Raw genomic sequence first — 204,192 nt, 5'->3', positions numbered from 1 at the left:
GAGGAGTTCGGCGCCAAGAACCCCAAGTCGCTGATGCTGCGCTTCCACACGCAGACCGCAGGCGTGCAGCTGACCGCCCAGCAGCCCGAGGTCAACCTCGTCCGCGTCGCCGTACAGGGCCTCGGGGCCGTCCTCGGCGGCACGCAGTCCCTGCACACCAACTCCTTCGACGAGGCCATCGCGCTGCCGACCGACAAGTCCGCGCGCCTCGCCCTGCGCACCCAGCAGGTCCTCGCCTACGAGACGGACGTGACGGCGACCGTCGACCCCTTCGCCGGGTCCTACGTCGTCGAGAAGATGACCGACGACGTCGAGGCGGCGGCCCTGGAGCTGATGGGCAAGGTCGAGGACCTCGGCGGCGCGGTCAACGCCATCGAGCACGGCTTCCAGAAGAGCGAGATCGAGCGCAACGCGTACCGCATCGCCCAGGAGACCGACTCGGGCGAGCGGGTCGTGGTCGGCGTCAACCGTTTCCAGCTCGACGAGGAGGAGCCGTACGAGCCCCTCCGCGTCGACCCGGCCATCGAGGCCCAGCAGGCCGACCGCCTCGCCAGGCTCCGCGCGGAACGCGACCAGACGGCCGTCGACTCCGCCCTGACAGCCCTGAGAAAAGCCGCCGACGGCGACGACAACGTCCTCTACCCCATGAAGGACGCCCTCCGGGCCCGCGCCACCGTCGGCGAGGTCTGCAACACCCTGCGCGAGATCTGGGGCACCTATGTGCCTTCCGACGCGCACTGACCACGTGCGCCGACCCCACGCGGCGACCACAGGCCCGGCTTCCGCCCGCAGAGGACCCGTCGTCCAAGCCTTCAAGCACCGTCCCGACAGCAGCGCATGACGTCCCGACACCAGATGGAGGGTGATTCACCGTGGAGCAGCAGGCGAACGTGATCCTGCGAGGGGGCGGCCCCCTCGTGCCCGACGAGGAGCGGATCCGCTACGTGGCGGACCCCACCGAGCGTCTCAAGCTCTTCCTCGGCAACCGGTACGAGCACTACCAGCCCACCACTGCCCGGCAGCGGCACAGCGACGGCCGCGAACTGCTCGTGTTCAAGTGGGTCTACCGCACCTACGTAGCCGAGTAGGCCCCGCGTCCCCGCCGTCAGGCGCAGCGCAGTCCGGTCAGTTCCTCGGAGCGTGCCCAGATCCGACGGGCGTCGTCGGTGCTCCGCAGGCGGCTGTAGAGCTTCTGACGCCCGGGCGGGCCGCCCAGCCGGCCCGGGCCGTAGAGGGCTCCGCGTTCGGCCTGCGGCGACGTGGCCGCGTACAGCGCGGGGAGCTGCGCGGTGCGGACGGTGCCGAGGAGGATGCCGCGGGCGGACAGAACGCGGATGGCCCGTACGCCCAGGGTGTCCTTCGCGCGGCCCACTTCGGGACGGGCGGCGAGCAGGCTGGTGGGCGCGACGCCCGGGTGGGACAGGTTGCTGGTGATGCCCCAGTCACCGGCGGCGCTGCGGCGGTCGAGTTCCAGGCCGAAGAGGCCGAACGCGATCTTCGACCAGCACGCCGCTGGGGCTCGTAAAAGGGGCCTCTGCTGCCGAACCTGGCCATCACGCGATCGGGCGCTCCCGCGGTGGGCTGAGCACGAAGATCCACCTTGCCGCCGATGGTCGCTGCCGACCGCTGTGTTTCGTTCTCACTCCTGGCCAGGCCAACGACGCGCCCGCATTCGAGCACGTCATGGCCGCTCTACGTGTTCCAAGGCCGGTTGGCCGACCGCGAACCCGTCCTCGCGTGGTCCTGGCGGATATGGCCTACTCATCCAGAGCCATCCGCGCACACCTGCGTAGACGGGGCATCCAGGCGGTGATTCCGCAGCCTGCCGATCAGATCGCCAACCGCAAGCGCAAGGGCTCCCAAGGCGGACGTCCGCCAACTTTCGACCGCGAGGCGTACAAGCGACGCAACACCGTCGAACGCTGCGTCAATCGACTCAAGAACTGGCGCGGACTTGCCACCCGTTATGAGAAGACCGCCACCGTCTTCCAGGCCGGACTCCACATCGCCGGCATCTTCATCTGGTCCGCTCGCTGAGGGCGTTCCATTCCTGGGAAAGGATCGACATCACCAACTCGTCTCGCCAAGTACCTTCACGCAGCTGAACCTCCCGCCTCACGCCCTCAGCAGTGAAGCCCACCTTCTCGTACACCCGGCGGGCCCTGTGGTTGTCGGTGTAGACGTCCAGCTGGATTCTGTGCAGCCCGATGCGTTCGAAGCCATACCCCACGATGAGTCGAGTGGCCTCCGTACCCAGACCTCTGCCTCGGCCGGCAGGTCCAATTAGAGTCCGGAAAGTGCAGTTGTGATTCATTTGATCCACATCGTATAGAACGACCTCGCCGACAACCGCTCCTGTAGCCCTGTCTGTGACTGCGAGGTCGAGGCGGTCATCCTGCTCACCGCGCGATCCGTACCAGGCCCGCAGTCGCTCCAAAGTGAGCTCGCTAGAAGGCTCGAAGGTGTAGCGGATCACTTCAGGATCTTTGATGATCTCGGCCATGGCGTCCGCGTCGTCCCCTGCGAAGGGGCGCAACAGGACTCTTTCACCAGTGAGAACTGGCTTGTGAGCGAAGCTGGCGAGCGTGCGATTCTTCATCGCGGAATTCTCGCTGCGATGGCAGCCCTCAAGCAACAGCCGCCACCTCGGCGAGCCCGGTGCCTGCGAGATTGCCCCGCTTTCCTGATCCGTAAGAGAGCACCTAGCCGGTGCCGCGCACCGCGACCAGGCCCGACTCGTAGGCGAACACCACGAGTTGCGCGCGGTCGCGGGCGCCCAGCTTGGTCATCGCGCGGCTGATGTGCGTCTTGGCGGTCAACGGGCTGATCACCATGTGCGCGGCGATCTCCTCGTTGCTCAGGCCGCGGGCGGCGAGCGCGGTGACCTCGCGTTCGCGGCGGGTGAGGCAGTCCAGGCCGGGGGCGGTGGCACGGTCCGGGGGCCGGGAGACGAACTCGCCGATCAGGGTGCGGGTGACCGAAGGGGAGAGCAGCGCCTCACCGCGTGCCACCACCTCGATGGCCTGGAGCAGGTCGGCGGGCTCGGTGTCCTTCAGGAGGAAGCCGCTCGCTCCCGCCCGCAGTGCCTCGAAGACGTACTCGTCCAGGCCGTAGTTGGTGAGGATGACCACGCGGACGGCGGCGAGGGCCGGGTCGGCGGCGATGCGGCGGGTCGCCTCGATGCCCGACATCACGGGCATCTGCACGTCGACCAGCGCCACGTCGGGCACCCGGTCCCGCACCAGTGCCACGCCCTGCTCGCCGTCGGCCGCCTCGCCGACCACCTCGATGCCTTCCTCGGCGTCGAGGAGGGCCCGGAAGCCGGCGCGCATCAGCGCCTGGTCGTCGACGAGTGCCACCCGGAGGACCTCGCTCATACCGTCTCTCCCAGCGGCAGCCGGGCCCGCACCGAGAAGCCGCCCTCCGCGCGCGGGGCGGCGCCCAGGGTGCCGCCGAGAGCCGTCACGCGTTCGCGCATGCCGGTCAGGCCGGTGCCCGGCGTCGGCGGGCGGGCCGGGTCGGCGGCTCCGTCGTCGTCCACGTCGATCGCCAACTGCCCCTCACTCCCTCTGCCGTAGTCGATGAGGACCGTCACCTTCGCCGGTCCCGCGTGCCGTGCCGCGTTGGTGAGGGCCTCCTGGACGATGCGGTAGGCGGCCCGGTCGACGGCCTGCGGCAGCGGGCGCTCGTCGCCGGTGACCGTCAGGTCGACGGCCAGACCGGCGGCGCGGGCCCGCTCCACGAGCAGTGCCGGGGTGCCGGTGGGTTCGTCGGCGCGCAGCACCTGGAGGGCGGAGCGCAGCTCGCGCATCGCCTCACCACTGGCCTCCTGGATGGCGAGCAGCGCCGGCGGCACCTCCTCGCCGCGCTTGCGGGCCAGGTGGACCGCGACGCCCGCCTGGAGCTTGACGATGGAGATGCTGTGCGTGAGCGAGTCGTGCAACTCCCGCGCGATGCGCAGGCGTTCCTCGCCGGCGCGGCGCAGGGCCGCCTCCTCCCGGGTGCGCTCCGCCTCCAGGGCGCGCTGCTCGGTCTGGCGCAGGTACGCCTGCCAGTTCCGGTCGGCGAGCCCGGTCACCACCGCGCACAGGAACCAGCCGGCGAGCAGCCCGGCCCGCTCGGCCACCTCCTGCGACCCGGGGCCCGTCGCCACGTACCCGGCCAGGAACACCGCGCCGCCGGCCGCGGCGACGCCCCGGTGGCCGACCCGGGCCGCGGTGTGCACGGCCCCCAGGACGGGCAGCGCGGAGAGCGGCCCGGGATGGGCGTGCAGGACGTACGCCGTGCCGAGCACGGTGGCGACGGCGAGCACCGCGCGCGGGGCGGCACGGTGGAAGGCGAGCGCCGCCGAGGCGAGGGCGATCAGCGCGTGGTCGAGAGCGCGGGTGCCGTCGTCGAAGGCGGCGACGGTCATGCCGAGAGCACCGACCACGACCGCGAGGATCGCGTCGGCGAGCCACCCGCGATCGACCTGACGCCCACTCATACCCGCACCCTAGACCGCCTCGACGACGATCGCGTCGGCCCTGTGGACGGCTTGCGGACTACTCCCGGCGAAGTAGTTCCCCTCGGGACCGGACCTCGGGGCGCAGCGCCGACCGCATCCGGCCGTACGACGACCGCGGGCACCCCGGTGGCACACGCTGCTGTCCATGCCCACACCCTTCCGTCACACCGAACCCCTTCCGCCGAAGGCGGCCACCGGCCGCGTCGCCGAGGTCTACGCACAGGCGGCGCGGGACTTCGGCATCCCCGAGCCCGCCCCGTTCGTGGTCCTCTCCTCCGCGCCCGCACTCATGGCCCCGGCCTGGGCGCTGATGCGCGAGTCCCTGATCGCCGGGCCCGGCGGCCGGACCGGCAAGGAGGTCGCCGCCTTCGGGGTGTCGCAGGCCAACGAGTGCCGGTTCTGCGTGGACGCGCACACCATGCTGCTGCACGCGACCGGCGACCACGCCCTGGCCGAGCGGCTGGCCCAGGGCCAGGCACCGGCCGACGAGCAGCACGCGCGCGTGCTCGACTGGGCGCGGCGCACCCGTGTCCCGGGGGCCGCGCGGGAGCCGTATCCGTTCCCGCGCGAGGAGGCTCCCGGCTATCTCGGCACCGCGCTGGCCTTCCACTTCATCAACCGCGTCGTGTCGGCCCTGGTGACCGAGAACCTGCTCCCGGCCGACGCGCAGCGGCTGCGTCCGTTACGGAGCCTGGCGGGCCGGTCGCTGTCCCGCGCCGTGCGCCGCCCGGCCGTGCCCGGTGCCGCCCTGTCCCTGCTCGACGACCCCGGCCCGGGACCGGCGTGGGCGGCGGGTACACCGGTCGGTCCCGCGTACGCGGCACTGAGCACCGCCGCCACCATGGGCGCCGGTCTCCTCGACGCCGACGACCAGGCCCTCGTACGCGCCACCCTGCGTGACTGGGACGGGTCTCACCCGCCCCTCGCCCAAGGCCCCTTCCCCGACCGGCGGGAGCGGCCCGGCGCACGGCTCGCGCTGCTGGCCGCGCTCGCGCCGGGCCGGATCACGGACGCGGACGTCGCGGCATGGCGCCGGCCCGAGCACACCGACCACTGCCTGGTGCACCTCGTCGCGTACGGCGCGTTCGCCGCCGTGGACCGCGTCGAGACCGCTCTGGGCGCACCCATCGCCCCGCCCACCACCGCGCCCGCCACTGAGGAGACCTCATGACGCTCGTCGCAGACCGCCAGGCCGAGGCCTGGAACGGCCCCGTCGGCCCGCACTGGGCCGGCCGCCAGGACCGCTACGACGCCATGCCGGCGGGCGTGAACGACGCCTTGTTCGGCGCGGCGGCCGTCGTCCCCGGGCACGCCGTCGGCGTCGACATCTCGGCACCTCTGCCGGAACGGGCACGCGCGAGCACGGCAGCGGAGGGGATCGCGAACGCGGCGTACGAATGCGCCGACGTTCAGGTGCGCGCGTTCCCGGCCGGTGGATACGACGTTGTCGTCAGCCGGGGCGGGGTGACGTTCCTCGCCGACCACGCCGCCGCCTTCCGGAACCTGGCGCGCGCCCCGCGGCCGGGCGGCCGGCTCGCGTTCGTCTGTCCCCGGCCGCCGGGGCCCGAGTCCTCCCGGACGCGCGCCGGATCCGACAACGAGGCCATCGTCCTGGCCGGGTACGAGGAGGTGACGGTCGCCCCGGTCGCCGTCGAGACGGTCTGGGGCCGGGGCGTGCGGGGCGCAGTCGAGTTCCTCCTGTCGCGCGTACCTGGCGGCGCGCTCCCCGCCTCGCGGCTCGCCGGTCTGGAGGAGGCCCTGCGCCCGCTCGGCACCGGCACCGGCGTGCGGATGCGGGCCGGCGTGTGGCTGGTGACGACCGTCCGGCCTTGACGCCCCCTGCCCGGACCAGGCGTTCCCGTTCGTCTGCGTCACCGTGCGGCCACGCACCGAGTTCGCCCTTCCGCCCCACGGGGAGTCGTGTGACACTGGCGTCCCGTCCGCAGTGCGGACCCTCTCCGCACCATCCCCCACGAGAAGTGCGCCGTGCGTTCTCTTCCCCTGCCGCTCGCCCTGACCGCGCGTCTGGCGCCGGTCGCCGTGCTCGCCACGGCGGGCTGGGCGCTGTCGTCCGGTCCTGACACGTCGCCGGCCGCGAAGGACAACACGCCGCCCGACACCACCGACCGGTCCGCCTCCGCACCGGCGACCGAGGCGGTGACGAAGACGTACGCCGCCGCTCCGGCACCCTGCGAGAGCCTGGCCGGGAAGACGGTCACCTCACTGGTGCCGGGTGCCGAGGCGGCCGGCAAGGAGATCCCGTCGACGGACACCGACGCGCGCCGCACCTGCTCCTGGAACGCGCTCAAGGGGTACGACTACCGGTGGCTCGACGTCTCCTTCGAGGTGATGGCGTCGGACGAGGCGGCGCTGAAGTCGTACGAGGAGCGGGTCGCCGACCGGAGCGGCGGTGGCGAGGTCCCGGGGCTCGGCGACGCGGCGTACTCCGTCGTGAACCTCGCCACCGAGGACGAGCAGCAGACGCGCGAGGGCACCGTGCTGGTCCGCGCGTCCAACGCCCTGGTGGTGATCACGTACAACGGCAGTGACTTCGAGTCGAAGAAGGCACCGAGTACGGAGACGATCAACAAGGGTGCCATCAAGGCGGCCAAGGAGGCGGTGGCCGCCTTGGCGGGCGGTCAGGGCTGAGCCGGACCGGTCGCCGTACGGGGCCGGGTGGCGGGCAGCAGCATCAGCGCCAGGTAGAGCACCATGGAGGTGCCGAGGCCCACCGCCCACCCGTAGTCGGCCAGCGGTTCCAGGAACGGCACGGGACGGCCGTCGATCAGGGGGTGGAAGTCGGCGCCCCCGATGGCCAGGACACCGCCGACGAGGAAGGCGACGACCGCCCGCCAGTTCCAGCCCCGGTCGTACCAGTAGCGGCCGCCCGTGCGGTACAGGTCGACGAGGTCGAGGCGGGCGCGGCGCAGGATCCAGTAGTCCGCGATGAGGATGCCGGCGACCGTGCCGAGCAGCCCGCCGACCAGGCCGAGCCAGGTGAAGATGTAGCCCTGCGGGTCGGAGTACAGCTTCCACGGGAAGATCAGCACGGCGAGGACGCAGGTGATGAGCGCACCGGCCCGGAAACTCACCTTGCGCGGGGCGACGTTGGAGAAGTCGAAGGCCGGTGAGACCAGGTTGGCGGCGATGTTCACGGACAGGGTCGCCACCAGGACGGTGACGAGGGCGAAGAGCAGCCCCACCACGTTGTCCGTCTTCGCGGCGAGCTTCACCGGGTCCCAGATGGCCTCCCCGTACACCGCCTGCGAGCCGGAGGTCACCATCACGGAGAGGAACGCGAACAGCGTCATGGTGGTCGGCAGGCCGAGGGCCTGGCCGCGCGTCTGCGCCTTCTGGCTCTTTCCGTAGCGGGTGAAGTCCGGGATGTTGAGGGACAGTGTGGACCAGAAGCCGATCATGCCCATGAGGGAGGGCCAGAACAGCTTCCAGAAGTCGCCGCCCCAGCCCAGCCGCGACGGCTGGTCGAAGAGCGGGCCGAAGCCGCCCGCCTTGTCGGCCATCCACCACAGCATCACGAACGCGCCGACCAGCACGAAGGGCGCCGCCCAGTTCTCGAACCGGCGGATCGTCTCCATGCCCCGGTAGATGATGGCGACCTGGATCGCCCAGAAGATCGCGAACGACAGCCACATGGTCCAGGCGTAGCCGCCGAACGTCGCCGCGTTCGTCCAGCCGTCGCCGATCAGCTTGCCGGCCAGGAAGTAGATCGCCTCGCCGCCGATCCAGGTCTGGATGCCGAACCAGCCGCACGCCACCAGCGCCCGCACCACGGCGGGCAGGTTGGCGCCGCGGATGCCGAAGGAGGCGCGGGCGAACACCGGGAAGGGGATGCCGTACTTGGGTCCCGCGTGCCCGGTGAGCAGCATCGGCAGGAGCACTATCACGTTGGCCAGGGCGATGGTGAACACCGCCTGCTTCCAGTCCATGCCGACGGCGATCAGGCCGGAGGCCAGGGTCCAGGAGGCCGTGTTGTGGGCCATGCCGACCCACAGGGCGGAGAAGTTGTACGTGGTCCAGGTGCGCCCCCCGACGGGGACGGGCAGCAGGTCCTCGTTGGCGTAGGGGCCGCTCGGCGGTGGGGAGCCCGGGGCGAGCTCCACGCGCCCGTCGGGGAGGGTGACTTGGGCGGACGGCGGTATCGCCGTGGGCGCGGTGTCGGTCATGGGCAGGCCAATCGTGCGGTGGGACGGGAGAGGCCGTGCGGGCGGTGCCGAGGGGGGTGCGCGGGTGCGCCCCAAGCCCCCTCCCCGAGCGGGAAGGGGGACATGGTGGGATGGGGTCAGCCGTTGACGGCGGGGATCACCGTGGTGCCGTACGCGTCGATCACGGCTTCCTGTGCGTCGTGCATGTCGTAGAGCGCGAACTGGTCGACGCCGAGGGCGCGCAGGGCGCCCAGCTTCTCGACGTGCTTCTCGGCCGGGCCGATCAGGCAGAACCGGTCGACGATCTCGTCCGGCACGAACCGGGTGTCCGGGTTGCCGCTGCGTCCGTGGTGGGCGTAGTCGTAGCCCTCGCGGGCCTTGATGTAGTCGGTGAGTTCGTCGGGCACGGCCGCGGAGTGCGCGCCGTACTTCCCGACGAGGTCGGCCACGTGGTTGCCGACCATGCCGCCGAACCAGCGGCACTGCTCGCGCGCGTGGGCGAGCGCCTCGGGCGAGTCGTCGGCGGTGACGTAGGCCGGGGCGGCGACGCAGATCTTCACCTCGGACGGGTCGCGCCCCGCGGCGACGGCGGCGTCCTTGACGGCCTTGACCATGTACTCGGTCAGGTAGAGGTCGGCGAGCTGGAGGATGAAGCCGTCGGCCTCCTCGCCGGTCATCTTCAGCGCCTTCGGTCCGTACGCCGCCATCCACACGGGCACTTCGGCGCCCGGCTTGATCCAGGGGAACCTGACGACGGTGCCGCCGCCGAGGTCGGCCTCCTCTCCCCGGCCCAGCGCCCGGATGACCTTCATGGCCTCGCTGATACGGGCCAGGGTGTTGGGCCTGCGGCCGGCGACGCGCATCGCGGAGTCGCCGCGGCCGATGCCGCAGACGGTGCGGTTGCCGAACATGTCGTTGAGGGTGGCGAAGGTGGAGGCGGTCACCTCCCAGGTGCGGGTGCCCGGGTTGGTGACCATCGGGCCGACCTTCAGTTTCGTGGTGTTGGCCAGGATCTGGCTGTAGATCACGAACGGCTCCTGCCACAGCACGGAGGAGTCGAAGGTCCAGCCGTGGCTGAAGCCGCTCTGCTCGGCCCGTTGCATCAGGTCGACGACACGGGAGGCCGGCGGGTCGGTCTGCAGGACGAGTCCGAAGTCCATGGGCGCGGCTCCTAGTTCAGGTACTGGCAGGTGGCGCGCGGGGTGTAGACGCCGTGGCCCTTGCGCCCGGTGTACTCCCGCTCGGTGACGACCGGTACGCCGCGCGAGAGCACGGTCTCCACACGGCCGGTGATCCGCTTGCCCTCGTACGCCGAGTAGTCGACGTTCATGTGATGGGTCTCGGCGGAGATGACCTGCTCGGCGTGCGGGTCGTAGACGACCACGTCGGCGTCGGCGCCCGGGGCGATGGTGCCCTTCTTCGGGTAGAGGCCGAACATGCGGGCCGGGGTGGCGCAGGCGATCTCGATCCAGCGGCGCCGGGTGATGTGCCCGTCGACGACGGCCTGGTGGAGCAGGTCCATGCGGTTCTCGACACCCGGCATACCGTTGGGGATCTTGGAGAAGTCGCCCCGGCCCAGCTCCTTCTGGCCGCTGAAGCAGAAGGGACAGTGGTCGGTGGAGACCACCTGGAGGTCGTTGGTCCGCAGGCCCCGCCACAGGGCCGCCTGGTGCTCGCGCGGGCGCAGCGGGGTGCTGCACACGTACTTGGCGCCCTCGAAGTCCGGCTCGGCGAGGTTGTCGGTGGACAGGAACAGGTACTGCGGACAGGTCTCGCCGAAGACGTTCAGCCCTTCGTCGCGGGCCCGGGTCAGCTCCGCGACCGCCTCCGTCGCGGAGACGTGCACGACGTACAGGGGCGCGCCGGCGACCTGGGCGAGCTTGATGGCGCGGTGGGTCGCCTCCGCCTCCAGGAGGGCCTTGCGTACCTCGCCGTGGTAGCGGGGGTCGGTCTCGCCGCGGGCGAGGGCCTGCTCGACCAGGACGTCGATCGCGATGCCGTTCTCGGCGTGCATCATGATCAGGCCGCCGTTCTCGGCGGCGCGCTGCATGGCGCGCAGGATCTGGCCGTCGTCGGAGTAGAAGACGCCGGGGTAGGCCATGAACTGCTTGAAGGAGGTCACGCCCTCCTCCACCAGCAGGTCCATCTCCTTGAGCGTCTTCTGGTTCACGTCGGAGACGATCATGTGGAAGGCGTAGTCGATCGCGCAGTTGCCCTCGGCCTTGGCGTGCCAGGCGTCCAGGCCCGAGCGCAGGGAGTGCCCGACGCTCTGGATGGCGAAGTCGACGATCGTGGTCGTGCCGCCCCAGGCGGCGGCCCGGGTGCCGGTCTCGAAGGTGTCGGCGGCGTAGGTGCCGCCGAAGGGCATCTCCATGTGGGTGTGGCCGTCGACGCCGCCCGGGATGACGTACTTTCCGCTCGCGTCGATGACCCTCTCGGCCGTGAAGGCCTCGGCGGCCGGGGTTCCGGTCGCGGCGAGGGCGGCGACGCGGCCGTCCTCGATCAGGACGTCGGCGTGGATCTCGTCGGACGCGGTGACGACGAGGCCACCGCGGATGACGGTGCGGCTGCTCATGCTGCTGTTCCCTCCTGTCAGGGGCCCCGGTCGGTCAGGGCGCGGTCAGCGGGGAGTACGCGCCCGGCGCCCGGTCGCGGTAGAACTGCCAGCGGTCGCGCACCTCGCGCAGCTTGGCCATGTCGAGGTCGCGGACGACGAGTTCGCTCTCCTTGTCGCTCGCGACCTCGCCCACGAACCGGGCCTCCGGGTCGACGAAGTACGAAGTGCCGTAGAAGTCGTTGTCGCCCAACTCCTCGACGCCGACCCGGTTGATGGCGCCGACGAAGTACTCGTTGGCGACGGCCGCCGCCGGCTGCTCCAGCTGCCACAGGTAGCCGGACAGACCGCGCGAGGTGGCCGACGGGTTGAAGACGACCTCCGCGCCTCCGAGGCCCAGCGCCCGCCAGCCCTCCGGGAAGTGCCGGTCGTAGCAGATGTAGACGCCGACCTTGCCGACGGCCGTGTCGAAGACCGGCCAGCCGGAGTTGCCGGGACGGAAGTAGAACTTCTCCCAGAAGCCGCGCACCTGCGGGATGTGCGTCTTGCGGTACTTGCCGAGGTAGGAGCCGTCGGCGTCGATCACGGCGGCGGTGTTGTAGAGGACGCCGGGCCGCTCCTCCTCGTACATCGGGAGCACCAGGACGATGCCGTGCTCGCGGGCGAGCCGCCGGAAGCGCTCGACTACGGGGCCGTCGGGGACGCGCTCGGCGTAGGCGTAGAACTCGGGGTCCTGGACCTGGCAGAAGTACGGCCCGTAGAACAGCTCCTGGAAGCACATGACCTGTGCTCCCTGCGCGGCGGCGTCACGCACCGCCTGTTCGTGGACCTGGATCATCGATTCCTTGTCGCCCGTCCAGGCGGTCTGGAAGAGCGCGGCACGGATCACTCGGCTCATCTTCGGCCTCCACTCGCTCGGTGTGCTGCGAGCCTAGGAAGGGCGGCCGGTCGGAATGAGTGGCACGGTGTCACGTCTGCGGGGGTCGGGCATTGCACGGTGTCACCCCTGTTGCGCGTCGTGGGCGAGGAGCGCGATGTGGACGGAGGCGGCCTGCTCGAAGTCGTCCAGGTCGACGCCGAGGCGGCCCTGTATGGCCTCCAGACGGCGGTAGAGGGCCGGCCGGGAGACGTGGTGGAGCTGGGCGGTGCGGGACTTGTTGCGGCCGGTGGCGAGGTAGGTGCGCAGTACGGACAGCAGGTCCTCGTCGGGGCCGCGCAGCAGCCCGTCCAGCTCCCGCTCGGCGAAGGACTGCACGTGGGGGTCGTCGCGCAGCAGCCGGACCAGTCCGCGCAGGTGGATGTCGCGCAGCCGCACGACGGGCGGCGGGTCGAGGGCGGTCGCGGAGTCGGCCACGGCGTCGGCGACGTGCTGGGCCTCGCGCAGCCCGGCGGGTACGTCGTCCCAGGCGGCGCGGGCGTCGGCCGCCGCCACCACGGCGTGGGCGGACGCCGGCTCCGACCGCAGCCGGGCCGCGAAGTGGGCGGTCAGCGCCCTGGCGTCCTGGTCGGGGGCGAGGCTGAGCAGGACGGCGCCGGTGCCGTCGGTGAGTTCCGCGACGATCCCGGGCAGGCCGAGCAGCCGCAGCACGCGGTTCAGCCGGGCGGGCTCCTGGTCGCGGACGACGAGCGGGACGAAGACGCGCCGGTTGACCGGCAGTCCGGCGGCGCGAGCCCGGGGCAGCAGTTGCCGCGCCGGTACGGCACCGCTGACCAGGTCGGTGAGCAGGCTCCGCGCGGACTGCGCCGCCCAGGAGTCCCAGGAGCCGCCGGGGTTCCCGGAGCCCCCGGCGTGGGTGCCGTCGCCGCCGAGCATGCGGTGCAGGACGAGGGCCTCGGCGGCGCGGTCGGCGAGCAGCCGTCCGGCGGCCCGGTCACCGCGGTAGCCGCACAGCACCAGCCGTCCCCAGCGTTCCCCGCGGCCGCTCAGCTCGGCGCGGATCCAGCCGTCGGCCGTACCGGCGCCGGCCTGGCGGGCGATGCGTTCCCAGTCCCGGAGCACGTCGTCGACCGCGGGCCGCTCCCCCGCCGTGGCGAGGACGCGGTGGGCGAGGTTGGTGACGACGACCGGGCAGCCGCCGTGCCGGGCCACCTCGTCGAGGAGGCGCTGCACGGGGGCGCCCGCGGTGATCAGGCCGGTCAGTTCGGTGCGTACGGCCTCGGAGAGGCTGACGGCGGCGAACTTGCGCCGCAGCAGCCGGGACTGCACCTCCTCGGTCAGTTCGGCGAAGGGGAAGGGCCGGTGCAGGACGACCATGGGCAGACCGCATCGCTCGGCCACCCGGCGCATCACCTCCGGCGGGGTGGGGAAGGCGCGGCCGAGGCCGAGTACGACGGCCGCGGCCTCCGCGCGGTGCAGGGAGCGGATGTACTCGCCCTGCTTGTCCTCGTCACCGGCGAGCAGCACCCCGGTGGTGAGCACCATCTCGCCGCCGCTGAGCATCACGCCGACGTCGGCGGCCTCGGCGACGTGCACCCAGCGCACCGGCCGGTCGAGCCGGTGCGCGCCGGCCACCACCTCGGGCTGCCCGGCGAGCACCCGCTCCAGGGTGAGGACCTGACGGACCGACAGGGCGGGTTCCCAGGAGTGGTGCTCCAAGGTCTCCAGGGTGGAGGTCATCGCGGCGGTTCCTCTGCTCGATGCACGGCCCGTGTACGGCTGTCAGATGCTCCGCAGAGCGCGTTCGAGGATCGCGGCGCCCTCCTCGGCCTCCGCGACGGTGAGGGACATCGGCGGGGCGACGCGCAGGACGCTGGTGCTGTGGCCGCCGCCCTTGCCGATGAGCAACCCGCCCGCGCGGGCCTCCTCCAGTACGGTGGACGCCGCCTCGGGGGTGGCCTCGTCGGTGCCGGGCCGGGCCAGCTCGATGCCGATCATCAGCCCGCGCCCGCGCACCTCCCGTACGTGCGGCACCTGGGCGGCGACGGCCCGCAGCCGTTCGATGAGCATGCCGCCGACGCGCCGGGCGTTGCCCTGGAGGTCGTGCTCCAGCAGGTACGTGAGGTTGGCGAGGCCGGCCGCCATGGTGACCTGGGTGCCGCCGAAGGTGGAGATGCTGTTGGCGTCCAGGCAGTTCATGATCTCGGCGCGGGCGATGACGCCGCCGACGGACATGCCGTTGCCGATGCCCTTGGCGAAGGTCACGATGTCCGGCGGGCCGCTGCGCCCGTGGGCCTGCCAGCCCCAGAAGTGCTCGCCGGTGCGGCCCCAGCCGGTCTGCACCTCGTCGGCGATCCACAGGATGCCCCGCTCGTGCAGCACCTCGCGGAACGCGGCGTACAGGCCGTCCGGTGGGGAGGTGAAACCGCCGACGCCCTGGACGGGTTCGGCGATCAGCGCGGCGGGCGGACGGGTGTGGCCGAGGAGGTCCTTGAGGTCCTCGACGCAGGCGTCGACGAAGTCGCGGTCGTCCAGGTGGGCGTAGGGGCCGCGGGTGCGCACTCCGCCGTGGACGTAGAGCGTCTGGAGCGGGGAGAGCGAGGTCGGGGACCAGCCGCGGTTGCCGGTGATGCCGACCGAGCTGAAGGAGCGGCCGTGGTAGCTGTTGCGCATCGCCAGGACGGTGTTGCTGCGCCGGTGGGCGGTGGCGAGCAGCAGGGCGGTGTCGTTGGCCTCGGTGCCGGAGGTGGTGAAGAAGACGCGGGCGTCCGGGACGGCGGAGAGGTGGGCGACGCGCTCGGCGAGTTCGACCATGGGCCGGTTGAGGTAGAGCGTGGACGAGTGGATGATCCGCCCGGCCTGCTCGCTCACCGCCTTGGTCACCTCGGGCAGGGCGTGCGCGGTCATCGTGGTGAGGATGCCGCCGAAGAAGTCGAGGTACTTGTTGCCGGCGGCGTCCCAGACGTGGCGCCCCTCGCCGTGCGTGATCTCCAGCGGGTCCTCGTAGTACAGGGCGAGCCAGTCGGGCAGGACGGCGCGGTGCCGGCCGAACAGGTCCTTGGTCACGGCTGCACCAGCCCTTCGTAGGCGTCGGGGCGGCGGTCGCGGTAGAAGGCCCACTGCTGCCGCACCTCGTCGATGAGGTCGAAGTCGAGGTCGCGGACGAGGAGTTCCTCCTTGGTGTCGCTGGCGGTCTCGCCGACGAACTGCCCGCGCGGGTCGACGAAGTACGACGTCCCGTAGAAGTCGTTGTCCCCGTACTCCTCCTGCCCGACCCGGTTGATCGCGGCGACGAAGTACTCGTTGGCGACGGCCGCGGCGGGCTGTTCGAGCCGCCACAGGTGGGCGGAGAGGCCGCGGTGGGTGGCGGAGGGGTTGTAGACCAGCTGGGCGCCGGCCAGGCCGAGTTGCCGCCAGCCCTCGGGAAAGTGCCGGTCGTAGCAGATGTAGACGCCGACCTTGCCGACGGCCGTGTCGAAGACGGGCCAGCCGAGATTGCCGGGACGGAAGTAGAACTTCTCCCAGAAGCCCTTCACCTGCGGGATGTGGTGCTTGCGGTACGTCCCGAGGACGGTGCCGTCGGCGTCGATCACGGCCGCGGTGTTGTAGTAGAAGCCGGACTGCTCGACCTCGAAGACGGGGACGACGATCACCATGCCGGTCTCGCGTGCGAGGGCCTGCATGCGGCGGGTGGTCGGGCCGTCGGGCACGGGCTCGGCCCATCGGTAGTGCTCGGGGTCCTGGACCTGGCAGAAGTAGGGGGCGTTGAAGACTTCCTGGAAGCCGATGACCCTGGCCCCCTGCCGGGCCGCCTCGCGGGCGTGCTCCTCGTGTTTCGCCACCATGGACTCGGTGTCGCCGGTCCAGGTGGCCTGGACCAGAGCGGCACGTACGACGTTGGCCATGAGCTGCTCCTTCGACACGACGTCAGAGCCTCTACGCCCGTAGAGCAGGCAGTAGAGGGACGAACGTAAGCCTGGCCGGACGGGCTTGCCAAGACCATCGTCGCCAAGCCGTGGTGTCGATCGCGATTCGCACTCCTGTGGGTGAGTGGTGGGACTGGTGGGGTGGTTGAGGCGGGCTTCAGGTGGCGAATCCGGCGACGCGGAGGGCGTGGACGAGGGGGTGGCGTCCGGATCAGGCCGGCTCCGAGGAACGGCGCCCCGCCCGGCTCCGGAAAGATCCGAACGACACCCCCTGGTCCCAGTGGCGTTCGTCGGAGACTTCGTGGACCGCCGCCAGCAGGAGCGGTACGAGGACCGGCGGGGCGGGTTCGACGCTGCGGGCGGCCTCTTCCGGGGTGCGGGCGCGGACGCAGGCGTCGAGGAGCGCGCGGCCCTCGCGGCGCCGGCCCTCGGCGACCAGGCTTTCGGCGGGCAGGGAGGAGGTCTCCCACAGCAGGGTCGTCGGCGCCGAGTCCGGCCTGTTCCGGCCGCGCGGCGAGCAGCGGGAAGCGGGCCCGTGCGCGGCCTCGGCCCAGCAAGGCGTACGCCTCCCCACCGCGCCCTCGGCACGCAGCCGCGTCAGCGCCTCGACGAGGCGGCCGGCCGCTGCCCGGTCCGCCGCCGCGGTCGGTGGCTCGGGCTCCCGCCCCACTGGAGGACTCCGGTCCGGTCCATCCGGTCACGTAGGGAACACCAGCCGTGTCACGCCACCGCTACAGGGGGTTTTCGGGGAGTGGCGTCACACCACCCTCACACCGCCACCAGTGCGCACCGCACCGCCAGCTCGTCCATGGACAGCCCCAGCGCACGGGCCAGCGCGGCCACCGTGAAGAACGCCGGGGTCGGCGCGCGGCCGGTCTCGATCTTGCGCAGGGTCTCGGCGGAGACGCCCGCCTCGGCCGCGACCACCGTCATGCTCCGGTCGCCGCGGGCCGCACGCAGCAGCCGTCCGAGCTGCTCGCCGCGTTCACGCTCTTCGGGGGTCAGGGGGGTGCGTACCATGCCGTCATTCTAATACCGGTTTCCCGTACCGGACCGGGTCGAGTCGAGACCAATTCAAATACCGGTATAGTAATTGGCATGGTGGAACTGAAGACAGACACGTCGATCGATGCCATGCACGAGGCCGGCCAGGTCGTCGCACGCGCCCTGACCGCCGTGCGGCGGGCCGCGGACGTGGGGGTGTCCCTGCTGGAGTTGGACGCGGTGGCGCACGAGGTGCTGCGGGAGTCGGGGGCGGCGTCACCGTTCCTCGGCTACCGGCCCTCCTTCGCCCCGACGCCCTTCCCGGCCGTCATCTGCGCGTCGGTCAACGACGCGATCGTGCACGGCATCCCGGACGGCTACCGGTTGCGCGACGGCGACCTCGTCTCCGTCGACTGCGGCGCGATCCTGGAAGGCTGGGCCGGCGACTCGGCGGTCAGCTTCACCGTGGGCACCCCGCGGGCGGCGGACGTGACGCTGATCGAGTCCGCGGAGCGGGCCCTCGCGGCGGGCATCGACGCGGCCGTCGTCGGCAACCGCATCGGCGACATCGCGCACGCCATCGGCACGGTGTGCCGGACGGCCGGCTACGGGATCATGGAGGACTTCGGCGGCCACGGCATCGGCCGGCGCATGCACGAGGACCCCGGGGTCCCCAACGAGGGCCGGCCGGGACGCGGGCTGCCCCTGCGCCACGGCATGGTCATCGCCATCGAGCCCATGCTGATCGGCGGCGGCCGGGACGACTACCACTGCGCACCGGACGGCTGGACCCTGCGCACGAACGACGGCTCCCGGGCGGCGCACGTGGAGCACACGGTGGCGATCACGGAGGCCGGTCCGCGCGTCCTGACCTCGCGGGACGGCCTCTGAGACGGTCCGGGAGCCGGGGTTCCCGCACATGCCCGCCGGAACAGAACGTGTCATGTTGGGCATGAGCGCACCCCGCCCGGGTTACCCGGCCCCGGCACGTCGATCAGCGAGGCAGCGGAGGACCGGAAACGATGAGCAGCGGCTTCATGGGCCCGGAGGGTGACCCGTTCGCGGAATTCCTGGCACGCTTCTTCGGCGGACCCAGGCCGAGGCAGATCGACATCGGGCGGCTGCTCAGCCAGCCCGCCCGGGAGCTGGTGCGCGGCGCGGCCCAGTACGCCGCGGAGCACGGCAGCCGGGACCTGGACACCGAGCACCTGCTGCGGGCCGCGCTCGCCGCCGAGCCGACCCGGGGCCTGCTCAGCCGGGCCGGTGCCGACCCCGACGCGATGGCGTCGCAGATCGACGAGCGGACCGGCCCGGCGCAGCATCCGCCGGGCGAGGTCCCGCCGCCGACCTCGCTCTCCCTGACCCCGGCCGTCAAGCGCGCCCTGCTGGACGCGCACGAGCTGGCCCGGTCGACCGGCACCGGGCACATCGGTCCGGAGCACGTGCTCGGCGCCCTGGCCGCCAACCCCGACTCGGCCGCCGGGCACATCCTGAACGCGGCCCGGTTCGCACCCTCGGGTCTGCCGACGGAGCCGCCGGACGCCGCGAAGGGCCGCACGGAGGGGCCGCGGTCCACGAACACGCCGACCCTGGACAAGTACGGCCGCGACCTCACCGACCTGGCCCAGCAGGGCCGGATCGACCCGGTGATCGGGCGCGAGGGGGAGATCGAGCAGACCGTGGAGGTGCTCTCCCGCCGCGGCAAGAACAACCCGGTGCTGATCGGTGACGCGGGCGTCGGCAAGACCGCCGTCGTGGAGGGGCTGGCCCAGCGCATCACCGACGGCGACGTGCCCGACGTCCTGATCGGACGCCGGGTGGTCGCGCTGGACCTGACCGGCGTGGTCGCCGGCACCCGCTACCGGGGCGACTTCGAGGAGCGGATGAACAACATCGTGGGCGAGATCCGCGCCCACTCCGACCAACTGATCATCTTCATCGACGAGCTGCACACCGTCGTCGGCGCGGGCGGTGGCGGCGAGAGCGGCTCGATGGACGCCGGGAACATCCTCAAGCCCGCCCTCGCCCGCGGCGAGCTGCACGTCGTCGGCGCCACCACGCTGGAGGAGTACCGCAGGATCGAGAAGGACGCGGCCCTCGCCCGCCGCTTCCAGCCCATCCTGGTCCCCGAGCCCACCACGGCCGACGCGATCGAGATCCTGCGCGGACTGCGCGACCGCTACGAGGCCCACCACCAGGTCCGCTACACCGACGAGGCGCTGGTGGCGGCCGTGGAGATGTCCGACCGCTACCTCACCGACCGCCGGCTGCCGGACAAGGCGATCGACCTGATCGACCAGGCCGGCGCCCGGGTGCGGCTGCGGGCCCGCACCAAGGGCACGGACGTACGCGCCATGGAGCGCGAGGTCGACCAGCTGATCCGGGACAAGGACCAGGCGGTCACGGACGAGCAGTACGAACAGGCCATGCAGCTGCGGGACCGGATCACCGAGCTGAAGCAGCGGATCACCGAGGCCGACGGCGGCGGCGAGGCCGACGAGGGCCTGAACCTGGTGGTAGGCACCGAGTCCATCGCCGAGGTGGTGTCCCGGCAGACCGGCATCCCGGTCAGCAGCCTCACCCAGGAGGAGAAGGACCGCCTGCTGGGCCTGGAGTCCCACCTGCACGAGCGGGTGGTCGGCCAGGACGAGGCCGTACGGGTCGTCTCCGACGCCGTACTGCGCTCCCGCGCCGGGCTCGCCAGCCCCGACCGGCCCATCGGCAGCTTCCTCTTCCTCGGCCCGACCGGCGTCGGCAAGACCGAACTGGCACGGGCACTGGCCGAGGCGCTGTTCGGCAGCGAGGACCGCATGGTGCGGCTCGACATGAGCGAGTACCAGGAACGCCACACCGTCAGCCGCCTGGTCGGCGCCCCGCCCGGCTACGTCGGGCACGAGGAGGCCGGCCAGCTCACCGAGGTGGTGCGCCGGCATCCCTACTCGCTGCTCCTGCTCGACGAGGTGGAGAAGGCGCACCCGGACGTCTTCAACATCCTCCTCCAGGTGCTCGACGACGGGCGCCTGACCGACTCCCAGGGCCGGACGGTGGACTTCAGCAACACGGTCGTCGTGATGACCAGCAACCTGGGCTCCGACGTCATCACCCGGCGGGGTGCGGGTATCGGCTTCGGCGCCGGTGGTTCGGAGGCGGACGAGGAGGCCCGGCGCGAGCAGGTGCTGCGGCCGCTGCGCGAGCACTTCCGGCCCGAGTTCCTCAACCGCATCGACGAGATCGTCGTCTTCCGCCAGCTCAGCGGCGAGCAGCTACGGCAGATCACCAGCCTGCTCCTTGAGGAGACCCGGCGCATGGTGCACGCGCAGGGCGTCACAGTCGACTTCACGGACGCGGCCGTGGACTGGATCGCCGAGCGCGGCTACCAGCCCGAGTACGGCGCGCGCCCGCTGCGCCGCACCATCCAGCGCGAGGTCGACAACGAGCTGTCCCGCCTGCTGCTGGACGGCCGCATCGCGGAGGGCGGCCGGGTGACGGTCGACGTCGAGGACGGGCGGCTGGCGTTCCGGACGCCTGAGCGGCCCGTCCCCGAGCTGTGAATCCCGGCCGGCGGCTGGCGGCTGGTGGCAAGCGGCAGGCCGCTAGCGCACGGGCCGTACCACCATCGCCGAGCCGCCGCCGCGTCGTTCCTTCTCGGCGGCGGCCAGCCACTTGCCGTTCGGCAGCCGCTGCACGCCGGTCGCCGCGCCGATCTCGGGGTTCTGCTTGAAGGAGTGCCCGAGGGCTTCCAGCTCTTCCCGCACGCCGCTGTCGTGGAGACCGGGTTCGAGTTCGGTCTGCGCGGCGTTGCGCTGGCTGGCGCGCGGGGCGGCGATCGCGTCGACGAGCGGGAGGCCGCGGTCGATGACCCCGGTGAGTGCCTGGAGCACGGTGGTGATGATGGTGGCGCCACCGGGCGAACCGACCGCGACGACCGGCTTGTGGTGCTGGTCCAGCACGATCGTCGGCGCGATCGACGACCGCGGGCGCTTGCCGGGGCCCGGCAGGTTCGGGTCGTGGACGGCCGGGTTGGCCGGGGCGAAGGAGAAGTCCGTCAGCTCGTTGTTGAGCAGGAAGCCGCGGTCGGGCACGGTGATGCCGCTGCCGCCGGTCTGCTCGATGGTGAGCGTGTAGGCGACGACGTTCCCCCACTTGTCGGCCACCGTCAGGTGCGTGGTGTTCTCCCCCTCGTACGTCGTCGGCGCCGCCGTGCCGCCGCCCGCGCAGGGGGCGGGGTGCCGCGGGTCGCCGGGAGCGAGGGGGCTGGTGAGCGCCGCGTCGTCCTTGATCAGGCACTCGCGCGAGTCGGCGTACCGCTGGGACAGCAGTTCCTTCGTCGGTACGTCCTCGAAGGCCGGGTCGCCGACCCAGCGCCCCCGGTCGGCGAAGGCGATACGGCTCGCCTCGATGAAGCGGTGCAGGTAACGGGCCTTGCTCGCCTTGGAGAGGTCGGTGCGCTCCAGGATGTTGAGGGCCTCGCCGACCGTGGTGCCGCCGGAGGAGGAGGGCGCGATGGAGTAGACGCCCAGGCCGCGGTACGAGGTCCTGGTGGGCGCCTGGAGCTTGGTCCCGTAGGCCGCGAGGTCCTTCGCGGACAGGTCGCCCGGACGGGCGTTCCAGCCGGAGCCCGGGTCGACGGGCGGCTCGTTGACGGTGTCGACGATGTCCTCGCCGAGTTCGCCGTGGTAGATCGCGCCGACGCCCTCGCGGGCCAGCTCCTTGTAGGTGCGCGCCAGGTCGGGGTTCTTGAACGTGGAGCCGACGACCGGGAGTTCACCGCCCGGCAGGAACAGCTCGGCGGTGTCCGGGAAGTAGCGGAACCGTTGTTCGTTGGCGGCGGTCTGGGAGCGGAAGGTGTCGTCGACGGTGAAGCCGTGCCGGGCCAGGTGCTCGGCGGGCCGCAGTACGGAGCCGAGCTTGCGGCTGCCCCACTTGTCGAGAGCGGTCTGCCAGGTGGCGGGTGTGCCCGGGGTGCCGACGGCGAGGCCGCTGCTGACGGCTTCGGCGAAGGGGATCGGCTCGCCGTTCTCCGTGAAGAGGTTCTCGTCGGCGGTCAGCGGCGCGGTCTCACGGCCGTCGATGGTGCGCACCGTACGGGACTTGGCGTCGTAGTAGACGAAGTAGCCGCCTCCGCCGATGCCGGCGGAGTAGGGCTCGGTGACACCCAGGGCGGCCGCGGTGGCCACGGCGGCGTCGACGGCGTTGCCGCCCTTGCGCAGGATCTCGATGCCGGCGGCGGAGGCGTCCGGGTCGACGCTGGCGACCGCGCCGCCGTAGCCGACGGCGACCGGGGTCTTCGGGGCGGCGGGTCTGCTCTGGGCGGTGGGTGGCGCCGCCGCCCCCACCGACACCACGGCGGCCGAGACCGCCAGGACCGTCAGTTTCCGTGCGACAGGGCGACGCATCCGCACCTCCAGGGAAGGGCCGTTCGGGCAGCTTAGTTGATCGCCATGGTCGCGTCAGGAGCACATGGGGGACGCATACGCCTCCGGCCCCTCGAACACCGGTACGCCGATGCCCGCTAGCATGCGCGCCCATGACTGACGACGTACGCAACATCGTCCTCGGCGTGGTGGCGGCGGGCATCAGTGCCGCGCTGGGCTGGTTCGCCCGTACCTACCTGTGGAAGCGGAGACTCCGCCGCAAGCAGGCGTTCTTCGGGCTGCCGGACAGTTCCGAGTCGCTGCTGGTCGTCAACCGGGACCCCGCCGCCTCCGAACCCGCGGTCCACCGCTTCGACGTCTTCGCGCTGCTGGAGCTGTCCGCGCTGATCAAGGACTGCGGCGCGCACGTCCAGGTGGTCACCCAGGACATGGTCCACCAGGGCTTCGGCGAGCGTACGGAGTTCTGCGTGGGCGGTCCTGGGTCGAACCGGCGCATGGTGGCCCACATGGCGGCCATGCTGCCCGGGGTGCGGATCAACATCGATCCGGAGCCGGGCCCGGACCGCGGCGCCTTCCAGATCGGCGGCGAGCGCTACCGCATGGACGCGGGCGTCACGGAGTACGTCCTGCTGGCCCGTCTCACCGCCGGGGACCGGCGCGAGGCCCGGCCGGCCTTCCTGTTCTGCGGCCAGCGCGCGATCACCAATCAGGCCGCCACCCGCTACCTCGCGCGCCACCACGAGAAGCTCGCCCGCAAGCACGGCAACAACTCCTTCGTGCTGCTGCTGAAGGTGGTCAACTCGCAGGCGTACGGCCCGGATGTCGTCGAACTGGTCGGGGACGTGACCCGGCCGGCGACGAGCCCCCTGCCGGCACCGGCACCGACGACCCGCAACTCCCACCGGGCCTCGTGAGCCGGACGCGAAGCCGGCCTCCCCCTCGCCCGCGGCCTCATCTGCTGGAGACGCGTCAGGAAGACCCGCTCATGATCGTGTTACGAGCTCTTGGAGTCGCTCGCGGCGCTGCCCGAGTCGGATCGAGGCCTCGTCCCGGGAGGAGCGGTCAGAGCGCTGCCGCGATCAGCGCGCCGAAAAAGAGGCAGAGGGGCAGCCCGATCACGCCCCCCGCCATCACCCACCCCATGCGCGGTGTCGAACTCCGCGCGACTCGGCGGCAGAAGAGCGCCATCAGCGCGCAGTAGAAAAGCAGCGGCACTACGACAAAGGTCGCACCGGATCCCATGGTGACTCTTCTTTCCTTTCCCGGGGATTGCGGGTGGCCGGGCTGCCCTTGGACAACCCGGCCACCCGACGTTCAGCCCCTAGGGCGTGAAGTTCTCGGTGAACTCCGTGTGCTGGCCCGTCTGTGAGTCACAGTGCGTGACCTTCTTCGGGCGTACGTTCGGGCCGTCGCCGATCAGTGGCACCGGTGCCTCAATGGCCCACGGATTGCCTCCGCTACCTCGGCCCATCGCGTCGCACTGGCCATAGGCGTGACCGTTGCCCACGGGCAGGTTGCCGAAGTTGCGCCAGTCACCCAGCTTGATCCGCTGGTTGGACGGGCGACCGAGATTGTCGGTCATCTTATCATCGATGTAGACATACAGGTCCGGCATGTAGCTCTGCCACACCAGGCCATTGTTCGGCACCGCGTCCCGGTTCTCCACCAGGTGCGTCGGCTTGACGCTGCCGTCCGCGCAGAAGGCGGCCGCGATGTCCTGCCAGATGGGCGGGGCATTGCCGATCATGCTGCCGAAGGCGTTGTTGTCACCGGAGTTCTTGAAGAACATCGAGTAGATGTCCCCGGCGAAGTCCTGGATGCCCTTATTCGTTTCCGGGTGAGCCTTGACCTTGTCGACCCACGCCTTCACGTTGTCGTTGATGTGCTGGTAGGCGACCATCGCCCGGTAGCCGTGCACACCGCCGCCCACGGCGCGGAAGTCCACGCACTTCTGGTCGGTGTCCAGGCGCGCCCCGCGGAAGTGCGGGAAGTACGCCTGGCCGGGGGTGTCACCGGTGGTGTACGGGGTCACGTACTGGTCGCGGCCGTACTCGAGCGCGTCATACGTCGTGTAGTTGATGTTCGGCTTCGGGATGCCGTAGTCCGCCTCGATCGCCTTGATGAGATCGGTGACGAAGTGCGGCAGGTGTGCGTTGCCGACGCGGACCTTGTAGCCCGCCGACTCGCTGCCCGGGATGATCTTCCCGGTCGACTCGTCGACGATGTAGCTCACATCGACATCGCTCTTGATCTTGTAGCTGTTGTCGTCCTGGAACGCCACGCTCGCCGGCTGGGAGGTGTCCGGACGCTGGTTGGCCATGGCCATCCACACCGGGATGGACATGGCGGGCGCCGAGCCGTCCGCGCGGACCTTGTTGCCGCCCGCCTTGACGTCCTGGTACCACTTCTCGGCGGCGTCATAGGTCTTCTGGCCGCTGCACTCGCCCACCGGGGTGGCCGTGGGGCAGCGCGCCCGCCAGGTGATGCCGTAGTGGTCCGCCTCGGGATTCTGCCAGTAGGGGCCCGACTTCGCGTGGCCGATGCCCCAGTTGTACAGGGTTGTCATCGTGCGCAGCGGGGTCTCCATCTCCGCCGGCATGTTGGAGTTGAGGTCCTGGTTGGGGTCGAAGACCGCCGCGGCCGTCAGGCTCCGCTCCACGTACTTGCCGTTGATCGGCGTGACCGCGACGGCGTCGTAGGCGATGTCCTTGTCGCCCGTGCCGCCCGGCGCGATCGTCGAAAGGGTCACCTTGGGCCTGCCGTTGAACATGAAGGCGCCGATGGAGACCCAGCGGTTCTTGTCCCCCATCTGGTTGACGACTCGAGTACGGACACCGTTGGCAGTGTGGATCTTGTACTGGGCGCGCGTCTCGTGCGCGCCGTGATCAGGCAGATGCACCCATATCTTCGCCGGGCCGTTGACGTCCTTGTTCAGGGTCCAGGAACCGGTGAACTCCAGGCGCTGGCCCTTGGCGTCGTCCGAGCGCGAGTGGCCGAAGTAGAAGTGGCCGCCCGCACCCGCGCCCAACTGGTGCAGGTCGACCTTGGAGGGCCAGCGATTGGGCCCGCCGATCGTCGGGTGCGCGCCGTCTCCGTCACCGAAGTCGATCGAGAAGGTGCCCTCGTTGGTCCAGGACGTGTTCGAGCATCTTTGCGCCGGAACGCCCGACGGCAGATTGTCGATGATCATCGATCCGGCCGGGAGGTCCGAGTTCGGGGAGCAGTTCGGCGGATACGCGGTGCCGTCCGGCTCCTCGGCCCAGGTGGCCGGGAAGCGCGTGAAGTCGTTGCCGCACGAGTAGTCGCAGTCCGTCTTCCAGGTGACCGGCATGTGCCACCAGCACTTGAAGTCGCTGCGGGTGCAGGGGCCCAGACCCGTCTCGTTCTGCGCCCCGTCCGAGATCTTTCCGGGGTCGCATTCGTTGCCCGCGGCGCAGAACGTGTTCTCCGGCGGCTTGGCCTTGGCACGGTTCTGCACGGCGGAGCCGTCGACGGACGCGCCGCCCTCGGTGCCGTTCCACCAAGCCGCGCGGAACGCGGGGACCAGCTTGCCGGGCGCCTCGAGGAAGGACGGCGGGTGCGCGGCGAAGCCGATCACCTTCTCCTGGTACGGCCAGTCCTGCGGGTGCGCCGCGTCGGAGGCCTCCTCGTTGCCCGCCGAGTCCTCCATGAACGGTGACCGAGCCGCGTCCCACATCGGGTTGGCGGGGTTGTTCGCCCAGCCCACGCCCCACGGGCTGCCATCACCCTTGTTCGCATAGAAACCGGCGTTGTACGCCCACAGCGCGAACGACCAGTTCTCGATCTTCGCCGGGTTGCCGTTGTTGATCTGCAGACCGGCCTTCTTGGTCTCGTTCCACTTCGAGACGAGGATCTGCAGGCCCGCCGCGACGTTGGCGGTGTAGTCCAGCGCGACCGCGCGCTGCTTCTCGTAAGGCCAGGCCTCACCACCGTGACCGTCCTCGCGACCTGCCATCCGCATGTGGTCGGTGACCTGGGTGATGCCGTAGCCGCAGTCGGCCTCCGGCCAGGCGATGTCCCAGTCGTTGGCGGAGTCGCCGTCGTAGTAGTCGATGCCGTAGTAGTTGCCGATCAGTGGGCTGCTGCTGACGCCGGGCACCGCGACGCGCGATGCCTGCCACATGTTCGACTCCTGCGCGGTGACGCCAAGCATCACCTGAGCGGGCACGCCGCCGCCGCCCTCGAGGGCCGGCTTCGGGAAGAGGGTCTGCGGCTGGTACGCCGGCATGCCCAGGCTCTTCCAGTTCGCAGGACGGCTGATGTGCGTGTTCAGATTGCCGCGGATGGCCTGGTTGACCGCCCACTCCACCTGGCGCGGCTTGGGCTGGGTGGCCTGGTTCCGCGGATCGTTGCGCGGTACGGAGCAGACACGCTCGGACTCGACGATCTCGTTGCGGTCCGCGGACATGGTGCTGATGCCGCCCTCGGCGGCCGCGCTGTCCTTGGGCGCCGCGAGCGCGGGGCTGCGGTCCAGTCCCTCGGAGAACGCGGCGCTGGTCCGCTCACCCGGCTCGATGGTGAACTCGGCCCCCTCACCGCTGTCCACAGCCGTCAGCTTGACATTGACCGGGCGCACGGCATCCGGCTTGTCGGCGCGGATCAGGGCACCCTGCCCGTCGGTCCAGGCGGTCTCGGTCAGCACGGCCTCGCCGCGCGTGGAGACCCTGGCGTCCTTCGGTGCCTTGGCCAATTGGCGTACGGCAGACGGAAGGTTCTGACCTGGGATGCGCTTCGCCTTGCCGGTCAGATACACCTTTCCGGCGCTGCGGGACAGCCCGGTCTCGGTCAGCGGGCCCTCGGCGAACGCAGGCGCCTTGGCCTTGCGGACGTCCGGGGAGGCGATCTGCGCGGCGGTAAGGCGCTTGGCCCGTGCCGACTGCTCGCCGGCGGCCGACCGCGGGGCTTGCCCCTTGCCGAGCTTCGCCTTGGCGGGCTGGTCGCGGTCGAGGAAGACCACGCCGCCGTCCGCGTCGGCGGCGATCCGGTGCGGCACCGATTCGGTGTTGAGCAGGGCGGTCTTGTGGCCCTGGGCGTTCACCTTGACGAGCTGTGCGCCCATCGCGCCGACAAGCGAGCCGTCCTTGGTGACGACGGCCGAGGTCAACTGGCCCTTGGTCTCGATGGGCTTGGCGAGCTTGCCGGTCGCCGCATCGATACGGACCAGACGGGTGGCGTTCTTGGTCTCGTCACCGGCCTGGGTCAGTACGGCGCTCTCGCCGACGCCGCAGCCGGGATTGAAGTACGCGAGCGTCGACTGCAGCTTCAGCTTGGTGACCTGACCCGTCTCCAGGTCGACCACCGCGGTGAAGGCGCCGCGTGCCATCAGCTCGGGCTCGTTGGTGAACGTCCGCGGTGCGTACACCACGACCGCGCGCTTGCCGGAGCCGGTCACACACGCGTTGCCGATCCACGAGTCCGCGTCGAAGCCCGGCTCGGACAACGAGGCCGTGGTCTGCCACTGATAGCCCGTGCTCTCGCGTGCAGTCAGCAGGTGGAAACCCCGTACGTCGCCGGAGGTGGTCCAGGCGAGGTCGCCGGACTTCTTGTAGTCCTCCCCCAGGACGGCCGCACGCTCGGCGGACGGCACGGAGTCCTTCCGCTGCGCTTCTGGCTTCGACTGCACGGACGGCGACTTGCCGACCGTGTCGTCGGCCCAGGCCGAGGCCTGGACCGTCCCTCCCAGCACGGCCGTGGCGACGAGTGTCACCACGGAGCTTCGTGCTCTCTTGCGGAATCTCAACGATTCTCCTTGTGTTGACCGGCGCCCGTGCCACTGAGCGGGCACGGGCAGCCCACCCGGCGGCGATCTCGGGGATGCGCCACCGGGGTGGGTGGAAAGGGGGGAGTGCCGCCGCAGGAGGCGGGGTCGGCACGCGGGTCCTGCGATGTGAGCGGGCGGCTCGCGGTTACCGGCGCAGCGCCTCGACCGGCTGCACCCGGCTGGCCCTCCATGCGGGGTAGAGACCCGCGAGTAGACCGGTGAGCAGCCCGATGCCGGGTGCGGCGGCGGCGACCTGCGGATGGATCACGGGTGTCCAGTCCCTGGCCAGAGCGACGCCCACGACGGTGAGGATGCCGAGTGACGTGCCGACCAGGCCGCCGAGCATGCCGAGCGCGCCCGACTCGGTGAGGAACTGGGCCGTGATGTGCCGTCCGCGGGCACCGAGTGCGCGGCGCAGACCGATCTCACCGGTGCGCTCCAGAACGGCGACCAAAGTGGTGTTGGCGATGCCCAGTGTTCCGATGAACAGACAGATCGCGGCGAGCAGCAGGAACAACTGGTCGAGATCACCACCCACTTCAGTCCGCAGCGACTTGGGGTCGGGCGGTGGCACGGACCTGAAGTGCTCCGGGTGTGCGGCATCGAGCGCCAGCGGTACCTCGGTGGCCACCTGCGGGGCGGCACCCAACTGTGTGGAGACGAGCATCTTGGGCGCGTTCTTCGGCGCACCCCAGATCTGCTGCGCGGTGGACCGGGGCACCACGACTGAGAGCAGCAGGTCGGCCTGGCGCTCGACGTCGTCCACGATGCCCACGACCGTGAAGGCCTCGTCACCGATGAACACGGCGGGCGCGGTCTCCAGGGTCGTGATGCCGAGCCGGGCGGCAAGCCCTGCGCCGACGACGGCGACCCGCTGCTCAGTGCGGTCATGCCAAGGGTCGTAGAGCCGGCCCTGGGCGAGGGTGGGGTGCGCCGCTCTCAGCACGCCTGAAGAGGCGGCCACCACCTGGATCCGGCTGCTGCCGCGGTCGGGGCCCACCGGTGCCGATCTGACCTGCTCCTCGGGAGCCAGGTCGACGGACCAGTAGACGCCTGCGTCTCGTACGCCGTTGAGCCGCTCCACCCGCTGGTCCGCATCGGCGGGGAAGCCGACGGTGCCGGGGGCGCCCTGCTCGCGGGAGACGTCGTCGACGGTCACCTCGGTGGCGCTGAGCGCGTTGAACCGCTCGTCGATCTGCGAGGAGGCGGTCGCGGTCAAGCCGAGGATGGCGACGAACGTGCCGACTCCAAGCACCGTCCCGAGCGAGGTCAGCGCGGAACGGGCAGGGCGCTGCAGCACGCCGGCGAGGGCCTCGGAGAGCAGGTCCCGCACCGCGAGCCGGTGCCGGGTCACGCCGGCGGGCCGGCCGGCCTCGCGCCCGCGGAGCCCAGGCAGAGAAAACGGAAGACGTCTCATACGGGCCTTCCTCACTGCGGGAGGTCGAGGGTCGGGGAGTGTGACCGGTCGGACGCGGGCTCGGGCTCGGGCTCGGGCTCGGGGCGGAGTGTCATCGGGCCGTGCGGCCGGGTGTCCACCTCGAGGTGCGGCGGGGCTGATGTCTCCGACAGCGTGCCGTCCCGGATGGTCAGGGTGCGGCGGCCGCGGGCCGCCACCGCCGGGTCGTGGGTGATGACGACCACTGTCATACCGCTGCGGTGCACCGCGTCCAGAAGCCCGAGGATGGCCTCAGCGGTCGCGGTGTCGAGGTTGCCGGTCGGCTCGTCGCACAGGAGCAGCGACGGCCGGCCCACCAACGCCCGCGCGATGGCGACCCGTTGGCGCTCCCCGCCGGAGAGCTGGGTGGGCAGGGAGTGCAAGCGGTGGCCGAGCCCCACCTGTTCGAGGGCGGCGCGGGCGCGTGCCGCCCGCTCCCCGCGCGGAGTGCCGTCGTAGAGGAGGCTGAGCGCCACGTTCTCCAGGGCGCTGCGGTGCGGCATGAGATGGAACGCCTGGAACACGAATCCGATGCGTTGTCCGCGCAGGGCCGTGCGGTCCGCGTCCGGCAGCGAGCCGGTGTCGACACCGTCGAGCAGGTACCTGCCCGACGTCGGTGAGTCGAGCAGCCCCACGATGTTCAGGAACGTCGACTTACCGGCCCCGGAGGGACCGACCACGGTCACGAACTCGCCCCGCTCGACGCGCAGGTGACAGGGAGCGAGAGCCTGTACCGGTGGTGGCCCCGGGTAGGTGAGGCCGGCCTGCCGCAGTTCGATGACCGGGGGCTCGGCTACGGCAGTCACGAACCCGCTCCCGCCGCGCCCGCGGGGCTCGCGCGCACGCCGATGAGGACCTTGTCCCCTTCGGTGAGCGCGTCCGTGGTCTGCGGGCGCACTTCCACGCAGCCGTCCCCTGTGCTCCCGGTGGCCACCGCCACCTTGCGCCGGCCGTCCCCCTTCTCCACGACGGTTACCGTCGTCCTGCCGTCCGCGCCCGCCGACACCGCCGACAGCGGCACGACCAGGCTCGCGCCCTTGGTGGCCGCGGCGCGCACGGTCAGGCGCACGTCCTGCCCGGTGAGGTCCGGCGGCAGCGGCTCGTCCGGGCGTACGAGCATCAAGTACCCCTGGGCGCCGGCGGCCTGCTCCTTGTCCTCTCCGCTCGCGGCGGTCTGCTCCTGACCGACGGTGTCCGCGACCGACACGACCTTCGCGGTCGCGGTGCGGCCGGTCACCTCGGACAGGATCTCCACCTGCTGGCCGGACCTGACCAGGCCCTTCTCGTGCTGCTGCAGATAGCCGTGGACGACCAGGGCGCCGGCCGACACGGTGAGGACCGGCCCGGACACCTCCTCGCCGACCCGCGCGTGCACCTCGTCCACCCGGGCGGGGAAGCGGGACAGGAAGACGACTTCGGAGGCGGGCAGCATGGGTCCGGTCGTCGCCCGCACCCGGGCCAACTCTTCGCGTGCCTTGGCCAGGTCCTCCCGCGCCCGCTCGACCTGGCGCGCGGAGCCTTCGCCCGCGCCCTTGCCGTCCACGCCGGTGCCCGTGCCCGCGTCCTCACCGCGGGTGCCGGAGCCGGCGCCGGACGCCGCGCCCAAGCGGGCGTCCTCCAGCGCCCGTTCGGCCTCGGTCACCGCGGACTCGGCGCTGTCCACCGCGCTGTCGCCGTCCTCCTGGGCAGGCTGCGGCGTATAACCGATGCTGTCGTAGAACGCGGTGAGCGCGGCCTTCGTCCGCGGCCCGAAGTACCCGTCACGGTCACCGGCCGTGCTGTGCCCGAGCGCGGTCAACGCGTCCTGAAGCTGGGCGATGTCATCCCCCTCCGCCCCGGGCTTCAGGTCTCGGAAGACAGGCAGCTCACCCTGCAAGGCGAACACCGGACGGCCGGAGACCTCGAGGAGCCGCTGGCCGGCCTCGATCTGCTGACCACCCTTGACCGGCAGCTTGGTGACAACGGGCGCACCTCCGTCGGGGCTGCCCGCCGAGGGGCTGACCTCGACGGTCTGGGCCGCGGTGACCGTGCCGCGGACGGTGACCGAGTCCTCGAGGACCCGGTGCTCGACCGGGGCCGTGAGCACCGTCGGCGGGGGCGCCTCGGAGTCGGCCGCGGCCTGCGCGGGCGACTTGATCATCTGGGTGGCCGCCATGCCGGCGCCGGAGAGCAGTACCGCTCCCGTGGCGATCCCCACGGCCCACCGGCGCTTTCGGGTCAGCCCTGAAGCACCCGTGTGCACCTCGCCATCGGACATGGCGGTTCCCTTTCCCCGGACCTTCTCCTGGCCTTGACCGGTCCGCTCGTGCGGACCGGACGGTGGCGCGGTCAGCCGCGCAGCACCTGCTCCGCGGCCTTCACCGCGGTTTCGTTCTGCTTTTTCGCCTCGCCAAGGGCGAGTTGGTGCTCCTCGATCTGCTTGCGCTGGATTTCGGAGTCGGTCTCGAACCAGATGTTCACCAGGTCGACGGACTTCTTGCAGTCAATATCCGCCAGTGCGACATTGACCGCCCGCTCGCTGTCGAGCGGCTGCCCCTTGTTCAGGTCGATGGCCTCGAAAGGATGGGCGACTTCGTAGCCCTTCCCCTTCATACAGGACGACCATTTATCTGTGGCTTCCTGAACTTCCGGAGCATCCTGGGACTGCATCAGGCTCTCGTAGTTCAGGCGGCTCACGAGCGAGAAATCAAGTCCGGCGGATCCGACCTTGTTCTTGGCCCATCCCGTGCAGCCGCCCTTGGGGATCTTCTTCCCCTCGTACGAGTCCGGGGCCGGGGTGAAGCTGTCGCCCTTGCGGAGCCCGCCGCTCAGCACCATTTCCGCGGACTCGGTCAGGGCCGGCGGTCGCGCTCCGGCTTCCGGGCCTTTTTCGTCGAGCCCGTATCCGTGCTTTTCCGCTACCCTGCGGTCGGTGATGCCGTAGCGCCGTTCCATGTTCGCGTCATTGGAGTTCGGCGGCGGCGTGGTACCGGCGGGCGGCGGGCGGAAATCGAAGCCGAAACCCGCCATGCATTCGGACTGCAGGTTGCGTGTGGCCTGGTCGATGACCACGTTCTGTTCAAACGTCTGCATGTACTGCTCGAGCGGCAGGGTCAATCCCTTGGCCAGCCCGCTTTCAGGGGTGGCCGGAGGCCACTTGGACCGGTCGACGTTCTTCAGACTCTGCGCGGCCACAGCCGCCGGGTCAGGCTTCTGCTCGGCGGCGCAGCCCGCCGTGACCGTGCTGACCAGCACAGTCACGGCGAGCAGCGCGTAGCGTCGGTTACGCGAAGTGCTGCGAAGCATTGTTGTTCTTCAGCGTGGAGTTCAGGTCGACGATCTTGCCGCCGGCGCAGTACTGGCTGCCGTTGGTGTGCGCGAAGAACTGCGAGCTGCCCTGGTAACCGGAGTTGTAGTAGATCCGGTAGGAGTCCCACGGGCCGCAGTTCTCGACGGAGGCCGCATTGTTCTTCACGGCCTGGCCCGTGCCGGGCGCGGTATTGCCATTCACGTTCTTACCGAACACGAAGTTGTACGTCTGCGCAGTGGCGCCGTTGGCCGACACGGTTTCGCCCGCGTAGTTGTAGACGTTTCCGTAGAAGTGGGCCACAGCCGAGTAGTAGCCGTCGTTGGCGATCGAGTTGTAGTGCAGGTTGAGCTGGCCGCCCGCGTATTCGATGGCGCAGGCCTTGTAGCCGCAGTTGTTGTCCACCTTGTACGTGGCTGCGTTCGCGGTCGGCGCGGTGCCAAGCAGGGCGGCGGCCGTAGCAGCAATGGTGGCGAGCGCAGCACTGACGCGCTTGCTGAACGTGTTCATTCCTACTCCTCAAGAGAGAGAAAAATGCCGTCAGAGGAGTGGAACGCAGGCTGTTCAGGCGATTCCGCATGTCGCTGCACATGCGACCGTGCGAAGTTGCAGCAAGGATCGATCGGGTATCGAAACCATGCTCCGTGCGTTGCAGTCCCCCCCGGGAAGTGCTCATCATTAAATCAGTTTCACATCACACCGAAACGGACAAGTGATCACTTCTGACCCATCACAGGTAGGTCACATTCCGGCCGCGAGAAGATCAGGCACCGACCTGGCCGAGAGCTAGTGACACGACCTTGCCGAAGTCTCCTGGCTGGGCATGACCGGTGTGACGATTCCGCCGTTCGGGTTCTCGATCCCCTGCCGAGTCACTGCCAACTGCCGGGGCGTCCTGCCGGATGAGGCTGCGCGGGGCGCCGCGCCCCCGCGTGGGCGACCTGCAAACGACATCCCTCACCCGGACCACGGAATTCAGCAACCGCCGCAAGCGTCCGAACCGGCGCATGGTGGCCCACATGGCGGCCATGCTGCCCGGGGTAAGGATCAACATCGATCCGGAGCCGGGCCCGGACCGCGGCGCCTTCCAGATCGGCGGCGAGCGCTACCGCATGGACGCGGGCGTCACGGAGTACGTCCTGCTGGCCCGTCTCACCGCCGGGGACCGGCGCGAGGCCCGGCCGGCCTTCCTGTTCTGCGGCCAGCGCGCGATCACCAATCAGGCCGCCACCCGCTACCTCGCGCGCCACCACGAGAAGCTCGCCCGCAAGCACGGCAACAACTCCTTCGTGCTGCTGCTGAAGGTGGTCAACTCGCAGGCGTACGGCCCGGATGTCGTCGAACTGGTCGGGGACGTGACCCGGCCGGCGACAAGCCCCCTGCCGGCACCGGCACCGGCACCGACGACCCGCAACTCCCACCGGGCCCAGGCCCGGTGTGCAGCTGACCTTCTTCTCGCCTGCGGACGGCCCGTCCTGGTGTCCGATCCGCCGCGCGAGCAGTGATCTCCGGCTGCACCCTGCGTATGCCCCTGTGCGTTCGTGTGTGACCTGACCACTGCAACGTATCGACACAAAGGGCAGGTATGCCAACGACACGCACCTTTCGGGCATTAGCCCTATTTAACGCGATTGTTGGGTCAAGGCTTCACGCTTCCGCGACTTCGCCGTACAGCTGCGATAGCTCGGGCACGCCGTCCGCCGCCCACGCGTGGCCGGACGCCACCACGTCGAACTCCCGGCCGGAGGCGAGCCGGACGACGGGCTGCCCGTCGGACCGGATGGACCAGGCGGCGCCGGGCACGGTGCGCACGATCACCGTGCCGAGGTACAGACCGGCGTCGTTGCCGAGCCAGGTCAGGATCTCCTCGTCGCTCCGCCAGCGCGGCAGTACCTGGTCGAGCTGCTCCAGCGAGACCGCGGAGTCGTCGAGTCGGACACCCTCCCGCAACGCCTGGGAGCGCAGCAGATCACAGTCGGCGAGCAGGTCACCGATGCCCTCGGCGTCGTGACCCCGGTGATCTTCGCGCCGCTTGCCCAGGAAGGGGAAGTTCATACCTCCAGACTGTCATTCGAACCGCCATGTGCACCACAGGGCACGCAGGAGCGGCGCTGGAGGGGAGCAGGAGCGGAGCAGGAGGCTGGGGGCGCCTACACGTCCAGGTCCACCACGACCGGCGCGTGGTCCGAGGCGCCCTTGCCCTTGCGCTCCTCGCGGTCGACGTAGGAGTCGGTGACCGCCTTGGCGAAGGGCTCGTTGCCATACACCAGGTCGATGCGCATGCCGCGGTTCTTGGGGAAGCAGAGCTGGCGGTAGTCCCAGTAGGTGAAGGGCTGGTCGTACTTGAGCGGGCGCGGGACCACGTCGGACAGGCCGGCGCCGCGCAGGGAGGCGAGGGCGGCGCGCTCGGCGGGGGTGACGTGGGTGGAGTCCTCGAAGGCGGCGCGGTCGTAGACGTCGTCGTCCGTCGGGGCGACGTTGTAATCGCCCATCACCGCGAACGGGCGGCTGCCGGTCGCGTCGCCCTCGACGGCCGTGCGGAGCGCCTCGAGCCACTGGAGCTTGTAGGCGTAGTGGGGGTGCTCCACCTCGCGGCCGTTGGGCACGTACACCGACCAGACGCGGACCGGGCCGCAGGTGGCGGAGACAGCGCGGGGCTCCTGTACGCCGTCGTAGCCGGGATCGCCGGGCAGGCCCTTGACCACGTCCTCAAGGCCGACGCGAGAGAGCACCGCCACGCCGTTCCACCGGCCGGTGGCGTGCACCGCCGCCTCGTAGCCCTTCTCGCGCAGCTCGTCGAAGGGGAACTGCTCCTCGGCGACCTTGGCCTCCTGGAGGCACAGCACGTCGGTGCCGCTGCTCTCCAGCCAGGCGAGGAGCCTCGGCAGGCGGGCGGTGATCGAGTTCACGTTCCAGGTCGCGATGCGCATGTCCCACAACCTACCGGGCGGGACTGACAACCCCGTCCCGCCCGGGATCGTCACCGGTCGGGGCCTCACACTCGCGCGGAGTCCCCCGGGGCGAGCCGCCGGTGCTCGGCGCCGCCCAGTTCGCCGATCTGGCGGTCGTAGATCGGTCGGGCGAGGTCGGTGAGGAGGGCGTCGTGGATGTCGTAGGCGCGCTGCGGCTTCACCTCGCGGACGTAGTCGATGACCTCGGAGATCTTGTTCCACGGCGCCATCACCGGGAGCATCAGCGTCTCCACCGGGTGGTCGGGGACGGTGAGGGCGTCACCGGGGTGGAAGACCTTGCCGCCCTCGACGAGGAAGCCCACGTTGGTGACGCGGGGGATGTCCGGGTGGATCACCGCGTGCAGCTCCCCATGGACCTGCACGTCGAATCCCGCGGCGGTGAAGGTGTCGCCGTGGCCCACGGTGTGCACGCGGCCCGGGAACGCCGCCGAGATCTTCTCCGCCACCGACTTCAGCGTCCAGATCTCGGCGGCCGGGTTGTTCTCCATCGCGGCGCGCAGCCGCAGCTCGTCGAAGTGGTCGGGGTGCTCGTGGGTGACGAGGACGGCGTCCGCGCCGAGGGCGGCGTCCTCCTCGCTGAATCCGCCGGGGTCCAGGACGAGCGTCCGCCCGTCCTTCTCGAGGCGGACGCAGGCGTGCGACTTCTTGGTGAGCTTCATGACTCCATCCTGCCGCCGCGGGCCGGCCCGCGGCCGGGCAGGACTCACTCGGGCGGCGTGGTCTCCTCCCGGATGACCTGCTGCGCCACCCGAAAGGCGCCGTTCGCGGCCGGTACGCCGCAGTAGACGGCCGCCTGGAGCAGTACTTCCTTGATCTCGTCCGGGGTGAGGCCGTTGCGCAGGGCGGCCCGGAGCTGGGGCGCGAGTTCCTCCAGGTGACCGCCGGCGACGAGGGCGGTGAGGGTGACGCAGCTACGGGTGCGCCGGTCCAGGCCGGGCCGGTCCCAGACCTCGCCCCACGCGTACCGGGTGAGGAACTCCTGGAAGTCCCCCGAGAACTCGTCCGCCTGCGCCAGCGCCTGGTCGACGTGCGCGTCACCGAGCACTTCGCGGCGCACCTTGAGCCCCGCCTCGTACGGGTCGGCCCGACCCTGCGCCGGGACCTGCGGCGCTACGGCGGCCGGGGCGATCTCGGCGACGGGCGCGGCCGCCTGCGGCGGCGGGGCCATGGCCGGCTGGACGGGGGCGGCCGAGGCCGCGAGGGCCGCCGGTCCCGCGGGGGCGACGGGCGCGGTCGCGTGGGCGGCCGGGACGGCGATCTGGCCCGTGGAGGCGTCGTGGCCGGTCTGCCAGGCGGTGGTGAAGTGCCGCACCAGCAGGTCGGTGACGGCCGCGGGCTGCTCGACCGGGACCAGGTGGGAGGCGCCGGGGACGACGGCGAGGCGGGCGTCCGGGATGCCGGCGACCAGGGTGCGGGCCTCGGCGGGGCCGGTGACCTGGTCGTCGGAGCCGACCAGGACCAGGGTCGGGACGCCGACCTGCCCGAGTTCGCCACGCACGTCGAACGCGGCGAGCGCTTCACAGGCGGCGATGTAGCAGCCGGGATCGGTGGTCCGCACCATCTGCACGGCCCACTCGGTGATCGCGGGCTGGGCGGCGGCGAACCCTCCCGTGAACCACCGCTCCGGCGAGCTGCGGGCGATGGGGTCCAGCCCGTTCGTACGGACGATCACGCCGCGCTGGCGGAACTCGTCGGCCGTGCCGAAGCGCGGCGAGGCGGCGATCAGCGCGAGGGAAGCGAGGCGTTCGGGGTGGCGCAGGGCGAGTTCGATGCCGACGGCACCGCCGAAGGCGCAGCCCGCGTAGCCGAAGCGCTGCACGCCGAGCCCGTCGAGTGTGGCCAGCAGACGCGTGGTGAGTTCGGCGACGGAGCCCGCAGGGTGGGCGGCGGCGCCGCCGTGTCCCGGCAGGTCGAAGCGGAAGACCCTCCACTGCTGCGCCAGCTCGGGCACCTGCCGGTCCCACATGTGCCATGTGGTACCCAGTGAGGGACCGAGGATCAGGACCGGGGCCTCTTCTGGCCCGTCAAAGCGGTATTGCAGGGGGGTCGACGGTGTCTCACTCACGCCCCAGACCCTCTCACGTCTCACAAAATCTCACACAGCCGGGGGAAGCCGACGGCCCGGTGCACCTGCGGCTCGACTCGTCGGGCACTGCCGGCGGCCTCATCGATCGAGTCTGATTTTCTCAGTGTGCACGCGCGCCCTGGCGCAGCGTGTCCCGGCCGACCGCGCTCTCGCCCTGTCCTCACGTCGACGCGCTGCTGCCTTCACCAGCACAGCTGCCAGCTGTTCCGAGTTTGCAGCAAAGCGTCTGGCGCTGTCCCGAAGGTCGGGACAGCGTAGCGGGAAACCGTTCGGGCCACTCGGATCAGCACCTGATAACCACCCCTTGGGATACGCCGCCGGCCTCACGCGCGACCGTTCACCTCACCGTGCAGGCCATCCCATGTGCTGGCGGCTTCGCGGAGGTCTTCCACGTCCGGCTTCACGTACCACTTTTTCGTGGTCTTCACGTTCGTGTGCCCGGCCCACCGGGCGAGGATGTGGTCCGGCACACCGTTGTTGGCAAGGAAGGTGAGGCAGGAGGCACGAGCGTCGTAGAGACGTACTCTGCGCAGGCCAAGGACCTCCATGAGCCGGTACGCGCGCCTGCGGAGCTGCTTGATCGTGAAAGCCTCCCCCGTCTCGTGCGCCACGACGTAGCCGGAGTCCGAGTAAGCCTCACCGAGGACCAGCCTCTCCTTGGCCTGCAGAGCCTTGAACGTTCTAAGGGCCATCAGTACTGGACCCGGCATAGGAAGAGCACGTTCTCCGGCCATGGACTTGGTGTCCTTTTCCACGACGTACCGATTCCCCATCATCGTCCGGGTGTTGGCTATGATGATCGTGGCATCGTCCAAGTCGACGTCCTCCCATCGAAGTCCGCAGACTTCAGCGGGGCGCAGCCCAGGAGGGGAGCATAGAGCCGTTCCGTCTTGACGCCGTGAATGAACATCTGGACTTCCTGGACGTTCCACGGCTTCACTTCCTGCTTCTTCTTCCGATCCTCCTTACGCGCCCTACGCGGGATTGAGACATGCTGGGCCACATTCATGGTCAGCAGCCTTCGCGTCACTGCCCGATTCAAGGCATCCTTCAATCGCGCGAGGCTCATTTCCACACTGGTCCCCCCAAGCGGAGTACCAGCTTTTCCGCCGCGCGCGCGTCTATACCTCAACGCCCAATGCATCCACTCTTCTACATCCTCCTCCGTGAGCTCTTGAAGTTGGATATGACCCAATTTCCCACGAACCCGATCCAAGGTAATCCGGTAGTTATAGATAGTGGTCTCTTCCAGATCATCTGCTTTCATGGCCAGCCACCGATCTAGCCACTCGTTGAGAGTGATCTGCTTGGGAGGAACGAACGTCCCCTCCTGGCGACGGTTAGTGATGCGCGCGTACTCACCTTTCGCTTCCTTAAGCGTGGCAAATGTACGAGTCAACTGCCTGCGCTTTCCGGTTGCAGGGTCGACTCCCACGTCGACCACGAACCGGTATCGCACCTGCCCCTTCGAGTTGGGTGGGAGCTTCTTGATCGGATCGGACAGGGGGTACTCACACTCCTTCTGTTCGTGGCCTACGCCGACTAGGCACTGGCTCAACTGATTGGCACCAGACCAGCGTCGTTCCACGCCATGGCGCAGAGCGGCATCTGAAGGTTCAGGCAGCTCCACCGCCAAGCGCAGCCGCGCACGCGAACATGCTTCGAGGATCGTCACGATCGCCGGTTTGGCTAACCGGCGATCGTCGTCTATGTTGCGCTCGCCGTCCGCACGCGATCCACGCTCTCAGCGTGTCGCGAACGTTGGTGAGACGACGAGAAGGCAGACAAAGCGGCAACGTTCGCAAACAGGGCGAGCTCCTCGTTACGTCGGGCATGGGCTGACCGACCACATGGTTCAGGGTGTTGTACGTTGACATACCCCTACGGCTACTTCCACCCTTTCCAGCGCCCTTCTCTTCTGCCATGGGCGAATAAGGGAAGGTAGTTGCCGAACCGGGGTCCAGCTACCGTGGGGTGTAGCGCCAGAACCTACCTATGCCAGAGGGGTGCGCGCTCTGGATATGACCTACGGCCCGGCTGTTTGGTAGGGCGAGCGGCTGGCGGAGCGCCCCACGACGAGAAAGTCCTGGCTTCCAGGCGGACCTCATACACGTCGCACGCCTTTTGCAATGGGTTTCCCCGACATGGTCGAAGCGGAGCCGGCATACGTCCGCGCGAGACTCGGCACGAGCCAGTCGCCGGGCGGCGAAATGCTCGCCGTCGCGCTTGCCCACCGCGACGCGAGGGTGCCGGTCGCCTCCATCGCCCGGCACTTCGGGGTGGGTTGCTCCACCCTGTCGTACTCTCTCGCCGCGTACGACGAAGCCGACGCCACCGGCCGCCAACCTGCACCCGCACCCGGTACGCGATGAGGAACACCATGAGCGCCACCGCCAAGGGCACCTGCCCGGCCTGCACGGACTGGGCATACGCGAGCAGTCAGCCCAACTACGACCACATCCACGCGGTCCGCGCCCTGCCCGACGAGGACCACGAAGACACCCACCTTGTCCTCCACGGCTGGGCCACCGGCTTCTCCTCGGAGAGCGTCCCCTGCCTCGAACAGACCTGGGTGTTCTTCGAGCGCTTGGAGCCCGCCCTCGTCTTCGGCCGGGCCGGACGGATGTCCGTGCACGACATCACCAGCTACGGCGTCTACCGGGCCGCCCGCGAAGTCCGCTTCGACTACGGCGCCGGCCGGCAGGTCACCACCCTGTACGTCACCGGCCGCGCGATCGACCGTCAGGCGGGAGAGGACAAGCAGTTCTCGCGCTGGACGCGGGGCGTCAAGCCGGAATCGGCGTACTACGAGGACCCGGTGCAGTAGCCGCCCTTCACCCCGACCGCGGGCCGCTCGACACGACCCAAGCCGACCTCGGCTGCGGCTGGGCCTTCGGGAACGGCCACCGTGTCACCCCGCGCGCGGTGCTGCACTGCACCGACTGCCGGCACCGGATGCACGCCAAGAAGTCCATCAGCGGCCTGCGCTACTTCGCCCACGATCCCGGCGGCCCCGAGTGCTCCGGAAGACGATGGACACCGGCTCATTCGTTGATCCGGGTGACCGTAGGAAATCGGTAGGCCACTGGCCATGGGTCTGGTACGCAGGACCTCCGTTTCAAGGAGGTACGACCTGTGGCTCAGTCTCTGCGCCCCGCCCCGCCGGCCCCGTCCCGTGTCCGGCTCGCCATGGCAGGCTTGCTCGCAGTCCGCGGCACACTGCTGTCGGATCTGAACAGGTCGACGGGGACCCTCGGCGTGCGGGACGCATCCGGAAGGCAGAAGCGGCTCGTCCACCTGGACGACTTCACTCTGTCCCTGATCGCCACGATGCTCAAGGAACGTGCGGCGCGTTGGCCGCACGCCGCCAATCCCCACCTACTGGTCACACGGGTGACCGCGCACGACCCTACAGGTCCTCGAATGAGCCACAAGGCGCTCCAGTACTTCTTTGGACACCTCGGGCTCAACTCGGAGCAGGTGCGCATCGACAGGATCTTGGACGAGGCCCGGGCAACGGCCGATCCGGCCCACCTGATGACCGTCTTCGGGATCACCGAAGACACAGCCATGGACTACCTCGCGTCAGCTCACCCCGAAAGGTTTCCCCCCGACCCCATCGCGCCGTAGGCCCGCGTCCGCTCCGATGACGGCGCGACGCCGATGTCTGGGTGATTCCTGCTCCTCGCGACACCCGCTTGGGCGTGGAGGTCATTGTGGCGTTCGCTCGTGGGGTCGCGTGGTGCGGGTAGTTCGCCGGCGCAGGTGGCGCGGCCGTAGGCGCCCGATGCGGTGGCGCCCTGAACGTGCTCGCCGCGGATTGCTAGTAGACACCGTGCCTGCCCGCCCTCGCCGTCGAGGAGGATGCTGATGGTGGGCCGCTTGCCCAGTGGCACGTGCACGGTCTTCTTCCACGGCATTTCGACGTCCGTCTCAACCTTGGCTCTGCCCTCACTGCCGTGGGCAAGGTAGCTGACCTCGACACTGCCCTCACCGGCGACCTCATACGTCACGGCGGCCGTCGGTGTCTTCTGTTGCTCGGGGGCTGCGTCGTCCTCCGTGCCGAGGATGCCGTACAGGACGAGGCTCAGGCAGGCGGCGACGACCGCCCCGGCGGCAACGTAAGCAGACCGGTCGCCGCCATGGCGTTTTTCGGCCGAGTCTCCGGTCGTGGCGGCCGGTTCCTTTGCAGAAGTTTCAGGGTCGGCTGTTTTCGCTGCTTCTACGTTTCCGGTCATGGCATGGGTCTGACTTTCGTCGAGTGCGCGCGATGACGCGCAAATTTCTGCACAGAACTGCGCTGTTGTACCGCATGACGGGTCACCCAGTCCACCACTTGGACAAAGCGGACATAAATTTGATGTTTGAAATCCCTGCCTTCCGAATCATCCGTCATTGGGCGACTATCGGAAAGTAGTTGACGTGCGCCTCTGCGCGTGATTAGACAAGTGCCGCTTTGCGCTTTTTCCGCGAAGCGATCCGGTCGGAGTTTTCCGTCCGGTGGATTGGCGTGCCCGTATTCCAGGCTGATTGGAAGAGCGGGTGTGTCACTAAGGGGAGGCATTGGGCATGAAAGTCCGGTACGGGAGATGGATCTCCTGTTTTGTCGTCTCCGCGGTGGTGATTACCACACTGCCGCAGATGGCGTACGCGTCGTCCGGACCGTCCTCGGACGGTGACGGGAAGGGCGTGATCGACTCACTCGCCGACTGGCTGGGCCAGGACGACGAGAAGAGCCCCGAGCCCCCGTCGTACGGTGAGCGTGGAATCGCGGACCGGCAGAAGCTGCCGAAGGGCAAGAACGCGCCGAAGGCGAAGCGGGTCAAGGAGCTGACCGGCCGGCGGACGACGAACGCTCGGTACTGGCAGATGTCCGACGGCCGCACCGAGGTGGAGCTGTCGGCGGTACCGACGTCCTATCGGCACGGTGCGGGCAAGAAGGCCCAGTGGAAGCCGATCGACACGTCGGTAGAGGCGGCGGAGACGAGGGGTTTCGACTTCGCGAACACGACGAACACGCTGCACAGCCGGTTCGGTTCGGACGCCGACAAGCTGCTGCGGGTGGAGGCCGGTGAGGGCCGGTCGGTGACGATGGGCCTGGCCGGCGCGGACGCGCTGAAGCCGACGGCCAAGGGCAGCACGGTCACGTACAAGGACGCGATCGACGGCGCGGACCTCGCCTACGAGGTGGGTGCCGGGCGCGTCAAGGAGAACATCGTCCTGGACGAACGGCCCTCCGGTCCGGTGAAGTTCACGTTCACGCTGGACGTGGACGGGCTGACGCCGAAGCAGGGCAAGGACGGTTCGGTCCGCTTCTTCGGCGAGTCAGCCGACCCGGTGCTGGTCATCCCGGCCGGGTTCATGACGGACTCGAAGAAGGACGCCTCGTCGCCGTACGGCACCAAGTACAGCACCGAGGTGAAGCAGCGGCTCGCCAAGGCCGGGGACGGCTGGACGCTGACGGTGACGCCGGACGCGAAGTGGCTGTCCGCGAAGGAACGCCAGTACCCCGTCACAGTCGACCCGACGATCGAGATCGCGCCGACGCCGACGACGGCACAGGACGTGATGATCTCCTCGGACGGCCCGGCGTCGAACTACGACGACAACTGGCGGCTGTCGGTCGGCAACACCACCACCGGCTCCTCGCGCGCCCTGCTGCGGTTCCCGCTGTCCGGGATACCGGCCGGGACGCGCGTGGACTCGGCGGACCTGAAGCTGTACTACGACCAGACGCACACCACCTCCGGTGACGAGGTGCGCCTTGAGGCGCACCGGGCCACCCAGGAGTGGAGCGAGGCGACGGCCACCTGGAACAGCGCCCAGGGCATCACCGGTGAGCTGTCCGGCACGTCCGTCGTCGTCGACGACGGGGACGCGGGCCGCACCGCGGCGGTGGGTTCGTGGCCGGCGTCGGGGAACACCACGTACACGCAGCACGCGGTCAACCGGGACTACCTGTACAACAAGGACTCGGTGGCGGGTGACACGTACACCTGGCAGCCGAGCCTGCCGGAGGACGGCACCTACCAGGTCGACGTGCACAGCGTGCCCGCCGTCGACCGGGCGGCGAACGCGCCGTACACGGTGACGTACTCCGGTGGGTCGAAGCAGTACACCGTCGACCAGAGTGCCGGCACCGGCGGTGTGTGGAAGTCGCTGGGCTCCCACCCGTTCAAGGCGGGCACGGTCGGCAAGGTCGTCCTGGGTGACGCGCCGGCCTCGACGTCGACCGCGGTCGTCGCGGACGCCGTACGCTTCACCAAGGGCGGGACCGTCACCAAGAAGCCGGGCGAGGTGAGCACCTGGCATTCGTTCCCGGTGACGAAGACCGTCCAGCAGTGGATCGACGGCACCTACGACAACCATGGTTTCGTGGTCAAGGCAGGCGACGAGAGCGCCGACGCCCCCAAGGGCGGCCCCCGTTACGAGGGCAGCGAGTTCGGCTACGGCGGCGAGAGCGCCAACTACCCGCGCCTGGTGCTGACCTTCGGACGGCAGGGCGTGGCACTCGACTCCCCGTCCGTAATCCACGCGACGGGCGCGGAGCTGCACTGGCCCGACTACCGGGGCCCGGACGCCGGCTCCACGGACGACGACCTGGTCGAGTACCAGGTCCACCGCTCGGTCTACCAGTCGTTCACGCCGTCGGCGGCGACGCTGGTGGCCCCCGTGGACGGGTCGGCGAACGCCTTCACCGACACCACGGCGGTGCCCACCCCTGCGGACAACGCCGACCCGTTCGGACGCGCCTACTACTACATGGTCGCGGTCAAGACGAAGGACGGGCAGGTCATCGCCTCGCCCACCCAGCTCGTGCGGCTGCCGAAGGCGGGCCGCACCACAAAGGTGATCACGGCCGGCCAGGACACCACCCTGTCCTCGGAGCAGCCGACCGCCTCCCACGACACGTTCGACGAGTACGGGCCGCAGCCGTGGCTGACGGTCGGCAACAACTCCACCACCTACGGCGACACCCGCGCCCTGCTGGACTTCGGCGACCTCGGCGTCCCCGCGTCCTCGCGGATCCTCCAGGCCACGGTCCGCCTCTGGGGCACCCAGTCGACGCGGAGCGCCGACGGAGCGGTCTACGAACTACGGCCGCTCATGCGGGACTTCGACGAGAGCGCGACATGGAACAAGGCCACCTCCGCCACCGCCTGGACCGCGCCCGGCGGTGACGTCGGCGCGGCGGTCTCCGACGTCGGCGCGATGAGCAACGACCCGGCCCGCCACGACTGGGACGTCACCTCCCTCGCCCAGGGCTGGGTGACCGACCCGGCCACCGGGCACGGTGTCGCCATCCGAACGGCCGACGAGACCGCCGCGCAGGAACGCTCGGTCTTCCTCTCCTCGGAGGCACCAGAGCAGCGCCTGCGGCCCAAGCTCGTCGTCACCTACGTGGACGAGACCCCGGAGTCGACATACTACGCGCCGGCCACACCGGCCCGGATGACGCCCAACTCCACCTACACCGTCGACGTCACCCTCACCAACACCACCGACCAGCCGTGGACGGTGGCCGGTCACGAGCTGACCTACCGGTGGTCCCTGCCGGACGGCACGGACGCCACGACCGGCGGCAACCAAGTCCGCACCGCGCTGCCGCACGACCTCGCCCCCGGTGCCTCCGTCACCGTCCCCGCGCAGGTCAAGACGCCGATCAACTCCGACTCCGGCAACAAGCGCACCGAGTACACGCTGACCTGGGAGGTCCAGGACGCGGCCGGTACGGCGGCGGCGGTCACCGGCCTCACGCAGCACGTGGCCGTGGAGGACCCGACCTCCAACCAGCTCGGCCTGGAGAAGTTCTACTCCTACACCGGCAAGAACACCGGCGCCGGCTCCACCGTGATGAACAACCTGGCGGCCGGCAACAGCGTGTGGCAGTACAACGCGTTCACCAACCCGGGCCGCGGCCTGACGACGTTCGCTCGCTTCTCCTACAACTCACTCGACACGTCCGACACGGTCTCGGGCGCGGGCTGGTCCGCACAACTCGCCGGTCCCGTCCGCCTGGGCGCGCCCCTGGACTTCCACCCCAACCCGAACCCGACCGAGGTCCGCCTCCCCGACGGCGACGGCACCACACACGTCTTCCGGCGGCAGGACGACGGCACCTGGAAGGCCCCGGCCGGCGTCCACTACCGGCTGTCGATGAAGGCCAGCCTGGACTGTACGCCCACCAAGGACCCCGTCCCGGACGCCTGGACGCTGCTGCGTCCAGACGGCACCCGCTTCCTCTTCGGCTGCGACGGCTACCTGACGTCCGCGGTCGACAAGAACGGCAACACCCAGACGTTCACGTACGAAGAGCGCAAGTCCAACAACAAGCCGACCAAGTTCCTCCGGTACATCACCGACCCGGCCGGCCGGCAGTCGCTCACCATCGACTACTACGACAAGGCCGAAGCGACCAGCCCGAAGATCGAAGACCACATCCAGTCGGTCACCGACATCTCGGGCCGTAAGCTCGCGTTCGAGTACTCGGACAAGGGCCTGCTGACGAAGATGACCGACGGCGTGGGCTCGGCCCAACCGAAGGTGTTCGCCTTCACGTACGACGCCACGCAGGGCAACAAGAACGTCAAGCTGGTCCGGATCGACGACCCGCGGGGCAACGGCACGAAGCTGGCGTACAACGAGCCGTCGGCCGGGGACGACCCGAAGTACCACTGGTGGACGAAGACGGTCACCGACCGGCTGGACGGGGCGACCGGGTTCACGTACGCGGCGAACGCGTCGAACACGAAGTTCACCGACACCGAGGTGACCGACGCCGAGTCGCACACCACCTCCTACGTGGCGGACGACTTCGGCCGCCCGGTGCGGACGACGAACGCCAAGTCCCAGACCACGAAGATGAGCTGGGACGCGGACAACAACGTCACCTACCTGGAGGAGGCCAACGGCGCCAAGACGGCCTACTGCTACGACCAGAAGACCGGCTACCCGCTCTGGTCCCGTGACGCCGAGAACAACAAGGCCGGCGTCCCGCCGACCACGGACTGCGCGCCGGGCACCCACCCGGTGAACGCGGCCACGTACGAATACCAGACCCGCGCCGACGGCTACGCCGCCGACCTGTGGCGCAAGACCTCACCCGAGGGCCGCGGCTGGCAGTTCGGCTACGACACCTTCGGCAACCTGAAGACGGTCACCGACCCCCAGGGCGTCGCGACGGCCACGGCCGACGACTACACCACGACGTACGACTACGACTCCTACGGACAGCTGACCAAGGCCGTCGACGCCAACGGCAACCCGACGACGTACAGCGCCTTCGACGCGACCGGCAACCCGGAGACGATCACCGACGCGCTGGCCCACGACACGAAGTTCGTCTACGACGAACTCGGCCAGGTCACCAAGGTGACCGACGCCTACGACAAGGTCACCACGCAGACGTACGACACCTTCGGTCGCCCGCTGGTCAGCACGGTGCCGAAGGACCAGGACGAGGGCGACCTGATCACCACGCCCGCCCCGGAGTACGACGCCAACGACAATGTCACCACGTCGACGGCGCCCAACGGAGCGGTGTCCACCGCGGTGTACGACGCCGCGGACCAGGTCACCTCGGCGACCGCGCCGAAGGACACCACCACCTCGGACGAACGCAGGAGCACCTACACCTACGACAAGGTCGGCCACCTCACCACGACCACCGAGCCCAAGGGCACGCTGACCACCTCGGACGCGACCGACTACGTCACAACGAACCACTACGACGAGATCTACCAGCTCACCTCCGTGGTCAACACGGATGGTGACACGATCAGTTACGGGTACGACGACGTCGGCAACGCCACCAAGGTCGTCGACCCGAAGAAGAACGCCACGGCCGACACCACCGACTACACCACCAAGACCGCCTACGACCTGAACCACCGCGTCACCTCGGTCACGGACGCCGCGGGCAACACCACCAAGCGCGCCTACGACAAGGACTCCCTGGTCACCTCGACCACGGACGCGGAGAACAACACCACGCTCATCGCCTACGATGAGCGCGGCAAGACCGCCGAGGTCAAGGTCCCGCACAGCGGCACCACGACGATCACCTACCGCACGACCCGGTACGAGTACGACGAGGTCGGCAACACCACCAAGGTGATCACCCCGCGGGCCGTCGCAGCGGACACGACCACGGCGTTCACCGCCCGCACCGAATACGACGCGCTGAACCGGCCCGTCAAGCAGTACCAGCCCTACGATCCGGCGGACAACCGCCACAACGACCCGGACGTCTACACCGAGACCGTGTACGACAAGGTCGGGCGGGTCGCGAAGACCTCGCTGCCGCCCTCCGAGGGGCAGACGGTCCGCAACACCACGGCCTACGACTACTTGGACAACGGCTGGGTGAGGTCCTCCACGGACCCGTGGTCCATCGCCACCACCTACGACTACAACGACCTGGGCCAGCAGACGGCCCGCACTCTCACATCGGCCGGCGGTTCCTCCAACCGCACGATGACCTGGTCGTACTACCCCGACGGCAAGCTCGAGTCCCGCTCCGACGACGGCGTCCCGGTGGGCAGCGCAGTGGTCCTGGCGGACAACTCCGACACCCAGAACACCACCACCACCGGCACCTGGACCAAGGGAGACAGCACCGGCCAGCAAGGCTACGACCACCACACCCACGCCGCCGGCATGGGCACGGACGTCTTCACATGGACGCTGAACATCCCCGAGGACGGCACGTACACCGCGTACGTGAAGTACCCGGAGGTGACCGGCGCCGCCACGACAGCGACGTACACCCTCACCCACGGGACCACCCCCGAACCGGCCGTCACCAAGGACCAGACGACCGGCCCCGGCACCTGGGTCGCCCTCGGCGACTACGCCCTCAAGCAGGGCGAAGACACCGAGCTGAAGCTGCAGCAGAGCGGCACCGGCACCGTGGTGGCCGACGCGGTCAAGCTGGTCCGTGACAACTCCGCCGACACGGACACCGAACAGAAGACGTTCACCTACGCCTACGACGTCAACGGCAACCTGACCTCGATCGACGACACGTCGTCCGGGGCGCAGATCGACGACTACACCATCGCCTACACCGGCCTCAACCAGGTCCAGAAGGTGACGGAGTCCCTGTCCGGCACGGCAAAGAAGGCCACGTCGTACACGTACGACGCCAACGGGCAGCCGGAGACGGTCACCCACCCCAGCCAGTTCTCCCAGTACACCTACGACCTGCGCGAACTGGTCAAGACCGTCTCGGTCGGCAAGACGGCGACGGACACCGACCCCAAGGTGACGTCGTACACGTACACCGCCCGGGGCGAGAAGCTGAAGGAGACCAAGGCCAACGGCAACACCGTCGACTACACCTACTACCTCGACGGCAGGGTGAAGACTCAGACCGAGAAGAAGACGAACGAAACACTGGTCTCCCAGCACACCGTCACCTACGACCCCAACGGCAACAAGGCCCAGGACGTCAGCAAGAAAATGAACGCGGACTCCCCGTCCTCGTACATCGACGTCACGGCCGACTACGCCTACGACCCCGCTGACCGGATCGCCGAGGTCACCAAGGCCGGCACCGTCACGTCAACCGAGACATACGTCCACGACAACAACGCCAACGTCATCAGCCAGACGGTCGACGGTGTGTCGTCGACGTTCTCCTACGACCGGAACCGGGCGCAGTCGGCAACGGTCAACGGGGCGGTGGCTTCGTACAACTACGACCCGTTTGGTCGGCTGGAGTCGATCACGGGTGGCGGGAAGGTGGTGCAACGCAATACCTACGACGGATTCGACCACGTGGTGGAGCACTCCGAGCTCCAGGCCGACGGCAGCCAGGCGGTGACGTCGTACACCTTCGACCCGCTTGACCGTACGGCCAGCAAGACCGCGTCCGGCAAGACGACCACCTTCAACTATCTCGGCATGACCGACGAGGTCCTGACCGAAGAGGTCTCCGGTTCGGTCACCGCCTCCTACCAGTACTCACCCTGGGGCCATCGGCTCTCCCAGATCAAGCAGTCCGGGGGCACTGGGGAACTCGGCGTATATGGCTACAACACACGTGGTGACGTCGAGTCCGTCACCACGGCTGCGGGAGACACCAAGGCGACGTACGGGTACACGGCCTACGGTTCCGACGACGACGCGGAGTTCAGTGGCGTCGACCGGCCGGACGCCACAGATCCGGCGGAGGAGCCGTACAACCCCTACCGCTTCAACGCCAAGCGGTGGGACGTTTCCTCCGGCACCTACGACATGGGCTTCCGGGACTACGCCCCGGACCTGAACCGCTTCACGACGAGGGACACGTACAACGGCGCCCTCGACGACATGCGGCTTGGAGTCGATCCATACACGGGCAATCGGTACGCCTTCACGGGCGGCAATCCGGTCAACCGGTTCGAGGTGGACGGCCACATGCTGTGCAGTCAGCCCGGCCCCAACTGCGAGCGGAACTACAGCGAGTTTCCGCTGGGGGAGGAAGAGGGCGCGTCGATGCCCGGCGACGACTACCACTTCCAGACCTCATACGCGGAGGAGTCGGACGGCACAGGCTTCGAGAACGCCCCTGCTTCCGAACCGGCCCCCATCCCGGCCTGGGAAAACTTCCTGGGCGGTGTCAGCCACACCCTTCTCACTGGGTTCTCCCAGCTTGGTGGTGACGGCAGCACCGCCGGGATCTGTGCCGGAACGGGAGGGGCCTACTGGTTGGGCTACGCCGAGCAGGGGTGCTTCATGGTCGTCCAGACCAGCAACGGCGACTACGACATCGGGTTCACCGAGAGCCACGGACCCGCAGCCGGCATGGGAGCCTCTGCCTCGCTGGACGTTGTCTACAGCAACGCCGATAGCTTCAACCAGATTGCCGGGTCCGGTGCGGGCGTCGATGCGGCCGCCGGACCTCTGCTGGGCGTTCATGGCCTGTTCGGAATGGCTGTGAACTCGGAGGACGAGCTGTCACTACCGGACGACTGGAGTCAGCGCTTCGTGGTCAACAGCGACGGTGACCCGGTGTGGACCGGCGGCGGCGGCATCGCGTTGGTGACCGGCGTTGATGGAGGCGGGGGCACGAGCTTCACCACCGTCTACGGAGAAAGCGGCTGGTGAGGCAGGCACTGTGACAACGTCGCACTGGGGGTGGACACCGTTCACCCCCAGTGCGACGCTTCAGCGGCACAACGCACAGGAACGGAGATCATGACCGACTCGCACACCGGCCCCGGACGAGACGCCGATCAGTCCGGCGCGGTACCAGGCACCAACTATCGTGCCCTGATGTGGGGGCCTGCCAACTTCCGCGGGACACCGCCGAAGCGCCTGCTTCTGGAAGGGACCGTCCTGGGGACGGGGCTCTCCGGGCTCATCGCGGGCAGCGCGGTTGCTGGTGCCTTGACCGGCCATCGTCTACCGGCGCTTGTGGCCGGGATTGTCCTCGCGCTGGGAGCGGCCGCGTATCTCTTCTTCACCAATGCCGGTCGTGTCCTGCTGATCATGGTGGCGCTGCTGGGTGCGGTGCTGTCCTGGTGGGTCCCGAGGGTCACCGCCGAGGCCGTCTTGGCCGAGCGCGGTGAGACCCGCAGCGTTGTCGTGACCGAAGTGCACGAGCACCGATACGAGGGCCGGGACTACGTCAAGAACTCGTGCACGACGCAACTTCCGGATGGGACTCCCGTCGAGGCACAGGCATGGCGCAGTTGCACTCTTTCCACCCGGCCAGGTGACCGCCTTACGATGGTCTTCGACCCAGAGGGGGCCATCGAGCCGACCGACCGCCCCCTTCCCGGCTCGGCGGCAGAGGCCGCCTGGCGCCCCACAGGGCTCGCACTGCTACTGGCAGCCATCTGCTGCGTGGCCGTCGTTCGGTCAAAACCCTAAAGATGTCAAACGCCACCCTCAGACACCGGTGACTGGCGCCGCCACGACTGCGTCCCGGTGGGGACCACAGAGTACGGGCATCACAGCACTGGGCTTCAGCGCTTCGGGACCCTACACCTGCACCGGCGTCCATGATGCGCTGAGCGGGCTGAAACACAACCCCGTCAACCGAGGCGGCGGGGAACCACGCCGTTCCCCGCCGCCGTGTCCGGCCATGAAGGAGTCCAGGCAAGTGCTCGCAATCATTGGTGCCTGGTTCGCCGTCGTCGGCCTGGTCTTCACCTTCAACCCCATAGCACTCAGCGAGAAGATCGTCCGGCAGAACTTCCGTGCGGGCGGCATTCGGCTGACGGTGGCCAGTCGCTACCTCGCTCGAAGGCTGGGCGTCATGTTCCTCGCAATGGGGTGCGGGATGCTGGCGACGTGGGCACTGCTGGCGGCCGGAGTGAAGGAGAGCGCGCTCGTTTCCCTGTTGCCCGTGGCCGTCCTGGCCCTATTCCTCCTCGTCGGATCCACGATCTTCGCGCTCTACCGTGCCTCGTCCCGCCGCGAGGACTCGCAGTAGTCCGAGAAAGGACAGCAACGGATGCCGACTCCCTCATCCTCGAATCCTGACAGACCGCCCGCCCTGTGGTCGCAACCCGCACCGCAATGGCCGCCGACACCCCCACCTCCGGTGCTGAGTGCGTTCGCCGTCACCTCTCTGGTGACATCCTTGCTCTGTCTCGCTCCTCTGGGGCTTGCCTTCGGCTGCGTCGCGCTGTGGCAGATCCCCAGACGGCGGCAAAGGGGCAGGGGCCTTGCCATTGCGGGCGTTTCCGTTTCCGGCGCAATACTCCTCCTGGCCGCCTTCGTCGTCCCGTTCGTCGACTTCCATGTCTGGACACCTCCTGCTCGCAACGACAGCGCAGAGGTCACGAAGCCCGGGTGGGCCACCATCCGGTCGATCGGTGCCGGTGACTGCTTCACGCCACGCACCCGGCTGCCGGAACACGACACGTCACAGCTGCGCGACGGGCGCGTGGAACTCATCCCCTGCGACAAGCCACACCGTGGCGAGGCGTACGCCTCCTTCTCCCTCAGCGGACACGGTGACTACCCGGGGGCCGACAGAATCTCAGCGATCGCAAGGCCCCGATGCGCGACACTCTTCATGGACTATGCGCTGGACCCGATGGCCTTCGGGCCACTCCAGACCTACTACATCCATCCCGACGAAAACGGCTGGGACGCCGGCGGACGTACCGTGGTGTGCTGGGTGGGCAGACCAGGCAATGCCCAACTCGACGCCTCAGTGCGAGGCAACGCCTCCGATCTGAACTCCGCACAACTGGCGTTTCTCTCCGCGATGAAGCCCTTGAACACCGCTGGCACACTCCGTCCCGCAGAAAGCCCTCAGCAGGACCTCGCCGAGGCCACCGCCTGGGCCGGTCACATGGCACAAGCACAGGCAGAGACCATCCGGCTACTCAAAAACGCCGACCTGCCGGACGCCGAAGCGCCGACCGATCAACTCGTAACCGAGCTCGAAGCGGGACTGCCATCCTGGCAGCAGGCGGCTGAGGCTTCCGACGCAGACGCCTTCCTCAGCCGACTGCGAGCCGTGGACCAGCGCGATGGAGAGCAGTACGTCCGTCGTATACGCAGCCTGCTCCACCTCCCCCTGTCCGCTCCCGAGCCTGCGCAAGCACTCGCCGTCCCCGACATAGGCACTCCCCTAGGCAGCCCCGCCAGAATCTCGCTACTCGCCTCCACACCTGCCGCTCGAGCGGAACAGGCCAAGCGCGTACAGACTGCGAGAGCATCTACGCCGTACCCGGCGTGAACACCGAGCATGCCACCACGCCGCTGCCCGCCCAACTCTTACGCGAACAGGGGACTCTCGGCACACCTGTGCAGATCAGCAACGCCCCAGCGCGATAGCAGCCTGGAACAGCGTAGCCGTCGAAGCTGTCAGTGCAGTCGGGTCAAGAGCACCGCGGCCGACCTTCCGCATGATCAAGGTTTCGATTACGCAACAACCATGGACATGACATCTGCCTCGTCGTGAAGATCCTCTTCACGCAGTTGATCTACCGATGGAGACGTGATGAAGAGTATCCGCTTCAAGAAGAAGCTGGCCGCATGCGCTACGTCCTTCGCGTCCGTGGCGGCCGTAATGGCGACCGCCGGTCCGGCGCATGCGGCGGAGTACAAGGTAACTGACAACTGTGATGTTCCCTGGATCACCTGCTCATACGGTGATCTGTGGCTGTTCTACAACTCGAAGGACATTGCCATCCAGGATGGCTACATCAAGTCGGCGTTCACCACCTTCTACAGCAACGTGTCCGACCACTGGGGCACGAGCCAGTACCAGGGATCGTCACTGACGACTTACCGGTACGTCTTCGGTAACGGGGGCAATGGCAACGGCCAGTACATGAAGAACAATGCAGCGTCCGTGCAGAACTGTGCCCCGGCAGACAACTATCGGGTTTACTACAACAGCGGCTACGGCGGCACATCTCAGTACTTCGCGAAGAACAGCCCTTACGGAGACTGCAACATCACCAACCTGATCTCCGCCCTGAAAAACAACAACGCGTCCTCTCACTTCGCATAAGAAGGAACCTTCGTGAAGAACGTCAAGCGGACAGCCACCGCAGTCGCCGTGACCGCTTCAACTCTCCTGGTCAGCGCCTGCTCTTCCGGTACGGCTCCGAAGACCGAGACCGCAACGAACGTGGCCGACGGCAAGCCGATCGTGAACAAGGAGAACTGGCCGGACAAGATACCCGCCAGTGGCCTTACCAAGGATCTCAGCCTTCCGCTGGAGGTGTACATGGCCTCATATGAGGACCAGGTCACCGTCGAGGAAGCCACGAACGATCTCCAGCAGTCCTGTATGAAGGACTACGGCATCGACCTGACGCTGCCGCGAGCGGGCGCCAACCCGCCCCCCAGCGACAACGACGCCAACATCGAACGCCGTTACGGCATCACCAACCGGGCCGAGGCCGAGAAGTACGGCTACCAACTCCCCCCGGCACTGCGAGAGCACACCAAGCAGACCCTGCGCGATCTGTCCGGCGTCGAGGTCGAGGTCCTGACCGGCCACACCAAGCCCGAACCGCCCAACACCCCAAAGGGAGTCAAAGCGGGAGAGCCGTTCGCCGCCCCCGGCCGGGACACCCAGCCTGCTCGAGCCGAGCACAACGGAAAGAAGTTGAAGACGGGCGGCTGCATCGGCTGGTCCAGGGACCAACTCGGCGTGAAGGAAGCCGACCCGATCATCGTGGCACAGCTCGCTGGGGACAGCCTGACGCAGTCAATGAAGGACGACCAGGTCATCAAGGCCATCGCTGCGTGGTCCTCATGCATGGACGACAAGGGACACACGGGCCTCGCCGATCCGTACAAGGCGATGGACCGGGGCTTCACCAACAATGGCGAGCCGTCGCAGGAGTCCATCGCCCTGGCGGTCGACGACATCGACTGCAAGAAGCAGACGGATCTGGTGAAGATCTGGTTCGGTGTTGAGTCTGCGATCCAGAACAAGCAGATCACCGACAACAAGAGCCAGCTGACCGGCATCAAGGAGCAGCGCGGCAAGGAACTCGCGGCCGCGCGCAAGCAGAACGCGGCCTCCGCCCAGTGAGGGCCGGTGCAGTAGCACCCGGACCGCGCTTCGCCCGGGCACTGTGCCTGATGGCCGCGTGTGCGCTGGCCGCAGGATGTACGGACGGCGCCACCGACAGGGCCCCAGCGCCGAAGCCCCCGACGACTCCGAGTACAAAGCAGAGCAGTCCGCAAGTGCGTCCATCACCTGTGGCTTCGGTACACTCCGAAGGCCGTACACGTGTCTTGGAGTACGGAGATCTGGTCGTGCGTGCCACGCCGGAAAGCACCGGAGTGCGTACCGAGATCGAGGTAGCCAATACCTACGAGCGGGATACGACGTACTCAATTCAGATCAGCGTCGCTGACGGTGAGGGCTGGACCGCGTATAACCGTTTCTGGCTTCAGGACGTCCCCCCGGGGAAAACCGGACGGGATGATGCGCTGATCGGCTCAGAAGACATGGGGACGGTTCCGCAGACGCCAAAGATTTACGTCGACGAGTTCACTCCGATCGTCGACCGAAAATAGCAAAGGAAAGACTGCTGCTCTGCGCACAATAAACGACTATTGACCCCCAACCGTTGCGGTTCCAGGTCGTCGGTGGTGTGTGAGCCTCGAAGATTCGTGACGGTCCGCCGACGGAGTCGGTGGACCGTTTTCGTGCCGTGGGCTGAGAGTGGGCAGGCTCAGGGTCCAAGTGACGTCTCGGGGTGGCGCCAGGTTCCACTGCTCCGGTGTCGGGCTTCTGTCGTAGGGACGGGAGAGCTGCTGATCAGCCGGGCTTCGGCAGGAGTGCGAGCCGGTCGAGTGCGGCGGTGATGTGGTTGGTACCGGGACAGGCGGAGGAACCGCCTGCGGCCGGTGGAGACGAGTAGTCCGACCGCGGTGAACAGACGGAGCCGCAGGTGGCTGGGCTCCCAGCGGCGGGCCGGGCCGGACAGGACGAGTACGGGCATCCAGGCCAGCAGGTCGAGTGCGAACTGCACGATCTCCAGCCAGACCCAGTTCTGGGTGGTGCGGTGCAGGGGCAAGTTGCGCAGGCCGGTGGCCCGGGCGGCGCGGATGCGGTCCTCGGCCCTCGCCCGCATCCGGTAACGGAGCTCGAGCTCAGCGATCGGCCGGCCCGAGGTGTTCGTGGCAAAAGAGGTCAGCCGCATGCCGTCCGCGTTGGTGAGCCGCAACTCGGCCCTGGGGTACGACCGTTCCTTGCGAACGATCAGCCGCAGCTGGGCCAGGGCCAGGCGGGCGGCGGTGATGTGATCGGACGCGATGTTGGAACCCGCGCTCCCCGGCCTGAGGGCTCGTAACACGATCTTGTGGCCTCGAAAAGAAAGCACGGATGCTCACTGCTCGGGGTCGGACCAAGTCGCCACAAGTGCTCGCAGATCTGGAAAGCGGGGACCGGAGACTGTCTCCTGGTTGGGTTCACCGTTGAGCCAGCACACTTGCTCGGGGGTGCCGTCGCCAGTATCAAACAGGCAGCACACCCCGCCGCTGTTGGCGGTGAGGTCGGTGAACACCTTCCTGATGTTGGCCGACCGCGCGAACAAGCGGCTCATCCCCGACGTCGCTGCCCAGCACTCCACCGACGCGTAGCCGGGGTGCAGGAGGGACTCGAACCGGATCGTGGCGTAGATGTACCCGATCTGGATGCGCCCGTCCGCCTCGGGGCCACGTCCACCCGTCTGCGCATACTCGAGCAGTGCATCATCGACGTCGAACATGAGGGATGTGTCGAGCTCAAGCGCTCTGCTCGCGGAGCAATCGACCGGATCGCTCTCGGAGTGGGACGTGAACGGGAGGACGAGCCGGTCACCGCCGGGCAGGGTGACCTCAAGCGGCGGCACGGCACGGGCCGGTGGCGCCAGCTCGGACAGACTGGCCAATGCCCTAGCGACATTCCGAGGACGCAGATAGATGTCGTAGCCGTAGATCAGCCCCACATTTCCCCCTGTCTCAGATCGAACCGAACCCTCTCACGACCCGCCCCTTGGGCGCTGTCGGTTTAGAGCTCGCACCACGTTCATGAATGGTTCCTCTTGATGCGCCGCCAGCAGATCAGGCTGCAGGCCAACGAGAGGAAGGCGTCGTGGAGTTCGAGTCGTCTTTCCCATCGGACAGCGAGGCGTTTGAACTGGTGGAGCAAGGCGAAGGTCTGCTCGACGACATAGCGGAGCTTGCCCAGCCCCTGGATGTTCGGGGCGCCCCTGCGGGAGATCACCGGCACGATCCGGCGTTTGCGTAGTTCACGACGGACGGCCCGGGAGTCGTACGCCTTGTCGCCCAGCAGGGCGTCGGGGCGACGGCGGGGACGGCCCGGACGCCCGGCGACGGGCGGAATGCCGTCGACAAGGACGAGGGTCTGGGTGATGTCATTGACGTTCGCCGCGGTGGTGAGCACCTTGAGCGGGGTGCCCTTCCCGTCGCAAATCAGGTGGTGTTTGCTACCCGTCTTGCGCCGGTCGACCGGCGACGGACCGGTCACGGCTCCCCCCTTTTCGCCCGGACGTGCGAGCCATCCACACACGCTCGTGACCAGTCGAGCTCGCCGGCCGCGTTCAGTTTCGCGAGCAGAATGCAGTGCAACCGTTCGAAGACCCCCGCCTGCTGCCAGCGATCCAGACGCCGCCAGCAGGTCTGCCCGGAGCCGAACCCCAGCTCCAAGGGCAAGAGTTGCCAGGCGATGTCCTGGTGCAGGACGTACAGGATGCCCTGCAGGCACAACCGGTCCGGCACTGGTCTCGGCCCCGGCGACCGCTCGGGCCAGGGTGGCAGCAACGGTTCGATCAGCGCCCACAAGTCGTCGTCCACGATCCACGGCCGATTCGTCACACCCACCCGAACGCTCAGATCATCACAACAGTCACGCCCGATCAGGGCACTTCAACAAGATCCTGTTACGAGCTCTAAAGCGCTCCGCAGTGAACGCGCGCTTGCCGGCCGCGGTCCCCATCGTGGGCCGATGGGGCGCCGGTGGAGTGGGGACCTGCGTCGGTGCGGCGTGTCGCGGTTTCCCACGAAATCCGGTGGAGTCTCAGCGGCCGGAAGTGGTTGGGTCCTGCTCAATGCTTTGCTGACACGGCCCGGCACAGTGCGAGGCGCAAGGTCCGAATCGCAGGCGCGGTCTAGTCCGCGTGTCGTCGAGTGATGGAGGTTATCGCGGTGGCTGGTTATGGGGCGCTTTCCGACGTATACGAGTGGCTGATCGGGGACGACAGGTTGACCCCCGCCAAGGCAGCCGCGGTTTACTACAGCGATGTCGTGGGCTCTCTGCCGCCCAACGCGCGTGTCCTCGACTGCGCGTGTGGAACCGGCCAGCTCGCCGTCGGTCTCGCGAGTCTTGGTCTTGACGTGGTCGCCGCAGACGCCAGTGATGGGATGGTTCGCCGGACCGAGAAGGTCGCCGACGAGCAGGGTGTCTCGCTTCGAGCCCTCCGCGCGAGTTGGGACGAGCTGCCCGACCACCTGGAGGACTCCACGTTCGATCTGGTGTTCTGCGTCGGCAATTCGCTCGGGCACGCCGAGGGCGCAGCCGGGCGCCTGACCGCACTGGAAGCGATGTCGCGGCTGCTGAATCCGGGCGGACGCCTTGTGCTCCACTCACGCAACTGGGAGCTCGTGCGCTCCGCCGGCTCACGGGTGGACGTCCGCGATCGACTCATCCGCCGCAACGACCGCGATGCGGTCGTCAGCTACTACTGGCAGATCGAGCAGCGCTGGGAGCAGGAACACTTCCTCGAGATCGTGGTCGCCCAGATCGAGCCGGATGGGGCAGTGCGAGCCTGCTCGGAGCGGTTGTCCATCTGGCCCTACCGGTACGAGGACCTCGTGGCGCAGTTGCGGAGCGTCGGTCTCACGGTGCAGTCCACCACCTTCGACCCCGAGAGCGATGGATACCTGGTGGTGGCCAGCCGCGACCAGGCGCGAGGCACGTCTGAGCCGGCGCGCTGATCCGCCTTCGTCGTTGTCGCTGCCGACCTGCCGGCTCGCGACCGCCTGCAGCCCGTCCTCACTTTGCATCTGACCTGCTCAAGCGGAGGATGGAAACAGCTCACGGACCGCCTCGCCGTCAGCTCACATCAGTAGCTGGGGAATTACCTGGACTTCCGCCTGGGGAATTTCGCGATCGTCCACAAAAGCTACTGGGCGGGCCACGCGAATGGATAGACCGATGCCGTCGCGGCCCTCCTGGGACCATCCCCTGCGAGCGCGGGGAGCAGTAGTCGAGCCTGCGAGCTCGTTCGCCCAGCAGGACCTCAACACCTGTCCGCCCACAACTGCGACCGGCTTCACGACCTGCACGACGGCGAAGTCACCGCCTCCGGACCGCCCGCCGAAATCCGTCTCACACGGGTTCCAATGCGGCGTTCGTAGTAGTTACGGCAGTACGGATCGACGCCCACATGGAAGTCAGACGCGACAGCGATGCAGCCGTGGCCTGGCCACAGGCCGAGATGACCAGTTCCGCTGCCGGTGGCCAGCCAGTCGATTTACCCGTAACTGATCCTGCACTCACGTCCCGGCGCACTGGGAAGAAGACGCTCCCCGGTACGGACGGAAGAGCAGGTGCGATCGCAAATCATGCACCCGAGAGAGTCACAGGCACATGGACCCCTTCGAGGCACCGACCGCATCGTGCGCGCCAGCGCGTTCGACCTCACGTCGAAGCCGCACCGGAGCGCTCCGGTGCGGCTTCGACGCCTCACGGATCCGGGCAGAGACCCCGCTAGGACGGACCTCGGCGGAGCCTCGCCCTAACACCCGCGTATCACAAAGCGATCACCGACTGGGCAGACCCTCTCGGACCAAGAGGCTCTGACCTGCTATCTCATGCCCGCAGTGGACTGACACAGACGCCTCTGGACGGTCTCTACAACCTGTGCCATGTGGTACCCAGTGAGGGACCGAGGATCAGGACCGGGGCCTCTTCTGGCCCGTCAAAGCGGTATTGCAGGGTGTTCGACGGTGTCTCACTCACGCCCCGCACCCTCTCACGTCTCACGGACGCCCCTATAACGCGGGGGTGCGGGAAACCGGTCTGACCAGGTTGAAGACCTCGCGGGCCGCATACCGCTTGAGGCATCGGATGATCTCACGGCGGGTCTCGCCCTCCTGGGTGCGGCGTTCGTAGTACGCCTGGGTGCGCGGGTCGTGACGTAGCCGGGTGAAGACGATGCGGTGCAAGGCGGCGTTGGCCTGGCGGTCGCCGCCGTGGTTGAGCCGACGTGTGCGCCGCCGACCGGAGGAGTACTCGATGGGACTGACTCCGCAAAGGGCAGCAAAGGACGCCTCGCTGTTCAGTCGCTCGGGGTTGTCCCCCATGGTGATCAGGAGAGTGACGGCGCTGTACGGACCGATGCCCACCGGTTCGAGCAGCTGCGGGGCGTGGTGTTCGACGAGCCGGGTCAGGCGTTGGTTCAGCTCGTCGATCTGTCCGGTGAGCTGTTCGATGCGTTCGGCGAGCATGCGCAGCGTCATGTGGGTGGCCTGGGCCACCGCGTCCTCGTCTCCCCCACCGGCGGTTACGCCGAGGGTCGCGCAGGTGCGGAACAGCTCGGCGTTGCCCAAGCTCGACAGCCGTTCCCGCAGGGCGGGGTCGGCGATGACCAGGACGGCCTTGAGCTGGTTGATCGCCTGGGTGCGGGCCTTGACCGCGGAGTCCTTGGCAAGTTTGTAGATCCGGGCGCTGTGCACCGGTCCGTCGCCGGACTTGGCCCGTGCCCGGGCGCGACCACTGAGCGGGGCCCGCGCGGCAGCCTGCGCATCGAGCGGATCCGAGCCTGCCTGGAGGGCCCGACCAAATCGCAAACGGCCAGTGCCTCGTGGAGTCACCGGACCCCGCTCGCCCGTTCTCGCGGTCGACAGACGCAACACAGGGTGGCACCGGGACCGACAGATGGGGGCTGCCCCATGAAAGACCGGACCGCCGCTCCTCGACGTGCTGGGCAGGAACCGGGGAACATGCTGCCGACGGGGCCGGAAGCCCGGCGGGACTCCGGCCTGGCCCAGCAGGGCCTACCTCAAGACCCGTCGGATCGTCCCGCACCGCAAACCCCGGGCGCCCCTGCTGAAGAGCGAGGAGGAGGACAACGCCGCCCAACGTGAAGTCCGCGCCCGGTCGACGAGCACGCCACCTCGGGCTCCGGACGATTTCACGCCAAATCGAGCAACCTGGCGGTGCCCTTCGTCCTCTCAGCCAGGAGTCACTTTCCCGGGGTGAGTGCGAGCCCGTCGCGTTTCGGCCCCGATTCCCGCAGCACGTTAGTTCGAGCGTTCTCCTGATCATGCATCACCGCGACCTCTCTTCACTCCTGACTCACAGGTGATGCACTGTGCGCACACAAGCGCGAAGACTCGTCACGGTCGTGTTGGCCCTGGCTCTCCTGACCACGGCGGGGGGCGCGCCCTCCTGGGCCTCACCCCGGGACCGGCCCCATCCACCGGCCGCCGGGGCCATCACGCACCCGCCGGCCCGGACAGCCGCCGACCTGCCCAAGCCCCCCAGGGCCATGACCCTCGCCGAGCGCCGCAAGCAGGTCGACGAGGACCGGCACGAACGGTCGCCGATGCGTGACTACATGAACGCGCCGGAGCGGGCACCCAAGGGCGAGCGCCACAGTCGGCCGGACACGAACCACGTCGACCGTGGTCCAGCCGCCCAGTCGGGGGTGTCATTGCAGCCCCTCGCCGCAGCGGCTGAAAACCCCACCTGGGTGTCGTCCTGGGCCACTGCCTATCCGGGGATGCTGTCGATCGGTGGGCAGGTGAAACTGCCCAAGCAGGGATCGTCGTACACCGGAATGTGGTTGTACGTCCTGGACGAGGGCGGCTACCCCGTCGTCCAGCAGGAGATCAAGAAGTCCACGGACGACCCCAGCGGCGACACCCCGGACACCGGAGCCTGGTGCTACGACTGGTGGGCGAGCAACTCCTATCCCGCCGACCAGTGCTTCTGGTGGGCCGGCAGCGCACTGGGCGGCATCCTCGAGGACGGCAAGAAGTACTACGCCTGGGTCTTCCTCAACAGTGCCGACGGGACGTCGAGCCCCGGCGGGACCACCTCGCCGCTGGTGGAGGCCTTCTACACGCCGGTCATCCCCGGTGCCCAGGCGGGGATCTGCACCTGCTACGCGCAGGCGCACCGCGCCGACCCGGTCAACACGGCCACCGGCATGTTCTTCGAACAGCTCACCGATGCCTCCTTGGTGAGCCCCGGTGTGCCCCTGGCCCTGGAGCGCACCTACCGCTCCGACTCGAGTGCCGTCGGTCTGTTGGGGCGCGGCTGGGCGACCCCGTTCGACGCCGGGCTGACCCTCGCGACGGGAAAGGTGACTTATCGGACGGGCGACGGCGCGTCGTTCGTGTTCACGCAGAACGGTGACGGCTCGTACACCGGCCCGGCGGGCTCGGCGGCCAAGCTCGTCAAGGGCACGAACACATACACGATCACCACCCCGGATCACATCGGGCGCACCTTTGACAGCAGCGGTCGGCTCACCTCCGTGACCGACAAGGTCGGCAAGGGACTGGCCCTGACGTACGCGTCCGGCAAACTCGTCTCCGTCAAGGACGCCGCCGGACGCACCACCACCTTCACGCCCGGCACGGACGGTCTGCTCACCGTGGTGGGCCTGCCCGACGGCACATCGGTGTCGTATGGGTACACCGGCGGTCTGCTGACCTCGGTGACCGGCCCGGCAGGCAGGACGTCGTCGTACGCCTACGACGTGAACAAGCGCCTGTCCTCGTACACCGACCCGGCGGGCGGCAAGGTCTCCAACGTCTACGACACGTCGGGCCGCATCACGTCCCAGACCGATCAGAACGGCAAGACCACCACCTTCACCTGGGACGGCAGCAGCGAGTCGCACACCACGGCGCCGGACGGCGGCGTGTGGACCGACGTGTACGCCGGCAACGTGCTGATGGAGACCATCGACCCCTACGGCAAGAGCATCGCCTACGACTACGACCGCCATCTGCGTCCCGTCGCCATCACCGACCAGCGCGGCAACACCACGGAGATGACCTACGACAGCGCCGGGCGGATGCTCACCCGCAGCGCCCCCTCCGCCCTCGGCTACACGGAGAGCTGGACCTACGACGGTGCGGGCAACATCACCAGCCACACCGACGGACGCGGCAACAAGACCACCTACGCCTACAACACGTCCAACCAGCTGACGTCCACCACGGATCCCCTGGGCGGCAAGGCCGGGTACACGTACACCGCGCTCGGCTCACTGGAGACCGTGACGACCCCGCGCGGCAAGGTCACCACCTACGGCTACGACGCGGCAGGCAACCGGACGTCGGTCACCACCCCGCTCGGCGAGAAGACGACGTTCACCTACGACGACGCCGGTCGGATCCTGTCCAGGACGGACCCGCGCGGCAACGTCGCCGGATCCGATCCTGACGCCCACACCACGGCGTACGCCTATGACGGCCGCGGGCTGCTCACCTCGGCCACGGACGCCCTGGGCCGCACGACGGCCTACGAGTACAACGGTGCCGAGCAGGTGGTGTCGGCCACCAACCCGGCGGGCGAGACCACGACGTTCGCCTACGACGACGCCGGCCACCTGACCCGGACCACCGACCCGGCCGGCAACTCCGTCACCCGAACCTACGACGCCGGCGGACGCCTGTCCTCCGAGACCGACGCGACCGGCGGCACCACCACCTACACCTACGACAAGGTGGGCCGCCTGCTCAGCAGCGTCTCGCCACGCGGGAACGCCGACGACGCCGACCCGGCCGGCCACACCACCAGCTACGCCTACGACGCGGCCGGCAACACCACGAAGGTCACCGGCCCGACCGGCGCGTCCTCCACCACGACGTACGACGCGATGAACCGTCCCCTCGTGGTCACCGACCCGCTGGGTCACACCACCGGCTACACCTACGACGCCAACGACAACATCACCAAGGTCACCGACGCCGCGGGCGAGTCGGTCACGTCCGTCTACGACAAGAACAACCGGCTCATCAGCAGCACCAACCAGCTCGGCAAGACCACCTCCTACGCCTACGACGCCGACGGCAACCTGCTCAGCCGTACCTCCCCGCTCGGCCACAAGGAGAGCTGGACCTACGACGCCGACGGCCGCCAGGTCACCGCGGTCGACCCGCGCGGCAACGCCACCGGCGCCGACCCGGCCGAGTACACGACCGCCTACGGGTACGACCCGGCGGGCAACCCCACCACGGTCACCGACCCGCTCGGCGGCGTGACCACCACGGCCTACGACGCGGTGAACAACATCGTCGGGCAGACGGACGCGGACGAGCGGCCCATCGTCTACGGGTACGACAACCTGGACCGGCTGACCGAGGTCACCGCTCCCGGCGGCGCGGTCACCACGTACGGGCACGACACAGCCGGCAACGTCACCGCCCGCACCGACGCGAACGGCCACGTCACCACGTACGGCTACGACGCGGCCCATCGCCTCACCTCGGTCACCGACCCGCTGAAGCGGGCGACCACCTACGCCTACGACGCCGACGGCAACCTCACCCGGAAGACCACACCCCGCGGATCCACCGACTACGTCCACGACCCGCGCGGCCTGCTCACCGAGATCGACTACGCGGACACCACACCCGACGTGACCTTCGGTTACGACGACGCCGGCCGCATGACCGCGCGCGCCAACTCGAAGATCTCCGAAGACTTCACCTACGACCCCGTCGGCAACCTCACCAAGACCCGACACTTCGCCTACACCTACGACGCCGCCGGACAGATACTCACCCGCACGCACAGCGGCGGCTCCGTCGCGTACACCTACGACGACGACGGCCGCACCGCCACGATGACGGCCGACAGCAAGACCACCGCCTACACCTGGGACCCGGCCGCGAACCTCACCCGGTCCGCGCTCCCCAACACGGAGACGGAGGAACGCGCCTACGACCGCGCGGGCCGCCTCACCACCGTCACCTCCCACAAGGAGGGGGCCACGGTCACCAAGACCGCGCTCACCCTCTCCGCGGCCGGCCTGCCGACCCACGCGGACATCACCCGCGCAGGGGTCGGCGCGGGCGGCTACGACCTCACCTACGACACCGCGGGCCGCCTCACCTCCGGCTGCTTCCCCCAGCCCGGAGCCGCAGGCTGCGCCTCCGGTCGCGCCACGTCCTACACCTACGACAAGGTCGGCAACCGCCTCACCTCCACCCTGGGCGACACGTCGACCAGCTACACCTACGACGCCGCCGACCAGCTCACCTCCACCACCACCGGCACCACGACCACCTCCTACGGCTACGACGCCGAGGGCAACCAGACCAAGAAGGGCACCGACACCTACACCTACGACCTGGCCGGACAGATCTCCGCCGCCACGATCGCCGGAGCGAGCTACACCTACGACCACGACGCCGGCGGCAACCAGGTCGCCGTCGCCAAGAACGGGACGACAACCAATCGCTACCAGTGGGACCCCAACGCGCCCCTGCCCCTGCTGAGTTCGGAGTCCACCGGTCTGGGCATTGCCCAGACCTACCGCTACGACCCGCTGGGGCAACCGGAATCGACCCGGACCGGCGCAGGCGCCGTCTACTACTACCACCACGACACCCAGGGATCCCCGCTCGACGTCACCGACAGCACTGGCACCCTGTACCAGCGCTGGGCCTACGACCCGTACGGCACTCGGACGCTGGACACCGTGACCGACGGGGCCCCCGCGAACACCCCTTCCTACACCGGTGCCCGCTACGAAACCACCACCGGCAACCTCGACCTGCACGCCCGCCAGTACGACACGGGCACCGGCCGCTTCACCCGGCCCGACCCGGCAACTCGCCCCCTGTCGACGCCGTATGTGTCACCGTACGCATACGCCGACAACGTCCCCGCTCTCCTGACGGACCCCAGCGGTCTGTCTCCCGACGACCCGAACAACGACCGCGTCGACAGCCTCGGCGAGGCGGCGAGCGTCTTCGGCGACGGCTTCGTCGAAGGCCTGAAGTCCCCCTTCGTCTTTCTCGGAGACGCCTACAACGCGCTCACCGGTCAGAACGGCGGTGCCGGCGCGTTCGTCGACAAGTACCTGCCGGTGCGCCCCGCCTACCGGCTGTACCGCGCCGATTACATGCTTCGCCAACAGGGCTGCGACGCCCTCGCCGACCTGTACACCGAAGCGGCCGAAGAGCTCACCAAACAGATCCTGCTCGTGGGGATCGGCGGGCTGACCGGATGGCGCCGGACGGCCGTCGCCCCCGAGACCGCGACGGTCCTCAATGTGGGGAACCTGCGGTTCGGACCTGGAGGCGGCGGCGTCACCAGGGGGTACGGAGGCATCCCCTACAAGACCCCGATCACGGAGCAGCTCAGAGCACTGGTGAACCCGCAACGCGGCGAAACCAACTGTCGCGCCTGCGCGGTAGCAGTCGACCGCCTGCTGGCCGACGGCGCTCCGTCCTCGGCGCCTGGAGGCCTCAGGGAAGGCTCCACAGCACCCATCGAAGCGCTGTACGGCGGACAGCAGTTCAAATCGTCCACGGTCTCGGGCATCGTCAATGAGATCAAGAACGCCGGAAACGGTGCCCGAGGTATCGTGATGGGACAGAAGGGGCGGCGAGCCCACGTGTTCAACGTGGTCAACATCAAGGGAGACGTGGTCTTTCTGGACGGCCAATCGGGCCACGCCGATCTCTCGACATGGCGCAACTTCTCCCTCCTGAGGACAGACTGATGTTGGACATGGAAGAGGCAACCAGGCTGGCCAGGCAGTTCCTGGACCAGAAGGTCAGCCACGAGGGCATGGCCTTCGCGCTCGTCGAGGGAGAGCGCGCCCAGGTGGGAACCGCCTTCTACTTCGACTGCCAGTCAGTCGCCTACCTCCGCACCGGAGACCTCCGGGACATGGCCATCGGCACGGGCTACGTCCGCGTCGACGGGGAAACCGGGGAGTGCCGCATGCTGGGCGCAACCGAGTCCGCCCAGCTCGACCTCTTCTGACCAACTGAGAAACCGGGCCGGTGGATGCGGCACCGCCACGCGCATCCACCGGCCAAGCAAGAGCAACCGTAGCCACCGATCGAGACACACCCGCCGCGCACGGCGGGCTCCGCACCGGCCCGTCCGTGCGCACTGCCTGCCGCGCGCTCATGAGCTGTGAGATGGTCGGGGGGCTGAGTGAGGTACCAGCGTCCTGGTGCGTTGTCGGAACAGTCGATCAATAGGCGAAGGACACCGCGAAACATGGCTGAGGTTCTGCTCTACCATCACGTCCAGGGCTTGACTGACGGGGTCCGGGCGTTCGCCGACGACCTGCGACGGGCCGGCCACACCGTACACACTCCGGATCTGTTCGAGGGCCGCACCTTCGGCAGCCTCGAAGAGGGCATGGGGTTCGCGCGGGAAATCGGGTTCGACACCCTCAGGGAACGTGGTGCGGCAGCGACCGAGGGTCTCGGCCCGGAACTGGTGTACGCCGGCTTCTCGTTCGGCGTGACGATCGCCCAGAAGCTGGCGCAGACGCGACCCGGCGCACGTGGAGCACTGCTGATGCACTCCTGCGTCCCCGTCACCGAGTACGGGGAGTCCTGGCCCGACAGCGTGCCGGTGCAGATCCACGGCAAGGAGGGAGACGAGTTCTTCGACGAGGACCTGCCCGCGGCGCGCGAGTTGAGCAAGTCCGCATCGGCTGCGGAGCTGTTCGTCTACCCCGGCGAACAGCACCTGTTCACCGACGCCTCTCTAGAGGCCTTCGACGCGGAGGCGTCCAAGCTGCTGCTGGAGCGCGTGCGGACGTTCCTCGCCTCGGTCTGATCCCAGCCGCGAACCGGTGGCCGATCTCGTGCCGGACGCTGTGTGAACCGCGCCGGAAGCGGGCGCCCGCAGGTTGTCGTCGAGGTCCCGGACGCCGCCGTCCAGCCGAAGACGCCCGAGGTGACGAGCCGTTCGATGCGCGCGCCGGTCGTCAGGGGATCACTTCAGAGGATCACTACCGAGCGCAGGACGTCGCCCTTGTGCATGCGGGCGAAGGCATCCTCCACCTCGTCCAGGGTGATGGTCTCGCTGACGAAGGCGTCCAGGCCCAGGCGGCCCTGGCGGTAGAGGTCGATGAGCATCGGGAAGTCACGGGAGGGCAGGCAGTCGCCGTACCTTGAGCGCCCCGCCGCGGCCGAAGACGTCCAGCAGCGGCAGTTCGAGTGTCGTCTCCGGGGTGGGCACGCCGACCAGGACGACGGTGCCGGCCAGGTCGCGGGCGTAGAACGCCTGCCGGTAGGTCTCGGGGCGTCCGACGGCCTCGACCGGATCGGTGGTGCGGGAGTTGACGGTGTGCGTGGCGCCCAGGGACTTGGCGGTGGTCAGCTTGCGGTCGTCGATGTCGACGGCGATGACCTTCGCCGCGCCGGCCAGCCGAGCGCCGACCACGGCGGCGTCGCCCACACCGCCGCAGCCGATGACGGCCACGGTGTCGCCTCGACCGACACCTCCCGTGTTGATGGCGGCACCGATGCCCGCCATCACCCCGCAGCCGAGCAGCCCCGCGGCGGCCGGGGACGCGGCCGGGTCGACCTTGGTGCACTGGCCGGCGGCGACGAGGGTCTTCTCTGCGAACGCTCCGATGCCGAGGCCCCGCACGCCCGGTGGGCGCGCCCAGCGCACTGGACACACCCCGGGCGGCCGTACGCACCACGGGGACGACCGTCTGAGCGCTCGCGTCGTTGGGGACGATGACCGACAGCGCCGCCACCACCCGGCCGTCCGTGCCACGCACCGGGGCGGCCACGCCCAGGGCCTCCTGATGGACGTAGCCGGGGCGGTAGGCGTAACCCCGCCGCCGGACATCGGCCAAGGCCGCGCGGAGCCGGGTGGGCGTGGACGGTGTGGCCCACGCGGACATCGCGTCCTCGGTCTGCCCGTGCGGCCCACCGCCGTCTTCTGCGCCAACGACCTGCTCGCCCTCGGTGTCCTGCAGGCCCTGTACGAGGCCGGCCTCAGAGTGCCGGACGACATCGCGGTGGTCGGGTACGACGACAGCGAGTTCGCCGCGTCGGCCGTGGTTCCGCTCACCTCGGTGCGACGACCGGCATCCGCCATGGGACGGCAGGCCGGGCGACTGCTCATCGAGGACACGGCCCACGGAATCGCGCACCCGCACAGCCACGTGGTGCTGCAACCCGAACTGGTCGTTCGCCGGTCGACGATGGTGGCTCCCGCGCGCTGACCGGACCCGCCCAGGGCCGTGGGGAACGTCTGCGGGACCGACGACGGGCACGGCAGGGGAAACGGGCACGACGGTACTCCGGCACGGCGGTACGGGAGACCGACCCCGGAGACCAGGAGATCCGGCTGTCGGAGGAAGGCGTCGAGCGGCGATGCGCCGACGTACCTCGTCCGAGCATGCGTCCTGCCGGGCGGTCTGCCCACCCCTGCCGTGATTCACGTTGCGGATGGCTTTCATCCGTCCCGTGGATGGCGTCCGCCGTTCACGGCCGGCGGGCCACCGCTCACCCCTCGGGCTCGTCGGGGCGCATGGTGGCCATCCGTCTGCCGACGCGGGCAGCAGTCTCGCGCAGCCAGATGTGGGCCGCGTCGTGAGTGTGCACGGGGTGCCACCACATGGCCTCCCGCAACGGGACGGCCTCGTACGGCGGCTCCACCACGCGGACACCGGCGAGTGGCGCCAGGAGCCGGGCCAGGCGGGCCTGGATGAGGGCGATGCGCCGGGTGCCGGCCACCAACAGCGGAATGATCTGGAAGCTGTCCACGGAGACCTCGACCTGGGGCTCCACGCCCAGCATCCCGAGCTGGCGCACGGCCGGGGCGTCGTAGGTGCGCTGGTAGGTGACCCAGGGCAGTCGGGCCAGGTCCTGTCGGGTGAGGCGGTCGTCGACACTCGGGTGGTCGTCGGCGACGAGGAAGACCCAACGGTCCCCGTACAGGTCGGTGGCCGGGAAGTCGCTGATGACCCCGTGCGGCATCAGCAGGCCGTCGGACGTGCTCAGCACCGTGTCCGTGGCGTCCACCACCGTGGTCGGGGTCTGCGCGAAGCGCAGCCGGATGCCCGGAGCCTCCTCGTGCATGACCCGGGCCAGCTCGGCGCCGAAGACCGCGACGGCGTAGTCGGACGCGATCAGCTTGAACTCCCGGTGCTCCGTGGCGGGGTCGAAGTCCGCCTGGCTGGCGAAGAGGCGCTCCAGCACGTCGTACGCCGCGGAGGTGCGGTCCAGGAGGACCTGGCCGAGGGCCGTCAGCTCGTAGTGGCCGCCGACCCGGGCGAGCAGGTCGTCGTCGAAGTGGCGGCGCAGGCGGGACAGGGCCGCGCTCATCGCGGGCTGGCTGAGGCCGACGCGCTGCCCGGCACGGGTGACGTTGCGCTCCTCGAGGAGGGCCCGCAGGGCGACGACGAGATTGAGGTCCAGGCGACTGAGATTCACGGCGATTTCCCTAGCTGTCCGGCGGCGACCTGCTGGAATTCGTCGGGTGGATGACTTTCATCCACAGAATCGATTTCCGTGATCGCGAGTGGCGGGTCCAGATTAGTGCCATCGCAATCAGGAGGACATGTCCGTGAAACCTGAAGCCGCGTCCGCCCTCTTCGCCGGACCCTTCGCACTGGCCACCCTTTCCGCTCCCGAGGGCCCCGCCTTCCCCGCTCTCGTCAGACCCGACGCCCAGGTGCTCGACCTGCGTCCCGTCCTCGGCGACACCGGCCCGACCATGTGCGGGCTCCTCGACGACTGGGACGCGGTGGCCCCGCGGCTGGCCGCACTGGCCGACGACGGCACCCTTGCGCGCAGGCCCCTGACGGAGTTCCGCGTGCACGCCCCGGTCGAGCCGCGCCAGGTGTTCCAGTCCGGCGCCAACTACCGGCAGCACGTCATCGACCTGCACGTCGCGCACCGCGCGCCCGGTGACGAGAGGCCGGAGGCGGAGCGGCGCGCGGAGGCCGCGGAGATCATGGACCGGCGGGCCGCCGAGGACCTTCCGTACGTGTTCATCGGCCTGCCGAGCGCGATCACCGGCCCCTACGACGACGTCGTGCTCCCGTCCTGGGCCGGGAAGCCCGACTGGGAGCTGGAGCTGGCATTGGTCATCGGCCGACCGGCCCACCGGGTGTCCGTCGAGGAGGCACTGGACCACGTCGCCGGGTACACGATCGCCAACGACCTGACCGACCGCGCGACCGTCTTCCGCCGGGACATGCCGCAGATCGGCACCGACTGGCTGCGCAGCAAGAACGCGCCCGGCTTCACCCCGCTCGGCCCCTGGATCGTGCCCGCCCCGTCGGTCGCGGACCCGGACGACCTGCGTCTCACGCTGAAGCTCAACGGCGAGACCATGCAGGACGAGTCCACCAAGGACATGATCTTCGACGTCGCACGGCTGGTCGCCTACGCCTCGCAGACCGCCCGCCTCCTGCCCGGCGACCTGGTCCTCACCGGCTCCCCCGCCGGCAACGGCATGCACTGGGGCAGGCTGCTGCGCGACGGCGACGTCATGGACGCCTCCATCACCGGGCTCGGTGCCCAGCGCACCCGCTGCGTGGCGGAGGAGGCACGGTGACCCTGGACCGCACCGACCCCGAGGGCTCGATCGCGCGGGCCGCGAAGACCTGCTCCAACTGGGGCCGCTGGGGCGAGGACGACGTGCTCGGCACGCTCAACTTCCTCGACGAGGCGAAGCGCCGCGAGGGTGCCGCACTGATCCGGCGGGGCGTCAGTTTCTCGCTCTCCCAGCGCTTCGACATCAACGGCCCGCAGAAGGGCTGGCGGCGGCGCACCAACCCGGTGCACACCATGCTCGACACCGGCACCGACGCGGCACTCGGCAACCAGGGGCTGCCGCACGGCATCGGCGGCGCCGACGACGTGATCGCGATGCCGCTGCAGTGCTCCACCCAGTGGGACGGGCTCGGGCACATCTTCGACCACGGCAAGGCATGGAACGGACGCCCCGCGGAAAAGGTCGTCACCTCCGACGGCGACCTGGTCACCGGCATCGAGCACATGGCCCCGCACGTCGCCGGGCGCGGTGTGCTGCTCGACGTCGGCCGCGCGGTCGGTGTGGACGGGGAGCTGCCCGACGGTTTCGCGATCACCGAGGAGCACCTGACCGCGACCGCCGAGGCCCAGGGCGTGACCGTGGGGCGCGGCGACCTCGTGCTGGTGCGCACGGGGCAGTTGTCCCGGGTACGCCGCGACGGTTGGGGCGAGTACGCGGGCGGTCCCGCGCCCGGACTCTCGTTCACCACGGCCCGCTGGCTGCACGGCAGCGAGATCGCCGCGGTCGCCACCGACACCTGGGGCTTCGAGGTCCGCCCGAACGAGTTCGAGCACGCCTTCCAGCCGCTGCACCAGGTCGCCATCCCGCACATCGGCCTGCTGATCGGCGAGATGTGGGATCTGGACGCCCTCGCCGAGGACTGCGCGGCCGACGGTGAGTACGACTTCTGGCTCACCGCGGCGCCGCTGCCCATCACCGGAGCGGTCGGCTCGCCCGTCAATCCGATCGCGGTCAAGTAGACCGAGGAACGAAGGAGTTCTTCATGACCCAGCCCCGCACGGTTCTCGTCGTCGGTGGCGGCGCGGCCGGCAACGCCGTGACGATCCTGCTGCGCCGCGCCGGCCTCGCGGTGGACCTGATCGAGGCCAGGGACGACTGGAACGCGACCGCCGGTTCCGGCATCACCCTCCAGGGCAACGCCCTGCGCGTCCTGCGGGAGCTGGGCGTGTGGGAGCAGGTGGAGGCGTCCGGATTCGGTTTCGGCTCGGTCGGTATCACCGCCCCCGACGGAACCGTCCTGCACGTCCAGGACGACCTGCGCACCGGCGGCGACGACCTGCCCGCCACCGTCGGCATGCAGCGTCCCCGGCTCCAGCAGATCCTCATCGAGGCCGTCCGGGCGAGCGGCGCCGGCGTCCGCCTCGGCACCACCGCCGAAATCCTGGACCAGGACGCCGACGGTGTCTCCGTCCGCCTCAGCGACGGCGCCGAGCGCCGCTACGACCTGGTCGTCGCCGCCGACGGCCTGGGCTCCTCGACCCGTGCCGCGATCGGCATCACGGACAAGCCCGAACCCACCGGCATGGCGATCTGGCGCGTCGCCGCCCCGCGTCCGACGGGCGTCGTCCGCACCGACCTCGCCTACGGCGGTCCCGCCTACATCGCCGGCTACTGCCCCACCAGCGCGACCACCCTGTACGCGTACGTCGTCGAGGCCAACCGCGACCGCGCCTCCATACCGCCCGAGTCGTACGCCGACGAGATGCGCCGGCTGGCCTCCTCGTACGGCGGCCACTGGCCGGAGGTCACCGAGCACATCACCGACCCGGCGAAGGTCAACTACACCTGGTTCGACCGGATGCTGATCGAGGGTTCCTGGCACCGCGGCCGGGTCGTCCTCGTCGGCGACGCCGCCCACTGCTGCCCGCCCACCCTCGCGCAGGGCGCCGCCCTGTCCCTGGAGGACGCCTGGGTGCTCGCACAGCTGCTGAGCGCCTCCGACGTCTGGGACGACGCGCTGTTCCAGGCGTACTACGAGCGGCGCATCGCCCGCGTCCGGCCGGTCGTCGAGGCGTCGGTGCAGATCGGGCGGTGGCAGCTCGACGGGGTCCGGGACGCCGACGTACCGGGCCTGATGGCCGGCACCATGACCATGCTCAGGGAGCTGCCGTGACCCGGCCCACCATCGACGTGCACGCACACGTCCTGCTCCCGGCCGTCGAGTCACTCGTGGCCGGCCTGCCCGGCCACGCCGAGGCCAAGGAGTCGGACGCCCGGCGCAACGGGCGCGCCGCACTCGCGGTCAGCGGGCCCATGGTCCGTGAACGCGTCCCCCGGCTGACCGATGCCGCCCTGCGCCTGGCCGCGATGGACGCGCAGGGCGTGGACGTTCAGCTGGTCAGTCCCTCGCCGTCGCACTACCACTACTGGACGGACGAGGAGAGTGCGGAGAAGCTGTACCGGCTCGCCAACGAGGCCACGGCGGCGCACTGCGCGAAGGCGCCCGACCGGCTGCGCGGGCTCGGCCTCGTACCGCTCCAGCACCCGCACCACATGGTGCGCGCCCTCGACCACGCCCTGGAACAGGGCCTGGCCGGTGTGGAGATCTCCAGTCACGCGCCCGGGCGGGAACTCTCCGACCCGGCCTACGAGCCCTTCTGGGCCCGGGCTGGAGAGACCGGCGCGATCCTCTTCCTGCACCCCTTCGGATGCACGCTCGACGAGCGCCTGGACCGGTGGTACCTGTCCAACACCGTCGGCCAGCCCACCGAGAACGCCGTCGCGCTCTCACACCTCATCTTCTCCGGCGTACTCGACCGCCACCCCGGCCTGAAACTGATCGCGGCACACGGCGGCGGCTACCTGCCCACCCACATCGGCCGCTCCGACCACGCCTGGTCCGCCCGCTCCGACGCGGGCGCCGGCTGCGCACACCTGCCCAGCAGCTACCTCAGACGCCTGTACTTCGACTCCCTCGTCCACGACCCGCACGTACTGCGGGAGTTGGTCCGGGTCGCCGGGGCGGACCGTGTCCTGCTCGGCTCGGACTTCCCCTTCGACATGGGCACCGAGGACCCGGTCGGCGCGCTGCGCGCCGCACAGCTGACCGAGGCCGACTTCCACGCCGTCCGCGGCGGCAACGCGGCGGCCCTCCTCCGCAAGGACTGATCATCATGCGCCTGCTCACCCACCTGCGGCACGTCGACCTCGCCGTGCCCGACTACGACAAGCAACTCGACTTCTACGCCGGCGTCTGGGGCCTGACCAAGGTCGCCGAGGACTCCGGCATCTCCTTCCTGGCCGCCGAGGGCTCCCCGGAGCAGTACGTCGTGCGGCTGCGCAGGGCCGAGGAGAAGCGCCTCGACCTCGTCTCCTACGGCGCCACGTCCGCCGCGGACGTCGACACCCTCGCCGAGCGACTGCTCGCGGGCGGCGCGCAGTTGATCTCCCGGCCGGGCAAGGCCGACACCCCCGGCGGCGGTTACGGCTTCCGCTTCTTCGACGTCGACGGCCGCACCATCGAGGTCTTGGCCGACGTCCAGGTCCGGCAGCACCGCAAGATCGAGGAGAAGGAGGCCATCCCGGTCAAGCTCTCCCACGTCGTCCTCAACAGCCCCGACCTCAACCGCACCCGCGAGTGGTACGAGCGCCACCTCGGCTTCGCCCTGTCCGACACGCTCAGCTCGCCGCACATGGGCGAGGTCATGCACTTCATGCGGATCAGCAGCCAGCACCACTCGATGGCCATCGCGCAGGGCCCGCACACCGCGCTGCACCACGTCTCCTTCGAGATGCGCGGCATCGACGAGTACATGCGCGGTTCCGGGCGCGTCATCCGGGCGGGCTTCAAGAAGGTGTGGGGTCCGGGACGGCACATGGCCGGGGACAACACGTTCACCTACTTCCTCGACCCGCACGGGAACACCGTCGAGTACACCACCGAGCTGGAGAACCTGGACGAGGACACCTGGCACCCGCACGTCTACGACTTCTCCCAGCCCGAGGTCACCGACCAGTGGGGCACCGCCAACCCCATGAACGAACTCGTCGCCAAGGAGTCCTTCAACGACCCCGACCGCGGCGTGTTCGTCGCCCCGCCGGTCTGAGCCGGCTCCCCGCCCCGGGGATCTCGACCGACCGACCCTCCCACTGGAGCCACGCCATGCGCTTCGCCGCCTACGAACACCGCCACCGCCGCCGGGTCGCCGCCGTGGAGGACGACGGCACTCTCCTCCCGCTACCGGGCGTCTCCTCGCTGTCCGCCCTGCTCACGGAGACCGACGGCCTGCCCGGGCTGCTCGCCGCCGGCCGGGAGGCGCTCGACGTCCCGCCCGGTCCGCATGTCTCCCAAGTACGGCTGCTGCCCCCGCTCCAGCCCGCGTCGGTACGGGACTTCGTCACCTTCGAGGAGCACGTCGAGGGCGTACGCCGCTCCGTCGACGGCGTCGCCGGTGTCCCCGAGCAGTGGTACGCGGCGCCGACCTTCTACTTCACCAACCCGCACGCGGTCCACGGCCACCGGGAGGACGTCCCGGTGCCGCCCGGCTCCGCCGTACTGGACTTCGAGCTGGAGGTGGGCGCCGTGATCGGGAGGGAGGGCCGGGACCTGACGCCCGAGCGGGCCCGCGACCACATCGTCGGCTACACCGTGTTCAACGACTGGTCCGCGCGCGACCTGCAGGGCGCGGAGATGAAAGTCGGCCTCGGCCCCTGCAAGGGCAAGGACACCGCCACCGCCCTCGGCCCGTACCTCGTCACCGCCGACGAGCTCGAACCGTACCGGGACGCCGAGGGCTTCCTGCGTCTGGCCCTGACCGCCGAGGTCAACGGCGAGAAGGTCGGCGAGGACCTGCTGTCCAACATGAGCTGGACCTTCGAGGAGATGACCGCCTACGCCTCCCGCGGCACCCGCGTCGTACCGGGTGACGTCCTCGGCTCGGGCACCTGCGGCAACGGCGGCTGCCTCGCCGAACTGTGGGGCCGAAGCGGCGAGCGGAATCCGCCGCCGCTCAAGCCCGGCGACACCGTCGCCCTCACCGTCGAGGGCCTCGGCACCCTGACGAACACCGTCGTCCCCGGCGCCGAACCCGTACCGCTCCCGGCCGGCCGGCGGCGCGACCGGGCGCGGCCGTGAGCGACCTGCGCCGCGAGAGGCTGCCCGGGAAGGTCGTCGTCACCGGTGCCGCCCGCGGCCAGGGCGCCGCCGAGGCCGAGGCCCTCACCCGCGAGGGCGCCCTGTCGTCGCTGTCCGGACCGTTCGACACGGTGGTCAGGCGGGGCATCCGGAGTCCGCGACCACGTAGTGGCCGGATGAGGTCTGCTGGAGGGTGCGGGTGGTGAACGTGTTCCACAGGCCCATGACCTGCCCGGAGCCCTGTGCGTAGGCGTACCCGCCGTCTGCGTAGGCCCGTCCGGCGACGGTGTGGGCGTAGTTGCTCGCCGTGTGGCACGTGGGCGTGAACCCGGCGGTGGTCGCGGTGACCGCGGACGAGGCCGGGCCCGCCGCGCCCTCGGAGTCGACGGCGGCCACGGTGTAGCCGTACACGGTGCCGCTGGTCAGGCCGGTGTCGGTGTAGGTGGTCGACGTGGTGGTCGCCACCTCGGTGCCGTCCCGGAAGACGGCGTACGAGGTCGCTCCGGTGACGCCGGTCCAGCTCAGGGAGGCGGTGGAGCCGGTGGTCGCGGTGACGGTCAGCCCCGTGGGGGCGGGCAGCGTCCCGGGCTCCTCGCCGCCACCGTCGCCGTCCAGCCCCCAGAAGAGGGCCGTGTGGTGGCTGGAGCAGATGGTGTCGAGGTAGTAGGTGCCCGCGGTGCCGCACTGCTCGGCGCCGCTGCCCGGGTCGACCGCGAGCCCGTGGGCCATGCCGGAGATCGAGTAGACCTCGACCGCGGACCGGCCGGAGGCGTCGGCGTAGACGCTTCGCGTGGTGCCTCCGGGGAGGCTCTCGGTACGGGAGGGGGTCTGGCCCACGCCCCACACGTCGGTCCACTGGTCGCGCAGCTCGGCGGCGTTGGCGGGCCGGACGGTGGTGTCGGCGGTGCCCTGCCAGATCGCCACGCGCGGCCAGGAGCTGGTGCCCGCGGGAGCGGCGGAACGCACCAGGTTCCCCCACTGGGCCGGTGTCCTGTCGGGCGGGCTGTACATGCAGGTGTAGGCCGCGGTCACGCTGTCGGCGCAGGAAGCGGGCAGTCCGGAGTCGACGGCGCCGCCCGCGAAGACGTCGGGGTAGGCGGCGAGCATGTTCGCCGTCATGCCGCCACCGGCCGACAGACCCGTGATGAAGACGCGCCCGGGGTCGCTGCCGTACCGCGAGATCGCCTCGTCCACCATCTGCTTGATCGACAGTGCCTCGCCACGGCCGCGGGCGCTGTCGCCCGGCTGGAACCAGTTGAAGCAGGAGTTGGCGTTGTTCGCGCCGCTCGTCTGGGGGAAGACCGCCGCGAAGCCGTAGCGGTCGGCGAACTTCGGCCATCCCGAGTGCGCGTAGTAATCGTTCGCGCTCTGCGTGCAGCCGTGCAGGGCGACCACGAGCGGCGCACCGGCGGGCAGGGCGTCGGGCACGTACGCGTACATGGACAGGTTGCCGGGGTTGGTGCCGAACCCGGTGACCTGGGTCAGGCTCGCGGCGGACGCCGACGGGCCCGCGGCCACCAGCGCGCCGGTCAGGGCGAGGGCGCCGGCCGCGGCGGTGATCCAGCGGCGGACGCCTCCGAGGAGGCGGTGGCCCTTCGGGGCGAGGTGCGGAGGGTGCGGCTGTCCCATGTCGGCTGCCTCCTGGAGGATGGACGCGCTCTCGGAGCGATGCCAGGTGCCTGGCCATCGGTGTGTGCGCATCATCCGGCGCCCATACCGCTATTGGCATGGACGGAACAACCAGGGTGAGCGTAAACCGTGTGTGACGGCGGTCCATGGTCCCGGTTCGGCTCCGGAGTGTATGGGCAGACCGCGCGCGAGGGAGTGAGTGCGTGCGCGCGTGTACGAGGGAGCCGGGACCGCCGACGCGATCCGGGCGGGCCTGCGCGGTCGGGCGGGCCTGCGCGGTCCGGGCGGGCCTGCGCGGTCCGGCTCCGTACTTCAGCTGTCGCGCGCAAGGCGGAGGAGGGTGGCAGGGCGGAGCCCTGGCAGCCGACGACAACGCCGCAGACGCGCGTGCCACACCCCGCGACGCCGGCATGATCCAACGACAGGCCCTAGGTGCTGAGTTCGTGCAGTGTTCCGGTCACCTCGTCGTCACCCACCTGCTCGAAGTCCTCGTACCAGAGGCCGACCGCTTGGAAGTCCGACGGCTGGTACAGGCAGACCACGTCGTCGGCCGCCGAGCGCATCTCGGCGCAGGACTCGGCAGCACCGACGGGGACCGCCAGGATCAACCGTGCGGGGGCCAGGCGGCGCAGGTGTCGCAGGGCGGCGCGGGCGGTGGCTCCGGTGGCCAGACCGTCGTCGACGAGGATCACGGTCCGGTCCCTGACGTCGGGCTCGGACCGGTCACCCCGGTAGAGCAGCGCGCGGCGGCGCAGTTCGGCGCGCTCGCGTTCCACATCCGGGGCGAGGCGGTTCTCGCTCAGGCCGAGCATCTCCAGGGCCCGTCGGTCGAACAGCGGCGGATCGTCGCCCACGATCGCGCCGATGCCCGCCTCCGGGCGGCCGGGAAGACCGATCTTGCGTACGACCAGCACGTCCAGCGGCGCGTCGAGTGCCCGCGCGACCTGGGCGGCCACGGGGACACCGCCTCGGGGCAGCGCGAGAACGACGGCGTCCGGGAACTCGCCGTCGGCTGCCCGTTCCTTCAGCCGGAGGGCGAGTTCCCGGCCGGCCTCCGTGCGGTCGTGGAATCGCATGGCCTGGTGTCCGCCCTTCTCACGCGAGGCGAAGAGTGTGCGCCACTGTCCGGGGTTTCCCGCCGGACTCCGGTGAAACCGTGGCGGGCCGACCGCGGCTGGTCGCGGAAGCCTGTCGGGCACGTCGTCACGGAAGTCTTCCGGGCACGTGGTCACGGAACCAGCCGGCGGCGGCCTCCGTCACCTGTGCCAGTGCGCCGGGTTCCGGGAAGAGGTGCGTGGCGCCCGGTACGACATGGATCCGGTGGGGTGCCGACAGCTCTTCGGCGGCCTCCCGGTTGAGATCGAGTACCGTCGCGTCGCTGCCACCGACGACGAGCAGGACCGGGGCCGTGACCGAAGGCAGTACGTCGCCGACCAGGTCCGGCCGCCCTCCCCGCGACACCACGGCGGACACCCGGTTCGGCCGCTCGGCTGCGACCGCAAGCGCGGCCCCCGCTCCCGTACTCGCCCCGAACAGGCCCACGGACAGCTCCGCGGTGTCCGGGCGCCGCTCCAGCCAGTCGACGGCGTCCGTCAACCGCCGGGTCAGTAGGGCGATGTCGAAGCGGTGCCGTGCCGTGGCGGCGTCCTCGCGCTCCTCGTCCTCGGTCAGCAGATCCAGCAGCAGCGTGCCGAACCCGGCCCGGTGCAGACCGGCGGCGACCGCACGGTTGCGAGGGCTGAGGCGTGAGCTGCCACTGCCGTGTGCGAACAGAACCACCCCCAGCGCCCCGGCCGGAAGCGTCAGGTCGCCGTCCAGGCTCGCGTCTCCCGAGGGGACCGTCGCGGTGTGCGAGACGGTTTGCGAGACCATGAGCACTCTTCTCCCCTGAGTTGTGCTGAGTACGGAGTACAGAGCCCGGAGCCCGGGGTGGGGCGCCGGGTCCGGGGTCCGGGTACCCGCTGGGGCCGGCCCTACAGGCAGGTGGCGGCGGCGGGCCGTCGGTCAGAGGTCGCCGGGGCCGCCGAGACCCGTCAGGGCGCCGACCGGGTCGAGGTCGGGGGTGCCGCGCGGCCACCAGTCGTCGTGGCCGGGTTCCGACTCGTAGGCGTACCAGAGCCCTGCCCGGCCGAGCCTGAGCTGGACGTGGCCCTGGGGGTGGGTGAGTCGGTTGCGCCAGGGGCGGAAGGCGGGGAGGTCGGCGGCAAGCAGCAGCGGGCGGGCCCGGTCGAAGCGACCGGCCGGCGGGTCCCAGGGCTCCTCCAGGACGTCGAGGCCCTCCGGTCCGCCCTGGCGCCAGGCGGCCACGGCGCGCGCCAGCTCCGCCGTATCGCGGCCGGCGGCCTTCGCGAGGGACGCGTAGAGCGCTCGGGTGCCGACGGTGAGGCCGGAACCGGGGCGGGCCGCGGCGAGGCGGACGGCGTCCTGCCACAGCGTCAGCCCGCCGACCGGGTCTCGGCCGGTGGTGAGCAGGGCGTGGGCGCGGGCGGCGGCGTCGGTGGCCAGCTGGTCCAGCGCGAAGGGGTCGGGGCCGCCCGGTGCCGCCGGGTAGGCCGGGGGCTGTTCGGGATGCGGGGGCGGGGGCAGCGGCGCCGGGAGGGGCGGCAGGGCGCGCGCCGCCAGTGCCGCGGCGGCCCGGACACCGGGCAGGGGCGCCGGTCCGCGATCCTGGGCGGCGCGGGCCGCGCGGGCCGCGTTCAGCCGGGACAGGGCGTCGAGCAGCTCGCGTTCGCCCCGGCCGCGCAGCAGGAGCAGGACGAAGGGGTCGGCGTCGAGCAGACGAGCCGTCTGGTAGCAGAGGGCGGCGGCGTGCTTGCAGGGGTGCCCGGAGTCGGGGCAACTGCACTGCGGGGCGAGGTCGCCGGGGCCGGGGAGCAGGGGGACACCGCAGTCGGCCAGGGAGTGGGGCAACTCCTTGTCGAGGAGCGCGGCGATGTGGCCGGGACGCTCGACGGCTGCGTCCAGGAACCGCTCCCAGTCGGCGTCGTCGAGCGTGCGCAGCCGCAACTGCACGCGGTACGGCCTGGGCCGGCTGCCCTGCACGTAGGCGAGGACGAGGCCGGGCGTCACGGTGATGGCGTCGACGTGTCCGCGCTCGGCGTACCCGCGCCCTCGCGCCAGCCGCGCGGCGTCCAGGGCGCCCTCCTCCAACGCGGTCACCCACGCGTTGCCCCACCAGGTCCCGGCGAGACTCCCGCCCGTCGCCGCGCGGGGCGGGAGGGCGGGGAAGGTACGACGGAGCTCGCCGTCACGGCCCGGCGCGGCCATCGAGCGGGGGGTGCGAGGGTTCGCGGACGGTGGGGGGAACGTCTGGCCGTACGCCACCGGACGCGGAGCGCGGCCCGGCGCCGCCGGATGCTGAGCCCGGCCCGGCGCCACCGGGGCACGCCCGGGTCGCGATGCCGTCTGCTGGCGTGGAGGCGGTGGCTCGTACGACGGCGTGGACGGAAGCCCCGGCTCGCCGGCGGCAGGCGTCGGGCCCTCGGCGGAGGTCTCCGCATGCGCGGCGCGAGACGACGTGGGAGTGGAATCGGAGAGGGGCTCATCCGGGGTCAGGGCATCCCCGTCGGGGTCCGCCTCCGGGGGGAGACGGAACGCGTCCGCTGCGAAGTCCCGTACGGCCCGTGCGCGGGCGTCGGCGGTGCGCGAACCGCCGCCCCCCTGCGGACGACGGGCCGGGCGGGACAGCCGCCGCGTGCCCTCCGCCCCCTGGGCCGCGGTGTCCGCCGCCGCCTGCCGACGAGCCGCCCGCAACGCCTCACGCGCCACATCCGCCGGCCGGCCGTCGCTCGCGCCCGCGGAGCCGGGGCCTGCCGCGGCGGCCGCATCGGCGGGAGGACGCGTCGGAGCAAGGGCGGTCGCCTCACCGGGAAGGGACGTCGGGTCGGAGGCAGGAGCCGCCGCATCGTCGGAGTGATCCGCCGGGACGGCGACTGTTGTTCCGTCAGAAACAATCGGCCGCCCAGCAGAGCGACTCACTGCTTCGGGCCGGTTGGTCTCCTCCCCCGTCGCGCCGCCCGCTCCGTCGTCCTCGCCCGCATGTCGTGCGGTCCGCGCGCTGCGCAGCGCCGCGCGTGCGACATCCCCGGGGCGGGGCCGCCCAGTGCGCTCCTCCGACTTCCGCTCCCGATCCCGGTCAGGGTTCTGGTGCCGGTCCTGGTGCTGGTGCTGGTGCTGGTGCTGGTCATGACTTTGCGCCTGTGCCGGCTCGCGTTCGGGGGCGCCCGCTCCGGCTTCGGCCTCCGCTTCGGCCTCGGCGGTGGGGCCCGGCGCCCCCTCGCCCCGCTCCCGTGCCTCGCGCAGGGCGCGGCGGGCCTCGTCGGCGGGCCGGGGGGTCATGACGGCCTCCGCAGGGACACCAGGTCGGACAGTTCGCGGACGGTCAGTTCGGTGAGGGCCGCCTCGCCGGAGCCGAGGACGGCATCGGCCAGGGCACGCTTGGACTGGAGCATCTCGGCGATGCGGTCCTCGACCGTGCCCTCGGTGATGAGGCGGTGGACCTGGACCGGCTGGGTCTGGCCGATGCGGTAGGCGCGGTCGGTGGCCTGTTCCTCGACCGCCGGATTCCACCAGCGGTCGAAGTGCACGACGTGGCCCGCGCGGGTGAGGTTCAGGCCGGTGCCGGCGGCCTTCAGGGAGAGGACGAGGACCGGGGTGGCCCCGCTCTGGAAGCGGTCCACCATGTGCTCGCGCTCCGGCACCGGCGTACCGCCGTGCAGCAGGTCGACCGGGATCGCGCGGGCGGTCAGGTGGGAGGTGATGAGGCGGGCCATGCCGACGTACTGCGTGAAGACGAGCGCCGAACCGTCCTCCGCGAGGAGCGTGTCCAACAGCTCGTCCAGCAGGGCGAGTTTGCCGGAGCGGGCGGTCGATCGATCCGCTCCGCCCGGCGGGTGTTCCTCCTTGAGGAACAGTGCGGGGTGGTCGCAGATCTGCTTCAGCGAGGTCAGGAGCTTGAGCACCAGGCCCCGGCGGCCCATGCCCTCGGCCGACTCGATGGCGAGCATCGACTCGCGCACCACCGCCTCGTACAGCGCGGCCTGTTCGCGGGTGAGCGGGACGGGGTGGTCCGTCTCGGTCTTCGGCGGCAGCTCCGGGACGATGCCCGGGTCGGACTTCTTGCGGCGCAGCAGGAAGGGGCGGATCAGACTGGCGAGGCGCTCCACCGCCTCCTCGTCCTCGCCGTTCTCCACCGCGCGCGCGTGCCGGGCGCGGAAGGACTTCAGGGGGCCGAGGAGCCCGGGGGTGGTCCAGTCGAGCAACGCCCACAGCTCGGAGAGGTTGTTCTCCACCGGTGTGCCGGTCAGCGCCACGCGCGCGGGGGACGGGATCGTGCGCAGCGCCTTCGCCGTCGCCGAGAACGGGTTCTTGACGTGCTGCGCCTCGTCCGCGACGACCATGCCCCAGGGCTGCTCGGCCAGTGTCGCCGCGGCGGACCGCATCGTGCCGTACGTGGTGAGGACGAAGCCGTCGGTCAGGTCGTCCAGGGTGCGGTCGGGGCCGTGGAAGCGGCGGACGGGGACGCCGGGTGCGAACCGGGTGATCTCCCGCTGCCAATTGCCCAGCAGTGAGGCCGGGCAGACCACCAGAGTCGGTTCGGTGCGGGCCCGCTTGAGGTGCAGGGCGATGACGGTGACCGTCTTGCCGAGGCCCATGTCGTCGGCGAGGCAGCCGCCGAGGCCGAGGGAGGTCATGAGGTCGAGCCAGGCCAGACCGCGCAACTGGTAGTCGCGGAGGGTGGCGTGCAGGCCGGGCGGCGGTTCGGCGGGGCGTACACCGGCCGTGAGGCGGTCGCGCAGGGCGGCCAGCGCGCCGACCGGCACCACCTCGACCGTCTCGCCGTCGGCCTCCGCGGTGCCGGTGAGAGCGACGGACAGGGCGTCGACCGGGTCGAGCAGGCCCAGGTCGCGCTTGCGGGCGCGGCGGACCAGGGCGGGATCGACCAGCACCCACCGGTCGCGCAGCCGGACGACCGGACGGTGGGCCTCCGCGAGGGTGTCCATCTCGGCCTCGGTGAGCGGGTCGCCGCCGATCGCCAGCTGCCAGCGGAACTGGAGGAGGTCCTCGCTCTCGAAGAAGCCGGTGCCGTCGGTCGCGGAGCCGGGCGCGGGCCGGACCACCGCGGTCGCGGTGAGGTCCTGGGCGAGGTCGCGGGGCCAGTGCACGGCGACACCGGCGGCGGAGAGCCGGCCGGCCGCCACGCCCAGCAGGTCGATGACCTCCTCCTCGGACAGGCTGAGGACGTCGGGCACGTCCTGCTCGGTGAGCCGGTCGAGCGGCGGCCAGACCCGCGCCGCGCGCCGCACCGCGAGGGCGGCGTCCACGCGCGCGCGGGGACCGAACGCCGCGTCGGCCGTCCCCGACCACAGGTCCGCCGCGTCGGCCACGAGGGTGGGGTCGGCGAGGCTGTGCACCTGGACGACCGCCGCCCCCGCGCTGCGCGCGCCACCGTTGCCTTCGTCGTCCCCGTCGAACAGGTCGTACGCCGACAGATCCAGGCGCAGCGAGATCCGCACGCCGGCGTCCATGCCGGCGGCGACCTCCGCGGCCCAGTCGTGGGCGTCCGGCAGGCGTTGCGCCCCGCGTGCGGCGAAGGGGCGGCCCGAGGCGTGGGGCGCGGCGGGGGTGCGGGGCAGGGTGTCGGCTACCGCGTCCAGGAAGGCGCGGACGAGTGCCTCCGGTTCCGGCAGCCGGATCGGGCCGGGGCCGTCCAACGGGACCGCGTGGCCCTCCGGGGGCAGGGCGGCGGCCACCGACCGCAGGTGCGCGATGTCGTCGGGGTCCAGCGGGCCGGCCCGCCAGGCGTCGTGTCCGGTCGCCGTCAGGCCGGGCAGGAGCCGGCCGCGCGCGGCGAGCCGCAGGGCGTGCAGGGCCGCGGCGCCCCAGCAGGCGGTGGCCGGGTGGGCGGCCGGGTCGTGCCGGGCGCGCACCAGCAGGGGCAGCGCCTCGCCGAGCGGGAGGGTCAACGCGGGCGTCGTCCGGCGTCGCACCCCGGCGCCATGCCGCCGTACGACGGTGAGGTCCGTGGACCCGGCGGGCCGGGCGCCGTGCCCGGGAGGCGAAGCGGCAGACCCGCCGTCCCCGGGAGGAGAAGAAGCAGAGCCGCCGTCCCCGGGAGGCGAAGCCGCAGCAGCCCCGTCACCCAATGGCACAACGGCAGACACGTCCCCAGGTGGCCAAGCTGCAACAACCCCGCCGTCCCCGGAAGGCGAGGCACCACCAGCCCCGTCGTCCGATGACGCGGCGGCAACACCCTCGTCCCCGGGAATCGCGGCGGCAGCGGCCCCGCCTTCCGGCGTCGCGGCGGCAGCCCCGTATTCAGGAAAGGCCGTGGCCACGGATCCGCCCTCGGGGTCCCAGAAGGCGATCCGCCCGTCGCGCGGGAGAGGCGCGGGCAGGAAGACGGCCGCGAGCCGGACGGGGACGGACGGAATGGCTCCCTCCGGCCGCGTCGCCGCTTCGCGCTCCCCCGCTCGCCCGGCGGCCATCGTGTCCACCACGGCCATGTCGCTCATACGTCCTGTCACCTCCCGCCCGTACGCCGGATCAGATGTCTTCGACTCTACGGGCGGGGTCTGACAATCGGCCCCGGCGCCCTGCCGGGGCCGGGTCGGCGCACGTGCGCGGTCAGGGAACCGTGCGCGAGACGACGTACACCATCGGGTAGTCCGGGTCGTCCATGTTCACCACGACGTCCTGGGTGGGTGCCGGGTCGCGCTGTTCGTTGACGAGGCCGTACCAGGAGCCGGGCCCGCCGAACTCCCAGCCGGTGACCCGCTGGGCGCGGTCGCTGATGGCGATCTTGCCGCTCTCCAGTGCGTCCCGGTCGACGCCCAGCCCCGCCAGGAAGGCGTCCAGGCCGGCGCCGGTGGTCTCGAACTGGACGTAGAGGCGACTGGTCTTCCAGTTGTTCGTCTCGTAGTAGGCGACCTCTTCGGACGGGACCGGGACGGGCACCTCGTAGACGCGGCGCTGCAGTTTGGACGGCCAGCCCTCGGTCATGCCGGTCGCCGCGTACTTCGCCTCCTTCTCCCTGCCGCTGTCCCGGCTCTGATTGGCGGAGATCATGAGGTAGCCGGCCGGGATGCCGATGAGCAGCACGATGATGAGCAGGGTGAGCGACCGACGGCGGATCTTGTGCCGGCGGTCCTCCACGGGGGGCCGGGGCTCGTCCGAGGGGCCGGCCTGGTGGGGCAGGGAATCCGTCACAGCGACTCCCGGGGCGCGCGGCGGGCCTCCGCGTACCGCTCGTAGCGCTCGTACCGCTCCACCCGGCGTCGCTTGGCGCGGCGGAATCTGCGGGCGACCAGCCGGGACAGGTCGGCGGCGCCCACCATCCCGGCCTCGGGCCCGAGCTGGGCGCGGACGATGCGGGCCTCGGGGCGGTAGCCGCGGCCGGTGAGCTGGCGCTTGAAGGCGTCGCGCGCGGGGCCGATCAGCAGGTCGTCGGCGGCGCTGACCCCGCCGCCGATCACGAAGCAGGACGGGTCGAGGGCCGCGGCGAGGTTCGCGATACCGACGCCGAGCCACTGCCCGATGTCCTGGAGCAGCTCGATGCACATGGCGTCGCCGTCGCGGGCCAGCTCGGTGATCATCGGGCCGGTGATGTCGCCGATGCTGCCCTTGACGTGCTCGATGATCCCGTACGCCACCGGCGAGTCGGCGGCGGCCAGCTCGCGGGCCTCCCTGACCAGGGCGTTGCCGGAACTGTACTGCTCCCAGCAGCCGCGGTTGCCGCACGGGCAGCGGTGGCCGCCGGGGACGACCTGCATGTGGCCGAACTCGCCGGCGACGCCGTACTTGCCGCGCTTGACCTGTCCGTCCTCCAGGATCGCGCCGCCGATGCCGGTGCCGAGCGTGATCATGACCAGGTGGTCCTCGCCGCGGCCGGCGCCGAAGCGCCACTCGGCCCAGGCGGCGGTGTTGGCGTCGTTGTCCACCAGGACGGGCACGGCGAGACGGCCGGCGATGCGGTCGCGCAGCGGTTCGTTGCGCCAGGACAGGTGGGGGGCGAACAGCACGCGGTTGCGGTCGGCGTCGACCCAGCCGGCCGCGCCGATGCCGACCGCGTGCACGTCGTGCCGGTCGGAGAGGTCCAGCACCAGCTCGACGATGGTGTCCTCGACGACCTTGGGGCTCTTGGACTTGTCCGGGGTCTCCGTGCGGAGCTTCTCCAGGATGTTGCCGTCGGCGTCGACGACGCCCGCCATGACTTTCGTGCCGCCGATGTCGATGCCGACCGTCGGCACGCGGGGTGCCGTGAGGTGCGAGCGGCGTTCCCTCGTGCCCACGGTGCGCAGGACCGGGGCGCGGCGGGAGCCGATGGGGGCGGTGAAGTCGCGGTAGGTGCTCATCGGGTGCGATTGTGCCGCACGGCTGTGCCGGGTGCCGAATGCGACGGGGGTGGGGGCTCGGTTCGTCGCCGGATGCGGGCGCGTCGTGGTTACTCGCGCCGTTCCCCGCGCCCCTAGGGCCTGTCTGACAATTCCCGCCTGCCTCGCGACGGGATGCACGCACTCTCGCCGCACCGGGCGCAGAGCCAAGTACATCCAGTACGAGGCTCTACGCCCGGCACTCCCCCAGCCTCCGGCCGGGGGGACCCCCAGAGCACGCACCTGACGCCGCGAGGCCGCCCTTCGGGCGACGACGCGAATTGTCAGACAGGCCCTAGGGCCGTCGCAGTTCGTGGCGTAGATCGTCGAGCTCGTTGCCGCCTGCCATCTGCCTCGTCAGCTCGTCCAGGGTGATGTCGTCACGCTCGTGATTGCCCACCATCGCGCCGCGCTTCAGGAGCACGAAACGGTCCCCCACCAGGTACGCGTGGTGCGGATTGTGGGTGATGAGAACAACACCCAGCCCCTGGTCACGTGCCGCCGCCACATACTTCAGGACGACCCCCGACTGCTTCACACCCAGTGCCGCCGTCGGCTCGTCGAGCACCAGCACCTTCGCGCCGAAGTACACCGCGCGGGCGATCGCCACGCACTGGCGCTCGCCGCCGGAGAGCGTACCGATGGGCTGGTCCACGTCCCGCAGGTCGATGCCCATGCGCAGGAGCTCCGCGCGGGTGGTGCGGCGCATGTGGTCGACGTCCATGCGCTTGAACGGGGCGACGCCCTTGCGCGGCTCGGAGCCCAGGAAGAAGTTGCGCCAGACCGGCATGAGGGGGACGACGGCCAGGTCTTGGTAGACGGTGGCGATGCCGCGGTCCAGGGCGTCGCGCGGGGAGGAGAGGCGGGTCTCCTCGCCGTCGAGGCTCAGCGTGCCGCCGTCGTGCTGGTGCAGGCCGGCGATGATCTTGATGAGGGTCGACTTGCCGGCGCCGTTGTCGCCGAGCACGCAGGTGATCTCGCCCGCGTGGACCTCCAGGGACACGCCTTCGAGGGCGCGGACGTTGCCGTAGTTCTTGCTGACGCCGGACAGCTCGACGAGCGCCGTGCGGTTTCGCGGCGTACCGCTTTCGGTCTGCGTCACTTGGTGGCCTCCGCGCGCTTGCGGACCCAGGCGTTGAGCAGGGTCGCGAGGAGCAGCATCGCTCCGAGGAAGAACTTGAACCAGTCGGGGTTCCACTCGGCGAAGACGATGCCCTTGCTGGTCATGCCGAAGATGAACGCGCCGACCGCCGAGCCGACCGCGCTGCCGTAGCCGCCGGTGATCAGGCAGCCGCCGATGACGGCCGCGATGATGTAGATCAGCTCGTTGCCGACGCCCTCGCCGGACTGGACGACGTCGTAGGAGAAGAGCAGGTGCTGGCCCGAGATCCAGGCGCCGAATCCGACGCCCATGTAGAGGCCGATCTTGGTCCTGGTGACCGGGACGCCCACCGCGCGGGCGGCGTCCTTGTTGCCGCCGACCGCGAAGATCCAGTTGCCGGCGCGGGTGCGCAGCAGGATCCAGCTGGCGACGGCGACCAGGGCGAGCCACCACAGGATGGTGACCTTGAAGCCGACGCCGCCGATGGTGAGCGTGGAGGCGAAGACCTCACGGGCGGAGGGGAAGCCCTCCATGTCGGCGATGGTCTTGGTGGAGACGGTGCCGTCGATCAGCTTGGTGAAGCCGAGGTTCAGGCCGGTCAGCATCAGGAAGGTGCCGAGCGTGATGATGAAGCTGGGCAGCTTGGTGCGGGTGAGCATGAAGCCGTTGAAGGCGCCGATCGCCAGGGTGACCAGCAGGGAGACGCCGACACCGACCCAGACGTTGGCGGTCATCTGGTAGCTGAACATCGACGACACCAGGGCCGACGAGGTGACCATGACGCCCGCGGACAGGTCGAACTCGCCGCCGATCATCAGCAGCGCCACCGGGACGGCCATGATGCCGATCGTGGAGGCGGCGTAGAGGACGGTGCTGAGGCTGGAGGCGCGCAGGAAGCTGTCGGCGAAGAACGCGAAGAAGACGAAGACGGCGATGGCGCCGACGACGGATCCCAGCTCGGGGCGGCCCAGCAGTTTCCGCAGCGGAGAGGTCTGCAGAATCCTTTCGTCAGCGGTTGCCACGTCCGTGCCGGCGCTCATCGAGTGCCCCGCTTCGTGTAGTCGGCCAGCTCGGCGGCGTCGTCCTTGGTGATGATCTGCGGCCCGGTGAGCACCGGCCGGCCGCCGCCGAGGACATCGGCGTTGTACTTGTACAGCCACAGCAGGTCGACCGCCTCGTAGCCCTGGAGGTAGGGCTGCTGGTCGACGGCGAACCCGAGGGTTCCGTCCTCCAGCCCGGCGGCCACCTTGGCGTTGAGGTCGAAGGTGTCGATCTCGGCCTCGCTGCCCGCGCCCTGCTTGGCCTTGACGGCGGTGTCGGCGTAGGGGGCGCCCAGGGTGACGACCGCGTCGACCGACTTGTCGGTCTGGAGCTTGGCCTCGATGGCGGACTGCACGTCCGGCATGCTGGTGCCGTTGACGTAGAGCCGCTGGACCTTGCCGTCGAAGCTCTTCTCCACGCCGTCGCAGCGCTGCTCGTGACCGACGTTGCCCTGCTCGTGCAGCACGCAGATCGCCTGCTCGCGCCCCCGCTCGTTCAGTTCCTCGCCGACCGCCTCGCCGGCGATCGTCTCGTCCTGGCCGATGTGCGTGAGGGCGCCGAACTCCTTGGACTCCTCCGAGCCGGAGTTCACGGTGATCACGGGGATGCCCGCCTTCCGGGCACGGGCCAGTGCGGACTTCATGGCGGCCGGCTTGGCCAGCGTGACGATGATCCCGTCGACCTTCTTGTCGATGGCCGCGTTCACGAGCTGCGCCTGCTGTTGGCCCTCGTCGTCCTGGGAGTACAGGAAGTTGATGTTGTCCTTCAACGCGGCCTGCTCGGCGCCGCTCTGGACGATGTCCCAGAACGAGTCGCCATCGCCCGAGTGAGTGATCATCGCGAAGGTCCAGCGGGGCGTGTTCACCGCCGCCTGCCCCTGGGCCGACGCGGCCTTGCGGGCATCCTCGGCGCGCTTGCCGCCAGTACTGCTGCACCCGGCCAGGGACACCGACAGTGCCCCTGCCAGCGCGATGCCCACCCATGTCCGAAACCGTGCCACGAGGCCGTGCCCTTCTTGCTGTGCCGTGCTGTGCGTGCCGGGGCTCCGCGGGAACCCGGCCGGGTTCTCGAAACCCCAAACGCCCCATTGTCCGACATGGCAATCGATCACTCGGCGCCGGGGAGCAGGCGTCGGTCACATTGTCCGGACATTGGCACGAACTCGCACGGCGAGCCGCACGGGGAACCACACGGCGCCCTCGGGCCGCCGGTCGGCGCAGGTCAGGACCGTACGAGCAGCTGGAACTCGAAGGAGTAGCGGGACGGCCGGTAGGTGTGCGTGCCGAACTCGACCGCGCGTCCCGTGTCGTCGAACGTCGTGCGCTCCATGGTGAGCAGGGGGGCGCCCTCGTCCTCGCCGAGCCGCTCGGCCTCGTCGGTGGTGGCGGCGCGGGCGCCGATGGACTGGCGGGCGCTGTGCAGCGTGATCCCGGCGGCGCGCATCAGCCGGTACAGGCCGGTGGCCTCCAGCTGCTCGGTGTCCAGGTCGACGAGACCGGGCGGCAGGTGGTTGCACAGGTACGCCATCGGCTCTCCGTGCGTCAGCCGCAGCCGCTCCACCCGGTGCACGTCGCTCCCCTCGGCGACGCCGAGCGCGGCGGCGACCTCGGTGGTCGCGGGGACGACGGTGTTGACCAGGACCTTCGTGGCCGGGCGCTGGCCCGCCGCCTCCAGGTCGTCGTAGAGACTGCTGAGTTCGAGCGGGCGCTTGACCTTGCTGTGCACGACCTGGGTGCCGACACCCCGACGGCGCACCAGCAGGCCCTTGTCGACGAGCGACTGGATGGCCTGGCGGACGGTGGGCCGGGACAGGCCGAGCCGCGCGGCCAGCTCGATCTCGTTGCCCAGCAGGCTGCCGGGGGTCAGCGCGCCGTGCTCGATCGCCGCCTCCAGCTGCTGCGACAGCTGGAAGTACAGCGGCACGGGGCTGCTGCGATCCACGCTGAGGTCCAGCGACACGGTGGGGTCCACTTCTGGTTTCGGCACGGGCCGAGCGTAGCTCCGTGCGCTGTTGACGGGAAGTTGTGTAGTTCGATTGTCCGGACATACGCATTGACAGCGCACGGGCTGTGAGCCCACTTTGATTCCATGCGCATCGGGGTCATCGGAACGGGCCGCATCGGTACCGTTCACGCCAACACGCTCAGCCGTCATCGCGACGTCGGATCCCTGATCCTCACGGACGCCGACATCGCGCGCGCCCAGGACCTGGCCCACCGGCTGGGCGAGACGGCGGCACCGGGGGTGGACGAGATCTTCCAGTGGGGCGTGGACGCCGTGGTGATCACCACGGCGACGCCGGCCCACGCCGAACTGATCGGTCGGGCAGCACGCTCGGGTCTACCGGTGTTCTGCGAGAAGCCCATCGCACTGGACCTGCCCGGCACGCTGCAGGCCATCGCCGAGGTGGAAACCGCCGGGACGATTCTGCAGATGGGGTTCCAGCGGCGCTTCGACACCGGCTACACGGGGGCCCGCGAGGCGGTACGGTCCGGGCGGCTCGGCCGGCTGCACACCGTCCGGGCGGTGACCAGCGACCAGGCGCCGCCGCCGGCCGCGTATCTGCCGCAGTCCGGCGGGCTCTACCGGGACACGCTCATCCACGACTTCGACATCCTGCGCTGGGTGACCGGCCGGGAGATCACCGACGTGTACGCCGCCGGGTCCGATGCCGGGCCGCCGATGTTCCGCGCGGCGGACGACGTGGACACGGGCGCGGCGCTCCTCACACTGGACGACGGCACGCTGGCCACGGTGACCGCGACGCGACTGAACGGCGCGGGGTACGACGTGCGCATGGAGCTGGCCGGGGAGCTGGACCAGATCGTCGTGGGCCTGGACGACCGTACGCCCATCGCCTCGACGGAGCCCACCGGACCGCCGGCCGCGGACAAGCCGTGGACCGGCTTCGTGGAGCGGTTCGGTCCCGCCTACGAGGCGGAGCTGACCACGTTCGTGGAGGTCGTGCGCGGCGAGCGGGCCAACCCGTGCGACGGGCGCGAGGCGTTGCAGGCGCTGCGGATCGCCGAGGCCTGTGAGATCTCCCGGCGCGAGCGCAGACCGGTGCGACTGGCGGAGATCCCGGGGGCCGAGGCGTCCGTGGCGGGGTGAGCGGGTCTCCTGCGGAAGCCGCCGCCGGACTCCCCAGGTCGAGCACACCCGTCGTCATTCTCCCCCTCGCACCGGCTGCCCCGGCGACGCCCTCCCGATGCCACCTTCCCGGCAACGCCCGTGCCACAGACCCTAGGGCCCGTCCTCCCCGTCTTCGTCCAGCAGCCCCGCGTCGTAGACCAGCAGGGCCACCTGGACCCGGTTGTTGAGGTCGAGCTTGGCCAGGATGCGGGAGACGTGGGTCTTGACGGTGGCGACGCTCATGAAGAGTTCCGCCGCGATGGCGGCGTTGGCCAGGCCCCGGCCGACCGCGACGGCGACCTCGCGCTCACGGTCGTTGAGGGCGGTGACGCGCTTCCGCGCGCGCGTGCGCCTGGTGTCGGCGGTGGTACCGGCCGCGTGCTCCATCAGCCGCCGGGTCACGGCGGGCGACAGGACGGGGTCGCCCGCCGCCACCCTGCGTACCGCGTCGAGGATCTCCGCGGGCGGGGTGTCCTTGAGGACGAAGCCGGCGGCGCCCACGCGCAGGGCCCGCAGCACCTGCTCGTCCGCGTGGAAGGTGGTGAGCACGACCACCTGCGGGGCGTCCGGGCGGCCCCGCAGCCGCTCGGTCGCCGTCAGGCCGTCCACCACCGGCATCCGGATGTCCATGAGGACGACGTCCGGGCGGGTGCGGTCGACGAGCGCCTCGACCTCGTCCCCGTCGGCGGCCTCGCCGACGATCTCGACGTCTTCGGCCCCGCCCAGCATGAAGGAGAGCCCGGCCCGCACCAGCGGGTCGTCGTCGACGAGGAGCAGTCTGATCGCAGTCATGGCCCATACGAAATCACGGTTGCCGACGGGCGACTCGGTCCCCGGCTCACCCCCACGGCAGCCGTGCCCGCACCTCGAAGCCACCCTCGGGCGTGGGGCCGTGCTCCAGGGTGCCGCCCGCGAGCGTGGCGCGCTCGGTCAGCCCGATCAAGCCCTGCCCGGAGCCGGGCACGTGGAGCACCTCGCCCTCGGACGGGGCGTTGCGCACGGACATGGCGAGACCGTCGCCCGGGGCTCCGGTGACGGAGACGGTGACCTCGGTGCCGGGGGCGTGCTTGCGCGCGTTGGTCAGGGCCTCCTGGGCGATGCGGTACGCGGTGCGGCCGACGGAGGCGGGCACGGCGGCGGGGTCGGTGACACGGCCGGCCAGGGCGACCTTCATGCCGGCCTCCCGGGACTCGGCGACCAGCGCGTCCAGTGCCGCGAGCGTCGGCTGGGGTCGGCCCGCGTCATCGGACTCCCCGGCCCGCAGGACGCCGATGATCTCCCGCAGGTCCTGGAGGGCCTCGTGCGCGCTCTCGCGGATGACACCGGCCGCTCGCGCCACGTCCTCGCGGGGCGCGTCGGGCCGGAACTCCAGGGCGCCCGCGTGGACGCTGAGCAGCGTCAGCCGGTGCGCGAGGACGTCGTGCATCTCACGGGCGATGGCCTCCCGGGCCAGCCGTTGCGCCTGCTCGGCCCGCAACCGCGCCTCCGTCTCGGCGCGTCGGGCCCGGTCGCGGAGGCTGAGCAGGAGCTGGCGCTTGGACCGGACGAGCAGGCCCCAGCCGACGACCGCGACGGCGAGCAACAAGGCGATGACGAGCGACGCCAGGTAGGGCAGGCCGGGTTCCGGGCGCATCCAGTAGTACAAGGGTGTCAGGGCGAGGCTCGCGCCGCCGATCCAGGCCACGTACCGGAAGGGCCGGTGTACGGCGAGCGTGAACAGGGAGGCGAGGACGGCACCTCCCGCGGTGGCCGAGACGAGGGAGACGGGCACCATCGCCACGGCCAGCCCGACCGGCCACCGGCGCCGGAGCCAGACGGCGGCGCAGGCCAGGGCGCCGACCACCTGGTCGGCGACCTCCATGGCCGGTGAGAGGTCCGGCTCGTCCTGGAGCGCGTCGGCGGCCAGCAGACCGATGCCGACCGCGAGCAGGAAGCACGCGAAGTCGACGATCCAGTCGCGCGCGGTGCGCCGGGGCCGCCCGCCGGGCCGCCGCGATTCCGGGTACAGGTCCTCGACCAGCGCCGCCGGCAGCACCCAGCGCCGCCTCGCGAAGGCGGGGGGTGTCATGGCCTGCTTGTCACTGTTCACAGTCGACAAATCTACGCAGCGACGGCGGCCGCGACGGCAGGGAGGACGGGATCACCGACCAAAGTCGCAGGACCGGCGACTTTCGGCGCGCCGGGTCGCACAGGACGGAGCCTTCCGTCGGGCAGGGCTCGCCCCGCGGCCGATGTGTGTGGGGGGACCGCGGGGCGAGAGTCGGGGTCATGAAGGAATTGCTGGAGTTCCTGGGCCTGATGGCCGTGATCCAGGGTGTGGCGGGCCTGGTGCACGAGTTCACCGACTGGGACTGGGGCCTGGTGCAGCGGATCGGTCTCCTCGACGGCTACGAGGTCTACGCGAGTGTCGTGCTACTCGCTCTCGGCGGCGCGCTGTTCGCCGCCGCCGAGAGCCGGAAGTCCGGGTGAGCCGCCTTGCCCGGGCCCGCCCAGGCCCCTGACCCGGTGGTCGCCGCCGTCAGCAGCCGTGGTCGACGAGGTCGAACGAGGCGTAGTGGTCGGCCGTGTAGTAGTCCTCCCGGGAAGCGTCACCGGTGACGATCCGGCGGGCACCGCGCGTGTCGGAGCCGGGGGTGATCACCGTGTACTCGTGGTAGTAGCCGGTGGACCGGCTGGGCAGGATGCCCTCCCTGTTCTGGAAGACGGTGCCGTCCTGTTCGAAGGGGTAGGGACCGCCCTGCTCGATCAGGTCGAGCGTGTCGTGCGCCTGCGAGGGAAGGTCGCTGTAGCAGATGTCGCCGACCGCCGCGGGGGCGGCACCGGCCGTGGTCGCGGAGACGGTGCCGCCCACGAGAAGGGCGGACAGGGCTGCGGCTGCCGCGCCGAGCCGAGCGGCGTGTGGGGGGAATCGCATGGCCTCATGATGACGCGCGTAGAGAGTGGCATGTCAATGACAAGGCCGTGGAGTTTACCGGGAAGTCATATGTGTTTTCGGCGAGTTCACAGCTCGCACGAGCCGTACTCGGGGCGCCCGGCCAGGTCGTACGACTGGATGGAGACGCCCGCGGCCGTCACCCGCCCGCCGGTGTGCCGGAAGGCCGTCGGCAGGGCGCCCTCCGCGAAGAGGCGGCGCCCCGCACCGAGCACCACGGGGAAGGTCAGCAGGTGGACGGTGTCGACGAGGTCGAGCGCCAGCAGCGAACCCGCGAGGGCTCCGCTGCCGTGCACCTGGAGCTCTCCGTCGGTGCGCTCCTTCAGCGCCGTGACCTCCTTGGCCAGGTCACCGCCGAGCACGGTCGTGCCCGCCCAGCCGGGGTCGGTGAGGGTGGTGGAGGCGACGTACTTCGGCAGGCCGTTCAGCTTGGAGGCGACGGGGTCGGCCGGGTCGGTCATCTTCGGCCAGTACGAGGCGAAGATGTCGTACGTGCGGCGGCCCAGGAGGAACGCGCCGACCCGGCCGAACACCTCGTCGACGAACCGGCCGAAGTCCTCGTCGCCGTACGGAACGCTCCAGCCGCCCTGCTCGAAGCCGTCGCGGGTGTCCTCCCGGGGCCCGCCGGGGGCCTGGTAGACGCCGTCGAGTGTGATGAACGTGGTGAGTACGAGCTTGCCCATGACGGGTGCCTGCTTTCCGGTGTCGTGGTCTTCGCTGTCACCGGTTCGGACTCCGCCCGCGCCCGCGACTCATCGGTCAGGTCGACGTCCGTTCGCCGCCAGCGCGCGGGGGTCCGGCCCGCTGGGATGGACCCATGAACACGAACACGGAAACACTTACTCACTCTTCGGCGCCTCTGACCGGCCGGACCGCCCTGGTGACGGGCGGCAGTCGCGGTATCGGCGCGGCGACCGCGCTGCGCCTGGCGGGGGAGGGCGCCGACGTGGCCCTCACCTATGTGAACGGCAAGGACGCGGCCGAGGACGTCGTACGGGCGGTCGAGGCACTGGGGCGGCGGGCGGTGGCCCTGCGGGCGGACTCCGCCGACGCCGACGAGGCGGCCGGGGTGGTGGAGCGGGCGGCCCAGGCACTCGGCGGACGCCTCGACGTGCTGGTCAACAACGTGGGCCTGGGCCTGCTCGGCCCGCTGGAGGGCCTGTCGCTCGCCGACGTCGACCGGCTGCTGGCCGTGAACGTGCGCGGGGTCTTCCTGACCTCGCAGGCGGCCGCGTCCCACATGTCCGGGGGCGGCCGGATCATCACGATCGGCACCTGCATGACCCAGCGGGTGCCCGGACCGGGCGGGACGCTCTACGCGATGAGCAAGTCGGCGCTGATCGGGCTGACCAAGGCCCTGGCCAGGGAGCTGGGCCCGCGGGGGATCACGGCGAACATCGTCCACCCCGGGCCGATCGACACCGGCATGAACCCGGCGGACGGTCCCTACGCCGACGGGCAGGCGGCCATGACGGCACTGGGCCGCTTCGGCACGGCGGACGAGGTCGCGTCTACGGTGGCGTACCTGGCGGCTGCCTCGTACGTCACGGGCGCGGAGTTCGCGGTGGACGGCGGGCACGCGGCGTAGGCGGCGGGCACACGGCGTAAGCAGCGGACTCGCCACGTAGACAACGGACTCGCGGCGTAAGCGGCAGGCACACGGCGTAAGCAGCGGACTCGCCACGTAGACAACGGACTCGCGGCGTAAGCGGCGGGCACACGGCGTCGACGCCAGGCACACGGCATGAGCGGCGTAGGTGGCGGACACCGGCGTGGGCGCCGCGTTCGTCTCACGCGTATGAGCCGCGGGGCGCACCGGTGCTGTCCAGCCGGTGCGCCCCGCGGGTCCTGAAGGGCCGACCGCCCCGTTCCGGTGGGGCGGCCGGTCCGTTCGTGGGTCGGCCGCCCTGTTCGGCAGGACGGCCGGTCCGTCTCTCGGGTCAGCCGCCGAGTTCCTGGTGGCGGGCGGCCAGGTGGGTGGCGCCGTCCTCCGTCAGGGAGCCGAACAGGCGCAGGCGGGAGATGCCGCCGTCGGGGAAGATGTCCACGCGCGCGTGGGTGCCGACGGCCGCCTCGGGCAGGACGAAGCGGTGGTTGGTGTCGGGCTGCATCCGGGTACGCGGGAGCACCTCGCGCCATTCGCCGGACTCGCCGTCCTTCACGGACACCGACGCCCAGCCCGCCGAGTTGCCCTTGAGGTAGGCCGTGTCGATCTCGATCGCGCGGATCTGGGAGCGATCCACGAGGCGGTAGCGGATCCAGTCGTTGCCCTGGTCGCGGCGGCGGCGGGTCTCCCAGCCGTCGTCCATCTTGCGGGAGCGGCCCGGCTGGATGGTGTTGGTGGCCGGCGAGTAGAAGAGGTTGGAGGCGTCCTCGACCTGGCCGCCGTTCTCCAGGGCGACCACGTCGAAGGTGCCGAGGGCCGTGAGCCACGCCGGGTCCGGAACGACCTCGCCGTACACGCGCAGGCGGGCGATGCCACCGTCGGGGTGCTGCCCCAGGCGCAGGTGCGTGAAGCGCTGCTCGGCCGAGACGGCGAAGCCGTTGGCCGCGTGGCCGCCGACCGCGGTGCGCGGGACGAGGGTCGTCCACTTCACGTCGTCCGCGAGCAGTTCCTCGGGCGAGGGGGAGCCGGCGACGGAGGCGCCCTCGACGGAGACCGCCTGCGGGTAGTTGCCGCGGAAGTGGGCGGTGTCCACGACGATGCCGCGGATCACGCCGGGGGCGCCGAGGCGGATCAGCGCCCAGTCGTGGTCGTCCTCGGTGGGCCAGGGGTGCTCGGCGGAGACGCCGCGGCGGCGGCGGGTCTCCCAGCCGTCCATGACCTTGCCCTTGTGCCCGAAGTGCTCGGGGTCGAACTCGGCGGGCTCGGGCACCAGCAGGTTCTCGCGCTGGGCGAAGAACTCGTCGTTGGCGGCGACGACACCCGCGCCGAGCTGCCGGTCGGCAAGGTTGGCGTACTGGGTGAAGGGGAGGTCGGCGGTGCGGTAGTCCGCGTACGGGTCGCCGCCTCCGTAGGGGTTCGCGTCGCCGGTGAAGCTGGCCAACGAGGGGTTCTGCTGGGCCGTCACGGTGATCAGGTGTTCCTTTCGGGGTCGTTCGAGGTGATCTGGATTCAGGGGGTCCGGACGGGTCAGGTCCGGGTGAGGAGCTGTCCCTTCGGCTCGGTGAACGCGCCGTCCGCCACGACGCGCTGTCCGCGCAGCCAGGTGGACTTCACGACGCCGTACAGGGTCTTGCCCGCGTACGCGGTGACGCGGTTGCGGTGCTGGAGGGCGGCCGGGTCGACGGTGAAGGTCTCGTCGGGGGCGAGGACCGCGAAGTCGGCGTCGTGGCCGGCCGCGATGGCGCCCTTGCGTCCGTCGAGACCCACCTGGCGTGCCGTGTGCGCCGACATCCAGCGCACGATGTCCTCCAGGCCCAGGCCGCGCTCGCGGGCCGCGGTCCACATGGCCGGCAGGCTGAGCTGGAGGCCGGCGATGCCGCCCCAGGCGGTGGCGAAGTCGTCGGTCTTGAGGTCGGCGGTGGACGGCGAGTGGTCGGTGACCACGCAGTCGATGGTGCCGTCCACCAGCGCCTGCCACAGGAGGTCCTGGTTGGCGGCCTCGCGGATCGGCGGGCAGCACTTGAACTCGCTGGCGCCGTCCGGCACTTCCTCGGCGGTGAGGGTGAGGTAGTGGGGGCACGTCTCGACGGTGACCTGTACGCCCTCGGCGCGGGCCTCGGCGATCAGCGGCAGGGCGTCGCTCGAGGACAGGTGGAGCACGTGCACGCGCGCGTTGAGCCGCTTGGCCTGCGCGAGGAGCGCGGCGATCGCGGTGTCCTCGGCGTCGCGCGGGCGGCTGGCGAGGAAGTGCGAGTACTTCGGGCCGCCCTGCTGCGGGGCCGCGGCCAGGTGGTGCGGGTCCTCGGCGTGCACGATCAGCAGGCCGTCGAAGGCCGCGATCTCCGCGAGCGACCGGGCGAGCTGCTCCTGGTCGAGGTGCGGGAACTCGTCCACACCCGACGGCGACAGGAAGGCCTTGAAGCCGAAGACCCCGGCCTCGTGCAGCGGGCGCAGGTCCTTGACGTTGTCGGGCAGGGCGCCGCCCCAGAAGCCGACGTCGATGTGGGCCTTGTCCCCGGCGACCTCGCGCTTGGTGCGCAGGTTCTCGACCGTGGTGGTCGGCGGGATGGAGTTCAGGGGCATGTCGACGAGGGTGGTGATGCCGCCGGCCGCCGCGGCGCGGGTGGCGGTCCAGAAGCCCTCCCACTCGGTGCGGCCGGGGTCGTTCACGTGCACGTGGGTGTCGACCAGGCCGGGCAGGACGACGTGGTCGCCGACGTCCTCCAGTCGGGCGCCCGCCGGGACGGGGGCGTCGTACGGCAGGACGGCCGTGATCTTCTCCCCGGTCACCGCGATCGACGCGGCGCGTATCCCCTCGGGAGTGATGACGCGCGTCGAGCGCAGCACCAGTTCAGCTTCGGACACCCGAACCTCTCTCTCGCCGATTTCAACGTTCTGTTGAAGAAGTCTTCATTCCCGGTTCCGCGCCGTCAAGAGGCACCCTTTGTGCGGGCATGCCCGGCGGGCACACCCTGGACGTTTCCACAAAGCGGAATTAGAATTCCAGCAAGCAGAACGTAGCTACGTACAAGCCGGTAGTCAACCGGCCGCCGGGTACGCTTCTTTCCTCCCGCCAGCCCCGAAAGGAACGTGCCGTGCCGACGTCCAGCGCCAGCACCACCGACTCCGCCAGGTCCGCCACAGGCGGCGTCCAGTCCCTGGAGCGCGCCTTCGACCTGCTCGAACGGATGGCGGACGCGGGCGGCGAGGTCGGCCTCAGCGAGCTCTCCGCGAGCAGCGGGCTGCCGCTGCCCACCATCCACCGCCTGATGCGCACGCTCGTGGCCTGCGGATACGTACGCCAGCAGCCCAACCGCCGCTACGCGCTCGGCCCCCGCCTGATCCGGCTCGGCGAGTCCGCCGCCCGGCTGCTCGGCACCTGGGCCCGCCCGCACCTGGCCCGCCTGGTCGAGGAGACCGGCGAGACGGCGAACATGGCGCTGCTCGACGGGGACGAGATCGTGTACGTCGCCCAGGTGCCGTCCAAGCACTCGATGCGCATGTTCACCGAGGTCGGCCGCCGCGTCCTGCCGCACTCCACCGGCGTCGGCAAGGCGCTGCTCGCGGACTTCCCGGCGGACGAGGTGCGGGCCCTGCTGGGCCGGACCGGCATGCCGGCCGCGACCGACAAGACGATCACCACCGCGGACGGCTTCATCGCGGCACTGGAGGACGTGCGGCGCCAGGGATACGCGATCGACGACAACGAGCAGGAGATCGGCGTCCGCTGCCTGGCCGTCTCCGTACCGAACTCCCCCACCGCGGCCGCCATCTCGATCTCCGGTCCGGCCGGCCGGGTCACGGAGGCCGCGACCGACCGGATGGTGCCACTGCTCCAGCAGGTGGCGGCGGAGCTGTCGGAGGCCCTACTCACCTCGAACGGCAACCCGACCGCGTAACCCGCCCCCTCGTCGAGGGACTCAGCGGCGCGGCGGGTCGCCGAACAGTTCCACGGCGTGACGGACCTCCGTCAGCCCCCGGGACAGGGCGCTGACGGAGCCGATCGCACCGGCTATCAGCAGCAGGGCGCGGTGCAGCCGCGGCACCTCGGGGACACCGTGGTTCGTCATCGCGGCAAGGTCGGCCAGCTCGTCCTCGGCGATGGCCCGGTCCGGGAAATCGGCAGGCAACAGGGCGAGCTGGCGGCGCAACCGGGACACCGCGGTCCGCAGTGCCGCCACCCTCACGTCCTCGTCACCCACGGTCACTTGCCTCTGCCCCAAGCTCCGCAACGCAGCCCTCCCCCTCGCACCCCGTTGTGCGCCCCTACGTGGTGATCGCGCCGAGCGCCCCTGAAACAGGTCGGGCGCCGGGACGCGGGCCAGTAAACGCCACACCGCACCGGACGCGCCACCGCGCGGACCGAATTTCAGTCTCCCGGAACCCCGCGCACGCCGGAGCGTTTGGCGGGCGGTCAGGTATGCAGGACGCATGACGGAGAACGAAGACCAGGTAGCGGGGCTGCTGCTCGCCGCCGGGGGCGGGCGGCGACTCGGCGGGCGCCCCAAGGCGTTGCTCGAACACCGCGGACATCCACTCGTCGAACACGCGATCGCCGCGTTGCGCGCGGCCGGTTGCGCCCGCGTGCACGTCGTCCTGGGGGCGCGGGCCGAGGCCGTACGCGCTCGGGCGGCGCTCGACGGGTGCGTCGTCGTGGACAACCCCGACTGGGAGCAGGGCATGGGGTCGTCACTGCGCGCCGGGCTCGACTCGCTGGCCGGGCCGGCCGGGGCGGGGACACGGGCCGCGCTGGTCTCACTGGTGGACCAGCCCGGCATCGGCGCGGAGGCGATGGCACGGGTGCGCGCCGCCTACCGGGACGAGACATCGCTCGCGTCGGCGGCGTACGCGGGTGAACGTGGGCATCCCGTCCTCCTCGGCGCCGCCCACTGGGCGGGTGTCTCGGCGACTGCCACCGGGGACCGGGGGGCACGCGCCTATCTGAGGGAACACGAGACGGACATCGCGCTCGTGGAGTGCGCGGACGTGGCGCGGCCGTACGACATCGACACAGAGGCCGACCTGCGCCACCTTGAGTGAGGGGCGTGGCACTGGGCGCCACCTTCCCTCGACTCAGAGAATCTCGACATCAACAAACCATTGAAGTTCCACAATGAGGAAACTACTATCCACTGACCAGAAGCACTCGACCGCACAGCGAGTGCGCTATGCCCCATACGTGCCCGTTGGCACCCGGTGCCACCGCTGAAGGAAGTGACAGCTCATGTCCGCACCAGCGCCGTCCACGCTGGCCATCGTCGACGCCGAGCCCCTGCCCCGGCAGGAGGAGGTCCTCACCGATGCGGCGCTCGCCTTCGTGGCCGAGCTGCACCGGCGGTTCACGCCCCGGCGTGACGAACTCCTCGCCCGCCGTGCGGAGCGCCGCGCCGAGATCGCCCGCACCTCCACGCTCGACTTCCTCCCGGAGACCGCCGCCGTCCGCGCGGACGACTCCTGGAAGGTGGCGCCGGCCCCGGCCGCGCTGCAGGACCGCCGGGTCGAGATCACCGGCCCCACCGACCGCAAGATGACCATCAACGCCCTCAACTCGGGCGCGAAGGTCTGGCTCGCGGACTTCGAGGACGCCTCCGCGCCGACCTGGGAGAACGTCGTCCTCGGCCAGCTCAACCTGGCCTCCGCCTACACCCGGAGCATCGACTTCACCGACGAGCGCACCGGCAAGTCGTACGCCCTGCGCCCGGACGAGGAGCTGGCGACGGTCGTCATGCGCCCGCGCGGCTGGCACCTCGACGAGCGCCACCTCCAGGTCGACGGCCGGCCGGTCCCCGGCGCCCTGGTCGACTTCGGCCTGTACTTCTTCCACAACGCCCAGCGCCTGCTGGACCTCGGCAAGGGCCCGTACTTCTACCTCCCGAAGACCGAGTCGCACCTGGAGGCCCGCCTCTGGAACGAGGTCTTCGTCTTCGCGCAGGACTACGTCGGCATCCCGCAGGGCACCGTCCGCGCCACCGTCCTGATCGAGACGATCACGGCCGCGTACGAGATGGAGGAGATCCTCTACGAACTGCGCGACCACGCCTCCGGTCTGAACGCGGGCCGCTGGGACTACCTGTTCTCCATCGTCAAGAACTTCCGTGACGGCGGCGCCAAGTTCGTGCTCCCGGACCGCAACGCGGTGACGATGACCGCCCCGTTCATGCGGGCGTACACCGAACTCCTCGTCCGCACCTGCCACAAGCGGGGCGCGCACGCGATCGGCGGCATGGCGGCGTTCATCCCGTCCCGCCGGGACGCCGAGGTCAACAAGGTGGCCTTCGAGAAGGTCCGCGCCGACAAGGACCGCGAAGCCGGCGACGGCTTCGACGGCTCCTGGGTCGCCCACCCCGACCTGGTCCCGATCGCCATGGAGTCCTTCGACAAGGTGCTCGGCGACAGGCCCAACCAGAAGGACCGGCTGCGCGAGGACGTCGACGTCAAGGCGGCCGACCTGATCGCCGTCGACTCCCTGGACGCCAAGCCGACGTACGCGGGCCTGGTCAACGCCGTGCAGGTCGGCATCCGCTACATCGAGGCGTGGCTGCGCGGCCTCGGTGCGGTCGCCATCTTCAACCTGATGGAGGACGCGGCCACCGCCGAGATCTCCCGCTCGCAGATCTGGCAGTGGATCAACGCGGAGGTCGTCCTCGACAACGGCGAGCAGGTCACCGCCGAGCTGGCCCGCAAGGTCGCCGCCGAGGAACTGGCGAACATCCGCGCCGAGATCGGCGACGAGGCCTTCGCGGCCGGCAACTGGCAGCAGGCCCACGATCTGCTGCTGACCGTCTCCCTCGACGAGGACTACGCCGACTTCCTGACGCTGCCGGCGTACGAGCAGCTGAAGGGCTGACGCCCGGCTCCCGCGGAGCCCGTCCGCGCCCCCGGTACCGCACAGGACGCTGTTGGTTAATTCGGGGTCCTGATCACTTCGCCCCGTCGAGCTTGTTGCTCAGCGGGGCGAAGTGCTGCGAAGTGGCTGGTTCGGGTGGGAGCTCGGGGTGTTTCGGTGAGGTGGGCGTCGATCCGGTCTCCGCCGGGACCTCGCTCGGCCCGCTCGCCCGCATCGACACCCGCACCCACCCCAAACGACAACGTCGGCCTCCAAGAACACAACCGGGTCTTGAAGGCCGACGTCACGCGAGGCCCCGTATTAACCAAAAGCGTCCCGCACAGCACCGGGGGCGCGGACGGTTCGCGTCCAGGTCTCACTCCAGATGCGCGGACCAGTCCCGCTCCGCCGACGGCTTGCCGTGCAGGTCGGGGACCTGCTTGAGCCAGTCGGGCCGGCCCCGCCGGGTGCATGCCGCGCGCCGCTCCTCCTCGGCGGCCAGCTCGTCCCGGCTGGGGAAGTCGGTCGGCAGCCACCGCGCGGACGCCCTCACCCGCGCGCCGAGGTAGTCCGCGTACGCCGCCCGCAGCGCGTCCGGCCCCGCGAAGCCGGGCTCCGGCTCCAGCCAGGCGTCCGGCACCCGACCGACGACCGCGCGCAGCAGTTCGTCGGTCACCTTCGGTGCGAGTTCCGCGTCGGCGGCCCGCACGTCGGGGGCGCTGTGGCCGAGGGCGTGGTGGCGGAAGTCGTACGCCTTCTCCGGGGCCGACGCGTCCCACCGGTGGTGGAAGACCAGGGCCGCGCCGTGGTCGATCAGCCACAGCCGCGGCGGCACGGTGCCGGACGTGGGCCACACCATGAGGTTGGAGCTGTGCACGGTACGGTCGACGTTCACGGTGAGGGCGTCCAGCCAGACGACGCGCCCGGCCTCCACCGGGTCCACCGGGAACGACGTGGCCACCTCGGGCGTGAAGTCGGCGGCGCCCGGCAGGTAGTCCATACCGAGGTTGAGCCCCGCGCTGGCGTTCAGCAGGTCCTGGACCTCCTGGTGCGGTTCGCCGCTGGCGATCGCGGGGTCGAAGTGCACGAGGGCCAGCTCGGGCACCCGCAGCCCCAGCTCCCGGGCCAGCTCACCGACGATCACCTCGGCGACCAGCGCCTTGCGCCCCTGCGCGGAGCCGATGAACTTCACGACGTACGTGCCCAGGTCGTCGGCCTCCACGACACCGGGGACGGAGCCGCCGTGGTGCAGGGGCTCGACGTAGTGCGTGGCGGTGACTTCGGTCAGCATTTTCCCAGGTTATGCAACTCTTCCCCGGGGGCCCTTCACCGACCTCACAGGTCCAGCTCGGCGCGGACCGTCTTGCCGACCGGTACGCGGTCCAGTACGCCCCACCGGTCGGCCAGCGCGTCCACGAGCAGCAGACCCCGCCCGCCCTCGGCCTCCGGCGCTGCAGCCGCCGGCCTCTCCGGCCTGCGCTCCCCCCGGCTGTCGGACACGTCGATCCGCAGTGTGTACGCGTCGAGCCGCAGCCGTACCTCGATGTCCCGACCGGGCACCCGGCCGTGCGTCACGGCGTTCGCCGCCAGCTCGGCGACGAGCAGCGCGGCCGTCTCGGACACGGCCGAGCCGTACGGGATGCCCCACACGTCCAGGCGGTGCAGGGTCAGATGCCGCGCCAGGCGGGCGCCGCGCGGGGTGGAGCTGAACCTCTGCGCGAACACACGCGCGGTGACGGGGGGTCGGGGGGTGGGGGCTGGTCTCATGCCGCCCATCCCACCTGCGGCGACTTCGTTCCACCAGATCAGCGACCGGTACGCAGGGTCAGCGTACGGGTACGGACGGTGGACAGTATGAGTAACCGTCCGTGACCATGGGCCCGTTGAGTGGGCGTGACGGGCGGGAGGTGTCCTGGATGACGGACGGTACGGGCGGCGCGGGGGAGCCGGAGGTGTCGGACAGCCTCAAGGCGTTCGGCGAGGTCGTCAAGGCGTTCCGCAAACGGGCGGGGCTGACGCAGGAGGAGTTCGCGCCGCTGGTGCGGTACTCGGTGCCGACGGTGGCCTCGATCGAGCAGGGGCGGCGGTTTCCTCCGGCGGACTTCGTGGACCGCGCCGAGGAGGCCCTCGACGCGTTCGGGGCGCTACGGGGCGCGGCACGGCATCTGTCACGGCAACCGGGGCTGGCGAGCTGGTTCAGGCAGTGGGCGCGGTTCGAGGCGGAGGCGGTGAGTCTGTACACGTATGAATGCCGGGTGGTGCCGGGGTTGTTGCAGACGGAGGCGTATGCGCGGGCGGTGTCCTTCAGCGTGCCGCCGCTGCCCGCCGAAGAGGACTTGCACGACCGGATCACAGCCCGCATGGCCCGGCACGAACTCCTGGCGACGAGCCGGAAGCCTCCGACTGCGTTCAGCTTCATCGTGGAGCAGGCGGTCCTGGAACGCTGCACGGGTGGCGAGGCGGTGACGCGGGAGCTGTACGACCACCTGCTGGAGGTCGTCGAGCGGCACTGGAACGTGGAATTCCAGTTGATGCCGCTCCGACAGCCGGTGCATGCGGGGCTGGACGGTCCGATGCGATTGGCCGAGACTCCGGACAACCAGTGGTTCGGGTACTCAGAAGGGCAGGAGAACGGGCGGCTCATCACTGCCTCGAAAGAGATCAGCCGCCTCCACCAGCGCTATGCCAAGATGCGTTCACAGGCCTTGACCCCCGAGGACTCCCTGGGCCTGTTGGAGCGAATGCGAGGAGCGCTATGAGCACGTCCGACCTGGCCTGGTTCAAAAGCAGTTACAGCGGCTCCCAGGGCGACGACTGCGTCGAGGTCGCCCTTTCCTGGCACAAGTCCAGCTACAGCAGCGGCAGCCAAGGCGACTGCGTCGAGGTCGCCTCCTGCCCCGGGACGGTGCACGTCCGTGACTCCAAGGTGCCGTACGACGCTCAGCTCGCCCTCTCCCCCACGGCGTGGACCCGTTTCCTCACGTACGCGGCCCGCCGCTGACACCGCCCAGGTACGCGAGCGCTGCCGTCTCCAGGGCCCTGACGCCGATGTCCAGGGCGGCCGGGTCCGGGGCGAAGCGTGACGTGTGGTTCCCGGGTACGGAGAGGAGCTTCTCGGCGGGGCTCTCCCCCGGAGCCGCGTTCCACACCGGCCACGGCGTGCCGCCGATGAACCAGTAGGCGGTCGGGATGTCCGTACCGCCGTTGTGCTCGGCCATGCCGAACAGCGGGAAGTCCTCGCTGCCCATCAGCGGCTCGTACTCCAGCACCGCCTCCACGCCGAACGCCTCGCGGTGCGCGGCGCGGACGCGGTCGACCGCGGTGGGATCGTTGCTGGTGACCGGGAAGTCGTGGGAGGCGGTCAGCTTCGGGGGGCAGGGGCAGCCGGAGGCCGCGCACTCGGCCTCGGCGATGCGGTGCACGGCGGCCAGGACGCGGGTGCGGGCGGCGTCGGTGCGGGTGCGGATGTTGAGGGTGAGCCGGGCTTCCTCGGGGATGACGTTGGCCTTGGTGCCCGCCTGGACGGTGCCCACGGTGACCACCGCGGCTTCCTGCGGCGGGAGTTCGCGGGAGACCACGGTCTGGAGCCGGGTGACGAGGTAGGCGGCGGTCACGACGGGGTCCACGCAGTGCTCGGGCGACGAACCGTGACCGCCGCGGCCGAAGATGCGGATCTCCACGTCCAGCGCGGCCGCCATCAGCAGCCCGGCGCGGTGGCCTACCGTGCCCACCGGGGCCGGTCCCACGTGCTGTCCGAGGATCACGTCGGGGCGGGGGAAGCGGGTGAACAGGCCGTCGGCGAGCATGGCGCGGGCGCCCTCGGCGGTCTCCTCGCCCGGCTGGCCGACCACGAGCAGCGTGCCGCTCCAGTCCTCGCGCCGGCCGTGGAGCCGTTCCACCGCCCCGGCGGCGCAGGCGAGGTGGACGTCGTGGCCGCAGGCGTGCATGACGCCCGGCACGGTGCTGGCGCAGGACAGACCGGTGCGTTCGGTGACGGGGAGGGCGTCCATGTCGGCGCGCACCATGACGACCGGGCCCGGGCCGTTGCGCAGTACGCCGACCACGCCGGTGCCGCCGACGCCCTCCGTCACCTCCAGCTCGTCGCCCACCGCGCGCAGGCGGGCGGCGAGGCGGGCGGCGGTGCGGTGTTCGCGCATGGACAGTTCGGGGTGGGCGTGCAGATCCTCGTAGAAGGCGGTGAGGCTCTCGGTCGCGGCGGCGGGTGCGGGTGCGGGCAGGGAGGTCATGGGGTCCTGTCCTCTCGGTGGGGGCGGAAATCGCCGGCGTCGGGTGCGGCGACCTCCGGGATGCTGTCGAACAGGCGTCGTGTGTAGGGGTCCTCGGGCGACCGGTACACCCGCGCGCAGGGGCCGTGCTCGACGACCCTGCCGCGGTGCATGACGGCGACCTCGTCGCACACGTGCCGTACGACGGCGAGGTCGTGGGAGATGAACAGCAGCGTCAGGGACAGGCGGGTGCGCAGGTCGGCGAGGAGGTTCAGGACCTCGGCCTGGACGGAGCAATCGAGGGACGAGGTGATCTCGTCGGCGATGACGACCTCGGGCCGGACGGCCAACGCGCGGGCGACGGCGATGCGTTGGCGCTGTCCGCCGGAGAACTCGTGCGGGTAGCGGTCGGCGGCGTCCGGGTCGAGGGCGACCGTCTCCAGCCAGTGGGCGACCTCGGCGGCGTGCCGCCGGACGTCGGCCCGGCGCGGGTCGATGGCCTCGGCGATGGCCCGGCCGGCCGTCATGCGGGGGTCGAGGGAGGCGTTCGGGTCCTGGGGCACGAGCTGGACGCGGCGCCGCACGGCGGTCAGGGCGGCGCCGCGCAGGACGGAGACGTCCCGGCCGTCGAGCAGGACGCGTCCGGCGCGCGGTCGTACCAGGCCCACCACCGTCTTGGCGAGGGTGGACTTGCCGCTGCCGGACTCGCCGACGACGCCCAGGGCCCGGCCGGGCGCCAGCCGCAGCGTGACCCGGTCGAGGGCGGTGTGCGTCCGGGCGCCGCGTCCGAAGGCGACGGTGAGATCCTCGACGGTGATGCGGTCCGGGGTTCCGCCGGCTGTCTCCGCCGGGTCGGGGGTCGGTCGTTTGCGGAGCAGGTTCACGAGGCGGCCTCCAGGAGGTGGCATGCGGCGCTGCGGCCCTCGCCGAGCGGCACCGTGGCGGGTGCCGTACCGGCGCAGGCGTCGACGGCGACCGGGCAGCGGGGGGCGAAGGCGCAACCGGCGGGTCGTTCGGCGGGTTTGGGCGGACGTCCCGGGACGGTCGCCAGCGGGCCCGGCGGGCGGTCCTCGGCGAGGCGGGGGGTGGCGGCCAGCAGGGCGCGGGTGTAGGGGTGGTGGGCGCGGCCGGCCCGCAGGTCCGAAGCGCGCAGTTCCTCCACGATCCGGCCCGCGTACATCACGACCACGCGGTGGCACAGGCTCGTCACCACGCCGATGTCGTGCGAGATGAACAGGACCGAAGTGCCGTGTTCGCGGTTGAGGCCGCGTACCAGGTCCAGCACCTCCGCCTGCACCGTGACGTCGAGGGCGGTGGTCGGCTCGTCGGCGATCAGCAGGGCGGGCCCGGTCGTCAGTGCCGTGGCGATCATGGCGCGCTGCCGCATGCCGCCGGACAGTTCGTGCGGGTGGCGGCGGGCCACCGTCTCCGGCCGGTCGATGCGCACCTCGTCCAGGGCCGCGACCGCCCGGCGGGCCGCTTCGGCGCGGCCGGTGCCGCGGTGCCGGCGCAGTACCTCGGTGAGCTGGCCACCGACGCGCAGTGCCGGGTTGAAGGAGGCGGAGGGGTCCTGGTAGACGATGCCGAGTTCGGTGGCGAGGCGGGCCGGGTCGGGTCGGCCGGTCAGGTCCATGGTGCCCAGCCGCAGCCGGGCGGCGTTGCCGCGGACGCCGTCGGGGAGCAGCCGGGCGACGGCCATAGCGGTCATGCTCTTGCCGGAGCCGGACTCGCCGACGACGCCGACGATCTCACCGGGCATGACGTGCAGGCTGACGCCGTCCACCAGCCGTGTACCGTCGGGCAGTTCGACGTCGAGGCCGTCCACGTCCAGCACCGCGTCCTCGGGTGTGGCACCGGACGGTTCCCTCGGTGCCGTTCGCGTGTCCGGCCTGGCGGCCGGGCGGCGCCCGTCGCCGGCCGCGGCGAGTCCGTCGCCGGCGAAGCAGGCCAGTACGCCGGTCACGGTGATCGCCAGCGCCGGGCCCACGGCCTCGGCGGGGTTGGTGTAGAGCGCCTCCAGGCCGCTGCTGAGCAGGGCGCCCCAGTCGTACGACGGCGGCTGCACGCCGAGGCCCAGGAAGGACAGCGCGGACAGGGCGGTGAGCGTGCCCGCGAAGACCACGGACACCAGGACCAGCAGCGGGCCCGCGATGTTGGGCAGCAGGTGCCGGGTGAGCAACCGGTGGGCCGGCACGCCCAGCAAGCGGGCCGTGGCGACGAAGTCCCGGCCCGCGACGGAGGCCCCGAGGTTGGCGGTCAGGCGGGCGAACGCGGGCGTCCAGGCCAGGCCGATGCCGGCGACCGCCGCGATGGTACCGGCGCCCAGCACCGCCGCGACCATCAGGGCGAGGATGACCGCCGGGTAGGAGACCATCACGTCGATCAGCCGCAGCCCCGCGCTCCGCAGCCGGGGCCGGGCCACGCACACCGCGCCGCCCAGGAGCACGCCGAGCACCGCGGCGACGGCCGTGGCGATCAGGGTCATCAGCAGCGTCAGCCGGGTCGCCACGAGGGTCCGGGCCAGTACGTCGCGGCCGAGGGCGTCGGTGCCGAGCCAGTGGGCGCCGGAGGGTCCCTGCCGGGCCGCGCCGGACAGTTGCCGCGCCTCCTCGCCCCAGACCCACGGCGCGATCACGGCGAGCACCGCGACGAGGGCGAGTCCGGCGAGGGCGATCCGCAGCGCCGTGTTCCGCCGGGGCGTGCTCTGACCAGGTGTCATGTTCCGGGTCCTCATGTGTCGTTCCTCGCCGTGAGGGTGCGCGGGTCGAGCAGTCCGAGCAGGACGTCGACGAGCAGGTTGACCAGGGCGGCGAGCAGTCCGAGGACCAGCACGATCCCCTGGATGACGGGGTAGTCGCGGGCGAGGATGGCCTGCACGACGCGGGTGCCGATGCCGGGCCAGGCGAAGACGCTCTCCACGATGACGGTGCCGCCGAGCAGGGCGACGAGGCTGAGCCCGCCGAGGGTGAGGGTGCCGGTGAGCAGGTTCGGCAGTGCGTGGCGGACGTAGAGGGCGGTGGCGGGCAGGCGTTTGCCGCGGGCGGTGCGCAGGTAGTCCTGGCGCAGTACCCCGGCCGTCTCCCGCCGCACGACCCGGGCCATCACACAGGTGCCCGGCAGGGCGATGGCGGTGACGGGCAGCACCATCGCCGACAGGCTCGCGGCGCCCGCGGCGGGCAGCAGCGGGACCCAGATCGCGAGGACGAGGACGAGGAGCGTGCCGAGCACGTACTCCGGTACCGCGCTGACCAGACCGGTGGCGAAGGTGAGCGCGCCGTCCAGCCGCGGCCGGCGCCCGCCGCGGGTGGCGACGGCCCAGGCCATGCCGAGCGGCACCGACAGCAGGAGGACCGCCGCGATGGACAGGAAGGCGAGCTGCGCGGTGAACGGCAGCCGCTCGGCGATCACGTCGGTCACCGGCTGCCGGGTCTGGAAGGAGGTGCCCAGGTCGCCGTTCAGCAGCCCGCCGAGGTACGCGGCGAACTGGCTGGGCAGCGACTGGTCCAGGCCCATCTCGTGCCGCAGCACCGCGATCTCCTGCGGGCCGGCGTCGGTGCCGGCCACGGCCCGCGCCGGGTCGCCGGGGACCAGCTGGACGAGCAGGAAGGTGACCAGGACGAGGGTGGCCAGCACGGCGAACAGGCCGGTGAGGCGGCGGAGCAGGAAGACGGCCCAGGGACGGGCGGCCGCCCCCTTCTCCTTCTCCGTCTCGGGGGCCGGGGCGAGCGCGGTCGCCGTCTGCGCGGTCGCCATCAGCCGCTCACCCGCAGGGTCGTCGGGTCGAGGAAGCCCATGGCCAGGGCGCCGTCGATGTCCTTGTCGAGGACGAAGGTGACGGGGACGGTCGACAGCGGCACCACGTCGTTGCGTTCCAGCAGTGCCTTCTGGGCGCTCTGCCAGGCCGTGCACTTGGCCTTCTCGTCGACGGTGGACATGGCCTGCCCGAAGGCCCGCGCGAAGCCGGCGTTGCGTACGTCGCCGAAGTTCCGGCCCTGGGGCGGTGCCTGCCCGGACAGCAGCGGGGCGGCGTTGGTGAGAGTGCCGGACAGGTTGAGGTGCGCCATGACGGTCACGTCCCAGTCGCCCTTGTTGCCCATCACCTCCGTGGCCCACGTGGCGTTGTCGACGTTGCGCAGCTTCACGTCGGCGCCCGCGGCCCGCAGCGCCTCCTGCACGTAGGCGTTGCCCGCCCCGCCCGCTATGGAGTTGGTGCCGGCGACCTTCAGCGACAGGCCGGCCAGGACCTTCTTCGCCGCCGCCGGGTCGTGCTCGGTGAGCAGCGAGGCGTCGGTGTTCACGCAGGGCGTGGTGGAGTCGGCGAAGCTGCGCATCACCTCGCCCTTGCCGCCGTGCACCTTGTTGTAGGCGGCGGCGTCGACGGCCTGGGCGACCGCGCGGCGCACCTTCGGGTCGGCGCCGGGATGGCCCTCGCGCTCGTTGAAGACCAGGTACATGCGCAGGATCGGCGCGGTCTTCGTGTGCCGGTCACCGCCGGTGAAGCGGGCGGCGTCGGGCCCGGTGAAGGGGGCGTAGTCCAGAGCGCCGGTGCTCAGCTGGTTGGCGAGCGTGCTCTCGTTGCCGACGACCTGCACGGTGAAGGTGTCGGCCGGGCGGCCCTTCGGCTGGCCCGCGTAGGGCGGCCAGCTGTCGTAGTCGGCGCGCCGCTCGAAGGTGTACGAGGTGCCGCGCTGGGCCCTGGCGAGGACGTAGCCGCCGCTGGCGGCGCCCTCGACCGGTCCCTTGGCCAGTGCCGTCAGGTCCTTCAGGCCGGGCTCGCAGACGATGCCGGTGACGGGCAGGGCCAGGCCGGAGACCAGGTCGGACCAGGGCTTGGCGAGCTTGACCGACACGGTGCGGGCCGCGTCGTCGGTGGTGATCTCGGGCTTGCCGCCGGGGCCGAAGACCAGTCCGGAGCCGGCCGATCCGCGCTCCGGGTCGGCGTAACGGCGCAGCGAGGCGGCGACCTCCTCGGCCTCCAGCGGGCTGCCGTCGGAGCAGGTCAGTCCCTTGCGCAGGGTGAAGGTGGCCGAGGTGGGGGTGGCCTGCCACTTCTCGGCGAGCTGCGGGAGGAACCTGCCGCCGTTGTCACGGCTGACCAGGGTCCCGTAGGTGAGGCGGGCCAAGGTGTACTCGGTCGCCGCGGTCGCCTTGGCCGGGTCGAAGGTGGAGACGTCGGAGGTGACGCCGTAGCGGATGGTGGAGGCCCCGGCGGCCGACCGGTCGTCTTCGCCGGTACCGGCGGAGGTGGTGCAGGCCGAGCCGAGGAGGCCGACGGAAACGGCCAGAACGGCGCTTGTGGTGAGGCGGGAACGTGGCATGAGCGTCTCCCCTGGACGAGGGTCTTGCGAAGGCGAACCCGAATGGCTGACAGAATCGGCAGTGCACGGCAGAGCGCCGTTCGATTGCATGAATCCGCACCACAGGGAGGGATCGTGCAGGAATCCGCCACCTTGACGGAGGCCGACCTCGCGCTGGCCAACGCGCTCCAGCTCGATCCGCGCGCCCCGTGGAGCCGACTCGCGGGCCCGCTGGGGCTGGACCCGGCCACCCTGTCCCGGCGATGGGCGCGGCTGCGGGCGAGCGGCAGCGCGTGGGTCACCTGCTATCCCGGCGGGGCGCAGGCGGAGTACGCGGCGTTCGCGCTGGTGCAGGTGGCGTGCGCGCCCGGCACCTGCGAGGAGACGGCCGCGCTGCTGTCCGGTGACGGCCGCGTCTACAGCGTGGAGATCACCGCGGGCGCCTTCGGGCTGCTGCTGACGGTGGCCGCCCTCGACCATGCCTCGCTCGCCGCGTACGTGCTGCGCCGGCTGGGCCGGCTGCCGGGCATCACCGGCACCCGCACCCACCTGGTGCAGCGCATCTACCGGGAGGCGAGCCGATGGCGGATGGACGCGCTGAGCCAGCGTCAGCAGCGCGGTCTGGAACGGGCGGCGGCGGAACGCGCGGGCGCGGAACCGGCCGGCGTCGACGAGCAGCGGCTGGTGATCGCCCTGGCCGCGGACGGCCGCCAGTCCTACGCGCAGCTCGGCGAGACACTGGGCAAGCCGGAGAGCACGGTGCGCCGGACGCTGGCCGCCGCGCTGGGCAGCGGCCGGGCGGTGGTGCGCTGCGAGACGGCGCACCTGATGGCCGGCTGGCGGGTCACCGCGACGCTGTGGCTGGCGGTGCCGCCGGGTGAGCTGGAGCAGACCGCCGAGACGCTCTGCGCGATGCGGCAGGCGCGCCTGGTGTGTTCGGTGGCGGGCGAGGCCAATCTGCTCGTGCAGGTGTGGCTGCACGGCCTGGGCGAACTGTCGCGCTTCGAGGCGCAGCTCGCCGAACGCCGGCCGGCCGCACGGGTGCTGGAGCGCAGCGTCACCTTCACCTGGGTGAAGCGGATGGGGCGCGTCCTGGACGCGCTGGGCCGCAGCCTGGCCTACGTCCCCATGAACGTACGGGACGGCGACCGCACCTCCCGGGGCGGCTGAGGAGGTGCGGCCGGTCCCGCTCCTACAGGCGGGGCCGCCGCTCCGGCGCGAACGGGTCGGGCATCAGCTCCTCCAGGGCGCGGCCGACCCGGAAGGCCGTGGCGTCGTCGAAGGTCCGCCCGACGATCTGCACGCCGGTGGGCACGCCGTACGACGACCAGCCGCTCGGCACGGTCAGCACCGGGCAGTTGCCCGCCATGTTGAACGGCAGGGTCATGCTCAGCACGTTCCACGGCCCGTAGTCGGTGCCGTCCAGGACGCAGCCGTCGAGCATGTCGTCCCCGGCGCGGAACACCGGCACGGTCGTCGTCGGGCACACCAGGGCGTCGAAACCGGCCGTCGCCTCGGCCAGTTCCCGTTGCAGGGCGACCTGACCGCGCAGCCCGTACAGCAGGTCGGCCCGCTCGCGCACCTCCCGCATCTGCTCGGCGTACCGCAGCGTGTACGGCATCAGCAGGTCGGCGTGCGCGTCGGCGAGTTCCGTCATGGCGGCGCCCTGGCGGGTGGCGAAGTGCGGGGCGACGGCGTGCAGGAGGCGCTCCACCGTCCACGGCAGGGTGATCTCCTCCACGACCGCCCCGGCCCCGGCGAGGGCGGCGGCCGCGGCCCGCGTGTTCTTCTCCACCTCCGGGTGCACCTGGTAGTCGCCGAGCCGCACGCACAGCGCGAGGCGCATCCCCGTCACCGGCGGGGAGGAGTCCGGCAGCACGTAGGCCGGGCGCAGCGCGTGGTGGTCGCGCGAGTCGGGGCCGCACAGCACGTTCTGGAGCAGGGCGCAGTCCGCCACCGTGCGGGCCATCGGACCGTCCGCACGGTAGGTGTCCGCGCCGCCGATCCCGGCGGCGGCCACCCGGCCGTGGGGCGGCTTGAACCCCACCAGGCCCGTGAACGCGGCCGGGATGCGGATGGAGCCGCCGATGTCCGAGGCGGTGGCCAGCGTCGTCGAGCCCGCCGCGAGCGAGGCCGCCGCGCCGCCCGAGGAGCCGCCGGGGCTGTACTCGGGCTGCCAGGGGTTGCGGGTGACGCCCCACAGCCGGGAGTGCGTGTACGTGCTCACGCCGAACTCCGGCTGCGTGGTGCGGGCGTGGATGATGCCGCCAGCCTCCAGCACCCGGTCGATCACCGGCGCGTTCTCCGTCGGCGGGTCGCCGGACGGCAGCAGCGAACCGTTGGTCAGCGGGCGTCCGGTCATGGCGTGCAGTTCCTTGGCGGCCACCGGCAGACCCTCCAGCGGCCGGGGCGGGCGGCGCGCGCCGGGCGCGTACCGTGCCTCCGCCTCGCGCGCCCCGTCCAGCGCCTCGTCGAAGAGGCGCTCGGCGAGGGCGTTCACGACCGGCTCGGTGCGCTCGGCACGGGCGATGACCGCCCGCATCAGCTCGACGGGGGACAACTCCCGCCGCGCGAACAGCCGCAGCGCCGCCACGGCCGGGAGGTAGGCCAGATCCTCGTCACTCACCCCGCGCCTCCCCGCCGGCCGCGCGGACGGCGGCGGTCTCGGCGGGCGTCAGCCCCACGCTGATCACACCTTCGGCGCGGCGGCGGCCCTCCGGTGAGCGGGTCAGCTCAGTGGTCACGTCGGTGCGGTGCGCCACGGCGGCGGACTCGGCCGCCGCCCAGGCGAAGATGCCGCGTGCCATGATCGAGGTCTCGGCGGCGGCGCGGGCCGCGTACACCTCGGCGCGGGCGGCGGCCACCGACCGGTCCCCGGGTTCCGCGAGGGCCGCTGCCTCCGCGAGATGGGCGGCCAGCCGCAACTCGCCACGGGCGGACAGCGCGCGGGCCCGGTCGGCGAGCTTCTGCGCGCCGCCGGCCAGCTCCGCGAACTCCCGGGCGACGGCGGCGTCCGGCGCGGGCTTGAGGTGCGCGGGGTTCTGGTCGTACCAACCGCCCCACAGGCGCCACAGGTTGCGCACCACGAACTCCGGCTCGTCGTAGGCGGGGCGCAGATAGGGGCGGGCGAGCAGCTCCTCGGGCAGCCGCACCCGCTGGACCACCTCGTCGAGCCGCAGCCCTTCGTTCATCAGCGTGCGGGTCTGCTCGCACAGCGTCTCCAGCAGCTCGGCCGTCTCGCCGAGCGCCTGCCGCACCCGGTCGGCCCCGAACACCGGTACGCCGTGCCCCGGCAGCAGCACCTCGGCGCCCAGCTCCGCCATGCGGCGCAGGGCCGCCGCCCACTCCTCGGGGTGACGCTGCACCTTCTGCGGGTTGCCCGCGTTGGGCGCGTGCCAGATGAACAGGTCGCCGGTGCACAGTGTGGACAGCTCCGGTATCCACACGTAGGTGTGGTCGTCGGTCTCGCCCCGCGCGTGCACCAGCTCGAACGTCAGGTCTCCCTGGCGGAGGGTGTGCCTGTCCCGGTAGGTGAGGTCCGGGTAGCGGTAGCGGGTCGGCCACTGGAGGGTCGGTACGCCGAACTGCCGCCGGTTCGCCTGCGTATTGTACCCGGCCGTGGCGACGTACCGGTCGAACCGGTCGGCCACCGCCTCGTGGGCGATCACCGTGGGCCGCTCGCCGCCCTCGCGTTCGGCGTCCGCGTCGAAGCCGCCCACCCCGAAGACGTGGTCGACGTGGCCATGGGTGAACACCACCGACCGCACCGGCACCTGGGGGCCGCGGAAGGCCCGTACGGCCGTGTGCAGCGCGTCGGCCGTCCGCACGTCACCGGAGTCGACGAGGACCAGCCCGTCCCCGGTGTCGAAGGCGAAGACGTTGGCGAACGCGGCGAACAGGCCGGTGCGCTCCCCGACCGGGATCAGCCCCTCGGCGGCGAAGGCCCCCGACAGGTGCGCGGTGAGGTCGTCCTCACCCCACCAGACGCGGTCGACGTACTCGCTGTATGCCAGGGGATCGACAGACGGTGTGGCCATGGGCTCTCTCCGTTCCGGTACTGCGTGCTGTGACGTGCGCACGAGTGTGCGCTCCGGGCGCGCACCGTCAGTAGCGGCCTTCGTCACAGGTCTTGCCGTACCGCCCTGTGACTTGTCACAGTCCTGGGGTGCACCCGTCCGACGCCGCCCGCGCCCTGGCCGACCGCTGCCTGCGCCGGGTCAACGAGGTGGCCCGGCAGGCCGCGCGCGGCGACTTCGAGAGCCTGCCCGGCTACGCCGCGCTCCCCGGCGACATGAAGGACCTGGAGATCGCCGCGACGGTACGGCACGGTCTGCGCGGCTTCCTCGGGCACGGTGTCCAGGGCGGGGAGCGGGCCCCGGAGCCGGCGACGCGTTCGCTGTTCGAGGAGCGGGCCGAGCAGCGGGCGGAGGAGGGCATGCCACTCGACCTGCTGCTCAGCGCCTATCTGCGCGGCGCGCAGGTCATCGCCCGGCTGCTGCGGGAGACGGCGCGTCCGGGCGAGGAGGCCGCGCTCGCCGAACTCCTGCACGCCCTCCTCGACGCGCAGGAGCAGGTGGTGGGCACCCTCACCCGCGGTTATCTGCGGGCGCGGACGGTGCTGTCGGACGAGGGTCGGCGGGCCCGGGAGTCACTCGCCCGGGCCCTGCTGGAGGGAACGCCCTCGGCCGGCCCCCGCGACCTGGGAGTGCTCGCCGGGGCGGAAGAGATCGGCGTGCTGGTCGTCCTCCTCCCGGACGACGGTGACGGCGGCGCAGCGGGTGGCAGCGCGGGTGGCAGCGCGGGCGGCGGCACGGCAGGCGGCAGCGCGGCGGGCGGCAGCAGCGGCAGTGGCGGTGCCGTCGCGAGCCGTCGTGCCGAGCGGCGTACGCGTCTGGCCCTGCACCGGGCCCTGGGGGCGGACGTCCCCCTGGCCGTCGACGGGACCAGGGTCCGCGCCCTGCTGCCCGGCCCGTACGACACTGCCGACCTCGGACGGGCGCTCGGCGTGGCCCTCGGCGGCCGGTGCCCACACGGCGCTCTGGTCGCGGCGGCGGGACCGGCCGAGGTTGCGTCGGCGGCCCGTACCGCGGACCGGGTGCTGACCGTCGCCGTGGCCTGCGGCCGGCCCCCCGGCGTGCACCGGCTGTCCGACGTGCTGCTGGAGTACCACCTCTCCCGCCCGGGCGACAGCGCCCCGCACATCGCCGCGCTCCTCGACCCGGTGGCCGAGCGCCCCGAGCTGACCGACACCGTGCGGGTCCACCTACGGCTGGCCCGCAACCGCCGGGCCACCGCCCGCGAACTGGGCGTCCACCCCAACACCGTCGACAACCGCCTGTCCCGCTTCACCGCCCTGACCGGCGTCGACGTCACCACCGACCACGGAGCCGCCCTCGTCCTGGCCGCCACACTGCTGCGCGAGGTGCCTCACGTCCCGAGCAGCGGGTTGGGCAGCGGCCGGTAGCGGGCGTCGGCCCCGTCTGCGCCGGTCCAGCGCAGCAGCAGGTTGGTCTTGGCGGGGAGGGTGGGCGCGGCGAGCAGGGCCGGGATCTCGGGCAGGTCGTGGCGGGCGAGGGCGGCGCGGAGGGCGGGGCGGGGGTCGAACCCCCGGTGGTGCTCGGCCAGCACCCCGGCGAGCTCCAGCAGGTGGTTGACGACCAGGCAGTACACCAGCCGCTCCCAGCCGGCCGCGCGGGGCGTGTCCGGCAGGAGCCTGACGCCCTCAGCGTCCCGGAAGAGGGCCTGCACCGGTGTGCCGTCGGCGTCCACCGCGACCAGCGTGTTCTGCAGGTGGGCCTCCAGGACCACCCCGTCGTCGGCGAAGGCGGTCAGCACGGGCGGGACGACGGCGTCGAGGTACGCCGCCCACCAGCGCGCGGGGTCGGTGGTGACCGCAGCGGGGCTGCCGGGGAAGTCCTCCACCAGTGCGGCGGCGAGCAGCGGGGTCGCGCCGGGCAGGACGCGGTCCCGCAGTCCGTCGCGGACCACGACGGCCAGTTCCTCGAAGGCGAAGTCCGCGGTGCGGTAGCCGCGGTCGCCGAGCCAGGCCGCCGGGGACCCGATGGCGGCGAAGGCCTCGGTGACCGCCGTGTCGGTGCGGCGCAGTCTCATCAGGTCGTGGCGCCACAGGCGGCGGACGTCGTTGGTGATGCGCACGTCGAGGCTGAACTTCAGGAACAGGTCGCGCCCCGGAAGGTACTCGGGGGCGTACACCGTGCGGATCGCGGCCGTCGGCCAGGTGGCGAAGCCCGTCGTGCCCAGCCGGACGAGACGGCCGTCGGCGAAGGCCGGGGCCAGGGCGGTTCCGGTCAGGTCGAGCTGCCAGGGGTGGGCCGGGAGCAGCCGGTACCCGGGCGGGGCCTCGCCCAGGGCGTCCAGGGCGGCGGTGTCGCCCTCGTCGACGACGGTGTCCTCGCGCACGCCGAGCAGCGGCAGCGTGAAGCGGGCGTGCGCCTCGGGCGCGTACGGCAGCCAGCCCGCGTGCGGGCCACCGCCGCGCGCCTTGGGGGCGGGGTGGTGGGTGTGGCCGGTGAGCAGGGACTGCTCGGAGCGGAGATACGGGTCCCCCGACGGGGTCGCCCGCGCGCGTGCCGTCAGCAGCGCGGCCACCGCGTCCCGGCTGTCGGTCATCTCGGTGGGCAGTTCGTGGTTGGGCAGACCCGTGTGCCGGCGCAGCTCCTCCGCGACGAGTTTCACCAGCTCGGTGTGGCCGACGCGGTGCCAGCCGCCCGCCGCACGCACCTCCGGCTCTGCGGGTCGCCGGCCTCCGCGTACGCGCAGCAGTCTGCCGCCGGGCAGCCGGTACACCGGCCGGGTGCCGGGGCCCGGCAGCGGTTCGGCGACCTCGCGCAGCAGGCAGTTCAGCAGCGGCACCGCCGCATGGGCGTCGGCGCGTTCCGCGACGTCGTCCGGGGAGGCGGCGTCGGCGCCGGTGGGCGGGGGCAGGAGATCCACGCGTTCCACTCGTTCCCTACGGTCTGTCCATGGCGGAGATGGCGGGGACGATCAGTATGTCTGTCGTCGCCCCCGTGCCGTGACGTCCTACTCGTACCCGAGGAGCCCGCCCGTGCATCGTCCCCCCAGCGCAGAGGCCGAGGTAGCCGACGAGCTGGCGGCCGTCCGCCCCGGTCTGGTCGCCCGGTTCACGGCCGAGCTGCCCGGCGCCCGCGCGGCCGTGCTGTCCCGGCTGTGGCGGGCGTTCGCCCATGAACCCCTGCCGTGGATCGCCGGCCGGGAGCCCGCCCGGGAGGGACTGGTCCTGCGTCTTCGGGACGGCCGCCGACTGGCCGGTCCGGCCGCCGACCCGTACCGCACGGACGGTTACGTCCGCGTCGTACGGCTCGACGAGGTCCCGTACGGCGATCCGGCGCGGCTGATGGCGGACCTCGCCGTGCCGCACTCCGCGGGGTTCGCCGCCGAACTCGGGCACAGTGCCGCGTCGTTGGCGCTGTCGCGGGCGGGGCGGGAGAATCACCCGGACGAGTGGCCGGACAGTGACTGGGCCTGGGAGCAGCGGGTGGTCGACGGGCATCCGTACCACCCCGGCTGCCGTTCCCGACCGGGCTTCTCGGTGGCGGAGCAGCTCGCGTACGGGCCCGAGCACGGGCCGGTGGTGGGGCTGAGGCTGGTGCCGGTTCCGGCGGCCGAGTGCCTGATGACGGGCGGGTGGCCGCGGGAGCTGCGCGACGGGGCGGACGTACTGCTGCCCGTGCACCCGTGGCAGGCCGCGCACGTGCTCAAGCGACCGTGCGACGACCAGCTCGCCGCCCACCCGCTGATGTCCCTGCGCACGCTCGCCGTGCCCGGCGGACCGCACGTCAAGACCGCGCTGAGCACCCGGCTGACGTCCTCCGTGCGGGACATCTCGATCGCCTCGATCGCCGCGTCGGCGACCCTGTCGTCGTTCGGCGAGGATCTGGCGGCCCGCACGGACGGCCTGCTGCACGTGACCCGCACGCTGGGGGCGGCCACCGCCCACTCCCCCGACCTGGCCGCCGTACTGCGCGAGTCGCCGCGGGTGTACGCGGACCCGGGCGAGTACGTCGTACCGGTGGCCGCGCTGGCGACCACCGAGCTGCCCCGCTCCCCGGCGTGGCTGGCCTCCTTCGCACGTCTCGCGCTCACCGTCGGTCTGCGTACGCTGGAACTGGGCGTGGCCCTGGAGGCACACGGCCAGAACCTCCTCGTCGTGCTGTCCCCGGCGGGCGATCCGCTGCGCCTGGTCTACCGCGACCTGGCCGACATCCGCGTCAGCCCGGCCCGCCTCGCACGGCACGGCGTCCCGGCCCCCGAGCTGCCCGCCCGCATGCTCACCGACGACGCGACCACCCTGCGCCGCAAGCTGTTCGGCTCGCTGGTGGGTGGCGCGCTGGCGGCGACGGCGGGATCGGGGGCGGCGCTGGGCGCGGCGCTGGAAGGGGCGGTACGGGAGCTGCCGCACACCGGGGATCTGAGCGCGCTGTGCGCGGAGTCCCTACCGGTGAAGGCGTTGACGGTGATGCGGCTGACCCCGGGGCGTACGGGCGACATCTGGACCGTGCTTCCCGGTCCCCTGACGGCACGGCCACGAACTGACGGCTGATCGGCTGATCGGCTGAGCAGTCTCATCAACGCGAGCCAGGTCGTGATCAACGCGCCTGCCCCCGGACACCTCCCCGCCACCCGCGGCCCGCACCGGGAGGCCGTTCGCGGCTTCGGCGACCCGGGTGCGACCGGTGAGCGGAACCTCGCGCGGGAGCCGGCGGAGGAGATCTCCGCGCACCCCGCGGCGGTGGTCCCCCTCTGCGAACTCCACCCGGACACCGGCCGGTGCGCGCACCGGGCCCGGCCGGCGGGGCTGTTCACGCCCGCCGAGGGGAACGGCGGTACGGACTGACGGTGCGTCCGCCGCGTGTCCGGCGCCGGCCACCCGTCGTTTTGGAGCCCGGCACCTTTGATCAATAAGATCCGCCGATGATCACAAGAACACGGCTGGCGGCGGGTGCCTGTGCCCTGCTCGCCGCGCTGACGGCCGGGATCGCCTTCCCGGCCGGAGCGGCCGCCGGTGAACCCACGGGCGAGGACGCGCCGAAGGTCAATCTGGTGCTCGACGTCAGCGGTTCGATGCGGACGCGGGACATCGACGGCGGTACCCGGATGGCCGCGGCGAAGCAGGCGTTCAACGAGGTGCTCGACGCGACGCCCGAGGAGGTGCGCCTCGGGATCCGGACCCTGGGCGCCGACTACCCGGGCGACGACCGCAAGACCGGCTGCAAGGACACCGCGCAGCTCTACCCGGTCGGCCCGCTGGACCGCACCGAGGCCAAGACGGCGGTGGCGACGCTGGCACCCACCGGCTGGACGCCGATCGGCCCCGCGCTGCTCGAGGCGGCCGACGACCTCGACGGCGGCGACGGTTCCAAGCGCATCGTGCTGATCAGTGACGGCGAGGACACCTGCGCCCCGCTCGACCCGTGCGAGGTGGCCCGGGAGATCGCCGCCAAGGGCATCGGACTGACCATCGACACGCTGGGCCTGGTCCCCAACGCCAAGATGCGGCAGCAGCTCAGCTGCATCGCCGAGGCGACCGGCGGGACATACACCTCGGTCGAGCACACCGACGAACTCACCGACAAGGTCAACCAGTTGGTGGACCGCGCGGCCGACCCGGTGGTGACTCCGGTCGCCACCGAGGGCGCGGACGCGTGCGCGAAGGCGCCGACGCTGAAGTCGGGGCTGTACACCGACCGCGAGGAGTTCGGCCGGCAGCGCTGGTACCGGGTGGACGTGGAGCCGGGCCAGGAGCTGCGCGCCTCGGTGAGCGTGGGTGCCGACCGCGCCGTGAACCCCTCCTACGGGGTGCTGCTGCGGGCGGTGACCGTGCACGGCCGGGAGATCGTGCGCGGCGAGGCGGCCGGCGACGGCCGCACCGATGTGCTCTCCACGGGGCTGCGGTATCCGAAGGCGGAGAGCGACGAGGAGGACGACGCCCCTGCCGAGACCGTGTGTCTCCAGGTCACCAACTCCTTCTCCGTCGCCGCCGGTGTGAAGACCACGCCCGGGCTGCCGCTGGAGCTGACCGTCGACGTCGTGGACGGTCCGAGCGACGCCGGCGACGTGGCCTCCTTCGGCCTCGGGCGCGGCTGGTGGCTGCTCGGTGCGCTGATCCTGGCCGGGTTCCTCGCCGGTCTGCTGTGGGGCTGGCTCTCGCGCTGGCGGTTCGCGGTCTGGAGGACCAACTGATGCGTTTCACCCGAGTGTTGGGCTCCGCGGCGCTGTTGCTCGGTCTCGCCGCGTCCCCCGCGGCGGCCGACTCCTCGCCCTCCGCGAGCCCGTCGGACGACGGCGGCGCGCCGACCGAGGCGGGCACGGCCTTCCGTACGGCGACCGAGATCGAGCAGGGGCAGCAGGCCACGGCGAACGGCTCCGCCGGTGACTACCTGTACTGGTCGTTCCCGGCCGACGCCGGGCAGCGCCCCACCGTCAAGGCCACGGTGAAGCTGCCCGAGACGCACGCGGCCGAGACGTGGCGGATCGACGTGTACGACGGTCTGCGCCGCCGCCAGGCCTGTCAGTACGGCGCGCAGTCCCGTACCGCCGCGGCGGGCACCTCCTCGGTGGAGCTGGCCTGCGTGCTGCGCACGGTCCGTGCCTGGTCGGAGCCGTGGGCCAATGATCCGCTGCCGGGGACGTACTACGTCCGGCTGACGGCGGTGGACCTGCCGACGTCCGACCTCGGTGTCCCGGTCGGCGCCGAGGTCAGGGTGGACTCCAAGGACATGGGCGGGGCGGCCGCGGTGGACGGTTCGCTGGCCGAGCCGCTGGTGCCGGGTGTGGCGATGACGTCCGGCGCGGACTCCGGTGCGGGCGGGGAGGATTCGGACCGCGGCGCCGTGCTGTCCGCGATCGAGCCCGATGACGGCTGGTCCTCCGGCTGGTGGTCCGACCGGTGGGTGTGGACCGGGATCGGCGGCGTGCTGGCCGCGCTGGCGGGCATCGGCGGATACGCGCTGACCCGCGGGGCGGGACGGGGACGGCCGGGGCGGGTGCCGCCGGGCGTCTGACGCCTCCCCGGAAGGCCCGTCCCCCTGAAGGCCCGTCCCCCTGAAGGCCCGTCCCCGGCGGGCCTTCAGCCGTGCCCCTTCAGCCGTGCCCCTTCCGCCGTATCACCCCTCCCGGAGTGCCTTGGCCGCCGTTCCGTCACCGGTCACCGCCACGCGGCCGTCCCGCACAGCGTCCCGCAGGCCGAACTCCCCACGACTGAGCGCGGCGCAGGTCCCGGCGTCCAGCACGAGCAGGGCGTCGGGCTCCCCCGGCGCGGACCCGTCGCCGTACACGGGGCCTTCCCCGGCCCCGCCCGCGTGGAGATGGAAGTCCCCCTCATCGAGCCGGACCTCGACGAGCCCCTCCTCCACCCCGGCCTCCCGCAGGGCCCGCAGCAGGGGGAGCGCGAACCAGTGCGCCCGCAGGGCGTCCGTCGGCCTCCGCTCCCCCAGCTCGCCGGCGCCCCACGTGCCGAGGGCCTCCAGCACCGGCAGCAACTCGCGCCCGCGAGGGGTCAGTTCGTAGACGTACGCCGCTCCGGGCGGGGGCAGCCGGCGCCGGGTCGTCAGCCCGTCGCGCTCCATGTCCTTCAGCCGCGAGGCGAGTACGTCCGTGCTGACGCCGGGCAGGTCGGCGTGCAGGTCGGTGTAGCGCCGCGGACCGGCGAGCAACTCCCGGACGATCAGCAGGGTCCAGCGGTCGCCGACGGCGTCGAGCGCGCGGGCGGCGGAACAGTACTGGTCGTAGCTTCGGCGAGGTGACATGCGACGCAGTGTAGACAAGTTGTTGGACTTTCCAAGCTCCTACTTGGTAAAACCAAGCAACACCAGATACCGGAGGGGAAGCGCCGCAATGGAGTTCCGGCAGTCGAACAAGCTCAGCGAGGTCTGTTACGAGATCCGCGGCCCGGTCATCGAGCAGGCCAACGCGCTGGAGGAGGCGGGGCACAGCGTGCTGCGCCTGAACACCGGCAACCCGGCGCTCTTCGGTTTCGAGGCGCCGGAGGAGATCCTCCAGGACATGATCCGCATGCTGCCGCGGGCGCACGGATACACCGACTCGCGCGGCATCCTCTCCGCCCGCCGAGCCGTCGCCCAGCGCTACCAGGCCCTCGGCCTGGAGGTCGACGTGGACGACGTCTTCCTCGGCAACGGCGTCTCCGAGCTGGTCTCCATGGCCGTACAGGCCCTGCTGGAGGACGGCGACGAGATCCTGATCCCCGCCCCCGACTTCCCCCTCTGGACGGCGGTGACGACCCTCGCGGGCGGCAAGGCGGTCCACTACCTGTGCGACGAGCAGGCGGACTGGTACCCGGACCTGGCCGACATGGAGTCCAAGATCACCGACCGCACCAAGGCGGTCGTCATCATCAATCCCAACAACCCTACCGGCGCCGTCTACCCCAAGGAGATCGTCGAGGGCATCCTCGACCTCGCCCGCCGCCACGGCCTGATGGTCTTCGCCGACGAGATCTACGACCAGATCCTGTACGACGACGCCGTGCACCACTCGGCCGCCGCGCTCGCCCCCGACCTGGTGGTCCTGACCTTCTGCGGCCTGTCCAAGACCTACCGGGTGGCGGGCTTCCGCTCCGGCTGGCTGGTGGTCACGGGACCGCGGCAGCACGCGCGCGACTACCTGGAGGGCCTGACCATGCTGGCCTCCATGCGTCTGTGCGCCAACGCGCCCGCCCAGTACGCCATCCAGGCGGCGCTCGGCGGCCGCCAGTCGATCCGCGAGCTGACGGCTCCGGGCGGACGCCTGCGCGAGCAGCGGGACGTGGCCTGGGAGAAGCTGAACGAGATCCCGGGTGTGTCGTGCGTGAAGCCGAAGGGCGCGCTGTACGCGTTCCCGCGTATCGACCCCAAGGTGCACAAGATCCACGACGACGAGCGGTTCGTCCTGGACCTGCTGCTGAGGGAGAAGATCCAGGTGGTCCAGGGCACCGGCTTCAACTGGCCCTCCCCCGACCACTTCCGCATCCTGACCCTGCCCCACGCCGACGACCTGGAGGCCGCCATCGGGCGGATCGGACGGTTCCTGGGCGGGTACCGGCAGTAGCCTGGGCGGCATGGGTGATCTCTTTCTGGTCCGGCACGGTGAGACCGAGTGGTCGCGATCCGGACGGCACACCGGGCTGACGGACGTTCCGCTGACCGAGCACGGCCGGGAGCAGGCGCGCGGTCTGGTGCCGTTGATCCGGTCGCACCGGATCGGGGCCGCTTTCGTCAGCCCGTTCCAGCGGGCCCGGGAGACGGCGGAGCTGATCGGTCTGCACGAGGTGCGGATCGAGCCGGACCTGCACGAGTGGGACTACGGCGGGTACGAGGGGATCACCACGGTCGAGATCCACCGGAGCCGGCCGGACTGGTTCCTGTTCACGGACGGGGTCACGTCCGGGCCCCCGGGCCACCCCGGGGAGACTCCGGAGCAGGTCGGGGAGCGGGCCGACCGGGTGCTGGCCAAGGTGGAGGCCGCGTTCGCGAACACCGAGGGGTGCGTGGTGCTGGTGGCACACGGGCACTTCCTGCGGGTGTTGACCGCGCGGCACCTGGGGCTTCCGGCATCGGACGGCGCCCTGTTCCAGCTGGGCACGGGGACGCTGTGCCGGCTGGGTACCGAGCACGGGCGGCCGGTGATCGCCGCGTGGAATGTCAGACCTCCGTCCTAGCCTGCTGAGAAGACGCCGTCTCCGAAGGCGTCACCAGTGAGGGAGGGAGGACGCCGTGGCACTGTCGCCCACCGCCGCGCAGCGGCGTGTCATCGACGCCGCCGACCCCGCGACCGGGCGTCTGAAGGGGACGGAGGCGCAGCTCGCGGCGCTGGTGAAGCGAGGGCTCGCCTTCCGGCACCCGCGCCCGCCGCACGACCACTTCCTGACGCCGGCCGGGCATCGGATACGGGAGTCCCCCGCCGAGCCTCGGACACCGGCGACGACCGAGCCCGCGGCACCGCCCGCCGCGCCGACCGCCGGTGGGGTGTTCGCCGCGCGGGTGGGCGGGGAGGACGCCGGGCCGGGCGACGCCGGGCCGGCGCGGCTGCGTGAGGTGCGCGGCGCCTGGCAGGGGCTGCTGGAGCTGCGCCGGATGACGCGTTCCGACGGGAGCACGGACCGGCCCTGCGGGTGGGAGCGGACACATCTTGTGCAGGCCGCCGCGCTCGCCCTGGAGGCGGCGGGACACCGTCCGGCCGGTCCGGACGGCGGCGACGGGTACCGGGTGCGCGCGACACCGCAGCCGGAGGCCGTCGCCGTGTACGAGCCCGACGGCACCGCGCTGCGGGGCTGCGGGGCCACCCTGGAGGGCGCGGGCTGGCAGGTCGGTGAGTACACGGAGCCACGGACCAGGGTGCGCTATCTGCTGGCGTCCCCGCGCAAGGTGTGACGGCCGCGTCCGTGCCAGGATCGGGCGTCAGCATGTCCACGAGGAGAGGCAGCAGCGGTGAGCGAGCCGTTTTCCGTCCCGGTGACCGTCCGCGGGTACGAGACCGACACCCAGGGCCACCTGAACCAGGCCGTGTACCTGAACTACGCCGAGCACGCCCGCTGGTCGCTGCTCCAGGCGGCCGGAATCCGGCAGGCCGACCTGGTCGCCCGCGGCGTGGGGCCCGTGGCCCTGGAGACGACCATCCGCTTCCGGCGGGAACTGCTCGCGGGCGACGAGGCCGAGGTGACCTGCGCGTTCGAGTGGGGCGAGGGCAGGACGTTCCGCATCCGGCAGGTCATTCGCAAGGCGGACGGCACGGTCGCCGCCGAGGTGGAGGGCGTCGGCGGGCTCATGGACCTCGGCGCGCGCAAACTGGTGGCCGATCCGCGGCAGCGGTTCAAGGAACTGGCGGTGCGGCCAGACCTGTTCGGCCTGTGACCCCGAAGCGGCGCTCAGGCGTCCAGCAGTTCCGAGCGGTGCTCGGTGTCGCAGCGGCCACTGGTGCGACCCCGGGGCTGCGGGTGTGAGTTGGTACTCCGCCTTCGGCGGCGGGGGCGGTGACGTGTGCGGGTCGGCACCTCTCGTCGAGGCGCCGACCCGCGTGTTTAAAGCACCCGGGCTCACGGCGTGGCCGCGGTGCGGGACGCCTCGGTGATCTCCTCCCCCGCCTCCATGGGATGGGTGACTTCCTCCGCCTCCCGTCCCTGGCCGATGTGGTTGAAGATCAGGTTGAGCAGGACGGCGGCCACACAGCCGGTCGAGATGCCCGAGTCGAGGATGATCTTCGCGTTCTCCGGGAACGAGTGGTAGAACTCCGGCGCCGCGATCGGGATGATGCCGACAGCCAGGGAAACCGCCACGATCAGGACGTTGTTGTCCTTGTCCAGGCTCGCCCGGACCAGCGTCTGGATGCCACTGGCCGCGACCGACCCGAACAGCACCACGCCGGCACCGCCGAGGACCGGTCGGGGCACGACGGCGATGAGCGAGGCGGCCATCGGACACAGGCCCATCAGGACCAGGAAACCGCCGCCCGCGGCGACGACGTAGCGGCTGCGGATCTTCGTCATCGCGACGAGGCCGATGTTCTGGGCGAAGGCGCTGCACATGAAGCCGTTGAACAGCGGGCTGATCGCCGAACCCAGGGTGTCGGCTCGCAGGCCGGCCGCGATGACCTTCTCGTCGGCCTTGCGGTCCACGATCTCGCCCAGGGCGAGCATGTCGGCGGTGGACTCGGTCATCGAGACCACCATCACCACGCACATGGAGAGGATCGCGGCGAGCTGGAACTGCGGGGCGCCGAAGTGGAACGGGGTCGGGAAGCCGACGACGCTCGCGTCCGCGACCGGCCCGAAGTCCGTGACGCCGAACGGGATGGCGATGAGCGTGCCCGCGACGAGGCCGAGCAGCACGGCGATCTGCTTGACGAAGCCGCGGGTGAAGCGGCGCAGGAGAAGGACGATGACCAGGGTGATCGCGGCCAGGCCCAGATTGGTCGCGGACCCGAAGTCGTCGGCTTCCGGGCTGGCGCCCTGCGCCCAGCCGAAGGCCACCGGCAGCAGGGATATGCCGATGAGGGTGATGACCGTGCCGGTGACGACCGGTGGGAAGAAGCGGATCGCCTTGCTGAAGAAGGGGGCCGCGATGAACCCGAGGAGTCCGGCGACGATGACGGCGCCGAAGATGATCGGCAGCGCGTCGGACTTGTCCTCGGTGGAGGCGACGATCGCGGTCATGGGGGCGACACCGGCGAAGGTGACGCCGTTGACGAAGGGCAGCCGGGCACCGATCTTCCAGATGCCGAGCGTCTGCAGGAAGGTGGCGAGGCCGGCGGTGAACAGGCAGGCGCCGGTGAGGAAGGTCAGTTCGGTGGCGGTGAGGCCGATGGCCGCACCGACGATCAGGGGTGGTGCGACGACTCCGGCGTACATGGCGGCCACGTGCTGCAGGCCGGTAGTCGCCATTTTCAGTGGCGGGAGTTTCTCGTCAACAGGGTGGTCGGCCACGGCGGCGTTCCTCCGGTCGGGTACACGTCGACTCTGACGCGGGTGTCAGGGAGGTGGTGCTGGTGGTGGTCGTGCGGGACCGTGACGGGCCGTTCGGGGAAACGGTGACCGCTCCGGGGGCGTGCGCATGGGCGCACGCCCCGGAGACGGCCGCCATGGACCCCGCTCGGGTCCACGGCTACCGGCCGGAAGCCGTCCCTCCCGGCCGGAGATCTAGTGGTGTTCAGTTGTACGAGGGTGACTACCGGCAGGCCGGCGGACCGGCTGCTCGGTGGTTCAGCCCTGCGCCGCGATCCGCGCCAGGCGGCGCGCCTCGTCCCGGGTGGAGCGGGCGATGGCGTCCTCGTCGACCGTGAGCAGCCGGCCGTTCTCGACGATCTGGCGGCCGTTCACGAACGACGCCGTGACCGGGGCCGCGGCGCCGAAGACCAGGGCGGTCACCGGGTCGGCGATGGAGGAGTGGGCGAGGGTGTCCATCCGCCACAGCACGAGGTCGGCCAGCTTGCCCGGCTCCAGCGAGCCGGTCTCGGCGGCCCGGCCCAGGACCTGGGCGCCGCCGTGGGTGCCCAGCCGCAGCGCCTTGCGGGCGTTCAGCGCGGCCTCGCGGTGGGCGCCGAGGCGGTTGATGAGCAGGGCGTTGCGCAGTTCGGTGTGGAGTTCGCCGGACTCGTTCGAGGCGGTGCCGTCCACGCCGAGGCCGACCGGGACGCCGGCGGCGAGCATGTCGGGGACGCGGGCGATGCCGGCGGCCAGTCGCGCGTTGGAGGACGGGCAGTGCGCGACGCCGGTCTTCGTGCGGGCGAAGGCGGCGATGTCGGAGTCGTTCATGTGGACGCAGTGCGCCATCCACACGTCCTCGCCGAGCCAGCCCGTGGACTCGAAGTAGTCGGTCGGGCCCATGCCGAACAGCTCGTGGCAGAACTTCTCCTCCTCCACGGTCTCCGAGCCGTGGGTGTGCAGCCGCACGCCGAGCCGGCGGGCCAGCTCCGCGCCCTGGCGCATCAGTTCGGTGGAGACGGAGAAGGGGGAGCAAGGGGCGACGGCGACCTGGGTCATCGCGTCGAAGGAGGAGTCGTGGTGCTCCTTGACGGTGGCCTCGGTGGCGGCGAGCGCGCCGTCCAGGCTCTCCACCGCGAAGTCCGGCGGCAGCCCGCCGTCGGACTCGCCGCGGTCCATGGAGCCGCGGGCGAGGGTGAAGCGGACGCCCATCTCGCGGGCGGCGCGGATGATCGCGCCGGACAGGTCGCCGGAGCCCTGCGGGAAGACGTAGTGGTGGTCCATGGCGGTGGTGACGCCGCCGCGGGCCATCATCGCGAGGGAGCCCTGGGCCGCCGCGTACGCCATCGGCTCGTCGACGCGCGCCCAGGTCGGGTAGAGCGCGACCAGCCAGTTGAAGAGGTTGTGGTCGGTGGCCAGGCCCCGGGTGATCCACTGGTAGAAGTGGTGGTGGGTGTTGACCAGGCCGGGCGTGACCAGATGGCCGGTCGCGTCGATCCGGCGGACCACGTTCTCCAGACCCTGGGGTGCCTGTCCCGCGCCGACTGACTCGATCCTGTTGCCGGCGAGGACCAAGTGGCCCCAGGCGATCTCGGTGTCGCCCGCGTCCACCGTGGCGATCGCGCAGTTCTCGATCACCACGCGCTCGGCCACGCGCTCGGCTGCCGATGATGCTGCCATGCTGCTTCCTTCTCTTTCAGTGGGCCCATGGGCGGGACGTGAGTACCCACGGGGAGGGCACGGCAGGACCCTAGGAGGATTTGAGTGCCGGAACCGTCTGGCGGCTCCGGGTGCCGAGATGGTGGAAGAACAGGTTGAGCGAGACCGCGACGAGCGCACCGGCGCTGATGCCCGAGCCGAGGACGGTCTGGGCCCACGCCGGGAACTCGGCGTAGAAGGTCGGCGCGGCCAGCGGGATGATGCCCGCACCGAGCGCCACGGCCACCAGGATGATGTTGGAGCTGTCGTCGAGACCGGCCTCGGACAGCGTGCGGATGCCGCTGACGGCGATCGAGCCGAAGAGCACGATCCCGGCACCACCGAGGACCGGCATCGGGACCAGGGAGACGACCGCGCCGAGGACCGGGAAGGCGCCGAGGACCAGCAGGGTGGCGCCGGCGACGGCGACGACGTAGCGGCTGCGTACCCGGGTGAGGGAGACGACGCCGACGTTCTGGGCGAAGGCGGAGGTGGGGAAGCCGCCGAAGACCGGGCCGACCAGGGTGGCGAGGCCGTCGGTGCGCAGGCCGCGAGTGATGACCTTGGAGTCGGCGCGACGGTCGCAGATCTCGCCGAGGGCGAGCATGCCGGCGCTGGACTCGGTCATCAGGACCAGCATCACGATGCACAGCGACAGGATGGCCGCGGGCTGGAACTCGGGGGCGCCGAAGGCGAAGGGCGTGGGCAGCGCGGCGACCGGGGCGGACTTCAGGGCGCTGAAGTCCGCCATGCCGGCGGGGATGGCGGCCAGAGTGCCGATGAGCAGTCCGAAGAGCAGGGCGACCTGCTTGAGGAACCCCTTGCCGAAGCGCTGCATGACGAGGATGACGCCGAGGGTGAAGGCGGCGAGCGCGAGGTTGCGCATCGAGCCGAAGTCGGCGGCGGCCTTGTCGCCGCCCTGGGCCCAGCCGACCGGGACGGGCATCAGCGTGACGCCGATGAGGGTGATGACGACGCCGGTGACCAGGGGCGGGAAGAAGCGCAGCAGCCGGCCGAAGAACGGGCCGACGGTGAGACAGAAGACACCGGCGACCATCACCGCGCCGTAGATGGCGGGGAGTTGGCTGCCCTCGCTGTTGGTCTCGGCGATGGCGAGGATGGGCGCGATGCCGGCCGAGGAGGCGGCGTTGACGAACGGCAGGCGGTTGCCGACGAAGCCCTTCACGCCGATGGTCTGGATCAGGGTGGCGATGCCCGCGATGAGCAGGCTCGCGGCGATCAGCCGGGTGCGGCCCTCGAGGTCGAGGCCGACGGCCTGGCCGATGATGAGCGGAGGAGTGACAACGCCCGCGTACATGGCGGCGATGTGCTGGAGCGCGGCGGGGACGAGCCGCGAGGGGTGGAGCTTCTCGTCCACCGGGTGCACGGACGTGACGGCGTCCTCCTCGTGCACCGGCGGGGTGGAACCCGGGCCTGTGACGGGCCCTTTCGCAGGCAGTGCCATGTTGTTTCCTCCGGTGTGGCGCGCCCCCGGGTCCGGATGGCCGGCCGGGGGCGCGCTGTCCGCGTCAGAGGTTGGTCATGTCGACCGGGATGAGTTGCTCGGCGCCGTCGCGCAGGATGGTGGCCTCGATCAGGCCGTAGGGGCGGTCGGCGGCGTAGTAGACGGCGCCGTCCTTGGCCTCGTTGTCGATCCCGAAGGGCGACAGGTCCGAGCGGAAGTGGTGCTTGTTGGGCATCGAGAAGCGGATCTCGTCCACCTCGTCGCGGGAGTTGAGCACCCGCACACCCATCTCGAAGAGGGTCTGCTGGAGCGAGTACGAGTAGGTCTCGGCGAACGCCTGGAGCGCGTGCTTGCGCACACCGTTGTACGAGCGGTCCCAGTCCGGGGCGTGCGAGTCGACGCCGTCCCAGTTGTGCCGCCACCAGGTGGAGACGGTGGTGGCGAGGATCCGGTCGTAGTCCTCCTTGAGGGTGGTGTACTTGTCCTTCAGGTAGCCGAAGAACTCGGAGTTGGTCGAGTTCAGGACGGTCAGGTCCTTGAAGCCGGAGAGCACCTGGATGCCGTGGCCGTCGTAGGTGATCTCCGCGACGCGGGTCTCCTGGCCCGTGCGGACGAAGGAGTGGGCGATCTCCTCCGAGCCGACGAAGCGGGCGCCGCCCTTCGAGGTCTCGATCCGCTCCCAGCCGTACTCCTCGACGCGGATGCGGGCCCGGTGGATGGGCTCGTTGTTGTCCACGAAGTGGCGGGCGAGCTTGACGCCGAGGTCCTCGGCGCTCTCGATCCCGTGCTCCTTGGCGAAGGCGAACACGGTGTTCTTGGTGGTGTCGGTCGGCAGGACGTTCGCGTTGGACCCGCTGCGGTGGACCTCCTCCATGTCGCCGGAGAGGGCGACGGAGACGTTCAGGTCCTTGATGTGGTGCGTGTCGCCGTCACGCGTGATCTTGACAACGCGGTTCTCTGCCTTGCCGTACTGGTTCTGTCCCAGGACGAAACGGGTCATGTGTCGGTCAGCTCCCTCGGTAAACGGAGTAGCCGAACGGGTTGAGCAGCAGCGGAACGTGGTAGTGCTCACCGGGCACCACCGCGAAGGTGATGGTGACCTCGGGGAAGAACACCGGCCGGCCGTTCTCGCTGTCCCGGAGCGCGGGGGCGTCCTGCTGGGCCGCGGCTTGTTTCTTGGCGAAGTACGTCTCGGTGTCGAAGTCGAGCCGTACGTGTGTGGTGCCCTCCGGCAGTGCCGGGAGGTCCTTGCACCGGCCGTCGGCGTCGGTCGCGGAGCCGCCGAGCGTCTGCCAGTCCGCCTCGCTGCCCGCGCGGGCGGCGAGTTGGACGGCGACGGCCTCGGCGGGGCGGCCGACGCTGGTGTCCAGGATGTGCGTGGACACGGAGGCGGTGGTGCTGGTGCTCATGGTCAGGCGTCCTGTTCGACGAGTCGGTTCAGGCGGATGCGGTTGATCTTCCCCAGTTCGGTGCGGACGATCTCCCGCTCCTGCTCGGGCGAGTTGCCGATCCGCTCCAGAGCCGCGTCCCTCATCTGCTCGCCGGTCCGGCCGGTGGCGCAGATGAGGAAGACGTGGCCGAACTTCTCCTGGTAGGCCAGGTTGAGTTCGAGCATCTCCGCCTTGAGTTCCTCGGCGGCGCCGGCCATTCCCGCCTGCTCGCGGGACGAGGTCGGGTCGCCCGGCTTGGGGCGGCCGATCGGCGGATGCCCGGCCATCGCCTCCGCGAGGTCGTCGGCCGTCAGCTCGGCCATGGCGGCGTCACTGGCGGTGTACAGGTCCTCGGGGGTGGCGAAGGGGCGGGCGGCGATCAGTTGCCGGGCCCACGCCGTGGAGGCACACGCCTCGTGGAGTTCCGCGAGTGCCGCGGACTCCTCGAGGGTGTTGAAACGGGCCAGGCCCGACGCGGAAGTGGACGTCACGGGAGCCTCCGTGGCCTTGTGCTGAACGGGCGTGCCGATAGCTAACGCCCTCGGAAACAAGCCGTCAACACTTTGTTGAAAATTCGGGGTAACGAAAGCCGCCGCCCGGTAACCGGACGGCGGCCTGCCGTTCATGAGGTTGTGCCTGGTCAGACGCCGTTCTCCGGTCAGGCGCCCTTCTCGCGGTTGAGGTAGTTGTACACGGTGAACCGGCTGACACCGAGGGCGCCGGCGACGGTCTCCACTCCGTGTCGTACGGAGAAGGCGCCGCGCGCCTCCAGGGTCCTGACGACCTCCTGCTTGCTCCGCCGGTCGAGCTCGGCCAGCGGCCTGCCCTCCCGGCGCTCCATGGCGGCCAGGATGTGGTCCAGGGAGTCGGCGAGCTGCGGCAGGCGTACGGCGACGACATCGGCGCCCTCCCAGGAGAGCACGACGTCGTCCTGGCCGGCCTCGTCCGGCGGGAGTATCTCGCCGCCGATGGCGTCGACCAGGGGCTTCACGGCCGCGATGAAGGGCTCCTCCCCCGCGCCCGTCACCGCTCGCCCTCCCCGGCCACGCTCTCCTCGACCACGTTGACCTGGAGCGAGATCCGGGTGGCGCCCGCCTCCAGGGAGCGGCGCAGCAGCGCGTCCACGGCGGTGAGTACCGCGTCGGCACCGCCCTCGGCGGTGTTGCCGAACGGGCCGACGTCGACCTCGTCCAGCTCCGCGGCCTCGACGACCTCCCGGGCCACCACCGCGTGCGCGGGTGCCTCGTCCAGGTCGAAGGGCTCGGTCGTGAACTCCACTCTCAATCGCACCCGGTCAACCTAACGCGCGGTGACCGTTTCCGCCGCCCCCTCTTGACAAGCTCCGCCGACCGACGGCAATCTTCCATTAAGCAGAAACGAACTTCCGTAATGCGGAACACGATCGAAACGGAAGGGAGCGCGGCACCCGATGGGATTTGCAGATCAGCGCTTCAACGTCAACCTGTCGATCCTCTTCACGGAACTCCCGCTCCTGGAGCGTCCCGCGGCCGCCGCCGCGGCCGGCTTCACCGCGGTCGAGCTGTGGTGGCCCTGGATCGACTCGCCCACCCCCGAGCAGTCCGAGCTCGACGGCCTGAAGAAGGCCATCGAGGACGCGGGCGTCCAGCTCACCGGGCTGAACTTCTACGCCGGGAAGCTGCCGGGCCCCGACCGCGGCGCCCTGTCGATCCCCGGTGAGGAGTCGGACCGGTTCCGCGCCAACATCGACGTGGCCGCCGACTTCGCGAAGTCGCTGGGCTGCACGGCGCTCAACGCCCTGTACGGCAACCGCGTCGAGGGCGTGGACCCGGCCGAGCAGGACAAGCTGGCGCTGGAGAACCTGGTCCTCGCCGCCCGCGCGGCCGACCGGATCGGCGCGATCCTGCTGATCGAGGCGCTCAACAAGCCCGAGTCGCCGCTGTGCCCGCTGGTGTCGGCGCCGGCCGCGGTCGAGGTCGTCGACAAGGTCAACGAGGCCACCGGACTCGGCAACGCCAAGTTCCTCATGGACCTCTACCACCTGTCCATGAACGGCGAGGACCTGCCGCGGGTGATCGAGCGGTACGCCGCGAAGACCGGCCACGTGCAGATCGCCGACAACCCCGGCCGCGGCGCCCCGGGCACGGGCTCCCTCCCGCTGGAGGAACTGCTCGACCAGCTGAGGAAGGCCGGTTACGACGGCTGGGTCGGCCTGGAGTACAAGCCGGGCGACAACCCCAGCGCCGAGGCCTTCTCCTGGCTGCCCGCCGAGGCCCGCGCGGCCCGCTGAGCGCCGTACCGCAGGAACTTCCCAGAGATTTTCAGAGAGGCACCCATCATGAGCACGCTTCCCAAGGTCGCCTGGATCGGTCTCGGCATCATGGGATCCCCCATGTCGGAGAACCTGATCAAGGCGGGTTACCAGGTCACCGGCTTCACCCTGGAGCAGGAGAAGCTGGACCGTCTGTCCGCCGCCGGCGGCACCGTGGCCGGCTCCATCGCCGAGGCCGTGCGCGACGCGGACGTCGTCGTCACCATGGTGCCCGCGTCCCCGCAGGTCGAGGCCATCACCTACGGCCCCGACGGCATCCTGGAGAACGCGAAGTCCGGCGCGCTGCTGGTCGACATGTCCTCGATCACCCCGCAGACCTCGGTCGACCTGGCGAAGGCCGCGAAGGACAAGGGCATCCGCGTCCTGGACGCCCCGGTCTCCGGCGGCGAGGCCGGCGCCATCGAGGCCGTACTCTCCATCATGGTCGGCGGTGAGCAGGCCGACTTCGACGCGGCCAAGCCGCTCCTGGAGGCGCTCGGCAAGACCATCGTGCTGTGCGGTCCGCACGGCTCGGGCCAGACCGTGAAGGCCGCCAACCAGCTGATCGTCGCCGTCAACATCCAGGCGTGCGCCGAGGCCGTGGTCTTCCTGGAGAAGTCGGGCGTGGACCTGAAGGCCGCCCTCGACGTCCTCAACGGCGGCCTGGCGGGTTCCACCGTGCTGACGCGGAAGAAGGACAACTTCCTCAACCGCGACTTCAAGCCGGGCTTCCGCATCGACCTGCACCACAAGGACATGGGCATCGTCACCGACGCCGCCCGCAACGTGGGCGCCGCGCTGCCGGTCGGCGCCACGGTCGCCCAGCTGGTCGCCTCGCTGCGCGCCCAGGGTGACGGCGGCCTGGACCACTCGGCCCTGCTGCGGGCCGTGGAGCGCCTCTCCGGCGCCCAGGTCTGACCGCGGACACCTCACGAGACCTCCGGGTGGCGCCGCCGCTGACACCTGTCCTGTCGCGCCCGAGCGGCGACGCCACCCGGAACCCACTTCAACAAACTGTTGACGTGCATGTCACCCGAACTTAGGCTCCACGAAGCGGAAACAGTTTTCCGCTGACCACTCGCACGGAAGGTCCCCGATGTCGCAGCGCGTGCTCACGACGCGGACTCTCACCACGGAGTCCGGCGCCCCGGTCGCAGACAACCAGAACTCCGCCTCCGCCGGCATCGGCGGCCCCCTCCTCATCCAGGACCAGCACCTCATCGAGAAGCTGGCCCGCTTCAACCGCGAGCGCATCCCGGAGCGCGTGGTGCACGCCCGCGGTTCCGGCGCCTACGGCCACTTCGAGGTGACCGACGACGTCACCGACTACACGCACGCCGACTTCCTGAACACCGTCGGCAAGCGCACCGAGGTCTTCCTGCGCTTCTCCACCGTGGCCGACTCGCTGGGTGGCGCGGACGCGGTCCGCGACCCGCGCGGCTTCGCCCTGAAGTTCTACACCGAAGAGGGCAACTACGACCTCGTCGGCAACAACACCCCGGTGTTCTTCATCAAGGACCCGATCAAGTTCCCCGACTTCATCCACTCGCAGAAGCGCGACCCGTTCTCGGGCCGCCAGGAGCCGGACAACGTCTGGGACTTCTGGGCGCACTCCCCCGAGGCCACGCACCAGGTGACCTGGCTGATGGGCGACCGCGGCATCCCGGCGTCGTACCGCCACATGGACGGCTTCGGTTCGCACACCTACCAGTGGACGAACGGCAAGGGCGAGTCCTTCTTCGTCAAGTACCACTTCAAGACGGACCAGGGCATCCGCACCCTGACCGCCGACGAGGCCGCAAAGCTCGCGGGCCAGGACCCGACCTCGCACCAGACCGACCTGGTGCAGGCCATCGAGCGGGGCGTGTACCCGTCCTGGACGCTGCACGTGCAGCTCATGCCGGTGGCCGAGGCGGCGAACTACCGCTTCAACCCGTTCGACGTGACCAAGGTGTGGCCGCACCGCGACTACCCGCTGCACCGCGTGGGCCGGCTGGTCCTCGACCGCAACCCGGACAACGTCTTCGCCGAGGTCGAGCAGGCCGCCTTCTCCCCGAACAACTTCGTTCCGGGCATCGGCCCCTCCCCCGACAAGATGCTCCAGGGCCGCCTGTTCGCCTACGCGGACGCGCACCGCTACCGCCTGGGCGTCAACCACACCCAGCTCGCGGTCAACGCCCCCAAGGCGGTGCCCGGCGGCGCGGACAACTACGGCCGCGACGGCCTGATGGCCGCCAACTCGCAGGGCCGCGGTGCCAAGAACTACGAGCCGAACTCCTACGACGGCCCGGTCGAGACCGGCCGTCCGCTGGCGGCCCCGCTCGCGGTGTCCGGCCACACCGGCACCCACGAGGCACCGCAGCACACCAAGGACGACGACTTCTTCCAGGCGGGTGAGCTGTTCCGCCTGATGTCCGAGGACGAGAAGAAGCGCCTGATCGCGAACATCGCCGGCGGCCTGTCCCAGGTCTCCCGCAACGACGTGGTCGAGAAGAACCTCGCCCACTTCCACGCCGCCGACACGGAGTACGGCAAGCGCGTGGAAGAGGCGGTCCGCGCCCTGCGCGAGGACTGACCGGCGAGCAAGCTCGCGCGCGGGACCCGGCGGGGAGGCCGGGACCGTGCGCGCGGCCCGCGCAGGCACCGGAGCGGCCCGGATGAGGGGTTGCCGCCCGATGCCGGCGCGGGCAGGGCGAGGACCGCGGCGGCCTGCGAGCCAGTGCGGTGGTGAAGGGCCCGGAAGCTTCTCCTACGACCTGAGGGGAGAGGCGTTCCGGACCCGTCGCACCGCCGCGGTCCCAGCCACCACCCGCCCCTTCTCGGAAGGGGCCCCAGAACTCCGTCCGGCGGCGCGAACGACCTGTCGCGCCCAGCCTCGCGCTGTCGGACGGACACCACGTGACAGCATGTGACAGCACGTGAAGAACCTTCACCGGCTGAGAAGCGCCGGATGCGGACGGTCCCGCATCCGGCGCTTCTCGGCGTTCGCCGGGGTGCGGATTCCCTGCCCGCGCAGCAGCCTGAAGACATGGCAACGGCACACCCACCCGAGCATCCGCACATCGTGGTCCACGCCCCCGCCCTCGACGGCTCCCGCCGGGTCACCTCCGGTGACGAGACGCTGGGCGTCGCCTCGCACGCCGACGACGTCGCCGAGCTGCTCCGGCTGGCCGACCTGTACGTGACCGACGTCGGGGAGAGCGACCTCGTCGAGTGGCAGGGCGGCGGCCCGGACGACTGGCCGGGACTGCACGAGCACCATGAGCACCACGAGGGCTGAAGGCGCGTAGGCGCTCCCGGCAGCGGGCACAACCCCGGGCAACACGGGGTGCTCTCGGGGGTGGTCTCATGGGCGACGACAGGCACGACGACAGGCACGACGACAGGACGGTCCGGCTCGCACCGCACGAGGTCGCGCTGCTGCGCGGCGGCCCCCGTGCCGCCGTGACGGTCGCCGTGGTGGACCTGTATCTGCGAGGCGCCCTCGACACCGGCCCGCCGGGCACCGTACGGGCCCTGGCGACGGAGCCGGGGGCGGCCGCGGTTCCCCTCCCGCCGCTGGCGGAGGCGGTGCGGGGCTGCCTCCACGAGCCCCTCGCGCCGAGGAGGCTGACCCGGCACACGGACGTCCGCCTGGCGGTGGCGCTGATGCGGATCCCCCTGGCGGAGGCCGGGCTGCTGCGCTACCCGCTGCTCGGTCCGACCCGTGCCGCCCGCCGCCGGGTGCGGTCCCTGCGGGAGGCGCACCCGCTGCCCACGAGCCGGCGGGGCCTGACGGCCGACGACAGGCTGCTCGCCGTCGCCCTGCACGATGTGGCCGCCCTGCGCGTGCTGCTGCCCCGCTTCGCTCTGCGGGCCGGGCTCACCGACCGGGTGGAGGTGGCGGACAAGGGCCTGCTCAAGCACTCCCCTCCTGAACGCGGAAGCGGCTCGGGAGGCGGCATGGCGTACTACTGCGGGAGCGGCGGAGGTGGCGGCGGCGACTGAGCGGGAAGCGCGGCAGGGCACGCGAGAGAGCGGCCCGTCCGTCAGGACCGGGCCGCTCTCGCGGTGCCGCGTAAGGGTCAGGCCTTCAGCGTCCGGATCGCCGTCGGGGCGTGCCCCGGCTCGGTCGCCAGCTCCTCGAACTCCATGACGTTGCCGATGTCGTTGGTGCCCGACATGGAGATGTTGGTGATGCGCTCCAGGATCGCCTCGACCACGACCGGCACCCGGTGCTCGGCGGCGAGCTTCTTGGCCTGCTCCAGGGCCGCGCCCAGCTCGCCCGGGTCGGTCACCCGGATCGCCTTGCAGCCGAGGCCCTCGGCGACCTTGACGTGGTCGACGCCGTAGACGCCCAACTCGGGCGAGTTGATGTTCTCGAACTCCAGGTTGACCTGGAAGTCGATCTCGAACGCCCGCTGCGCCTGACGGATCAGGCCCAGGTAGGAGTTGTTGACCAGGACGTGGACGTACGGGATCTTGTGCTGCGCGCCGACGGCCAGTTCCTCGATCATGAACTGGAAGTCGTAGTCGCCGGAGAGCGCCACGACCTGCGCGTCGGGGTCGGCCTTGGCGACGCCGAGCGCCGCCGGGACGGTCCAGCCGAGCGGGCCGGCCTGGCCGCAGTTGATCCAGTGCCGCGGGCGGTAGACGTGCAGCATCTGCGCGCCGGCGATCTGGGAGAGGCCGATGGTGGAGACGTACCGGGTCTCCGGGCCGAAGGCCTTGTTCATCTCCTCGTAGACGCGCTGCGGCTTGATCGGGATGTCGTCGAAGTGCGTACGGCGCTGGAGGGTGGCCTTGCGCTCCTGCGCGGAGGCGGCCCACGCGGAGCGGTCGGGCAGCTTCCCGGCCGCCTTCAGCTCCTTCGCCACCTCGACGAACAGCTCCAGGGCCGCCTTCGCGTCGGAGGCGATGCCGTAGTCCGGGGCGAAGATCTTGCCGATCTGGGTCGGCTCGACGTCGACGTGGACGAACTTCCGGCCTGCCGTGTAGACGTCCAGCTTGCCGGTGTGGCGGTTGGCCCAGCGGTTGCCGATGCCGAGGACGAAGTCGGACTCCAGGAAGGTCGCGTTGCCGTAGCGGTGCGAGGTCTGGAGGCCGACCATGCCGGCGTTCAGCTCGTGGTCGTCGGGCAGCAGGCCCCAGCCCATCAGGGTCGGCACGACCGGGGTGCCGGTCAGCTCGGCGAACTCCACCAGCAGGTCGGCGGCGTCGGCGTTGATGACACCGCCGCCGGCCACGATCAGCGGGCGCTCGGACGCGTTGAGCAGGCCGATGGCCTTCTCGATCTGGGCGCGGCTCGCGGCCGGCTTGTAGACCGGGAGCGGCTCGTAGGTGTCCGGGTCGAACTCGATCTCCGTCATCTGGACGTCGATCGGCAGGTCGATCAGGACCGGGCCGGGCCGGGCGGAGCGCATCAGGTGGAACGCCTGCTGGAAGACGCCGGGGACTTGCGCGGCCTCCAGCACGGTGACGGCCATCTTGGTCACCGGCTTGGCGATGGAGGCGATGTCGACGGCCTGGAAGTCCTCCTTGTGGATCACCGCGGTCGGCGCCTGGCCGGTGATGCACAGGATCGGGATCGAGTCGCCGATCGCCGAGTAGAGGCCGGTGATCATGTCGGTGCCGGCCGGCCCGGAGGTGCCGATGCAGACGCCGATGTTGCCGGGGTGGGTCCGCGTGTAGCCCTCGGCCATGTGCGAGGCGCCCTCGACGTGCCGGGCGAGGGTGTGGTTCACGCCGCCGGATGCCTTGAGCGCCGCGTAGAAGGGGTTGATCGCCGCTCCCGGCACACCGAACGCGTCGGTGACGCCTTCGCGCTTGAGGATCTCAACTGCCGCTCGGGCAGCGGTCATACGAGCCATCGAGTACTCCTGCTCCGGCTTTCGGATTCGCACGCCCGTCGCGCCCCGCGGTGAGCTCTTCCGTAGCAACTTCCGTATAGCGAAATTTGTTTTCTACGATCTGGAAGTAATGTAAGTGGGTAGCGGAGGGTCGTCAAGAGAGGACGATGGGGGCCATGTCCGAGACCATCTCGGTGTGCTGCACCGCCTGCGGGCGCCGGCACCGCTACACGGCACCGTCGTATCCCTGTGCGTGCGGGGCGCCCGTCGCCCCGGCGCTCGATCCGCGCGGGTCTCCGACCGCGGTCACCCACCGGACGTGGGACGAGGAGTGGATCGGCGTGCGCTGCGCGGCCTGCGGGGCCGAGAGCCGGTGGCCGCGGCCGGAGCTGGGCTGCTCGTGCGGGACGGTGCTGTGCGTGCCGGTGGACCGCGCGGCCACCGGCCGGTCCGGGCGTCCCCCCGGGTCGCGGGTCCCCGCCCACCGGGCCGTCCCGATCCGCACCGCCCGGGACGCGGTCACCGCCGCCGTCCTGTATCTGCGCGGGCTGGGTCACCGGGACGTCCGGCGCGCCGAGCAGCGGCCGGTGTCCGGCATCGGGCTGGCCGCGCCCGGCATCGTCGTCCAGGTGGATCCGACGGTGGGACCGGCCTCGGCGCGGGACGTGGAGTGCCTGTGGCTGACCGCCATGGCGGAGTCCGCGGCCTGCGTCTACTTCTCCCTCGCCGGGTACGCCGAGGAGGCCCGCGCCCGCGCCGATCTGCTGGGCGTCCCGCTCTTCGTCCTCGACCCCGCGGGTGTGCCGCGCCCGGTCAACGCGCCGGCCGTGGCGCTGGACGCCACGGCCGGCTGATCTCCCACTCGGTGCGCCCTACGCCCCGAACCGCTCCCGCAGCTCGATCTTGCGCACCTTCCCGGAGACGGTCATCGGGAAGGAGTCGAGGATCTGGAGGCGGCTGGGCACCTTGTAGTGGGCCAGCTGGTCCTCGCAGTAGGCGCGCAGCTCCTCCAGGGTGAGCGGGTCGGCCGCGTCGCGCGGGATGACGCAGGCGAGGACCTCCTCGCCGTAGCGCTCGTGCGGTACGCCGACGACCTGGACGTCCGCGATCTTCGGGTGGGCGTAGAGGAACTCCTCGACCTCGCGCGGGTAGATGTTCTCGCCACCCCGGATGATCATGTCCTTGATGCGGCCGACGATCTCGACGTAGCCGTCCTCGCGCATCACCGCGAGGTCGCCGGTGTGCATCCAGCGGCCGGGGTCGATGGCCTCGGCGGTCTTCTCCGGCTCGTCCCAGTAGCCGAGCATCACGCTGTAGCCGCGGGTGCGCAGCTCGCCGGCGTCGCCGCGCGGCACGGTCACGCCGGTGACCGGGTCGACGACCTTGACCTCGATGTGGGGCAGGACCCGGCCGACGGTGCCGGTGCGGTGTTCGAGGTCGTCGTCCATCCGGGTCTGGAGGGAGACCGGGGAGGTCTCGGTCATGCCGTAGCAGATGGAGACCTCCTCCATGTGCATCTCGGCGACCACCCGTTTCATGACCTCCACCGGGCAGGGCGAGCCGGCCATGATGCCGGTGCGCAGGGAGGTGAGGTCGTAGGAGGCGAAGTCGGGGAGGTTCAGCTCCGCGATGAACATGGTGGGGACGCCGTACAGGGACGTGCACCGCTCCCGCCGCACCGCCTCCAGCGTGGCGGCCGGCTCGAAGGACGGGCCGGGGATGACGATGCAGGCGCCGTGGGAGGTGGCGCCGAGGTTGCCCATGACCATGCCGAAGCAGTGGTAGAAGGGCACGGGCAGGCACACCCGGTCCTGCTCCGTGTAGCCGACCGTACGGCCCACCCAGTAGCCGTTGTTGAGGATGTTGTGGTGGGAGAGGGTGGCGCCCTTCGGGAAGCCGGTCGTGCCGGAGGTGTACTGGATGTTGACCGGGTCGTCGCAGCTCAGCTCGGCGGCGATCAGATCGACCCGCTCCTGCGGCACCGAGGCGGCACCCGCCGTCAGCGCGCCCCAGGACGGGTCACCGATGTAGACGGTCTCCCGCAGGGCGGGGCACCTGCCGCGGACCTGCTCCACGATCGCCCGGTAGTCGCTGCTCTTGTGCGAGAGGGACGCGATCAGCACGGCGATGCCGGCCTGCTTGAGCACGTACTCCAACTCGTGCGCGCGATAGGCCGGGTTGACGTTCACCATGATGGCGCCGATGCGGGCGGTGGCGTACTGGACGAGGACCCACTCCGGGCAGTTGACCGCCCAGATGCCGACCCGGTCGCCCTTGCCGACGCCCTTCGCCAGCAGCCCGCGCGCCACCTCGTCGACGTCCGTGCCGAACTCGGCGTAGGTCCAGCGCCGTCCGGACGGCACGTCGACCAGGGCCTCGCGGTCCGGGTGGGCGGCGATCGCGCGGTCGAGGTTGGCGCCGATGGTGTCGCCGAGGAGGGGGGTGGTGCTGGTGCCGTGGGTGTACGACGGTTGCGCCGGTCGTGACGGCTGCGGGGTCACCGGAAGTCCTCCTCGCGGTACTCGTTCAGGGAACCGGCCGCCGTGGCCTCGCGCAGTTCGATGCGGCGGATCTTGCCGGAGACGGTCTTGGGCAGCTCGCCGAACTCCAGGCGGCGGACGCGCTTGTAGGGGGCGAGGGTCTCGCGGGAGTGCTCGAACAGCACCTTCGCGATGTCCGGGCCCGGCTCCCAGCCGGCCGCCAGGACGATGTACGCCTTCGGCACCGCGAGGCGCAGTTCGTCCGGGGCGGGCACGACCGCGGCCTCGGCGACCGCCGCGTGCTCCAGCAGGGCGCTCTCCAGCTCGAACGGGGAGATCTTGTAGTCGGAGGCCTTGAAGACGTCGTCGCTGCGGCCGACGTACGTCAGGTATCCGTCCTCGTCGCGCGCGCCGATGTCTCCGGTGCGGTAGTAGCCGCCGGCCATCGCCTCGGCGGTGCGGTCGGGGTCGCCGTGGTAGCCGGTCATCAGGCCGACGGGACGGTCGGACAGGTCCAGGGCGATCTCGCCCTCGTCCGCGCCGGGCGCGCCGGTGACCGGGTCGAGCAGCTCGACGCGGTAGCCGGGACTGGGGCGGCCCATGGAACCGGTCTTGAGGACCTGGCCGGGGCTGTTGGAGACCTGGACGGCGGTCTCGGTCTGTCCGAAGCCGTCCCGGATGGTCCTGCCCCAGGAGCGGCGGACCTGTTCGATCACCTCGGGGTTCAGCGGCTCACCGGCGGCGACGACCTCGCGCGGCGGGGTGGTGAGCCGGCTCAGGTCGGACTGGATGAGCATCCGCCAGACCGTCGGCGGGGCGCAGAACGTGGTCACGCCGGCCCGGTCCATCTCGGCCATCAGCCGGGCCGCGTCGAACCGGGTGTAGTTGTACAGGAAGACGGTCGCCTCGGCGTTCCACGGCGCGAACAGGTTCGACCAGGCGTGCTTGGCCCAGCCGGGCGAGGAGATGTTCAGGTGGACGTCGCCGGGCTTGAGCCCGATCCAGTACATGGTCGCCAGGTGCCCGACGGGGTACGACACGTGGGTGTGCTCGACCAGCTTGGGGCGGGCGGTCGTGCCCGAGGTGAAGTACAGCATCAGCGGGTCGTCGGCGGCGGTGGGGCCGTCGGGGGCGAAGGCGTCGGAGGCCGTGTGCACGTCCTCGTAACGCCGCCAGCCGGGCTCCGTCGTTCCGCCCACCGCGACGCGCGTGTAGTCGCCGGGTACGTCGGCGAACTTGCCGGTGTCCTCGGCGCGGACGACGACATGGCTCACCCGGCCGCGGTCGACGCGGTCGCGGAGGTCGGCGGGGCCGAGCAGCGGGGTGGCCGGGATGACGACGGCGCGGAGCTTCATCGCCGCGAGCGCCGTCTCCCACAGTTCGGCCTGGTTGCCGAGCATGACGAGGATGCGGTCCTCGGGGCCGACGCCCCACTCGCGCAGCCGGTTGGCGACCCGGTCGGAGCGGGCGGCCATCTCGGCGAAGGAGACCCGGACCTCGGAGCCGTCCTCCTCGACGATGTGCAGCGCGGTGCGTTCGTTGCCGTCGGCGATGACGTCGAACCAGTCCAGCGCCCAGTTGAAGTGCTCGGGCCGCGGCCACCGGAACCCCTCGTAGGCGGCGGTGTAGTCCTCGCGGTGTTCCAGCAGGAAGTCCCGTGCGCTGCGGAACAGCTCCGTGGCCGTCGTCATCTGTCCTCCTCTGTGCCGGACCTTGCCGGGCGGCTCTGTGCCATCGTCTAATCCGTGATGCAGGTCTCACTACCCCCGAACGGGGGTGTGCGTCCCGGGACGGGCGCGAGGGAGGGCGGAACGAGTGGCGGTGGACGCGGCCGACGTGGTGGAGATCCGGAACGCGCTGGTGAGGATGCGGCGCACGACCGGGCTGCCGGTCGCCTTCGGCGGGCTGGTGGAGTGCGGGCGGCGACGGGTGCGCATCAGCGAACTCAGCGGCACCGCCACGACCGCGCTCAGCGCCCTCGCGGTGACGTCGGGCAACGGGCTGGGCGGCAAGGCCGTGGAGCTCACCCGGCCGTGCGCCGTGACGGACTACTCCGTCTCCCGGCACATCAGCCACGAGTACGACCTCCCGGTCGCCGCCGAGGGCCTGCGCTCGGTGCTGGCGGTGCCGGTGGTCGTACGGCGCCGGGTGCGCGGCGTGCTGTACGGCGCCCTGCGCACGGCCCAGCCGCTGGGCGAGCGCACGTTGAGTGCGGCCGTGGCGGCGGCTCGGGACGTGGAGCAGGCGCTGGTGCTGCGGGACGAGGCGGGTGAACTGCTGGCGGCGGCCCGGCCGGAGCCGGCAGGCGACCCCGCGGGCGCCGCGGCCTGGGAACAGGTACGGGAGGCGCACGCGGCGCTGCGGGCACTGGCACCCAGGATCGCGGACCCGTCGCTGCGGGACGAACTGCTGCGCGCGTGCGGGCTGCTGGCGGTGGGGAGCGGGGCCGCCGCCCAGGGGCCCCGGCCGGCTCCGCGCGAGATGGACGTGCTGGCCTGCGTGGCCGCGGGCGCGACGAACGCGGCGGCCGCGGAGCGGCTCGGCCTGCGGCCGGAAACCGTCAAGGGCTACCTGCGCTCGGCCATGCGCAAGCTCGGCGCCCGGACGCGCGGAGAGGCGGTCGTCGCGGCGCGCAGGGCGGGGTGGCTGCCCTAGGGTCTGTCGTTTGGATCTTGCCGGCGTCGCGGGGCGCGGCACGCGCATCCGCGGCGTTGTCGTGGGCGGGCAATCGCGGTGTTTTCCACGGCCTTTGTTTTCGGTGCCGCCGTTTGTTATTCGGCTCACCCGCTCGTCCCCCCGTAATTCAATGGACCGATGCCTAATATTGGCCGGGACACGACATACGGAGGGGAGCGGTCACCGTGCGACGGGACTTCGCGGAGTCTGGCGGGTGCCGTTCCGACCTGGTCATCGGGCGGGAGGAGTCGTTCGGCGCGGCGCGTGAGCAGCTCGCCCGAGGGGGGAGCGTGCTGCTGCACGGGCCCGCCGGAATTGGAAAGTCGACCGTCCTGCGGACCCTGGCCGCGGAATATGCCCGCACCGCGCACACCGTGTTGCGCTGCTCGGCCACCGAGTCCGAATCCCATCTCCCCTTCCTGGCCCTCGCCGACCTCCTGGGGCTGGTCCTGGACGACGTGTCGGACGGGCTGCCCGCCGCCCAGCGCACCGCGCTGGAGTCGGCGCTCACCGGCCGCGGCGAGTCCACGCTCCAGCGCGACGGTCTCGCGCTGCGCCTGGCCGTGCTCTCCGCGCTGCGTGCGCTCGCCGCCGAGGGGCCCGTCCTCGTCGTCGCCGACGACCTGCAGTGGCTCGATCCGGCCAGCGCCGAGCTGCTCGGCTTCGCCGCCCGCCGTCTGGGCGACACCCCGGTACGGCTGCTGTGCGCGGTGCGGACGGAGGGGCCGGAGACCGAGGGCGCGGAGTACGACCGCCATCTGCGCGCGTCCCCGCCGGACACGCGCGCGGTCCGCCTCGGCCCGCTGACCCGCGCCCAGGTGTCGACGCTGCTCGACGAACGCGGCTACGCGAGCCTGCCCCGCTCCACGGTCCGCGACATCCACCGCACCAGCGGCGGCAATCCGCTGTTCGCGCTGGAGCTGGGCCGGGCGCTGGCCGAGAGCCCCACCCCGCCGCGGCCGGGCGAGCCGCTGCCGGTGCCGACCTCGCTGCGCGCCCTGGTCCTGTCCCGGCTGGAGATGCTGTCGGACGAGGCGCGCCGCACCCTCCTGGTCGCGAGCGCCGGCGCCCGCCCCACCCCGGCGCTGCTGCACGCGGCCGGCCGGGAGAACGCGGAGGCCGAGACCGCCCAGGCGGCGACGCTCGGACTGCTGGCGACCGACCCGCAGGGTCCGACCGTACGGTTCGCGCATCCGCTGATCTCGGCCGCGCTGTACGCCGAGGCACCGGCGCCGGAGCGGCGGGCGGCGCACGCCGCGCTGTCCACGGCGGCCTCCGACCCGATCGAGCGCGCCCGGCACCTGGCCCTGGCCACCACCGGCACCGACCCGGAGGTGGCGGCCCGGCTGGCGGAGGCCGCCGCGCTGTCCCGGGACCGCGGGGCGCCGTCGGTGGCCGCGTCGCTGGGGCTGCTCGCGGCCCGGCACACCCCGGCGGACAGCGCACCGGGACCGGACGAGCGCCGGCTGACGGCCGCCGAGGACGCGATCACCGCCGGCGAGGTGGACCTCGCCCGGGACATCGCCCGCGAGGTGCTGACCCGGACCGGCGCACCCGGCGAACGGGTACGCGCCTGGATGGTGGTGATCGAGGCGGCCGGGCAGGCCATCGGCGACGTCGACGCCGTCTTCCCGCAGGCCCTGGCCGACGCGGGTGACGACCCGCGGCTGCTCGCCCTGGTCCACTACCAGCTGGCCTGGCGCTCCCTGGTGGTGCAGGGCGACTTCGCGCAGGGCCGGGAGGAGGCCGCGCACGCGGCCCGGCTGGCGGCGCGGGCCGGGGACCGGCGCACCGAAGTGCTCGCGCTCGCGTTCCAGGCCCAGGCCGAGACGCTGATGGGGCATCCGGGCGCCCCGGCGACCATTCGGCGGGCGCTGGAGGAGCCGCAGGACCCCCGGGTGGCGTGCCACCACAACGGCGCCGGTTCGTCGCGGTTCCGGTGGCTGGTGATGAGCGACCGGCTGGCCGAGGCGCGGACCACCGTCACCGCGCTGCTGCGCGAGGTGCGCCGGCGCGGCATGGCCGAGAGCGAGGTCCACTACCTGCGCTTCCTCGCCGAGACCGAACTGCACTCCGGGCACTGCGGCCGGGCCCTGGAACTGTCCCGGGAGAGTCTGACGCTGGCGCGGGACGCGGGCATCGGCGAGGGCGCGGGCGCGATGCAGGCGGCGCTCGCCGAGGCCGCCGGCGGCGACGTGGAACGGGCGCTGGCGCTGGCGCGGGAGGCGGTGCGGCGGGCCGAGGAGGACGGCGACGCCGTGTACCTGTCGCGGGCGCTGGCCGCGCTCGGGCACGCGAGCCTGGTGGCGGGCGACGCCGGGGCGGCCGTGCGGGCGCTGCGGCGGGTGCGGGAGCTGGAGGCCGGGGCGGGCATCACCGACCCGGCGCGCGGCAGGTGGCAGGGCGACCTAGCCGAGGCCCTGGTGCGCACCGGGGAACCGGCCGAGGCCCAGGACGTCATCGAGGTCACGCGCGCGCACGCGCTCCGGCTCGGGCGGGAGAGCGTGCTCGCCGTGCTGGACCGGGCCGAGGCACAGGTGCGGGCGGCGCGGGGCGAACACCGGGCCGCCGTCACCCGGTTGGCGTCGGCGCGGGAGCGGCTCGCCGGGCTGGGCTACGGCCTGGAGGAGGCGCGGGCGGCCTTCGCGCTGGCGGCGCTGCACGCCGGACGGCCGGGACGGGCGGCCGGACCGGCGTCGTACGACGAGGCGGCTCGGCTGTTCCGGCGCTGCCGGGCGCTGCCCTGGCTGCGGCAGGTGGAGGCGGCGGTCGCGGCGCAGGCGACAGGGCCGCCCCCGGCGCCGCCCACCGTGCCGGACGGCCTGGCGGGACTCGCCTCGATGGAGCGTCAGGTGGCCGCGCTCGTCATGGAGGGCGCGACCAACCGGGAGATCGCCGCCCGCCTGTTCGTCAGCGTCAAGACCGTCGAGGCGACCCTGACCCGGGTCTACCGCAAGCTCGGGATCCGATCCCGGGTCGACATCGTCAGACTGGCGGCGGGCCGGCGACCCGACTGAGAAGGGCGGGGTTCACCAACCTGGGAAGGGCAGGGTTTACCGACGGTGAACCGAGGGTTTTCCCTGCCCGACTCCCCTAGGGGCTTCCCTCATTGGGCGGTCCATACCGCCGGTTCTAGCGTGAGCACGTGCCGCTCGCCCGGGCATACGGGGGTCTGTCCCGAGACCCCCGTGCCACCCCCCACGCCCGTGCGACCCCCCACCGGCAACCCCTTGAGGAGACTCATGTTCGGGCTCACCCGCGCCAGATCGGCCGCCGCCGCCCTGGCCACCGCCGGCGCCACCGCGCTGCTCGCCGCCCCCGCCGCCGTCGCCGCACCGCAGCCGGTCGTCGGCGGTACGACCACCACGACGAGCGCGTACCCCTTCGTCATGCAGATCACGGACGCCTCGCAGAACCAGTTCTGCGGCGGCACCCTGGTCAGTCCCACCAAGGTCGTCACCGCCGCGCACTGCATGGTCGGCGAGACCACCCGCAGCGTGCGCGTGGTCGGCGGACGCACCTACCTCAACGGCACCAACGGTACGGTCGCCCAGGTCAGCAGGATCTGGATCCACCCGGACTACACCCGCGTCACCAACGGCGACGACGTGGCCGTACTGACCCTGTCGAGGTCGATGCCGTACACCCCGGCGAAGTACGTCTCCTCCTCGGACACCTCCGTCTACGCGGCCGGCACCACCGCCCGCGTCCTCGGCTGGGGCACCACCCGGGAGAACGGCGGCTCCTCCAACCAGCTGCGGACCGCGACCGTCCCGGTCGTCTCGGACACGAGCTGCCGCGGCTCCTACGGCTCCGACTTCGTCGCGGGCGACATGGTGTGCGCCGGATACACCTCCGGCGGTGTGGACACCTGCCAGGGCGACAGCGGCGGACCCCCGCTCGTCGGGGGCGTCCTGGCCGGCGTCACCTCCTGGGGCGAGGGCTGCGCCCGGGCCGGTTACCCGGGGGTCTACTCCCGGCTGACCACGTTCTCGGACCTGGTGACCGCGCAGGTCACCTCGTAGCCCCCGCCCCGGCGGCTCTCCTGATCTCCTGAGTACCCCTCAGGTGAAAGACCGGGGGGCGTTGCGAGCCTCCACGAGCGGCCCGCAACGCCCCCTCTCCATGTCAGTCGCGCACCGTCCCGAAGCGGACGTCGTACGCCGCCCCCGGGTGCATCGTCGCCAGCGTCCGCTCCCCCTCGGCCGCGACCTCGTCCTTCCGCGCCTTGGTGAGGCGGTCGAAGGGCTCGACGACGAGCGCGTCGTCGTCGAGCTTCCACAGCCCGGCCACGAAGCCGTCGACGAGGAGGACGCGGTAGGCCTGGTTCTTCTTCCAGGTGCGGCCCTTGTACGCGGGCGGGACGACACGGGAGCGGTCGGCGTGGGAGAGGAGCAGGTTGTCGAACTCCGGGAGGAGGCGCGGCGGGGCCGGCGTGTCCGGGTCGGGGCGGGGCGCGTCGGGGAGGTCGAACAGCTCGGTGCCGTCCTCGCTCCGGAAGGTGACGAGCCGGGGGCGGAGCCGTTCGAAGGCGTCCCGGAGGCGGGTGAGTCCCGCCCAGGTCTGCATGTCCTTCACGGAGGCGGGGCCGAAGGCGGCGAGGTAGCGCAGCACGGTGTCGTCCGGTGCCGGCGCGGGCAGCGCGGGGCGTCCGAGCCAGTGCTCGGCGGTGGTGAGCGTCACCTGGCCGCTTCTCCCCCACAGCCCACGCGGCGTCACCTGCACGAGCGGGAGCCGGCAGCGGGCGGCGACGGACAGCGCTCGCGGGTCGGCGCCCGGCCACTCGGCGAGGAGGGCCTCGCGCAACTGGCCCAAGGTGCGCGGCTCGGCCTCCACGAGTTCGCGGGCGAGGACGGCGAGCCGGTCCAGGTCGACGCCCACGAGGCCCTTGCGGAAGCTCCCCAACTCCCGGTCCCGGGCGGCCTGCACCAGCGGACGCAGGGTGAGGCAGTCGTCGGCGGTGTGGGTGTGGATGGTCGAGCGCATGGTGACGAGGCGGGCGACCCGGCGGTCGGCCATCGGCCCGGACAGGTCGGTGGGCGTGAAGCCGTCGAGGCGGGCGGCGAGCGCGTAGTACGGGGGCTTCACGTTCTGCGCCTGGAGTCCGACGAGGTGGGCGACGGCGGCCTCGGCGGACATCGACGCGCGGCGCAGCAGCAACTGCCGGGCCAGGGTGGCCCGGTTGAGGGCGCGGGTGCCGAGGGCGGGGGCCGTCGTTCGTGCCTTGGTCGTCATGGTGTGCACGGTAGCGGGGCTTGCGGACAGCTTCTGTCCGCGAGGAGTCCGGGAGCGCGGGGCACCTCTCGTTCAGTCCCCGGCGTCAGTCCCCGGCGTCAGTCCTCGGCGTCAGTCCTCGGCCCGGCTCAGCTCCACCGCGAAGCGGGCGCCCGCCAGCAGGGCCAGGTTCGACACCCACAGCCACACCAGGAAGACGATGACGCCGGCCAGGGAGCCGTACAGCCTGCCGTAGGTGCCGATGCCGGAGGCGTAGAGGGAGAAGGCCGCCGAGGAGGCCAGCCACAGCAGTGCCGCCAGGGCGCCGCCGGGCAGGGCCTGACGGCTTCTGCGGGCCGCTGCGGGGCCGGTGCGGAACAGGACGAGGACCAGCAGGGCGGCCAGGCACAGCAGGACCGGCCAGCGCAGCACGGACCATGCGGTGGTCGCCGTCGCACCGATGCCGATCCACCGGCCGAGCGCCTGGGCCAGCGGTCCGGTCAGCAGCAGCACCAGGGCGCTGGCGAAGAGCAGACCGAGCAGGCTCAGCGCGGTCAGGACGATTCGGTGCAGCCGGTGCCACAGGGGGCGCCGGTCGGGAACGCCGTGCATGTCGTGCAGGGCGCGGCGGAAGACGGCCAGGTAGCTGGAGGCCGACCAGAGCGCGCTGACGCCGCCCGCCACGGCCACGGTCAGGGCGGCGGAGCGCTGCCTGGCCATCTCGTGCAGGGTGCGGTGCAGTTCGGCACCGGACTGCGCGGGCGCCCAGGACGTCACGTCCGCGATGAGACGGTCCGTCAGGTCGGGGGCCACCAGGCCGATGACGGACGCGGTGACGACGAGGGCGGGTACCAGGGCGAGGACGGCGTAGTAGGTGAGGGCCGCCGCCCAGTCCGAGACGTTGTCGTCCCACATCGCCCGCGGCACCCGGCGCAGCGCCCCGGTCCACGGCACCGAACGGTCCCTGAGCCGGGTCAGCCGTGCCTCCAGGTAGGTCGTCATCGCGTACGCCGCTCGCGGTGGGACCGCACGCCCATGCGGACGTGGGTGGCCAGCGGGTGGGGAGCCAGGGACCGGCGGGCCTCGTCGAGCGCGCCGTGGGTGACCCGTTCCAGGACGGGTCCGGGTGCGGCGTCGGGCTCCAGGAGCAGGCGCACGCGGGTCCGCGACCGCTTCGGGCCCGCGGGCAGCCGTACGTGGGCGCGGGCGACCCCGGGGGTGGCCTCGGCGCGCCGGGCGACGGCGTCGGCCAGCGCGCGGGAGCGCAGGGTGAGGGGCGGGCCGGCCAGCGGCAGCCGGCGGCGTCCGCCGGGTCGCGACTGGGCCAGGAACCAGACGAGGCACAGCAGCAGCGCCGAGGCCGGGCCGGCGACGGCCACCAGGGTCCACCAACCGTGGCCACGGAGGTCGGCGAGGCCCGCGCGGTCCAGCAGCACCGTGCCGGAACCCGGGCCGGGCCACCACCCGGGCAGCCGCTCGGCGATCGGGCCGGCGGTGAGGACGAGCCACCCACCGCCGGCCAGCAGGGCCGTCCCGGCCAGCGCGAGCAGCGTGCGGTTGACGGTGTTGCGCAACGGGTTCACGAGTCGGTCTCCTTCACGGACGTCCGGTCATACGGCTGCCCCGGTTCGCCGCCGCCACCGGTGCGGGTGTGCGCCCGTGGGAGAACCCGACGGGGCGGGCCCGGTGCGCGGGGGCGTGCGCGGCGTGATCACGGGGCACCTCCCTCGCGGTCCGGTCGCCCCACGACGCTCGGCGTCTCCGGCGTCTCCGGCGTCTCTGGAGCCCCCGGCGTCGCGTCGGAGGACTCCCCCGGCCGCCCGTCCGCGATCCCCGGGCCGTCCGCGACGGCTGTCCCGGGCGGGCGCCAGTAGGGCTCTGTGCGCAGGGTGACGCGTGACTTCAGGGGCCTGGCCAGGCCCAGACCGGTGAGCGTGGAGTCGACCGCGGCACGGAGGGCGGCGTGCGCCGCGGGCCGGTCGCCGAAACCGAGGCGGGCCCGTAGCCGTACGCGCCGTCTGCCGCAGCGCACCCGGACGCCCGTCACGCCGGGTACGGCAGCGGCGGCGTCGCGCAGCAGTTCCGCCGCCGCCGACCGCTCCAGCACCGCGCGCTGCCGGCGGTGCCCGGGCGCCGGGGCCATCGGGAGAACCCCGCGCAGGCCAGGTGTCGACGCCAGCCACAGCAACCAGGCGCCCAGGAGGGCGGCGACGGCGCCGCCCGCCACGACCGGGCCGTCCCCGGGGCCGTGTGCCGCCAGCCAGTCGACCGCCCCGGTGCGCCAGGCGGCCGGACGCCGGTCGGCGAGGTGCACGGACAGGACGTCGTACAGGAGGACGGCGCACACCGCGGCCGCGGTCAGGGACACCAGCGCGGCCGGGACCCGGCGCGGCGACCAGGGCCGCCGGGCCCGGCCGGACGGCCGTTCCCGGTCGGCGGCGGGCGGCTGCGGGGCCGCCCGGTCCGCGGTCAGCGCCTGGACGCGGACGGTCGCCGCCCGCACGGTGAGACCGCTCAACTCGGCGACCCGGTCCGCCATCCGGCCACGGACCCGTTCCCCCGCCTCCCCGAGCGCCGCCGGGTAGGGCAGCCGCACGTCGACGGAGACGTCGGCGCGGCGTCCGTGGACCGCCGCCGTGCCGTGCACGACCTGGGCGCGCCGCCCGGCGAGGTCGGCCTCACCGGCCGCGCGTTCCGCGATCCGGCGCACGGCGCGGTCGGCGACGACGGTCCTGCCGCGGTCGGCCGCCGCCGTGCGGTTGGGGCCGCCGGGGGTCGGTGCCGTGCGGTTGGAACCGCCGGAGGCGGGTGCCGTGCCGACCGCACCACCGGAGACCGATGGCAGGCCGGCCGCGCCGCCGGGGCCCCGCGCCCCGGTCACCGCGTGCTCCGGTCGCCGGGGGCCAGGAACCCACGCCAGTCCGTGCCGCTGGAACCACCGGGAGCAGGTGCCGTACCGACCGCACCACCGGAGATCAACACCAGGCCGACCCCTCCGCCGGAGGCCAACACCAACCCTCCCCCACCACCGGAGACCCACGCCGACACCGCCCCACCGCCGCGGCCCCACGCCCCGGTCACCGCGTGCTCCGGTCGCCGGGGGTCAGGAACTCACGCCAGTCCGTGCCGTTGTCCACCAGGCGCCCCAGGACACCGCCGACCGCGCCCAGGGCGGCCACCAGCAGGAACGCCCCGAAGCCGCCGAACCAGCCGGCGAAGGCCAGCGCCATGCCCACCAGCATGCCGATCACCGCTCTGCTCATCACTCACCTCCGCCTCTGCGAAACCGGTCCCTACTCGACGCGCGTCTCCACCGGGCGCTCCGGGTCCTCGTCGTCGGGCAGGTGGACGTCGTTGACGGTGATGTTGACCTCGACGACCTCCAGGCCGGAGATGCGCTCGACGGCGTCGATCACGTTCTCCCGGACGTCCCGGGCCAGGTCGGCGATGGGTACGCCGTACTCGACGACCAGGTCCAGGTCGATCGCGGTCTGCCGCTCACCGACCTCGACCTTCACTCCGCGGCCCACGTTCGGCCGGCCGCCGGGCACCCGGTCACGGACCGCGCCGATGGTGCGGGACAGGCCGCCGCCCATGTCGTACACGCCGGGGATCTCCCGCGCCGCCATGCCCGCGATCTTGACGACCACGACGTCGGCGATGGACGTGCGGCCGCGCGTGCCGGCCGGTTCGGTGGCCCCGGTGGAGCCGCCGCTCACGGTGGTCGTCGCGCCGCCCTGCGCGCTCCGGCCGGTACCGCTCGCCTGGCCCGTGGGGCCGTTCTTCTTCTCCATCGCGGTCGTCTGCGGTGTCGTCGTCATGGTGTCCTCCGTCAGCCGTGGTCGTTTGGTGCTTCTGGACGTTGGACACGGGTGGCGGTACGGCGTTACGCGGTTGAGGGGAACTTCTTCCGCACCGGCCCTTCGGTGGGCCCACGTAACGCCGGACGCGGTCGGCGTGTCCAACCGGGGAACCCGTTGCGAGGACTGTGGGAACGACGGAAGGGAGCGCACGTGCCGGGGGACGACGGACTGCTCGCGGTACGGGCCGCCGAGGGCGACGAGGACGCCTTCGAGGCGCTTGTGCGCCGGCACGCGCCCGCGCTGCTGCGGCTCGCGGCGCGCATGCTGGGGAGCCCGTCCGAGGCGGAAGACGCCGTGCAGGACGCGTTCGTCAGCGCCTGGCGCAGGCTGCCGGAGTTCCGCGGACAGTCGGCCTTCGGCACCTGGATGCACCGCATCGTCGTCAACCGGTGCCTGAACATGCTGCGCTGCCGGCATCCCGTGACGGACCTCGACAGCGTGCCCGAGCCCGTCGCGCCGGATCACGTGGCCTCGCCCGCCCGGGCCGCCGAGTCGCACGCCGCCGCGGTGGCGCTGGGCCGGTCGCTGTCCGCGCTCTCCCCCGAGCAGCGGGTCTGCTGGGTGCTCAGAGAGCTGGAAGGCCTGTCGTACGAGACGATCGCGGAGACGGTCGGGATCAGCCCCGAGGCTGCCCGCGGCCGGGTGTTCCGCGCACGACGCTGCCTGACGGAGGCGATGACCGCATGGCGATGAACACCGGGGCGGAGCTGCCCGGGCCCGGCGCCGGGCCCGGCTGCGCGAGCGGTACGGCGAACGGCACCGCGGACGGTTCGCAGGATGACGAGCGGCTGGCGTGCGGGCGGATGCTGTCCGAGGTGTGGGAGGCCAGGGAGGAGGGCGCGGACGCCACGCACCGGCGCGCCTGCCCGCACTGCGCGGCGGCCGTCCGGCAGCTCGACCTGCTCGGTGCGGCGGTGCGCGGGGCCGGGAGCGGGCGGGAGCCGGAGTGGGACGCCGGGGCGCTGACCGAACGCGTCATGGACGTGGTCCGGCTGGAGCTGCGGCCCGGACCGCCGCTGCCCCTCGGGGAGCGCGAGGAGGACCTGTGGGTGCGCGAGGCGATGGCCGCCAAGGCGCTGCGGGCCGCCGCCGAGACCGTCCCCGGCGTGCGGGCGGGCTCCTGCCGGATCCGGCCCGCCGAAGCCGGCGGTGCGCCCGCGCGCGGCCCGGTCCGGGTGCGGCTGGAGGTAGTCGTGCCGCTCGCGCCGGGCCTGCGCCAACTCGCGGAGGAGATCCGCCGGAGGGTGCGCGGGGCGGCGGACGAGGCCCTGGGGCTGCCGGTGGAGGACGTGGACGTGCACATCACCGACGTGACGGACCCGGCCGAAACGGATACGGACACCACCGAAGAAGAAGGGGAACGACCGTGACCGCTGCCGCCACCGGCCGGGACGCCCTCGCCGGCACCGTCGCGCGGGTCACCGCCGACGTGCCCGGTGTCGCCTTCCTGCGGCCGGGACTCGCGGGCCTGTTCCGCGGCTCCGCCCGCACCGGACCGCCGCTCCCGGCCGGCCGGACACCGGCGGGCGTACGGGTGACCCGGGCCTCCGGGACGGGGCCGTGGGAGGTGGACGTCCAGGTCGTCGTCCGCCGCGGTCACCGCGCCCTGACCGTCGCCCGCGCCGTACGCGACGCGGTGACCGCGGCTCTCGCGGAGGCGGCGCCCGGCGCGCAGGTGACGGTGACCGTCACCAACGCGGTGTGACTCCGGAGCCGCTTCACCCGCAGGTGCGCCGGTAGGCGAGCTGCGGCAGGAGTTCGTGCCAGGCGGCGGGGGTGAGGTCGCCACCGGTGCGGGCGCAGATGTGACGGACCGTCCGTTCCGTGTCGAGCGTCCAGAGCCGCGCCGTGAGGTCGTTGCTCGCGGAGGCGAGGGTGTCGCCGTCGGGGCTGAACGCGACCGAGTTGACCGTCTCCAGGTGGCCGGTGAGTTCGTTGCCGAAGGGCTCGGCGTGGGCAGGGTCGGCGACGTTCCACAGGCGTACCTCGTGGTCCTCGCCGCCGCTCGCGAGGGTGCGGCCGTCCGGGGCGAAGGCCACGGAGGTGACACCGCCGCGGTGCCCGGTCAGTTCCTCGCCCAGGGGGCGGACCCGGCCGGGGTCGGTGGCGTCCCACAGCCGTACCGTGCGGTCCCGGCCGCCGGTGGCGAGGGTGCGGCCGTCCGGGGAGAACGCCACCGAGTTGACCCAGTCCCCGTGGACGGTGAGGGGTTCGCCCACGGGGCGGGCCCGGTCGCGGTCGCTCACGTCCCACAGGCGGGCCGTCTTGTCCTGGCTGCCGGTGGCGAGGGTGCGGCCGTCGTCCGGGGCGAAGGCCACGGAGGTGATCCAGTCCGTGTGGGCGATCAGGGGCTCGCCGAGGGGACGTACGTCGTGCGGGCCCAGCACGTCCCACAGTCGGGCTCTGCCGTCCGCGCCGCCGGTGGCGAGGGTGCGGCCGTCCGGGGCGAAGGCGACGGTGAGGACACCGCCCGGGTGCGCGTCCGGGAGGGTGTCGGCGGGGGCGGGCCGGGCCGGTTCGGAGACGTCCCACAGACGTACGGTTCCGTCTTCCGCGCCGGTGGCGACCGTGCGGCCGTCGGGGGCGAAGGCCGCGGTCAGGACGGGGGCCTGGTGGCCGGTGAGGTGCCTCGGCAGGGCGCGGGGGTGTCCCGGCCGGCTGACGTCCCAGAGCCGGACCAGGGCGTCGTCGGTGCTGGCGGCGGCGAGGAGGCGGCCCTTCGGGTCGTAGGCCACGGAGGTGAGCGGGTTGGTGAAGTCGGTGAGGACGTTTTCCGGCAGCTGCCAGACGCGGACGCTGCGGTCCGCGCCGGTGGTGGCGAGGGTGCGGCCGTCCGGGGCGAACGCCACGTCCCACAGGCCCTCCGTGTGCCCGGTCAGCGGCTCGCCGATCTGCTGCGGGTACTTCGGGTTGGCCACGTTCCACAGGACCACGGTGTCGTCCTGCCCGGCCGTGGCCAGCGTGTGTCCGTCCGGGCTGAACGCCACGGCCCACACGGCGGCGGAGTGCGTGGTGAGCGGATCGCCCAGCGGGGTCGGGCCGCCCGAGCCGGACGCGTCCCACAGGCGCACCGTCTCGTCGTAGCCGGCGGTGGCCAGGGTGTCGCCGTCCGGAGAGAACGCCACCGACCAGACGGGCTCCTCGTGTGCGTGCCGGGGCTCCCCGAGCGGGGTCGCCCCGTCGGCGCCGTCCAGTCTCCACAGGCGGACGGTTCCGGTGTGGCCGGCCGTGGCGAGGGTGCGGCCGTCGGGGGCGAAGGCGACGTCGCGGACGCTGCGGGCGTCGGCGCGGGCCGGTGCGCCGAGCGGCTCGGGCCGGGCCGGGTCGCCCACGTCCCACAGGCGGACGGTGCCGTCGTCGCCGCTGGTGGCGAGCGTGCGGCCGTCGGGGGCGAAGGCGACGGCGACGACGGATTCCCCGTCGTGGCTCACCAGGGGCCGGCCGAGGGGCCTGGGCCGCTCGCGGTCGTGTGCGTCCCAGAGCCGGATGTCGCCGCCGTGCCCGGCCGCCACCAGCAGGGCGCCGTCGGGTGAGTAGGCCACGGCGCCCACCGGTCCGCCGGTGATGCGCAGCGGCTCGCCGAGCGGCTCGCCCGCGCCCGCCGTGTCCCACAGCCGTACGGTGCCGTCGTGGCCGCCGCTGGCGAGGGTCCGACCGTCGGGGGCGAACGCCACGGCACTGCCGATGCCCTCGTGTCCGGACAGCCGGCTGGACAGCACCTGGCCCGCGTCCGTGGTGAGCCGGGTCCGCAGGCCGGCGGTGGAGCGCATGCCGAACGCGGCGACGTCGAGCCGGGCGGTCAGTGCGGTGTTGGTGCCGCGCAGCCGGTCGGCCTCCGCGGTGATCCGGCTGAAGACGGCGTCGTCCCGCTCGGCCTGGGCGGTGGCCCACGCCCTCAGCGCGACGACGGCGGTGCCCGAGGCGACCAGGACCAGCAGGACGAGCGCTGCGGACAGGCCGCGCCGGAGCCATACCGCGCGGCGCCGCCGGCGGATCGACGCGGCCAGGAACTCGCTTTCCACCGGCGTGAGTTCCGCGCTCCGGTGGTCCCGCGGGAAGGCGTCGTGGGCGGCGGACAGGCGCGAGCCCGCGTAGAGCGCGGCGTTCTCCCGGCCGAGGGCCAGCCAGGTGCCGGCGGCTTCGGACAGTGCCCGGTGGACGCGCAGCCGGTCGCGTTCGGCGTCGATCCAGCCGCGCAGCCGCGGCCAGGCGGTGATGAGGGCCTCATGGGCCAGTTCGACGGTGCCGTCGTCGAAGGTGAGCAGCCGGGCCCGGACCAGCCGGTCCAGCACGGCACGGGCGCCGTCGGGGTCGCCGAGGTCGAGTTCCGCGGGCTCGGCGGGCCGCCGGGTGTCGGGGGTGCCGTCGCCGGGGGCGACGAGCCGCAGCAGGATGCGCCGGGCCAGGTCGGCCTGGGGGCCGGTGAGTTCGCCGTAGACCTCCTCGGCGGTGCGGACGACGGCGCCGCGCAGTCCGCCGGCGGCCTCGTAGGCGGACTCGGTCAGGGTCCGGCCGGTGCGGTGCCGCCAGGTCTCCAGCAACGCGTGCGACATCAGCGGCAGGCCGCCCGGCGCGTCCTCGACCTCGTCGAGCAGCCGTGCGGTCAGGGCGCGTTCGACGACCAGTCCGGCCGCGGCGGCCGGCCGGACGACGGCCTCCCTCAACTCCTGACGGCACATGGGTCCGACGAGCAGGGTCGCGTCCTGCAACGCCGCGGTGAGGCCCGGGTGTTCGGCGCACCGTCCCAGGAAGTCGGCGCGTACCGCGATCACCACCCGCAGTGAGCTGTCGGGGCCGGTGGCGGCGAGCAGTCGGTCGACGAAGGCGTTCCGTTCGGCCGGGTCGGTGCAGAGGGTGTACAGCTCCTCGAACTGGTCGACGATCAGCCAGGTGTCCGCGTCGGTCCCCGGCACGGGAGCCAGCCGGTCGGCGTGAGTGCGCAGCGGGTGCGCGCCGGGGGTGAGGATGCGTACGGCCGCGGGGGGCCCGGGGGCGTCCGCGCCGGTTCCCGGCTCGCGCAGGCGCGGGATCAGACCGGCCCGCAGCAGGGAGGACTTGCCGCTGCCGGAGGGTCCGAAGACGGCGGTGAAGCGGTGCCGGCGGGTCAGTTCGGTCAGTCGGCCGACCAGCCGGTCACGCCCGAAGAACAGGGCCGCGTCGTCCGGTTCGTACCGTGTCAGGCCCCGGTAGGGCGGTCGCGTGTCCTCGCCGGCGGCGGCGAGGGCGGCGGCCTCCGCGCTCGTCTCGCGCCAGCGCCGCTCCCATTCCTCCGGGTCGCCGCCGCAGACGTCGACGTAGGCGAGGGTCACCGCGAGCGTGGGGAGCTGCCGGCCGGCCGCCGCCTGCGACAGGGCGGTCACCGAGAACGGGACCTTCTGCGCCATCGTCCGGTACGTCGGTCGCCCCACCGACTCCCGCAGGGCGCGGAGTTCCGCGGCGAACCGCTGCACCGGTCCGGCATCCGGGTCGAGCCGTCGCTCCCGGCGTCCCACTCCGCTTCCGCTCACGTATCCCCGCCCACGCCGTCGTCGCTTGTCGCTCTCGGTTTCCGTCCGAGCGCCCACGGTAGGGAGCCGCCGAACGGGGCGGCAAGCGGACGACGGCTCATCGGCGGGTGGCGCACGGGGAGTTCACGGCCCCTTCACCCCGGTTCCGCATTGTTCCGGTGCCGTCCCGCGCCGTTCCGCATTGTTCAGGGCCGCGTCCGGGCTGCTGAACAACGGTGCGGCGCGGTGGAATCGGTGTCCGGGGGAGTGCGGGGCGGCGCGGACGCCACGCCCGTCACGGCCGTGCCACCCCGCACCCGCTTCGCCCGCTCCGGGGAAAGGCACATGAGGGAAGTGATCCGATGACTCCCGCCACCACTCGCCGGCCGGCCGGCGTCACCCTGGCCGTGGTCCTGCTGGCGCTGGGGACCCTGACGGCCGTCGCCGCGGCGACGGCCGACCCGCAGGCGCAGGCGCAGGCGCGGACGCTGATGACCGCGCTCTGGCTCGCCTGCGTCTGGTTCGCGGTCCGGGCCGGCCGCGGGCGGCGGACCGCGCGCACCACGGCCGCCTGTCTGACCGTGCTGATCCTGCTGCTGGCGGCCCCGTTCGCGCTCGTCGACCCGCTGTACGGCGGCCTCACCCTCCTGATGGCCGCGGTTCTGGCGGTCCCGGGGCTGTTCCTGCTGTACGCGCCCGCCGCCGAGGCGTACGTCCGCGCCCGGCAGGGCGAGGAGGGGGGCGAGGCATGACCCAGCCGCCGTACGACGAGCCGGAGTACCCCGAGTCCGAGTCGCCCGAGCCGGAGTACCGGCCGCCCGCCCCGCCGCGCGAACCGCGGGAGCCCGATCCGCTCGCCGTCGCCGTCGGCAACGCCTCGCTGCTCGGCGTGGGTTACCTGATCCTGGGACGGCAGGGGCTGTTCTGGGGCGCCGCGGTGGTCACCGGCTCGCTGGTGTGGCTGACCGTCTCGAAGGCCGAGACGTGGTGCGAGCTGCTCCTGCTGCTGTGGTGGGTGGTGGTCGTCGCGCACGGCCTGCGGCTGGCTCGGCGCAACCCGGAGGCGGGCCCCCGGCGCGGACAGCGGGTGCTCGCGCTCGCTCTCACCCTCCCGGTGCTGGCGACCGCCGGGTGGCTGCGCTTCGACGCCTACGGGATCGAGGACGACGTCGCCGAGGCCCGCGAGGACGGGGACTGCGTGGCCGTGGTGGCCGCCCAGGACAGGGTGGGGCCCGGCCACCGGCTGGCCGCCGCCCCGGTGGCCGCCCGCGGCGACACGGCGGTCGAGACGTGCGAGCTCCTGGACACGGCGGCCGGCTATCTGAGCGGCGGGCTCACCGGTGACCTGGAGATGCTGGAGACCGGCTTCGGACGGCTCGGCACGGTCCTGGAGGAACCCGGCAACGAGCAGACGGTCGGGACGACCCTGAAACGCTTCCTCGGGGATCTGCCCACCGACGACGGCTGCCGGACCATCCGGATCGCGGACTGGCTGCGCGACCGCGAGGGCGGGCCGAAGAGCCTGAACGGCCCCTCCTCCGCCACCGCGGCCCGGATAGCGCCCGAGGCGCTGATGGAGTGCGCCGACGCCCTCATGACCGACGAGGAGTGGGCGGACGCGCGCGACCGCTACCGGCGGCTGCTCGACGAGCACCCCGGCGACGACCGCGCGGAGGCCGCCCGCAAGGGAATCAGGAAGGCGGGTCTGGCCATCGAGCTGGACCACGTCAGGGAGCTGGTGACGGCGACGGACGGCATGAACACCGGGTACTGCCGAGAACCCGCGAAGTACTCGCAGGCACCCGCCTACCGCAAGGGCACGAACCGCGCCCTGTTCGTGGGCGACAGCGAGTACCCGGACAAGCTGCCGGACGGATGGCACGCCTCCGACGCGGCCAAGGCGGCGCTGGTGGTGTGCGTGGACTCGGCGGGCGTGGGGAAGACCGTCGAGACCTGCCAGTACCGGGACGACGACGAACGCGTCCGCAGCGTCACCTTCCACAAGGTCGAGGTCCGGGTGAAGGCCTACGCGCTGCGGACCGGGAAGCTCGTGACCGACCGCAAGCTGCAGATCAGCGGCACCAGCTGCCCGTACTTCATCTCGTACTACGGCAGTCCGCCGTCGCAGCGGTCCGTCACGCCTTCGGACTCCGACGTGCGCGACGCCTTCGAGCCGGTGGTCAAGCGCTGACCGGCCGTCGGCGGTGATTGCCGCGCCGGCGCCGGGGCACCCGTGCGCACTGTGCACGGACGAGACAAGACCCTGGTGACCGGCTGGTTCAGCTTCCTGCACGGGGAGGCGACCGCCGGGGACGTGCTGGCGCTGCGGCGGGTGGAGGAGGTGCTGCGGGACGCGGGGCTCGCGTACGACGTCGTATGGAGCCCCGGGTTCCGGGCGGACGGTCCGCACTTCGCGGACGTGGACCCGGCGACGTACTCCCGGCTGGTCTTCGTGTGCGGGCCGGTGCACGGGCCGCAGGTCGAGGAGCTGCACCGGCGGTTCGCGCACTGCGTGCGGATCGCCGTCGGCGTCTCCGTCGTCGATCCCGCCTCCCCGGCCGTCACGGGCTTCCACGAGGTGCTGGCCCGGGACGCCGCCGGGGCCGTGCCGACCCTGGATCTCGCGGCCCGCGCCCCCGCGTTGCCCGCCCGGCCGGTCGTCGGGGTGGTCCTCACCCACGGGCAGCACGAGTACGGGGGGCAGCGGCGGCACGAGGAGGTCGCCGCGGGGCTGACGCGCTGGCTGGCCGGCAAGGACTGCGCCCGGCTGGAGCTGGAGACGCGGCTCGACGCGCACGACTGGCGGCTGTGCGGCACGCCGGCCCAGTTGGAGGCCGTACTGGCCCGGCTGGACCTGGTCGTCACCGACCGGCTGCACGGGCTGGTCCTGGCGCTGCGCGCCGGGACGCCGGCACTGGCGGTCGACCCGGTCTCGGGCGGTGCGAAGGTGACGGCGCAGGCCCGTGCCTGCGGCTGGCCGGCGCTGGTGGCCGCCGATCGGCTGGCGGAGGACGTGCTGGAGCACTGGTGGGGCTGGTGCCTGACCGGCGGGCGGGACGAGGCCCGGCGGATCGGCGCCGGGTTCCGGGCGGCGGACGCGGCCGCGGACGCCGCGGACGGTCTCGTGGGGGCGCTGGAGGCGCCGGGGGTGCGGCCGGCCGGTTAGCTCCCCGGCCGCACGGGCACTCGGGGGACCGTCGGTCCGCCCCCAGGAGGAGACATCGTGAGCATCGGCCGACTCCCCGAACACGAGCAGCGCATACTCGACGAGGTCGAACGGGCGCTGCGCCGCGACCGCCGTCTGGACAGGCGTCTGCGCACGCTGCGGCTCGGCCGCCGCCCCGACCTGGGCCGCCCGGCCGCGTACCGCCCGCGCGCCCTGACCGTCCTCCTGCTGCTCGTGCTGTCGGTCACCCTCATGGTCACCGGCATCGTCACGTCCGAGCCCGGCGTGATCTGGGCCTTCGCCGCGGCGTGGCCGGTGACGCTGTTCGCGGCGTTCCGGTTGCTGTGCCGGTGGACGGAGGGTTAGGGGAGAGACGGCGGGTCGGGGATGCGGTCGCGTCGCGTCCGTCAGCCCGTGTAGCTGCGGGCCGTCGAGTCGCGTTGGGCGGGTTCGAGTGAGCGCAGGCGGGCCTCGACCTCCGGCGGCAGCACCCGGCGTTCGCGCAGCACCCACGGCAGGGCGGCCGTCGCCTCGGCGAACGCGCGCAGGGACGCGGTGTCGCGCGGGACCGTGCGGGCCAGGTGGAGGGTGCGGCGCAGGGCCGGGCCGGCCGGGCGGCGCAGCCAGGTGAACCACAGGGTGTTGCGAATGCCGTGCGCCCGCCGCAGCGTCGAGTCCCGGATAGTCGAGGGGTGGTGATGGATCGTCAGGTGGTCGGCGTACGTCAGCCACCAGCCGTTCGCCGCCAGGTCGGCCGCGAGCAGTTCCTCCTCGCCGCCCAGCCACAGCCGGGGGTGGAAGCCGCCCGCGGCGCGGAAGGCGTCGGTGCGCAGCACGGTCGCGGCGGCCAGGAAGGACCCGAGGGCCGGCCCCGGGAGCCAGTCCGGGCGGGGCACGGGCGAGTCGCGCAGTTCCTCGACGATCGGGTCCTCGGTGCCGTCGGGTTCGACGAGGATGCGGGCGGTGACCGAGCCGACGGCGGGGTGGCGGTCGAGCAGGTCGGCGGCCCCGGCCAGGGAGCCCGGCGCCCACCAGGAGTCGTCGTCGCAGAAGGCGACGTAGGGCGTGTGGACCTGACGGACCGCCAGGTTGCGGCCGACGGCGCCGAGGTTGCGGCCGGGGCGCAGGAGCCGCACGCGCGGGTGGTGGCGGGCGACGGCGGAGGCGGTGCCGTCGGTGGAGGCGTTGTCGGTGACGATCACCGGGGGCTTTTCGGGGAGTTCGGCGAGGCGGTCCAGGGTGCGCAGGAGTTCGGAGCACCTGTTGTGGGTGATGACGACGACGGTGGTCCGGGTGTCCGTCATGACGTCCCTTCGTTCGCCGTGTCCAGGAGGCGGGCGGCGCGCTCCAGGTGCGGGGGCAGGGCCCTGCGGGCGCGCAGGGCGGCGGGCAGGCGGGCGAGCGTCTCGCGCAGGGCGCGCCGGGCGTGCGGGTCGTGGCGGGCCTCCGCGGCGAGGGCACGGGTGCGGGCCAGCGCGTGCGGGAGGGAGCGGCGCAGCCAGGCGGTGAGCAGTTCGTTGCGGCGCACGACGGTCGGGCGGTCGGTACGGGGGCCGGGGTCCGGGTGGTGGTGGGCGGTCACGTCGGGGCAGTGCGTGACGCCCCAGCCGCGGGCGGCCAGGTCGTAGGCGAGGAGGGTCTCCTCGGCGCCGAAGAAGAGCAGGGGGTGGTAGCCGCCCGCGTCGAGGTAGGCCGTGCGGCGGACGACGGCGGCGCAGCCGAGGAAGCCGAGCACCTGGGTGCCGGGCAGGTCGGTGGCCGGGCCGAGGGGGGAGTCGGCGAGCAGGTCGTTGAGGGGGTCCGCGGCGTCGGCGGGGCCGACGAGGGTGCGGGCGGAGAGCAGGCCGAGCCGGGGGTGCTCGTCGAAGTGCCGGGCGGCGGCGCCGAGGGCGCCGGGCGCCCACCAGGAGTCGTCGTCGCTGAACGCCACGTACGGGGTGTCGAGGGCGCGGACGCCGTGGGTGCGGGCGAGGGCGCCGCGGTTGAACGGCAGGGAGAGGACGCGGACCTGGGGGAAGTCGCGGGCCAGCATGGCGCGTGTGTCGTCGGTGGAGGCGTTGTCGACGACCAGGATCTCGGGCCGCTCGGGCAGCGCGAGCAGGTGCCGCACGGTGACGGCGAGGCTCGCGGAACGGTTGCGGGTGGCGATGACGACGCCGACGGGGGCGGGTTTCGCGGGGTCGGCGTGGGGCCGTTCGCGGGTGGTCGACGGGCCGCGGTTCGTGGCGTGGTTCATGGTGCCTCTCCCAGGGCGTCCAGGGCGTCGAGTGCGTCCAGGACGTCGTCGGTGGTGATCCTCAGCAACGCGGGGTCGGTCTCGTGGCCGTGCGGGTCGCCGTGGTCGCCGTCCGGGCCGGGGTGCCACAGGGCGTGGTGCCGGGGGTGGTCGGGCGGCCCCCAGCGGCTGGGCGGGACCGGGCCGAAGAGGGTGACGGAGGGGGTGGCGTGGGCGACGGCGAGGTGGGCGATGCCGGTGTCGCCGCTGACGACGGCGCGGGCGCCGGCCACCAGGGCGGAGAGCCGGTCGTGGGGCAGGCCGCCGCCGAAGACGTCCGTGTCGGGCAGGTGGGCGAGCTTGGCCAGCCGGGCCACCAGGTCTCCCTCGTCCGCTCCCCCGGTGACGACGACCCGGCGCCCCCGTGCGCGCAGCGCTTGCGCCACGGTCGCGTACCGGTCCACGGGCCAGCAGCGGGAGGGGGCGCCGGCGCCGGGGTGCAGGACGACGGCGCCAGGGGCGGGGGACGGTACGTCCGGGCGCGGCAGCCGCAGATCGGCCGGGTCGGCGTCGATGCCGTACGCCCGCAGCAGCCGGCACCACCGGTCGCGCTCGTGCTCCTCGGCGTACCAGGGCGGCCCGTCGACCTCCGGCGTCTCCGGGTGCGCGAACGCCAGCAGCTTCCGCGGGCCGAGGCCCGTCAGCAGGCGGTGGCTGGGCGGCCCGTTGCCGTGCAGGTCGACGGCGACGTCGGGGGGCGGTCCGGTCCAGTCGAGGGTGCGCGGGACGGCACGGCCGGGCTCGGCGGCGGGCAGCACCCGGTCGACGGCGCCGGTCGCCGCGACCACGGGCGCCAGCTCGGCGGGGGTGGCCAGCACCAGCTCGTGCCCGGGGTACGCGCGACGCAGCGCGCGCAGCGCGGGCACCCCGGCCAGCAGGTCCCCGAGGCCGAGGGCCCGCAGGACGAGCACCCGGGGCCGCGCCCCGCCACCGGCCCCGTGCTCCCCCGGCCCGCTGTCCGGCACCGCGTCCGAGGAGGTGCACGCCGGCCCGGCGCCGGGCGGGTGCGCGGTCCCGGCGGGCGGCGGATGCACGGGGTCGCCCGTCACGGGCCCACCGGCGGACACCGAAGACACCGGGCGGCCCGCCGAGGCACCGGACGTGGTGCCGTTCGTCGGCGGGTCACCGGCGGGCGGTGGGGCGGGGGCTCGGCCGTGCCCCGTGGCCGGGGGGTCGTGGGTCATCGCACCCCCTCCGCCGCGCGGGCCATCAGAGCCGTGGAGGAGCGGCCGTCCAGGTAGGGCAGGAGGACGGCCTGGCCGCCCCACTCCTGGAGGAGGGCGGCCTCGGGGAGGTCCGCGCCCGCGTAGTCGCCGCCCTTGACCCAGACGTCGGGGCGCAGGTCGCCGAGGAGGCGTTCGGGAGTGTCCTCGTCGAAGACGGCGACCGTGTCGACGCAGGCCAGGGCGCGCAGCACGCGGACGCGGTCGGCGAGGGGGTTGACGGGGCGGCCGTCGCCCTTGCGGCGCTGGACGGAGGCGTCGGAGTTGACGCAGACGACCAGGCAGTCGCCGAGCCGCCGGGCGGCCTGGAGGAGGCCGACGTGCCCGGCGTGCAGCAGGTCGAAGCAGCCGCCCGCGGCGACCACGGTGCCGTGCTGGGCGCGGACGCGGGCGGCCAAGGCGTGCGGGTCGTCGGTGTCGGGCGAGGAGGGTGACACGGGGCCCGTGCCGGCGGGGGGCAGGGCGCCCGCACCGCCCGCGGCGACGAACGCCGTCGCGGCGCCCACCGCGCCCTCGACGGCCTCCCCCACCAGCGCCCCGTCGGCGAGCAGCCCGGCGGCGGTGGCGGCGAACCGGTCCCCGGCGCCGCAGGAGTCGCCGTGGTGGGCGGCGGGCGCGGGAAAGAGCAGGGGGTGCTCGCCGTAGGAGAGGAGGGCGCCCCGGGAGCCGAGGGTCACCGTCACCGCGGCCACCCGCCAGTCCCGTACCAGGGCGGCGGCGTTGAGCGCGGCGGCGCGCAGGCCCCCGCCCGGGTGGCCGTCGCGCGGTGCGAAGCCGTGCGCCTCCTTCTCGGCCGGTGTCACCAGCCGGGTGCCGGGAACCGGCCGGCCTCCGCGCGGGTGCGGGTCCCAGACCAGCGGCGGGCGTGCGGCCAGTACGTCCCGCAGGGCGTCCGCGGTGCCGCGGCCGTAGTCGGAGACCAGCACGGCCCGGGCGGAGCGCAGCGCGGCGCGGGCCTCGTCCGTGGCCTCGCGGGCCCGGCCGCCGCCGCGGTCGAGGCGGACGACGGGGCGGCCCTGCGCCAGGACGCGGGTCTTCTCGGGGAGGGCGCCGGTCAGCGGGAGCGGGATCAGGGTCAGCCAGGGGGCGAGGAGTTCACGCAGGGCCAGGCTGGCCGGGTCGTCGCCCGCGCCCGTGATCAGCGTGACCTCCCGGCCGTCGCGGGCGGCGAGATACGCGGCGAGCGCGGCGCCGCCCGGGCGTACGCGCTCGGCGCACTCCGACACGACCGGGACCGGCGCGTCGGGCGCCAGCCGGTCGGCGGAGCCGGTCAGGTCGCGGTCCAGCAGGGCGTCGCCGACCACGACCAGGGGGGTCCTGTCAGCCATGCGTCCCGTCACCTCCGTGTTCCCTTGGCACGTACACCCCGTACGCCCCGCTCCAGGGCGGCGTCGAAGGCCGCGCAGATCATGTGCACGGCGACCAGGTGGATCTCCTGGACGGTCGCCGTCGAGGGCGCGTCCACGCACAGGGACTCGTCGCTGCCCGCCATGAGCGGGTTGGGCTCGCAGCCGGTGAGTGCCCACACGTGCACGCCGGCCGCGCGGGCGGCGTCGGCCGCGGAGAGCAGGTTGGCGCTGGCGCCGCTGGTGGACAGCAGCATCAGCACGTCGCCGTCGCGGCCGTGGGCGCGGACCTGGCGGGCGAACACCTCGTCGACGCCGTAGTCGTTGGCGATGGCGGTCGTGGACGACGTGTCGGCGTGCAGGGCGATGGCGGAGAACGGTGGGCGGTCGTCGCGGTAGCGGCCGACGAGTTCGGCGGTCAGGTGCTGCGCCTGGGCGGCGCTGCCGCCGTTGCCCGCGGCCAGCAGCCGGCCGCCGCCGGAGAGGACGGCGGCGAGCCGCGAACCCCAGCGTTCGGTGATGTGCGCGGAGGCGCGGAACGCCCCCAGCGCCTCCTGGAGTTCGTCGCAGTGCCCGACGACGGGCGGGTGCACGGTCATCACGCCACCTCCTTCGACAGTGCGTGGTCGGCGAGGGTCAGGCGGTACACCTGTTCCGCGCCGTCGGCGACGCGCGCCCAGGTGTAGTGCCGCAGGACGCGCTCGCGGCCGTTCCTGCCGTACTGGCGGCGCAGCCGTTCGTCGGCCAGGAGTTCGCGGGCGGCGTCCGCGATGGCGCCGGGGTCCTGCGGGGTGACCAGGCGGCCCGTGGTCCCGTCGGCCACGGAGTCGCGGTGGCCGCCGACGTCGGTGGCGAGGACGGGCACGCCGCAGGCCATGGCCTCCAGCGGCACGATGCCGAAGGGTTCGTAGACCGGGGTGCACAGCACCAGGTCGGCGCTGCGGAGCAGGGCGGGCATGTCCTCGGGGTCGACCGCGCCGAGCAGCCGGACCCGGTCGGCGACGCCGGTGCGGCGGGCGAGCGCGGTCAGGCGCTGTGCCTCGGGGTCGGCGTCGAGGCCGCCGGCGGGCGGGCCGCCCGCGATGAGCAGTTCGGTGCCGGGGATGCGGGCCAGGGCGCGGATGGCCTGGTCGTAGCCCTTGCGGGGGACGAGCCGGCCGCAGGCGAGCAGTCGGTGCCGCTGCCGTCGGGCTGGGGTGCGGCCGGTGTCGGCGGTGGGGTGGAAGTGTTCGGCGTCCACACCGCAGGGAACGACGGACACCTGCCGGGGCGGTACGCCCATGTCGCCGAGTTCGACGACCTCGTCGGTGCAGGTGGCCAGGACCCGTTCGCAGGTGCGGCCGAGCTGTCGTTCGATGCCGATGCGCTCGTAGGGGCTGGTGTCCCGCATGCCCTGGTGGCGCCGCTTGACGGTGCCGAGGGCGTGGAAGGTCTGCACGAGGGGGACGCCGTGCGGCCGGGCGCCGATCTGGGAGGCCATGCCGGACATCCAGAAGTGGGCGTGCACCACGTCGGGCGTCTCCCGGGCCCAGGCGCGGGCCAGGTGCGCGCCGAAGGCGGGCATGTGCGGGAACAGTTCGTCCTTGGGCACGACCGCGGGTGGTCCGGCCGGCACGTGCTCGACGACCGCGCCGCCGGGCAGCGGCACCCGGTCGGGCAGACCGGTGGCGTCCCGGCGGGTGTAGACCGTGACGTCGTGGCCGCGCTTGGCCAACTCCTCGGTGAGGCGGGCCACGTAGACGTTCTGTCCACCGGCGTCGACGCCGCCGAGCGCGGCGAGGGGGCTCGCGTGCTCGGACACCATGGCGATCCTCATCGGGTCACCTCCTTCAGCAGCCGCTCCCAGTCGTCCAGGAAGCGGGACAGCCCGTAGCGGGACAGGGCCGCCGCACGGGCTCCGTCGCCGACCGTCCGCGCGTGCAGCGGGTCGGCGAGGAAGTCGCGTACGGCGTCGGTCAGTACGTCGATGCGGTTGGAGACCACTCCGGCACCCGGGGGCACGGCCTCGGTCACCTCGGTGGTGGCGAGGGCGACCACGGGCATGCCGAGGTGCATGGCCTCCAGGAGGGACAGGCCGAGGGAGGTCCAGCGGACGGGGTGGACGTAGACGCGGCGGCGGGCCAGTTCGGTGTGCAGGTCGCTCTGGGCGACGTCCCGCGTGCGGCAGCGGCCGGGGTCGACGCCGATGTGCTCGGCGAGCCCCTCGGTGCGCATGCCGAACACGTCGAGCGGCGCGGCGCGGGAGAACGCGGGGAGCAGGTCCGTTCCGGTCGTGCGCCCGCGCCGGATCGGCTCGTTGACGACGACGGCGGCGCGGTCCAGCTCACCGGTCCAGCGGTGACCGGGGTCGATGATGCCGTGTTCGACGACCGTCGTCGGCGTGGCACCCGCGTCCCACATCAGCCGGTTGAAGTGGGTGACGTGGACGAGGGTGACGCCGGGGATGTCGGCGGCGGGGTGGCGGGTGTCGGGGACGTTTCCGTCGGGGGCGTTGTGCTCCAGGTACACCAGCGGGGGGCGGTGGCCGAGCCACTCGTCGACCAGGGCGAGTTCGTGGGGGCGCTGGACGACGACGAGGTCGATGTGCTCGTCCCGCAGGCGCTGAGGCGGTACTTCGACGACGGAGTCGGGCCAGTCCCAGGTGCGGGCCCGGCCCAGGCCGTCGGGTCCGCGGTCTGGGGTGACGGGGACGAGGTAGGTGTGCGGGCCCTGCACGAAGGCCGTGGTCCACGACCCGTGCACGTGCCAGATGAGGATCCTCATGCCTCCCCCAGGAGTTTCTCGACGGCGGCCGCCACGTCGGTGGCCGTAACGGTGTTCAGGCAGGGGTGGCCGGGGACGGGGCAGTCCCGGGCCCGGCTGTCGGCGCAGGGCGCGTCCTGGTCGCCGAGCAGGACGTACGGGACGCCGTAGGGCCGCCAGCGCTCGGCCGGTACGACCGGCGCGAACAGGGACACGACCGGGGTGCCCACGGCGGCGGCGAGGTGGGCGGGCGCGGTGTTGCCGGTGACGACGACGGCGGCGCCCGCGAGGACGCCGGCCAGTTCCGGGGCCTCGGTGCGGCCGCCGAGGTCGGTGCCGTGCTCGCCCGCGACGTGGGCGGTGAGGTCGCGTTCGTCGGGGCCGCCGGTGACCAGCACGCGGTGCCCGGCGGCGGCGAGTTCGCGCACGGCTTCGGCGGCGCGTTCGGGGCTCCAGGCGCGGGCGGGGACGCTGGCGCCCGGGTGGAGCACGACGTACGGGCCGGGGCCGGTCAGCGCGTCGGCGCGGGGCGGCGTGCGCACGCGCAGCCGTCCGTCGTCGGGCCGGGGGAATCCGGCCGCCTCGGCGAGGTCGAGCGCGGCCTCGGCCTCGTGGGCGTGCGGGGCACGCTGGTGGCGCAGGTCGAGGAGGGAGCCGGGGTAGTCCACGCTGTCCGCGGCGATGTGCCGGACGCCGGCCAGGCGCAGGACCAGGGCGGTGGGCAGCGGGGACTGGTGGAAGGAGGTGAGGATCAGCGCGCTGTCGGCGTCGATCCGGTCCACGAGCGCGTCGATGTCCGCCCGGCTCACGTCGGGCGGCTGGAACCCGCCCCACGGCGCGTCCCACACCAGCACCTCGTCCACGCCGGGCAGCAGGCGGGCGGCGGGCGCGCCGCGCGACCCGCACAACATGGTGACGTGGTCGGCCCGCGCGGCCACGGCCCGCACGGCGGGTCCGGCGAGCAGTACGTCGCCGAAGCTGTCGAGCCGGGTGACGAGTGCCTTCATCGCGGCCTCCCGCGGGTTTGCGCGGCGGCACGTGACGGGGCCGCCTCGGGAGCGAGGACGGGTGCTGTCTCCGTCCGGAAGGCCGCGCCGATGGGCCGTTCGTCCGCGAGGACCCGGCCCTTGGGCGGGCCCGCGAGTACCGCCCGTACGGCGGTCAGCAGGTCCGGCGCGACGTGGGCCGCGGTGGCCGTCTCCTCCGGGCGGGTCTGCGCGTTGGGGACGAGGATGCCGTGGGCGCCCGCGCGTTCGGCGGCCTCCGTGTCGGCGCCGATGTCGCCGATGACGACGCAGTCGGCGGGGGCGGTGCAGACGCGTCCGGCCGCCCAGAGGACCAGGCCGGGCCGCGGCTTGCGGCAGTGGCAGCCGTCGTCGGGGCCGTGCGGGCAGATCGCCCAGACGTCGAAGGGGCCGATGAGGTCGTCGATCCGCCGGTTGACGTGGCGGACGTCGGTGTCGCTGATGAGGCCGCGGGCGACGCCGGACTGGTTGGTGACGACGCCGGTGCGGATGTCGTGCGCGCGCAGCAGCGCGACCGCCTCACGGGCGCCCTCGACCGGCCTGACCCGCTCGGGGTCGCCGTTGTAGGGGACGTCGTGGACGAGGGTGCCGTCGCGGTCGAAGAGCACGGCCTTGACGGGGCTCATGCGGCCACCTCCCGCCAGGCGGTGGCGCGGCGGTGCCGCCACGTTCCGCTCAGCCGGTGCCAGGTCGCGGCGGGCGGGATGAGCGCGCTGGTGACCAGCATGGTCGTGACCTCGTAGCGGGTGCGCGGGCCGGGAGCGATGCGGGCCCAGGCGAACTCGGCGGTTCCCGCGGCCCACCCGAGTCCGGCGACCGCGGCGGCGCGGGGCCGGCCGGCGGCGGCGAGGGCGAGGGCGGCCGCGCCGGCGGCGGTGATCGCCGCGTGGCGTCGGATACGTCCCTTGGGCGCCACCGCCTTGGCCCACCAGTCGGGGCCGTGCAGCCGCAGCATCAAGGCGTCGTCGGCGTTGCCCCGCTGCTGCTTCAGGGAGGCCCAGCGGGAGGCGTCGCGTACGGGGTGGCGGGTGGTACGGCGGCCCCGCCGGATGCGCCAGCCCGCGTCGAGGACGCGCAGCGCGAGGTCGGCGTCCTCGCGGAAGGCGCGGGTGAACCGTTCGTCGAAGCCGTCGACCTGCCCCAGCACGTCCGTGCGGTAGGCCATGTCGGCGGTGATCCACTGGGCCCGTGCGAGGCCGGCGGTGCCGCGCTCCCAGTCGGTGGGGCGGCGCTCGCCGGGCAGCGGCACGGCGATGACGCCCTGCACGGCCCCGGTGTCGGGTGCCGCCTCGGCGAGGTCCTGGACCAGTTGGTCGCACCAGTGCGGGCCCACCTGCACGTCGTCGTCGAGGAAGGCGGTCCAGGGCGAGGTGACCGCGCGGATGCCGGTGTTGCGGGCGGCGGCGGGGCCCCGGCCCCCGCTGCGCAGCACCACCGTGCGCTCGCGCAGGTCGCCGAGGACGGTCAGGGGGTGTTCCAGCGCGTCCGGGTCGGCGTCCGGTCCGGGCCGGTCGTCGACGAGGATGATCTCGTCGGGGCCGGGCCCGGTCGCGGCGGCCAGCGCGGCCAGGCAGTCGGCCAGCGTGTCGCGCACGAGGGTGGGGACGACCACGGCGTAGCCGGTCATGGAACCGCCGGTCGCGGGTGCGCCACTCATGCGAACGCCTTCCCCCGGCGCACCGCGAACGGGCCGATGGCCAGCAGGTCCACGGGTGCGGAGCCGAAGCACTCCAGCGCGTCGCGCGGGTCGTCGACCATGGGCCGCCCGGCGGTGTTGAGGCTGGTGTTGACCACGACGGGCAGCCCGGTGCGCCGTTCGAAGGCGTTCAGCATCCGGGCGACGAGCGGCTCGCGGCGCTCCTCCACGGTCTGGATGCGGGCGGTGCCGTCGACGTGCACGACGGCCGGGATCCGGTCCCGCCAGGCGGGGGCGACGTCGTGCACGAAGAGCATGTACGGGCTGGGGATCGGCCCGGTGAAGATGTCGGCGGCGCGGTCGGCCAGCACCATCGGCGCGACGGGGCGGAACTCCTCGCGGCCCTTGACGTGGTTGAGCCGCTCCAGGTTCTCCGCGCGGCCCGGGTGGGCCATCAGGGAACGGTGGCCGAGGGCGCGCGGCCCGAACTCGCTGCGCCCCTGGAACCAGGCGACGACGCCGTCCCGGGCCAGTTCCCCGGCGACCGTCTCGGCGATGTCGTCCGGCTCCTCGTAGGGGATCGCGGCGGTCTCCAGCCAGGCGCGGATCTCGTCGTCGCTCCAGCCGCGGCCGAGGTCGGCGCCGGGCATCGGCTCCGGAGCGGTGCCCTCCTGGGCGGCGGCGACGTGCAGTGCGCTGCCGAGGGCCGTGCCCGCGTCGCCGGCGGCGGGCTGCACCCACACGTGCCGGTACGGGCCGCGGGCGGCGATCTTCGAGTTGGCGACGCAGTTGAGTGCGACGCCCCCGGCCATGGTCAGGGCCTCTCCCTGGGCCTCGCGGTGCAGCCAGTGGACGAGTTCCAGGAGCAGTTCCTCCAGAACGGCCTGGGTGCTCGCGGCGAGGTCGGCGTGGTCCTTGGTCCAGTCCTCGCCCTTGGCGCGGGCCGGGGCGAGGGCCGCCCAGTCGACGCCGTGGGCGCGGAAGCCGCCGTCGCCGGTGGCGTGGACGTGCTCGCGCAGGCGCTCCATGAAGCGGGGTTTGCCGTAGGAGGCGAGGGCCATCACCTTGTACTCGTCGCTGCTGCGCAGGAAGCCGAGGTGCTCGGTCAGTTCCTCGTAGACCAGGCCGAGCGAGTGCGGGAGCGCCTGCGTGGCGAGGGTGTCGAGCTTGCCGTCGCGGTAGCGGCCGGCCAGGTGGGAGGCGGACTCGCCCCGTCCGTCGAGGACGAGGACGTCGTTGTCGGGGTGCGGTGAGGCCGGTCCGGCGGAGGCGGCGTGGGCCACGTGGTGCGGGACGAAGACGACCTGGTCGGGGTCGAGTCCGGGCAGTGCCTCGGCGAGGAACTCGGGGGCGCGGCGGGCGTACTCCAGCCGCAGCGGGTCCCAGGGGTCGTCCAGGCCCATGTCGCGGGCGGGCCGGGCGAGCTTGGGGTCGAAGGAGTACGCGACGGCGTCCAGTTCCGCTGGACGCACCCCGGCGTGTTCCAGGCACCACCGCGCCGACAGTTCCGGCACTTCCCACGCGGAGAAGGGGACCGGGCGCTTGCCGTGCTTGCGGCGGCTGAAGCGCTCTTCCTCGGCGGCCGCAACGGTCCGGCCGTCGACGACGAGTGCGGCGGCCGGGTCGTGGAACAGGGCGTTGATACCAAGGATGCGCATGGGGGGTGCTCCGTCCCGGGCGGCTCGTGGGTGTTGCTGGGTCTCTCTGGTTTTTCTGGGTCACTCTGGGTGTGATGGGTCACTCTCGGCTCGCGGGTGCCGCGGCGCAGTCGCCTCAAACACTTGGAGACAGCTCACTTCCGGATATGACCTGCTATGTCACTTTCGGTGACTGTGAACAGTGACCGTGCACGGCACGGATCAGGCGGCCACGGAGTGCGCGAACCAGCCGATGGTCCGCTCCAGCCCCTCGCTCCACCCGACCCGCGGCTGCCAGCCGAGCCGTTCCCGGGCCAGGGTGGTGTCGGGCTTGCGCCGGCCGGGGTCGTCGACGGGGCGCTCGACGAAACGGATGCGGGAACCGGAGCCGGTGAGCTCGACGACGCGGCGGGCCAGTTCCAGCATGGTGATCTCGTCGGCGCCGCCGATGTTCATCGGCCCGCTCTCGCCGGACCCGGCGAGTGCCAGGACGCCGTCGACGGTGTCGTCGACGTAGCACAGGGAGCGGGTCTGGCCACCGTCACCGGCGACGGTGAGGGGCATGCCGTCCAGGGCCTGCGCGATGAAGGTGGGCACGGCGCGGCCGTCGCCGGTGCGCATGCGGGGGCCGTAGGTGTTGAAGATGCGGACGATGGCGGCGTCGGTGCCGTGCACCTGGCGGTGGGCGGTGACCAGGGCCTCGGCGAAGCGCTTGGACTCGTCGTAGACACTGCGCGGGCCGGTCGGGTTGACGTTGCCCCAGTAGGTCTCGCGCTGCGGGTGTTCCAGCGGGTCGCCGTAGACCTCGGAGGTGGAGGCGAGCAGGAAGCGGGCGCCGTCGGCACGGGCCCGCTCCAGGGCGTTGCGGGTACCGGTGCTGCCGACGTCGAGGGTCTCCAGGGGCAGCCGGAGGTAGTCGGCGGGCGAGGCCGGGCAGGCGAAGTGCAGGACCAGGTCGAACCGGCCGGGCAGGCGGCGCAGGGCGGCCGGGTCGGTGGCGTCGGCGTGGACGAACCGGAAGCCGCGGTGCCGTTCCAGGTCGGCCACGTTGGCGCGGGAGCCGGTGGCCAGGTTGTCGAGGCACACGACGTCGGTGCCGGCGTGGAGCAGGCGTCCACACAGGTGGGATCCCACGAATCCGGCGCCGCCGGTCACCAGGGCCCGGCGCCAGACGCGCCCACTCACGGGGCTGTCGCCCACGGGGCTCTCACTCACGGGGTCCTCCTCTCTCTCACCGTCACTTGCGTGTCGGCTGAGTAACCCGGTGAACGCCCCCACTACCTCGAACTCGCATTCGAAGAGGCACTATAAACTGGGTATATACTCGCTGTGTATAGTCCTCGCATGCCTTCACTGACCAGGAAGATGACAAAAACGGGGACCAGGTTGCGCGCGGGCGCGACACTCGCGGCCGCCGCCTCACTGACACTGGCACTGAGCGGTTGCACGAAGCTGGAGACGACCTCCCCCAGCTCCGTCCGGGGCGCGGCGGGCGCCCAGGCGCGGGCCGGGTTCGGCACCGTCGACTGCGGCCGCGCCAAGTGCATCGCGCTGACCTTCGACGCCGGACCGAGCGAGAACTCCGCCCGGCTGCTCGACATACTCAAGGAGAAGAAGGTCCCGGCGACCTTCTTCCTGCTCGGCAAACGACACATCGACACCTATCCCGAGCTGGTCAGACGCATGGCCGACGAGGGCCACGAGGTGGCCAGCCACACCTGGACGCACAAGATCCTCACGGACGCCGAACCGGACGAGATACGCGAGGAACTGGAGCGCCCGAACAGGGAGATAGAGCGCCTGACCGGGCAGCGCCCCACTCTGATGCGCCCGCCGCAGGGCCGCACGGACGACACGGTGCACGAGATCTGCCGCGAGCTGGGGCTGGCGGAGATCCTGTGGAGCGTGACCGCCAAGGACTACAAGACCAACGACTCCGACCTGATCACCGAGCGCGTCCTGGACCAGTCGTCCCGGGACGGCATCATCCTGCTGCACGACATCTACGACGGCACCGTGCCCGCCGTGCCCGGGATCATCGACGCGCTCAAGAAGCGCGGCTACGTCTTCGTGACGGTCCCCCAGCTGCTGGCCCCCGGCAAGGCCGAGCCGGGCAAGGTCTACCGCTAGGGCCTGTCCGGCGGATCAGGGCGCAGGGCGCAGGAAAGCGACGGTGCCTCATCAGCGCGGGTGAGCGGGGGCCGGCTGCGTCCAGCCGCAAGGCGGAGGAGGGCGACAGGGCGGAGCCCCGGCAACCGACGACAACGCCGCAGATGGGCGTGCCGGCCCCCGCGTCCGCGGCATGATCCGCCGGACAGGCCCTGGTCACCCCGGCCGGTTCCCTACGATCGTTCCGTGGTCACCTTCTCGCTCGAACGCACCGCCCCGCTCCCGCTGGACGAGGCCTGGCGCCGGCTCACCGAATGGCAGCGGCACGGCGACGCCGTGCCGCTGACCCGGGTCACCGTCACCACGCCCGGCCCCACCCGCCGGGGCACGGTGATCGTGGCCCGCACGGGCGCCGGCCCGCTCGCCTTCGACGACAGGATGGAGGTGACCGTCTGGCAGCCACCTCGCGACGACACCCCCGGCCTGTGCCGACTGGAGAAACGCGGCCGGCTGGTGAGGGGCTGGGCGGAGATCGAGGTCCACCCGGGCCCCGGCGGACGGACCCGCGTCCTGTGGCGCGAGGATCTGCGCGTCCGCCCGCTGCCGTCCCTCTTCGACGGCGTCCTGGGCCGCGCGGGGCGGTACGTCTTCGGCCGCGCCGTCAACCGGCTCCTGCGGCGTCCGTGAACCACGGGTTGCGTACGAGGTACGGGGCGCGGACGGGACCGCGTCGTACGCCACTCCCCGGGCGTTTCCCGCGTACCGTGCCGGCATGTCTGCCAGAGCGCGCACTCTCATCCAACTGTCCGTAGCCGGTGCCCTGTTGAGCCTGGGCGTGGCGGCACCGGCCGCCGGGGCCGGCCAGGGGCCCTCGGTCCCGCTGCGCATCGCCACGTACAACATCCACGCCGGAACGGGGTCGGACGGCGTCTTCGACCTCGACCGGCAGGCCGCCGCGCTGCGCGCCCTCGACGCCGATGTGATCGGCCTCCAGGAGGTCGACGTGCACTGGGGGCCGCGCAGTCAGGGGCTCGACGTCGCCGAGGAGTTGGCGCGGCGGCTCGGCATGCGGGTGTCGTTCGCGCCGATCTACAGCCTCGACCCCGTGGCGGCCGGGAGCCCGCGGCGCGAGTACGGCGTGGCGGTGCTGTCCCGCTTCCCGATCCGCTCCGCGACGAATCACGAGATCACGCGCCTGTCCACCCAGGACGAGAACCCGGTGCCGGCCCCCGCGCCCGGGTTCGGCGAGGTGACGCTGAAGGTGCGCGGAGTGCCGGTCCAGGTGTTCGTCACCCACCTCGACTACCGCTCCGACCCGGCGGTCAGGCAGGCGCAGGTCGCCGACACCCGGCGGATCATGGCGCGGGAGCGGGCGGCTCTGCCGGGGGCACGGCAGGTGCTGCTCGGCGACTTCAACGCCGAGCCCTCGGCCCCCGAACTGCGACCGCTGTGGGCGGACCTGCGGGACGCCGGGACGGGCACCGGCGGCACGTATCCGGCCGCGGCACCCGTCAAGCGTATCGACTACGTGGCCGTGGGCAAGGGCGTGCGGGTGCACGGCGCCACCGTGCCGGACGAGGCCGTGGCCTCGGACCACCGGCCGGTGGTCGCGGACGTCTCTCTGACACGGAAGCCGGAGAAGGGGGCGGGCGGGGCCTGAGACCGCTCTCAGGCCACTGAGCCGATGCGGCCGGCCGGGGCCGTCGGGCCGTCGTGGTGGATGGGGGTGTGGGCGCCGGTCAGCGAGGCGCCCGTGCCGCCGCGGCGGGCCGCGACGATCTCGGCGCCGATGGAGAGGGCCGTCTCCTCGGGGGTGCGGGCGCCGAGGTCGAGGCCGATGGGGGACCTGAGACGGGCCAGCTCCAGGTCGGTCACGCCGACCTCGCGCAGGCGGGTGTTGCGGTCGAGGTGGGTGCGGCGGGAGCCCATCGCGCCGACGTAGGCCACCGGCAGGCGCAGGGCGAGCTCGAGGAGCGGTACGTCGAACTTGGCGTCGTGGGTCAGGACGCACAGCACCGTGCGCGCGTCGACCTCGGTGCGCCCCAGGTACTCGTGGGGCCACTCGACGACGATCTCGTCCGCGTCCGGGAAGCGGACCTTCGTCGCGAAGACGGGGCGCGCGTCGCACACCGTCACGTGGTAGCCGAGGAACTTGCCGACGCGGACCAGCGCCGAGGCGAAGTCGATCGCGCCGAACACGATCATGCGGGGTGCCGGGACCGAGGACTCGATCAGCAGGGTGAGCGGTGCTCCGCAACGCGAGCCCTGCTCTCCGATCTCCAGCGTGCCGGTGCGGCCGGCGTCCAGGAAGGCGCCCGCCTCGGCGGCCACCGTGCGGTCCAGTCCGGGGTGGGCGCCGAAACCGCCCTCGGACGTGCCGTCCGGGCGGACGACGAGCGCGCGACCCGTCAGTTCCGCCGGTCCGCTCACGATCCGGGCCACCGCCGCCGCCTCCCCTCGCGCGGCGGCGGTGAGCGCGGCGGCGAGGGCCGGACGGGCGGGGTCGTCCGCTCGTACCGGAGTGACGAGGATGTCGATGACGCCGCCGCAGGTCAGACCCACGGCGAAGGCGTCCTCGTCGCTGTAGCCGAAGCGCTCGAGGACGGTTTCGCCGTCGTCCAGCGCCTGCCGGCACAGCTCGTACACGGCCCCCTCCACACAGCCGCCGGAGACCGAGCCGATCGCCGTGCCGTCGGCGTCCACCGCGAGGGCGGCGCCGGGCTGGCGGGGGGCGCTGCCGCCGACGGCCACCACGGTGGCCACGGCGAAGTCACGCCCCTGCTCGACCCACCGGTTCAGCTCTTCGGCGATGTCCAGCATCTGTCGGTCTCCTCACAGAGCGGCTATATGGAAGGGGTTCCCGTGGCAGCGGCTAGTGCACGCCCAGCCAGCTCTCGATCGGGTTGAGGGCGAAGTAGACGATGAAGATCAGCGTCAGCGCCCACATGAACACGCCGATCTCCCGCGCCTTGCCCTGGGCGACCTTGATGGCGACGTAGGAGATGACGCCGGCGGCGACACCCGCCGTGATGGAGTACGTGAACGGCATCAGGACGACGGTCAGGAAGACCGGGATCGCGGTGGCCCGGTCGGCCCAGTCCACGTGCCGGGCGTTCATCATCATCATCGCGCCGATGACGACCAGCGCGGCGGAGGCGACTTCCTGCGGCACGATCGCGGTGATCGGCGTGAAGAAGAGGCAGGCCGCGAAGAACAGGCCGGTGACCACGGAGGCGAGCCCGGTGCGGGCACCCTCGCCCACGCCGGTCGCGGACTCGACGAAGACGGTCTGGCCGGAGCCGCCCGCCACACCGCCGATGGCACCGCCGGCGCCGTCGACGAAGAGCGCCTTCGACAGGCCCGGCATCCGGCCCTTGTCGTCGGCGAGCTTGGCCTCGGTGCCGACGCCGATGATCGTGGCCATCGCGTCGAAGAACCCGGCCAGCACCAGCGTGAAGACGATCATGCCGACCGTCATGGCGCCGACCTCGCCCCAGCCGCCGAACTCCAGGTCGCCGAAGAGCGAGAAGTCCGGCATGGAGACCGCGCTGCCGTGCAGCTCGGGGGCTCCGTTGGCCCACTGCCTGGGGTCGATGACCCCGGTGGCGTTCAGCAGGGCGGCGACGATCGTGCCGGTGATGATGCCGATCAGGATCGCGCCGGGGGTGTTGCGCGCCTGGAGCATGAAGATCAGGAGCAGGGTGCCCGCGAAGAGCAGGACGGGCCAACCGGCGAGTTCACCGGCGGGGCCGAGGCTGAGCGGGGTCGCCTTGCCCGGGTGGACGAAGCCGCCCTTGACCAGGCCGATGATGGCGATGAACAGGCCGATGCCCATGGTGATGCCGTGCTTGAGGGCGAGCGGGATCGCGTTCATGATCATCTCGCGCAGCCCGGTGACCACGAGCAGCATGATCACCACGCCGTACATCACGCACATGCCCATGGCCTGCGGCCAGGTCATCTGGGGAACGACCTGCCCGGCGATCACACCGGACACCGAGAGTCCGGCGGCCAGGGCGAGCGGCACCTTGCCGACGAATCCCATCAGGAGCGTGGTGACCGCCGCGGCGAGCGCCGTCGCGGTGATCAGGGCCTTCTGGCCCAGGGTGTCCCCCGCGGCGTCCTTGCCGGACAGGATCACGGGGTTGAGCAGGACGATGTAGGCCATCGCCATGAAGGTGGTGGTGCCGCCGCGCACCTCACGCGCGACCGTCGACCCTCTGTGGGTTATGTGAAAGTACCGGTCGAGCCAAGACCGTCCGGCGGGGACGCGGGAACCCGCGCCCGCGTCATCCGCGGTGGTCTTGGGCTCCACTGACTGCTGGGTCATGGGGCCGTCTCCCAAGGTTCATAGGTGCACCCGGTCGGCCGCTGGGGCGGTCGCGGGATTTGGGATATGCACGACCCGGGGGACGGCCCGAGACGAACGCATGTGTGGTGGTGCTTCAAGCACCGCGAGCGGAGCGGAACTTGGGCTTTGTGCTCCGGACGGCGCGGAGTGTGTGACGTTCCGTGCGCCGCCCGGAGGGTCTTCTCACGCCGTGCCGGTCAAATGCTCCGGCCGTACCGGCGTGCGGTCGAGCGCCAGCCCGGTCGCGTTCCGGACGGCCGCGAGGACCGCCGGAGTCGACGACAGGGTGGGTGCCTCGCCGATGCCGCGCAGCCCGTACGGGGCGTGGTCGTCGGCGAGTTCGAGCACGTCGACCGGGATGGTCGGCGTGTCGAGAATCGTGGGGAGCAGGTAGTCCGTGAAGGACGGGTTCCTGACCTTCGCGGTCTTGGGGTCCACGACGATCTCCTCCATCACCGCGATGCCCATGCCCTGGATGGTCCCGCCCTGGATCTGGCCGATGACGGAGAGCGGGTTGAGCGCCTTGCCGACGTCCTGGGCGCAGGCCAGTTCGATGACCTTGACCAGGCCGAGTTCGGTGTCGACCTCGACGACGGCGCGGTGCGCGGCGAAGGAGTACTGGACGTGGCCGTTGCCCTGGCCGGTGCGCAGGTCGAAGGCCTCGGTCGGCCGGTGCCGCCACTCCTCCTCGACCTCGACGGCCTCGCCCTCCAGCACGTCGACCAGGTCGCCCAGGACCTCGCCGCCGTCGGTGACGACCTTGCCGCCCTCCAGGAGGAGTTCGGCGGTCGCCCAGGCCGGGTGGTAGGAGCCGAACTTGCGGCGGCCGATCTCCAGGACCTTCTGGCGCACCAGCTCACAGGCGTTCTTCACGGCGCCGCCGGTCACGTACGTCTGCCGGGAGGCCGAGGTCGAGCCGGCCGAGCCCACCTGGGTGTCCGCCGGGTGGATGGTCACCTGGGTGACGCCCAGCTCGGTGCGGGCGATCTGCGCGTGGACGGTGACACCGCCCTGGCCGACCTCCGCCATGGCCGTGTGCACGGTGGCCACCGGATCGCCGCCGACGACCTCCATGCGGACCTTGGCGGTGGAGTAGTCGTCGAAGCCCTCGGAGAAGCCGACGTTCTTGATGCCGACCGCGTAACCGACGCCGCGGACGACACCCTCGCCGTGCGTGGTGTTGGACAGGCCGCCGGGCAGCTGCCGTACGTCGGCGCCCTCGCTGGACTCCCACTGGCGCTCCGGCGGCATCGGCATCGCCTTGACCCGGCGCAGCAGTTCGGCGACCGGGGCCGGCGAGTCCACGGGCTGCCCGGTGGGCATGATCGTGCCCTGCTCCATGGCGTTGATCCGGCGGAACTCCACCGGGTCCATGCCGAGTTCCTCGGCCACCTTGTCCATCTGCGCCTCGTAGGCGAAGCACGCCTGGACCGCGCCGAAGCCGCGCATCGCGCCGCAGGGCGGGTTGTTGGAGTAGAGGGCGATGGCCTCGATGTCCACGTCGTCGACCACGTAGGGGCCGACGGACAGCGAGGAGGCGTTGCCGACGACCGCCGGGGAGGCGGAGGCGTAGGCGCCGCCGTCCAGGACGATCCGGCACTTCAGGTGCGTGAGCTTGCCGTCCTTGGTGGCGCCGTGCTCGTAGTGGAGCTTCGCCGGGTGGCGGTGGACGTGGCCGAAGAAGGACTCGAAGCGGTTGTAGACGATCTTGACCGGCTTGCCGGTGCGCAGCGCCAGCAGGCAGGCGTGGATCTGCATCGACAGGTCCTCGCGACCGCCGAACGCGCCGCCGACGCCGGACAGCGTCATGCGGACCTTGTCCTCGGGCAGGCCGAGGACCGGGGCGATCTGCTTCAGGTCGGAGTGCAGCCACTGGGTGGCGACGTACAGCTCGACGCCGCCGTCCTCGGACGGCACCGCGAGGCCGGACTCGGGGCCGAGGAAGGCCTGGTCCTGCATGCCGAAGTAGTACTCGCCCTTGACGATCACGTCGGCCCGCTTGGCGGCCTCGTCGGCGTCGCCGCGGACGATCGGCTGGCGGTGCACGATGTTGGGGTGCGGGACGTGGCCGATGTGGTGGTCGTCGCGGCCCTCGTGGACGAGGATCGCGTCGGGGGCGGTCGCGGAGGCCTCGTCGGTGATGACGGGCAGCTCCCGGTACTCCACCTTGATCTTGGCGGCGGCGCGGCGCGCGGTCTCCGGGTGGTCGGCGGCGACGATCGCGACCGGCTCCCCGTGGTGGCGGACCTTGCCGTGGGCGAGGACCGGGGTGTCCTGGATCTCCAGGCCGTAGTTGCGTACCTCTGTCGGCAGGTCGTCGTACGTCATGACGGCGTAGACGCCCGCCGTCGCGAGGGCCTCGCCGGTGTCGATGGAGACGATCTCGGCGTGCGCGACCGTGGAGCGCAGGATCTGGCCCCAGAGCATGTCCTCGTGCCACATGTCGGACGAGTAGGCGAACTCGCCGGTGACCTTGAGGGTGCCGTCCGGGCGGAGCGTGGACTCGCCGATGCCGCCCTTGGTCTGGGATCCCTGGGTGATTTTGGTGGGTGCGCCGGTGGCAGCCATGTTCAGACCCCCTCGGACTGACGGGCCGCGGCCAGGCGGACCGCGTCCATGATCTTCTCGTAGCCCGTGCAGCGGCACAGGTTGCCCGACAGCGCCTCGCGGATGTCCGCGTCGGTCGGGTTCGGGTTGCGCTCCAGCATCTCGTCGGCGGCGACCAGCAGGCCGGGCGTGCAGAAGCCGCACTGGACGGCGCCGGCGTCGATGAACGCCTGCTGGATCGGGGCCAGTTCGGTGCCCTCGCCGGTCTGGGAGTCGGTGCCCCGGGCCTGCCACCGCTTGGCCTCGTCGAGCGTGGTGCCCTGGCCGGCGCCGGTGGCGCAGCCCTCGGCGCGCTCCTTGGCGAAGTCGGCCAGGCCCTCGACGGTGACGACGTCGCGGCCCTGCGCCTGGCCGGCCGCGACCAGGCAGGAGCACACCGGAACGCCGTCCAGGCGGACCGTGCAGGAGCCGCACTCACCCTGCTCGCAGGCGTTCTTGGAGCCGGGCAGGCCCATCCGCTCGCGCAGCACGTACAGCAGGGACTCGCCCTCCCACACGTCGTCGGCTTCCTGCGGACGTCCGTTGACAGTGAAGTTGACGCGCATTACGCCGCTCCCTCCGTGGTGTGGCGGGCGCCGCGGTACGACTCCCAGGTCCAGGTGAGCGTCCGGCGGGCCATGACGCCGACCGCGTGGCGGCGGTAGCTCGCGGTGCCCCGCACATCGTCGATCGGGTTGCAGGCGGCGGAGCACAGGTCCGCGAACTGCTTGGCCACCGACGGCGTGATGATCTTTCCGTTGTCCCAGAAGCCGCCCTCCACGAGCGCCGCGTTCAGGAACTCCTCGGCGGCCTTGGCCCGGACGGGCGTGGGCGCGGCCGAGCCGATGCCGGTGCGGACGGTGCGGGTCTCGGGGTGCAGGGCGAGACCGAAGGCGCACACGGCGATGACCATGGCGTTGCGGGTGCCGACCTTGGAGAACTGCTGCGGCCCGTCGGCCTTCTTGACGTGCACGGCGCGGATCAGCTCGTCGGGCTCCATCGCGTTGCGCTTCACGCCCGTGTAGAACTCGTCGATCGGGACCAGCCGCCTGCCGCGCACCGACTCGACCTCGACCTGCGCCCCGGCGGCGAGCAGCGCCGGGTGGGCGTCGCCTGCCGGGGAGGCGGTGCCGAGGTTCCCGCCCACGCCGCCGCGGTTACGGATCTGCGGGGAGGCGACCGTGTGCGAGGCGAGGGCGAGACCCGGCAGCTCGGTGCTCAGGTTCTCCATGATCCTGGTGTAGGGCACGGAGGCACCGAGCCGTACGGAGTCCTCGCCGACCTCCCATTCGAAGAGGTCACCGACGCGGTTCAAGTCCATGAGGTACTCGGGCCGGCGGTGGTCGAAGTTGATCTCGACCATCACGTCGGTGCCACCAGCGATCGGCACAGCGGTGGGGTACTCGGCCTTCGCGGCGAGCGCCTCCTCCCAGCTGGCGGGGCGAAGGAAGTCCATGACCGGCTCTCTTCTTCGACTACTTGTGGGGCGTACAGATTGAGCCAATCCGTGTACGGCGGGCCCGGCTCGTTCATGTGCTGTTCATGTGGAGTGGCCTCAGTACACCGCCCGGCGCTCCACCAGGGTCAGTCGCAGAAACCATGAAGGAGTTGGCTGGCCAGGGCTGGCATCTTGTAGATTCGTATGAAAGGAGGACCTCTGAAGCCTCCTTGTTTTCCTCTGGTCCCTCCGGAAATCGGGCGACACAGCCGCGTGACCTGGAACACTTCGAGACAAAGAACGGCGGCGACGAGAATGCGGCTGCGCGCACTGCTGGACACCGACGCGCTGGGCCTCAGGCTGCTCGGCGGCGAGGACGAGCTGGACCGCTCCGTGCGGGGTGTGATGACCACCGACCTGCGGGACCCCAGCCGCTACCTCTCGGGCGGGGAGCTGGTCCTCACCGGCCTGGCCTGGCGCCGGGACGCCGACGACTCCGAGCCGTTCGTCCGCATCCTGGTGCAGGCCGGGGTGGCCGCGCTGGCCGCCGGTGAGGCGGAGCTGGGGAGCGTGCCGGAGGATCTGGTGGTGGCGTGCGCGCGGCACCATCTGCCGCTGTTCGCGGTGAACGAGTCGGTCGCCTTCGCGACCATCACCGAGCACGTGGTCCGCCAGGTCTCCGGCGAGCGGGCCGGGGACCTCGCGGCCGTGGTGGACCGGCACCGGCGGATGATGACCTCCGGCCCGGCGGGCGGCGGCCCCGACGTGGTGCTGGACCTGCTCGGCTCCGACCTGGACCTGCGGGCCTGGGTGCTCTCCCCGACGGGGCGGCCGGTCGCCGGCCCGAAGGACGCGGCTCCCGCGCTCTCCGCCGAGCTGTGCGCCAAGCTGGCGGCGGATCACCTCGCGGCCACCCGCACGGGCCGGCGCGCGCCGCACCGGGTGCCCCTGGGCGGCACGACGTACAGCCTCTTCCCGGTGCGCGGCGCCGCGCGCCTCCCGCAGGCCGCGGGCGCCGCCCGGGACGTACGCGAGACGGTGCTGTCCGACTGGCTGCTGGTCGTGGAGGCGGACGCCGGGGACTGGGCCGAGGAGCGGCTCGACCTGCTCTACGGCGTCACGCAGCTGATCGCGGTCGAGCGGGACCGGCGGGACGCGGCGCGCACGGTGCGGCGGCGGCTCGCGCAGGAGGTCCTGGAACTGGTGCAGACGGGTGCCGCGCCCGCCGAGATCGCGGCCCGCCTGCGGGTGGCGGCGCCGGTGCTGCTGCCGGGCCTCGGCGCGGCCCCGCACTGGCAGGTCGTCGTGGCCCGCGTCGAGTGGGAGGACGACTCGGCGGAGACCGGCCCGGTCGCCCAGACCCTGCTGGAGGAGATCCTCGTCGACCCGCTCGCCACGGGCCCCGAGCACTCCGACCGCATCGCCGTGGCGCACACCGGCGACGAGGCCGTCGCCCTCGTGCCGCTGCCGGCGGTCTCCAGCGAGCACGACGGCTCCGAGACCGGCATCCTCGCGGACGCGCTGCTGGAGTCCGTACGGGAGCCGCTGTCCGCGGGACTGGACGGCGACGGGCGGGTCACGCTCGGCGTCAGCGCGGCCGTGCACTCGGCGGAGGGTCTGCGCGGCGCGCTGGAGGAGGCCCGGCACGCGCGGCGCGTGGCCGCGGCGCGCCCCGGCCGGGTCTGCGCGGCCGGCCACCAGGAACTGGCCTCGCACGTCCTCCTGCTCCCCTTCGTTCCCGACGACGTCCGCCGGGCCTTCACCGCCCGGCTGCTGGACCCGCTGCGGGACTACGACCGCCGCCACCGCGCCGAGCTGATCCCGACGCTGGAGGCGTTCCTCGACTGCGACGGCTCCTGGACGCGCTGCGCGAGCCGCCTCCACCTGCACGTCAACACGCTGCGCTACCGAGTCGGGCGGATCGAGCAGTTGACGGGCCGTGACCTTTCGCGCCTGGAGGACAAGCTGGACTTCTTCCTGGCACTGCGGATGAGCTGAGCCGCGGGGCGTGGGAAGGCCCGGACGCTCCCAAACCTCCGGACCGGGAAGTCCCACCACTTTGTGAAAAATTTCACCCATCCCCTTGGCCGGGCCGCCGGATCCGTGCTGAGATGCGGCCACCACTCGAGAGCTCGATGGCGTGCTAAGGGGAGGGCAACGTGGCGCATTCCGCCATGGCTGGTTCTGGTTGGGGAACGACCGAAGGTGACGATCCGCTCCAGACCGCCGTGTGGCGGTTGCGCTCGCGCGCCTGCTGGGCGGACGCGGTGGCCCTGCTGGAGCCGGTCACCGCGGCCACCGCTTTGCAGCGGACCGCGCTGCTGGTGGAGCGGTGTCTGTACACCGAGGAGGGCTGGGCGGAGGCCGAGGACGCGCTGCGCACCGCCGAGGCGCTGGCCCACAGCGACGACGAGCGCGGGGCCGCGGCCTGTGAACGCGGGCAACTCGCGTACGCCGCCACGGTGCACGGGGTGCGCGACCGGTCCGACGAGGCGCGGGCCGCGCTGGGCCGGGCGGCGGCGCTGATCGCGCCGGGGGCTCAGGGGCGGGCGCTGCTGGACTTCCGGCGGGGGCTGCTCGCGGAGAACCTCACCCGCTCACCGCAGGCCGCCCGGGCGGCGTACCGGCGCGCCCACGCCGGCGCCACCGCGCACGCCGACCCGCTGCTCCAGTCCTTCACCTGGCGGCATCTGGCCGGACTCGCCCTGCGGGAGGGGGAGCTGGCCGAGGCGCGGCACGGGTTCGCCGAGTCGCTGCGCATCCGCGAGGAGCTGGGATACCTCGTCGGTACGGCGCCGGCGCTGGCGTCGCTCGCCGACGCGGAGGCCGAACCGGAGGCCTCGCGGCTGCGGGAGGAGGCACGGCGGCTGTTTCGGCTGCTGGGCGGTGTGCCGACGTGGCTGGCGCGGCAGCTGGCCCCGCCGGCCGCGGGCGCGGCGACGGCGTGACGGCCGTTCACGGGGACCCATCGGCCACGGCCGGTGCCGGGCGAGGCCGGCACCGGCCGGCGGGACCACGGTGCCGCTTCCACGTCGGCGAGAACCATGCGCGCGGAGGCCGCGGGCTCGACCCGCACCTCGGTGTGCGCGGCGGACCGCCGCTGGACCGGCTCGTCGGCGCGGGCCGGGACGTTCGTGATCTGCCGCGGCTGCTCCTCGCGGAACAGCCGCTGCTCGTGGAGGCTGCCCCGGAGCGCGGCGAGGCCACTCCTCGGGCGGGGCGGGAGACGATGACTGGACGGACGGTGGTCAGGCGGCGGCGCGGCGCTGGCAGGCGACGCAGTACCGCGTGTAGGGGAGGATCTCCAGGCGCTCGGCCGGGACGGGCTTGCCGCAGCCCAGGCAGGCGCCGTAGGTGCCGTCGCCGATACGGGCGAAGGCCTCCTCGATCTCCTTGAGCACCCGCTCGATGGCGGCCTTCTGCGCGGACATCAGCTGGTCGTCCGCCTGGCCGCTCTCTCCGAGGGCCCGCAGTTGGGTCATGCGGGTGTCCCGGGCGTGTTCGAGACGCCGGCGCGCCTCGTGAGCGGTCAGCCGCTCGGGACGGGGTTCGATGCGGGAGGCGTCGAGCGACACGGTGAGTCCTTCTCTCGGAGAGTTCTGCGGGTATGACGAGAGCCGGGCCGATCGGTCCCGGTCGTCCTCAACCCTGGCCGGGCCGTCGGGGGAAACCCATCGGGCGCAGGCCCCATTCGCCCGGGGACGGAGGATCCACTCGGCGGCGCGCGGGGGCGGCCGTATGGGTGTACCGCGACCCGGAAATGGGGGTCGGGCCCCATCGACCCGGCGGCGGCGGGCGGGGGAAGCTGGTCGCTTGCCCGGTCGCGGCCTGGGCCGCAGCTCCTACCGAGGGTGCGCGATGGCCGGCATTGGAGGCGTACCAGTCGACGCGTCGCAGAAGGAGGCGTACCCCCCGGTGTCCCTGTTCTGGCGGATCTTCGGGCTCAACGCGGTGGTGCTGGGCTTCGCCACGGCACTGCTGCTGTGGGCTCCGGTGACCGTCTCCGTGCCGGTCCTGCTGACCGAGGCCGTCATCCTGGTGGGCGGCCTGGGCGTCATGCTGGTGGCCAACGGCGCCCTGCTGCGCTGGGGTCTGGCACCACTGGACCGGCTCACGAAGCTGATGACCACCGTCGACCTGCTGCGCCCCGGCCAGCGACTGCCGGTGTCCGGCGGCGGCGAGGTCCCCGAGCTGATCCGCACGTTCAACGCCATGCTCGACCGGCTGGAGCACGAGCGGGCCACGAGCACCGCCCGCGTCCTGCTCGCCCAGGAGGAGGAGCGGCGCCGTATCGCGCAGGAGCTGCACGACGAGGTCGGGCAGAGCATGACCGCGATCCTGCTGGTCCTGGGGCGTGCCGCGGACGACGCCGACCAGCCGCTGCGCGACGAGTTGCAGCAGGCGCAGGAGATCACCCGGGAGAGCCTGGACGAGGTCCGCCGCCTGGTGCGCCGGCTGCGGCCCGGCGTCCTGGACGACCTCGGCCTGATCAGCGCGCTGTCCTCGCTGACGCACGACTTCGCCGCCCACACGGGGCTGCGGGTGGTGCGGCGTTTCGACGCCGGTCTGCCCGCCCTGGACCCCGAGACCGAGTTGGTCCTCTACCGCGTCGCGCAGGAGAGCCTGACCAACGCCGCCCGGCACGCGGACGCCCAGCGGCTGGAGGTGAGCCTCGGCCCCGCCGACCGTGCGGTGACGCTCACCGTCGCCGACGACGGCCGCGGCATCGAGGCGGCGTGCGAGGGCGCCGGTATCCGCGGCATGCGCGAACGGGCCCTGCTCATCGGGGCCGCCCTCGACATCACCTCGGCACCCGGCGCCGGCACCCGGGTCCGGCTGACCGCACCCGTCCCCAGGAAGCAGCCCTGACCATGTCCGACCCCTCCCTGCCCGATCCCGCCGCGTCCCACCGGGCCGCGGCGCCCACGTCCGATCCGCCGAGGATCCGCATCCTGCTGGCCGACGACCACGCGCTGGTACGCCGCGGCGTACGGCTCATCCTCGACCGGGAGCCGGACCTCGAGGTGGTCGCCGAGGCCGGGGACGGCGCGGAGGCCATCGACATGGCGCGGGCGCACGCCGTCGACCTCGCCGTACTGGACATCGCGATGCCCCGCCTGACCGGTCTGCAGGCCGCCCGGGAGCTGGCCGCGCTGAAGCCGGGGCTGCGCATCCTGATGCTGACGATGCACGACAACGAGCAGTACCTGTTCCAGGCGCTGAGGTCGGGAGCCTGCGGGTACGTGCTGAAGTCCGTCGCCGACCGCGATCTGGTCGCCGCCTGCCGGGCCGCGATGCGCGACGAGCCCTTCCTGTACCCGGGTGCGGTGACCGCGCTGATCCGCAACTACCTCGACCGGGTCCGGCACGGCGAGGAGAGTGCCGACCACATCCTCACGCCCCGCGAGGAGGAGGTCCTCAAACTCGTCGCCGAGGGCCACTCCTCGAAGGAGATCGCCGGGATCCTCTTCATCAGTATCAAGACCGTCCAGCGCCACCGGGCGAACCTCCTGCAGAAACTGGGTCTGCGCGACCGCCTGGAACTGACCCGCTACGCCATCCGGGCCGGACTCATCGAACCCTGACAGGTCCTGACGGCCCCTCCGAACCGCCGCATCACCCATAACGAACCCACCACACGCACCACCCGAAACGAAAGGGGACGGTGCATGCGCCCCGCACGACGCACCGCCCCCGCCCCCGCCCCCGCCCCGGGTCACCGGCTGGCGGCGACGCTCACCGCGCTGCTGGCCGTGGTGCTGGCCCTGCTCCCGGCGTGGCCCGCGGCCGGCGCGGGCATCGCTGTCCCGGGGCCGGCCCCGCTGCCCGCGGCGACGACCGTCCCGCACCCGGACAGCGGCCACCACGCCGGCGACGGCTGTGCCACCACCTGCGCCGCCCAGGCCAGGGCCCGGCACGACCATCTCGGTGAGCATCCGGCACCACCGGACCGCCTCGGCACCACCACGCGCGCCTCGGGCACCGCCCCGGCCGCCCTCGGGCGGACCCCGGCCGTGCCCGGCCCCGTGCCCGTCTCCCCCGGCCGTACGAGCCACGACCGCGGGCGGGCTCCTCCCGTCGCCTCCGGCACCTGAGACACCCCGTCCTTTCCCCATCCTTCGCCGCGGCCGCGCTGGGCCGCTGCCGCGGCGTGCCCGCCGGAGGCCCGTGTTGAAACGTTCTCGTCCCCGCTCCCGAGCCCACTCCCCGAAGGGGCGTGCGCTCGTCGCCCTCCTTGTGATGGCCGGGGCCGTGGCCATCGCCCTGACCATGCCGATCCGCCTCGGACTCGACCTGCGCGGCGGCACCCAGATCGTGCTGGAGACCAAGTCCACCGCCACCACCGAGGCCGACCGTGAGGCCACCGACCGCACCGTGGAGGTGCTGCGCGGCCGTATCGACGCGCTCGGCGTCGCCGAGCCGACCATCGTCCGGTCCGGCGACAACCGCGTCGTCGTCGAGCTGCCCGGCGTACAGGACCCGAGGAAGGCGGCCGACGTACTGGGCCGCACCGCGCAGCTCACCGTCCACCCGGTGCTCGGCCCGGCCGAGGCCGCCGGGAACAACGCCGGGAACCCGTCCGGCACGGACACCGAGCGGGTCCTGCCGGACGAGTCCGGTCAGTCCCTCCGGCTGAAGGCCGCCACGCTGACCGGGCAGGACGTCAAGGGCGCCGACGCCCGCTTCGACCAGCAGGGCGGGGCCGGGTGGCACGTCACCGTCGACTTCGAGGACGCGGGCGGCGACCGCTGGGCCGAGGTGACCGGCGAAGCCGCCTGTCACCCGGTCGGTGACCCGCAGCGCCGGGTCGCCATCGTGCTCGACGACAAGATCATCTCCTCGCCGCAGGTCGACCCCTCCGTGGCCTGCGGGGCGGGCATCGCCGGTGGCTCCACCCAGATCACCGGCTCCTTCGACGACGCCGAGGCCCACGAACTGGCGCTGCTCGTCAAGGGCGGTGCCCTGCCCGTACCGGTCGAGACCATCGAGCAGCGCACCATCGGCGCCACCCTGGGCGACGAGGCGATCTCGGCCGGCGCCTGGGCCGCTGTCATCGGCACCGCGCTGACCGGGCTGTTCATCATCGTCGTCTACCGGCTGATGGGCGTGCTCGCGACCGTGGCCCTGCTCTGCTACGGCCTGATCTCCTACGCCGCCCTGGCCGCGATCGGCGCCACCCTGACCCTGCCCGGCCTGGCCGGCTTCGTCCTGGCCATCGGCATGGCGGTGGACGCCAACGTCCTCGTGTTCGAACGCGCCCGCGAGGAACAGGCCGCCCGTACCCGCCCGAGCACGCGCTCGTCGCTGACCGCCGGTTTCCGCGGCGCCTTCAGCGCGATCGCCGACTCCAACACCACCACGCTGATCGCCGCCGCCCTGCTGTTCTTCCTGGCCTCGGGTCCGGTGAAGGGCTTCGGCGTCACCCTGGGCATCGGTGTCCTGGCCTCCATGGTCAGCGCCCTGGTGATCACCCGGGTGCTCGCCGAGTTCGCCGCGAGCCGCCCGTCGGTCTTCCGCCGCCCGCACATCACCGGCATCTCGACCACCGGCCCGGTGCGCGACGCCCTGCTGCGCCGCGACCCGTTCCTGATGCGCCACCCGCGCCGCCGGCTGGCCGCCTGCGCGGTCGTCCTCGTGGCGGCCGGCTCCGGCATCCTGGTCCGCGGCCTGGACTTCGGCATCGAGTTCACCGGCGGACGGCTCATCGAGTACTCCACGGCCACCCGGGTCGACGCCGACCGGGCGCGGGACGCCCTCGCCGACGCGGGCTTCCCCCGCGCCGTCGTCCAGTCCTCCGGCGACAGCGACCTCACGGTGCGCACCGAGAAGCTGACCGACGCCGAGGCGGAGACGGTCACGAAGACCATCGGCGAGCTGGGCGGCGAGACGGAGAAGGTCCGCGACGAGCTGATCGGCCCCAGTCTGGGCGCGGAGCTGCGGAAGGACGCCCTGATCGCCCTGGGCCTGGCCCTGGGCGCCCAGTTGCTGTATCTCGCCGTCCGTTTCCGGTTGCTGTTCGGCACGGCGGCGGTCGGCGCGCTCGCCCACGACGTGGTCGTCCTGGTCGGGGTGTTCGCCTGGCTGGGCAAGCCGATCGACGGGGTGTTCCTGGCCGCGCTGCTGACCGTGATCGGCTACTCGGTCAACGACTCGGTCGTCCTCTTCGACCGCGTCCGGGAGCTGCTCGGCGGCAAGGACTGGAAGGACCGGAAGACTCCGTTCGCCCGGCTCACGAACCAGGCGATCCTGCAGACCCTGCCGCGCACGGTCAACACGGGCATGGGCGCGGTGCTCATCCTCGCCTCGCTGGCCGTCCTCGCGGACGACTCGCTCACCGACTTCGCCCTCGCGCTGCTGATCGGCGTGGGGGTCGGCACGTACTCGTCGGTGTTCACCGCCTCTCCGCTGGCCATCGAGATGTACGACCGCGGTACCGGGTCCCGCCCCGCACGCCGCAAGGGCCGGACCACGGAGGGGAAGGTGCCGGCGAGCCGCACGGAACGGCATGAGGTCTCGTAGCCGCTCCGTAGCCACCCCGTAGCCACCTCGCAGGGACCCCGTGGGGACCTCGTGGGGACCCCGTAGGGGCGCGCCTGCGTCGTCGCGCTCAGCGCGCCTCGCTGAAGTGCTCCCCCACCAGGGTCCGGACCAGGTCCGGGTCACCGGCGATCAGCGCGTCCAGCAGCGCCGTGTGTTCGTGCGCGTCGGCGATCAGGTCGGCCCGCCCCCGCACCGCGGGGGCGCCGGCCGGCGGCCACTGGGCGCGGCGGTGCAGGTCACCGGCGATGCGGACGAGCTGGTCGTTGCCGGCCAGCGCGAGCACCGCGCGGTGGAAGGCGCGGTCGGCCTCGGCGTACGTGGCCGGGCAGCCGGACGACGCGGCCCGGACGGTGGCCTCGGCGAGGGGGCGCAGTTCCGCCCAGCGCTCGGCGGGCACGGTTCGGGCCAGGCGGAGCATCACGGGCACCTCGATCAGTGCCCGGACCTCGGCCAGCTCGGCCAGTTCCCGGTCGCCGCGTTCGACGACGCGGAAGCCGCGGTTGGGGACGACCTCGACGGCGCCCTCCAGGGCGAGCTGCTGCATGGCCTCCCGAACGGGCGTGGCCGAGACGCCGAAGCGCTCGCCGAGCGCGGGCGCCGAGTAGACCTCGCCCGGCCGCAGCTCGCCGGAGACCAGCGCGGTGCGCAGGGCGTCGAGCACCTGCCCGCGCACGGAGGAGCGCTGGACGAGGGCCCGCGGGCGGGGCAGGGGAGGTTCGCCGTGCGTGTGCTCGCCGCGCGCGGCTCCGGCCGGTTCCACGGCCCCGCGGGCCCTGTCCCGGTCCACGTCCGAGGCACCCGGCTGCGCCGGAATCCGCGCCGACGCGACCGGTTCGCGCGACGCGGCCGATTCGGTCGACCCGGCGGTGCGGACCCGCCCGGTCCCCGCCCCTGCGGGACCCTGCGCGCTCGGCTTCACGGGTCCTCCTGTGGGACGTGTCGGTACTTGGGGTCATTACGGCGGGTTGTCACCTGTCCGTCAAGCACCATAAGGGCACGGGCCGCCAGTTCAAATCCCAAGAATCTTGGGTAAGGTAAGGCTTACCTCAAGCAGCCCGTTGCTCGGACGTGGATCGGTGGTCCCGCATGCCTGTCACCCGCTCGGCCTTCACGGACGCCTACGCGCGCCTGTCCGAGGTCCTCCCGGGACTGGGCGTCACCGAACTGGACACGGCCGGCGAGGTCCCGCGCGGCGGCGGATGGGTCGCGGCCGGCGCGCTCGCCTCGGGCGGGGCGGAGCTGGAGGCGTTCCTCGCCTGGGACGACGCCCAGGTGATCCGGGACTACGGGCAGCGGGCCCGGCCGGACGTGGTCGCGAGCTTCGGACTGCACCGGTACGCGTGGCCGGCCTGCCTGCTGATCACCGTGCCGTGGTTCCTGCACCGCAGGGTGCCCCGCTACCCCGTGACCGATGTCGCCTACGACCGCTCCGCCGCCGGCCTCCCCCTCGGCCGCATGGCCGTGCGGCCCACCGGCTTCGCCTGCCTGCCCGGCGACCCGGCCGCCGCGCTGCCCGGCGCCCGCGTGGTCGCCGACGAGGAGGCGCTGCGGGCCGAGGTGCGCGCCGCGGTCGCCGAGCACATGGAGCCGGTGCTGGCGGGGTTCGGACCACGCATGCGACGGCGCGGCCGCGCCCTGTGGGGCATGGCGACCGACGAGGTCGTCGAGGGCCTCTGGTACGTCGCCCATCTGCTCGGCGAGCAGGAGCGGGCGCGGCACGAACTGGAGCTGCTGCTGCCGGGCGCGACCAAGCCGTACGTCGGCAAGGCGGCGTTCCGGCAGCTGACCGGACCGGACGGCGAGCCGCTGCACACCCGGGACCGGGCGAGCTGCTGCATGTTCTACACACTGCGCCCCGAGGACACCTGCGCCACCTGCCCGCGCACCTGTGACGCGGACCGCGTCAACAAGCTCCTCACCACGGCGGGTTGAGCCTCCCCCGGCCGCCTCACGCGCGATCGCCCCTATGATCGTCGGCTAAGATCACCGGCGTCGTTTCACAACTCCCTCACGCGTTGCGGGAACTTTCCGTGGAACCACTCGTACGGGTAGTCTTATTCGAACTCAACTCCCGCCCCTCATGCGGCAGTTCGAGCAGAACGCCGCCCTGGGCATCCCCTCGCACTCCCTTGGCTGCCTCTTGCCCCGAAACCCTCTGAGGGCCGCCGGGTTTGGGCCACCATGGCGGGCGTTACGCCCTATCCCAATGCAAGGGACCCCAGATGAGATTGACCGACATATCGCTGAACTGGCTGCTTCCGGGCGCCGTGCTGCTCCTGGGCATGCTGGCGGCGGTGGCGGTGCTCGCGCGCGGCAAGCGTTCCTCGGGGAAGGACGCGGGCGCTGACGACTCGTGGGAGCGCATGGAGGAGCGCCGCAGGCGCAAGGAGGCCCTCTACGGCACCTTCTCCTATGTCCTGCTCTTCTGCTGCGCCGCGGTCGCCGCGGCGCTCTCCTTCCACGGTCTGGTCGGCTTCGGCGAGCAGAACCTCGGCCTGAGCGGCGGCTGGCAGTACCTGGTCCCGTTCGGACTCGACGGGGCGGCGATGTTCTGCTCCGTCCTCGCGGTGCGCGAGGCCAGCCACGGTGACGCGGCGCTCGGCTCCCGCATACTCGTGTGGACGTTCGCGTTCGCGGCGGCGTGGTTCAACTGGGTGCACGCGCCCCGCGGCATCGGTCACGCGGGTGCCCCGCACTTCTTCGCGGGCATGTCCCTGTCGGCGGCGGTGCTGTTCGACCGGGCCCTGAAGCAGACCCGCCGGGCCGCCCTGCGCGAGCAGGGCCTGGTGCCGCGCCCGCTGCCGCAGATCCGCATGGTGCGCTGGCTGCGGGCACCCCGGGAGACGTACCGCGCCTGGTCGCTGATGCTCCTGGAGGGCGTGCGCAGCCTCGACGAGGCCGTCGAGGAGGTGCGCGACGACATGCGCAAGAAGGAGGAGGCCAAGCAGCGCCGGCGCGAGCAGGAGCGCCTGGAGCGGGCGCAGCTCAAGGCGATCAGCCGGGGTCACGGCCACCGGGGCTTCCCCGGCCGCGGCGGCCGGCCGGTCGAGGTCGAGGTGCAGCAGGTGGAGCGGGGCACCGAGCGCGCCGCCACAGCGGAGCCCGCCATATCCGCGCCGGAGCCCCTGCCCGCGGCCCGGCGGCCCTCCCTCCAGCCGGTGCGCCACGGAACCGACCAGGTCACGGTCGACCTCACCGCGGAGGACGACACCCAGGCCCTGCCGCGCCTGGACTCCCTGGAGCGCAAGCTCAAGGACCTGGAGCAGCAGTTCGGCTAGACGAGGTGTGAGGCGCCGGGGGCTCCCGGCGCCTCACGCGGCCTCGGCGTCCAGTTCGAACCAGACGGACTTTCCCACCTCGCAGGGCCGCACGCCCCAGTCGTCGGCGAGGGACCGCACCAGGACCAGGCCTCTGCCGTTGGTGCTCTCCTCCGCTTCCGGGGCGCGCGGCCGGGGCAGCCGGCCGACGAAGTCCCGTACCTCGACCCGCAGCGCGCGCGGTCCGACCGTGGCGGTCAGGACGGCGCCTTCGTCGGTGTGGACGAGCGCGTTGGTGACGAGCTCGCTGGTGAGCAGCTCCGCGACGTCCGACCGTCCGGGCCCTCCCCAGTGCCGCAGCAGCTCACGCAGGGCGCGCCGGGCCTCGGGCACCGCCCGCAGGTCCGCCCGCCCCAGCCGTCGCCTGAGCTGTGGTGCCGTGTGTCCCTTCATGTCCCCCGTCCGTGTGCTGATGTCGCTTCCCCTCCCGTTTCGAACGTCTTCACGGGGAAGCCTTGCCCGTTCGGGCCCCCGGCAGTCATGTCGATTCACGACGGCCACGACACCGGTCACGGTCGCGGCACGTTGCGCAGGTTCGAGCGGGCCATCTGGAGCATGCGTCCGACACCGCCGTCCAGCACGATCTTCGAGGCGGACAGGGCGAAGCCGGTGACCATGTCGGCGCTGATCTTCGGCGGGATGGACAGGGCGTTGGGGTCGGTGACGATGTCGACGAGGGCAGGCCCCTTGTGCTTGAACGCGGCCTTCAGCGCCCCGGCCAGGTCCTTGGGCTTCTCCACCCGCGCCCCGAAGGCACCGCAGGCCTCGGCGACGGCGGCGAAGTCGGGGTTGACGTTGGCCACGCCGTGCGAGGGCAGGCCGGCGACCAGCATCTCCAACTCGACCATGCCGAGCGAGGAGTTGTTGAAGAGGACGACCTTCACCGGCAGGTCGTGCTGGACGAGGGTGAGGAAGTCGCCCATCAGCATGGTGAACCCGCCGTCACCGGACATGGAGACGACCTGCCGGCGCCGGTCGGTGAACTGGGCGCCGATCGCCATCGGCAGCGCGTTCGCCATCGAGCCGTGCGAGAAGGAACCGATGATGCGCCGTCGGCCGTTGGGCGAGATGTAGCGGGCCGCCCAGACGTTGCACATGCCGGTGTCGACGGTGAACACCGCGTCGTCGTCGGCCATCTCGTCCAGCACGGCGGCGACGTACTCGGGGTGGATCGGGACGTGCTTGTCGACCTTGCGGGTGTACGCCTTGACGACGCCCTCCAGCGCGTCGGCGTGCTTCTTCAGCATCCGGTCGAGGAAGCGGCGGCTCTTCTTCTCCTTCACCCGCGGGATCAGGCAGCGCAGGGTCTCCTTCGCGTCGCCCCACACCGCGAGGTCCAGCTTGGAACGGCGGCCCAGGTGCTCGGGCCGGACGTCGATCTGGGCGATCTTCACGTCGTCGGGCAGGAAGGCGTTGTACGGGAAGTCCGTGCCGAGCAGGATCAGCAGGTCGCACTCGTGGGTGGCCTCGTAGGCGGCGCCGTAGCCGAGCAGGCCGCTCATCCCCACGTCGTACGGGTTGTCGTACTGGATCCACTCCTTGCCCCGCAGGGCGTGCCCGACCGGGGACTTGATCTTCCCGGCGAACTCCATCACCTCGGCGTGCGCGCCCGCCGTGCCCGCGCCGCAGAACAGGGTGACCTTGTCGGCGTCGTCGATCAGCCGCACCAGCCGGTCGATCTCCTCGTCGCCGGGCCGGACGGTCGGCCGGGAGGTGACGAGCGCCGTCTCCGCGGCCGTCTCCGGCGCCGGCTCGTCGGCGATGTCGCCGGGCAGGGAGACGACGCTGACGCCGCCCTGGCCGACGGCGTGCTGGATGGCGGTCTGGAGCAGCCGCGGCATCTGCTTCGGGCTGGAGATCAGCTCGCTGTAGTGGCTGCACTCACGGAAGAGCTGGTCGGGGTGGGTCTCCTGGAAGAAGCCGAGGCCGATCTCGCTGGAGGGGATCTGCGAGGCGAGGGCGAGGACGGGGGCCATCGAGCGGTGGGCGTCGTAGAGGCCGTTGATGAGGTGGAGGTTGCCGGGGCCGCAGGAGCCGGCGCACGCGGTCAGCTTCCCGGTGATCTGGGCCTCCGCCCCGGCGGCGAAGGCGGCGGTCTCCTCGTGCCGGACGTGCACCCACTCGATGCCGGAGTGGCGGCGCACGGCGTCCACGACCGGGTTGAGGCTGTCGCCGACGACTCCGTAGAGGCGTTTGACTCCGGCGCGGGTGAGGATGTCGACGAACTGTTCCGCGACGTTCTGTTTGGCCATGGCTCCAGCTATGGCACAGCGAGCGGCGTCACGCCTCCCAAACGGCGGCGGCCGTACGGTCATCGGCGTAACCCTTGACCCGGACACGGCTGTCGGTGAGGAACTCGGCGAGGCCGGGCGGGGTGCGGCCGGCCCACCGCCGCGCGAGGAGTTCGCCCAGCTCGGGCTCGCTCAGCAGAGGTTCGGCGAGGCCGGTGGTGCACATCAGCAGCACATCACCCGGGCGGGCTATGGAGGCCCGGAAGCGGAAGGGCTCGCGGGGCGGCTCGGCGGGCGGTCCGTCGTACGGTCCGGGCGGTGTGGTGATGCCCAGGCCCATGGTGAGCCGGTCGCCCTCGGGGGGCCGGTCGCCCTCGGGGGGCCGGTCGCCCTCGGGGGGCCGGTCCGGCGTCTCGCCCGGCCTCGCCCGCGGCGCCGAGCCGAACCCGACGACGGGCTCGCCGGCGACGTCGCCGACAGCCGGCTCCATGTCCTGCCAGGCGCCGTCCCGCAGCCGGAGCAGTCCGCCCGCGCCGGCGCCGAAGAACACACGCGTACGGCACTCGGGGTCGGCGGGCAGCAGCAGACAGCGCAGGGTGGCCGCGTACTCGTCCGGGGCCAGGCCCTGTTCGGCGGCGCCGGCGCGGAGCCTGCCGAGGCTGCGGTCGGTGAGGCGGTGCAGTCCGGACTTCAGTTCGCCGCGCCGGGCGGCCCGCAGGTCCTCGGCGAGCCGGGCGTGGCTGCGGCCCACGGCCCGGCCGATCCACTGGCACACCTCGGCGGCGGCACGGTGCGCCCCGGCGGTCGCGCGGGCACCGGTCGCCATCGCCACCAGCACCAGTGCCTGCTCCCCCGCGCCGAAGCGCGCGACGAGCAGCGCGTCGCGGCGCGGGTCGCCCCGGTACCGCGCGGAGTCCCCCCGTACGGAGACGGCTCGCAGCGTGCAGGTCCCGTACCGGGCGCCGTCCAGCACCGTGTCCGCCACCAGCCCGTCGAGCCCGTCGGGGTCCGCCGACGGCAGCGCGGTGGGCTCGGCGTCGTAGGTGGGCGGCCCGGAACCGACGTAGTCACGTGCGGACGGCGGAACCTCGCCGGTGCCGTCCCCGGACGGCGCGGGCAGGGGCCCCGGAGGTCGCGAGGGGAGGAACGGGGGCGGGAGCGGGGGCAGGCCGGGGGTGGTCCGAGGTAGGGGCGGGGGTGTGCCGGGGGCCGACCGGGCGGCCGGGAGGGCCGTGTCGGGGGGTTCCGTGAGGTCGGCGGGGCCGGTCCCCGAGGTGGTACGCCCGTGCGGTCCCGCCCGGCGCCCGGTCTGCGGCGGGGCGGGCGGCACGGGGTCGGTCTGCGGCGGGACGGACGGCACGGGGTCGGGCTCCGGCGGGACGGACGGCACAGGGCCGGGCTCCGGCGGGACGGACGGCACAGGGCCGGGCTCCGGCGGGACGGACGGCACAGGGCCGGGCTCCGGCGGGACGGACGGCACAGGGCCGGGCTCCGGCGGGACGGACG

General features: G+C 71.9%; 173 protein-coding genes and 8 pseudogenes. 76 read left to right on the top strand and 105 right to left on the bottom strand.

The annotated features are described in order from the left end of the window. Together ACFW48_RS27940 and ACFW48_RS27935 are read left to right on the top strand one after the other, a co-directional pair. Positions 1 to 741 (top strand): methylmalonyl-CoA mutase family protein (locus tag ACFW48_RS27940; RefSeq protein WP_386319046.1); only part of this gene is annotated, 741 nt, incomplete at its 5' end. A gap of 131 nt (positions 742 to 872) precedes the next feature. Then, positions 873 to 1,088: a DUF5988 family protein gene (locus tag ACFW48_RS27935; RefSeq protein ID WP_059302481.1), complete on the top strand. Its 216-nt coding sequence runs from the start codon at positions 873 to 875 to the stop codon at positions 1,086 to 1,088. A gap of 17 nt (positions 1,089 to 1,105) precedes the next feature. On the opposite strand, the pseudogene ACFW48_RS27930 reads toward ACFW48_RS27935, so the two are convergent. Further along, positions 1,106 to 1,501, bottom strand: a pseudogene (locus ACFW48_RS27930) (short chain dehydrogenase); the annotation flags it as partial. 59 nt (positions 1,502 to 1,560) lie between these two features. Between ACFW48_RS27930 and ACFW48_RS27925 the strand changes: the two are divergent. After that, positions 1,561 to 2,037 (top strand): annotated as a pseudogene (locus tag ACFW48_RS27925) (IS5 family transposase); the annotation flags it as partial. Here ACFW48_RS27925 and ACFW48_RS27920 read toward each other — a convergent pair. The 3 genes from ACFW48_RS27920 to ACFW48_RS27910 all read right to left on the bottom strand — a co-directional run bounded on the left by ACFW48_RS27920 (position 2,018) and on the right by ACFW48_RS27910 (position 4,486). Beyond that, a complete protein-coding gene (locus ACFW48_RS27920) occupies positions 2,018 to 2,599 on the bottom strand; it encodes a GNAT family N-acetyltransferase (RefSeq protein ID WP_386319043.1) in 582 nt (193 codons plus the stop codon). The pseudogene ACFW48_RS27925 and the gene ACFW48_RS27920 overlap by 20 nt on opposite strands. A 103-nt stretch (positions 2,600 to 2,702) precedes the next feature. Then, positions 2,703 to 3,377 carry a response regulator gene (locus tag ACFW48_RS27915; protein ID WP_386319041.1) on the bottom strand — a complete coding sequence of 225 codons (675 nt, stop codon included), beginning with the start codon at positions 3,375 to 3,377 and terminating at the stop codon, positions 2,703 to 2,705. Continuing rightward, the gene (locus tag ACFW48_RS27910; protein ID WP_386319039.1) at positions 3,374 to 4,486 is read right to left on the bottom strand and encodes a sensor histidine kinase; all 1,113 of its coding nucleotides are present in this window, start codon (positions 4,484 to 4,486) and stop codon (positions 3,374 to 3,376) included. Before ACFW48_RS27910 ends, ACFW48_RS27915 begins: the two co-directional genes overlap by 4 nt. A 166-nt stretch (positions 4,487 to 4,652) precedes the next feature. On the opposite strand from ACFW48_RS27910, the gene ACFW48_RS27905 reads away from it, so the two are divergent. The 3 genes from ACFW48_RS27905 (at position 4,653) to ACFW48_RS27895 (ending at position 7,156) form a co-directional block, all read left to right on the top strand. Then, positions 4,653 to 5,678 (top strand): carboxymuconolactone decarboxylase family protein, encoded by a 1,026-nt coding sequence (locus tag ACFW48_RS27905; RefSeq protein WP_386319036.1) that lies wholly within the window; start codon positions 4,653 to 4,655, stop codon positions 5,676 to 5,678. Continuing rightward, complete coding sequence (locus ACFW48_RS27900; RefSeq protein ID WP_386319033.1) at positions 5,675 to 6,340, top strand: class I SAM-dependent methyltransferase; 666 nt, start codon at positions 5,675 to 5,677, stop codon at positions 6,338 to 6,340. The genes ACFW48_RS27905 and ACFW48_RS27900 overlap by 4 nt, the downstream gene beginning before the upstream one ends. 153 nt (positions 6,341 to 6,493) lie before the next feature. After that, a complete protein-coding gene (locus ACFW48_RS27895) occupies positions 6,494 to 7,156 on the top strand; it encodes a hypothetical protein (protein WP_386319030.1) in 663 nt (220 codons plus the stop codon). Here ACFW48_RS27895 and ACFW48_RS27890 read toward each other — a convergent pair. The 9 genes from ACFW48_RS27890 to ACFW48_RS27850 form a co-directional block, all read right to left on the bottom strand. Further along, the gene (locus ACFW48_RS27890; RefSeq protein WP_386319027.1) at positions 7,147 to 8,691 is read right to left on the bottom strand and encodes an NCS1 family nucleobase:cation symporter-1; all 1,545 of its coding nucleotides are present in this window, start codon (positions 8,689 to 8,691) and stop codon (positions 7,147 to 7,149) included. The genes ACFW48_RS27895 and ACFW48_RS27890 overlap by 10 nt on opposite strands. Before the next feature lie 116 nt (positions 8,692 to 8,807). Then, the gene (locus ACFW48_RS27885; protein WP_386319024.1) at positions 8,808 to 9,830 is read right to left on the bottom strand and encodes a TIGR03842 family LLM class F420-dependent oxidoreductase; all 1,023 of its coding nucleotides are present in this window, start codon (positions 9,828 to 9,830) and stop codon (positions 8,808 to 8,810) included. A gap of 11 nt (positions 9,831 to 9,841) precedes the next feature. Beyond that, positions 9,842 to 11,245 (bottom strand): dihydropyrimidinase, encoded by a 1,404-nt coding sequence (hydA, locus tag ACFW48_RS27880; protein WP_386319021.1) that lies wholly within the window; start codon positions 11,243 to 11,245, stop codon positions 9,842 to 9,844. A gap of 34 nt (positions 11,246 to 11,279) precedes the next feature. Then, the gene (locus ACFW48_RS27875; RefSeq protein ID WP_386319018.1) at positions 11,280 to 12,122 is read right to left on the bottom strand and encodes a nitrilase-related carbon-nitrogen hydrolase; all 843 of its coding nucleotides are present in this window, start codon (positions 12,120 to 12,122) and stop codon (positions 11,280 to 11,282) included. A 102-nt stretch (positions 12,123 to 12,224) separates the two neighbouring features. Beyond that, positions 12,225 to 13,841: a PucR family transcriptional regulator gene (locus ACFW48_RS27870; RefSeq protein ID WP_386319015.1), complete on the bottom strand. Its 1,617-nt coding sequence runs from the start codon at positions 13,839 to 13,841 to the stop codon at positions 12,225 to 12,227. Between the two features lie 42 nt (positions 13,842 to 13,883). Then, positions 13,884 to 15,167, bottom strand: coding sequence for an aspartate aminotransferase family protein (locus ACFW48_RS27865; protein ID WP_386319012.1), 1,284 nt, complete (start codon positions 15,165 to 15,167; stop codon positions 13,884 to 13,886). Beyond that, complete coding sequence (locus tag ACFW48_RS27860; RefSeq protein ID WP_386319009.1) at positions 15,164 to 16,006, bottom strand: nitrilase-related carbon-nitrogen hydrolase; 843 nt, start codon at positions 16,004 to 16,006, stop codon at positions 15,164 to 15,166. Before ACFW48_RS27860 ends, ACFW48_RS27865 begins: the two co-directional genes overlap by 4 nt. 232 nt (positions 16,007 to 16,238) lie before the next feature. Beyond that, on the bottom strand, positions 16,239 to 16,697 hold the full coding sequence (locus ACFW48_RS27855) for a hypothetical protein (protein WP_386319006.1): 459 nt from the start codon (positions 16,695 to 16,697) through the stop codon (positions 16,239 to 16,241). 98 nt (positions 16,698 to 16,795) lie between these two features. Further along, entirely contained in the window at positions 16,796 to 17,047 is a 252-nt protein-coding gene (locus ACFW48_RS27850) for a helix-turn-helix domain-containing protein (protein WP_386319003.1), read from the bottom strand. 78 nt (positions 17,048 to 17,125) lie between these two features. Here ACFW48_RS27850 and map point away from each other — a divergent pair, with 78 nt between their 5' ends. Then, complete coding sequence (map, locus tag ACFW48_RS27845) at positions 17,126 to 17,902, top strand: type I methionyl aminopeptidase (protein WP_386319000.1); 777 nt, start codon at positions 17,126 to 17,128, stop codon at positions 17,900 to 17,902. 131 nt (positions 17,903 to 18,033) lie between these two features. Continuing rightward, positions 18,034 to 20,562: an ATP-dependent Clp protease ATP-binding subunit gene (locus tag ACFW48_RS27840; RefSeq protein WP_386318997.1), complete on the top strand. Its 2,529-nt coding sequence runs from the start codon at positions 18,034 to 18,036 to the stop codon at positions 20,560 to 20,562. 42 nt (positions 20,563 to 20,604) lie between these two features. Here ACFW48_RS27840 and ggt read toward each other — a convergent pair whose 3' ends face one another. Beyond that, entirely contained in the window at positions 20,605 to 22,407 is a 1,803-nt protein-coding gene (gene ggt, locus ACFW48_RS27835; RefSeq protein ID WP_386318994.1) for a gamma-glutamyltransferase, read from the bottom strand. Between the two features lie 131 nt (positions 22,408 to 22,538). On the opposite strand from ggt, the gene ACFW48_RS27830 reads away from it, so the two are divergent. After that, positions 22,539 to 23,300 (top strand): hypothetical protein, encoded by a 762-nt coding sequence (locus ACFW48_RS27830; RefSeq protein ID WP_386318991.1) that lies wholly within the window; start codon positions 22,539 to 22,541, stop codon positions 23,298 to 23,300. Between the two features lie 148 nt (positions 23,301 to 23,448). On the opposite strand, the gene ACFW48_RS27825 is transcribed toward ACFW48_RS27830, so the two are convergent. The 7 genes from ACFW48_RS27825 to ACFW48_RS27795 all read right to left on the bottom strand — a co-directional run bounded on the left by ACFW48_RS27825 (position 23,449) and on the right by ACFW48_RS27795 (position 33,399). Beyond that, positions 23,449 to 23,628 (bottom strand): hypothetical protein, encoded by a 180-nt coding sequence (locus tag ACFW48_RS27825; RefSeq protein ID WP_386318988.1) that lies wholly within the window; start codon positions 23,626 to 23,628, stop codon positions 23,449 to 23,451. A gap of 79 nt (positions 23,629 to 23,707) precedes the next feature. Further along, on the bottom strand, positions 23,708 to 28,147 hold the full coding sequence (locus ACFW48_RS27820; protein WP_386318985.1) for a hypothetical protein: 4,440 nt from the start codon (positions 28,145 to 28,147) through the stop codon (positions 23,708 to 23,710). A gap of 166 nt (positions 28,148 to 28,313) precedes the next feature. Continuing rightward, positions 28,314 to 29,585, bottom strand: coding sequence for an ABC transporter permease (locus tag ACFW48_RS27815; RefSeq protein WP_386318983.1), 1,272 nt, complete (start codon positions 29,583 to 29,585; stop codon positions 28,314 to 28,316). Between the two features lie 11 nt (positions 29,586 to 29,596). Further along, entirely contained in the window at positions 29,597 to 30,409 is an 813-nt protein-coding gene (locus ACFW48_RS27810; RefSeq protein ID WP_386318980.1) for an ABC transporter ATP-binding protein, read from the bottom strand. After that, on the bottom strand, positions 30,406 to 31,860 hold the full coding sequence (locus tag ACFW48_RS27805; RefSeq protein ID WP_386318978.1) for a peptidoglycan-binding protein: 1,455 nt from the start codon (positions 31,858 to 31,860) through the stop codon (positions 30,406 to 30,408). The genes ACFW48_RS27810 and ACFW48_RS27805 overlap by 4 nt, the downstream gene beginning before the upstream one ends. Before the next feature lie 71 nt (positions 31,861 to 31,931). Next, positions 31,932 to 32,888 (bottom strand): hypothetical protein, encoded by a 957-nt coding sequence (locus ACFW48_RS27800; protein ID WP_386318976.1) that lies wholly within the window; start codon positions 32,886 to 32,888, stop codon positions 31,932 to 31,934. Further along, positions 32,866 to 33,399, bottom strand: coding sequence for a hypothetical protein (locus tag ACFW48_RS27795; RefSeq protein ID WP_386318974.1), 534 nt, complete (start codon positions 33,397 to 33,399; stop codon positions 32,866 to 32,868). The genes ACFW48_RS27800 and ACFW48_RS27795 overlap by 23 nt, the downstream gene beginning before the upstream one ends. 485 nt (positions 33,400 to 33,884) lie before the next feature. Here ACFW48_RS27795 and ACFW48_RS27790 point away from each other — a divergent pair. Continuing rightward, positions 33,885 to 34,316 (top strand): annotated as a pseudogene (locus ACFW48_RS27790) (hypothetical protein); the annotation flags it as partial. Positions 34,317 to 34,536: 220 nt separating this feature from the next. Here the strand turns inward: ACFW48_RS27790 and ACFW48_RS27785 are convergent. From ACFW48_RS27785 to ACFW48_RS27760, 6 genes are all read right to left on the bottom strand, one after another. Continuing rightward, a complete protein-coding gene (locus ACFW48_RS27785; protein WP_386318971.1) occupies positions 34,537 to 34,944 on the bottom strand; it encodes a DUF6278 family protein in 408 nt (135 codons plus the stop codon). A 95-nt stretch (positions 34,945 to 35,039) separates the two neighbouring features. After that, on the bottom strand, positions 35,040 to 35,819 hold the full coding sequence (locus ACFW48_RS27780) for an exodeoxyribonuclease III (protein ID WP_386318968.1): 780 nt from the start codon (positions 35,817 to 35,819) through the stop codon (positions 35,040 to 35,042). Positions 35,820 to 35,884: 65 nt separating this feature from the next. Beyond that, positions 35,885 to 36,520 carry an MBL fold metallo-hydrolase gene (locus tag ACFW48_RS27775; protein ID WP_386318966.1) on the bottom strand — a complete coding sequence of 212 codons (636 nt, stop codon included), beginning with the start codon at positions 36,518 to 36,520 and terminating at the stop codon, positions 35,885 to 35,887. A 44-nt stretch (positions 36,521 to 36,564) separates the two neighbouring features. Next, positions 36,565 to 37,926, bottom strand: a complete 1,362-nt coding sequence (locus ACFW48_RS27770; protein ID WP_386318964.1) for an alpha/beta fold hydrolase — start codon at positions 37,924 to 37,926, stop codon at positions 36,565 to 36,567. Between the two features lie 344 nt (positions 37,927 to 38,270). After that, positions 38,271 to 38,762, bottom strand: coding sequence for a tyrosine-type recombinase/integrase (locus tag ACFW48_RS27765; protein ID WP_386318962.1), 492 nt, complete (start codon positions 38,760 to 38,762; stop codon positions 38,271 to 38,273). Then, positions 38,738 to 39,622 carry an Arm DNA-binding domain-containing protein gene (locus ACFW48_RS27760; RefSeq protein ID WP_386318959.1) on the bottom strand — a complete coding sequence of 295 codons (885 nt, stop codon included), beginning with the start codon at positions 39,620 to 39,622 and terminating at the stop codon, positions 38,738 to 38,740. Before ACFW48_RS27760 ends, ACFW48_RS27765 begins: the two co-directional genes overlap by 25 nt. A gap of 454 nt (positions 39,623 to 40,076) precedes the next feature. Between ACFW48_RS27760 and ACFW48_RS27755 the strand changes: the two genes are divergently transcribed. The 3 genes from ACFW48_RS27755 to ACFW48_RS27745 all read left to right on the top strand — a co-directional run bounded on the left by ACFW48_RS27755 (position 40,077) and on the right by ACFW48_RS27745 (position 41,577). Further along, positions 40,077 to 40,319: a hypothetical protein gene (locus ACFW48_RS27755; RefSeq protein ID WP_386318957.1), complete on the top strand. Its 243-nt coding sequence runs from the start codon at positions 40,077 to 40,079 to the stop codon at positions 40,317 to 40,319. Between the two features lie 8 nt (positions 40,320 to 40,327). Next, a complete protein-coding gene (locus tag ACFW48_RS27750; protein ID WP_386318954.1) occupies positions 40,328 to 40,774 on the top strand; it encodes a hypothetical protein in 447 nt (148 codons plus the stop codon). 362 nt (positions 40,775 to 41,136) lie between these two features. Further along, entirely contained in the window at positions 41,137 to 41,577 is a 441-nt protein-coding gene (locus tag ACFW48_RS27745) for a hypothetical protein (protein WP_386318951.1), read from the top strand. Here the strand turns inward: ACFW48_RS27745 and ACFW48_RS27740 are convergent. Continuing rightward, complete coding sequence (locus ACFW48_RS27740) at positions 41,538 to 42,185, bottom strand: hypothetical protein (RefSeq protein WP_386318949.1); 648 nt, start codon at positions 42,183 to 42,185, stop codon at positions 41,538 to 41,540. The genes ACFW48_RS27745 and ACFW48_RS27740 overlap by 40 nt on opposite strands. Before the next feature lie 331 nt (positions 42,186 to 42,516). Here ACFW48_RS27740 and ACFW48_RS27735 point away from each other — a divergent pair, with 331 nt between their 5' ends. From ACFW48_RS27735 to ACFW48_RS27705, 7 genes are all read left to right on the top strand, one after another. Next, a complete protein-coding gene (locus tag ACFW48_RS27735; RefSeq protein WP_386318946.1) occupies positions 42,517 to 51,039 on the top strand; it encodes a DNRLRE domain-containing protein in 8,523 nt (2,840 codons plus the stop codon). 90 nt (positions 51,040 to 51,129) lie between these two features. Further along, a complete protein-coding gene (locus ACFW48_RS27730; RefSeq protein WP_386318944.1) occupies positions 51,130 to 51,807 on the top strand; it encodes a hypothetical protein in 678 nt (225 codons plus the stop codon). A gap of 232 nt (positions 51,808 to 52,039) precedes the next feature. Then, a complete protein-coding gene (locus ACFW48_RS27725) occupies positions 52,040 to 52,372 on the top strand; it encodes a hypothetical protein (RefSeq protein WP_386318942.1) in 333 nt (110 codons plus the stop codon). Positions 52,373 to 52,483: 111 nt separating this feature from the next. Then, a complete protein-coding gene (locus ACFW48_RS27720; protein WP_386318940.1) occupies positions 52,484 to 53,632 on the top strand; it encodes a DUF4190 domain-containing protein in 1,149 nt (382 codons plus the stop codon). Positions 53,633 to 53,896: 264 nt separating this feature from the next. After that, positions 53,897 to 54,412, top strand: coding sequence for a hypothetical protein (locus ACFW48_RS27715; RefSeq protein WP_386318938.1), 516 nt, complete (start codon positions 53,897 to 53,899; stop codon positions 54,410 to 54,412). 120 nt (positions 54,413 to 54,532) lie between these two features. After that, entirely contained in the window at positions 54,533 to 55,447 is a 915-nt protein-coding gene (locus tag ACFW48_RS27710) for a hypothetical protein (RefSeq protein WP_386318936.1), read from the top strand. A gap of 227 nt (positions 55,448 to 55,674) precedes the next feature. Next, positions 55,675 to 55,938 carry a hypothetical protein gene (locus ACFW48_RS27705; RefSeq protein WP_386318933.1) on the top strand — a complete coding sequence of 88 codons (264 nt, stop codon included), beginning with the start codon at positions 55,675 to 55,677 and terminating at the stop codon, positions 55,936 to 55,938. Positions 55,939 to 56,182: 244 nt separating this feature from the next. Here ACFW48_RS27705 and ACFW48_RS27700 read toward each other — a convergent pair. The 3 genes and pseudogenes from ACFW48_RS27700 to ACFW48_RS27690 form a co-directional block, all read right to left on the bottom strand. After that, positions 56,183 to 56,636, bottom strand: a pseudogene (locus ACFW48_RS27700) (transposase); the annotation flags it as partial. 117 nt (positions 56,637 to 56,753) lie between these two features. Beyond that, positions 56,754 to 57,353 (bottom strand): hypothetical protein, encoded by a 600-nt coding sequence (locus ACFW48_RS27695; protein WP_386318931.1) that lies wholly within the window; start codon positions 57,351 to 57,353, stop codon positions 56,754 to 56,756. An 80-nt stretch (positions 57,354 to 57,433) separates the two neighbouring features. Beyond that, positions 57,434 to 58,242 (bottom strand): IS5 family transposase gene (locus ACFW48_RS27690; protein ID WP_386318928.1). Its coding sequence is split into 2 segments (ribosomal slippage): positions 57,434 to 57,922 and positions 57,925 to 58,242, totalling 807 coding nucleotides; the frame shifts between segments, so codons are not numbered across the junction. A 315-nt stretch (positions 58,243 to 58,557) separates the two neighbouring features. On the opposite strand from ACFW48_RS27690, the gene ACFW48_RS27685 reads away from it, so the two are divergent. Further along, positions 58,558 to 59,361: a class I SAM-dependent methyltransferase gene (locus tag ACFW48_RS27685; RefSeq protein WP_386318926.1), complete on the top strand. Its 804-nt coding sequence runs from the start codon at positions 58,558 to 58,560 to the stop codon at positions 59,359 to 59,361. Between the two features lie 928 nt (positions 59,362 to 60,289). Here ACFW48_RS27685 and ACFW48_RS27680 read toward each other — a convergent pair. Both ACFW48_RS27680 and ACFW48_RS27675 read right to left on the bottom strand, forming a co-directional pair. Beyond that, positions 60,290 to 60,388, bottom strand: a pseudogene (locus ACFW48_RS27680) (3-oxoadipate enol-lactone hydrolase); the annotation flags it as partial. Between the two features lie 32 nt (positions 60,389 to 60,420). Beyond that, complete coding sequence (locus ACFW48_RS27675) at positions 60,421 to 61,104, bottom strand: transposase (RefSeq protein WP_386318923.1); 684 nt, start codon at positions 61,102 to 61,104, stop codon at positions 60,421 to 60,423. An 815-nt stretch (positions 61,105 to 61,919) separates the two neighbouring features. On the opposite strand from ACFW48_RS27675, the gene ACFW48_RS27670 reads away from it, so the two are divergent. From ACFW48_RS27670 to ACFW48_RS27660, 3 genes are all read left to right on the top strand, one after another. After that, complete coding sequence (locus tag ACFW48_RS27670; RefSeq protein ID WP_386319061.1) at positions 61,920 to 67,121, top strand: DUF6531 domain-containing protein; 5,202 nt, start codon at positions 61,920 to 61,922, stop codon at positions 67,119 to 67,121. Further along, on the top strand, positions 67,121 to 67,387 hold the full coding sequence (locus ACFW48_RS27665) for a hypothetical protein (protein ID WP_386318921.1): 267 nt from the start codon (positions 67,121 to 67,123) through the stop codon (positions 67,385 to 67,387). The genes ACFW48_RS27670 and ACFW48_RS27665 overlap by 1 nt, the downstream gene beginning before the upstream one ends. A gap of 243 nt (positions 67,388 to 67,630) precedes the next feature. Then, positions 67,631 to 68,200, top strand: coding sequence for a dienelactone hydrolase family protein (locus tag ACFW48_RS27660; protein WP_386318919.1), 570 nt, complete (start codon positions 67,631 to 67,633; stop codon positions 68,198 to 68,200). Between the two features lie 164 nt (positions 68,201 to 68,364). On the opposite strand, the pseudogene ACFW48_RS27655 reads toward ACFW48_RS27660, so the two are convergent. Then, a pseudogene (locus ACFW48_RS27655) lies at positions 68,365 to 69,013 on the bottom strand (zinc-binding dehydrogenase); the annotation flags it as partial. Positions 69,014 to 69,104: 91 nt separating this feature from the next. After that, positions 69,105 to 69,281: pseudogene (locus tag ACFW48_RS27650) on the bottom strand (IclR family transcriptional regulator C-terminal domain-containing protein); the annotation flags it as partial. Here ACFW48_RS27650 and ACFW48_RS27645 point away from each other — a divergent pair. Next, positions 69,276 to 69,605, top strand: a pseudogene (locus ACFW48_RS27645) (substrate-binding domain-containing protein); the annotation flags it as partial. The pseudogenes ACFW48_RS27650 and ACFW48_RS27645 overlap by 6 nt on opposite strands. 283 nt (positions 69,606 to 69,888) lie before the next feature. On the opposite strand, the gene ACFW48_RS27640 reads toward ACFW48_RS27645, so the two are convergent. Then, positions 69,889 to 70,818, bottom strand: coding sequence for a LysR family transcriptional regulator (locus tag ACFW48_RS27640; protein WP_386318916.1), 930 nt, complete (start codon positions 70,816 to 70,818; stop codon positions 69,889 to 69,891). Between the two features lie 127 nt (positions 70,819 to 70,945). On the opposite strand from ACFW48_RS27640, the gene ACFW48_RS27635 reads away from it, so the two are divergent. From ACFW48_RS27635 to ACFW48_RS27610, 6 genes are read left to right on the top strand one after another with little or no spacing between them, the layout of a single operon-like run. Next, positions 70,946 to 71,947, top strand: coding sequence for a fumarylacetoacetate hydrolase family protein (locus ACFW48_RS27635; protein ID WP_386318914.1), 1,002 nt, complete (start codon positions 70,946 to 70,948; stop codon positions 71,945 to 71,947). Further along, the gene (locus ACFW48_RS27630; RefSeq protein ID WP_386318911.1) at positions 71,944 to 72,906 is read left to right on the top strand and encodes a cyclase family protein; all 963 of its coding nucleotides are present in this window, start codon (positions 71,944 to 71,946) and stop codon (positions 72,904 to 72,906) included. The genes ACFW48_RS27635 and ACFW48_RS27630 overlap by 4 nt, the downstream gene beginning before the upstream one ends. Before the next feature lie 23 nt (positions 72,907 to 72,929). Beyond that, positions 72,930 to 74,060 carry an FAD-dependent oxidoreductase gene (locus ACFW48_RS27625; RefSeq protein WP_386318908.1) on the top strand — a complete coding sequence of 377 codons (1,131 nt, stop codon included), beginning with the start codon at positions 72,930 to 72,932 and terminating at the stop codon, positions 74,058 to 74,060. Continuing rightward, a complete protein-coding gene (locus ACFW48_RS27620) occupies positions 74,057 to 75,055 on the top strand; it encodes an amidohydrolase family protein (protein ID WP_386318905.1) in 999 nt (332 codons plus the stop codon). The genes ACFW48_RS27625 and ACFW48_RS27620 overlap by 4 nt, the downstream gene beginning before the upstream one ends. Positions 75,056 to 75,060: 5 nt before the next feature. Then, positions 75,061 to 75,993 carry a VOC family protein gene (locus tag ACFW48_RS27615; RefSeq protein WP_386318903.1) on the top strand — a complete coding sequence of 311 codons (933 nt, stop codon included), beginning with the start codon at positions 75,061 to 75,063 and terminating at the stop codon, positions 75,991 to 75,993. Between the two features lie 56 nt (positions 75,994 to 76,049). Then, positions 76,050 to 77,021, top strand: coding sequence for a fumarylacetoacetate hydrolase family protein (locus ACFW48_RS27610; RefSeq protein ID WP_386318901.1), 972 nt, complete (start codon positions 76,050 to 76,052; stop codon positions 77,019 to 77,021). 135 nt (positions 77,022 to 77,156) lie between these two features. On the opposite strand, the gene ACFW48_RS27605 is transcribed toward ACFW48_RS27610, so the two are convergent. The 11 genes from ACFW48_RS27605 to ACFW48_RS27555 form a co-directional block, all read right to left on the bottom strand. Further along, the gene (locus ACFW48_RS27605; protein ID WP_386318898.1) at positions 77,157 to 78,650 is read right to left on the bottom strand and encodes a PHB depolymerase family esterase; all 1,494 of its coding nucleotides are present in this window, start codon (positions 78,648 to 78,650) and stop codon (positions 77,157 to 77,159) included. Between the two features lie 428 nt (positions 78,651 to 79,078). Next, positions 79,079 to 79,726 carry a phosphoribosyltransferase gene (locus tag ACFW48_RS27600; protein ID WP_386318896.1) on the bottom strand — a complete coding sequence of 216 codons (648 nt, stop codon included), beginning with the start codon at positions 79,724 to 79,726 and terminating at the stop codon, positions 79,079 to 79,081. Between the two features lie 127 nt (positions 79,727 to 79,853). Then, positions 79,854 to 80,522, bottom strand: a complete 669-nt coding sequence (locus ACFW48_RS27595; protein ID WP_386318893.1) for a dienelactone hydrolase family protein — start codon at positions 80,520 to 80,522, stop codon at positions 79,854 to 79,856. Between the two features lie 132 nt (positions 80,523 to 80,654). Beyond that, positions 80,655 to 82,988 carry an SWIM zinc finger family protein gene (locus ACFW48_RS27590; RefSeq protein WP_386318890.1) on the bottom strand — a complete coding sequence of 778 codons (2,334 nt, stop codon included), beginning with the start codon at positions 82,986 to 82,988 and terminating at the stop codon, positions 80,655 to 80,657. Then, a complete protein-coding gene (locus ACFW48_RS27585) occupies positions 82,985 to 86,137 on the bottom strand; it encodes an SNF2-related protein (RefSeq protein WP_386319058.1) in 3,153 nt (1,050 codons plus the stop codon). Before ACFW48_RS27585 ends, ACFW48_RS27590 begins: the two co-directional genes overlap by 4 nt. A 139-nt stretch (positions 86,138 to 86,276) precedes the next feature. Further along, entirely contained in the window at positions 86,277 to 86,858 is a 582-nt protein-coding gene (locus ACFW48_RS27580) for a sugar kinase (protein WP_386318888.1), read from the bottom strand. Continuing rightward, positions 86,855 to 88,003, bottom strand: a complete 1,149-nt coding sequence (locus ACFW48_RS27575; RefSeq protein ID WP_386318885.1) for an ROK family glucokinase — start codon at positions 88,001 to 88,003, stop codon at positions 86,855 to 86,857. Before ACFW48_RS27575 ends, ACFW48_RS27580 begins: the two co-directional genes overlap by 4 nt. A gap of 313 nt (positions 88,004 to 88,316) precedes the next feature. After that, a complete protein-coding gene (locus tag ACFW48_RS27570; RefSeq protein WP_386318882.1) occupies positions 88,317 to 89,123 on the bottom strand; it encodes an ATP-binding cassette domain-containing protein in 807 nt (268 codons plus the stop codon). Continuing rightward, complete coding sequence (locus ACFW48_RS27565) at positions 89,120 to 90,163, bottom strand: ABC transporter permease (protein WP_386318880.1); 1,044 nt, start codon at positions 90,161 to 90,163, stop codon at positions 89,120 to 89,122. The genes ACFW48_RS27570 and ACFW48_RS27565 overlap by 4 nt, the downstream gene beginning before the upstream one ends. Further along, on the bottom strand, positions 90,160 to 91,164 hold the full coding sequence (locus ACFW48_RS27560) for a sugar ABC transporter substrate-binding protein (RefSeq protein WP_386318877.1): 1,005 nt from the start codon (positions 91,162 to 91,164) through the stop codon (positions 90,160 to 90,162). The genes ACFW48_RS27565 and ACFW48_RS27560 overlap by 4 nt, the downstream gene beginning before the upstream one ends. Positions 91,165 to 91,385: 221 nt before the next feature. After that, complete coding sequence (locus ACFW48_RS27555; protein WP_386319056.1) at positions 91,386 to 92,123, bottom strand: myo-inositol degradation transcriptional regulator; 738 nt, start codon at positions 92,121 to 92,123, stop codon at positions 91,386 to 91,388. Between the two features lie 129 nt (positions 92,124 to 92,252). Here ACFW48_RS27555 and ACFW48_RS27550 point away from each other — a divergent pair, with 129 nt between their 5' ends. Then, positions 92,253 to 93,275, top strand: a complete 1,023-nt coding sequence (locus tag ACFW48_RS27550; RefSeq protein WP_386318876.1) for a Gfo/Idh/MocA family oxidoreductase — start codon at positions 92,253 to 92,255, stop codon at positions 93,273 to 93,275. Positions 93,276 to 93,407: 132 nt separating this feature from the next. Here ACFW48_RS27550 and ACFW48_RS27545 read toward each other — a convergent pair whose 3' ends face one another. Continuing rightward, a complete protein-coding gene (locus ACFW48_RS27545; RefSeq protein ID WP_386318873.1) occupies positions 93,408 to 94,088 on the bottom strand; it encodes a response regulator in 681 nt (226 codons plus the stop codon). A gap of 46 nt (positions 94,089 to 94,134) precedes the next feature. Then, positions 94,135 to 95,364, bottom strand: coding sequence for a sensor histidine kinase (locus ACFW48_RS27540; protein WP_386318871.1), 1,230 nt, complete (start codon positions 95,362 to 95,364; stop codon positions 94,135 to 94,137). Between the two features lie 200 nt (positions 95,365 to 95,564). Between ACFW48_RS27540 and ACFW48_RS27535 the strand changes: the two genes are divergently transcribed. Next, a complete protein-coding gene (locus ACFW48_RS27535) occupies positions 95,565 to 95,765 on the top strand; it encodes a hypothetical protein (protein WP_386318868.1) in 201 nt (66 codons plus the stop codon). Between the two features lie 49 nt (positions 95,766 to 95,814). Here the strand turns inward: ACFW48_RS27535 and ACFW48_RS27530 are convergent, their stop codons facing one another. Then, a complete protein-coding gene (locus ACFW48_RS27530) occupies positions 95,815 to 96,210 on the bottom strand; it encodes a ribonuclease domain-containing protein (protein ID WP_386318865.1) in 396 nt (131 codons plus the stop codon). 86 nt (positions 96,211 to 96,296) lie between these two features. Then, positions 96,297 to 96,911, bottom strand: a complete 615-nt coding sequence (locus ACFW48_RS27525; RefSeq protein ID WP_386318862.1) for a dihydrofolate reductase family protein — start codon at positions 96,909 to 96,911, stop codon at positions 96,297 to 96,299. Between the two features lie 134 nt (positions 96,912 to 97,045). On the opposite strand from ACFW48_RS27525, the gene ACFW48_RS27520 reads away from it, so the two are divergent. Further along, entirely contained in the window at positions 97,046 to 97,816 is a 771-nt protein-coding gene (locus ACFW48_RS27520; RefSeq protein WP_386318859.1) for an SDR family NAD(P)-dependent oxidoreductase, read from the top strand. A gap of 352 nt (positions 97,817 to 98,168) precedes the next feature. Here ACFW48_RS27520 and alc read toward each other — a convergent pair whose 3' ends face one another. Then, complete coding sequence (alc, locus tag ACFW48_RS27515; protein ID WP_386318857.1) at positions 98,169 to 99,299, bottom strand: allantoicase; 1,131 nt, start codon at positions 99,297 to 99,299, stop codon at positions 98,169 to 98,171. Positions 99,300 to 99,361: 62 nt separating this feature from the next. Next, positions 99,362 to 100,699, bottom strand: coding sequence for an allantoinase AllB (gene allB / locus ACFW48_RS27510; protein WP_386318855.1), 1,338 nt, complete (start codon positions 100,697 to 100,699; stop codon positions 99,362 to 99,364). 230 nt (positions 100,700 to 100,929) lie between these two features. Between allB and allR the strand changes: the two genes are divergently transcribed. Further along, positions 100,930 to 101,733, top strand: a complete 804-nt coding sequence (allR, locus tag ACFW48_RS27505; RefSeq protein ID WP_386318853.1) for an allantoin degradation transcriptional regulator AllR — start codon at positions 100,930 to 100,932, stop codon at positions 101,731 to 101,733. A gap of 21 nt (positions 101,734 to 101,754) precedes the next feature. Here allR and ACFW48_RS27500 read toward each other — a convergent pair whose 3' ends face one another. Beyond that, positions 101,755 to 102,042 (bottom strand): DUF5955 family protein, encoded by a 288-nt coding sequence (locus tag ACFW48_RS27500; protein WP_386318851.1) that lies wholly within the window; start codon positions 102,040 to 102,042, stop codon positions 101,755 to 101,757. A 223-nt stretch (positions 102,043 to 102,265) separates the two neighbouring features. Here ACFW48_RS27500 and ACFW48_RS27495 point away from each other — a divergent pair, with 223 nt between their 5' ends. Continuing rightward, positions 102,266 to 102,874 carry an NTP transferase domain-containing protein gene (locus ACFW48_RS27495; RefSeq protein WP_386318849.1) on the top strand — a complete coding sequence of 203 codons (609 nt, stop codon included), beginning with the start codon at positions 102,266 to 102,268 and terminating at the stop codon, positions 102,872 to 102,874. Positions 102,875 to 103,058: 184 nt separating this feature from the next. Continuing rightward, positions 103,059 to 104,681 (top strand): malate synthase A, encoded by a 1,623-nt coding sequence (aceB, locus tag ACFW48_RS27490; RefSeq protein WP_310870362.1) that lies wholly within the window; start codon positions 103,059 to 103,061, stop codon positions 104,679 to 104,681. Between the two features lie 355 nt (positions 104,682 to 105,036). On the opposite strand, the gene ACFW48_RS27485 is transcribed toward aceB, so the two are convergent. Both ACFW48_RS27485 and ACFW48_RS27480 read right to left on the bottom strand, forming a co-directional pair. Continuing rightward, a complete protein-coding gene (locus ACFW48_RS27485) occupies positions 105,037 to 105,951 on the bottom strand; it encodes a HipA family kinase (RefSeq protein WP_386318847.1) in 915 nt (304 codons plus the stop codon). 44 nt (positions 105,952 to 105,995) lie between these two features. Further along, positions 105,996 to 106,427: an ATP-binding protein gene (locus ACFW48_RS27480; RefSeq protein ID WP_386318845.1), complete on the bottom strand. Its 432-nt coding sequence runs from the start codon at positions 106,425 to 106,427 to the stop codon at positions 105,996 to 105,998. Between the two features lie 149 nt (positions 106,428 to 106,576). Here ACFW48_RS27480 and ACFW48_RS27475 point away from each other — a divergent pair, with 149 nt between their 5' ends. Continuing rightward, a complete protein-coding gene (locus ACFW48_RS27475; protein ID WP_386318844.1) occupies positions 106,577 to 107,419 on the top strand; it encodes a Scr1 family TA system antitoxin-like transcriptional regulator in 843 nt (280 codons plus the stop codon). After that, positions 107,416 to 107,661 carry a DUF397 domain-containing protein gene (locus tag ACFW48_RS27470; RefSeq protein WP_386318842.1) on the top strand — a complete coding sequence of 82 codons (246 nt, stop codon included), beginning with the start codon at positions 107,416 to 107,418 and terminating at the stop codon, positions 107,659 to 107,661. The genes ACFW48_RS27475 and ACFW48_RS27470 overlap by 4 nt, the downstream gene beginning before the upstream one ends. On the opposite strand, the gene ACFW48_RS27465 is transcribed toward ACFW48_RS27470, so the two are convergent. The 5 genes from ACFW48_RS27465 to ACFW48_RS27445 are packed head-to-tail and all read right to left on the bottom strand — an operon-like array spanning position 107,639 to position 114,204. After that, entirely contained in the window at positions 107,639 to 108,907 is a 1,269-nt protein-coding gene (locus ACFW48_RS27465; protein ID WP_386318841.1) for an amidohydrolase, read from the bottom strand. The genes ACFW48_RS27470 and ACFW48_RS27465 overlap by 23 nt on opposite strands. Continuing rightward, positions 108,904 to 109,770 carry an ABC transporter ATP-binding protein gene (locus tag ACFW48_RS27460; RefSeq protein WP_386318839.1) on the bottom strand — a complete coding sequence of 289 codons (867 nt, stop codon included), beginning with the start codon at positions 109,768 to 109,770 and terminating at the stop codon, positions 108,904 to 108,906. The genes ACFW48_RS27465 and ACFW48_RS27460 overlap by 4 nt, the downstream gene beginning before the upstream one ends. Next, positions 109,767 to 111,605, bottom strand: coding sequence for a dipeptide/oligopeptide/nickel ABC transporter permease/ATP-binding protein (locus ACFW48_RS27455; protein ID WP_386318837.1), 1,839 nt, complete (start codon positions 111,603 to 111,605; stop codon positions 109,767 to 109,769). The genes ACFW48_RS27460 and ACFW48_RS27455 overlap by 4 nt, the downstream gene beginning before the upstream one ends. 11 nt (positions 111,606 to 111,616) lie before the next feature. Next, positions 111,617 to 112,639: an ABC transporter permease gene (locus tag ACFW48_RS27450; protein ID WP_386318835.1), complete on the bottom strand. Its 1,023-nt coding sequence runs from the start codon at positions 112,637 to 112,639 to the stop codon at positions 111,617 to 111,619. Beyond that, positions 112,639 to 114,204: an ABC transporter substrate-binding protein gene (locus ACFW48_RS27445; protein ID WP_386318833.1), complete on the bottom strand. Its 1,566-nt coding sequence runs from the start codon at positions 114,202 to 114,204 to the stop codon at positions 112,639 to 112,641. Before ACFW48_RS27445 ends, ACFW48_RS27450 begins: the two co-directional genes overlap by 1 nt. 114 nt (positions 114,205 to 114,318) lie before the next feature. On the opposite strand from ACFW48_RS27445, the gene ACFW48_RS27440 reads away from it, so the two are divergent. Beyond that, complete coding sequence (locus ACFW48_RS27440) at positions 114,319 to 115,353, top strand: Lrp/AsnC family transcriptional regulator (protein WP_386318831.1); 1,035 nt, start codon at positions 114,319 to 114,321, stop codon at positions 115,351 to 115,353. A gap of 22 nt (positions 115,354 to 115,375) precedes the next feature. Here the strand turns inward: ACFW48_RS27440 and ACFW48_RS27435 are convergent, their stop codons facing one another. Then, complete coding sequence (locus ACFW48_RS27435; protein WP_386318829.1) at positions 115,376 to 116,809, bottom strand: amidase; 1,434 nt, start codon at positions 116,807 to 116,809, stop codon at positions 115,376 to 115,378. Beyond that, the gene (locus ACFW48_RS27430; RefSeq protein WP_386318827.1) at positions 116,802 to 118,220 is read right to left on the bottom strand and encodes an alkyl sulfatase dimerization domain-containing protein; all 1,419 of its coding nucleotides are present in this window, start codon (positions 118,218 to 118,220) and stop codon (positions 116,802 to 116,804) included. The genes ACFW48_RS27435 and ACFW48_RS27430 overlap by 8 nt, the downstream gene beginning before the upstream one ends. A gap of 128 nt (positions 118,221 to 118,348) precedes the next feature. On the opposite strand from ACFW48_RS27430, the gene ACFW48_RS27425 reads away from it, so the two are divergent. Beyond that, positions 118,349 to 119,647, top strand: a complete 1,299-nt coding sequence (locus ACFW48_RS27425; protein WP_386318825.1) for a PucR family transcriptional regulator — start codon at positions 118,349 to 118,351, stop codon at positions 119,645 to 119,647. Here ACFW48_RS27425 and ACFW48_RS27420 read toward each other — a convergent pair. Continuing rightward, on the bottom strand, positions 119,611 to 121,146 hold the full coding sequence (locus ACFW48_RS27420; RefSeq protein WP_386318824.1) for an IucA/IucC family protein: 1,536 nt from the start codon (positions 121,144 to 121,146) through the stop codon (positions 119,611 to 119,613). The genes ACFW48_RS27425 and ACFW48_RS27420 overlap by 37 nt on opposite strands. Before the next feature lie 103 nt (positions 121,147 to 121,249). Here ACFW48_RS27420 and ACFW48_RS27415 point away from each other — a divergent pair, with 103 nt between their 5' ends. The 4 genes from ACFW48_RS27415 (at position 121,250) to ACFW48_RS27400 (ending at position 125,225) form a co-directional block, all read left to right on the top strand. Then, complete coding sequence (locus ACFW48_RS27415) at positions 121,250 to 122,764, top strand: IucA/IucC family protein (protein ID WP_386318822.1); 1,515 nt, start codon at positions 121,250 to 121,252, stop codon at positions 122,762 to 122,764. Positions 122,765 to 122,806: 42 nt separating this feature from the next. Then, on the top strand, positions 122,807 to 123,058 hold the full coding sequence (locus ACFW48_RS27410; RefSeq protein WP_386318820.1) for a hypothetical protein: 252 nt from the start codon (positions 122,807 to 122,809) through the stop codon (positions 123,056 to 123,058). A gap of 77 nt (positions 123,059 to 123,135) precedes the next feature. Then, complete coding sequence (locus ACFW48_RS27405; RefSeq protein WP_386318818.1) at positions 123,136 to 124,404, top strand: VWA domain-containing protein; 1,269 nt, start codon at positions 123,136 to 123,138, stop codon at positions 124,402 to 124,404. Next, positions 124,404 to 125,225, top strand: a complete 822-nt coding sequence (locus tag ACFW48_RS27400) for a hypothetical protein (protein ID WP_386318816.1) — start codon at positions 124,404 to 124,406, stop codon at positions 125,223 to 125,225. The genes ACFW48_RS27405 and ACFW48_RS27400 overlap by 1 nt, the downstream gene beginning before the upstream one ends. Before the next feature lie 102 nt (positions 125,226 to 125,327). On the opposite strand, the gene ACFW48_RS27395 is transcribed toward ACFW48_RS27400, so the two are convergent. Beyond that, on the bottom strand, positions 125,328 to 125,969 hold the full coding sequence (locus tag ACFW48_RS27395) for a winged helix-turn-helix transcriptional regulator (protein ID WP_386318815.1): 642 nt from the start codon (positions 125,967 to 125,969) through the stop codon (positions 125,328 to 125,330). Between the two features lie 88 nt (positions 125,970 to 126,057). Between ACFW48_RS27395 and ACFW48_RS27390 the strand changes: the two genes are divergently transcribed. Genes ACFW48_RS27390 through ACFW48_RS27375 form a run of 4 tightly spaced genes read left to right on the top strand, consistent with a single transcriptional unit; the run spans position 126,058 to position 129,068 of the window. Then, positions 126,058 to 127,266: a pyridoxal phosphate-dependent aminotransferase gene (locus tag ACFW48_RS27390; protein WP_386318813.1), complete on the top strand. Its 1,209-nt coding sequence runs from the start codon at positions 126,058 to 126,060 to the stop codon at positions 127,264 to 127,266. 10 nt (positions 127,267 to 127,276) lie between these two features. Further along, positions 127,277 to 127,876: a histidine phosphatase family protein gene (locus tag ACFW48_RS27385; RefSeq protein WP_386318811.1), complete on the top strand. Its 600-nt coding sequence runs from the start codon at positions 127,277 to 127,279 to the stop codon at positions 127,874 to 127,876. 55 nt (positions 127,877 to 127,931) lie between these two features. Beyond that, a complete protein-coding gene (locus ACFW48_RS27380) occupies positions 127,932 to 128,588 on the top strand; it encodes a hypothetical protein (RefSeq protein WP_386318809.1) in 657 nt (218 codons plus the stop codon). Between the two features lie 57 nt (positions 128,589 to 128,645). Further along, positions 128,646 to 129,068, top strand: coding sequence for an acyl-CoA thioesterase (locus ACFW48_RS27375; protein WP_386318807.1), 423 nt, complete (start codon positions 128,646 to 128,648; stop codon positions 129,066 to 129,068). A gap of 182 nt (positions 129,069 to 129,250) precedes the next feature. On the opposite strand, the gene ACFW48_RS27370 is transcribed toward ACFW48_RS27375, so the two are convergent. From ACFW48_RS27370 to ACFW48_RS27335, 8 genes are all read right to left on the bottom strand, one after another. Continuing rightward, a complete protein-coding gene (locus ACFW48_RS27370; RefSeq protein ID WP_386318805.1) occupies positions 129,251 to 130,636 on the bottom strand; it encodes a nucleobase:cation symporter-2 family protein in 1,386 nt (461 codons plus the stop codon). A gap of 276 nt (positions 130,637 to 130,912) precedes the next feature. Further along, positions 130,913 to 132,313, bottom strand: a complete 1,401-nt coding sequence (locus ACFW48_RS27365) for an 8-oxoguanine deaminase (RefSeq protein ID WP_386318803.1) — start codon at positions 132,311 to 132,313, stop codon at positions 130,913 to 130,915. A gap of 70 nt (positions 132,314 to 132,383) precedes the next feature. After that, entirely contained in the window at positions 132,384 to 133,796 is a 1,413-nt protein-coding gene (locus ACFW48_RS27360; RefSeq protein WP_386318801.1) for a nucleobase:cation symporter-2 family protein, read from the bottom strand. A 64-nt stretch (positions 133,797 to 133,860) separates the two neighbouring features. Further along, positions 133,861 to 134,796 carry a factor-independent urate hydroxylase gene (gene pucL / locus ACFW48_RS27355; RefSeq protein WP_121749901.1) on the bottom strand — a complete coding sequence of 312 codons (936 nt, stop codon included), beginning with the start codon at positions 134,794 to 134,796 and terminating at the stop codon, positions 133,861 to 133,863. Positions 134,797 to 134,803: 7 nt separating this feature from the next. After that, entirely contained in the window at positions 134,804 to 135,205 is a 402-nt protein-coding gene (gene uraH, locus ACFW48_RS27350; RefSeq protein WP_386318799.1) for a hydroxyisourate hydrolase, read from the bottom strand. A gap of 2 nt (positions 135,206 to 135,207) precedes the next feature. Further along, positions 135,208 to 135,717: a 2-oxo-4-hydroxy-4-carboxy-5-ureidoimidazoline decarboxylase gene (gene uraD / locus ACFW48_RS27345; RefSeq protein ID WP_386318797.1), complete on the bottom strand. Its 510-nt coding sequence runs from the start codon at positions 135,715 to 135,717 to the stop codon at positions 135,208 to 135,210. 167 nt (positions 135,718 to 135,884) lie between these two features. Continuing rightward, positions 135,885 to 136,253, bottom strand: coding sequence for a helix-turn-helix domain-containing protein (locus ACFW48_RS27340; RefSeq protein ID WP_386318795.1), 369 nt, complete (start codon positions 136,251 to 136,253; stop codon positions 135,885 to 135,887). Next, on the bottom strand, positions 136,250 to 136,516 hold the full coding sequence (locus ACFW48_RS27335) for a hypothetical protein (RefSeq protein ID WP_386318793.1): 267 nt from the start codon (positions 136,514 to 136,516) through the stop codon (positions 136,250 to 136,252). The genes ACFW48_RS27340 and ACFW48_RS27335 overlap by 4 nt, the downstream gene beginning before the upstream one ends. A 139-nt stretch (positions 136,517 to 136,655) precedes the next feature. Between ACFW48_RS27335 and ACFW48_RS27330 the strand changes: the two genes are divergently transcribed. The 5 genes from ACFW48_RS27330 to ACFW48_RS27310 all read left to right on the top strand — a co-directional run bounded on the left by ACFW48_RS27330 (position 136,656) and on the right by ACFW48_RS27310 (position 141,503). Beyond that, entirely contained in the window at positions 136,656 to 137,495 is an 840-nt protein-coding gene (locus tag ACFW48_RS27330; RefSeq protein WP_386318791.1) for a TIM barrel protein, read from the top strand. Positions 137,496 to 137,543: 48 nt separating this feature from the next. Further along, the gene (locus ACFW48_RS27325; protein WP_386318789.1) at positions 137,544 to 138,434 is read left to right on the top strand and encodes a 2-hydroxy-3-oxopropionate reductase; all 891 of its coding nucleotides are present in this window, start codon (positions 137,544 to 137,546) and stop codon (positions 138,432 to 138,434) included. A gap of 178 nt (positions 138,435 to 138,612) precedes the next feature. Further along, on the top strand, positions 138,613 to 140,091 hold the full coding sequence (locus ACFW48_RS27320) for a catalase (protein ID WP_386318788.1): 1,479 nt from the start codon (positions 138,613 to 138,615) through the stop codon (positions 140,089 to 140,091). Between the two features lie 453 nt (positions 140,092 to 140,544). Further along, on the top strand, positions 140,545 to 140,796 hold the full coding sequence (locus ACFW48_RS27315; RefSeq protein ID WP_386318786.1) for a hypothetical protein: 252 nt from the start codon (positions 140,545 to 140,547) through the stop codon (positions 140,794 to 140,796). A 68-nt stretch (positions 140,797 to 140,864) separates the two neighbouring features. Next, positions 140,865 to 141,503 (top strand): TIGR04222 domain-containing membrane protein, encoded by a 639-nt coding sequence (locus tag ACFW48_RS27310; RefSeq protein ID WP_386318784.1) that lies wholly within the window; start codon positions 140,865 to 140,867, stop codon positions 141,501 to 141,503. A gap of 77 nt (positions 141,504 to 141,580) precedes the next feature. Here ACFW48_RS27310 and gcl read toward each other — a convergent pair whose 3' ends face one another. Then, the gene (gcl, locus tag ACFW48_RS27305) at positions 141,581 to 143,365 is read right to left on the bottom strand and encodes a glyoxylate carboligase (RefSeq protein ID WP_386318782.1); all 1,785 of its coding nucleotides are present in this window, start codon (positions 143,363 to 143,365) and stop codon (positions 141,581 to 141,583) included. Positions 143,366 to 143,511: 146 nt separating this feature from the next. On the opposite strand from gcl, the gene ACFW48_RS27300 reads away from it, so the two are divergent. Then, complete coding sequence (locus tag ACFW48_RS27300) at positions 143,512 to 144,198, top strand: hypothetical protein (protein WP_386318781.1); 687 nt, start codon at positions 143,512 to 143,514, stop codon at positions 144,196 to 144,198. An 18-nt stretch (positions 144,199 to 144,216) separates the two neighbouring features. On the opposite strand, the gene ACFW48_RS27295 is transcribed toward ACFW48_RS27300, so the two are convergent. Together ACFW48_RS27295 and ACFW48_RS27290 are read right to left on the bottom strand one after the other, a co-directional pair. Beyond that, positions 144,217 to 145,845: an AMP-binding protein gene (locus ACFW48_RS27295; protein WP_386318779.1), complete on the bottom strand. Its 1,629-nt coding sequence runs from the start codon at positions 145,843 to 145,845 to the stop codon at positions 144,217 to 144,219. Then, complete coding sequence (locus tag ACFW48_RS27290; RefSeq protein WP_386318777.1) at positions 145,842 to 147,515, bottom strand: AMP-binding protein; 1,674 nt, start codon at positions 147,513 to 147,515, stop codon at positions 145,842 to 145,844. Before ACFW48_RS27290 ends, ACFW48_RS27295 begins: the two co-directional genes overlap by 4 nt. Before the next feature lie 124 nt (positions 147,516 to 147,639). Between ACFW48_RS27290 and ACFW48_RS27285 the strand changes: the two genes are divergently transcribed. The 3 genes from ACFW48_RS27285 to ACFW48_RS27275 all read left to right on the top strand — a co-directional run bounded on the left by ACFW48_RS27285 (position 147,640) and on the right by ACFW48_RS27275 (position 152,525). Continuing rightward, a complete protein-coding gene (locus ACFW48_RS27285; RefSeq protein ID WP_386318775.1) occupies positions 147,640 to 148,479 on the top strand; it encodes a response regulator transcription factor in 840 nt (279 codons plus the stop codon). A gap of 206 nt (positions 148,480 to 148,685) precedes the next feature. Continuing rightward, positions 148,686 to 151,517, top strand: coding sequence for an AAA family ATPase (locus ACFW48_RS27280; protein WP_386318774.1), 2,832 nt, complete (start codon positions 148,686 to 148,688; stop codon positions 151,515 to 151,517). A 225-nt stretch (positions 151,518 to 151,742) separates the two neighbouring features. Beyond that, the gene (locus tag ACFW48_RS27275) at positions 151,743 to 152,525 is read left to right on the top strand and encodes a S1 family peptidase (protein ID WP_386318773.1); all 783 of its coding nucleotides are present in this window, start codon (positions 151,743 to 151,745) and stop codon (positions 152,523 to 152,525) included. A 103-nt stretch (positions 152,526 to 152,628) separates the two neighbouring features. On the opposite strand, the gene ACFW48_RS27270 is transcribed toward ACFW48_RS27275, so the two are convergent. The 6 genes from ACFW48_RS27270 to ACFW48_RS27245 all read right to left on the bottom strand — a co-directional run bounded on the left by ACFW48_RS27270 (position 152,629) and on the right by ACFW48_RS27245 (position 157,535). Then, entirely contained in the window at positions 152,629 to 153,735 is a 1,107-nt protein-coding gene (locus ACFW48_RS27270; protein ID WP_386318772.1) for a winged helix DNA-binding domain-containing protein, read from the bottom strand. A gap of 111 nt (positions 153,736 to 153,846) precedes the next feature. Beyond that, entirely contained in the window at positions 153,847 to 154,716 is an 870-nt protein-coding gene (locus ACFW48_RS27265; RefSeq protein ID WP_386318770.1) for a YihY/virulence factor BrkB family protein, read from the bottom strand. Further along, positions 154,713 to 155,297, bottom strand: a complete 585-nt coding sequence (locus tag ACFW48_RS27260; protein ID WP_386318768.1) for a hypothetical protein — start codon at positions 155,295 to 155,297, stop codon at positions 154,713 to 154,715. The genes ACFW48_RS27265 and ACFW48_RS27260 overlap by 4 nt, the downstream gene beginning before the upstream one ends. Before the next feature lie 128 nt (positions 155,298 to 155,425). After that, positions 155,426 to 156,595 carry a DUF6286 domain-containing Asp23/Gls24 family envelope stress response protein gene (locus ACFW48_RS27255; protein WP_386318766.1) on the bottom strand — a complete coding sequence of 390 codons (1,170 nt, stop codon included), beginning with the start codon at positions 156,593 to 156,595 and terminating at the stop codon, positions 155,426 to 155,428. A 196-nt stretch (positions 156,596 to 156,791) separates the two neighbouring features. Further along, complete coding sequence (locus ACFW48_RS27250) at positions 156,792 to 156,977, bottom strand: hypothetical protein (RefSeq protein WP_386318765.1); 186 nt, start codon at positions 156,975 to 156,977, stop codon at positions 156,792 to 156,794. A gap of 30 nt (positions 156,978 to 157,007) precedes the next feature. Then, the gene (locus ACFW48_RS27245; RefSeq protein ID WP_386318763.1) at positions 157,008 to 157,535 is read right to left on the bottom strand and encodes an Asp23/Gls24 family envelope stress response protein; all 528 of its coding nucleotides are present in this window, start codon (positions 157,533 to 157,535) and stop codon (positions 157,008 to 157,010) included. A gap of 192 nt (positions 157,536 to 157,727) precedes the next feature. Between ACFW48_RS27245 and ACFW48_RS27240 the strand changes: the two genes are divergently transcribed. The 3 genes from ACFW48_RS27240 to ACFW48_RS27230 are packed head-to-tail and all read left to right on the top strand — an operon-like array spanning position 157,728 to position 159,282. Further along, positions 157,728 to 158,270, top strand: a complete 543-nt coding sequence (locus ACFW48_RS27240) for an RNA polymerase sigma factor (protein WP_386318761.1) — start codon at positions 157,728 to 157,730, stop codon at positions 158,268 to 158,270. After that, positions 158,261 to 158,947, top strand: coding sequence for an Asp23/Gls24 family envelope stress response protein (locus ACFW48_RS27235; RefSeq protein WP_386318759.1), 687 nt, complete (start codon positions 158,261 to 158,263; stop codon positions 158,945 to 158,947). The genes ACFW48_RS27240 and ACFW48_RS27235 overlap by 10 nt, the downstream gene beginning before the upstream one ends. Then, entirely contained in the window at positions 158,944 to 159,282 is a 339-nt protein-coding gene (locus ACFW48_RS27230) for an Asp23/Gls24 family envelope stress response protein (RefSeq protein WP_386318757.1), read from the top strand. Before ACFW48_RS27235 ends, ACFW48_RS27230 begins: the two co-directional genes overlap by 4 nt. Before the next feature lie 13 nt (positions 159,283 to 159,295). Here the strand turns inward: ACFW48_RS27230 and ACFW48_RS27225 are convergent, their stop codons facing one another. Continuing rightward, entirely contained in the window at positions 159,296 to 163,084 is a 3,789-nt protein-coding gene (locus tag ACFW48_RS27225) for a WD40 repeat domain-containing protein (protein WP_386318755.1), read from the bottom strand. Between the two features lie 341 nt (positions 163,085 to 163,425). Here ACFW48_RS27225 and ACFW48_RS27220 point away from each other — a divergent pair, with 341 nt between their 5' ends. The 4 genes from ACFW48_RS27220 to ACFW48_RS27205 are packed head-to-tail and all read left to right on the top strand — an operon-like array spanning position 163,426 to position 166,595. Further along, entirely contained in the window at positions 163,426 to 163,815 is a 390-nt protein-coding gene (locus ACFW48_RS27220; RefSeq protein WP_386318754.1) for a hypothetical protein, read from the top strand. Next, complete coding sequence (locus ACFW48_RS27215) at positions 163,812 to 165,254, top strand: tol-pal system YbgF family protein (RefSeq protein WP_386318752.1); 1,443 nt, start codon at positions 163,812 to 163,814, stop codon at positions 165,252 to 165,254. Before ACFW48_RS27220 ends, ACFW48_RS27215 begins: the two co-directional genes overlap by 4 nt. 51 nt (positions 165,255 to 165,305) lie before the next feature. Beyond that, positions 165,306 to 166,229 carry a polysaccharide pyruvyl transferase family protein gene (locus tag ACFW48_RS27210; RefSeq protein WP_386319054.1) on the top strand — a complete coding sequence of 308 codons (924 nt, stop codon included), beginning with the start codon at positions 165,306 to 165,308 and terminating at the stop codon, positions 166,227 to 166,229. Between the two features lie 57 nt (positions 166,230 to 166,286). Beyond that, positions 166,287 to 166,595 carry a DUF3040 domain-containing protein gene (locus tag ACFW48_RS27205; RefSeq protein WP_386318750.1) on the top strand — a complete coding sequence of 103 codons (309 nt, stop codon included), beginning with the start codon at positions 166,287 to 166,289 and terminating at the stop codon, positions 166,593 to 166,595. Between the two features lie 41 nt (positions 166,596 to 166,636). On the opposite strand, the gene ACFW48_RS27200 is transcribed toward ACFW48_RS27205, so the two are convergent. The 12 genes from ACFW48_RS27200 to ACFW48_RS27145 form a co-directional block, all read right to left on the bottom strand. Continuing rightward, positions 166,637 to 167,533: a glycosyltransferase family 2 protein gene (locus tag ACFW48_RS27200; protein WP_386318748.1), complete on the bottom strand. Its 897-nt coding sequence runs from the start codon at positions 167,531 to 167,533 to the stop codon at positions 166,637 to 166,639. Further along, positions 167,530 to 168,465 carry a glycosyltransferase family 2 protein gene (locus tag ACFW48_RS27195; RefSeq protein ID WP_386318746.1) on the bottom strand — a complete coding sequence of 312 codons (936 nt, stop codon included), beginning with the start codon at positions 168,463 to 168,465 and terminating at the stop codon, positions 167,530 to 167,532. Before ACFW48_RS27195 ends, ACFW48_RS27200 begins: the two co-directional genes overlap by 4 nt. Continuing rightward, the gene (locus tag ACFW48_RS27190; protein WP_386319052.1) at positions 168,462 to 169,469 is read right to left on the bottom strand and encodes a glycosyltransferase family 9 protein; all 1,008 of its coding nucleotides are present in this window, start codon (positions 169,467 to 169,469) and stop codon (positions 168,462 to 168,464) included. The genes ACFW48_RS27195 and ACFW48_RS27190 overlap by 4 nt, the downstream gene beginning before the upstream one ends. A gap of 215 nt (positions 169,470 to 169,684) precedes the next feature. Next, positions 169,685 to 171,055 carry a D-glycero-beta-D-manno-heptose 1-phosphate adenylyltransferase gene (gene rfaE2 / locus ACFW48_RS27185; RefSeq protein WP_386318744.1) on the bottom strand — a complete coding sequence of 457 codons (1,371 nt, stop codon included), beginning with the start codon at positions 171,053 to 171,055 and terminating at the stop codon, positions 169,685 to 169,687. A gap of 8 nt (positions 171,056 to 171,063) precedes the next feature. Further along, positions 171,064 to 171,672 carry an SIS domain-containing protein gene (locus ACFW48_RS27180; RefSeq protein ID WP_386318742.1) on the bottom strand — a complete coding sequence of 203 codons (609 nt, stop codon included), beginning with the start codon at positions 171,670 to 171,672 and terminating at the stop codon, positions 171,064 to 171,066. Then, a complete protein-coding gene (locus ACFW48_RS27175; RefSeq protein ID WP_386318740.1) occupies positions 171,672 to 172,889 on the bottom strand; it encodes a glycosyltransferase family 4 protein in 1,218 nt (405 codons plus the stop codon). Before ACFW48_RS27175 ends, ACFW48_RS27180 begins: the two co-directional genes overlap by 1 nt. Then, on the bottom strand, positions 172,886 to 173,836 hold the full coding sequence (locus ACFW48_RS27170) for a glycosyltransferase (protein ID WP_386318738.1): 951 nt from the start codon (positions 173,834 to 173,836) through the stop codon (positions 172,886 to 172,888). Before ACFW48_RS27170 ends, ACFW48_RS27175 begins: the two co-directional genes overlap by 4 nt. After that, complete coding sequence (locus tag ACFW48_RS27165) at positions 173,833 to 174,822, bottom strand: glycosyltransferase family 9 protein (RefSeq protein ID WP_386318736.1); 990 nt, start codon at positions 174,820 to 174,822, stop codon at positions 173,833 to 173,835. The genes ACFW48_RS27170 and ACFW48_RS27165 overlap by 4 nt, the downstream gene beginning before the upstream one ends. After that, positions 174,819 to 175,466 carry a D-glycero-alpha-D-manno-heptose-1,7-bisphosphate 7-phosphatase gene (locus ACFW48_RS27160; RefSeq protein WP_386318734.1) on the bottom strand — a complete coding sequence of 216 codons (648 nt, stop codon included), beginning with the start codon at positions 175,464 to 175,466 and terminating at the stop codon, positions 174,819 to 174,821. Before ACFW48_RS27160 ends, ACFW48_RS27165 begins: the two co-directional genes overlap by 4 nt. Next, positions 175,463 to 176,497, bottom strand: a complete 1,035-nt coding sequence (locus ACFW48_RS27155) for a glycosyltransferase (protein ID WP_386318732.1) — start codon at positions 176,495 to 176,497, stop codon at positions 175,463 to 175,465. Before ACFW48_RS27155 ends, ACFW48_RS27160 begins: the two co-directional genes overlap by 4 nt. After that, complete coding sequence (locus tag ACFW48_RS27150) at positions 176,494 to 178,134, bottom strand: carbamoyltransferase (protein WP_386318730.1); 1,641 nt, start codon at positions 178,132 to 178,134, stop codon at positions 176,494 to 176,496. The genes ACFW48_RS27155 and ACFW48_RS27150 overlap by 4 nt, the downstream gene beginning before the upstream one ends. Positions 178,135 to 178,335: 201 nt before the next feature. After that, positions 178,336 to 179,328: a UDP-glucuronic acid decarboxylase family protein gene (locus ACFW48_RS27145; protein WP_386318728.1), complete on the bottom strand. Its 993-nt coding sequence runs from the start codon at positions 179,326 to 179,328 to the stop codon at positions 178,336 to 178,338. Between the two features lie 129 nt (positions 179,329 to 179,457). On the opposite strand from ACFW48_RS27145, the gene ACFW48_RS27140 reads away from it, so the two are divergent. From ACFW48_RS27140 to ACFW48_RS27130, 3 genes are all read left to right on the top strand, one after another. Then, positions 179,458 to 180,243, top strand: a complete 786-nt coding sequence (locus ACFW48_RS27140) for a polysaccharide deacetylase family protein (RefSeq protein ID WP_386318726.1) — start codon at positions 179,458 to 179,460, stop codon at positions 180,241 to 180,243. Positions 180,244 to 180,468: 225 nt separating this feature from the next. Beyond that, entirely contained in the window at positions 180,469 to 180,909 is a 441-nt protein-coding gene (locus ACFW48_RS27135; protein WP_386318724.1) for an SRPBCC family protein, read from the top strand. An 85-nt stretch (positions 180,910 to 180,994) separates the two neighbouring features. Beyond that, positions 180,995 to 181,882, top strand: a complete 888-nt coding sequence (locus ACFW48_RS27130; protein ID WP_386318722.1) for an endonuclease/exonuclease/phosphatase family protein — start codon at positions 180,995 to 180,997, stop codon at positions 181,880 to 181,882. A gap of 8 nt (positions 181,883 to 181,890) precedes the next feature. On the opposite strand, the gene ACFW48_RS27125 is transcribed toward ACFW48_RS27130, so the two are convergent. The 5 genes from ACFW48_RS27125 to ACFW48_RS27105 form a co-directional block, all read right to left on the bottom strand. Next, a complete protein-coding gene (locus ACFW48_RS27125; RefSeq protein ID WP_386318720.1) occupies positions 181,891 to 183,042 on the bottom strand; it encodes an XdhC family protein in 1,152 nt (383 codons plus the stop codon). Between the two features lie 52 nt (positions 183,043 to 183,094). Next, entirely contained in the window at positions 183,095 to 184,552 is a 1,458-nt protein-coding gene (locus tag ACFW48_RS27120) for an NCS2 family permease (RefSeq protein ID WP_386318719.1), read from the bottom strand. Positions 184,553 to 184,756: 204 nt separating this feature from the next. Beyond that, a complete protein-coding gene (locus tag ACFW48_RS27115; RefSeq protein ID WP_386318717.1) occupies positions 184,757 to 187,141 on the bottom strand; it encodes a xanthine dehydrogenase family protein molybdopterin-binding subunit in 2,385 nt (794 codons plus the stop codon). A gap of 2 nt (positions 187,142 to 187,143) precedes the next feature. After that, a complete protein-coding gene (locus ACFW48_RS27110) occupies positions 187,144 to 187,725 on the bottom strand; it encodes a (2Fe-2S)-binding protein (RefSeq protein WP_386318715.1) in 582 nt (193 codons plus the stop codon). Further along, positions 187,725 to 188,615 carry an FAD binding domain-containing protein gene (locus tag ACFW48_RS27105; RefSeq protein WP_386318713.1) on the bottom strand — a complete coding sequence of 297 codons (891 nt, stop codon included), beginning with the start codon at positions 188,613 to 188,615 and terminating at the stop codon, positions 187,725 to 187,727. The genes ACFW48_RS27110 and ACFW48_RS27105 overlap by 1 nt, the downstream gene beginning before the upstream one ends. A gap of 297 nt (positions 188,616 to 188,912) precedes the next feature. On the opposite strand from ACFW48_RS27105, the gene ACFW48_RS27100 reads away from it, so the two are divergent. Further along, positions 188,913 to 190,595, top strand: a complete 1,683-nt coding sequence (locus ACFW48_RS27100) for a PucR family transcriptional regulator (protein ID WP_386318711.1) — start codon at positions 188,913 to 188,915, stop codon at positions 190,593 to 190,595. A gap of 161 nt (positions 190,596 to 190,756) precedes the next feature. Beyond that, positions 190,757 to 191,545 carry a hypothetical protein gene (locus tag ACFW48_RS27095; RefSeq protein ID WP_386318709.1) on the top strand — a complete coding sequence of 263 codons (789 nt, stop codon included), beginning with the start codon at positions 190,757 to 190,759 and terminating at the stop codon, positions 191,543 to 191,545. 300 nt (positions 191,546 to 191,845) lie between these two features. Here ACFW48_RS27095 and ACFW48_RS27090 read toward each other — a convergent pair whose 3' ends face one another. Then, positions 191,846 to 192,172, bottom strand: a complete 327-nt coding sequence (locus tag ACFW48_RS27090) for a TraR/DksA C4-type zinc finger protein (RefSeq protein WP_386318707.1) — start codon at positions 192,170 to 192,172, stop codon at positions 191,846 to 191,848. A 340-nt stretch (positions 192,173 to 192,512) separates the two neighbouring features. Between ACFW48_RS27090 and ACFW48_RS27085 the strand changes: the two genes are divergently transcribed. From ACFW48_RS27085 to secD, 4 genes are all read left to right on the top strand, one after another. Then, on the top strand, positions 192,513 to 193,466 hold the full coding sequence (locus ACFW48_RS27085) for a HAMP domain-containing sensor histidine kinase (RefSeq protein ID WP_386318705.1): 954 nt from the start codon (positions 192,513 to 192,515) through the stop codon (positions 193,464 to 193,466). A 2-nt stretch (positions 193,467 to 193,468) separates the two neighbouring features. Further along, a complete protein-coding gene (locus ACFW48_RS27080) occupies positions 193,469 to 194,182 on the top strand; it encodes a response regulator (RefSeq protein ID WP_386318703.1) in 714 nt (237 codons plus the stop codon). Positions 194,183 to 194,266: 84 nt separating this feature from the next. Further along, the gene (locus ACFW48_RS27075) at positions 194,267 to 194,692 is read left to right on the top strand and encodes a hypothetical protein (RefSeq protein ID WP_386318701.1); all 426 of its coding nucleotides are present in this window, start codon (positions 194,267 to 194,269) and stop codon (positions 194,690 to 194,692) included. Between the two features lie 145 nt (positions 194,693 to 194,837). After that, positions 194,838 to 197,117, top strand: a complete 2,280-nt coding sequence (gene secD / locus ACFW48_RS27070) for a protein translocase subunit SecD (RefSeq protein WP_386318699.1) — start codon at positions 194,838 to 194,840, stop codon at positions 197,115 to 197,117. 88 nt (positions 197,118 to 197,205) lie between these two features. On the opposite strand, the gene ACFW48_RS27065 is transcribed toward secD, so the two are convergent. Then, positions 197,206 to 198,057, bottom strand: coding sequence for a GntR family transcriptional regulator (locus tag ACFW48_RS27065; protein WP_386318697.1), 852 nt, complete (start codon positions 198,055 to 198,057; stop codon positions 197,206 to 197,208). A gap of 167 nt (positions 198,058 to 198,224) precedes the next feature. Between ACFW48_RS27065 and ACFW48_RS27060 the strand changes: the two genes are divergently transcribed. Beyond that, positions 198,225 to 199,070, top strand: a complete 846-nt coding sequence (locus ACFW48_RS27060; protein ID WP_386318695.1) for a (2Fe-2S)-binding protein — start codon at positions 198,225 to 198,227, stop codon at positions 199,068 to 199,070. A 290-nt stretch (positions 199,071 to 199,360) separates the two neighbouring features. Continuing rightward, positions 199,361 to 200,416, top strand: a complete 1,056-nt coding sequence (locus ACFW48_RS27055; RefSeq protein ID WP_386318693.1) for a DUF2637 domain-containing protein — start codon at positions 199,361 to 199,363, stop codon at positions 200,414 to 200,416. Positions 200,417 to 200,449: 33 nt separating this feature from the next. On the opposite strand, the gene ACFW48_RS27050 is transcribed toward ACFW48_RS27055, so the two are convergent. The 3 genes from ACFW48_RS27050 to ACFW48_RS27040 form a co-directional block, all read right to left on the bottom strand. Continuing rightward, a complete protein-coding gene (locus ACFW48_RS27050) occupies positions 200,450 to 200,848 on the bottom strand; it encodes an ATP-binding protein (RefSeq protein WP_337304786.1) in 399 nt (132 codons plus the stop codon). Between the two features lie 116 nt (positions 200,849 to 200,964). Further along, on the bottom strand, positions 200,965 to 202,707 hold the full coding sequence (locus tag ACFW48_RS27045) for a pyruvate dehydrogenase (RefSeq protein WP_386318691.1): 1,743 nt from the start codon (positions 202,705 to 202,707) through the stop codon (positions 200,965 to 200,967). A 28-nt stretch (positions 202,708 to 202,735) separates the two neighbouring features. After that, on the bottom strand, positions 202,736 to 204,046 hold the full coding sequence (locus ACFW48_RS27040; RefSeq protein ID WP_386319049.1) for a protein phosphatase 2C domain-containing protein: 1,311 nt from the start codon (positions 204,044 to 204,046) through the stop codon (positions 202,736 to 202,738). Positions 204,047 to 204,192: the final 146 nt, after the last annotated feature.

Origin of the sequence: Streptomyces sp. NPDC058812 (assembly GCF_042744565.1) — a bacterium.
GTDB lineage: Bacteria > Actinomycetota > Actinomycetes > Streptomycetales > Streptomycetaceae > Streptomyces > Streptomyces thinghirensis.
Note: the sequence above shows the minus strand (reverse complement) of the source record. Positions and strands in the feature narration are given on the sequence as shown.

What these genes read in the sequence shown, in the direction of transcription:
- ACFW48_RS27920 (WP_386319043.1), bottom strand. Translation starts at nt 2,599, where the DNA reads ATGAAGAATCGCACGCTCGCCAGCTTCGCTCACAAGCCAGTTCTCACT.
- ACFW48_RS27915 (WP_386319041.1), bottom strand. Translation starts at nt 3,377, where the DNA reads ATGAGCGAGGTCCTCCGGGTGGCACTCGTCGACGACCAGGCGCTGATG.
- ACFW48_RS27910 (WP_386319039.1), bottom strand. Translation starts at nt 4,486, where the DNA reads ATGAGTGGGCGTCAGGTCGATCGCGGGTGGCTCGCCGACGCGATCCTC.
- ACFW48_RS27905 (WP_386319036.1), top strand. Translation starts at nt 4,653, where the DNA reads ATGCCCACACCCTTCCGTCACACCGAACCCCTTCCGCCGAAGGCGGCC.
- ACFW48_RS27900 (WP_386319033.1), top strand. Translation starts at nt 5,675, where the DNA reads ATGACGCTCGTCGCAGACCGCCAGGCCGAGGCCTGGAACGGCCCCGTC.
- ACFW48_RS27890 (WP_386319027.1), bottom strand. Translation starts at nt 8,691, where the DNA reads ATGACCGACACCGCGCCCACGGCGATACCGCCGTCCGCCCAAGTCACC.
- ACFW48_RS27885 (WP_386319024.1), bottom strand. Translation starts at nt 9,830, where the DNA reads ATGGACTTCGGACTCGTCCTGCAGACCGACCCGCCGGCCTCCCGTGTC.
- hydA (WP_386319021.1), bottom strand. Translation starts at nt 11,245, where the DNA reads ATGAGCAGCCGCACCGTCATCCGCGGTGGCCTCGTCGTCACCGCGTCC.
- ACFW48_RS27875 (WP_386319018.1), bottom strand. Translation starts at nt 12,122, where the DNA reads ATGAGCCGAGTGATCCGTGCCGCGCTCTTCCAGACCGCCTGGACGGGC.
- ACFW48_RS27870 (WP_386319015.1), bottom strand. Translation starts at nt 13,841, where the DNA reads ATGACCTCCACCCTGGAGACCTTGGAGCACCACTCCTGGGAACCCGCC.
- ACFW48_RS27860 (WP_386319009.1), bottom strand. Translation starts at nt 16,006, where the DNA reads ATGGCCAACGTCGTACGTGCCGCTCTGGTCCAGGCCACCTGGACCGGC.
- ACFW48_RS27850 (WP_386319003.1), bottom strand. Translation starts at nt 17,047, where the DNA reads ATGGTACGCACCCCCCTGACCCCCGAAGAGCGTGAACGCGGCGAGCAG.
- map (WP_386319000.1), top strand. Translation starts at nt 17,126, where the DNA reads ATGGTGGAACTGAAGACAGACACGTCGATCGATGCCATGCACGAGGCC.
- ACFW48_RS27840 (WP_386318997.1), top strand. Translation starts at nt 18,034, where the DNA reads ATGAGCAGCGGCTTCATGGGCCCGGAGGGTGACCCGTTCGCGGAATTC.
- ggt (WP_386318994.1), bottom strand. Translation starts at nt 22,407, where the DNA reads ATGCGTCGCCCTGTCGCACGGAAACTGACGGTCCTGGCGGTCTCGGCC.
- ACFW48_RS27830 (WP_386318991.1), top strand. Translation starts at nt 22,539, where the DNA reads ATGACTGACGACGTACGCAACATCGTCCTCGGCGTGGTGGCGGCGGGC.
- ACFW48_RS27825 (WP_386318988.1), bottom strand. Translation starts at nt 23,628, where the DNA reads ATGGGATCCGGTGCGACCTTTGTCGTAGTGCCGCTGCTTTTCTACTGC.
- ACFW48_RS27815 (WP_386318983.1), bottom strand. Translation starts at nt 29,585, where the DNA reads ATGAGACGTCTTCCGTTTTCTCTGCCTGGGCTCCGCGGGCGCGAGGCC.
- ACFW48_RS27805 (WP_386318978.1), bottom strand. Translation starts at nt 31,860, where the DNA reads ATGTCCGATGGCGAGGTGCACACGGGTGCTTCAGGGCTGACCCGAAAG.
- ACFW48_RS27800 (WP_386318976.1), bottom strand. Translation starts at nt 32,888, where the DNA reads ATGCTTCGCAGCACTTCGCGTAACCGACGCTACGCGCTGCTCGCCGTG.
- ACFW48_RS27795 (WP_386318974.1), bottom strand. Translation starts at nt 33,399, where the DNA reads ATGAACACGTTCAGCAAGCGCGTCAGTGCTGCGCTCGCCACCATTGCT.
- ACFW48_RS27785 (WP_386318971.1), bottom strand. Translation starts at nt 34,944, where the DNA reads ATGAACTTCCCCTTCCTGGGCAAGCGGCGCGAAGATCACCGGGGTCAC.
- ACFW48_RS27780 (WP_386318968.1), bottom strand. Translation starts at nt 35,819, where the DNA reads ATGCGCATCGCGACCTGGAACGTGAACTCGATCACCGCCCGCCTGCCG.
- ACFW48_RS27775 (WP_386318966.1), bottom strand. Translation starts at nt 36,520, where the DNA reads ATGAAGCTCACCAAGAAGTCGCACGCCTGCGTCCGCCTCGAGAAGGAC.
- ACFW48_RS27755 (WP_386318957.1), top strand. Translation starts at nt 40,077, where the DNA reads ATGGGTTTCCCCGACATGGTCGAAGCGGAGCCGGCATACGTCCGCGCG.
- ACFW48_RS27750 (WP_386318954.1), top strand. Translation starts at nt 40,328, where the DNA reads ATGAGCGCCACCGCCAAGGGCACCTGCCCGGCCTGCACGGACTGGGCA.
- ACFW48_RS27745 (WP_386318951.1), top strand. Translation starts at nt 41,137, where the DNA reads ATGGCAGGCTTGCTCGCAGTCCGCGGCACACTGCTGTCGGATCTGAAC.
- ACFW48_RS27740 (WP_386318949.1), bottom strand. Translation starts at nt 42,185, where the DNA reads ATGACCGGAAACGTAGAAGCAGCGAAAACAGCCGACCCTGAAACTTCT.
- ACFW48_RS27735 (WP_386318946.1), top strand. Translation starts at nt 42,517, where the DNA reads ATGAAAGTCCGGTACGGGAGATGGATCTCCTGTTTTGTCGTCTCCGCG.
- ACFW48_RS27730 (WP_386318944.1), top strand. Translation starts at nt 51,130, where the DNA reads ATGACCGACTCGCACACCGGCCCCGGACGAGACGCCGATCAGTCCGGC.
- ACFW48_RS27715 (WP_386318938.1), top strand. Translation starts at nt 53,897, where the DNA reads ATGAAGAGTATCCGCTTCAAGAAGAAGCTGGCCGCATGCGCTACGTCC.
- ACFW48_RS27685 (WP_386318926.1), top strand. Translation starts at nt 58,558, where the DNA reads ATGGAGGTTATCGCGGTGGCTGGTTATGGGGCGCTTTCCGACGTATAC.
- ACFW48_RS27670 (WP_386319061.1), top strand. Translation starts at nt 61,920, where the DNA reads ATGACCCTCGCCGAGCGCCGCAAGCAGGTCGACGAGGACCGGCACGAA.
- ACFW48_RS27665 (WP_386318921.1), top strand. Translation starts at nt 67,121, where the DNA reads ATGTTGGACATGGAAGAGGCAACCAGGCTGGCCAGGCAGTTCCTGGAC.
- ACFW48_RS27660 (WP_386318919.1), top strand. Translation starts at nt 67,631, where the DNA reads ATGGCTGAGGTTCTGCTCTACCATCACGTCCAGGGCTTGACTGACGGG.
- ACFW48_RS27635 (WP_386318914.1), top strand. Translation starts at nt 70,946, where the DNA reads ATGTCCGTGAAACCTGAAGCCGCGTCCGCCCTCTTCGCCGGACCCTTC.
- ACFW48_RS27625 (WP_386318908.1), top strand. Translation starts at nt 72,930, where the DNA reads ATGACCCAGCCCCGCACGGTTCTCGTCGTCGGTGGCGGCGCGGCCGGC.
- ACFW48_RS27615 (WP_386318903.1), top strand. Translation starts at nt 75,061, where the DNA reads ATGCGCCTGCTCACCCACCTGCGGCACGTCGACCTCGCCGTGCCCGAC.
- ACFW48_RS27610 (WP_386318901.1), top strand. Translation starts at nt 76,050, where the DNA reads ATGCGCTTCGCCGCCTACGAACACCGCCACCGCCGCCGGGTCGCCGCC.
- ACFW48_RS27605 (WP_386318898.1), bottom strand. Translation starts at nt 78,650, where the DNA reads ATGGGACAGCCGCACCCTCCGCACCTCGCCCCGAAGGGCCACCGCCTC.
- ACFW48_RS27600 (WP_386318896.1), bottom strand. Translation starts at nt 79,726, where the DNA reads ATGCGATTCCACGACCGCACGGAGGCCGGCCGGGAACTCGCCCTCCGG.
- ACFW48_RS27595 (WP_386318893.1), bottom strand. Translation starts at nt 80,522, where the DNA reads ATGGTCTCGCAAACCGTCTCGCACACCGCGACGGTCCCCTCGGGAGAC.
- ACFW48_RS27590 (WP_386318890.1), bottom strand. Translation starts at nt 82,988, where the DNA reads ATGACCCCCCGGCCCGCCGACGAGGCCCGCCGCGCCCTGCGCGAGGCA.
- ACFW48_RS27585 (WP_386319058.1), bottom strand. Translation starts at nt 86,137, where the DNA reads ATGGCCGCCGGGCGAGCGGGGGAGCGCGAAGCGGCGACGCGGCCGGAG.
- ACFW48_RS27575 (WP_386318885.1), bottom strand. Translation starts at nt 88,003, where the DNA reads ATGAGCACCTACCGCGACTTCACCGCCCCCATCGGCTCCCGCCGCGCC.
- ACFW48_RS27565 (WP_386318880.1), bottom strand. Translation starts at nt 90,163, where the DNA reads ATGAGCGCCGGCACGGACGTGGCAACCGCTGACGAAAGGATTCTGCAG.
- ACFW48_RS27550 (WP_386318876.1), top strand. Translation starts at nt 92,253, where the DNA reads ATGCGCATCGGGGTCATCGGAACGGGCCGCATCGGTACCGTTCACGCC.
- ACFW48_RS27545 (WP_386318873.1), bottom strand. Translation starts at nt 94,088, where the DNA reads ATGACTGCGATCAGACTGCTCCTCGTCGACGACGACCCGCTGGTGCGG.
- ACFW48_RS27540 (WP_386318871.1), bottom strand. Translation starts at nt 95,364, where the DNA reads ATGACACCCCCCGCCTTCGCGAGGCGGCGCTGGGTGCTGCCGGCGGCG.
- ACFW48_RS27535 (WP_386318868.1), top strand. Translation starts at nt 95,565, where the DNA reads ATGAAGGAATTGCTGGAGTTCCTGGGCCTGATGGCCGTGATCCAGGGT.
- ACFW48_RS27530 (WP_386318865.1), bottom strand. Translation starts at nt 96,210, where the DNA reads ATGCGATTCCCCCCACACGCCGCTCGGCTCGGCGCGGCAGCCGCAGCC.
- ACFW48_RS27525 (WP_386318862.1), bottom strand. Translation starts at nt 96,911, where the DNA reads ATGGGCAAGCTCGTACTCACCACGTTCATCACACTCGACGGCGTCTAC.
- ACFW48_RS27520 (WP_386318859.1), top strand. Translation starts at nt 97,046, where the DNA reads ATGAACACGAACACGGAAACACTTACTCACTCTTCGGCGCCTCTGACC.
- ACFW48_RS27495 (WP_386318849.1), top strand. Translation starts at nt 102,266, where the DNA reads ATGACGGAGAACGAAGACCAGGTAGCGGGGCTGCTGCTCGCCGCCGGG.
- aceB (WP_310870362.1), top strand. Translation starts at nt 103,059, where the DNA reads ATGTCCGCACCAGCGCCGTCCACGCTGGCCATCGTCGACGCCGAGCCC.
- ACFW48_RS27485 (WP_386318847.1), bottom strand. Translation starts at nt 105,951, where the DNA reads ATGCTGACCGAAGTCACCGCCACGCACTACGTCGAGCCCCTGCACCAC.
- ACFW48_RS27480 (WP_386318845.1), bottom strand. Translation starts at nt 106,427, where the DNA reads ATGAGACCAGCCCCCACCCCCCGACCCCCCGTCACCGCGCGTGTGTTC.
- ACFW48_RS27475 (WP_386318844.1), top strand. Translation starts at nt 106,577, where the DNA reads ATGACGGACGGTACGGGCGGCGCGGGGGAGCCGGAGGTGTCGGACAGC.
- ACFW48_RS27470 (WP_386318842.1), top strand. Translation starts at nt 107,416, where the DNA reads ATGAGCACGTCCGACCTGGCCTGGTTCAAAAGCAGTTACAGCGGCTCC.
- ACFW48_RS27465 (WP_386318841.1), bottom strand. Translation starts at nt 108,907, where the DNA reads ATGACCTCCCTGCCCGCACCCGCACCCGCCGCCGCGACCGAGAGCCTC.
- ACFW48_RS27455 (WP_386318837.1), bottom strand. Translation starts at nt 111,605, where the DNA reads ATGACACCTGGTCAGAGCACGCCCCGGCGGAACACGGCGCTGCGGATC.
- ACFW48_RS27450 (WP_386318835.1), bottom strand. Translation starts at nt 112,639, where the DNA reads ATGGCGACCGCGCAGACGGCGACCGCGCTCGCCCCGGCCCCCGAGACG.
- ACFW48_RS27445 (WP_386318833.1), bottom strand. Translation starts at nt 114,204, where the DNA reads ATGCCACGTTCCCGCCTCACCACAAGCGCCGTTCTGGCCGTTTCCGTC.
- ACFW48_RS27430 (WP_386318827.1), bottom strand. Translation starts at nt 118,220, where the DNA reads ATGGCCACACCGTCTGTCGATCCCCTGGCATACAGCGAGTACGTCGAC.
- ACFW48_RS27405 (WP_386318818.1), top strand. Translation starts at nt 123,136, where the DNA reads ATGATCACAAGAACACGGCTGGCGGCGGGTGCCTGTGCCCTGCTCGCC.
- ACFW48_RS27400 (WP_386318816.1), top strand. Translation starts at nt 124,404, where the DNA reads ATGCGTTTCACCCGAGTGTTGGGCTCCGCGGCGCTGTTGCTCGGTCTC.
- ACFW48_RS27395 (WP_386318815.1), bottom strand. Translation starts at nt 125,969, where the DNA reads ATGTCACCTCGCCGAAGCTACGACCAGTACTGTTCCGCCGCCCGCGCG.
- ACFW48_RS27390 (WP_386318813.1), top strand. Translation starts at nt 126,058, where the DNA reads ATGGAGTTCCGGCAGTCGAACAAGCTCAGCGAGGTCTGTTACGAGATC.
- ACFW48_RS27385 (WP_386318811.1), top strand. Translation starts at nt 127,277, where the DNA reads ATGGGTGATCTCTTTCTGGTCCGGCACGGTGAGACCGAGTGGTCGCGA.
- ACFW48_RS27365 (WP_386318803.1), bottom strand. Translation starts at nt 132,313, where the DNA reads ATGGCAGCATCATCGGCAGCCGAGCGCGTGGCCGAGCGCGTGGTGATC.
- ACFW48_RS27360 (WP_386318801.1), bottom strand. Translation starts at nt 133,796, where the DNA reads ATGGCACTGCCTGCGAAAGGGCCCGTCACAGGCCCGGGTTCCACCCCG.
- pucL (WP_121749901.1), bottom strand. Translation starts at nt 134,796, where the DNA reads ATGACCCGTTTCGTCCTGGGACAGAACCAGTACGGCAAGGCAGAGAAC.
- uraH (WP_386318799.1), bottom strand. Translation starts at nt 135,205, where the DNA reads ATGAGCACCAGCACCACCGCCTCCGTGTCCACGCACATCCTGGACACC.
- ACFW48_RS27330 (WP_386318791.1), top strand. Translation starts at nt 136,656, where the DNA reads ATGGGATTTGCAGATCAGCGCTTCAACGTCAACCTGTCGATCCTCTTC.
- ACFW48_RS27325 (WP_386318789.1), top strand. Translation starts at nt 137,544, where the DNA reads ATGAGCACGCTTCCCAAGGTCGCCTGGATCGGTCTCGGCATCATGGGA.
- ACFW48_RS27320 (WP_386318788.1), top strand. Translation starts at nt 138,613, where the DNA reads ATGTCGCAGCGCGTGCTCACGACGCGGACTCTCACCACGGAGTCCGGC.
- ACFW48_RS27315 (WP_386318786.1), top strand. Translation starts at nt 140,545, where the DNA reads ATGGCAACGGCACACCCACCCGAGCATCCGCACATCGTGGTCCACGCC.
- ACFW48_RS27310 (WP_386318784.1), top strand. Translation starts at nt 140,865, where the DNA reads ATGGGCGACGACAGGCACGACGACAGGCACGACGACAGGACGGTCCGG.
- gcl (WP_386318782.1), bottom strand. Translation starts at nt 143,365, where the DNA reads ATGGCTCGTATGACCGCTGCCCGAGCGGCAGTTGAGATCCTCAAGCGC.
- ACFW48_RS27300 (WP_386318781.1), top strand. Translation starts at nt 143,512, where the DNA reads ATGGGGGCCATGTCCGAGACCATCTCGGTGTGCTGCACCGCCTGCGGG.
- ACFW48_RS27290 (WP_386318777.1), bottom strand. Translation starts at nt 147,515, where the DNA reads ATGACGACGGCCACGGAGCTGTTCCGCAGCGCACGGGACTTCCTGCTG.
- ACFW48_RS27275 (WP_386318773.1), top strand. Translation starts at nt 151,743, where the DNA reads ATGTTCGGGCTCACCCGCGCCAGATCGGCCGCCGCCGCCCTGGCCACC.
- ACFW48_RS27270 (WP_386318772.1), bottom strand. Translation starts at nt 153,735, where the DNA reads ATGACGACCAAGGCACGAACGACGGCCCCCGCCCTCGGCACCCGCGCC.
- ACFW48_RS27265 (WP_386318770.1), bottom strand. Translation starts at nt 154,716, where the DNA reads ATGACGACCTACCTGGAGGCACGGCTGACCCGGCTCAGGGACCGTTCG.
- ACFW48_RS27250 (WP_386318765.1), bottom strand. Translation starts at nt 156,977, where the DNA reads ATGAGCAGAGCGGTGATCGGCATGCTGGTGGGCATGGCGCTGGCCTTC.
- ACFW48_RS27245 (WP_386318763.1), bottom strand. Translation starts at nt 157,535, where the DNA reads ATGACGACGACACCGCAGACGACCGCGATGGAGAAGAAGAACGGCCCC.
- ACFW48_RS27235 (WP_386318759.1), top strand. Translation starts at nt 158,261, where the DNA reads ATGGCGATGAACACCGGGGCGGAGCTGCCCGGGCCCGGCGCCGGGCCC.
- ACFW48_RS27220 (WP_386318754.1), top strand. Translation starts at nt 163,426, where the DNA reads ATGACTCCCGCCACCACTCGCCGGCCGGCCGGCGTCACCCTGGCCGTG.
- ACFW48_RS27215 (WP_386318752.1), top strand. Translation starts at nt 163,812, where the DNA reads ATGACCCAGCCGCCGTACGACGAGCCGGAGTACCCCGAGTCCGAGTCG.
- ACFW48_RS27200 (WP_386318748.1), bottom strand. Translation starts at nt 167,533, where the DNA reads ATGACGGACACCCGGACCACCGTCGTCGTCATCACCCACAACAGGTGC.
- ACFW48_RS27195 (WP_386318746.1), bottom strand. Translation starts at nt 168,465, where the DNA reads ATGAACCACGCCACGAACCGCGGCCCGTCGACCACCCGCGAACGGCCC.
- rfaE2 (WP_386318744.1), bottom strand. Translation starts at nt 171,055, where the DNA reads ATGGCTGACAGGACCCCCCTGGTCGTGGTCGGCGACGCCCTGCTGGAC.
- ACFW48_RS27180 (WP_386318742.1), bottom strand. Translation starts at nt 171,672, where the DNA reads ATGACCGTGCACCCGCCCGTCGTCGGGCACTGCGACGAACTCCAGGAG.
- ACFW48_RS27175 (WP_386318740.1), bottom strand. Translation starts at nt 172,889, where the DNA reads ATGAGGATCGCCATGGTGTCCGAGCACGCGAGCCCCCTCGCCGCGCTC.
- ACFW48_RS27170 (WP_386318738.1), bottom strand. Translation starts at nt 173,836, where the DNA reads ATGAGGATCCTCATCTGGCACGTGCACGGGTCGTGGACCACGGCCTTC.
- ACFW48_RS27165 (WP_386318736.1), bottom strand. Translation starts at nt 174,822, where the DNA reads ATGAAGGCACTCGTCACCCGGCTCGACAGCTTCGGCGACGTACTGCTC.
- ACFW48_RS27160 (WP_386318734.1), bottom strand. Translation starts at nt 175,466, where the DNA reads ATGAGCCCCGTCAAGGCCGTGCTCTTCGACCGCGACGGCACCCTCGTC.
- ACFW48_RS27155 (WP_386318732.1), bottom strand. Translation starts at nt 176,497, where the DNA reads ATGAGTGGCGCACCCGCGACCGGCGGTTCCATGACCGGCTACGCCGTG.
- ACFW48_RS27150 (WP_386318730.1), bottom strand. Translation starts at nt 178,134, where the DNA reads ATGCGCATCCTTGGTATCAACGCCCTGTTCCACGACCCGGCCGCCGCA.
- ACFW48_RS27140 (WP_386318726.1), top strand. Translation starts at nt 179,458, where the DNA reads ATGCCTTCACTGACCAGGAAGATGACAAAAACGGGGACCAGGTTGCGC.
- ACFW48_RS27130 (WP_386318722.1), top strand. Translation starts at nt 180,995, where the DNA reads ATGTCTGCCAGAGCGCGCACTCTCATCCAACTGTCCGTAGCCGGTGCC.
- ACFW48_RS27125 (WP_386318720.1), bottom strand. Translation starts at nt 183,042, where the DNA reads ATGCTGGACATCGCCGAAGAGCTGAACCGGTGGGTCGAGCAGGGGCGT.
- ACFW48_RS27120 (WP_386318719.1), bottom strand. Translation starts at nt 184,552, where the DNA reads ATGACCCAGCAGTCAGTGGAGCCCAAGACCACCGCGGATGACGCGGGC.
- ACFW48_RS27115 (WP_386318717.1), bottom strand. Translation starts at nt 187,141, where the DNA reads ATGGCTGCCACCGGCGCACCCACCAAAATCACCCAGGGATCCCAGACC.
- ACFW48_RS27110 (WP_386318715.1), bottom strand. Translation starts at nt 187,725, where the DNA reads ATGCGCGTCAACTTCACTGTCAACGGACGTCCGCAGGAAGCCGACGAC.
- ACFW48_RS27105 (WP_386318713.1), bottom strand. Translation starts at nt 188,615, where the DNA reads ATGGACTTCCTTCGCCCCGCCAGCTGGGAGGAGGCGCTCGCCGCGAAG.
- ACFW48_RS27100 (WP_386318711.1), top strand. Translation starts at nt 188,913, where the DNA reads ATGCGGCTGCGCGCACTGCTGGACACCGACGCGCTGGGCCTCAGGCTG.
- ACFW48_RS27080 (WP_386318703.1), top strand. Translation starts at nt 193,469, where the DNA reads ATGTCCGACCCCTCCCTGCCCGATCCCGCCGCGTCCCACCGGGCCGCG.
- ACFW48_RS27075 (WP_386318701.1), top strand. Translation starts at nt 194,267, where the DNA reads ATGCGCCCCGCACGACGCACCGCCCCCGCCCCCGCCCCCGCCCCGGGT.
- secD (WP_386318699.1), top strand. Translation starts at nt 194,838, where the DNA reads ATGGCCGGGGCCGTGGCCATCGCCCTGACCATGCCGATCCGCCTCGGA.
- ACFW48_RS27060 (WP_386318695.1), top strand. Translation starts at nt 198,225, where the DNA reads ATGCCTGTCACCCGCTCGGCCTTCACGGACGCCTACGCGCGCCTGTCC.
- ACFW48_RS27055 (WP_386318693.1), top strand. Translation starts at nt 199,361, where the DNA reads ATGAGATTGACCGACATATCGCTGAACTGGCTGCTTCCGGGCGCCGTG.
- ACFW48_RS27050 (WP_337304786.1), bottom strand. Translation starts at nt 200,848, where the DNA reads ATGAAGGGACACACGGCACCACAGCTCAGGCGACGGCTGGGGCGGGCG.
- ACFW48_RS27045 (WP_386318691.1), bottom strand. Translation starts at nt 202,707, where the DNA reads ATGGCCAAACAGAACGTCGCGGAACAGTTCGTCGACATCCTCACCCGC.